Below are 230686 nucleotides of genomic sequence, written 5' to 3' on the forward strand. Positions count from 1 at the left end.
CACTGTGCCCCAGCCGGGGGCCGCCGGGCCCCGAGCACGCGGGCGCGGGGGGGGGCGGGGGTGGCCAAGACGGCGGGCGCGAAGGGGGCGCGCGTCCGGGCGCGGGCGCCCAGGACGGGGGGGGCCACCGTCCCCCGGGGGGGCGCGCGCCCCCCGCCGTCGTCATGAACAGACCTTGCCGTCCTTCGGCGCCTTGCCGTCGAGCAGATACGCGTTCACGGTCGAGTCGAGGCAGTCGTTCCCATTGCCGTACGCACCGTGACCCTCGCCCTTCCAGGTCAGCATCACGCCGACGCCCCGGCCCAGTTCGTCCGCCATCCTGCGGGCGCCCTCGTACGGCGTCGCCGGGTCGCCGGTGGTGCCGACCACCAGGATCGGCGCCGCTCCCGGCGCGCTCACCTCCGGCGTCTCGAACTGCCCGGGCACCGGCCAGTCGTGGCAGAAGCCCGCCGTGTCCCAGCCGAAGAAGTCCCCGAAGACCGGCGAGATCTTCTCGAACTTCGGCAGCAGCTTCTTCGCCTCGGCTGCCGTCGGCCGCTCCTTGTCGTCCGAGCACGATATGACCCGTTGCGAGTGGGTCGTCGTGCCGTAGTGCCCCGATGCGTCGCGCTCGTTGTAGCCGTCGGCGAGCGCCAGCAGTTCGGAGCCGTCGCCCTCCTCCGCCGCCGTCAGGGCACTGGTCAGCGTCGGCCAGGCCGACTGGTTGTACAGCGGCAGCGCGATGCCGGTGACCGCGAGCGCCTGCGTCAGCTCCCGGCCGGACGACGTCGGCAGCGGATCCGCGTCGATCCGGTCCAGCAGGTCCGCGATCTTCCGGGAGCCCTCCTGCGGATCCTGACCGGTGGACTTCAGGTAGTTGTCCAGCGCGCGCTGGAAGCCCCTGGCCTGGTTCTCGGCGTGGCCCACCGTCCCGGCGGTCGGGTCGACGACCGCGTCCAGGATCAGCCGCCCCACATTCCGCGGGAACAAGTGGGCGTAGACGCCGCCGAGTTCGGTGCCGTAGGAGATGCCGAAGTAGTGCGTCTTGGCGTCGCCGAGGACCTGGCGCATCAGGTCCATGTCGCGGGCGGTGTCCGTGGTGGACGCATGGGCCATCAGCTCGCCTGCGTCCTTCGCGCAGCCCTTCGCGAAGTCTGCCGTGTTCTGGAGGTACGCCTTTTCCTCGGCCCCGGTGTCCGGAGTCACGTCGACGGCCTCGGCGGCCTGGATCTCCTTGTCGCCGCGACAGCGGACACCCTCACTGGCGGCGACCCCGCGCGGGTCCCAGCTCACCAGGTCGTAGCGCTCGCGGAGCAGGGAGTACGACGATGAGAACGACGGCAGGCCGGAGACGCCCGAGCCACCCGGGCCGCCGAAGTTGAACAGCAGCGAGCCGATGCGGTCGTCTCCGGTGGCCTTGGCGCGGATCAGTGCGAGGCCGATCGTCTCGCCGCCCGGCTCCGCCCAGTCCAGCGGCACCTTGAGCGTCGCGCACTGCCAGTCGCCGCCGGGCGCGGGCGCGTCCGCGGTGGCCTCGCAGCGCCCCCAGTCCAGCTTCTGCGAGGTCAGTGAGGAGGGCGGCGGATCCGCCGTACCGCTCGCCGTACCGGAGGAACCGGACGACGGCGCCGTAGCGGAGGACCGCCCCCCGCTGCTCTCCTCCCCGTCCTTGCCGTCGTCGGACGAGCCGCTGCCGCAGCCCGCCGCCAGCAGTGCGGCGGCGGCCGTCAGAGCCGTCCACCGGACGATACGCGCCATGTGCTTCTACCCCCTCGCAGGCCGTCCGCGTGGATCCGCGGATGGCGGTCAGGCCATGGTAGGCGGATCCCGCAGCACCTGCCGGGCCCTGTGGATAACCTTCTGACCTGCATGTTTTCCTGGATTTCGACCCCGGCTTCAGGAGCAGACGGTCCCGGCGGCCGGGACCTTCCCGTCGAGCAGATAGCCGTTCACCGCGCTCTGCACGCACTTGTTCTTGCTGTCGTAGGCGCCGTGCCCCTGCCCCTTGTACGTGAGCTCGACGCCGACGCCCTTGCCCAGGGCCTGCGCCATCTTGCGCGCGCCCTCGTACGGTGTGGCCGGGTCGCCGGTGTTGCCCACGACCAGGATCGGGGCCGCGCCGGGCGCGCTCACGTCGGGGTGGTCGGCGGAGCCCGCCACGGGCCAGTCCGTGCAGCTGATCATGGACCAGGCGAGATAGTCGCCGAACACCGGCGAGGCGGCCCGGAACTCCGGCAGTTTCCGCTCCACGTAGGCGGGGGTGTAACGCGGCTTGTCGTCCGCGCAGTTGATGGAGATGTTGGCCGCCGTGAGGTTGCTGTACTCGCCGTTCTCGCTGCGGCCGTTCAGTGAGTCGGACAGCAGCATCAGGATCTGGCCGTTGCCGTCGTACGCCTGATCCAGGCCCTGCGTGAGGTACTCCCAGAAGTCCTGGGAGTACAGGGCCTGTGCGATGCCGCTGGTCGCCGCCGTCTGGGTCAGCTCGCGGGGGAAGACGCCGGAGATCGGCTTGCTGTCAAGGTCCTTCAGCAGCTTGGCGATGCGGTTCTTGACGTCCTGTGCGCTGTCGCCGATCGGACAGTCCTCGACCTGCGAGGCGCAGTGCTCGGCGAAGTTGTCGAGTGCGAGCTGGAAGCCCTCGGCCTGGCCGAGCGAGCCCTGCTCGGGGTTCTCCGTCGGGTCGACGACCGCGTCGAACACGGCACGGCCCACGTTCTTGGGGAACAGGTGGGCGTAGACGCCGCCGAGTTCGGTGCCGTAGGAGATGCCGAAGTAGTGCAGCTTGGCGTCGCCGAGGACCTGGCGCATCAGGTCCAGGTCACGGGCCGCGTCTGTGGTGCGCACATGCGGCAGGACGTTTTTGGAGTTCTTCTCGCAGGCCGCGTTGAACTCCTTGGTGTCGTCCAGGAGTTCGGTGCGCTCGGCGGCGTTCTCGGGGGTGGCGTCCTGCTGGAAGTAGGCGTCGAGCTGCTGGTCGTTCTCGCACTTCACAGGGGCGCTGCGGCCCACTCCGCGCGGGTCGAAGCTCACCAGGTCGTAGCGGGTGCGCAGTTTCGCGTAGTCCTCGCCGAAGGCGGGCAGCGTGGTGACGCCCGAGCCGCCGGGCCCGCCGAAGTTGAAGATGAGCGAGCCGATGCGCTTGCTCTCGTCGCCGCTCGTTTTCGCGCGGATCAGGGCGATATCGATGGTGTCGCCCTTGGGCTCGTCCCAGTCGAGTGGCGCCTTCATGGTGCTGCACTGCCATTCGTCGCCGTTCGCCAGAGGTGACGGGGCGCTTCCGCCGCCTTGCGCCTGGGAGGGGGCCGGGCAGTCCTTCCAGCTCAGCGACTGGGCCGACAGATCCTCGTTCTGCGAGTCGTCGTCGCCGCAGCCCGCCAGGACGGCGGACAGCAGCACGGCGGTGGCGGTCAGGGCAGCGGCGCGCAGCCGGGAGCGGTTGGGCATGACCCAATCCTGCGGTCGAGCACGGATGTGCGCTCGGGGCGCGAGCCGTACGAGGTACGACCTACAGGGCGCCCTTGCGCGTCAGGTGGTTGAAGGCCAGCCAGCCCGGCAGCACCGGCAGCCACAGTGTCAGCAGCCGGAACAGCAGCACCGCGGGGGCGGCCACCTCACTGGGCAGACCGACGGCGATCAGACCGACCGTCAGGGTCGCCTCGACCGCGCCCACACCGCCCGGTGTCGGGGCGGCGGACCCCAGTGCGTTGCCGGCGAGGAAGACGACGGCGACGCTGGCGATGCTGATCGACGTCGTTTCGTCGCCGAACGCGCGGATCGACGCGTCCAGGCACATCACGAAGCAGGCCGTCAGCAGGAGCATGCCGCCGATGCCGGTCAGCAGCTTCTGCGGGCGCTGCAGCACGTCGAGCATGCGCGGCACGACACCCGCGAACAGCGACCTCACGCGCGTGGAGACGAATTTCCGCAGGAACGGCACCGAGGTCACCACGAGGACCAGCACCGCCACCGTCAGCAGACCGGCGATGACCGTCCGGGACGGCGACAGCGACGGCGTCTTCTCGGTGCCGGTGAGATAGCCGAAGGCCAGCAGCATCATGATGTGGGCGCCGAGCCCGAACAGCTGAGAGGCGCCGACACTCGCCACCGCGAGCCCCGGCCGCACCCCCTCGCGCTGCAGGAACCGCGTGTTCAGAGCCACGCCGCCCACCGCGGCCGGGGCGACGATCTTCACGAAGGACCCGGCGACCTGGGCGGCCACGGTCCGCAGGAACGGCACCCGCTCCGGTACGAACCCCAGCAGCGCCATCGCCGCGGCGAAGTAGCTGCACGCCGAGAACAGCACGGCCGCCGCGACCCAGCCCCACTCGGCGTTGGCGATCAGCGGACCGAACTCGATGTGCGTGAGCTGCGTCAGCAGGAAGTACGCGCCGATCGCACCGGCGATGAGGCTGATCAGCGTGCGTGGCCGCACCCGCTCCAGGCGGGCCGGCTCGACCGGCGCCTGCGGCCTGATCCGCAGCACCTGGTGGCGGATCTGCGTGAGCAGATCCTCCTCGCGCGCCTCGTCCATGGCCTCGTCGATGGCCCGCTTCTCGGCTCGCTGCTCCGCTCGTACGGCCTTCTTGTCGAGCTTGTCGAGTACGGGCTTCGTGTCCTCGTGGGCCTCGCCGTGGGCCTCGTCCGCCCGGGCCTGCTTGGCCTGCCGGGACGCCTCCAGGACGGCGTCGCGCTCGCGCTGCGCCCGCTCCCGGGCCAGTTTCCGCAGTGTCGCGCGCGTGGAGCGCGTCAGCGCGATGGGCTGGAGCATCGGCAGGCAGTCGGCGACGGTGTCGGGACCGAGGACCTCGACCGCGGAGGCCACCGCGCGCTCGGCGCCCACGCGTAGTCCGAGCGTCGTCACCAGCTGGGCGATGTCCACGCGCAGCAGCAGTTCACCGGCCGCGATCTCGCCGCCGCGCAGATCGGTGAGGATGACCGTGCCGGAACGATCCACCAGAATCGCGTCGCCTGCCAGCCTCCGGTGCGCGATCCGCCGTGACTGCAGCGCCTGCACCTGGTGCCAGGTGCTGCGCAGCAGATCGTCGGTGATCTCGTCGTCGTCCAGCGAGTCGAGTGTGCGCCCGCCGGTGTGCTCGTAGACGAGCATCACGGCGTCCGGACCGAGCTCGGAGGTGGCGATCAGCTTGGGCGCGTTGGCACCGGCCGCGATGGCCGCGTAGGCGAGCAGCGCCTCCTGCTCCAGCGCCTGGCGCAGCGACTGCAGACTGCGGCGGGTGGCGATGCCGCGCAGCGTCAGATTGCGCCACACCCGGTAGAAGAAGCCCTGTGCCTGCTGCTCGCGGTCGACGACCGTGACGTCCAGCGGCGGACCGTCCTCCAGGGTGACGAAGTAGCGCCGGCCGCGGTCGCCGCTCTCCGCCGTCTCCTGAGCGTCCTCGCGGGACGCGGTCACCGGACGGAAGCCCACATGCCTCAGGCCCGCCATCAGTGTCCGTCCGGTAGGACGGACGTTGGGCGAGCCGACCGCGTACAGCGTCCCGTAGGCGACGGTCCAGCCGATCAGCACCGTCAGGATGATCGAGAACGGCGTGGTGTAGCCGGTGACGAGCATCGAGAAGGCGTCCAGGAGCAGCACGATCCACAGCACCGCGCGCCAGCGTGGCCGACGCGACATGCCGACGGCCGTCATGTACGCGATGACCGGGGCGAGATAGCCGTGCACGGGGTCGGTGAGTGCATGGATGTCGCCGGGGGAGGGCTGGGTGAGCGCCTCCTGGATCGAGTCGGGGGCCGCCTTGGCGACCCACAGATCGGTGGCGAGCGTCACTCCGTGCGCGAGGACCGCCGCGAGCACACCGTCGGCGATGCGCAGCCCGTCCCGCTTGATCAGCCGCTCGATCGCGAACGCGACCGGCACCAGGAGGATCGCGATGCTGGACGCCAGCCCCGCGATCTTGATGAGCAGATCGGGTGCCTGCCCGGTGCCCTTGTTGATGTCCTGTTCGAGGCCTGAGGTGGTGCCGTGCGCGAACGCGGCGATCGCGATGAGCACGGCGACGGCCAGCACGCCCACCAGGAGCCGCATCAGGTCGGACGGGCGGTGCACGCGCGCGGGGAGGAGGGGTTCGTCGCCCTCGACCTCGTCGGTGTACGGGTCGTCCTCGTCGGGGTGGGCCTCGTCGATGTGCTCGGCGCCTGGGCCGGAGATGCTCGCGACCACCGCCTCCTCGGCTGTGTCGTGCGCGTCCTTGTCGTCCGCGTCGGCGGTGTGCGGGCGCGATGAAGCGTCAGAGGTGCTCTTCGCGCCCTCCGGGTGCACACCCTGCTGCTTCATCGTCTCTTCTTGATCTCGTATCACCGATCACCGCCCGCACGATGGTGGCATGCCCCACCGACACACAGGGGCATCAGGGTGCAAACGCGGGGGCGCACAGTCTGCCCGAAGCGCCGCTCGGGAGCGAGGGATACGCACAGTCACGAGGGCGTCACATTGTCGGTGGGGTGCGGCAGGATGGGACGGATGAGCGAGGAGAGCCTTCCGGAGTACGCAGAGCGGGTCCTCGAGGTCGCCGAGCTGATTCCGCCGGGGCGCGTGATGACGTACGGCGATGTCGCCGAGTGGCTTCAAGAGGGCGGGCCGCGGCAGGTCGGCCGGGTGATGGCGCTCTATGGAGGAGCCGTTCCGTGGTGGCGGGTCGTCCGCGCGGACGGTGTCCTGCTGCCCAGCCACGAACTGCGGGCGCTCGACCACTACCGCGCGGAGGGCACACCGCTGAAGGAGGCGAGCAGGGCGGCCGAGGGCCACCTGCCTCGGGTCGACATGAAGCGGGCGCGGTGGGACGGCGGCGAACACGCGGAACCTCACACCTGACAGCTTCCGCCATCGGACCCACCCCGGGGCAACCTGTGGCCCGTACGAGGGAAACAGGGCACGCCCGTGGCATGCCGTACGTTCGTGGGGTGAGGGACGCACGAGACGTGAGCGCACTGACGGGGCGGATGCGCCAATCGGAAGCCCTGCTTCCGCACCATCCGTCGGCGTAGCGTCGGCGGCACGCGTCCCCCTCACCACGCGGCCAACGCCCTGAACGCGCCGCGGATCGCAAACCAGCACACCCACCAGGACCGGCGAACCACGTGAGCTCCTCTTCCTCCACCAGGCGCCTGTCGCACTCCCAGGTGCGACAGGGGAGCCGTGGCGCTTACCGGCTGGTCCGTACCCCGCCGCCGCGAGTGGTTCCCCCTCATCTGGACGCGGCCCAGCGCTCGGTGGTTGACCACGGCAGGGGTCCATTGCTCGTCCTCGCCGGTCCGGGCACCGGCAAGACCACCACGCTCGTGGAGTCCGTGGCGGCCAGGATCGCCCGGGGCGTGGACCCCGAGCGGGTCCTCGTCCTGACGTTCAGCCGCAAGGCGGCCGTCGAACTGCGCGACCGCATGGCACTGCGCATGGGGGCGCCGCGCGCGCCGCAGGCGACCACCTTCCACTCGTTCTGCTACGCCCTGGTCCGCGCCCACCAGGACAGCGACCTGTTCGTGGAGCCCCTACGGCTGCTGTCGGGCCCCGAGCAGGACGTCTCCGTCCGGGAACTGCTCGCCGGCCAGCCCGATCTGGAGCGGCTCGGCCTCGCACATGTGCGCTGGCCGGACGAGCTGCGCGCCTGTCTGACCACGCGTGGCTTCGCCGACGAGGTCCGCGCGGTCCTCGCCCGCAGCCGCGAACTGGGTCTTGACCCCGATGCCCTCGATGCCTTCGCCCGCCGTATCGGACGCCCCGACTGGCGGGCGGCGGCCACCTTCCTCGCCGAGTACCTCGACGTGCTCGATCTGCAGGGCGTACTCGACTACGCGGAACTCGTCCACCGCGCGGTGCTCCTGGCGCGTCGCCCCGAGGTCGCCGCCCAGCTGGCCGACCGGTACGACGCCGTGTTCGTCGACGAGTACCAGGACACCGATCCGGCTCAGGTTCGACTGCTGCACGCACTGGCGGGCGGCGGCCGCACCCTCGTCGCCTTCGGCGACCCCGACCAGTCGATCTACGCCTTCCGGGGCGCCGACGTGAACGGCATCCTGGAGTTCCCGGACGCCTTCCCGCGCGCGGACGGCCGCCCGGCGCCCGTGGAAGTCCTGCGCACCTCCCGTCGCTCCGGCGCCGACCTGCTGGGCGCCACCCGGCTGCTGACCCAGCGGATGCCGCTGACCCGGCTGCCCGCCGACAAGGTCCGCGCCCACCGGGAACTCACCCCGGTTCGTGACGGCGGTCGCGTCGAGGTCTACACGTATCCGACGCCCGGCACCGAGCTGGACAACATCGCCGACATCCTCCGCCGCGCACACCTGGAGGACGGCGTCCCCTGGCGCGACATGGCCGTCCTGGTGCGCGCCGGGTCCCGCACCATCCCGACAGTCCGTCGCGCGCTGACAGCGGCCGGCGTCCCCCTGGACATAGACGGCGACGACCTGCCCCTGCGGCACGAACCCGCGGTGGCACCCCTGCTGACGGCACTGCGGGCGGTGGCGACGGCGGAAGCGGCCGAGGGGGGCGTACGGGACGAGGCGGCAGGCGAGGCCGATGCCTCTGAAGAGACCGACGCCTCCGGAGAGACCGATACCTCCGGAGTGGCCGACGCCTCTGGAGAAGCCGAGTCGGACACCTCCTGGCTCGACACCGAAACCGCCCTCACCCTGCTGGCCTCCCCGCTCGCCGGCATGGACGCGGCCGACCTGCGCCGTCTTGGCCGGGCGTTGCGCGAGGAGGAGCGGGCCGGGGGCAACCCGCTGCCGCCGCCGTCGGACGACCTCCTCGCGCGGGCGCTGGCCGAGCCGGAGCGGCTGGTCGCGCACGATCCGGCGTACGCGCGGGGCGCTCAGCGTCTCGGCGCGCTGCTGCGCAAGGCACGTGAGCGCCTGGCCGGCGGCGGTACGGCGGAGGAGGCGCTCTGGGAGCTGTGGGACGGCACTCCATGGCCCGCACGGCTGGAGCGGGCTGCCCGGCGCTCAGGCGCGGCCGGGCGCAACGCGGACCGAGACCTGGACGCCGTATGCGCCCTGTTCGCCACGGCGGCCCGCGCGGAGGAACGCACCGGCGGGCGCGGCGCCCTCAACTTCCTGGAGGAGATCGAGGCCGAGGACATCGCTGCCGACACACTCACGCGGCGTGCCGTACGACCGGACGCGGTGCGCCTGATGACCGCGCACCGCTCGAAGGGGCTGGAGTGGCGCCTGGTCGTCGTCGCGGGCGTCCAGGAGGGACTGTGGCCCGACCTGCGCCGCCGTGGCTCCCTCCTGGAGGCCGACCGCATCGGACGCGACGGACTGGCCGAACCACTCACCCCGGGCGCCCTGCTCGCCGAGGAACGCCGCCTGTTCTACGTGGCCGCCACGCGCGCGCGTGAACGCCTCGTCGTGACCGCCGTGAAGGCGCCCGCGGACGACGGCGACCAGCCGTCCCGCTTCCTGACCGAACTGGGCGTCGAAACCAAGGACGTGACGGGCCGCCCGCGCCGTCCGCTGTCCGTCGCTGCGCTCGTGGCCGAACTGCGGGCCACGACGGTCGACCCACGGGTCTCCGACACCCTCAGGGAAGCCGCCGCCCGCAGGCTGGCCCGGCTCGCCGCGCTCGCCGACGAGGACGGCCGCCCCCTCGTGCCGTCCGCGCACCCCTACCGCTGGTGGGGCATGTTCGAGCCGACCGAGTCCAAGGTGCCGCTGCGCAACCGCGACCAGCCCGTCGTCCTCTCCGGCAGCGCCCTCGACCAGCTCGCCAACACCTGCTCCCTGCAGTGGTTCCTGGGCCGTGAGGTGAAGGCGGACGCGCCCGCGACCGTCGCCCAGGGCTTCGGCAACGTGGTGCACGTCCTCGCCGACGAGGTCGCCTCCGGGCACACCCCGGCCGACCTCGCCGTGCTCATGGAGCGACTGGACTCGGTGTGGAACGCGCTCGCCTTCGACGCGCCCTGGAAGTCGGCGCAGGAGAAGGAGCACGCGCGCGTGGCGCTCGAACGGTTCCTGAAGTGGCACGTCATGGACCGCACGGGACGTACCCCGGTCGCCAGTGAGCACGACTTCGACGTCACCCTCGAAGCGGGCGACTACGAGGTGCGCATCCGCGGCCAGATGGACCGCGTCGAGGCGGACGGCGAGGGCCGCGCCTACGTCGTCGACTTCAAGACCGGCAAACAGGCGCCCACGGCTTCCGAGGTCGCCCACCATCCTCAACTCGCCGTCTACCAACTAGCGGTCCGCGAGGGCGCCGTCGACGACGCCTTCGACGGGCGCCGCCCGGAGCCGGGCGGCGCCGAACTCGTCCAGCTGCGCCAGGGCGCCGCCCAGCGGGACGGCGGCGAGACCCTGCCCAAGGTGCAGGCGCAACAGCCCCTGGAGGGGGAGTGGGTCGGCGACCTGCTGGCCACCGCCGCCGGCAAGGTCCTGGACGAGCGGTTCACGCCGACGTCCGGCCAGCACTGCGCGCACTGCGCGTTCCGGGCATCGTGCAGCGCGCGCCCCGAGGGACGCCACGTGGTGGAGTGAGATACCGCACCACCTGTGCTGACCTGCGCTTCCTCCACCCCGGCCGCCGATTCGGCATCTACTGTCAGTGGCCGCCGCTAGCCTCTCTGAGGTGCCCGCTCGTATCACCGATCCCGATCAGCTCAAGGAGCTCCTCGGCATCCCGTTCACCCCGGAGCAGACGGCCTGCATCACCGCGCCGCCCGCCCCGCAGGTGATCGTGGCCGGAGCCGGTTCGGGCAAGACGACGGTGATGGCGGCCCGCGTGGTGTGGCTGGTCGGCACCGGGCAGGTCGCCCCCGAACAGGTCCTCGGCCTCACCTTCACCAACAAGGCCGCCGGTGAACTCGCCGAGCGCGTCCGCAAGGCACTGATCAAGGCGGGCGTCACCGACCCCGACGTCATCGACCCGGACAACCCTCCGGGCGAGCCGGTGATCTCGACGTACCACGCCTTCGCGGGCCGCCTGCTGACCGACCACGGTCTGCGCATCGGCCTCGAACCGACCTCCCGCCTGCTCGCCGACGCCACCCGCTTCCAACTCGCCGCGCGCGTCCTGCGCGAGGCCCCGGGGCCCTACCCGGCGCTGACCCGCTCCTTCCCCGACCTCGTCGGCGACCTCCTCACCCTCGACGCCGAACTCGCCGAGCACCTCGTACGGCCCGAGGATCTGCGCGCGTACGACGCCGAGCTGCTGGGGGCCCTGCGAAGCGTCAAGCTCACCAACGCCGACCTGCGCAAGGTCCCCGAGGCCGCCGCCGCGCGCCGTGAACTCGCCGAGCTGGTGATCCGCTACCGGGCCGCCAAGCGCGAGCGCGACCTGCTCGACTTCGGCGACCAGATCGCCCTGTCGGCCGGCCTCGCCGGGCTCCCCGAAGTGGGCCGCATCCTGCGCGACGAGTTCCGCGTGGTGCTGCTCGACGAGTACCAGGACACGTCGGTGGCCCAACGCGTCCTCCTGGCCGGCCTGTTCGGCGGCGGCACGGGCCACCCGGTGACCGCCGTCGGCGACCCCTGCCAGGCGATCTACGGCTGGCGCGGCGCCTCCGTCGCCAACCTCGACGACTTCCCCGAGCACTTCGCCCACGCCGACGGCAGCCCCGCCACCCGCCAGGCACTCAGCGAGAACCGCCGCAGCGGCGGCCGCCTCCTCGACCTCGCCAACGGCCTCGCCGAGCCCCTGCGCGCCATGCACGCGGGCGTGGAGGCCCTCCGCCCGGCCCCCGGCGCCGAACGCGACGGCCTGGTCCGCTGCGCCCTGCTGCGCACCCACGCCGAGGAGATCGACTGGATCGCCGACTCCGTCGCCCATCTCGTACGGACCGGAAAGGCGCCCGGCGAGATCGCCGTCCTGTGCCGCACGGCGACCGACTTCGCCGAGATCCAGGGCGCGCTCGTCGCCCGCGACATCCCGGTCGAGGTCGTCGGCCTGTCCGGGCTGCTGCACCTGCCCGAGATCGCCGACCTGGTCGCCGTGTGCGAAGTCCTTCAGGACCCCGGTGCCAACGCCTCGCTGGTCCGGCTGCTGACCGGCCCCCGCTGGCGGATCGGCCCGCGCGACCTGGCTCTTCTGGGCCGGCGCGCCCGGCATCTCGTGTCGCACGCGCGCGTAGAGGCCGACGACGATCCGGACCGCCGCCTCGCCGCGGCGGTCGAGGGCGTCGACCCGGCCGAGGTGATCTCGCTCGCGGACGCCCTCGACACGTTCCTGGAGATGCCGATCGAGGCGCAAGGGGAGGACGACGGGCTGCCGTTCTCGCCGGACGCGCGCGTGCGGTTCGCCCGGCTCGCCGCCGAACTGCGCGACCTGCGCCGCTCCCTGTCCGACCCGCTGATGGACGTCCTCCACCGCGTCCTCGCCGTCACCGGCCTGGAAGTGGAACTGTCGGCATCCCCGCACGCCCTGGCCGCACGCCGCCGCGAGACCCTGTCCAACTTCCTGGACATCGCCGCCTCGTTCGCCGCCGGCGACGGCGAGGCCACCCTGCTGGCCTTCCTCGGCTTCCTGCGCACCGCCGCGCAGTACGAGAAGGGCCTCGACAACGCCCTCCCCGGCGGCGAGAACACCGTCAAGGTGCTCACCGCGCACAAGTCCAAGGGCCTGGAGTGGGACGTCGTGGCCGTTCCCGGCCTGGTCACCGGCACCTTCCCCAGCACCCAGGGCCGCGAGAAGTGGACCGCGCAGAGCAAGGTGCTGCCGCACGACCTGCGCGGCGACGCCGACACCCTGCCGGACGTCGAGGCATGGGACTCCCGAAGCCTGAAGGCCTTCCAGGAGGCCATGAAGGACCACCAGCACACCGAGGAACTCCGCCTCGGCTACGTCACGTTCACCCGCCCCCGCTCCCTCCTCCTCGGCTCCGGCCACTGGTGGGGGCCCTCGCAGAAGAAGCCCCGCGGCCCGTCCGACTTCCTCCAGGCGCTATACGGCCACTGCGCGGCCGGACACGGTGAGATCGAGGCATGGGCGGACGAACCCGCCGAGGACGAGGAGAACCCGGCCCTGCACCGGGCCACCGTCGACCAGGTCTGGCCCCTGCCCCTCGACGACATGGCCCTCGCCCGCCGCCGCGCCGCGGCCGAGACGGTCCTGGCGCACCTCGAGGACCTCGCCTCCCACACCGACGGCCACCCGGCGGCCACGCACGACCCGGACACCTACGACGACCCGGACTGGCCGCCACCGGAGGACGACGAGGTCCTGTACGACGAAGACGGCGAATCCGATGAATACGGCGAGGATGACACCCCCTTCGAGGAGGACCCGGGCGACTGGGAATCGTGGACCCCGGACCGTCCGACCGTCCCGCACCAGGCGGCGCCCCCGGACCTCACCGAGCACTCCGGCGCCCCGGACCTCCCGCGCCCTCACCCCCGCCTCACCCCGGAAGAAGCCCGCACCCTCGCCTCCTGGGACCGCGACCTCGACGCCCTCACCGGCGAACTGCTGCGCGCCCGGCGGGGGAGCACGGACGTACCCCTGCCGACGACTCTGACCGCATCGCAGCTGATGCGCCTGGCCGCCGACCCGGACGGCTTCGCACAGGAGCTGGCCCGCCCCATGCCCCGCCCGCCGCAGCCCGCCGCACGCCGCGGCACCCGCTTCCACGCGTGGGTCGAAGCCCGCTTCGAAGAGCTGACGCTGCCCATGCTGGACCCGGAGGAGCTGCCCGGCAGCGAGGCCGAGATCGCCGACGAACGCGATCTGGAGGCCCTGAAGGACGCCTTCGAGCGCACCCCGTACGCGCACCGCACGCCCTACCGCGTGGAGGCCCCCTTCCAGCTCGCGATCGCCGGCCGGGTGATCCGGGGCCGGATCGACGCCGTCTACCGGGAGAGCGACGGCGACAGGACGTCGTACGAGATCGTCGACTGGAAGACCAGCCGTGCCCGCACCGCCGACCCCCTCCAGCTCGCCCTGTACCGGCTGGCCTGGGCCGAGCAGCAGGGCGTGCCCCTGGAGTCGGTCCACGCCGCGTTCGTGTATGTGCGCGGTGGTGAGGTCGTACGGCCGCAGGACCTCCCGGACCGGGCCGCGCTGGAGCGGCTGCTGACGGAGGAGCCGTCGTGTGACGAACCGCCCAATCAGGATGTCGGTGCGGGCCGATAGGCTCGTGACCATGAGCCAGTCCGTTGACAGTGCCGTCAGCGCCGTCCGCACGCACATCGAGCAGCACCGCGCCGCCTTCCTCGACGACCTCGCCGAGTGGCTGCGCATCCCGTCCGTGTCGGCACAGCCCGACCACGCGGCGGACGTGCGCCGCAGCGCCGACTGGCTCGCCGCCAAGCTCAAGGAGACCGGCTTCCCCACGACCGAGGTCTGGCAGACACCCGGGGCACCCGCCGTCTTCGCCGAGTGGCCCGCCGACGACCCCGAGGCGCCCACGGTCCTCGTCTACGGCCATCACGACGTCCAGCCCGCCGCCCGCGAGGACGGCTGGGACAGCGACCCCTTCGAGCCGGTCGTCCGCAGAAACCGCCTCTACGCGCGCGGGGCCGCCGACGACAAGGGCCAGGTGTTCTTCCACACACTCGGCGTCCGCGCGCACCTCGCCGCGACAGGCCGCACCACCCCGGCCGTCAACCTCAAGCTGCTGATCGAGGGCGAGGAGGAGTCCGGCTCCCCGCACTTCCGCGCCCTCGTCGAGGAGCACGCGGCCCGGCTCGCCGCCGACGCCGTGATCGTCTCCGACACCGGCATGTGGGCCGAGGACACCCCCACCGTGTGCACCGGCATGCGCGGCCTCGCCGAGTGCGAGATCCAGTTCCACGGCCCCGACCAGGACATCCACTCCGGTTCCTTCGGCGGCGCCGTACCCAATCCGGCGACCGTCGCCGCCCGCCTCGTCGCCGCGCTGCACGACGACCACGCGCGCGTGACGATCCCCGGCTTCTACGACGGCATCGTCGAACTCACCGACCGGGAGCGCGAACTCTTCGCCGAGCTGCCTTTCGACGAGGAGCAGTGGCTGCACACGGCCAAGTCGTACGCCACTCACGGCGAGGCCGGGCACACCACCCTGGAGCGGATCTGGGCCCGCCCCACCGCCGAGGTCAACGGCATCGGCGGCGGCTACCAAGGCCCCGGCAGCAAGACGATCATCCCCTCGTCCGCCATGGTGAAGCTCTCGTTCCGGCTCGTCGCGGGTCAGGAACCCGACCGCATCGAGGAGGCCGTCCGCGCCTGGGCCGCCGACCAGGTGCCGGCCGGAATCCGGCACGAGATCACGTTCTGCGCCGCCACGCGCCCGTGTCTGACGCCGCTGGACCACCCGGCCCTGCAGTCCGTCGTACGGGCCATGGGCCGCGCGTTCGAAAGACCCGTGCGCTTCACGCGCGAGGGCGGCTCGGGACCGGCCGCCGACCTCCAGGAAGTGCTCGGCGTCCCCGTGCTCTTCCTGGGTATCTCCGTCCCCTCCGACGGCTGGCACGCCCCGAACGAGAAGGTCGAGCTGGATCTGCTCCTCAAAGGCGTCGAGACCAGCGCACATCTGTGGGCCGACCTCGCGGACAACTGGCGCCATGCTCCCTGAGCCCTCCGCACCACCCGGAGGTGTGCCCCGCGCGGGGCACACTGGAGAGGCCGCTCCCGCACCATCAAGCCGTCACCACCCGCCGCAGGTCCCGTCGAACCGCTCGCTGAAACAATCCGCTGCACCGGGGGAGTTGGAAGCACCCGTGACCACCTGGACCGACCACACCGCCGACCGACCCATCTCGCTCACCACCCCCAGCGGCATCGACCGCGCCGCCCACCACCGGCTCGACGAGGCCTGGCTCGCGGCGGCATGGAGCCACCCCACGACCCGCTGCTTCGTGGTCTCCGGCGGCCAGGTCCTCATCGACGAGACGCCCGACGGGCGCACCGAACTCGTCATGACCCCCTCCTTCGAAGCCCCTCTCACCGAGGCACACCGCTACTTCCTCGGCATCGACGAGGACGGCGTCAGTTACTTCGCCCTCCAGAAGGACGCCCTCCCCGGCCGTATCGACCAGTCCGCGCGCGCGGCGGGGCTGCGCGAGGCGGGGCTGCTGCTGTCACCGCGCGACACAGGCCTGATGGTGCACGCGGTCGGTCTGGAGAACTGGCAGCGCACCCACCGCTTCTGCTCCCGCTGCGGCGAGCGCACGGTCATCGCCGCGGCCGGCCACATCCGCCGCTGCCCGGCCTGCGGCGCCGAGCACTACCCGCGCACCGACCCGGCCGTGATCATGGCCGTCACCGATGAAGAGGACCGCATCCTGCTCGGCCGCCAGGTCCACTGGCCCGAGGGCCGCTTCTCCACGCTCGCTGGCTTCGTCGAGCCCGGCGAGTCCATCGAGCAGTCCGTGCGCCGCGAGGTCTTCGAGGAGGCCGGCATCACCGTCGGCCAGGTCGAGTACGTCGCCAGCCAGCCCTGGCCCTTCCCGTCCAGCCTGATGCTCGGCTTCATGGCGCGCGCCACCACGACCGACATCGAGGTCGACGGCGACGAGATCCACGAGGCCCGCTGGTTCTCCCGCGACGAGCTGCGCGCCGCCTTCGACTCCGGCGAGGTCCTCCCGCCGTACGGCATCTCGATCGCGGCCCGCCTCATCGAGCTCTGGTACGGCAAGCCACTGCCCACGCGAAGCGCGTTCTGACGTGTTCTGAAATGCAGGAAGGCGGTCCCGAGCTGTCTCGGGACCGCCTTCCTGCATCGCCCTGCTTACGCGCCGATCTTCTGCTTGACCTGGGCCAGCGAAGGGTTCGTGAGCGTCGAGCCGTCCGGGAACAGCACAGTGGGCACGGTCTGATTCCCGCCGTTCGCCTTCTCCACGAAGGCGGCCGACTCCGGGTCCTGCTCGATGTTGATCTCGTTGTACGCGATGCCCTCGCGGTCCATCTGGCTCTTCAGCCGACGGCAGTAGCCGCACCACGTGGTGCTGTACATCGTCACAGTGCCCGGCATGTCTCTCGCGCTCCTCGGCGGTCGGGGACGGGTGGTCGCAGGAAGGGAACGTTCGCGACCGCGCCGCCATTCCCGCGGGGGGTATCCGTCCGCACGTAACGCCTGCCGCATTAGTACGACTGCGGGTGCCTGCCTGTGGACAACCGGCTCACCCGTCTCCGGCGACCTGGCAGCATAGCGGTGTGACAGCAGCAACGCACTCCCCGCTCTTCCCGCAGGCACCGGGCTCGGCCGACGCGGTGCTCGAAGGGCTCGACCCCGAGCAGCGCGAGGTGGCCACCGCCCTGCAGGGCCCGGTCTGTGTGCTGGCGGGCGCCGGCACGGGCAAGACACGGGCGATCACCCATCGCATCGCCTATGGGGTGCGCGCCGGAATTCTCCAGCCCTCCAGCGTGCTGGCCGTCACCTTCACCAACCGTGCCGCCGGGGAGATGCGCGGCCGGCTGCGCCAGCTCGGCGCCGCCGGGGTCCAGGCCCGCACCTTCCACTCGGCCGCCCTGCGCCAGCTGCAGTATTTCTGGCCGAAGGCGATCGGCGGCTCCATGCCCCGGCTCGTCGATCGCAAGATCCAACTGGTCGCCGATGCGGCCGCCGCCTGCAGCATCCGCCTCGACCGGGGCGAGCTGCGGGACGTCACCGCCGAGATCGAGTGGTCCAAGGTCACCCAGACCGTCCCCGCCGACTACGCGGCCGCCGCCGCCAAGTCCGGCCGCGAGATCCCCCGTCACCCGGCCGAGATCGCCCAGCTCTACTCCGCCTACGAGGACGTCAAGCGCAGCCGCTCCGTCATCGACTTCGAGGACGTCCTGCTGCTGACCGTCGCCGTCCTCCAGGACCGGCACGACATCGCCGAGCAGGTCCGCGCCCAGTACCAGCACTTCGTGGTCGACGAATACCAGGACGTCAGCCCGCTCCAGCAGCGCCTGCTGGAGCTGTGGCTCGGCGACCGGGAGAACCTGTGCGTGGTCGGCGACGCCAGCCAGACGATCTACTCGTTCACAGGAGCAACCCCGGACCATCTGCTCGACTTCCGCACCCGCCACCCCGGCGCCACCGTGGTCAAGCTGGTCCGTGACTACCGTTCCACCCCACAGGTCGTCCACCTGGCCAACGGCCTGCTCGCCCAGGCCCGCGGACGCGCAGCCGACCACCGCCTGGAGCTGATCTCCCAGCGAGCCCCGGGCCCCGAGCCCGGCTACACCCAGTACGACGACGAGCCTGCCGAGGCGGAAGGCGCCGCCCGTCGTATCCGAGAGCTCATCGACGCCGGTGTCCCGGCGAGCGAGATCGCGATCCTGTTCCGTACGAACTCCCAGTCCGAGACCTACGAACAGGCCCTCGCCGACGCCGGGGTGCCCTACCAGCTGCGGGGCGCCGAGCGGTTCTTCGACCGGCCCGAGGTCCGCAAGGCGGGCATCGCCCTGCGGGGCGCGGCCCGTTTCGGCGGCAACGACTCCCTGCTCGACGACGCGGTCGACCTCCCGTCCCAGGTGCGTGCCGTGCTCTCCGGCGAGGGCTGGACGCCGCGGCCCCCGGCCGGGTCCGGTGCCGTCAGAGAGCGGTGGGAGTCCCTGGCCGCCCTGGTGAACCTGGCGGTGGACTTCGCCGCGGCCAGCCCCGGTGCCACCCTCGGCGACCTGGTCGCGGAGCTCGACGAGCGGGCGAACGCCCAGCACGCCCCGACCGTGCAGGGCGTCACGCTCGCCTCCCTGCACTCGGCCAAGGGCCTGGAGTGGGACGTCGTCTTTCTGGTGGGCGTGGCCGACGGCATGATGCCGATCACCTATGCGAAGACGGAGGAGCAGATCGAGGAGGAACGCCGGCTCCTCTATGTCGGCGTGACCCGCGCTCGAGAACAGCTCCATGTTTCCTGGGCGTTGTCCCGCTCGCCCGGCGGCCGCGCCAACCGCAAGCCCAGCCCTTTCCTCGACGGGCTGCGCCCCGGTTCGACCACCACCGCCGGCCGAGCCGCGACGGTCGGCGCCGGTGGCGTCGAGCGTGGCTTCACCACCAGCACCCCGGCCGTCGCGCCGAGACGCAGACAGCGCAGTCCGGCCCGCTGCCGAGTCTGCGGACGCACTCTCACCGACGCCGGCGAGATGAAGCTGATGCGCTGCGAGGACTGCCCCTCCGACATGGACGAGGGCCTCTACGAGCGGTTGCGTCACTGGCGTGCGGAACAGGCGCAGCGCAGCGGCCAGCCCGCCTTCTGCGTCTTCACCGACAAGACGCTGATGGCCATCGCCGAGGCCATGCCCGACGACGACGGAGAGTTGGCGCGGATCCCGGGCGTGGGAGTGCGCAAGCTCAACCGCTACGGCGCCGATGTGCTGGCCATCTGCGCAGGCCGGGAGGGGCCGGGAGAGGAAGGCGAGGGCTGAAACCAACTCGTCGGAAAAATAGTTTGCGCATGCCCCAGCAATCCCCATAGGTTCTTAGCCACGGGGACGGAGGCCTTCTCGGAGGCCCCGATTCCGTGTTGTACTTGCATTTCCGTCGGACTGGCTCACCCCAGTCCCCCGAGACGCCGAAAGGAGGCGAGTCCAGTGATCAGCATCAACACCAGCTTCATCAGCACCGTGAAAATGACCGATCGCTCGGTCGTCGCCTCTGTGTGCATGCTCGGCGCCTCCAACCCGGGCACCGGTCTGTCCGGCATTCGTGCCGCGCGTCCGGCGTCCTCTGTGTCTCCTGCGGGCCTTCCCGTGAGCGAGCGCAATGAGCGACCGGTTATGGCACTGGAAGCGGCTGTAGTGGCACAGGCCAAGGCCTATGCCCTTGCGGCGACCGGTGCCGGATTCCGGAAGCAGACGACGCAGCACCACCAGATGTGGGCCTTCCGTGGGCCAGAACCCTGGAGTGATCCAGCCTGATTGATCAGGCCGGCGCCTTCAGGGCCGCGGAACCCCATCCGGGATCCGCGGCCCTTCTGTTTGTCCCCGACCAGGGACGGCGGAGCGAAGGGGCCTCGGGACAAGAAAAGAACCCGGTACCAGCCGACCACCGGCCCAACAGGGCCGGACCGACCAGACGAGGAAGACGAACCGTGCAACTCGAAGCGCACGCCCCGTCCGTACCGCCTTCCGACACGATCCCCAAGCCCGGCCTCACGGAGGACTCCACCTTGACCCCGCTCACCGCGCTCACCGCGCTGGACGACGCCATCGAGAACCTCGGCGTGCCCGTCCCCTGCCGTTCCTACGACCCGGAGGTCTTCTTCGCCGAGTCGCCGGCGGACGTCGAGTACGCCAAGTCCCTCTGCCGCACCTGCCCGCTGATCGAGGCCTGCCTCGCCGGCGCCAAGGAGCGGCGTGAGCCCTGGGGCGTCTGGGGTGGCGAGCTGTTCGTCCAGGGTGTCGTCGTCGCCCGGAAGCGGCCGCGTGGCCGCCCGCGCAAGAACCCGGTCACGGCATGAACACCGCAGGAACGATCGACCGCCCCCTCACGCACGACCCCAAGAAGCAGGCCCCGATGAAGCCGTCCACCAACGAGCCCGCCGGCTCCGCGATCGAAGACGTCACCACCACCGGCGCGATCGACTCGCGTCAGAACAGGACCCGAGAGATGCAACTCATCCCAGAAGCCATGGCTCGTGCGCATATGCACGAGCGCCTGTACGAGGCCGAGCGGGAACGCCAGGCCCTGCGCCTGGTGGCCGCTCGCCGGATGCAGCGCCGGGCGGAGCGCGCGTCGCTGCGCGCCCGCCGCGCGCTCGCCATGGCCGTCATGCAGTGATCGAGAACACCTGAAGCGGTGGCCTCCCGAACAGGGGGGCGAGAGCTTTCCCGCGGGGGCCGGTCCGTCCGAACGGACCGGCCCCCGCGGTGCGTTGTGCCCGCCGATCCGCCGGCCACGGCGATATCGTCGCCGGGTGACGAGTCTTCCCGGAGGCAGTGACAACGGCGGTGCGGACGCGGAGCCGACCTCTCTCGTGTGTGCCCGTTGCGGCACCCGTGCCTCGGTTCCCCGGCCCACCTGGACCTGCTCGGTGGAGAACGGCACTCGCCAGTACTTCTGCGACACCTGCTCCCGGGAGAACCTCAGAGCCATCGAGGGGCGGCTGGACTCGGCCTGGTGGTGAGCCCGGCTCACACCGCCGCCGCTTACGCCTCCGCCGCCGAATCCTCCTCGTCCAGGATCTCCTCAGGCATGAACCCCGGTAGCCACTCCTCCAGTTCCTCGCGCAGTCGCACCGTCGCTCCCAGCTGGCACAGCACGCCGATCGTGCTGAGGGTCACCCGGTGTATCAGCAGATACGCCGGAGGCAGATTGAGCTGCTTGCCCAACTGGTAGGCGGGGGAACGCGGATCGGCGACTCGGGCCGCCTGGCTGCGCATCCAGCCGCGGGTGAAGGTGAACTCGTCCACACGGGCCGGTTCGATGATCGGCAGGAGGTAGTCGAGGACGGCGTCGGGGTCCAGGTCTATCGAGTCCTTGACGAAGCCCTCCGTGCACAGCAGTTCATAGACAGCGTCCGCCTCGCCGTCGAGCGTCATACGCAGGGAGTGGCCGATCGGGGTCGGGAGTCCGCCCGGGAGGCGGTCCACGGTGCCGAAGTCCAGCACGCCCAGGCGCCAGTCGTCCTCGCCGTTGGGACCGCCGGGCAGGAGCCGGAAGTTGCCCGGGTGCGGGTCGGCGTGCAGGAGGCCGGTGCGGGCCGGGCCGGAGAAGAGGAAGCGGGCCAGGAGCTGGCCGGCCCGGTCGCGCTGGTCCTGGGTGCCCTCCGAGATGATCTCCGACATGGGGATGCCGTCCATCCACTCGGTGATCAGAACCTGCTCACACTGGTGGACCACCTCGGGCACCACGACGTCCGGGTCGTCCGTGAACTCCTCGGCGTGGGCCTGCTGGGCCTGCGCTTCCAGGTCGTAGTCCAACTCCTCCGAGACCCGGTCGCGCAGCTCCGCGATGAGGGGCTTGATGTCCATCCCCGGGATGAGCGGGCCCAACAGGCGGGCGAAACGGCTCAGTTGGTTCAGATCGGACAGCAGGGCTTCGCCGGCGCCCGGGTACTGCACCTTGACCGCCACCTCGCGGCCGTCCTGCCACACTCCCCGGTGCACCTGGCCGATCGAGGCTGCCGCGGAGGGCTTGTCCTCGAACTCGAGGAACAGGTCGTGCCAGTCCTCGCCGAGCCGCTCCGAGAGCACGGCGTGCACGGTACGCGTCGGCATCGGCGGGGCCGCGTCCTGCAACTTGGTCAGCGCCGCCCGGTAGGGCCCGGCGACCTCCTCGGGCAGCGCGGACTCGAAGACGGACAGAGCCTGCCCGAACTTCATCGCCCCGCCTTTCAGCTCGCCGAGGACCTTGAACAACTGCTCCGCGGTGCGCTGCTGCAGTTCGCGGCCGACGATCTCCGCGGACTCGCCGACGATCCGCTTGCCCAGTCCCCAGGTGGCCCGCCCGGCGAAGCCGAGCGGGAGCGCGGCGAGCTTGGCGGTCCGGGTGACCGCCTTCCGGGGAAGATCAGACATGCGCCCTCCAGGTCCCAGCCAGCCGCGCCGCGTGTGTCGTACGGCGAAACTCCTTCGACGGTTGTTGCTCTGCCATTGTCTCGTGTGAGTTCTCGTCCTCCGAGGAGTGTGCCCCCTCAGCTTTCTCCGCGGCGCCGCAGGGGCATGCAGGATGGGCCCAGATCGGCCGCGCATGCCAGTGGAGGCCGGGCAGGGACACCTCCCAGCGGGCGCCGGCGGTCGACGGCAGATGGCCGTCCAGGAAGGCGAGCGCATGCGTGGCCGCGAGCCCGGCGACCGTGGTTGCCAGCGCCAGATCACAGGGTCCCACCTGCCGCTGTTTCCCCGAGCGCCACTGGGCCACCAGGCGTGGCCAGGCCGGATCCCGGTCCGTGCGCCCCTCGTGCAGACAGCCCGCACAGCTGGTCTCCCCGGGCAGGACGAGAGGGCCGACCATGCCGGTTCCCTCCACGACACCGGCATACAGATGAGGCGTGCCGGAGGTGATCAGCGGCTCGGCGGTGGCGGGGACGGGCGCGTGCACACCGACGTCGTCCCGTGGCGCGAGGACGACCAGGGAGAATCCCGGTTCGCGGTCATCGAGCGGGGACTGCGGGCCGCGGCGCGGCGGGCTGTCCGGTGCCGCCCGGCGTACGGCCCGGCGGGCCGCTTCGGCTCTGCGGTCGCCGATCGACTCGGCGGGCAGTCCACCCGGTGCGATGTCCCAGGGCTCGACGGTGCCGCCGTCGAGTACGTCCACCTCGCCGACGCCGGCGCCCGACAGCAGGGAGGCGAGCACCGCTCCCACCCGGCCCGCGCCCCGCACCTGGACCCGCAGGGAGCGGCGGGCCGCCAACTGCCGCATCGCGTCGCCCGGTGCGGAGGTGGTCAGGGTCAGGGAGGCCAGATCGGGGCGCAGCCGGTCCAGGACCTCCTTCTTCCCCCGCAGCGCCTCGGCAGCCGGGCCGCCGCCTGTCGCGTCGTCGACGAGGCCGGACCGCGCCAGCCGCTCCACCAGCTCGTCGACATGTCCGTCCGGCAGATCCATTCGCCGGCCCTCCTCGCGCAGCAGTGGGAGTCCGCGCGTGCCGTTGAGCAGATCGAGAAAGCTTCCCGTCGCCGTGTCCATCGGACCCAGCGTCATCGCGTGCGCCGGTGTCATCCCGAACTGCACGGTGTTGAGGTCGCGCCAGCCGCGCCTGAGCGCGGGCTTCACCATCGGATGCATGTCAGGCCCCCGTAGCCCCGTGAAAGATCCCCGTACGTCCCCGTTCGTCGGAGAGGCGTGGTCAGTGCTCCGCCGACGAGTGCCAGCATGCCCGCCCTCGCGGCGGGACACCGAAAGTTGTCCACAGGCGGTGGATATTCTTCGTACAAATCAGACGCCTGGTGAGGGATCGGAATCGAACCGTCCCGGAGTCGGGACTTCCCCCGTGTGCAGCGGGTAACGTCGGGGCGTGTCCGCCGACCCACTGCACCGCGCCGGAACTCCACAGCGCAGTACGACGAGCCCGCCGCCGAGCGGTCCGGTGGCGAGCGCGATCGAGGTGCGCCGGAGCGCCCGCAGACGCAGGACGGTCTCCGCGTACCGCGAGGGCGATCGCACCGTCGTGCTCATTCCCGCCCGGATGTCCGAGGCGGAGGAGCAGCGCTGGGTCAACGTCATGCTCGACAAGCTCGCCGCCCAGGAGAGCAAGCGGCAGCTGGGCGACGCCGAGCTCGCCGAGCGGGCGGAACGGCTCTCGGACCAGTACTTCGGCGGTCGGGCCCGGCCCACGTCCGTGCGCTGGGTCACCAACCAGAACACACGCTGGGGCTCGTGCACCCCGGCCGAGGGCAGTATCCGGCTCTCGCACCGGCTGCAGGGCATGCCCGAGTACGTCGTCGACTACGTCCTGCTCCATGAGCTCGCGCATCTGCTGGTCCCCGGACACGGGCCCCGGTTCTGGCGCCTGCTGGAGGCGTACCCGCGGACCGAGCGGGCCCGCGGCTATCTCGAAGGGGTGGTCGCCGCCGACCGGCTGCCGCATCTGCCCGGCGCGCGCACCGAGTGACCACTCCCGCCGACGGCGCCCGAGGCGCCGCCGAAGGGTGATTGTGTACCGGGTCTGTACCGACTTCGTCCGGTGTCCGAGTTTGCAGTTAGCCTGACGCGACGCACTCGTATTCGGGATGGGGGACGGTCGTTACGCATGGCCAGGGAATTCCAACGCGGCCACAAGGCCAAGATCAGTGACCTCACCGCGGGCACGGATCTGTACGTAGGTGTGCAGATCTCGGGCCCCGGGCTGAGCTTCGACATCAGCTGCTTCGGCCTCGACGCCGACGAACGGCTCTCGGACGACCGGTACTTCATCTTCTTCAACCAGCCGAAGTCCCCCGAGGAGTCCATCCAACTGCTGGGGGCGCAGGCCGGCGACACGGAGTCCTTCCGGGTCACGCTCGACAGAATCCCGCCGCAGATCCAGAAGCTGTCCTTCACGGCGACGCTGGACGGCGCCGGTCAGCTGTCGCAGATCGCTCCCGGATACATCCGCATCGTCGCCGGTGGCGAGGAAGTGGCCCGCTATCCCTTCAGCGGCTCGGAGTTCACCACCGAACGGGCGGTGATGCTGGGCGACTTCTACCTGAAGGACGTCTGGCGGTTCGCCGCGGTCGGTCAGGGCTTCGACGGCGGCCTCGACGCGCTGCTGAAGAACTTCGGCGGCGAGGTCCTCGAAGAGGAGACGCCCGAACCGCAGCCACAGGCCCAGGCCGGTGCGGCTCCCGGTTTCGCGCCGCCCGCGCAGGCCGGCGCGCCGCCCGCCTTCGGCGCCCCGTCCACCCCGGCACCCGCCCCGGCGCCTCCGGCCCCGCAGCCCGCCGCGCAGGGCTTCGCGCCCCCGCCCGCGGCCGCGCCGCCGGCAGCACCCCAGCCCCCGGCGCCCGCACCCTCCGTGCACGCCGCACCCACCATCGTCGCCCCGATGACACCGCCGGGCGGCGCCCAGGTGCCGCCCCCGGCCCCCGCCCCGGCGCCCCACGGACAGCCCCCCGGCCAGCAGCAACCGCCGTACGGCCAGGCCCCGGGCCAGACCGCCCCGCTGCCGCCCGGCTACGCCCAGCCCCAGGCACCGCAGGCCCCCCAGGCACCGCAAGCCCCCACGCCGCCGCCCGGCTACGGTCAGCCGACCCCGCCTCCCGGCTATGGACAGCAGCCGCAGTTCGGGCAGGCTCCGGGCCAGCAGGCAGCCCCGTACGGCGCTCCTCAGGGAACTCCGCAGGCTCCCGGTGTCACCGCCGCGCTCCAGAAGTTCAAGGAGACGCCGACTGGGCAGCGCTGGACGCCGCAGAACAAGAAGATGATCCGCGTCGACCTCGGCGTCGGCGGGCAGCCGGTGCTGGCCCGGCAGGGCAGCATGGTGCTCTACCAGGGCAAGGTCGACTTCAGCTACAAGAGTGCGGGCTTCGCCGGCCGGATCGCGGGCAACGCGACCGGCCAGGAGATGCAGCTGATGCGCTGTACCGGCCAGGGCCAGGTGTTCCTCGCCGAGAGCTCCGCGATGCTGCACCCCATCGAGCTCCAGGGCGACGGCATCTGTGTCTCCGCCGAGAACGTCCTCGCCTTCGACGAGGGCCTCCAGCACGAGGTCCGCCGTATCGAGGGACACGGCATCCCCGGAGGCGCGCTGTTCACGATGCAGTTCACCGGGACCGGCACGATCGTCGTGAAGACGCACGGCACGCCCGTGGTGTTGCCGGTCACGCCCACGACGTTCGCGGACTGCAACGCCGTGGTCGCCTGGTCGTCCGCCGCTCAGGTGGTCGTCTCCAGCCAGGTCCGCATGCGCCGCAACGCCTACCCCGGCGACACCGGGGAGAGCGTCAACCTCCAGTTCCGCGGCGCTCCCGGCAACTTCATCGTCGTCCAGCCGTACGAGATCTGAGGGAGAGCCCGTCATGAACCAGCCGCTCGCGGGCTACGCTCCCGCACCCGTCACCGCCCGCATGGAGAACCACGGCAACCACATGCTGAAGGTCGCCATGCAGACCGGAAACGACCTCCTCGCGCGCGTGGGGTCGATGGTCGCCTACGAGGGGTTCGTCCAGTACGAGCCCAACCCGCCCGCCGTCCGCCAGATCGCCCGCGACTGGGCCACCGGCGAGGGCGCGCCCCTGATGAAGTGCTCCGGCGACGGCCTGCTCTACCTCGCCGACTACGGCGCCAACGTCGTCGTGATCAACCTCAACGGCGACGGGATCTCCGTCAACGCCACCAATCTGCTCGCCTTCGACGCCCACCTCACCTGGGGCGTCGAGCGGGTCAAGGGGCTGGCGAAGTTCGCCGGGCAGGGCCTGTGGAACACCAAGATCTCCGGGCAGGGCTGGGTCGCGCTGACCTCCCGGGGCAAGCCGATCGTCGTCGACTGCGGCGGTGGCGAGGACGAGACGTACGTCGACCCGGACGCGCTCGTCGCCTGGTCCCCGAACCTCAAGGTGAAGGGCAAGCGCAGCTTCAAGGCGCAGTCGCTCATCGGCCGGGGCAGCGGTGAGGCCTTCCAGATGGCCTTCTCCGGCCAGGGCATCGTCGTCGTCCAGCCCAGCGAGGACAGCACCGACCGTCTCCGGGTCCGGGGCTGAGGGGGAGCACCACCATGCAGAGTCCGCTTTTCGCCTACAACGACCAGCAGACCCAGGAGCGTTGGAGCCTGCAGAACAAGCAGATGCTCCGCGTCGCCGTGGACGGTCAGGAGGACCTTCTCGCCCGCAAGGGCACGATGGTCGCCTACCAGGGCCTCATCGAGTTCGACGCCGAGTACCAGAGCCGCAATCGGGGACGCGCGCGTGCCCGCACCGGTGAGGGCCTGGACCTGATGCGCTGTCACGGGCAGGGCACGGTCTACCTCGCCAACCTCGCGCAGCACGTCCATGTGATGGAGGTGGACCACGACGGGCTGACCGTCGACAGCAGCTACGTCCTCGCCATGGACTCCTCGCTGCACCACGAGGTCATCGCCGTCGACAGCCTCTACGGCATCTCCGGCTCCGGGAAGTACCAGCTCAACATCACCGGCCGCGGCAAGGTCGCGCTGATGACCTCGGGCGCCCCGCTGATGATGCAGGTGACACCCGACAAGTACGTCAACTGCGACGCCGACGCCATCGTCGCCTGGTCGACCTCCCTGCGCGTGCAGATGCAGGCCCAGACGCACTCCTCCGGGATCTGGCGGCGCCGCGGCAACACCGGTGAGGGCTGGGAGCTCAGCTTCATGGGCAGCGGCTACGCCCTCGTCCAGCCCAGCGAGCTGCTGCCGCCGCAGAACGCCCAGATCGGCTCGGGCGCCGCCGCGCAGTTCGGCATGGGGCAGCAGGGGGCACGGGGCCAGAACCAGGGCAACGCCTGGAGCTGACCGCACGGGACCGCACGAGACGGGTAAGGGGTGACCACCATGGCGGTCACCCCTTACCCGTTCACAGCCTGGCGCGCGTCGCTTCCAGCAGTCGTACGACCGACTCGTCCGCTACGGTCGCCACCTCGTCGTAGGCGAACCAGCGCAGGTCGAGCGACTCGTCGCTGATCGTGTGCACCGCGTCCGGCGGTGCCAGGGCCGCGTACTGGACGTCGAAGTGGCAGTGGCACGGCGGCGGGATCGGATGCCGGTCCAGGCGCACCGGGCCGCCCGGCAGCAGCGTCAGCCCCGCGACACCGGACTCCTCGGTCGCCTCGCGTAGCGCGGCGGCCCGCAGAGAAGTGTCCTGCGGCTCGCAGTGGCCGCCCATCTGCAGCCACATGCGCATCTTCTTGTGCAGGGTCAGCAGGACCCGCCCGCGCGAGGGGTCGATCACCAGCGCGCTCGCCGTGATGTGCCCGTCCTCGCAGGCCTTCCACATGCCGTCCGGGTGTGCCGCGAGATGGTCGAGGTACGCCTGGCGCAGCTCTTCCTGGCCCTCGTACCCCTTCAGCACGAGGACCGCGTCGTCGTACAGGCTCACTCGGTGTCGTCGTCCTCGCTCTTGTCCCGCTTCTTGAGGTCGGGCTTGTCCGCGGCCTCGCCGAGCATCTTGTCCAGCTCGGAGAAGTCGAGCTGCTCGCGGTGCACGAAGCCGTCGGGGTCGTCCAGGTCGGTGGCCGTCGGCAGCATGTCCGGGTGGGCCCACAGGGCGTCCCGGCCGTCGACACCGCGTGCGTCCGTGAGCGAGGCCCACAGGCGGGAGGCGTCGCGCAGGCGCCGGGGGCGCAGCTCGAGGCCGATCAGGGTGGCGAAGGTCTGCTCGGCGGGGCCGCCGGTGGCACGGCGGCGGCGCAGGGTCTCCCGCAGTGCGTCGGCGGACGACAGGCGGGGCTTCGCGGCGGCGTGCACCACCGCGTCGACCCAGCCCTCGACGAGCGCCAGAGCCGTCTCGAGACGAGCCAGGGCCGCCTTCTGCTCGGGCGTGTCCTCCGGCTGGAACATGCCCTGTTGGAGGGCGTCCTGCAGCTGCTCCGGGTTCTGCGGGTCGAACTGGCCGACCACGTCCTCCAGCTTGGCGGTGTCGACCTTGATCCCGCGCGCGTACCCGTCGACCGCCCCGAACAGGTGCGAGCGCAGCCACGGCACATGTGCGAAGAGGCGCTGGTGGGCGGCCTCGCGCAGGGCGAGATACAGCCGCACCTCCTCCTTCGGCACACCGAGGTCCTTGCCCAGCCCTTCGATGTTCACGGGCAGCAGCGCGGCCTTGCCGGCCGGGCCGAGCGGCAGGCCGATGTCGGTCGAGCCGACGACCTCGCCCGCGAGCACACCCACGGCCTGCCCGATCTGCGTGCCGAACATGGCGCCGCCCATGGAGCGCATCATGCCGATCAGCGGGCCCGCCATGGCCTGCATCTCCTCCGGCAGGACGTCGCCCATGGCCGCGCCGACGCGCTCGGCGACCGGGTCGACCAGCTCCTTCCACGCGGGCAGGGTCGCCTCGACCCACTCCGCGCGGCTCCAGGCCACGGCGGTGCCCGCGCCGGACGGCAGCGAGGTCGCGTCGTCGAGCCACAGGTCGGCCAGGCGGACGGCCTCCTGGACCGCGGTGCGGTCGGCGGGGCCGACGCTCGCGTCCTTGACGCCGTCCGCCGTGCCCTGGGAGACCGTCTGGCGGGCGATCTGCTTGGCCATGTCCCAGTTCACCGGCCCGCCCTCGTACGAGAGCATCTGGCCGAGCTGCTGGAACGCGGCGCCCAGGTCGGTGGGGTTCAGCGAGCCGAACATGGCCGCGAACGGATTGTCCGCACCCGGGCCTGAAGCTCCGGGCAGCCCGCCGAAACCGAACGGGTTGGCCGGGCCCTGACCACCACCGCTCTCCTGGTCCTTCTTCTTGCCCTCGTCGCCGTCTTCCGGCTCCTCCGGCGGAAGGCCGAATCCGAATGGGGTGTCACTCACGGGATTCCTCGGCTGTTAAGGCCACCGGTTGGCTCCGGCGGCACGACTGCCCGATAACACCACCCAGCGTAGACACCCGGGGCCGTTCGGGCCTCGGTGCTCCGCCGACTCGTTGCCTGCGGCAGGATGGATGCACCTGGTACGCACGCGTCGCTCGCGTTCGTACTGAAGACAACCGCTGGAGACGCCCGGTGAGTTCCCCAGATCCACAGGTTCGCGCAGCGCGAAACCACTCAACCACGCCCGCGTCCGCTCTGCGCGGGCCCGTCGTCGCGGTCACCGGTGCCGCGTCCGGCATCGGTGCGCTGCTCACCGAGCGGCTCGCCGCTTCCGAAGAGATCAAACAGGTCATCGCGATCGACGAGCGGCGCGGCGAGTGCGCCGGTGCCCAGTGGCACATCCTCGACGTGCGGGATCCGGCGATCGCGGACAAGCTGCGGGGCGCGGACGTGGTGGTGCATCTGGCGCTCGACCTGGATCTGGAGACCGACGCCGCGGCCCGAACGGCCTACAACGTCCGGGGGACACAGACCGTGCTGACCGCCGCGGCGGCGGCCGGCGTGCACCGGGTGGTCGTGTGTACGTCGGCGATGGTCTACGGAGCGCTGCCGGACAACGAGCTGCCGCTGTCCGAGGACGCGGAGCTGCGGGCCACGGCCGAGGCCACCGGGGTCGGGGATCTGCTGGAGATCGAGCGGCTCGCGCGACGGGCCCCGCGTGCGCATCCGGGGCTCAATGTCACCGTCGTCCGGCCCTCGGTGCTGGTCGGAGGCACCGACACCGCGCTGACCAGGTACTTCGAGTCGCCTCGGCTGCTTGTCGTCGCCGGCTCCCGGCCCGCCTGGCAGTTCTGTCATGTCGAGGATCTGTGCAGCGCTCTGGAGTACGCCGTCCTGGAGAAGGTCGACGGTGAGCTGGCCGTCGGGTGTGACGGATGGCTGGAGCAGGAGGAGGTCGAGGAGCTGAGCGGGATCCGGCGGATGGAGCTGCCGTCCGCGGTCGCGCTGGGCGCGGCGGCCCGGCTGCACCGGATCGGGCTCACGCCGTCCCCGGCGGGGGATCTGGCCTACACGATGTATCCGTGGGTGGTGAGCGGGAGCCGGCTGCATGACGCCGGGTGGCGGCCGCAGTGGACCAACGAGGAGGTCCTCGCGGAGCTGCTGGAGGAGGTCTCCGGTCGGCGCACGGTCGTCGGGCGGCGGCTGGGCCGGAAGGACGCGACGGCGGCGGGCGCCGCGGGTGCGACGGTGGCGCTGCTGGGTGCGGCGGCCGTGGTGCGGCGGGCCCGGAAGGCCCGGCGTCGGGTCTGACGGGTATGAGTGCCGGACCCGGGTTCCTGTAGGAGGCTCCGAAGCTCCACGCGCGCGTGCCGGGTGAAAGTTCCCTTCCGGGTTGTCAGTGGCGTGGGGCACGATGGAGACATGGCACCCACGAACGATCACCCCGGTGAGCAGGCCGCGCACGATCCCATCAAGCTGATCGCCATCCGGGAGACGGCCCTCTCCCTCGACGAGGTCTTCAAGGCCGTCGGGGACGACGCCGCCGGCGGGACCGCTCTGTTCGTCGGGACCGTGCGGAATCACGACGGGGGCGCCGACGTCGATGAGCTCGGGTACTCGTGCCATCCCAGTGCCGAGGCCGAGATGCGGCGGATCGCCGAGAAGGTCGTCGCCGAGTTCCCGGTGCGCGCGCTCGCGGCGGTGCACCGGGTCGGGGACCTCACGGTGGGGGACCTCGCCGTCGTCGTCGCCGTGTCGTGCCCGCATCGGGGTGAGGCCTTCGAGGCGTGCCGGAAGCTCATCGACGACCTCAAGCACGAAGTGCCGATCTGGAAGCACCAGAAGTTCTCCGATGGGACGGAAGAGTGGGTCGGCGCCTGCTGACCGAACACCGGGCCACCCTTCCGGTTGCGTAACCCGACCCCCGGCGTGAGCGTTGTCCGTGCAGCTGGTTAATCTGCTGATCAGTCAGTTGCGGTCGCTCATGGGGATGGGAGGACGGCATGGCGGCACTCGCCTGGTTGCTGATTCCGCTTGTGGCTGCGATCGGTGCCGGTCTGTGGGGCAGTTGGGCCAACCGGACCCGGAAGGCGCGGGGTGACGGTCCCGAGCTCGACGGGTACGCGCGCTTCCGCGAGGCCATGGAGAAGCCCCGCACCCGTACGTGACAAGGGCCGGCCGCCCGGACGGACGGCCCTGACGGTCCGCTGACAGCGGCGTCCCGTACTGTCGTTCCATGCCACGCCGCACTGCGACGATGCTCGCCTCCACCCTGCTGCTGATAGCGCTCCTGTGCGCCGGAGTCTTCATCACCGTGCCGTATTCGGAGATGTCGCCGGGGCCGACGGTGAACACGCTCGGGGACCACGACGGCGAGCCGGTGCTGCAGATCTCCGGGCGGAAGACGTACGAGACGAGCGGGCATCTCAACATGACCACGGTGCGGGTCACCAGCGCCGACTACCGGATGAACCTCGTCGAGGCGGTCTACGGCTGGCTCGCGCACGACAACAAGATCGTGCCGCACGACACGATCTACCCGGACGGCAAGACCGAGGAGGAGTCCACCCAGGAGAACGCCGAGGAGTTCAGCCAGTCCCAGGAGAGCGCCAAGGTCGCCGCCCTGAAGGCGCTGGACGTCCCGGTGAAGTCCTGGGTGATCGTCTCGACCGTCCTCAAGGACTCCCCGGCGGAGGGCAGGCTGCACGCCGGCGATGTGATCAAGGCCGTCGACGGGACGACCGTGAAGAAGCCCGAGGACGTCGCCGAACTGGTGACCAAGCACAAGCCCGGTGAGGATGTCGCCTTCACCATCGTGCCCGCCGAGGAACAGACCGCCGCGGAGAAGGAACAGCGGGCGGCGACCAAGACGGAGAAGGTCACCATACGGACCGCGAAGTCCGACGACACCGGCGAGGAGCGCGCCATCGTCGGCATCTCCGCCGGGACCGACCACACCTTCCCGTTCACCATCGACATCAAGCTCGCCGACGTCGGCGGGCCGAGCGCCGGTCTGATGTTCGCGCTCGGCATCTACGACAAGCTCACGCCGGGCAGCCTCACCGGCGGGTCGTTCGTCGCCGGGACGGGCACCATCGACGACGCCGGCAAGGTCGGCCCGATCGGCGGCATCGAGATGAAGACGGTCGGGGCGCGCGAGAAGGGCGCCCAGTACTTCCTGACGCCCGCCGACAACTGCGCGGCCGCCGCCGCCGACACCCCCGACGGCCTCACCCTGGTCAAGGTGAAGACCATCGACGATGCCCTCGGCGCCCTCAAGGACATCCGCAGCGGCGACACCGCCGATCTGCCGAAGTGCACGACGAAGTAGCCGACCGAGGAAGCCGACCCCGCTACTCCTCGAACGTCGCCTCCAGCGCCTGAGCCAGCCCCGGCACCAGCTCGGAACCGGTGAGGACCTCTGTCGGCGTGTCCTTCTCACGCAGCCTCAGGGCCGATTCACGGTCGCCGCCGCGCAGGACCGCGACCGTCATCCGGACCTCCTGGCGCTTCGGGTGGTCGGCGACCCACTGGGCGAGCTTCTGCTCGCTCATGCCCTCCGGAACGGACGCCTCGGCGGACGGCGGCAGCATCAGGCGTTCCACGCTGAGCGCGCAGCCGACCACCGCGTCGGGCCAGGCGATGGTGGCGAGGAACTCGTCGAGCGGCTTGCCCGTTGGAATTTCGTCTTGCTCGATCGGGGTGAGACCGCTGGTGGTCTCCTGCTCGTCCCCCAGGCCGAGCCGGTCCGCGAGCGAGGGCTGTTCGGTCCGCAATCGGGCGGTGTCTACGAGGGCGAAGAGGCGCGCGGGCTGGTCCCAGCCGAGGCCGGAGACGTACTCGTCGATCTCGAGTACGGCCCGGGTCAGAGGGCTCGCTGCCATGGGAGTGTTGGACATGGTCACAATCCTGCCTCGTTCACCACCCGAATCGGGAACCGAGTAAAGCGTGAGTAAGTTGCATAGGTGAGGGCCTACGATCACGGGGCCCTTCGGACGGCCCGCGAACACGGGGGCCCGACAGACCAACAGCGACCTTCGAGGTGCACACCTTGGCTTTCCAGATGCCGGACCGCGGCGGAGGCCCGACGGGGCCACGGATCAGAGTGGGCCGCCCGTCCCGGCGGGTCCGGACCCTGCTCATGACACTGGGCGTCCTAGCCGTACTCGGCATGGCGTTCACCATGTTCGCGGGATTCTGGACCGACTGGCTCTGGTATCGGTCGGTGAACTACTCGTCCGTGTTCACGACCACGCTGTGGACCAAGATCGGGCTGTTCTTCGTCTTCGGTCTGCTGATGGCCCTCGCGGTCGGCTTCAACATCTGGCTGGCCCACCGGCTGCGCCCGCCGCTGAGCGCCATGTCGATGGAGCAGCAGAACCTCGACCGCTACCGCATGGGCATCGCGCCGTACAAGAAGTGGCTGCTGCTCGGCATCACTTCTCTGATCGGCCTGATCGCGGGCGCTTCGGCGTCGGGGCAGTGGCGGACCTGGCTGATGTGGGTCAACGGCGTGCCCTTCAACCAGAAGGACCCGCAGTTCCACCTCGACGTCGCCTTCTACGCCTTCGACCTGCCGTGGTACCGCTTCCTGCTCGGCTTCGGCTTCGCCACCGCGATCCTCTCCCTGATCGCCGCCGCGCTCACGCACTACCTCTACGGCGGGCTGCGCATCACCAGCCCGGGTGCGCGCGCCACCGCCGCGGCCACCAGCCATCTGTCGGTGCTCATCGGCACGTTCGTCGCCCTGAAGGCGGTCGCGTACTGGCTCGACCGGTACGGACTCGCGGTCAAGTCCAGCGACTTCAAGGCGACCGACAACTGGACCGGCCTCAGGTACGTCGACGCGAACGCCTATCTGCCCGCCAAGACGATCCTGTTCTGCATCGCCGTCATCTGCGCACTGCTGTTCTTCGCCACCCTGTGGCGGCGCACGTGGCAGCTGCCGCTGATCGGCTTCGGCCTGATGGTGCTGTCGGCGATCCTCATCGGCGGTCTGTACCCGGCGATCGTCCAGAAGTTCCAGGTCCAGCCCAACGAGCAGGCCAAGGAAGCGCCGTACGTCAACAAGAACCTCGAGGCGACGCGCCAGGCGTACGGCATCGACGACGCCAAGGTCACCGACTACAGCGGTGTGAGCAAGACCGAGGACAAGGCCACGCTGCGGGACGACGTCGACGCCACGGCGAGCATCCGCATCATGGACCCGAACGTCGTCTCGCCCACGTTCCAGCAGCTCCAACAGATCAGGAACTACTACTCGTTCCCGACCAACCTGGACGTCGACCGCTACAGCGAGAAGGGCAAGGACCAGGACACGGTCATCGGTCTGCGTGAGCTGAACCTCAACGGCATTCCGAAGAACAACTGGATCAACGACCACTTCCGCTACACCCACGGATACGGCGTGGTCGCGGCCAAGGGCACCCAGGTCGACGCCGAGGGCCGCCCGGTGTTCACGGAGTCAGACCTGCCCTCCAAGGGAGAGCTGGGGACGTATCAGCAGCGCGTCTACTACGGCGAGAAGACCAGCGAGTACTCGATCGTCGGCGGTCCCCAGAAGGAGATCGACTACTCCGACGACAGCGGCGAGAAGACGTACAGCTACAAGGCCAAGAGCGGCGTCAATCTCGCCAACCCGGTCAACCGGGCGGCGTACGCGGTCGCGTTCAGCGAGCCGCAGATCCTCTACTCCGGTGCGATCGGCGAGGGTTCGCGGATCCTGTACAACCGCACGCCCAAGGAGCGCGTCGAGGCGGTGGCCCCCTGGCTGACCATCGACGGCGACGCTTATCCGGCGGTGGTGAACGGCAAGATCCAGTGGATCGTCGACGCGTACACGACGACGAACGGCTATCCGTACGCGTCCCGTACGACCCTCGGTTCCTCGACGGCCGACTCGCTGACCGCGACCAACAACTCGCGCGCGGTGGTGGCCCAGCAGAACCAGGTCAACTACATCCGCAACTCGGTGAAGGCGACCGTCGACGCGTACACCGGCGAGGTCAAGCTCTATCAGTGGGACACCGAGGACCCGGTCCTGAAGACCTGGATGAAGGCGTTCCCGGGCACGGTGGAGTCCAAGAGCGACATCTCCAAGGACCTGATGGCCCATCTCCGGTACCCGCAGGACCTGTTCAAGGTCCAGCGTGAGCTGCTGACCCGCTACCACGTGGAGGACGCGGACACGTTCCTCAGCGGCAGCGAGGTGTGGCAGGTGCCGGACGACCCGACCAACAAGTCGGGCAACGCGGTGCCGCCGTACTACCAGAGCCTGAAGATGCCCGATCAGCAGGCGCAGGCGTTCTCGCTGACGACGACGTTCACGCCCAACGGGCGGGACAACCTCAGCGCGTTCATGTCGGTCGACGCCGAGGCGGGCACCAGTGACTACGGCAAGATCAGACTCCTGAAACTGCCGACGAGTACGACCGTCAACGGACCCAAACAGGTCCAGAGCCAGTTCAACTCCGAACAGGACATCGCTGAGCAGATCAGGCTGCTGCAGGGCGGCGACTCCGAAGTGGAGTACGGCAACCTGCTGACGGTGCCACTGGACGGGGGACTGCTGTACGTCGAACCCGTCTACGTCCGTGGTGGTGGACTGAAGTACCCGCTCCTGCGCAAGGTGTTGGTGACCTACGGCGGCAACACCGCCTTCGAGGACACCCTCGACGAGGCCCTCAACAAGGTCTTCGGAGCGGACGGCGAGACGACGGAGCCGCCGCCACCGCCACCGGAGGACGGCGATACGCCACCGCCGACGTCCACCAACCCGACGGTCCAAGAGGCGCTGAACGACGCCCAGAAGGCCTTCGACGCCGGCCAGGAAGCCCTGAAGAAGGGCGACTGGGAGGCGTACGGCCGGGCGCAGGACGACCTCCAAGAGGCGCTCCAGCGGGCCGAGGACGCGCAGGCGAAGGCCGGTGACACCGGTGGCGGGAACGGCGGCGCCAGCCCCAGTCCCAGCGCCACTCCGAGCGGCAGTCCCAGTCCCAGCAGGAGCCCGGACAGCAGTTGATCGAGACCGTCCCGCGCCGTGATACGGTTGCCGAACAACGGCGCGGGGTGGAGCAGCTCGGTAGCTCGCTGGGCTCATAACCCAGAGGTCGCAGGTTCAAATCCTGTCCCCGCTACTGATATCGAAGGCCCGGATCCTGAAAAGGATCCGGGCCTTCGGTGTATCTGCGAACGCATGTGCCGACCTGCGGGACGGCCGTGCCGCCGTGGGGAGTTGAGCGGTGTGTGTTTGACTTGTCGTTCTGTGGGCATGTCGACAAAACGCTGAAGTGACCTCAATGGCTGCGGTATACCAGGTGTACCCAGGTTGCAGGTGGTGCGACGATGGACGTTATGGGGGACAAGGCGACTCTGTTGGAGACAGGGCGGTTTGGGGAGCCTGCCGGCGTTTCGCAGTCGACGGGCGATATGTCCGTGCCCGAATTCCCGTCACCCATGGCCTCATCTGCGACCGATCTTGAGCGTCGAGTGAACGAATTCGTCCAGTCCGCGGACCGGGACGAAACCGGTGACGCCGCCGAGGAGGCCCGGCAGCGGCTCGCCGCCGAAGCCGGTGACGTCGAGGCGATGAGTGTCCTCGGGGCCCTGCTGCTGCGCCGCGGTGATCTCGACGGAGCCGAATCCCATCTGCGCGCCGCCACCGCGGCCGGTGACCGGGCCGCCGCCAACAACCTGGGTGTCCTGCTGCACCAGCGCGGGTACGCCGACGAGGCCGCCGGCTGGTGGCGCATCGCCGCCGTCGCCGGTTCCGCCGCCGCCGCGCATGCGCTGGGCCGTCACCACCGGGAGCGCGGCGACGAGCCCGCCGCCGAGTACTGGCTGCGTCAGTCCGCCGAGCAGGGGCACGCCCTCGGCGCGTACGCGCTCGCCGATCTGCTGGAGCACCGGGGCGACGACGCGGCCGGCGCGTGGATGCGGGCCGCTGCCGAGCGGGGGCACCGGGAGGCGGCGTACCGGCTGGCGCGGGCGATCGACCGCAAGGCCGCGCAGGAGGGCGAGACCGGGACCGACGACGGTGCCGGCGCTTCGCTCGTGGGCGAGGCCGAGCAGTGGTACCGGCAGGCCGCCGCGCGCGGGCACCGGCGGGCCGCGCTGCACCTCGGGGCGATCCTGGAGAAGCGCGGGCAGTTGAAGGAGGCCGGGCGCTGGTACCTGACGTCCGCCAAGGACGGCGAGGCGCGGGCCGCCTGCGCGCTCGGGTTCCTGCTGCGCGACGCGGGCGACTCCGAGAGCGCCGCCGTGTGGTGGCTGCGGGCCGCCCAGGATGGCGACGGCAACGCGGCGAACGCGCTGGGCGCGCTGCATGCCGAGCGCGGGGAGACCCAGACCGCCGAGCGGTGGTACCGGGCCGCGATGGACGCCGGTGACGTGAATGGCGCGTACAACCTCGGGCTGCTCTGCGCCGAGCAGGGGCGGACCGCACAGGCCGAGCAGTGGTACCGGCGTGCGGCGTACGCCGGGCACCGGGAGGCGGCGAACGCGCTGGCGATCCTGCTGCTCCAGGGCGGCGACACGGGCGGTGCCGAGCCGTGGTTCTCCAAGGCCGCGGAGGCCGGGAGCGTGGATGCCGCGTTCAACCTCGGGATCCTGTACGCCGGGCGGGGTGAGGACGAGGTCGCGCTGCGGTGCTACGAGCGTGCCGCCGCCGCCGGGCATACGGAGGCGGCGCTTCAGGTCGGGATCGCGCGCTTGCGTGAGGGCGATGAGCGGGCGGCCGAACGGCATCTGCGGTGTGCGGCGGGGGGCGGGAGTGCCGAGGCCGCGTATCGGCTGGCGACCGTGCTGGACGCGCGGCGGCCGCCTGAGCCCGCGCATGAGCTCGGGGAGCCGGTGCGGGAGCGGAGCGAGTGCGAGGAGTGGTACGAGCGGGCGGCGTCGCAAGGGCATCGGCGGGCGCAGGTGCGGGTCGGGATGCTCGCCGCCGCGCGGGGTGATGTCGTGGAGGCGGCTCGGTGGTATCGGGAGGCTGCGGAGGCCGGGTCCCGGAACGGGGCGTTCAATCTTGGGCTGCTGTTGGCTCGGGAGGGGAGTGAGCCTGAAGCTGCCGTGTGGTGGACTCGGGCCGCTGACGCGGGGCATGGGCGGGCGGCGTTGCGGCTTGCCCTGGTCTACGCGCGTCGTGGGGAGCTGGCTGAGGGGCAGCGGTGGGCTGATCGTGCGGTGACGCTGGGGCCGGCGGAGGTTTCGGAGCGGGCGGGGCGGTTGCGGGACGCTCTGCGGGAGGAACTGTCAGCGTGACGCTGCGCCTGTGCTGGAGCCGGTTTGCCGGTTGACCGGGTCGGGGGCTGGGGTGGGGTGGGTCGCGCAGCCCGGCGCGGTGGCTGAGGCGGGGTGGGTCGCGCAGCCCGGCGCTGACGGGGTGCCGCCTGCGCCCACCCGTGCCGCCCCAGGCGGCACGACTGCCCGCAGCTTGGCGGGGCGGCGGTCTGCCGCCTGCAGGGTGGGCGCCGCCCCCGCGGCACGCATGCCCGCAGCTTGGCGGGACGGCCCGTAGCCTGCTGGGTGGGCGCCGCCCCGGGGCACGACTGCCCGCAGCTGAGCTGACCGTAAAGCGATTTGCCTCTGTCCGCGTCCTTGACGTAATGTTCCATTCATCGACGCGGGGTGGAGCAGCTCGGTAGCTCGCTGGGCTCATAACCCAGAGGTCGCAGGTTCAAATCCTGTCCCCGCTACTGAAGGCCTGGGGCCCGGATCCTGAAGAGGATCCGGGCCCCAGGTGTGTGTCAGGGGTGGCGGTGGCCCACTGCCTCCTCGTAGAGGGTTCGGTTGACCGTCTGGGATTCCGGTAGGGGGTCGCCCTCCGCCACGCCCTGGGCGGCGTACGCGGACTGGAGGCGGTCCGTCGTGCCGGCGCGGATCTCCCAGTCCATGCGGAGGGACGGGGTCGCCTGGAGGATCTCCTTGTCGGTCTTCAGGAGATTCGCCAGGTATGTGACGAAGCTCGCATTCTTCTTGTAGTCGGACGCGAAGTACGAGTTCACCGTGCGGACGTACGCCCGGATGAGGGCCACGCCCGCGTCCACGTCGTCGTTCAGGAGGCTCGGGCCGTACAGCAGGCCACCGAGGGGCTCGCCGGGGGGCTGGCCGCCCAGGAAGGCGTATCCCGGTTTGCCGTCGACCTTGCGCCAGACCGGGTCGAGGAGCCAGGCGGAGTCGACGCCGCCGTTCTGGAGGGCGGTGAGGACGTCGGCGGAGCCGAGCTGCTGGTACTGGATCTTGTCGAGGCCGCCGCCGTGCTGCTCCAGGGCCTGTTCCATCGGGTACGCGATCACGGAGCCCTTGCCGATCATCGTGCCCAGCTTGCGGCCGGCCATGGCCACCCGGTCCGCGCTCTCGCCCTCCTTCAGGCGGACCCACAGGCCGCTCTTCGACGTGGGGTCGGGTGAGAAGTTCCCGGCGACCCACTTGATGTCGAAGCCGCCCCGCAGCCCGTTCATCACCGCCGCTTCCGGTGCCGCCCAGAGCGCGTCGATCTCGCCCTTGGCCAGCAACGGCAGCGCGTCGGGCGTGGGCAGCACCTTCAGGGTGACGTCCAGGCCCTCCCGCTTGAACTCGCCCTTGTCGAGGGCGACTTGCAGCGGCGCCACATACTCCGCGCTCAGCGTCCCCGTCGCGATCGTCAGCTTCCGTGTCTCGGACAGCCGCCGCGGGGCAGGCGCTCCCGGCTCACAGCGCGCCGGTTGTCGCTTCGGGGACATGTCGGCGGGATCGGTCCACGACGTCTCCCCGCAGCCCTGCACCGGGCGGATCGTGCGTGAGGCCTCGTCCGCCTGAGGTTCCGAGCGGGACGACGGCGACGCCGAGCAGCCCGCCGACGCCAGCAGCCCGACGACGACGACTGCGACACCGTACGAACGAAGCGAACGAAACAGACGAATCCTCATGACTGGCCCCGTCCCCTGTCCCGTGGTGCCCACGGTGTGAGCAATCGGCCGACGACACGCACCAGTTCGGAGAAGAGCACGCCCAGGACGGCCACGCAGACGATGCCGACGAACATGACGTCGTTCTGGAAGAGCGCGCGGGAGTCGAAGATGAGGTGGCCGAGGCCGTTCGTCGCGGCGATCTGTTCCGAGGCGACGATGACGAGGACCGCCACGCCCGCCGCGATCCGGGCGCCGACCAGGACCGCGGGGAGGGAGGCGGGCAGCAGGACGTGCCGGAACATCTGCCAGGGCGAGGCGCCGAAGACCTGGCCCGCGTCGCGGTGGCCGGAGGGGACCGACATGACCGCGGACATCGTCGAGATCCAGACGAAGAAGAAGACCGTCGCCGCCACCAGGGCCACCTGCGGGCCCTCGCCCAGGCCGAACATGTTCAGGAAGATCGGCAGCAGGGCCAGTTTCGGTACGACGTACAGGGCGTCCAGAAGCGGCTCCAGCGCCGCCCGTACGAGCGACAGGGAGCCCATCAGCAGGCCCAGGGCGTAGCCGGCCGCCGTGCCGACCGCGTAGCCCGCCAGGACGCGTTTCAGGGTCGCCCACACGTCCGGCCAGAGGTCGCCGGCCGCGGCCCGGTCCCAGCCGTCGGCGAGGATCGTGGACGGGGCCGGGTAGACGCGGTCGTCGATCCAGGCCTGGGTGGCGGCCAGTTGCCAGAGCAGGATCAGCAGGAGGGGGACGGCGACCGCCAGGGACAGTTCCAGGGCGCGTCGGCGGCGGTGGGTGCGTACGGGATGGAGTTCGTGCGGGCCCGGAGCGCGGACCAGGACCGATGCGCGGTCGGGAGCGATCGTCGTCATGCCGGCACCGCCTCCTTGCGCAACAGGTCCCACAACTCGGTCTTGAGGGTCGTGAATTCGGGGGTGGAGCGGATGTCGCCGGTGCGCGGGCGCGGGAACGGGGGATGGCGTTCGGCGATGAGCCGGCCCGGGCGGGCCGACATCACCAGGACGCGGTCGCCGAGGACGATCGCCTCCTCCAGGCTGTGGGTGATGAAGAGGGTCGTCGTCCGCAGCGACTGGGTGATGCCCAGGAGTTCGTCCTGGAGGATCATGCGGAGCTGGGCGTCGAGGGCGGCGAACGGCTCGTCCATGAGCAGGAGTTCGGGTTCCACCGCGAGCGCCCGGGCGATCGCCACGCGCTGGCGCATGCCTCCCGAGAGCGTGGCCGGGTAGGCGTCGGCGAAGTCGGCCAGGCCCATGCGGGTCAGCCAGGCGTCGGCGCGCGCGTTCGCCTCCCGGCGTGGGACGCGCTGGATGTCCAGGCCGAAGCGGACGTTGGCGCGGACGGTCTTCCAGTCGTAGATGCCGTAGTCCTGGAAGATCATGGCGGCCGGGCGGGGGCTGGCGGTACGGATCTCCAGGCGGCCGGTGCTCGGGCGGAGCAGGCCCGCTGCGATACGCAGCAGCGTGGACTTGCCGCAGCCCGAGGGGCCGACGAGGCAGACGAACTCGCCGGGGGCGACGGCCAGATCGAGGGGGCCGAGGGCGTGCACGGCCCCGGGGCCCCGGCCGAAGGTTCGGGTCAGATCACTGGCGCTGAGTTTCGGATACGGCTCTCCCACGGTGTCTCCTCGCGGAGTGCGGAACGGACTGGTGGGTGCCGCCGACGATATGACGACCCGTCAGATACGGGAAGAGTGCGGGTGCAGCGGAAAGCCCCGGCGCCTTGTCGGCGCCGGGGCTTGAAGTCGTATGTGCTTACGCGAATGTGCCTACGCGTATGTCCTTACGCCGTGGCGCAGTTCGGGCACACCCCGCGGTAGGTCACCTCGACGTCCGAGACGGTGAAGCCGAAGCGCTCCGTGTCGGGGAGGTCGGCCAGCGGGTTGCCGGTGGGGTGGACGTCCCGGATGGCGCCGCACTGGGCGCAGACCAGGTGGTGGTGCGGCTGGTGGGCGTTCGGGTCGTACCGCTTGGCGCGCTTGTCCGTTGCGACCTCGAGCACCTCGCCGAGGGTCACCAGCTCGCCCAGCGTGTTGTAGACGGTCGCCCGGGAGATCTCGGGCAGCTTGGCCACAGCCCGCGAGTGGACCTCGTCGGCCGTCAGGTGGACGTGTTCGCCGTCGAGGACCTCGGCCACGACGCGCCGCTGCGCGGTCATCCGCCATCCGCGTCCGCGCAGCCGTTCCAGAAGGTCGCTCATGCGCACAGCTTAACAGCTAAGGACCAGAATCCGAATGGGTGTGAGTTTGGAGCCTTGCTTGTTTTGGATTATGTCTAATGTAGGATTGGTTCGGAAGCAGTACGGGGGCAGAACTGACGCAGGAGGCGCACGTGACGCAGGGACCGCTCACCACGGAGGCCGGGGCACCGGTCGCCGACAACCAGAACAGCGAGACCGCGGGCGTCGGCGGCCCCGTGCTCGTCCAGGACCAGCTGCTGCTGGAGAAGCTGGCCCACTTCAACCGGGAGCGCATCCCGGAGCGCGTGGTGCACGCCCGCGGCGCCGGTGCCTACGGCACCTTCACGGTGACCGCCGACGTGACGCGGTACACGCGCGCCAAGTTCCTCTCCAAGGTCGGCAAGCAGACCGAGACCTTCCTGCGCTTCTCCACGGTCGCGGGCAACCTCGGTGCGGCCGACGCGGTGCGCGACCCGCGCGGCTGGGCGCTGAAGTTCTACACCGAGGAGGGCAATTACGACCTCGTCGGCAACAACACCCCGGTGTTCTTCATCAAGGACGCCATCAAGTTCCCGGACTTCATCCACACCCAGAAGCGCGACCCGTACACGGGCTCCCAGGAGGCGGACAACGTCTGGGACTTCTGGGGTCTCAGCCCCGAGTCGACCCACCAGGTGACCTGGCTCTTCGGCGACCGCGGCATCCCGGCGTCGTACCGCCACATGAACGGCTACGGCTCGCACACGTTCCAGTGGAACAACGAGGCGGGCGAGGTCTTCTGGGTCAAGTACCACTTCAAGACCGACCAGGGGATCAAGAACCTCACGCAGACCGAGGCGAACAGGCTCGCCGGTGAGGACCCCGACAGCCATCAGCGCGACCTGCGCGAGGCCATCGAGCGGGGCGAGTTCCCGACCTGGACCGTGCAGGTGCAGATCATGCCGGAGGCGGACGCGGCGACGTACCGCTTCAACCCGTTCGACCTCACCAAGGTGTGGCCGCACGAGGACTACCCGCCGATCGAGATCGGCAAGCTGGAGCTCAACCGCAACCCGGAGAACGTCTTCGCCGAGGTCGAGCAGTCCATCTTCAGCCCCGCGCACTTCGTGCCGGGCATCGGTCCGTCGCCCGACAAGATGCTCCAGGGGCGGCTGTTCGCGTACGGCGACGCCCACCGCTACCGCGTCGGCATCAACGCCGACCACCTGCCGGTGAACCGCCCGCACGCCACCGAGGCGCGCACCAACTCCCGTGACGGTTTCCTGTACGACGGCCGCCACAAGGGCGCGAAGAACTATGAGCCGAACAGCTTCGGTGGCCCGTTCCAGACGGACCGCCCGCTGTGGTCCGCCGCCGCCGTGAACGGCGGCACGGGCAACCACCCGGCCCCGGTGCACGCCGAGGACGACGACTTCGTGCAGGCCGGCAACCTCTACCGGCTGATGTCCGAGGACGAGAAGGAGCGTCTGATCGGCAACCTGGCGGGCTTCATCGCCAAGGTCTCGCGCCACGACATCGCCGAGCGCGCGATCGGCAACTTCCGTCAGGCGGACGGTGACTTCGGCAAGCGGCTGGAGGCCGCGGTCCAGGCCCTGCGCGGCTGACACACCCACCAGCACTGGATCGCTTGCCGAAGCGGGCCGGATTCCCCGGACAAGGGGTTCCGGCCCGTTCGCGTGGGCTCAGGCCGGTACCTGCTGCCGCAGGGGAGCCCAGCAGCGGATGATGTCGCGGACCGAGACGATGCCGACGGGCTCGTCGTGGTCGAGGACGATCAGGTGGCGGAAGCCACCGTGTGCCATGGCGTGAGCGGCCTCCTCCAGGGTCCAGGACGGAGCCGCGAACACGACGTCGGTGGTGGTGTGCGCGTGGGCGTACTCCGTGTCCGGGTCCTCGCCCAGGCCGACGGAGATCAGGATGTCGCGTTCGGTGAGGATGCCGATACCGCCGGCGTCGGGGTCGAGGACGACGGCCGCGCCCACCCGGCGGGTGGACATCAGCGCTGCGGCCTGGCGAAGGGTGTGGGTGGGGCCGATGGTGAGGACCACGGTGCTCATGGCGTCGCGGACGAGCATGGATGCAGCCACCTCCTGAGGGTCTCCGCCCCTTGATCATCGTCTCCGCTTGTTCAACGCTTCACAAATTCACAAGGGGTGGGACCTTCAGAGTGACAGGCAAAGAGACGGTCAACAAGGGGGCGCGTGGAGCTCGTGGAGCTCAGTAGCGCTGGTTGAGATACCCCAGGAACTCCTCGTGCAACAGACCGTTCGACGCGGCCGCGTTTCCGCTGTGCGGGCCCGGGCGGCCGTCGAGGCCGGTGAAGGAGCCGCCCGCCTCCGTCACGATGATCGCGTTCGCGGCCATGTCCCACAGGGACAGCTCGGGCTCGGCGCAGATGTCGACAGCGCCCTCGGCGACCAGCATGTACGGCCAGAAGTCGCCGTACGCGCGCGTGCGCCACACCTCGCGGGTCAGGTCCAGGAAGCCGCCCAGGCGGCCCTGGTCCTCCCAGCCGGTGAGCGAGGAGTACGCGAAGGAGGCGTCGGACAGCTTCGAGACGCGGGAGACGCGCAGCCGGGAGGCCGAGGAGAGGCTGCGGCCGGTGAAGGCGCCGTGCCCCTTCGCGGCCCACCAGCGGCGGCCCAGCGCGGGGGCGGAGACAAGGCCGACGACAGGCTCGTAGCCGCCTTCGCTCGCCTCCGTCAGCGAGATGAGCGTGGCCCAGACGGGGACGCCGCGTACGTAGCTCTTGGTGCCGTCGATCGGGTCGACGACCCAGCGCCGGGGGCCGGTGCCCTCGATGCCGTACTCCTCGCCGAGGATCGCGTCCCGGGGGCGGGCGCGCTGCAGCTGGCCGCGGATGAGTTCCTCGGTGGCCTTGTCCGCCTCGCTCACCGGAGTCATGTCCGGCTTCGTCTCCACCTTCAGGTCGAGGGCCTTGAAGCGGGCCATGGTCGTCGCGTCGGCGGCGTCCGCGAGGACGTGGGCGAAGCGGAGATCGTCATGGTAGTCGGCCATGCTTGAACCGTATCTTTCGCGGTCACGGCCGGGCTACAGCGGGATGTGGGGGATCGGTGTGCACGGTGCCCGACCGCCCGGATGGCCTACGACAGGCGTCGCGCGCCCCCTTGTCCCCTCGCGAACCCTTGACAGTGCGCCCGTGCGCGTCAAATCTGGGCGCAGAGTCGGTCGGGCTCGGGAGGCGATGATGCCTGCAGCGCGGGAATCCCTACTGGACGCCGCATACACGGCGCTGGCGCGGCGGCCGTGGGCCGCGGTGCGGATGGTGGATGTGGCCGCGGCGGCCGGGGTGTCCCGGCAGACGCTCTACAACGAGTTCGGGAGCAAGGAAGGGCTCGCCAGGGCTCTCGTCCGCAGAGAGGCCGACGCCTATCTCGCCGGCGTCGAGCGGGCCCTAGCCACCAACCACGACGCCCGCGACCGGCTCACCGCCACCGCCGAGTGGACCGCGTCGGCGGCCCGGGAGAACGCGCTCGTACAGGCCATGCTCACCGGCTGCTGGAGCGAGCGGCTGCCCTCGCCGACGCTCTCGGCCGTGCCGTCCACCTCGGCGGTGCCGGCCCAGCGGCGGGCGGACGGACCGCTGCCCTCACCCGGTGACTTCGTGGCCCTGGTCCGTGACCGCGCCGTCGCGGTGCTGGCCGGACCCGGCACCCACAAGTCGGAAGCCGCCGAACTGGCCCGCTCCTGCGAACTGGTCGTCCGGCTGGCGCTGTCCTGCGTGGCGGCCCCGCCCGGCGAGGGAGGCGTCGCGGATCTCGTACGGGGCGCGCTGCACCGGCAGTTGGTGTGATCCGGGGTCAGTGGGCCGAGCCCGACAGCTGGAGCCCGATGACGCCCACGATCACCAGGCTGATCGAGACGAGCTTCAGCGTCGACACGATGTCGCCGAGGAAGACCATGCCGTAGATGGCGGTGCCCGCCGCGCCGATGCCCGTCCACACCGCGTAGGCGGGGCCCACGTCGAGCTTCTTCAGGGACAGCGTCAGCAGGCCGAAGCTGCCGAGCGCGAAGATGCAGAACGCGACGGTCGGCCACAGCCTGGTGAAGCCGTGCGACAGCTTCAGGCAGACGGCGAAACCGGTTTCGAGGAGCCCTGCCACAACCACCAGCAGCCACGCCATGTCTTGTCCTCCCGTGTGTACACGTCGACTGCTTCGTCTGGCTTGGATCGGACTCGGTGCGATTATGCACTTACCGACCTTGCGTGCAGACAAACAACGCGAAGGTCAGTCGCCTTCCTTCCGTTCCCTCGTGGACAGCAATCGGCGCAGGGAGTAGAGCCGTGCCGGGTCCGCGTGTCCCTCGGCCACCCACGCGTCCAGCGCGCAGTCGGGCTCGTCGTGACTGCACGCGCGCGGGCAGCCCTCGGTGCCCGGCTCCAGGTCGGGGAAGGCCTTGATGACCCGGGACGGATCGACGTGGTGCAGCCCGAAGGACCGCAGGCCCGGGGTGTCGATGACCCAGCCGCCGGCCAGCAGCGGCAGCGCGAGCGCCGATGTCGTCGTGTGCCGGCCGCGGCCGGTCACCGCGTTCACATGTCCGGTGGTGCGTCGGCGGTCCTTCGGCACCAGGGCATTGACCAGCGTGGTCTTGCCGACGCCGGAGTGGCCCACGAACGCCGTGATCTTGCCGTCGAGTTGCTCGAGCACCCGGTCCGCCGCGGTGCCGTCCTCCAACTCCCCGCGGCTGGTGACCACGTGCGGGATGTCGAGGGCGCCGTACAGCTCAAGGATCTTGTCGGGCGGGGCGAGGTCCGACTTCGTGAGCACGAGCAGCGGTTCCAGGCCGCCGTCGAACGCCGCCACCAGGCAGCGGTCGACGAGGCGGGGGCGCGGTTCGGGGTCGGCGAGCGCGGTGACGATGGCGAGTTGATCGGCGTTGGCGACGACCACGCGCTCGTACGGGTCGTCGTCATCAGCGGTGCGGCGCAGGACCGAGGTGCGCGGGCTGATGCGGACGATGCGGGCGAGGGTGTCCTTCTGGCCGGAGAGGTCGCCGACGAGGTGCACCCGGTCGCCGACCACCGCGGCCTTGCGGCCCAGTTCGCGGGCCTTCATCGCCAGGACGATCCGGTCGTCGACGAGGCACGTCAGACGGCCGCGGTCGACGGTGAGGACCATCCCCTCGGCCGCGTCCGCGTGCTTGGGGCGGATGTTCGTACGCGGCCGGTTGCCCTTGCGGTTCGGGCGGCTGCGGATGTCGTCCTCGTCGGTGTGCTTGCCGTAGCGACGCATGGCGTGTGTCCCCTACGCCCCGTCGCTCCCGAGCATCCCGGTCCACAGGTCGGGGAAGTCCGGCAGCGTCTTCGCCGTCGTCGCCACGTTCTCGATCTGCACGCCCTCCACCGCGAGGCCGATGATCGCGCCGGCGGTGGCCATGCGGTGGTCCTCGTACGTGTGGAAGATGCCGCCGTGCAGCGCGCGCGGGCGGATGTGCAGCCCGTCGGCGGTCTCCGTCACATCGCCGCCGAGTTCGTTGATCTCCTTGGTCAGCGCGGCCAGCCGGTCCGTCTCGTGCAGCCGCAGATGCGCCACGCCGCGCAGCGTGGAGGGGGAGTCGGCGAGGGCGGCCACGGCCGCGATGCCGGGGGTGAGTTCGCCCACGTCGCTCAGGTCGACATCGATGCCGTGGATCGCGCCGGACCCGGTGAACTGCAGGCCGTACTCGGTCAGTTGGCAGGAACCGCCCATCTCGGTGAAGATCTCCCGCAGCCGGTCACCGGGTTGGGTGGTCCGCGTCGGCCAGTCCGGGACGAGCACCTTGCCGCCGGTCACCAGCGCCGCCGCCAGGAACGGCTGGGCGTTGGACAGATCCGGCTCCACCGTCAGGTCCCGGCCGAGCAGCGCACCCGGCGTGACCCGCCAGACGTTCGGCTCGCCGCCCGACTCCGGGGTGTCCACCTGGGCGCCGACGCTGCGCAGCATGTCGACGGTCATCCGGATGTGGGGCAGCGAGGGCAGCGTCGCGCCGATGTGGCGGACCTCCACACCCTGGTTGAAGCGCGGGCCGGAGAGCAGCAGCGCGCTCACGAACTGGGACGACGTGGACGCGTCGACCTCCACCGGGCCGCCGTCCAGCGCGCCGCCGCCGTGCACGGTCAGCGGCAGCGTGCCGCGGCCGTCGTCGTCGATCCGGGCGCCGAGGACGCGCAGGGCGTCGATCACGCCGCTCAGGGGGCGCTCGTACGACCTCGGGTCGCCGTCGAAGTGGATCTCGCCGTCGGCGAGGGCGGCGACGGGAGGCAGGAAGCGCATGACGGTGCCGGCGTTGCCGACGTCGATGGTGGCGGGGCCGCGGAGCCCTGCGGGGAGCACGCGCCAGGTCTCGCCCGTTCCGTTGGGGCCTACGCCCTCCTCGATGCCGACGCCCATCGCGCGTAGGGCGTCGGCCATCAGCAGGGTGTCGCGGGAGCGGAGGGGGCGGCGGAGCCAGCCGGGCTCGGAGGCGAGGGCAGACAGCACGAGGGCGCGGTTGGTGACCGACTTCGACCCGGGCACGTGGACCGTCGCGTCGACAGCTCCGGTCGCATGTGGGGCGGGCCAGAGGGAGGTGTCTGCGGGGTTAGCGGTCATGCGGCCCACTTTAGTAGTGGGTCGTCGTTCGGGTGCGGCGCCGTGGGGGCTGGTCGCGCCCACGCGGCGGAGCCGCAAATCGATACAGCCCCGCGCCCCTTTCAGGGGCGTCTTCACACCGCCAGCAGCCAACGTCCCCCACCTATCAGTGAGCACAGCGATACGGCATGGAACAGGAACAGCCACATCCCCGCCGGCACATGCGTCAACCTCGACAGTTGATCCGCGTCCGAGTCCCCCGCCCCTCCCCGTGCTCGCTTCGCCTGCAGCTCGAATGCCGGACGGACGCCGCCTAGCAGCAGGAACCACACCACCGCATACGCGAACGCCGCCTGTACCTGGGGACCTGCCAGCCAGGAGACCAGGACGAACGTGCCGCCGGTGAGGACGACCGTCACGGCGCCGTAGGCGTTGCGGATCATGACCAGCATGGCCAGGAGGAGGGCCGTGGCCAGCCACAGCAGAAGCGTGATGCGGCCGGCGCCGAGCAGGGCGGCGCCGCCGAGGCCGAGGAGTGGGGGCGCGGTGTAGCCGGAGGCGGCGGTGAGGATCATGCCGAGGCCGTACGGCTTGCCGCGGCTGACCGTGAGGCCGCTGGTGTCGGAGTGCAGGCGTATGCCGGTGAGCTGCCGGCCGGTGAGCAGCGCGACCAGGCCGTGGCCGCCTTCGTGGGCGATGGTGATGGCGTTGCGGGCGAGGCGCCACAGGCCGTGTGGGACGACCACCGCGACCGCGGCGACGAGGGTCGCGATCACCACCCACACGTCCGGGTCGGTCTGGGTGCCGATCAGTTCGTCCCACAGAGAGGTCGCTGTACTGCTGTCCATGTGTCCGGGGTGCTCCCTCTGTTCATACGGAGTCTGGCAGTGTGGCACGTATGTGCGGACGGTATGCATCGAGTCGTAGGCCCGAGGATCTCGCAGGAATCTTTGAGATCGAGAAGTGGGAGCCCGAGGAGACCCTGGAGCCCGACTACAACGTGGCCCCGACCAAAGAGGTCTACGCGGTCCTGGACCGTCCTGTGAAGGACGCCGACGAGAAGCGACCGGTTCGGCAGCTGCGCAAGCTCAAGTGGGGGCTCGTTCCCTCCTGGGCGAAGACCCCCGAGGGCGGTGCGCGGATGATCAACGCGCGGGCGGAGACGGTGCACGAGAAGCCGTCGTACCGCCGTGCCTTCGCCGCCCGCCGGTGCATCCTGCCCGCCGACGGCTACTACGAGTGGGTCACCGGCAAGCAGGAGCGGGACCTGGAGGAGGAGGGGAAGAAGAAACGGCCGCGCAAGCAGCCCTACTTCGTGCTCCCCGCCGACGGGTCCGTGTTCGCCATGGCCGGGCTGTACGAGTTCTGGCGGGACAAGACGCTGCCCGACGAGCATCCGCTGGCGTGGTGGGTGACCTGCTCGGTGATCACGACGGAGGCGGAGCAGACCCCGCTGGCGGTGGCGCCCGCCGACGGGCCGTACACACTGTCCGACATCCACCCCCGGATGCCGCTGATGCTGACACCCGACCGCTGGGACAGCTGGCTCGACCCGTCCCGCACCGACCCCGACGACCTGCGCGAGCTGCTCGCCCCGCCGCCCCCCGGACTGATGCGCGCCTACCCGGTCACCACCGCGGTCAGCAACGTCCGCAACAACGGGCCGGACTTGCTGAAGGAGCTGGAAGGGCCCGAAGAGGGCACACTCTTCTAGCGTGACGACCGAGATCATCAGCACCGACGCGGGGGACGCCCGCATCACCTGGCACCGGGCGAGGAAGCCGCGGCTTGTGCTGGCGGTGAGCCACGGCGCGGGCGGCGGCATCGAGGCGCGGGACCTTCGGGCGATCGCCGCCGAGCTGCCGGGGCACGGCGTGAGCGTCGCCCTGGTGGAGCAGCCCTGGCGGGTGGCCGGTAAGAAGCTGGCGCCGGCGCCGAAGACCCTGGACGTGGGGTGGCGGGGCATCTGGCCCGCGGTCGCCGGGTCCGGGCTGCCCGTGATCTCGGGCGGACGCAGCGCCGGGGCCCGCGTCGCCTGCCGTACGGCCGTGGAGCTGGGAGCCGCCGGCGCCCTCGCCCTCAGCTTCCCGCTCCACCCGCCGGGCAAGCCAGAGAAGTCGCGCGCCGACGAACTGCTCGGCGCCGGGGTGCCCACTCTCGTCGTCCAGGGCGGCAACGACCCGTTCGGGAGGCCCGAGGAATTCCCGAAGGGCACTTATGAACTGGTCGAGGTGCCGTACGGCGACCATGGCTTCGCCGTGCCCAAGCGGGCGGAGATCGAGCCGGACGAGGTCGTGGCGATCATCACCGACGCGGTGGTGAAGTGGGCCGGGTCACTGGGGTAAAGACCCGGGAATGTTGGGCCGCGGACCGCTGTTGAGCGGGACAGAAGTGCTGAGAGACCAGCACCGACGTCGTGGGAGAGGAAGTCCGCCGCATGGGTTCGACCGCATGCCCGAGCCGCAGCAGCCGCACTGACCTGGACTGGACGGTGCTGCACGCGGCCAAGACCACCCCGATTCGAGGGGCGGCGGGGTCGGGTCGTCGTCTATCCTCCGAGTCTGGTGACACCGGTATCGGTGCTGCCCGGAATCTTGAGGAGGTGGGTCCGGTCACTGGGATCGACGCAGGGACCGACAACGGCCAGGCGGAGCGGCCCGAGGGCCAGGGCATGGGCGCGGAGTCCACCACGGAGCGCAACGTGCGCTTCGAGCGGGACGCGCTCGAATTCCTCGACCAGATGTATTCGGCCGCGCTGCGCATGACGCGCAACCCGGCCGACGCCGAGGACCTGGTGCAGGAGACGTACGCGAAGGCGTACGCGTCCTTCCACCAGTTCCGCGAGGGCACCAACCTCAAGGCGTGGCTGTACCGGATCCTCACCAACACCTTCATCAACTCGTACCGCAAGAAGCAGCGTGAACCCCAGCGCTCCGCGGCCGAGGAGATCGAGGACTGGCAGCTCGCCCGTGCCGAGTCGCACATGTCGACGGGTCTGCGCTCCGCGGAGTCGCAGGCGCTCGACCATCTGCCCGACTCGGACGTGAAGGAAGCGTTGCAGGCGATCCCCGAAGAGTTCCGCATCGCCGTCTATCTCGCGGACGTAGAAGGCTTTGCGTACAAGGAGATCGCGGACATCATGGGGACACCCATCGGTACGGTGATGTCCCGGCTGCACCGGGGCCGCCGTCAACTGCGCGGCATGCTCGAGGACTACGCCCGTGAGCGCGGACTGGTCCCGGCCGGCGCCGGAGAGTCGAACGAAGCGAAAGGCTCGGGCTCATGAGCTGCGGAGAGCCGCACGAGACGGACTGCAGTGAAGTCCTGGACCATCTCTACGAGTTCCTCGACAGTGAGATGCCGGACGTCGATCGCGCCAAGTTCAAGCAGCACTTCAAGGAGTGCTCGCCGTGCCTGGAGAAGTACGGGCTCGAAGAGGCCGTGAAGAAGCTCGTCAAGCGGTGCTGCGGTCACGACGACGTACCCACCGACCTGCGCTCCAAGGTCCTGGGGCGGATCGACCTGATCCGCTCCGGGCAGGCAGTCCCGGACCATGACGTGACGGCGACCCCGCAGGAATCCTGAACGGCCTGTCGTCACTCGAACGTGCTAACCGCGGGTCATCGACCCGCGGCCGTCCCACCCGCCGCCCTAGGCTCCTGAGCCGGTACGGGCACGGTCGGGAGGGACGTCATGGAGGCGATACCAGCGCGGGCACGCGCGTATGTCGCCTGCGTAGCCCTCGGTGCGCTGCTCTGCCTCCTCCCGCTGCCGTTCCTGCACACGCCCTGGTGGGCGGTCGCGCTGCTCGCCGCGCTCTACGCCGGATGCGAGCAGATCACCCGGTGGCGGGCCCTCGGCACCTTCTATCCCGTCCTGCTGGCCGGAGCCTTTCTGCTGCCGCCGCCCGCCGCCGCGCTGGTCGCGGTGCCCGGAGCGCTGCTGTCCCCTGTAGCGGGCCGGCCCCGGACGCCGCGGCGGATCTGGCGGGCGGCCGAACTCGTCGTCGCCGTCTGGGCGGCGGCCCGCGTCCACTGGGCACTGGGCGGCCGGGACGCGGTCGTGGCATCCGACTTCCCGTACGCGCTGCTGCCCGCCCTGGCCGCGGTGCTCGCGTTCTGCCTGGTGCTCAGCGTGCTGGACGGCGGGATCCTGGCCTTCGCCGAGCGCGTGCCGGTACGGCGGGCCTGGCGCGGTCTGTTCCTACGTTCCCTTGCGCCGATCGGCGTCCACGGCCTCGTCGGGCTGATGATGGCCGTCCTGTGGCGCAGCCCGTACGGGCCGTTCGCCGCGCTGCTCGTGCTGCTGCCGATGTGCGTCTCGGCCTGGGTGTTCGCGCAGTACCACCGGGAGCGGGCGGCGCATCAGGCGACCATCCGGGCGCTGGTGCAGGCCGTCGACATCAAGGACGGGTACACGCGCGGGCACAGCGAGCGGGTCGGGCACGCGTCGACGATGATCGCGCGCGAGCTGGGCATGGACGACGAACGCGTCGAAGTCCTGCGGTTCGCCGGAATCCTGCACGACGTCGGGAAGTTGGGCGTGCCGACGCGGCTGCTGCGCAAGGACGGACCGTTGACTCCCGAGGAGCGGCGGGTCATCGAGCTGCATCCGGAGTACGGGCACGAGATGGTGCGCGGGATCGCCTTCCTCGGCGAGGCGCGGGCGGCGGTGCTGCACCATCACGAGCGGCTGGACGGGAGCGGCTATCCGTACGGGCTGGTGGGCACCCAGATCCCGGAGTGCGCGCGGGTGGTGGCCGTCGCCGACGCCTTCGACGCGATGACGTCCACGCGGTCCTACCGGCGGGCCAGGCCGGTCGCGGTCGCGCTGGAGGAGCTGCGGCGGTGCGCGGGAGCGCAGTTCGACCCCAGGATGGTCGAGGCGCTGGTCCGGGCACTCGCCCGACACGGCTGGCACCCGGCGGTCACCGCGGGCGAGGAACCGCGCGTCACTCCGCCCGCCGAGAGCCGCCTGGGAGCGCGGCGATGAGCGTCGCACGCCGGCGGCCGCTGGTGCCCCTCATCCACGCCTGCGCGCTCTGTCTCGCCGCCGCCTGTCTCGCCCACACCCTCTGGACCGGCCTCGACGACCGCTCCGTCGCCCTCGCCTTCGCCGTCCTGGTCGCCCTCGGTGAACTCGCCCGGTGGAGCGGGGCCGAGGCCAGGGAGTCCGCGCCGCTCGGGGCTGCGGGGGCGCTCGCGTACGCGCTGCTCGGGGAGGACGCGGGACGGGCCACCGAACACGGCGTCCCGCAGGTCGTCACCCTCGTGCTCGCCGCCTCGCTCGTCGGGAGCGTGCCGCACATCGCGCGGGGACAGGGGGCGACGGCCGATCATCTGGCCCGGCGCGTCCTGACCGTCGCCTTCGCCGCCTTCTGTTTCCAACCCCTGTACAACCAGGGCGCGTTCGGCAAGGGCGCGGGACCCGCGTACGCCCTGCTGCTCGTCGCGCTGCTCACGCTCACCGCGCTGTGCGACGCCGTCCTCGCCGCGGCCCTCGCGCACTCCCGCACCGGATGGCCCTTCGGACCGCTGCTGCGGGACGAGCTGCGGGGCCTGCTCGGGATCGGGTCGGCCGTGTGCGCGACCGGGGCGGTGATGGCGCTCGCGGTGGCCGTCGTCGGGCTGTGGGCGCTGCCCGTCTTCTCGCTGCCGCTGCTGCTCACCCAGCTCTCCTTCCGGCGCTACGCCGCCGTCCGCACCACCTACCGGCAGACCATCGCCTCCCTCGCCCGCGCCACCGAGATCGCCGGATACACCCCCGCGGGGCATGCCCGGCGGGTGGCCGCGCTCAGCCGGGCGGTCGGGCGCGACATGGGGCTGTCCGGGCCCGACCTCACCGTCCTGGAGTACGCGGCACTCATGCACGACATCGGTCAGCTCAGCCTCGTCGACCCCGTCCCGGCCGGCGCCACCGCCGCGCTCCCGCCGTCCGAGCAGCGGCGGATCGCGCTGCTCGGCGGGGCCGTCGTACGGCAGACCGGGGTGAGCCCCCAGGTCGCCACGGTCGTGGAACGGCAGGCCGACCCCTGCCGGGAGCAGCCTGTGGCCGCACGGATCGTACGGGCGGTCAACGCCTACGAGGAGAAGGCCCGGGACGCCGGTCCCGGCGGGCCGCTGCGGGCCCTGGAGGAGCTGCGGCTCGCGACCGCCGGGGACTACGCGCCCGAGGTGGTCGAGTCGCTGGCCCGTGTGCTGGCCAAGGACTGTCTGACCCTGCCCGGGGCTGGGTAACCCATGGGTAATGAGCGCCCCTCCAGCCGTACGTGGTTTGATGCGCAGGAGAGGGTGTCCGGGGGCGCGAAAGGCACAGCCAGCCCACTCCACGGAACTGGCAGGCGGGAATCGTGAGGATCTTCGGCAAGGGACGGCACCGGCCCTCCGCCTCCTGGCGGCAGGCCACCGACCGTGCGTTCACGCTGATCGGGGACGGTCGGTACGAGGACGCGGGCGCGCTGCTGACACGGGCCGCCGATCTGGAGCCCTGGCTTTCCGAGTCCTGGTTCAACCTGGCCCTGCTGCACAAATTCCGGCACGACTGGGAGCAGGCGCGGGCCGCGGGTCTCAGGGCCGTCGCGCTGCTGGACCGGGAGACCGGCGCACCTGACTGGTGGAACGTCGGCATCGCCGCCACCGCGCTCCAGGACTGGCCGCTGGCCCGCCGTGCCTGGCAGGCCTACGGGCTGCGGGTGCCGGGCGGTCCCAGCGTGTCCGGGGAGCCCGTCGGGATGGACCTGGGCAGTGCGGCCGTACGGCTGTCGCCGGAGGGCGAGGCCGAGGTCGTGTGGGGGCGGCGGCTCGATCCCGCGCGGATCGAGGTGCTGTCCATTCCCCTGCCGTCTTCGGGGCGGCGCTGGGGTGAGGTCGTGCTGCACGACGGGGTTCCGCATGGGGAGCGGACCATCGCCGCGGGGCACGCGTATCCCGTGTTCGACGAGATCGAGCTGTGGGCGCCGTCGCCCGTGCCGACCTGGGTGGTTCTGCTGGAGGCGGCCAGCGAGGCCGACCGGGACGCGTTGGAGCAGTTGGCTGCGGACGCGGGGTTCGCTGCGGAGGACTGGTCGTCATCGGTGCGGTTGCTGTGCCGGATGTGCTCGGAGTCGCGGATGCCGTCGGATGAAGGTGACGGGGAGCATCTGGATCCGCATGATCACAGTGAGCCGGGGCATCCTGGGCCGCTGGGGCATCGGACGGATGGGCAGTTGTGGGTGCCGGAGCGGGAGTGCGGGGTGGCTGCGCCGGCTTCGCTGGTTCGGGGGCTGTTGGATGGATGGGTTGCCGACAGTCCGGATTCTCGGGACTGGCGGGATTTGGAAGAGGTCTGCTGAGGACCGAGGCCGACTGCGGGTCCGTTGTGGCTGGTCGCGCAGTTCCCCGCGCCCCTAAAGGGGCGCTGCCCGTACCCTGTATCCGCATCACACCCTCTTTTCTTGTGCAGGAAGGCATACGTCGGTCATGGCCCAGCAGGACACCGAGCAGCAGCACGCGGGCGTGCTTCCCGTGGATGACGAGGGGTTTGTCGTCGACAGCGAGGACGCGGAGGAGCGCGAGAGCGCCTGGCGTGAGCGTGGCAGCTCGCGGCCGATCACCGTCGTCGGGAATCCGGTGCTGCACAAGGAGTGCAGGGATGTCACCGACTTCGGCGAGGAGCTCCAGCAGCTGGTCGCGGACATGTTCGCCTCGCAGCACACCGCCGAGGGCGTGGGCCTGGCCGCCAACCAGATCGGCGTCGATCTGAAGGTCTTCGTCTACGACTGCCAGGATGACCAGGGCGTCCGGCACGTGGGCGTGGTCTGCAACCCGAAGCTGGTCGACCTGCCCGCCGAGAAGCGCCGGCTGGACGACAGCAACGAGGGCTGTCTGTCGGTGCCGACGGCCTACGCACCGCTCGCCCGGCCCGACTACGCCGAGGTGACCGGTCAGGACGAGCAGGGCAACCCGATCAAGGTGCGCGGCACCGGCTACTTCGCCCGGTGTTTGCAGCACGAGACGGACCATCTGTACGGGTACCTCTACATCGACCGGCTCTCCAAGCGCGAACGCAAGGACGCGCTGCGGCAGATGGCCGAGAACGAGCCCCGCTACCCCGTGGTCGCGAACGACTGAAGTCGGCCGGGGGCAACTGGAGCCCCACAACTCCCTTGCGTACGGCGCCTGTTCAGGATCCCCTTCCTGACCAGGCGCCGTTCGCATGTCCGTCGCACATTCGATCGTATGCGTGCAGCCGGTGGCCCATATTCAGTCACACAAGGGGACGTTCTCGGCGTCGTGGGGTAGTGAATGAAGCAAATGCGTTCCCAGATCGGTCAGTTGTGGTGCTGAATGGAAGTGCGGGGATACGCAACGGCGCACGCCCGGCACGGCGGGAGGGGTGTGTGCAACTGGCGGCTGAGAGGGGTTTGTTCGTGCATGCTTTCTCGCACAGCACCACATCGACACCGACGGCGGTCGCGGTCCCACCATCACTCTCTCTACCGGTGATCGAGGCAGCGTTTCCCAGGCAACTCCATCCGTATTGGCCCAGGCTCCAGGAGAAGACCCGCACCTGGCTACTGGAAAAAAGGCTCATGCCGGCGGACAAGGTGGAGGAATATGCCGACGGCTTGTGCTACACGGACCTCATGGCGGGCTACTACATTGGCGCCCCCGAGGACGTCCTCCAGGCGATTGCGGACTACAGCGCGTGGTTCTTCGTCTGGGACGACCGGCACGACCGCGACATCGTGCACGGCCGGCCCGCCGCCTGGCGGCGGCTGAGGTTCCGGTTGCATACGGCCCTCGATTCCCCCGAGGACCATCTGCACCACGAGGATCCCCTGATCGCGGGGTTCGCGGACAGCATGGTGCGGTTGTACTCGTTCCTGCCCGGAACCTGGAACGCGCGATTCGCCCGGCACTTCCACGCGGTGATCGAGGCGTACGACCGGGAATTCCACAACCGTACCGAGGGAGTCGTCCCGACGGTCGAGGAATATCTCGCACTGCGCCGCCTCACTTTCGCGCACTGGATCTGGACGGATCTGCTGGAACCGAGCGCGGGACAGGAACTGCCGGACACCGTGCGGAAGCACCCGGTATACCGTCGGGCGGCCCTGCTGAGCCAGGAATTCGCCGCCTGGTACAACGACCTCTGTTCGTTGCCCAAGGAAATCGCGGGCGATGAGGTCCACAATCTCGGAATCAGTCTCATCAAGCATGAGGGGATGACGCTGGAAGCGGCGATCGGGGAAGTGCGGCGACGCGTCGAGGGCTGCGTCTCCGAATTCCTGGCCGTCGAAAAGAAGGCCCTGCGTTTCGCCGACGGGCTCGACGACGGAACGGTGCGGGGAAAGGAATTGAGCGCCGCCGTGCGGGCCTGCGTCTGCAATATGCGGAACTGGTTCAGCACGGTCTATTGGTTCCACCACGAGTCCGGCCGCTACCGGGTCGACTCCTGGGACGACCGGTCCACGCCCCCGTACGTCGACAACGAAGCGGCAGGTGAGAAATGACCGTCGAGTCCGTGAAGCCCGAAGCCCCGGAGCATGAGGCATCGGAGCTGCGTGAGCCGCCCCTGGCGGGCGGTGGGGTCCCTGGTCTCGGCCATGGCCTCAAACTGGTCCGCGACCCGCTGGCATTCATGGCCAGGCTGCGCGAGCACGGCGACGTCGTCCGGCTGAAGCTCGGCCCGAAGACGGTGTACGCCGTCACCACCCCGGCGCTCACCGGAGCGCTGGCCCTGAGCCCCGACTTCAAGATCGACGGCCCGCTGTGGGAGTCGCTCGAAGGCCTGCTCGGCAAGGAGGGCGTGGCCACCGCGAACGGCCCCCGGCACCGGCGTCAGCGCCGCACCATCCAGCCCGCCTTCCGGCTCGACGCCATCCCGGCGTACGGGCCGATCATGGAGGAGGAGGCGCATGGGTTGACCGAGCGCTGGCAGCCCGGCGAGACCATCGACTGCACCTCCGAGTCCTTCCGGATCGCGGTGCGGATCGCCGCCCGCTGTCTGTTGCGCGGCGATTACATGGACGAGCGGGCGGAGCGGCTGTGTGTCGCGCTCGCCACCGTGTTCCGTGGTATGTACCGGAGGATGGTCGTCCCGCTCGGACCGCTCTACCGGCTGCCTCTGCCGCCCAACCGCAAATTCAACCGGGCGCTGGCCGATTTGCATCTCCTGGTCGACGAGATCGTCGCCGAACGCCGGGCATCTGGTCAAAGGCCGGACGATTTGCTGACGGCGTTGCTGGAGGCGAAGGACGACAATGGCGACCCCATCGGGGAACAGGAGATCCACGACCAGGTCGTCGCGATACTCACCCCCGGCAGCGAAACAGTGGCGTCCACGATCATGTGGCTGCTGCACATGCTCGCGGAACAACCCGAACACGCGGACAAGGTGAAGGCGGAGGTCGAATCCGTGACCGGCGGCCGGCCCGTCGCATTCGACGACGTCCGTAAGCTCAGGCACACCAACAATGTCGTCGTCGAAGCCATGCGTTTGCGCCCGGCCGTATGGATATTGACGCGCCGGGCGGTGACCGACACGGAACTCGGTGGCTACCGCATTCCGGCCGGGGCCGACATCGTGTACAGCCCGTACGCGATCCAGCGCGATCCGCTCTCGTATGGGCACAACCTGGAGTTCGACCCGGACCGCTGGCTGCCCGAGCGGGTCAAGGACGTGCCGAAGTACGCCATGAGCCCCTTCAGCGTCGGCAACCGCAAGTGCCCCAGTGACCACTTCTCGATGGCCCAGCTGACGCTGATCACGGCGGCACTGGCCACCAAGTACCGCTTCGAGCAAGTGCGGGGCTCCGACGACGGCACGCGGGTGGGCATCACGCTGCGCCCGCAGCGACTGCTGCTGAGGCCCGTGGCGAGGTGATGCGTCAGGCCGCTTCGGGGCCCCGGAACGTCCGCCGGTAGGCCTGCGGGGTGGTCCCGATCGACCGTACGAACTGATGGCGCAGCGCGGCCGCGGTACCGAACCCGGTGCGGGCCGCGATCGCGTCCACCGTCTCGTCCGTCGCCTCCAGCAACCGCTGGGCCAGCAGCACGCGCTGGCGCAGGATCCAGCGGTAGGGAGTCGTGCCGGTCTCCTGCTGGAAGCGGCGGGCGAAGGTGCGCGGCGACATGTGTGCCCGCGCGGCGAGCTGCTCGACGGTGACCTCCTCGTCGAGATGCTCCTCCATCCAGACCAGCACCTCACCGACCGTGTCGCACTGCGACCGGGGCAGCGGCCGGTCGATGAACTGGGCCTGCCCGCCGTCCCGGTGCGGCGGTACGACCATGCGCCGGGCGATGGCGTTGGCGACCTCCGGCCCCTCGTCCTTGCGCACGATGTGCAGACAGGCGTCGATGCCGGCGGCCGTGCCCGCCGAGGTGATCACCGGGTCCTCGTCCACGTACAGCACATCGGGCTCGATGATCGCGCGCGGAAAGCGCCGGGCCAGTTCGTCCGCGTGCCGCCAGTGCACCGTGCACCGTCGCCCGTCGAGCAGCCCGGCGGCACCGAGGACGAAGACGCCGGAGCAGACGCTGAGCACCCGGGCACCCCGGTCCGTGGCCCTGACCAGGGCGTCGAGCAGCTCGTCCGGATAGTCCCGGCCGATGTAGTCGCTGCCTGCCGGTACGGCGATCAGATCCGCCTCGTCGAGCCGCTCGAGCCCGTGCGGTGTGGAGACCGTGAACCCGGGGACATGGGTGCGCAGCGCGGGGCCTTCCGCCGAGACGACCGCGAAGTCGTACACCGGCAGCCCCTCGTCGCTGCGGTCGAGGCCGAAGACCTCGCAGACCACACCGAGTTCGAAGGGATGAACTCCGTCGAGCAGGGCGACGGCGACGTTCTTCAGCATGCTGCCAGTGTGCCACCGCCGCTGGCAGTAATTCGAGGGTGTATGACAGTCCTGCCACTGTCAGGAGTGTCCTGCCAGTACGAGACTTACCGCATGAACACTTTCCTCGAACTCATGGCCCTCGTGATTCTCTTCTCCCTCCTCGGCGGTCCGGCGCTCGTGGGTGCGATCCACGACCGCCGGATCGACCGACAACTGAGGGAGGCGGAACGGAAGACTCAGAAGTCCTCGTCCAGGTCGACGGTGCCCTCCACTGCCACCTGGTACGCCGAAGGACGCCGCTCGAAGAAGTTGGTGAGTTCCTGAACCCCCTGCAACTCCATGAAGGAGAAGGGGTTCTCGGAGCCGTACACCGGCGCGAAACCGAGGCGGCTGAGCCGCTGGTCGGCGACGCACTCCAGGTACTGCCGCATCGATTCCGTGTTCATCCCCGGGAGGCCGTCACCACACAGGTCGCGCGCGAACTGCAGCTCGGCCTCGACGGCCTCCCTCAGCATGTCGGTGACCTGCTGCTCGAGCTGGTCGTCGAAGAGCTCCGGCTCCTCCTTGCGGACCGTGTCGACCACGTCGAACGCGAAGGACATGTGCATCGTCTCGTCGCGGAACACCCAGTTGGTGCCGGTCGCGAGGCCGTGCAGCAGACCCCGGCTGCGGAACCAGTAGACGTACGCGAAGGCCCCGTAGAAGAACAGGCCCTCGATGCACGCGGCGAAGCAGATGAGGTTGAGCAGGAAGCGGCGCCGGTCGGCCTGTGTCTCCAGGCGCTCCAGCTTCTCGACCTCGTTGATCCACTTGAAGCAGAACCCGGCCTTCTCGCGGATGGACGGGATGTTCTCCACGGCGTCGAACGCGGCGGCCCTGTCCTGAGGATCGGGGAGGTAGGTGTCCAGCAGCGTCAGATAGAACTGGACGTGCACGGCCTCCTCGAAGAGCTGCCTTGAGAGATACAGGCGCGCCTCGGGGGAGTTGATGTGCTTGTAGAGCGTCAGCACCAGGTTGTTGGCGACGATCGAGTCACCCGTTGCGAAGAAGGCGACGAGTCGGCCGATCAGGTGCTGCTCGGCGGGCGTGAGCTTGGCGAGGTCGGTGACGTCCGAGTGGAGGTCGACCTCCTCCACGGTCCAGGTGTTCTTGATGGCGTCCCGGTAGCGCTCGTAGAAGTCGGGGTAGCGCATGGGGCGCAGGGTCAGCTCGAAGCCCGGGTCGAGGAGATGCTGGTTACGGGTGGTCATTACTGGCATGCCTCGCAGGACTCGGGGTTTTCCAGGGAGCAGGCGACAGCGTCTTCAGAGGTCACCTGCTGGACGGGGACCGTCGCCTGTGCGGCGCGGGCGATGCGGGTCGCCGGGCGGGAGCGCAGGTAGTACGTCGTCTTCAGGCCGGACTTCCAGGCGTACGCGTACATCGAGGAGAGCTTGCCGATGGTCGGCGTCTCCAGGAAGAGGTTCAGGGACTGGGACTGGTCCAGGAACGGGGTCCTGGCAGCCGCCATGTCGATAAGTCCACGCTGCGGGATCTCCCACGCCGTGCGGTAGAGCCGTCGTACGTCCTCGGGGATCCAGGCGAAGTCCTGCACCGAACCGTTCGCCTCGCGCAGCGCCTCGCGGGTACGGGCGTCCCAGACGCCCAGCTCCTTCAGTTCGTTCACCAGGTACGAGTTGACCTGGAGGAACTCGCCGGACAGGGTCTCGCGCTTGAAGAGGTTGGAGACCTGCGGCTCGATGCACTCGTACACACCGGCGATGGAAGCGATGGTCGCGGTGGGCGCGATGGCCAGGAGCAGCGAATTGCGCAGGCCGACTTCGGCGATGCGTTCGCGCAGGGCTGCCCAGCGCTCGGGCCAGTTCAGCTCGACGTCGTAGTGGTCGGGGTGCAGGACACCCTTGGCGGTACGGGTCTTCTGCCAGGCGGGGAGGGGGCCGTTGCGCTCGGCGAGGTCGGCGGAGGCCTCGTACGAAGCCAGCATGACGCGCTCGGCGATGCGGGTGGAGAGGGCCTTGGCCTCGGGTGAGTCGAAGGGCAGGCGCAGCTGGAAGAAGACGTCCTGGAGGCCCATCGCGCCGAGGCCCACGGGGCGCCACTTGGCGTTGGACCGGCCCGCCTGCTCGGTCGGGTAGAAGTTGATGTCGACGACGCGGTCGAGGAAGGTGACGGCGGTGCGGACGGCCTCGTCCAGCCGCTCCCAGTCGATGTCGCCGTTGTCCACGAACGCGCCGAGGTTGACCGACCCCAGGTTGCACACCGCCGTCTCGCCGTCGTCCGTGACCTCCAGGATCTCCGTGCAGAGGTTGGAGGAGTGGACGACATGGCCGGGCTCGGCGGTCTGGTTGGCGGTGCGGTTGGCGGCGTCCTTGAAGGTCATCCAGCCGTTGCCGGTCTGCGCGAGGGTGCGCATCATGCGGCCGTACAGGTCACGGGCCGGGATGGTCTTGCGCGCGAGCCCCGCGGCCTCCGCCTTCCGATAGGCGGCGTCGAACTCCTCGCCCCACAGGTCGGTCAGTTCGGGCACGTCGGCGGGGGAGAAGAGGGACCACACGCCGTCCGCGTTCACCCGGCGCATGAACTCGTCCGGGACCCAGTGCGCGAGGTTCAGATTGTGCGTACGGCGGGCGTCCTCACCGGTGTTGTCGCGCAGCTCCAGGAACTCCTCGATGTCCAAGTGCCAGGTCTCCAGGTACACCGCCGCCGCGCCCTTGCGCCGGCCGCCCTGGTTCACGGCGGCGACCGAGGCGTCCAGGGTCTTCAGGAACGGGACGATGCCGTTGGAGTGCCCGTTCGTGCCGCGGATCAGTGAACCGCGGGCGCGGATGCGGGAGTAGGCGATGCCGATGCCGCCCGCGTGCTTCGAGAGGCGGGCCACCTGGTGGTAGCGGTCGTAGATGGAGTCCAGCTCGTCCTTGGGGGAGTCGAGGAGGTAGCAGGACGACATCTGGGGGTGCCGGGTGCCGGAGTTGAAGAGGGTGGGGGAGGAGGGGAGGTAGTCGAGGCGGCTCATCAGCCTGTAGAGCGCGGCGACTTCGTCGACGGAGCGGGCGGTGTCGTCTTCGGCGAGACCGGCGGCCACGCGCAGCATGAAGTGCTGGGGCGTCTCGATCACCTTGCGGGTGATGGGGTGCCGGAGGAGGTAGCGGCTGTGCAGGGTGCGCAGGCCGAAGTAGCCGAAGCGGTCGTCGGCCGCACGGTCGATCAGGTGGTCGAGGCGGGCCGTGTGCAGCCGTACGAACTCGGCGGTCCGGTCGGCGATGAGGCCCTCGCGGTGGCCGACGGCGACCGACTCGGAGAACGACGTGACACCCTGCGAGGCCGCCTCGGCGGCGATGCCGATCGTCAGGAGACGGGCGGCCAGCCGGGAGTACACGGGGTCCTCCGAGATGAGGCCGGCCGCGGCCTCGGTGGCCAGCTCGCGCAACTCCGACTCGTCTGCCCGGGCCGACTTGCCGCGCAGCGCGGCGGCGGCGACCCGGCCGGGGTCGGCGTCGGGGAGGTCGGCGGTCAGCTCGGTCAGGGTCCGCAGCAGTACGGTTCCCGGACCGTCGGTGTCCTGGATCGCTGAGGCCGGTTCGGCTGGCGCGATGGTCACGTGGGGCTCTCCCTCGCTCGGCACGGGGCCTTGCGGAGGGCAGGGGGCAGCACACGAGCGCACACGGCGTCGCGTCCACCGGCCCATTCCACGAGGCCCGGACGTCGGGCGCACCGGCCGGGTGGCCGGGCGCGCTGTCGGCAGGTCCTCGGACTGACTCCCATACGTGTATGAACACGCATGAGTACACCGTTGCGGGACAGTTCCGGATTCGCACCGGATTCCCCTGCGGCGACAGCGAGCATGAGCATACATCTTGTGCCGGGCTCCGGTGACACCCCTACATGTTGTGTCGAGGTCGGCTTCAGAGCGTCAACTGATAAGTGAGGAGAGTGAACTCGGGCCGCTCCGCGATCGGGTTCCAGTCGCGTTCCCGGGCTCGGGTGAAGCCGAGGCGTTCGTAGATGCGGTGGGCGGCATGCATCGAGGGCTGCGTCGACAGGACCATGCCGGTGCAGCCGTCCGTTGCCTTCGCCCGCTCGACGCACGCGCGGACGAGGGCCTCTCCGGCGCCCCTTCCGCGGGCCGCCCGGGCCACGGCCAGCATGCGGATCTCCGCCTCTCCGGGGCGGGCCAGGTCGGCCATGGGGCCACCGGACGGTACGAAGGTGACTCCGCCGAGGAGTTGGTCGCCCTGCGCGGCCACGAGCACGTCGGCCGCCGCCGCTCGCTTGGCCACGTCCTTCAGCTCACCCAGGTACCAGTCGCTGTCGCCGAAGGTCAGGAGGCCGTCCTGGAGGTATGCCTGGGCTGTGATGTTGCCGAGGGCTTCGTATTCGGTGGGTTCTACGGGCCGGATCACTATGTCCATGCAGGTGAGTGTGCCGTACAGGTACGACTGCGGGCCGCCGGATTTCTCCGGCGGCCCGTCCGGTCGGCGCGCTACGAGCGAGACGCGAACCCGCGTACCTTCAGTGCGCTGTTGCCCGGGATCTTGGGACCCTCGGCGCCCACCCAGCGGTACTCGCGCCTGGTGATGCTGTCGGACTTGTAGCCCGCGTTGCCCTCGATCGTGGTGATCGTCCTGCCGTCGCTTCCGCCGACGGCCACGACCACCGCGACATGGCCCCTGGGGGCGCGGGAGTTGTGGTTGTGCCACACGATCACGTCACCGCGCTGCGGAGGCTGCCCGGGTCGGTAGGCGTGGAACCGGCTGCCGACGCCGGTCTCCCAGGCCCACGACGACTTGTAGTTGGCCGGCGTCGCTGCCTTGTTGTTCCACAGCGCGGCGGCGAAGTACCCGCACCAGGCATCGCCGTTGAAGCCGTTGTACTCGTTGAGGTTCTTGCCGCCGAGGTAGTTGTCGTGCCGTGCGTCGCCCGGCTTGCTGAGCTTCTTCGGGCCGTTCCTGGTCACCTTGTACCAGTGTGCGGTGGTGAGGGCTCGGTAGGCGCGGTCCACGATGGCCTGCCGGATCGGGCTGGGTGCGGCGGCCACCGTGGGCGCGGTCGCGGCGGCCGGGGTGGATGTGGTGAGCGCGGGTGCGACGAGCAGGCCGGGAAGCAGGGCCGTCGCGGTGAGGACACGCGCTGCGAGGCGGTTCATGGCAGACCTCCGGTGAGGATGGACGTACGGATGGGAGAGGGCGCACAACCCGCGTCTTCGTGTGACGCGGTGAGCCCGCTGAACGCGCCGTCACTCCAGGTAAGTTGGCGAACCCGGAGAGCGACGACTGATGACAGGTGTAGCAGGTGCGACAGGGGTCGGACGAGGCTGAAGAGGGGGTTGCCGGTTGCCAGGACGAGCGGCAACAGGCAACAGACGGGGACGGCGGCGGGCAGGGGAGCCGGGACGGCACCGGGGGAAGCCGCGGAGCCGGCGGGTACGGGGCCGAGGTGCGGCGCCTGCGCGAGAGGGCCCGGCTCACCCAGGAGGCACTGAGCAAGGAAGTCCGCTACGACAAGGCGCACATCAGCAGGATCGAGAACGGCCGGGCGGCGGGCAGCTCCACGCTCGCCCAGGCCCTGGACACGTACTTCGAATGCGACGGTCTCCTCGTGGCCCTCCACGAACGCGAGGTCGTCCGCAGTGGCCGGAAACCTCCCGCGCCTCGCAACCCCGAGGGCGACTGCCCGTACCGCGGCCTCGCCCCCTACACCGCGTCCTGGGCCCACCTTTTCCGGGGCCGCAGTGCCGCGGTCGACGACCTCCTCGCGGGCCTCGACCGGCGCGGACCAGACAGCGGGCCGTACATGGTCGTGGCCCCGTCCGGCGCCGGTAAGACCTCGCTGCTCAGGGCGGGCCTGGTGGCATCCCTCGCGGCCGGGCGGCTGCCCGGCTCAGCGGACTGGCCGGTGGTGGAACTCACCCCGGGCGACCGCCCCTTGGACCGCCTGGCCCAGTCCCTCGCCAAGGCCGTCGACGCCGACCCGGAGCGGGCACTCGCGGCGGTCCGTTCCTCCGCCCGCGCCTGCGCGGACCTGCTGGCCGGCGCGGACCCGAAGGCCGGGAAACGCCCCGCCGAACGCCCGTACCGCACGCTCATCCTCATCGACCAGTTCGAAGAGGCCTTCGCCCAGTGTGAGGACGCCGAGCAGCGGTTGGCCTTCTTCGGACTCCTCTGCGAGCTGTCCGCGCTGCGTGACGCGTCCGGCGACCCCGCCGTCCTGGTCGTCCTCGGACTGCGCGCCGACTTCTACGGCCGCTGCCTGGAGCACCCCGGACTCGCCGCGGCCCTGCGCGCCGCGCCGTTCCTGCTGGAGCCCATGACAGAGGCGGAACTCCGCCAGGCCGTCACCGAACCCGCCGAGGAAGCCGGGCTGGTCGTCGACGACTCCCTCGTCGAGGTCCTCCTGCACGAACTCGGCGCCTTCTCCACTCCCTGGGCGAGGGAGGGCGGTTACGCCCCGGGCGCCCTGCCCTTGCTCTCCCACGCGCTGCGTGTCACCTGGATGCACCGCGAGGGCAACCACCTCACCACGGCCGCCTACCGCAAGTCCGGCGGCATCCGTAAAGCACTCGCCCTCTCCGCCGACCAGGCCTACGAGGCGCTCACCCCCCAGCGGCGGCGCATCGCCGAGCACGCCTTCGTCCGCCTCGGCCGCCGCGACGACCTGCACGACACGACCCGGCGGCGGATCAGCCGTGCCCGGCTGCTCGATCTGCTGCCGGGCGACGAGACCGAGGCCGCGGCGGTCCTGGAGGTGTTCGTACGCGAACGGCTGCTGACCATCGATGCCGAGCCGGACGGGGAGGTCACCGTCCAGATCGCCCACGAGGCGCTGCTCGGTTCCTGGCCCAGGCTGCGGCAGTGGCTCACCCACGACCAGCTGATGGGGGAGGTGCGGCACGGCCTGTCGGAGGCGGCCGTGCAATGGCAGGACAACGGCCGCGACAAGGAACTGCTGCTGGTCGGCGGGCAGTTGGCCCGTGCGGTCGTCTGGGCGGAGGAGAACGAGGACGAACTCGGGCCGCTGCAGCGGGAGTTTCTGCGGGTCAGCAGGGAGCGGGCGCGGCGCAGAGCGCGGCGGAAGAGGCTGCGGATCCAGATCCTCGCGCTGCTCGTCGTGCTGGCTCTGGCGCTGGCCGCGCTGTGGGTGCAGTCCAAGGGGAGCGCGAACAGGGCGGAACAGCTGCGGACCTCGTCCACCTACGCCATGCGGTCCTCGTCGCTGAACCAGAGCGAGCCGACGCAGGCCGCCCGGCTCGCGGTAGCCGCTTTCACCGCGCGCGACACCGACGAGAGCCGCAGCGCCCTCCTCAGTAGCGCTCAACCACTCTGGAACGACCGTGTTGTCCCCGCCGGCACCCCCGTCTCCGCACTCACCTACGCGGCTGACGGCCGAACCGTCGCCTGGGGCGGGGACGACGGAAGGATCTACCAATGGCACCCGGCCAGGGACCCTGATGCCGCCGATGCCCGCTCCCGCCCGCGTATCAACGGGACCAGCGGCCAGATCGACTCGCTCTCCTACAGCCGGGACGGGCGTCAGCTGGCGGTCGGCTACGACGACGGCTCCGTCTGGTTGGTCTCCGGAACCGCACCGGCCCGGCCGCTGCTGGCGCGGCACCAGAACCCCGACCACGGCGACACCGACCTGCGCGTGACCTTCAACAGCGACGGCACCCGTCTCGCGGCCGCGGGCGTCGACGGACGTGTCCGGATGTGGCGGATGCCGGGCGCCGACCTGCTCTGGGAGAAGACGCCCACGGGCAAGGACGTACCCGGGCCGGTCCGCGCCCTCGCGTTCAGTCCCGACGGCCGCAGCCTGGCGGCCGGCGGCGGCAGCGACGAGACCGACCGGAGCCAGTCGTCGCGCAGGGTCCTGCTGTGGGACGTGGACAGCGGCGAAGTGACCGCCCGGCTCCCCGGCCACCCGAAACGGTCGGTGCGCTCCCTCGCTTTCACCGCCGACGGGCGCGACCTGGTCGGCGGCAGCTTCGACGGCACCGTACGCGTCTGGGACGTACGGCGTGCACAGGTGAGGAAGACGTACGTCACCCACGGCGACTCGGTGATGGCGGTGGCCGTGGGCGAGGACGGCACCCTGGTCAGCGGCGCGCAGGACAACACCGCGCAGATCCGCGACCTTCACCGGCCCGACGCCGAACCCCTCACCCTCACCGGTCACACCGGCCCGGTCAACGCGGTCGCCCTGTCGCCGGACGGCGGGACCGTCGTGACGGGCGGCGAGGACAGGACGCTCCGGGTCTGGACCCTGGCTGACAGCCCGGTGAGCACAGCAGACGGTCCCCTCACCGCGCTGGCCCGCTCGCCGCGGGACGGCGGGGGGTACGCGACGGGCGACGCCGAGGGCAACGTCCTCCTCTGGGACGACCGTGCCCGTAGCCCGCGCCGCAGCCTTCCCGCGTCCGCGCGGGAGGTGACCGACCTCGCCTACGACCCGAAGGGGGATCTGCTTGCCGTTGCGAGCGCGGACCACGGCGTCACCCTGTGGCGAGTCGCGGACGGCAAGCGCGTACGCGAGTTCGACGGGCACACCCGTGAAGTGCTCGCCGTCGCCTTCGACCGCACGGGAAAGAGGCTGGTGACCGGTGGCTGGGACAGCACCCTGCGCGTCTGGGACGTCAGCAACGGGCACGAAGTCGCGCAGCGCTGGGCCACGGACCTCTGGGGCCTCGCACTCACCACGAGGGGGACGCCCCTGCTCGCCTCCAGCGGCCAGGACAACGCCGTCACCCTGCGCACATGGCCGGACCTGCACGTGCGGAGGCCGTCGCCCCGCACGAGCACCGACTCGGTCTTCGACCTGGCCTTCAGTCCCGAGGGGACCTTCCTCGCCTCGGCCGGCCGGGACCACGTCGTGCAGATCTGGGACGTGCGCGAGCGCCGTACCGTGGCCCGACTGTACGGTCACACGGCCCCCGTCCTGCGGGTCTCCTTCTCGAAGGACGGGAACCGGCTGGTCAGCGCGGGGCGAGACGGCTCGGTGCGCGTCTGGCAACGCAAGGGGAGCCGCTGGGAGTTGTACGCCGCGCTGCGTGGCCCGACCGGTCAGGTGCGCGGTGCCGTCTTCGCCCCGGACGGCGACAGCGTGCTCAGCGCCAACGAGGACGGCACCCTGCGCCGTTGGGATCTCGACCCGGAGGGCGCGCTTCGCCGTATCTGTTCCGTGGTCGGTCCGGGGGAGCGGCGCGAGTGGAGTGCGCTGACGAGCTCGGACGAGGACACCAGGCCCTGCCGGTGAACCGTGGCGTGGTTCAGGGCACGTGGTTGCCTGTGCGTTGCCTGCGGACTGGCATCACGGCAACCTCGCCGGGTGCCACCGACCGGCCGAAACGAGCCCTGCCATGTCCCGTGCCCAGAACCGGAACACCACGACGGAACCTGAGGACGCGCCTCCTCCCGATGACGACACCGACGCCGTCCCGGACACCGACCGCACCCCGGACGGCAGGCGCACGCGGCTGGGCCGTCTGTGGGAGCCCGCGGTGTTCCTGCTGGTCATCATGGCCACGATGGTGGTGGCGGTGCTGTCCGACGCCGGAACGGTTCAGTCGCTGGCCGGTATCGTCTGTGCCGTCTGTGCCGTCTGTGCCGTCTGTGCCGTCTGTGCCGTCTGGCAGTTGCTGCGAGGCAGGCGGCGATGAGGGCCCGGTTGTCCGGCATACGAAGGGTCGTCGCAGGGCTTCCGGAGCTCTGCGACGACCCTTGGGCGGCCAGTCGGTGATGTCAGTGCGCGGCCCCCGCCGTAGCCGGCGGTAGTTCCGTCTTGACTCCCGGGTCGCCCGCCTCGCCCGTGTAGTCCTCCGGGCTTGTCTGGTCCACGCCCTCGGGGGCCTTCATCGCCTTCAGGGCGAAGGTGAGGACGACCGTCACCAGCAGGTTCAGGATGAACGCCGTGAGGCCGATGTAGCCGATCTCGCCGATGCCGGGGATCTCCTTGTTGGAGCCGCCGAAGTGGTCCTGGGTCGGGGAGGCGACGCCGTACGCGGCGACCGTGCCGTAGATCATGCCGACCGCCCAGCCGGCGAGCAGGGCCCAGCGGTGGAACCAGCGGGTGAAGAGGCCGCCGACCAGGGCCGGGAAGGTCTGGAGGATCCAGATGCCGCCCAGCAGTTGGAAGTTGATCGCCACCGTCTTGTCCATGGTCAGGACGAAGACCAGTGCGCCCACCTTCACCAGCAGGGACACCAGCTTGGAGACCTTGGTCTCCTGCGCCGGCGTGGCGTCCGGCTTGATGAAGTCCTTGTAGATGTTGCGGGTGAAGAGGTTGGCCGCCGCGATGGACATGATCGCCGCCGGCACCAGCGCGCCGATGCCGATCGCCGCGAAGGCCACGCCCGCGAACCAGTCGGGGAACATGGTCTCGAACAGCTGCGGGATCGCCAACTGGCCGTTCTCCACCTTGATTCCGGCCGCGATCGCCATGAAGCCGAGCAGACCGAGCAGGCCCAGCATCAGCGAGTACAGCGGCAGGATCGTGGAGTTGCGGCGGATGACGTCACGGCTGCGGCTGGAGAGCACGGCCGTCACCGAGTGCGGGTACATGAACAGCGCGAGGGCCGAGCCGAGGGCCAGGGTCGCGTACGTCCACTGGGTCGCGTCGCCCGGCACCGTCGCACCGCGTGGCGCGCCCGTCGCCGGGTTGGTCTGGCTGAACGCGGCGCTCGCCTTGGCGAAGATGTCGTCGAACCCGCCCAGCTTGATCGGGATGTAGATGACCGCGACCGCGATGACGATGTAGATCAGCGCGTCCTTCACGAACGCGATCAGCGCCGGCGCCCGCAGACCCGAGGAGTACGTGTACGCGGCCAGCACGCCGAAGGCGATCAGCAGCGGCAGGTCCTTGATGAACCAGTTGGTGTCCTCGCCGCCGCCGACGCCCATCACGTCAAGGACGGCCTGGATGCCGACCAGTTGGAGCGCGATGTACGGCATCGTGGCGAGGATGCCGGTGACGGCGACCGCCAGCGACAGCCCCTTGGAGTCGTAGCGGCCCCGGACGAAGTCCGACGTGGTGACGTAGCCGTGCTTGTGCGAGACCGACCACAGCCGCGGCAGGAAGACGAACATCATCGGGTAGATGAGGATCGTGTAGGGCACCGCGAAGAAGCCGGCCGCGCCCGCCGCGTAGATCGCCGCCGGTACGGCGACGAAGGTGTACGCCGTGTACAGGTCGCCGCCGAGCAGGAACCAGGTGACCCAGGTGCCGAACGAGCGCCCGCCCAGGCCCCATTCGTCCAGGGTCTGGTCGTTCGCGGCCCTGCGCCAGCGCGAGGCCAGGAAGCCCATGACCGTGACGGCCACGAAGAAGAGGATGAAGACGGCGAGTGCGACGCCGTTCACGCCGTCCTTCACTTTCCGGCACCCCCCTTGCGTGCCCGCTGGTCACGCTGCCACAGCTTGTACGCGACCATCGTCAGCACGGTGGAGAGGACCACCCAGGCCATCTGGTACCAGTAGAAGAACGGGATGCCGATGAAGGCCGGGTCCTCCTTCGCGTACGAACCCACCCACAGCATCGCCACGAAGGGCGCGAATAGGCAGAGCGCGATGACGACCCTGGCGGGTGTCACCGTCCCTCTGTTCACTTCCGATGTTTGTGACATCCGCCGGCTCCGTCCCCTCACTGATCACCTGTGTAACGCGCAGGCAATCTAGGTCACGGTGTCGCGAAAGCGGAAGTCCCCGTCCGCATTCCGGGCGCGATCCTCACCGGGCATCCTCATTCGGGGGCTCACCAGGCGTGTTCAGCAGCAGCGGAACCCCTGCCGCGGGTCCTCCTCCTGCCGGTCCGTGCGCATCCGCTCGAAGTCACGCCGGGACGGCACCTCGGCCTGAGGGTGGTCTTTTCGTACGTGCGCGACATAACGGTCGTACGCCGACTCGTCGGTCAGCTCCCGCACGTACCAGCGCACACCCCTAAGAGCCCGTGCCACTGCCGACCGCATCGCGCTCCTCCTCCTTCTCATCCCGGGTCGGGATCAGTCCGGCCGGGGCGACGATCTTGGACTCGACGTACGGTGCCTCGCTCAGCGTGGACAGGGCCGGGCGGCGGACGTGCCGGACGCAGACGCGGGTCGCGTCGACGATGACGACGACGATCAGGAGCGCCAGGATCCCGGTGAGGACGCCGTCCACCGTGGAGTTGGTGACCACGGTGCGCATGTCGTCCATGGACTTGGCGGGTGCCAGTACCTCGCCCCGGTCGATGGCGTCCTGGAACACCTGGCGCTGCTTGAAGAAGCCGACCTTCGGATCGGAGGAGAACACCTTCTGCCAGCTGGCGGTCAGGGTGACCGTCGCGTCCCAGGCAAGCGGAACGCCGGTGATCCAGGCCCACTTGAGACGCCCCGACTTCACCAGCAGGGTCGTGCAGACGGCCAGGGCGACGGCGGCCAGCAGCTGGTTGGAGATGCCGAAGATCGGGAAGAGCTGGTTGATTCCGCCGAGGGGTTCATGGACGCCGACCCACAGGAAGTAGCCCCACAGCCCGCACACGATGGCGCTGGTGATGATCAGGCCGGGCTTCCAGCTGACGTTCTTGAACGGCCGGTAGATGTTGCCGAGGGTGTCCTGGAGCATGAAGCGGCCCACGCGGGTGCCGGCGTCCAGCGCGGTCAGGATGAACAGGGCCTCGAACATGATCGCGAAGTGATACCAGAAGGCCTTGAGGCTTCCGCCGGTCACCTCGGAGAAGATCTGCGAGACCCCGACGGCGAGCGTGGGAGCGCCGCCGGTGCGGGACAGCAGCGTCGACTCCTCCACGTCCTGGGCCGCCTTGGCGAGTTCGGCCGGGGTGATCTGGTAACCCCAACTGCCCACCACCTGCGAGGCGTTCTCCACCGTCGTGCCGATGACGCCGGACGGCGCGTTCATCGCGAAGTACAGGCCCGGGTCGATGATGCTCGCCGCCACCAGCGCCATGATCGCGACCGACGACTCCATCAGCATGGAGCCGTAGCCGATCATCCGGACCTGCGTCTCCTTCTGGATCATCTTCGGCGTCGTACCGGACGAGATGAGCGAGTGGAAGCCGGACAGGGCACCGCAGGCGATGGTGATGAAGACGAACGGGAAGAGTGAGCCCGCGAACACCGGTCCGTCACCGCGCGAGGCGAAGTCCGTGACCGCCGGCATCTTCAGTGTCGGCAGCGCGATCACGACGCCGAGCGCGAGGAGCAGGATGGTGCCGATCTTCATGAAGGTGGAGAGGTAGTCGCGGGGTGCGAGCAGCATCCACACCGGCAGGATCGAGGCGATGAAGCCGTACGCCACCAGCCAGATGACCAGCGTGGAGGGCGCGAGGGTGAAGGTGTCGGCCCAGGACGACTCGGCGACCCAGCGGCCCGCGACCAGTGCGAAGAGCAGCAGCGCGACGCCGATGAGGGAGACCTCGGCGACCCGGCCGGGACGCAGTACGCGCAGATAGAAGCCCATCAGCAGCGCGATCGGGACCGTCATCGCGATGGAGAAGGTGCCCCACGGGGACTGCGCGAGGGCGTTGACGATGACCAGCGCCAGCACCCCGAGCAGGATGATCATGATGGCGAAGGCGGCCAGCAGCGCCGCCGCGCCGCCGAACGGGCCGATCTCCTCCCGCGCCATCTGCCCCAGCGACCTGCCGTCCCGCCGCGTGGAGAAGAACAGCACCACCATGTCCTGGACCGCGCCCGCGAAGATGACGCCGACGATGATCCAGATCGTGCCCGGCAGATAGCCCATCTGCGCCGCGAGGACCGGCCCGACCAGCGGACCGGCGCCCGCGATCGCGGCGAAGTGGTGGCCCAGCAGGACCCGGCGGTCGGTGGGGTGGAAGTCGATGCCGTTGTTCAGCCGTTCCGCCGGAGTGGCCCGGGTCTTGTCGACCTTCAGGACCTTGTGCGCGATGAACTTGGCATAGAAGCGGTAGCCGATCGCGTACGAGCCGAGGGCCGCCGCGACCATCCAGGCGGCGGACACGTCCTCGCCCCTGGCCAGCGCGAGCACCGCCCAGCCGACGGCTCCGACCAGCGCGACGAGACTCCAGATGACGATCGTTCGAACGTTCGCGGTGCGCACCGGCTCGCCCTCCCGTCCATGCGATGACGGGAGGACCGTAGAACAGGAATGTGATCTGCGCTACACCGCGTGCGGGTGTTCGCTCTACGAACGGCCCTTATTCCTGGGGCCGCTTGAGCCGGGCCACGCTGCATTGTCCCGGGGGCTGCATCGATGTGCGGCTGCCGCCGCGCGGCCCCCGGACCCCCAGCCGATCCCGCTCTACACGGCGTTCTACTCCGCGGGCCGCTTGAGCCGGGCCACGAATTTGTAGCGGTCCCCCCGGTACACCGAGCGCACCCACTCCACCGGCTGGCCTTCCCGGTCCAGTGAGTGGCGGGACAGCATCAGCATCGGCAGGCCGACGTCGGTGCCGAGCAGGCCGGCCTCGCGGGGGGTGGCCAGGGAGGTCTCGATGGTCTCCTCGGCCTCGGCGAGATGGACGTCGTAGACCTCGGCGAGGGCGGTGTAGAGGGAGGTGTACTTCACCAGGCTGCGCCTGAGTGCCGGGAAGCGCTTGGCGCTGAGGTGGGTCGTCTCGATGGCCATCGGCTCGCCGTTGGCCATGCGCAGCCGCTCGATGCGCAGCACCCGGCCGCCGGCCGTGATGTCGAGCAGATCGGCGAGGCGGTCGTCGGCGGTGATGTAGCCGATGTCCAGGAGCTGCGAGGTGGGTTCGAGGCCCTGGGCGCGCATGTCCTCGGTGTACGAGGTGAGTTGGAGCGCCTGCGAGACCTTGGGCTTGGCCACGAACGTGCCCTTGCCCTGGATCCGCTCCAGGCGTCCCTCGACGACCAGTTCCTGGAGTGCCTGGCGCACGGTCGTGCGCGAGGTGTCGAACTCCGCGGCGAGCGTGCGCTCGGGCGGGACCGGTGTGCCGGGCGCCTGTGTCTCCGTCATGTCGAGGAGGTGCTTCTTCAGGCGGTAGTACTTGGGCACGCGCGCGGTACGGACGGTGGCCCCACCCTCGTTCTCCGCACTGCTGACGTCGGTGCTCATGCTCTGCCTTCCCGGCTCCGGATGTGGGTCACATCGTGATCCCCTCTGTATACCGTCGCCGCCTCTTTTGGTCTAGTCCACAGAGGTAAGTGGTCTAGCGGACGACAGTACTCCGGGCGCGCTGTTTTCGCTGTCTTCTTACTTAAAGGTTCCTGCATATGTAGGTCGCATAACGGCTGGTCGGAGGGGTTTCGAACGCTCTTGACAGGCGCCCTGGTCTGGTCCAGGCTCCCGGTACTGGTCTACACCATTGGTCCAGTCCCGGCCCCGATGGCGGTACGGGGGGGCATCCCTGAGGAGGGTGGCGTGAAGCGCAAGCTGACAGTCGCGATCGGTATCGCGGGCATGATGGTGTCCCTCGCGGCGTGCGGGGGCGACAACGGCGACGGCGGGGACAAGACCGCGGCGGACGGCTACGCGGGCCAGACACTCACGGTGTGGGTGATGGACGGCTCCTCGCCGGATCAGTGGCAGAAGGATGTCGCCGCGGCCTTCGAGAAGCAGACCAAGGCCAAGGTCAAGTTCGAGGTCCAGCAGTGGAACGGCATCCAGCAGAAGCTGACCACCGCCCTGTCGGAGGAGAACCCGCCGGACGTCTTCGAGATCGGCAACACCCAGACCCCGGCCTACGCCAAGACCGGCGGCCTCGCGGACCTCGCCGACCTGAAGTCCGAGATCGGCGCCGACTGGGCCGAGTCCCTCAACGAGTCGTCCATCTATGACGGCAAGCAGTACGCCGCCCCGTGGTACTTCGCCAACCGCATCGTCCTCTACAACAAGAAGATCTGGGCCGAGGCGGGCATCAAGGACACCCCCAAGACCCGCGACGAGTTCTACGCGGACCTGAAGACGATCGGTGAGAAGACCGACGCCGAGCCCATCTATCTGCCGGGCCAGAACTGGTACCACTTCGTCGGCCTGACCATCGGTGAGGGCGCCGAACTGGTGAAGAAGGACGGCGACAAGTACGTCTCCAACCTCGCCGACCCGAAGGTCGCCGCCGCCATGGAGACGTACAAGAAGTTCCAGGCGCTGTCCAAGGCGCCCAAGGACAAGGACGAGGCCACCCCGCAGCAGGGCGAGGTCTTCGGCAAGGGCAACGTCGGCGCCTTCATCGGGATGGGCTGGGAGGCCGGCATCGCGATCGAGGCCAACAAGAAGATCGAGAAGGACATCGGCTACTTCACCATCCCGGGTGCCACGGCCGACAAGCCCGAGGGCGTCTTCCTCGGCGGCTCCAACCTCGCGGTCGCCGCGGGCAGCGAGAAGCAGGAACTCGCCAAGGAGTTCCTGAAGATCGCCCTGTCCGACAAGTACGAGGGCCAGCTGGCCAAGCTCAACGGCGTCATCCCGAACAAGGAGGCGCTGCAGACCAACCTCAAGGGCAACGTCGTCGCCGAGGCCGCCGCGCCGGCCGCCGCGGGCGGTGGCACCACGCCGCTGATCCCGGAGTGGGCCGCCGTGGAGAACGCGCCCAACCCGGTCAAGACGTACATGACCGCCGTGCTGAACGGTAAGTCCCCGGCCGAGGCCGCGGCGCAGGTCGAGGACGAGTTCAACGAGCGTCTGTCGCAGCAGCAGTAACGGCGCCGGTGTTCGCGCCGGGGCGGGGGATGCGCGTGCCGCTCCCCGCCCCGGCGACCGTACGCGGGTCCACGTACGTCGAGAAGAGAGATCGCGAGCATGACCGTGCAGACCGAAGGGCCGCCCGTCGGCCCGGTGGACGCAGTCGAGAAAGCCGAGAGCGGACCCGCCGGGCCGGGACCCCGAGCCGCGTCCCGTCTGGGCGCGTTCACCCCGTACCTCCTGCTGCTGCCGGCCTGCGCGGCCACCGTGCTCCTGCTCGGCTGGCCGCTGCTGAAGGACATCCTGCTGTCGTTCCAGAACCTCAACATGGCGCAGCTGATCCAGCACGTCACCGAGTGGAACGGCATCGACAACTACAAGGAGGTCCTCACCGGGGAGGACTTCTGGCGCGTCACCCTGCGCTCGATCCTGTTCACGGCGGTCAACGTCGTTCTGATCATGGTGCTCGGCACGCTTGTCGGCCTTCTCCTGGCCCGGCTCGGCAGACGGATGCGGCTGCTGCTGATGATCGGCCTGGTGCTTGCCTGGGCGATGCCGGTGGTCGCGGCAACCACCGTCTACCAATGGCTGTTCGCCCAGCGGTTCGGCGTCGTCAACTGGGTGCTGGACAAGCTCGGCTGGCACTCCATGGCCGACTACAGCTGGACCAGCAGCCAGATGTCGACGTTCTTCGTGGTCACTTTGCTGATCGTCTGGATGTCGATCCCGTTCGTCGCCATCAACCTGTACGCGGCCACCACCGTCATCTCCCCCGAGCTGTACGAGGCCGCGGCCCTCGACGGCGCGGGCGCGTGGAAGAGCTTCACCACGGTCACCCTGCCGGTCCTGCGGCCCTTCCTCTACGCCACGACGTTCCTGGAGGTCATCTGGGTCTTCAAGGCGTTCGTGCAGGTCTACGTCATCAATGCGGGCGGCCCCGACCGGCTCACCGAGATCCTGCCCGTCTACGCCTACATCGAGGGCGTCGGCAACCAGCACTACGGCATGGGCGCCGCCATCGCCGTCCTGACCATCCTGATCCTGCTCGGCCTCACCGCCTACTACCTGCGGATCGTGCTCAAGCAAGACGAAGAGGGGGAGCTGTGAAGCGCACGCTCTTCGGCCGCATCTGGCCCAATGTCACGGCCGTCGTTCTGCTCATCGGCTGCGTCTTCCCCGTGTACTGGATGTTCTCCACGGCCTTCAAGCCGACCGGCGACATCATTTCCGACGACCCCGTCTGGTTCCCCACCGACGTCACCTTCGAGCACTTCAAGACGGCGACCAGCGTCGACCACTTCTGGACGTACGTGACCAACTCGCTGATCGTCACGAGCCTCGCGGTCGTCTTCTCCCTGATCATCGCGCTCGCCGGGTCCTTCGCCCTGGCCCGGATGCGGTTCAAGGGACGGCGCGGCTTCATCGTCGGCTTCATGCTGGCCCAGATGGCGCCCTGGGAGGTCATGGTCATCGCGATCTACATGATCGTGCGGGACGCCTCCCTGCTGAACAGCCTGGTCCCGCTGACGGTCTTCTACATGATGATGATCCTGCCGTTCACCATCCTGACGCTGCGCGGCTTCGTCGCCGCCGTGCCGAGGGAACTGGAGGAGGCGGCCATGGTCGACGGCTGCACCCGCGCCACCGCGTTCCGCAGGGTGATCCTGCCGCTGCTCGCCCCCGGTCTGATGTCGACCTCCATGTTCGGGTTCATCACCGCCTGGAACGAGTTCCCCCTCGTCCTGGTCCTCAACAAGGAGGCCGAGGCCCAGACTCTGCCCCTGTGGGTGTCCAGCTTCCGCACCGCCTTCGGTGACGACTGGGGCGCCACCATGGCGGCCTCCTCCCTCTTCGCCATCCCGATCCTGATCCTCTTCGTCTTCCTGCAACGCAGGGCTGTCAGCGGTCTGACGGCCGGCGCCGTGAAGGGATAACGCCACCCGATGACGACATTCGCCAGCGGCACAGACACCCTGACGCGAGATGCGCTGACCGTCCTCCAGCCCGGCTTCCCGGGCACGACCGCCCCCGACTGGCTGCTGCGCCGCCTCGGCGAAGGCCTGGCCTCCGTCGGCCTGTTCGGCCGCAACATCGCCTCTCCCGACCAACTGGCCGCACTCACCGCCCAGCTGCGCGCCGAACGCGACGACGTGCTGGTCGCGATCGACGAGGAGGGCGGCGATGTCACCCGCCTGGAGGTGCGGACCGGTTCCTCGTTCCCCGGCAACCATGCGCTGGGCGCGGTCGACGACGTCTCGCTCACCGAGGCGGTGGCGTACGAAGTCGGCCGCCGTCTCGCCGAGTGCGGAGTGAACCTCAACTGGGCCCCGTCCGCCGACGTGAACTCCAACCCCGCCAACCCGGTCATCGGCGTCCGTTCCTTCGGCGGCGACACGGACCTCGTCGCCCGCCACACCGCCGCCTACGTCACGGGCCTCCAGTCAGCCGGAGTGGCCGCCTGCACCAAGCACTTCCCGGGCCACGGCGACACCGCGGTCGACTCCCACCACGCGATGCCCCGCATCGACGCCGACGCCTCGGTGCTGTCGTCCCGCGAACTCTCCCCGTTCCGCGCCGCCATCGCCGCCGGTACCCGCGCGGTGATGAGCGCCCACATCCTGGTCCCGGCCCTGGACCCGGACCGCCCGGCCACCCTCTCCCGCCCGGTCCTGACGGAGTTGCTGCGCGGCCGGCTCGGCTACGACGGCCTGATCGTCACCGACGGCATGGAGATGCAGGCCATCGCCGCCGCCTACGGCATCGAACGCGGCAGCGTCCTCGCCATCGCCGCCGGCGCCGACGCGATCTGCGTGGGCGGCGGCCTCGCGGACGACGAGACGGTACGCCGCCTGCGCGACGCCCTCGTCTCAGCCGTCCGCTCGGGCCAACTCCCCGAGGAACGCCTGGCGGACGCGGCACAACGCGTCCGCGCGCTGGCCCACTGGACGTCCGATGCCCCCGCGAACACGGGCGAGCCCCGAACGGACATCGGCCTCATCGCGGCCCGCCGCGCCCTGAGAGTGACAGCCGCCGAACCCTACGCCCCCCTCACCAAGGCCCCCTACGTCGCCGCCTTCACCCCGGTCGCGAACATAGCCGTCGGCGACGAAACCCCCTGGGGCGTCGCCGCGGAACTGACCCGCCTGCTCCCCGGCACGGAGACGGGCAGCTTCACAGGCGACGAGGCAGCCCCCAAGGCCCTCGCCGCCGCGAACGGCCACCGCATCATCGCCGTCGTCCGCGACGAACACCGACACCCCTGGATGTCAGCAGCCCTCGACACGCTGCTCCACGAACGCCCCGACACCATCGTGGTCGAAATGGGCGTACCCCAGACGCCCCCGAGGGGCGCCCTGCACATCGCGACACACGGGGCGGCACGGGTGTGCGGGAGGGCGGCGGCGGAGGTCATAGCGGGGGTGTGAGGAGTACGAGGACGAAGGCGCCGGTTCCTGCACAGGGACCGGCGCCTTTCCGCGCCCCATAGGGGCGCGGGGAACTGCGCGACCAGCCACGACGGCGTCGCAGCCGGTCAGAAACCGAACCCGGCAGACGCTCAGATCCCCTGCCACCCCGGCTTGTTGGCAAACGTATGCCGAAAGTAATCCCCCAACTTCAACTTCGACGCCGCCCCCTCATCCACAACAACCGTCGCATGCGGATGCAACTGCAACGCCGACGCCGGACACACCGCGGCAACCGGCCCTTCCACCGTCGCCGCCACCGCATCCGCCTTCCCCTCACCCGTGGCGAGCAGCACCAGATGCCGAGCCTCAAGGATCGTCCCGATCCCCTGAGTGATGACGTGATGCGGCACCTGCTCGATGTCCCCGTCAAAGAACCGCGCGTTGTCCACCCGCGTCTGCTCGGTCAACGTCTTGATCCGAGTCCGTGAGGCCAGCGACGAGCACGGCTCGTTGAACCCGATGTGCCCGTCCGTCCCGATCCCGAGCAACTGCAGATCCACCCCACCGGCGGCGCCCAACGCGGCGTCATACGCCTCGCACGCCCCCTGCACGTCCTCAGCCGTACCGTCCGGCCCCATGAACGCGTCCATCCCGAGCCCCAGCGGCTCCAGCACCTCCCGCCGCAGCACCGAGCGGTACGACTCCGGATGCTCGGCCGGCAGCCCTACATACTCGTCGAGCTGGGCGATCCGCGCCCGAGAGGCATCCACGGCACCGGACTTCACCTTGGCGGCCAGCGCCTCGTAGATGGGCAGCGGCGTCGACCCGGTGGCCACGCCGAGCAGGGCAACGGGCTTGCGCCGCAGGAGTTGCGCCATGGCCTCGGCGATCAGCTCGCCACCCGCCTTGGCGTCCGGAACGATGACAACTTCCACGCTGGGCCTGCCGATCTGAGAAGAGGGGCTCTGGGGGACCCGTAGGGCCTATGTGGTTTAGACCAATCTAACAGAGACGGGCCTTGTGTCCCAGGTGATCCGGAGCATCGGCGGCTGTCCCTCAGGTCAGCGAACCCCCCGTCGCATCCACCCAGCTCCCGGTCACCCACCGTCCTCCCTCGGACGCCAGAAACGCCACCACCTCCGCCACATCGGCCGTCTCGCCCACACGTCCGAGCGCGGATATCGCCGCTGCCTCGCCCCACGCCTCCTCGCTCGCATGCAGCAGCTCATATGTGTTGTCGGTGTCGATGATCCCCGGCGCCACCGAGTTCACCGTGATGTTCCGCGAGCCCAGCACCTTGGACAGGTCGCGGGAGAAGACATCGAGGGCGCCCTTCGTCATGGCGTACGCCATGTTGTTCGGCATCGCCGCGGTCCGGGCCAGTCCCGACGAGATGTTGATGACCCTTCCGCCGTCGCGCAGCCGCGCCAGGCCGTGCTTGGCGATGAAGAACGGTGCCTTCGCATTGACCGCGAAGACCCGGTCGTACTCCTCCTCGTCGATCTCCCCGATCGGCCGGGACGCACCGATCCCGGCGTTGTTCACCAGGATGTCCAGCCCGTCCGCGTGCCGGTCGAACTCCTCCCACAGCGCCTCCGCGTCCCCCGGCAGCCCCAGCTCGACGCCGATCGCGAACGCCGAGCCGCCCGCCGCCTCGATCGCGGCGACCGTCTCCTTCGCGGCCGCCTCGCTCCTGCCGTAGTGCACCGCGACCCGTGCCCCGTCGCGCCCCAGCCGCTCGGCGATCCCTCGCCCGATGCCCCTGCTCGCACCCGTCACCAGTGCCGTCCTGCCGGCAAGCCTGCCCATGTCGGCGCCCCCTCACTTTTGTCTAGTGATCGCTACAAAAAGACCGTACAACACCCCACCGACATTTCTCTAGCACCCGCTATAAAATGAACCCCATGGTGGGAATCGAGGAGACCGGCGAACAGGTGAGGGCGAAGGGCAGGGTGCGTGGCCGCCCCCGCTCCTTCGACCGGGAAACCGCGCTGGAGAAGGCGATCATGGCCTTCTGGGAGCACGGCTATGAGGCGACCTCCGTCTCCGACCTCACCCGCGTGATGGGCATCGGCGCCCCGAGCCTGTACGCGGCGTTCGGCGACAAGCAGGCGCTCTTCGCGGAGGTCGTCAGCGAGTACGGCACGCGGTACGGCTCCTTCGGCGACCGAGCCCTCGCCGAGGAACCCACCGCCCGGGCCGCCGTCGCCCGCATGCTGCGGGAAGCCGCCGCGAAGTACACCGAACCCGGCCTCCCGCACGGCTGTCTCGTCGTCCACGCGGCGACCAACTGCAGCAATCCCGAGGTGGAGGCATCCCTGCGCGACCGGCGCAACGCCAACATCGCCGCCTTTGAGGGCCGTATCAGAGCGGACATCGCCGCAGGTGAACTCCCGGCCGACACCGATGCCGCCGCGCTCGCCCGGCACACGGGCGCGGTGATCCAGGGCATGTCCCAGCAGGCGCGCGACGGCGCGCGCCGGGAGGAACTGGAAGCGCTCGCGGAAATTGCGATGGCCATCTGGCCCCGCGCGTAGCCCGAGCGGGTTAGGCTGCGAAGCGCCAACAACGCACAGGGTCCAACAACAAAACAGCTCCCGATGCATGGACATGGATAGTGGTCTAGTCCACAATGCGTAGGGAAGCTCAAGTGCGTATCAAGCACGGCGCGCTTCACTAGAGCCTCCGTCTTCCCCGCACAGGAAGGCGGACGAGGAACCGGAGCTCTCTGCCCTGACTGCCCCGGCTCCTCATCCTTCGGCCGACCGGGACCGCACACCCCACGGCCGATGCTGCTCCGGGCTGCGGTGCCGGGAGGGTTGAGGGTCCCTCTCAGGCGCCGCGGCCCGCGGGTGTCTCCGGGGCCGTACGCAGGCCCGTATGGGAGCCGTACATTTCAGAGCCGTACAAACCGCCAGGTACGCTCGCACACGTGCCCTCCATGAACGAACTGGTCCGCCAGCACACCGCTCTCGACGACTCCGATCTCGAGTGGCTGCATCTGCTGGTCTCGGAGTGGCAGCTGCTCTCCGACCTCTCCTTCGCCGACCTGGTCCTGTGGGTCCCCACCCGCGACGGCACCCGCTATGTCTCCGTCGCCCAGATGCGCCCCAACACCGGCCCCACCTCCTACCAGGACGACATGGTCGGCCACCTCGTCCCGCGCGGCCGGCGCCCCATGCTGGACGCCGCCCACGACGAGGGCCGGATCGTGCGCGAGGGCGACCCCGAGTGGCGCGAAGAGGTGCCGGTCCGGGTCGAGTCCATTCCGGTACGACGGGAGGGACGCGTCCTCGGTGTCATCGCGCGCAACACCAACCTCCTGACCGTCCGCACCCCGAGCCGCCTGGAGTTGACGTATCTCCAGAGCGCGTCGGACCTCGCGCAGATGATCGCGGCGGGCTCGTTCCCGTTCCCCAACCAGCAGATGGACATGGACGCCGCCCCGCGTGTCGGCGACGGACTGATCCGGCTCGACGCGGACGGCATCGTTCAGTACGCCTCCCCGAATGGACTCTCCGCCTACCACCGCATGGGCCTCGCCGCCGACCTCGTCGGCTGCCACCTCGGCAAGATCACCGCCGAACTCGCCCCGTCCCGCGGCCCGGTGGACGAGGCGCTCGCCAAGGTGGCAAGTGGCTGGGCGCCGCGCGAGTTCGAGATCGAGGCCCGTGACGGGGTGATCCAGTTCCGCACGATCCCGCTCAAGCCCAAGGGCACCCGCATCGGTTCGCTGGTCCTGCTCCGTGACGTCACCGAACTGCGCCGCCGCGAACGCGAGTTGATCACCAAGGACGCCACCATCCGGGAGATCCACCACCGGGTGAAGAACAACCTCCAGACCGTGGCGGCCCTGCTCCGCCTCCAGGCCCGCCGTATCGAGTCCGACCGCGGGCGCGAGGCGCTCGAAGAGGCGGTACGGCGGGTCGGGTCGATCGCGATCGTGCACGAGACGCTCTCCCAGAACCTGGACGAGCGTGTGGAGTTCGACGAGATCGCGGACCGGGTCCTCGCGATGGTGGCCGAGATCTCGCCCGGCAAGGTCACCGGCCGACGCACCGGACGCTTCGGCATCCTGGACGCCGAGGTCGCCACTCCGCTCTCCATGGTCCTGACCGAAGTCCTGCAGAACGCCCTGGAACACGGCTTCCGCGAAGGCGACACCGGAACCGTCGAGGTCATGGCCGTCCGCGGCGGTACGACGAAGGAGGCGCGGCTCCTTGTCACCGTCCAGGACGACGGGGTCGGACTGCCCGCCGGCTTCGACCCGCAGACCGCTGGCAACCTGGGGCTGCAGATCGTACGGACGCTGGTGGAAGGCGAGTTGGGCGGTTCGTTCGACATGGTGCCGGCGCCGGCGCGGGGCACTCAAGTGATCCTTGACATCCCGGTGCAGCCGAACAAGTAGCGCACGTAGCGTCAGCCAATAGCGCACGTAGCGTCTGCGCACAGCAAAGAGCCCCGGACCATCCTGTGGTCCGGGGTCAGTGCTCGTGCGTGATGTGCGCATCGGGGGTACTGCGCGCTGCGGCTCGGGGGCGGGAGATGCGTACTCGCTGTACGCGCCGCCAAGCTCAGGCTGTGCGGGGCGGGTGTGTCAGGCGGAGGCCTGACGGGCCCGGTTGCGGGCGGCGCGACGCTTCATGGCACGGCGCTCGTCCTCGCTGAGACCACCCCAGACGCCGGAGTCCTGGCCGGACTCGAGCGCCCACTGCAGGCACTGCTCCATGACGGGGCAGCGGCGGCAGACGGCCTTGGCTTCCTCGATCTGCAGCAGCGCAGGACCGGTGTTGCCGATGGGGAAGAAGAGCTCGGGGTCTTCCTCGCGGCAAACGGCGTTGTGACGCCAGTCCATGGCTGCTACCTCTCCTTGGTATTACGTGCTGATTGCTTGTGAATGTGAACGCTTTCACGAATCCCTCAACAAGTGAAGGGCCGACCGTCAGGTTTCCCTGGCGTGGTCCTGTGGATTGAAGAGGGGTTCCGGTGATCTGTGGAGGCCGATTCTGCGGGCCGTCCCGATCGCCACGTAGAGACTCGCAAACCTCAGCGGCGGATACAACCCCTTCCGGAAAGTTTTTTTTGATTCCTCGGTGTCGACTAGGTCACAGCCGTACTTCCATGGGGTGGACCCTGGCCTAAACGTTCGAGTGAAAGGACTTTAGCCCCTTCTGCTCACACAATCACACGCAGTGCACGGCGTACGCCTGTGAACGTCACGCTGGTACGCAGCCCGAGGTGGTCGCCGTCCATCTGGAGGGGTAGTGGCGCCTTCGATTGCAAGGTGAACTGGTCCAGGTCGTGCAGGCCCACGGCGTGCTTGCCCTGGGGTCCGTGCTCGGGGGACGAATTGAGCAACTGCGTGCCATACCGGGCGACCGCCGGCATGGACAGCCGGGTCAGACCGAATACGTCGAGCCCGGTATCGAACGAGGCCTTAGGAGACGCGTACATCGGGCGATTGCCCAGATAGGTCCATGGAGCGGTGTTCGAGACTATGGACACCACCAGACCGGGCACCGGCTCCTCGCCGGCCCGCTCCAGCGTGATCGAACCGTGCCTCCGGTTGGACTCACCCAGCAGTTGACGGACGACCTGGCGGACGTAGAGCGCGTGTGTCGACTTCTTGCCCAGTTCCCGCTGCTGTTCGACCCGGCCGACGACACCGCCGTCGAAGCCGAGCCCAGCGTTGAAGGTGAACCAGCGGGCCGGGACGGCTTCGTCCTCGGTACCCGGCGTGCCCGCGGCGAGTCCGAGTCCGACCGTGCGTTCGCTTTTCTCGCGCAGCGCGTCCAGTACGGCGCCGGTGGCCTCCACGGCGTCGTTGGGCAGGCCGAGGGCGCGGGCGAAGACGTTGGTCGAGCCGCCGGGGACGACGGCGAGACGGGGCAGGTGGTCCGGGTCGGGGCCGGCGTGGAGCAGGCCGTTGACGACCTCGTTGACCGTGCCGTCGCCGCCGAGGGCCACCACGAGATCGATGTCGTCGCTCTCCGCTGCCTGCCGGCCCAGGTCGCGCCCGTGGCCGCGGTACTCGGTGGTGACCGCCTCCAGCTTCATCTCGCTGGCGAGCGCATGGATCAGGACATCGCGCGTACGTGCGCTTGTGGTGGTTGCCGCCGGATTGACCACGAGAAGTGCACGCATGCGTTGCAGCGTACCTACTGGGTGGTACCGGGCCCAGCCCAGGTAGGGATCTCGTAAGAGATCCTGGCCACGGCGGTGGACATGGCGAGGGCTACGCTTCTGGGGTGAGCAGTGAGCAGAAACCGTCTTCGGAAACCGTCCCGGAAGCCGCAGAACCCCGCCCCCGGCGCCTGACCTACGCGGCAGCGCTGGCCGGTCTGGAGGGGATCGCCCTGGTCGTCGGCGGTGTCTGGATGCTGGTCCTGGGGATCACGGGCGCCCCGGACGACCGGCAGCAGGCCATCACCGGTGGCGTCACCGTGCTCGTCCTCGCGCTGCTGCCGCTGCTGGCCGCCCGCGGACTGCTCGCCCGGCGCAGCTGGAGCCGTGGCCCGGCCGTCATCACGCAGCTCCTGGCGCTGCCGGTGGCCTACAACCTGCTCCAGGCCGACAGCGTGGCCATTCCCGGCGGTATCGCGCTCGCCGTGGTGGCGGTGACGGCGCTGGTGCTGCTGGTGAACGCCGAGACGACCCGGGCCCTCGGGATCCAGGGACCCGGGAACGCGTCTCAGAAGTAGGCCTTACTCCTCTACGAGGAGCTTCTCCCGCAGCTGTGCCAGCGTCCGTGCCAGCAGCCGCGACACATGCATCTGTGAGATGCCGACCTCCTGCGCGATCTGCGACTGCGTCATGTTGCCGAAGAAGCGCAGCAGCAGGATCCGCTTCTCGCGCGGCGGCAGGTCCTCGAGGAGCGGCTTGAGCGACTCGCGGTACTCGACGCCCTCCAGGGCCTCGTCGTACGCGCCCAGCGTGTCCGCGACCGCCGGGGACTCGTCGTCGGTGTCGGGGACGTCCAAAGACAGCGTGGAGTACGCGTTGGCCGACTCCAGGCCCTCTAGGACCTCCTCCTCCGAGATACCCAGCTTCTCGGCCAGTTCATGAACCGTGGGGGAGCGGCCGTGCCGCTGCGAGAGCTCCGCCGTGGCGGTGGTGAGCGCGAGGCGCAGCTCCTGCAGCCGGCGCGGGACGCGCACCGCCCAGCCCTTGTCGCGGAAGTGCCGCTTGATCTCGCCGACGACCGTCGGGGTCGCGTACGTCGAGAACTCGACGCCGCGGTCCGGGTCGAAGCGGTCGACCGACTTGATCAGGCCGATGGTGGCGACCTGGGTCAGATCGTCCAGCGGCTCTCCGCGGTTGCGGAAGCGGCGCGCGAGATGCTCGACGAGCGGCAGGTGCATGCGGACCAACCTGTTGCGCAGCTCCGCGTACTCCGGACTGCCGTCCTTCAGGGTGCGCAGCTCGACGAACATGGCGCGCGCGCCGCTGCGGTCCTGAGGGTTGTGCTGCGTGACCTGCACGCTGGGCACGCCCGGCTGATCGTCTCGCTCGTGCTCGCTCATCGTCCCGCCCGTCGCCCTTCCCCGAGCCGCCGCCCCTGCCCGGACCGGAGAGACCCCGATCCGGCCTTCGAGGGGCGCGCTCTGCACGGCACCATCCCGATCCCGCTGCCCGTCGTCCAGGAAGCCGGCCGCCGTCAGGTTGTCGGCGTCGTCCTCCGGATGTGGCCGGGCCTGCTCGGGGATGCCGTCGATGCCGTCAGCCATGCGTCGGGCACCGCTCGGACCGCTTGTGCCCTCGGCCGGCAGCTCCCGTGTGCCGCGCTCTTCTTCCCGCACCGGCCCGTCCCCGTCCTTCACGCCGGCCCGGGTCCCGCGCCGCGCTGTTTGTAGAGGCTGATCGAAACGGTCTTGTCGTCGTCCACCGCGGAGGAGACCTTGCCCGCCAGGGCGGACAGGACAGTCCAGGCGAAAGTGTCGCGCGCGGGGGCGTGACCGTCAGTGGTCGGGGCCGAGACGGTGACCTCGAGCGAGTCGTCGACGAGACGGAAGACACAGCTGAGCACCGAGCCGGGCACGGCCTGCTGCAGCAGGATCGCGCAGGCCTCGTCCACCGCGATGCGAAGGTCCTCGATCTCGTCGAGGGTGAAGTCCAAACGGGCCGCGAGACCGGCCGTGGCCGTACGCAGCACCGACAGGTAGGCACCCGCAGCCGGCAGCCGGACTTCCACGAAGTCCTGGGTCGCGGGCTCGCCTGCGATCTGGGACACCCTCACCTCCAAGGTGGTACAAGCTTTTCGGGGCCGAGGGTCGCCCCCCGGGTAACGCGATGTGTGTTCAGCGGTGACGCTACCGCGCTCACGAGTTTCCTGTCCCCGGGACCCCAACCCCTTGCTGTCACTCATAGTAAACACACGGATACGCTCCGTGGCTAGGGGGTCTGCGGGCCCAATTGGGAAGAGCGCGCGCCGGGTTGACGTACCCAGACGTCCCACGTTTGAACCGTGGGCATCAGACGTCGAATGCGTCGAATACAGCGTCACACAAGTACATGGTCGACGAAGCACCAGCGCCAGCGCTCACCGGGCTCGTGCGTCCGCATGATGGGATGCCCCGAGTCCTTGTGGTGCTCCGCCGCGTGCCTCCCGGGCGAGGAGTCGCAGCAGCCGACATGACCGCAGGTGAGGCAGAGCCGCAGCTGTACGGGATGCTGGCCCTCCGCCAGGCACTCCAGACAGGTGTCGCTCAGGGGCTCGGGTTCGGGGTGCGGCAGCGCGTCGGAGTGCGTGCACTGTTTCATGATTGCCAGGTTACGTCGGGCGCGTGGACGACCGCGCGGAAAAACGAGGGCGGGAACGATGGACGTGATGCCACTGCTGTTGCTGGTGGCGGGCAGTGCCGTCGTCGCGGCGGCCGCCCGGCGGACCCCGGTGCCGGCTCCGCTGCTGCTGGTCGCGGCCGGGCTGGCGGTCTCGTACGTCCCCGGAGTGCCCGATTACACGCTCGACCCGCACATCGTCCTGCCGCTCGTGCTGCCCCCGCTGCTGCACTCGGCGGCCACCGACAGCTCGTACCTCGATCTGCGCGCGCAAATGCGGCCCGTTGCGCTGCTGTCGGTCGGGTACGTGCTCTTCGCCACCTTCGCCGTCGGCTGGGCGGCCTATGTGATCGTCCCCGATCTGCCGCTGACCGCGGCGCTGGTGCTCGGTGCGGTGGTGGCGCCGCCGGACGCGGTGGCGGCGACGGCGATCGCGCGCCGGGTGGGCTTGCCGTCCCGGATCACCACGATCCTTCAGGGCGAGTCCCTGGTGAACGACGCCACCGCGATCACCGCCTACCGGGTGGCCCTCGCCGCCGCGGTCGGGGAGGGCGCCACCTGGGCGGGCGGGATCGCCGAGTTCGTGGTCGCGGCGGTCGGCGGTGTCGGCTTCGGGCTGGTGCTGATGGTGCCGATCCACTGGCTGCGCGTCCACGTCAAGGAGGCGCTGCTGCAGAACACGCTCTCCCTGATGATCCCCTTCGTCGCCTACGCGGCCGCCGAGCAGGTGCACGCCTCCGGAGTGCTCGCCGTCGTGGTCGTCGCCCTCTATCTGGGACATCGCGCGTGGGAGGTCGACTTCGCGACCCGCCTCCAGGAGGACGCGGTCTGGAAGATGGTGGCGTTCGTCCTGGAGTCGTCGGTGTTCGCGCTGATCGGACTGCAACTGCCGGTCGTTCTCGAGGGACTCGGGGAGTACGAGGGTGCCGCCGCGGCCTGGTACGCGGTGGCCGTCTTCCTGGTCGTCGTCGCGGCCCGGTTCATCTGGGTGTATCCGCTGGCTTACCTGTCGCGCCTGCTGTTCGCGGGGACACGTCAGCGCAGGCAGTACCCCGTCTGGAAGGGCCTGTTCGTCATGTCCTGGGCCGGGATGAGGGGTGTGGTCTCGCTGGCGATCGCCTTCTCGATCCCGCTGACCGTCGATGACGGCGAGCCCTTCCCCGAGCGCAACCTCATCCTCTTCCTGACCTTCACGACGGTCATCGGCACGCTGGTCCTGCAGGGCGTCACGCTGCCCCCGCTGATCCGCCTGCTGAAGCTGCCCGGCCGGGACGAGCAGGCCGAGACCCTCGCCGAGGCGAACGCCCAGGCGCAGGCCTCCCGGGCCGCCGAGCGCCGCCTGGACGAACTCCTCGCCGACGAACGCAACGCCCTCCCCGGGCCCCTCGCCGACCGCCTCCGCACCGTCCTGGAGCGCCGCCGCAACGCCGTCTGGGAACGCCTCGGCGCGGTCAATCCCGTCACCGGCGAAACCGCCGACGACACCTACCGCCGCCTGTCCCGGGAGATGATCGGCGCCGAACGCGAGGTGTTCGTCAAGCTGCGCGACGGCCGCTACATCGACGACGAGATGCTGCGGACGTTGCTGCGCAGGCTGGACTTGGAGGAGGCGGCGGCGTTCCGGGAGACGACGTAGGCGCTGGATTTGCGGTTCGTTCGCTGCGGGTCGGTGGGGGCTGGTCGCGCAGTTCCCCGCGCCCCTTGCGGGGCGGGGTCAGTCGAAGGGGCGGCCCGTGATGATCGCCGCCACTGTCGTCCCGCGCGGGAAGGCGCTCTCTTCCGCTAGGGCGACAAGGGCGTACAGCAACTTGGCGACATAGAGACGCTCGATGGGCAGGCCGTGGCGGTTTTCGAAGTCGTCGGTGAAGGCGTCCAGGGCGGGGGTGGTGCGGGCGTAGCCGCCGAAGTGGAAGCGGTCGTCCAGGGTCCAGGTGCCGCGGGGGCCACCGAAGGCCTGGGACTGGAAGGCCTGGACGTCGGCGGTGAGGAAACCCCCTTTGAGCACCGGAACGCCGAGAGCGCGCTGGTCGGGGGCGAGCCCCGCGGCCAGTCCGGCGAGTGTGCCGCCGGTGCCGCAGGCGACCGCGACGACGTCGGCCAGGCCGCGCAGCTCCTCGCCGAGCGCCTGACAGCCGCGTACGGCAAGGCGGTTGCTGCCGCCCTCGGGGACGACGTAGGCGTCCTCGGCGCTCACCGCGCGCAGGACGGCCGCCAGGGTGTCGGGTTCGGACTTGCGGCGGTACGTCGATCTGTCGACGAAGTGCAGGCGCATTCCGTCGGCCGCGCACCGGGCCAGGGAGGGGTTGAGGGGGTGGTCGGCGAGTTCCTGGCCGCGGACCACGCCGACCGTGGGCAGGCCGAGGAGGCGGCCCGCGGCGGCCGTGGCCCGCAGGTGATTGGAGTAGGCGCCGCCGAAGGTGACGACGGTGCGCCCGGCCGCCGCGGTGAGGTTCGGCGCGAGCTTGCGCCACTTGTTGCCGATCAGCTCCGGGTGGATCAGGTCATCGCGCTTGAGGAGCAGGCGGATGCCGTAGCGGGTGAAACGGTCGTCCGTGACCTCCTGCACGGGCGAGGGGAGGCGGGGGTGCAGGTCGGTGAGGGGGGAGGTGTCGGAGCCGGGCACCTCGTCATTGTCGCCGCCGAGCGCTCCGCGGGAAGCGTGGCGATTGGCCGTCGAGCGTCTGCGGGCCTGTTGTGGCTGGTCGCGCAGTTCCTCGCGCCCCTTCGGGGCGCTGCCGAACCGCACCGGAATTCGCCGGACCTGCTCACTTCAGCCGGTCCCGGATGCGCTGCCGCATCGCCGCCATGGTGAACCCGCGCGGGTCCACTTTTCCCGGCTGCCATTCCAGATGGCCGATGACCGAGCGCTCGTTCCAGCCGTGGTGGCGGCAGACCGCGGCGGCGGCCCGCTCGATCGCCTCCAACTGGGCCGCGGGCCAGGGGTCCTTGCCGTCGCCGAGGTTCTCGCACTCGAAGCCGTAGAAGTGGCGGTTGCCGTCGGTGTTGGCCTCGTTGTCCGGCGGGAGCGCCTTCTCGGCGATCACCGCGCGCAGGACGTCGTCGTCGCCGAGACCCGCGTGGTTGGCGCGGCCGTAGCCGACCAGGTGGACGGTGCCGTCCTTGGTGATCACGCCCTGGCACAGGGGTCCCGGCAGACCCTCGTAGCCGTTCCGGCACAGATCGACGGTGTGTTTGCTGCCCTTGGTCACCGTGTGGTGGATCATCACGCCGTGGACCGGTCCCCACGGGCCTTTGTGGTTGCGGTTGTGATGCCGCCAGTCGCCGACCTCGACGACCTTTAAGCCTTCCGCACGCAATTTCTTCAGGAAGTTGTCCGCGGACATGGGCGGGGCCATGACCGTCTCCTTCGCGCTGCGCGACGCCCGCCGGACGCGGACGTCTGGTGATGGCGGTGGACGGGGTCCCCATGAATGCCCAAGCGGACCGTGATCCATTCCCGCTCTTTCGTGTAATAGCACCAGCACGCTCCGTGATGGAAGGCTTTGCCGTGCAGATCGATGCCCGGCGCAGATCGGCGCCGTTGCAGACCGGGAGGGCAATTCCACATGTCGGTAGGCGAAGAGGTCCGCACCGAGCAGGACAGGCCGCAGCAGAGTCTCGGCACGGCGGCCGCGCGGAACCTGGCCACCACCACCAAGTCCGTACCCCAGATGCAGGAGATCAGCTCCCGCTGGCTGCTGCGCATGCTGCCCTGGGTGAACGTGGAGGGCGGCACATACCGAGTGAACCGCCGCCTCACGTACGCCGTGGGCGACGCCCGCGTGACGTTCGTGAAGACCGGCGACCGGGTCGAGGTCATCCCCGCCGAGCTGTGCGAACTGCCGGCCCTGCGGTCGTACGAGGACGAGGAGGTGCTCTCCGAGCTGGCCCAGCGGTGCCGACAGCAGGAGTTCGCCCCCGGCCAGGTGATCGCCGAGTTCGGCAGTCAGACCAACGAGGTGTATCTGCTCGCGCACGGCAAGGTGGAGAAGGTCGGCACCGGCCCGTACGGCGACGACGCGGGCCTCGGAGTCCTCGCCGACGGCGCCTACTTCGGCGAACAGGCGCTGCTGGACCCGGACGCCATCTGGGAGTACACGGCCCGCGCGCTCACCGCCTGCACGGTGCTCGTCCTCTCCCGCCAGGACGTCGAGCAGATCGCGGAGCGCGCCGACTCCCTGAGCACGCACTTCGAGCAGCTGCGCGCGATCCCCGAGCAGCGGACCAACAAGTACGGCGAGAAGGAGATCGACCTCTCGGCCGGCCACTCCGGTGAACCGGACATCCCGCACACCTTCGTCGACTACGAGGCCAGGCCCCGTGAGTACGAACTGAGCGTCGCCCAGACCGTCCTGCGCATCCACTCGCGCGTGGCCGACCTCTACAACAAGCCGATGAACCAGACCGAGCAGCAGCTCAGGCTGACGGTCGAGGCGCTGAAGGAGCGCCAGGAGCACGAACTCATCAACAACCGCGAGTTCGGGCTGCTCAACAACTGCGAGTACGAGCAGCGCATCCAGCCGCACGACGGCGTGCCCGGCCCGGACGACATGGACGAGCTGCTCAGCAGGCGCCGCGGCACCAAGCTGTTCCTCGCCCACCCGCGCGCGATCGCCGCGTTTGGCCGCGAGCTGAACAAGCGCGGACTGGTGCCCGAGACCATCGACATCGGCGGCAACCGCATCCCGACCTGGCGCGGCGTCCCGGTCTTCCCGTGCAACAAGATCCCGGTCAGCGACGCCCGTACGACCTCGATCATCGCGATGCGTACCGGCGAGTCCGACCAGGGCGTCATCGGTCTGCACGCGACCGGGATCCCGGACGAGATCGAGCCGAGCCTGTCCGTGCGCTTCATGGGCATCAACGAACAGGCGGTCATCAACTACCTGGTGACGGCGTACTACTCGGCCGCGGTTCTGGTGCCGGACGCGCTCGGCGTCCTGGAGAACGTCGAGATCGGCCGCTGGTGACCGTCCCCGTCCCCACCCGGTGTCCCCGCCCGCCAGGGCGGGTACACCCTCGGGGTACGCGCCCAGCCGTAGCGGAAGCGCCACCGCCCGCCCACTCTCCGAGGCGATCCCATGGGTGAGTTCATGATGGAGGCGAAGCAACGCGCCCCCGGACCACGGCGGTTCACCGAGGCACCGGATGGGCAGGGGCCCATCGCGAGGCCGACGGACGCCGCTCCCGACCGGCTCGACGGGCACGAGGCGCCGGCGATCCTGGAGCGTGCCCGGACATCGGTCGACCCCGTACTGCGCGCCGCCGTCGAGTCGCTGCCCGGCTCCATGCGCCGTATCGCGCTCTACCACTTCGGGTGGGAGCACGCGGACGGCACACCGGCGGCGGGCAACGGGGGCAAGGCGATCCGGCCCGCACTCGTCCTCACCGCGGCCGCCGCGCTCGGCGGACCCGCGGCACGGACGGCGGCCGTGCGGGCGGCCGCGGCGGTGGAGCTGATCCACAACTTCACGTTGTTGCACGACGACGTGATGGACCGGGACACCACCCGACGGCACCGGCCCACCGCCTGGACCGTGTTCGGCGACGCCGAGGCGATCCTCGCCGGGGACGCGCTCCAGGCGCTCGCGCTGCGGCTGCTCGCCGAGGACCCGCATCCGGCGTCCGCGGCGGCCGGGGTCCGGCTCGCGGACTGCGTCGTCGAACTGTGCGCCGGTCAGCACGCGGACGTGGCCATGGAGCGGCGCGGACCCGACGAGGTCGGTCTCGACGAAGTGCTCGCCATGGCCGAGGCGAAGACGGGCGCGCTGCTCGGGTGCGCCTGTGCGCTGGGCGCGCTGTATGCGAGGGCGGCGAAGGAGGACGTCGAGGCGCTGGACGCGTTCGGCCGGGAGGCCGGGCTCGCCTTCCAGCTCATCGACGACGTGATCGGCATATGGGGCGACCCGTGCCGCACCGGCAAGCCGGCCGGAGCGGACCTGGCCGTCCGCAAGAAGTCGCTGCCGGTGGTTGCCGCGCTGGACTCCGGCACCCCGGCCGCGGCCGAACTCGCCGAGCTCTACCGGGGGCCGTATCAGGAGGCCGACCTGGAGCGCACCGCACTGGCCGTGGAGCAGGCGGGTGGCCGTGACTGGGCGCAGGCCCAGGCAGCCGACCGTATGGCCCACGCCATGCGCCAGCTCTCCCGGGCGGTCCCGGACCCGGAGGCGGCGGGCGGCCTGCTCGCGCTGGCGGAGTTCGTGACGCGGCGGAGCAGTTGAGGTCATGCGGAGTCGGTGACCGAGGCCGTGGGGTCGCGCGGCAATCGAGGCCGGCTGACGTCACCGTGACCAGTCCGCTCCGTCCGGAATGACCCCGGAGCCTCCGGGCCCGCGCGGCTCCTGACCCCGCACGGTCACCGGAGGCTCCGGCACGGCGGGCCCCGCGCATCCCCACGGTGCGCGGGGCCTGTCCTTACCGGTCAGTGGAGCGGGGCTGTCCTTGTCGGCCGGAGGAGCGGGGCCGCCCTTGTCGGTCGGAGGAGTGGAGTCCCCCTTTCCGCCCGAAGGACCGGCACAGCAACCGGATAGGCTTCAACGGCCGTACGATCAAGGCCGGTTGAGGTGAAGGGGCGACACATGGGCGTGGCGATCCGGACGGCGGGCGAGGGCGACCGGGACCTAGTGGTCCGGCTCCTGGACGAGGCCTTCCAGGACGACCCGGTCAGCAGTTGGGTCTTTCCCGGCGCCGCATACCGCCGTACGACCCACTCCAAGCTGATGGCGGCCTTCACGGACGTCGTGCTCGCCGAGGGCCGGATCGACGTCACCGGGGACGGCACGGCGTGCGCACTCTGGCTGTCCATGCCCGCGGCGGACGAGGCGGACCCGGCCGACGCCCACGCCGACGACAGCGAAGCCGCCCAGATGCGCGAGGCCGTCGATCCGGACAACGAGCGCGTCGAGCTGATCGCCCGGCTCACGGCTGAGTGCCACCCCGCGGACCGGGCCCACGCCTACCTGTGGATGATCGGCGTCGCCCCCGGTCACCAGGGCAAGGGTCTCGGCACCGCCCTCATCGCCGCGACCCTCGACCGCTGCGATCGTGAGGGGCTGCCGGCGTATCTGGAGGCGAGCAACGCGCGCAGCCGCGGGCTGTATGAGCGGCTCGGGTTCGAGTTCACCGGCCGTGCGCTTGTCCTGCCGGACGGGCCGACCATGTGGCCTATGTGGCGTGAACCTCGCTGAGTGCTCCGCTGGATGGGCGGTTCGCTTGCTGCGGGCCGGTGGGGGCTGGTCGCGCCCACGCGGCGGTAGCCGCATGTCAGACACAGCCCCGCGCCTCTTCGGGGCGCGGCAGATCAGGCCTGCTGATCACGCCTCCGGCACCACCGTCGTCACGATCCGTTCCACCAAGCCCTCCGGGACCGTGACCCCTGGCAGTACGCCGTCCAGGACGCCCGGCAGGGTCAGGTGCTCCAGGATCAGGCCGAGCATGGCGAGATACAGGACGGCGACGGTCTCGTCGCCGCCGGGCAGGCCGGCGTCGCGGTGGAACTCCATGCCGTACTCGAGGTCGCCGCGGACCGATTTGGTGAACGAGGCGCGCAGTTCGGGGCGGCGGGTGGCTTCCAGGCGCATCTCCAGGAGGGCTAGATAGCCCGTGCGGTCGCCGGTCGCTCGGGCCATCAGGTCGTGCATGAAGGCGGTGACCAGGGAGCGGTCCCTCGGTCTGGCCATCAGCTCGCGCAGCACCTTGGGGTCCGGCGCGAGCCGTACGTGCAGCCGGGTGTCGATCTGGCGCAGCAGATCGTCGCGCCCGGTGAAGTAGTTGGAGGCGGTGCCCACCGGCACCCCGGCCTCGACGTCCACCGCGCGGAACGTCAGCCCCCGCACCCCCTCCCGCGCGAGCACCTCGACCCCGGCGTCGACGAGAGCGGCCCGGCGCTCCGGATTCCTGGCCAATGCGGAACCTCTTCTCTCACTTGATTCCGGCCCCGAAAACGTCTTGCAACCACTACAGGCGAAGTACTACAACTGAAGTGGTTCACAGCCCAGCCTACGGAAAGAGACCAGCTTGCGAAAGCTCACGTACTACATCGCCTGCTCGCTCGACGGCTTCATCGGCGACCCGTCCGGCGACGGGAGCGCCATGATCAGCTTCGTCGACGAGGAGTTCTTCGAGTTCCTCAAGAGCGAATACCCCGAGACCCTGCCCACCCACGGCCGCCGCGCACTCGGCCTGGACGACCTGCAGAACAAGCGGTTCGACACGATCATCCAGGGCCGCGGCAGCTACGAGCTGGCGCTGAAGGAGGGCGTCACCAGCCCGTACGCCCATCTGCGCGAGTACGTCGCCTCGCGCACCCTGAAGGAGTCACCGGACCCGCATGTCGAGATCATCGCCGACGACCTGGTCGGCAAGGTCCGGGAACTGAAGGAGGAGGAGGGCGAGTTCGGCATCTATCTGTGCGGCGGCGCGCAGATCGCGGGCGAACTGCTCGACGAGGTCGACGAACTCGTCATCAAGTCGTATCCGATCGTGTACGGCTCGGGCATGCCGATGTTCGGGTCCGGCTGCGCGGTCACGGAGTTCACGCTCGACGACGTACGCACGTTCAAGAACGGCGCGGTCGTGCGGACGTACAGCAGGAAGCGCTGAAGCCCTTACCGCTCTACGCTTGGGACATGGACAGCGAAAAGCATGCCTGTCCCGTCTGCGGACAGCCCGTCGCGACAGTCATCAAGCGCCACAAGACGCTGGGCGCATGGGTTCCGGTGTGGGTTCCGGGACCGTGCCACAACCCCGAGTGCGAGGCATACGTCGACACGGGCGCCGAGCCCGTCGAGGAGCCTGCGAAGAGCACGACGAAGAAAACCGCCGCCGAGAAAAACTGAAGCCCGTGTCGAGAAGCGTCGGCCGGCTCCGACGTCCCCTGTGAGAGCCGCCCACCGGAGGGCGGTCCGAACCGAAGGAGCGGACTGATGAAGTATCTGGTGATGGTGCAGGGCTCGCAGGCGGACTACGAGGCGCAGACGGGCAAGGGGTCCGAGACCTCGCCGGCCTGGACCGAGCAGGACGTGCAGGCGATGTTCGCCCACATGGGCGCGATCAACGACGACCTCGCCGAGAGCGGTGAACTGGTCGACGCGCAGGGACTGGTCGAGCCCGCCCGCACCCGGCACGTCAGCCTCGGCTCGGACGGCAAGCCCGTCATCACCGACGGCCCCTACGGCGAGACCAAGGAGCTGCTGGCCGGCTACTGGGTCCTGGACTGCGCGAGCCTGGAGCGGGTCACGGAGATCGCCGCCCGTGTCCTGCAGTGCCCGCAGCCCGAGGGCGCGCCGCTGTACCCGGTCGTGATCCGGCCCATCGGCGAGGCCACCGGAGACGTCTGAACCCCATGAGCGACACCGTCGAGGACCTGCTGCGCCACCACGCGCCGCAGGTCCTCGGTGCACTCGTGCGGCGGTACGGCCATTTCGACGCCGCCGAGGACGCCGTACAGGAGGCGCTGCTCGCCGCGGCCGGGCAGTGGCCCTCGGCCGGGGTGCCGGACAATCCGCGCGGCTGGCTCATCAAGGTGGCCTCGCGGCGGCTCGTGGACGCGCTGCGGGCCGACGATGCCAGACGGGCGCGGGAGGAGAAGGCGGTGGCGCTCGGTGCGCGCCTCGCGCCTGGTGAGGACCGTGCTCCCCGCGAGGACGACACCCTCTCCCTGCTCTTCCTGTGCTGCCACCCGGATCTGACCCCGCCCGCGCAGATCGCCCTCACCCTGCGCGCGGTCGGCGGTCTGACCACGGCGGAGATCGCCCGCGCCTGGCTGGTTCCCGAGGCGACCATGGCGCAGCGGATCAGCCGGGCCAAACAGAAGCTGCGCGGCGTGAGCTTCGGGCGCCCCGACAACTGGGCGGAGCGGCTGCCTGCCGTCCTGCACACCCTCTACCTGATCTTCAACGAGGGCTATACGGCGACCTCGGGCCGCAGCCTGCAGCGCCGCGATCTCGCGGGCGAGGCGATCAGGCTGACCCGTACGGCGCACCGGCTGCTCCCGGGCTCCGGCGAGGTGTCCGGACTGCTGGCCCTGATGCTGCTCACCGATGCCCGCCGCGAAGCGCGCACCGGCCCGCACGGCGAACTCGTCCCGCTCGACGAACAGGACCGCGAGCGCTGGGACAAGGCCGCGATCGACGAGGGCGTCGCCCTGGTCACCAGGGCCCTGGCGCGCGGACCCGCGGGCCCGTACCAGGTGCGGGCCGCCATCGCCGCCGTACACGACGAGGCGCCGTCCGCCGAGGCGACCGACTGGCAGGAGATCCTCGGCCTGTACGACGTGCTGGTACGGCTGGTGCCCGGTCCCGTCGAGCTGCTCAACCGGGTCGTCGCGGTGGCCATGGTCGACGGGCCGTACGCCGGACTCGCGGAACTCGACGTCCTGGAAGAGGCCGCGGGGCACCGGCGGGACGCCGTACGGGGCCATCTCCTGGAGCGGGCCGGTGAACCGGAAGCCGCCCGCGCCGCCTACGAGTCGGCCGCCGCGCAGACCCTGAGCCTGCCGGAGCAACGCTATTTGCAGGCGCGGGCGGCCCGGCTCAGGCCATAGCCTCACTCCATGCCACACATCCTCCACATCACCGAACGCTCCCTCTGGGACGCCGCCCGCGCGCGGGGCACGTACGAGATGTCCACCCGCGGCCGGACCCTCCAGGACGAGGGCTTCATGCACTGCTCGACCCGCGCCCAACTCCCGCGCGTCGCCGAGTTCCTGTACGGCTCGTACGACGGGGCCGATGAGCTGGTGGTCCTGGTCATCGATCCCGAGCGGCTCGATGTGCCTCTGAAGTACGAGGCGCCGGAGGCCGGTGGCGAGGAGTTCCCGCATGTGTACGGGCCCGTGCCGGTGGGCGCGGTGGTGGATGTGGAGGTGTGGGGGTGAGGGCTGGGCGACGCCGGTTATGGCGCTGGGCGGTCACCGTGTGGGCGGTCGCCGTCGTCGTCGGGGGTGGGCTGACGCTGTGGCTGCAGGATTCGGCGGAGCCGCCGGAGCCGTACGGCTGGGAGGAGACGGAGGGCCCGGCGCCGCTGGTGAGTGGGGACGCGGAGTCCCTCTGCCCGTCCGCGACGCCTGAGCCGGGATCGACAATCCGCCAGTGCATGTACGTGACGATCCGCTAGCCCGGCAGCCCACCCGTCTCCGGATCCCGTCCGGTCAGGCAGTACGTCCCGCCCGCCGGATCGCGCATCACCGTCCACTGGCGGCCCGCGGCGGCGAAGGACGCGCCCAGGCGCTCGTGCGCGGCGCGGGTCGCCGGGATGTCGGCGCAGGCGAGGTCGAGGTGGGCGGAGGCGGGGCGCTCCTCGCCGAGTCGCTGGAGCAGGATGCGGAGGGGCAGCCCGGGCGGCGGCTTGAGCACATGGAACTCGGGGAGGGAGCCGGGCGCCGACGCCCAGTCCGCCAACAGTCCGCTCCAGAAGGCGACTTCGGCGTCGTACAGCGACGGCGGTACGTCGACGCAGACCTGGTCGAGCCGGGCGCCGCGCACCACGGGCGGCCGTACCGACTCCCCGTGCCAGGGCACCGCACAGAACAACTGCCCGGCGGGGGAGCGGAGCACGGCCCAGTCGTCGTGGTCGGCGACGACATCCGCGCCTGCTGTGAGCGCCGACGTCACCAGGCTTCGTACGTCATCCACCGCGAAGTCGAGATGCGCCCCGCCCGCGCCGGAGTCGACCGACTGGACCTTCACGCAGGCGTCCGCCGCGCCCGGGAGCAGGGTCGCGAACTCCCCGTGGTCGCCCCGCGGCGGTGACAGCCGAGTGTCCGTGACGGCCGTCCAGAATGCGGCGGCGCGATCGAGGAGCCCGGCGGGGCGGTCGATGAAGGCGTAGGTCCAGCGGATGGTCATGGGGTGATCGTAGGGCGGAGGGCCGTAGCCGTTCCGTCCGTTTCCCGGACGTTCGGCGCTGGAATTTGCGGATGTTAAATGCGACCCGGACGGAGCCTTTGCCTCCAGTTCGCCGGGTATTGGGAAGCGCTTGCTTTGCTCGCACCATGGATCACATCACGTTCCTCGTGGGGGTCGTCATCGTCACGGCGCTGGCCTTCGACTTCACCAACGGATTCCACGACACCGCCAACGCGATGGCGACATCCATCGCGACCGGCGCGCTCTCACCCCGTACAGCGGTGCTGGTGAGCGGTGTGCTGAACGTCGTCGGCGCCTTCCTCTCCACCGAGGTGGCCAAGACGATCTCTGGCGGCATCGTGGACGACACGCTCGTCACACCCGGGATGATCTTCGCCGGGCTGGTCGGCGCGATCCTGTGGAACCTGCTGACCTGGCTCGCCGGACTCCCGTCGAGTTCCTCGCACGCCCTGTTCGGCGGGCTGATCGGTGCCGTGTGGGTCGGTGCGGGTGCGAACGGCGTGCACTTCGACAAGGTGGTCGAGAAGGTGCTGATTCCGGCCGTGGCCTCGCCGGTCGTCGCCGGTGTGGCCGCGCTGATCGCGACGTACCTCGCCTACCGGATCACCGCACGGGCCCGGCAGAAGTCCGTGACCAAGGGCTTCCGGCTCGGGCAGATCGCCTCCGCCTCGCTCGTCTCCCTCGCGCACGGCACGAACGACGCGCAGAAGACCATGGGCGTCATCACGCTGACCCTGATCTCCGCGGGCGCCCTCGGCCACGACGCCGGTCCGCCGCTGTGGGTCATCGCGTCCGCCGGTCTCGCGATCGGGCTCGGCACCTACCTCGGCGGCTGGCGGATCATCCGCACCATGGGCAAGGGCCTGACCGAGATCCAGTCGCCGCAGGGCTTCGCCGCCGAGACCGCGTCGACCACCGTCATCCTCACCTCCGCCCACCTCGGCTTCGCCCTGTCCACCACCCAGGTCGCCTCCGGCAGCATCCTCGGCGCGGGACTGGGCAGGCGTCTGGCGGAGGTGCGCTGGGGAGTCGCCGGCCGGATGGTGATCGCCTGGCTGATCACGCTGCCCGCCGCGGCCATCGTCGGAGGCCTGGCCGCCGGCCTGGTCACGCACGGCGGGAACGTCGGTACGGCCGTGGTCGCGCTGGTCGCCGCCGCGGTCGCCACAGCCATCGTCGTCGCCTCGCGCCGCAACCCGGTGGACGCGAAGAACGTGAACGACCACCACGAGGTCTCGATCCGCACGGCGCCGGCGAGCGTCGGCACGGCCGCCTGAGCAGGGGGAGTTGGACATGGAACTGGACTGGAGCGCCCTCGGTCAGGTCGCCGCGGTGAGCCTCGGCGTCACCGTGGCCGTGGTCGTCGTCTTCGCCCTCGGTGTACTCGGGCTCGCCCGCGTCGAGGGGGCGAGGGAGACTGACGGGAGTACCCATGCGCTCGGCCTCGCCCAGGCCGGACTCTGTTTTCTCGCCTGCGCGGCGGTCGTCGCGTACGGCATCCATCTGATCGTGCCGCGATTCCACTGAAGCACCGAAGCCGGGGAGGGCGACAGGATGACCACGCCACTGCTGTCAGGACTGACGGTCGACTACACCGACCTCGACGAGCCCGTTCTGATCAAGCCGGACGGAAACCCGGTCGAGACCTGGCGGGAGAACTACCCGTACGCCCAGCGCATGGAGCGCAAGGAGTACGAATGGCACAAGCGGCTCCAGCAGATCGAACTGCTGAAGCTGCAGCGCTGGATCAAGGAGACCGGCCGCCGGCTCGTCATCGTCTTCGAGGGGCGGGACGCGGCCGGCAAGGGCGGCACGATCAAGCGCTTCACGGAGCACCTCAATCCGCGCGGCGCACGGGTCGTGGCACTGGTGAAGCCCACGGAGCGCGAGCGCGGGCAGTGGTACTTCCAGCGCTACGTCGAACACCTGCCGACCGCGGGTGAGATAGTCCTGTTCGACCGCTCCTGGTACAACCGGGCCGGTGTGGAACGGGTGATGGGCTTCTGCTCGGACGACGAGTACTGGCGCTTCATGCGCCAGGCCCCGCTGTTCGAGCGGATGCTGGTCGACGACGGCGTCGACCTGATCAAGTTCTGGTTCTCCGTCTCGCAGAAGGAACAGATCACCCGCTTCACCATCCGCCAGGTCGACCCCGTACGGCAGTGGAAGCTCAGTCCGATGGACCTGGCCTCCCTGGACCGCTGGGACGACTACACCGCCGCCAAGGTCGCCATGTTCCGCGAGACGGACACCGAACAGGCGCCCTGGACCGTGGTGAAGTCCAACGACAAGAAGCGCGCCCGCGTCGAGGCCATGCGCAGCGTGCTGGCCCGCTTCGACTACACCGACAAGGACCACGAAATAGTCGGCACACCGGACCCGCGCATCGTGGGCGCGGCGGCGAACCTGTTGGAGGCGGGGGAGGACGACACGGAGCGGTGATCCTTCGCGGAAGCGCAGGGCGCCTGAATATCCTCGCCGTAGCCCCGGAGGTCCTGACGTGACCGAACCACCCTCCGCACAAGACGCCGCCGTCACCGACCGGACCCGCCTCGTCGGGCACGCCTACAGCAGCGACCGGGACCTCGCAGCCCGCCAGGCGCTCTACGAATGGAAGGCGCCCCGTTACGACCTGCCGGGCATCGTCACCGAGCAGTTGAGGGACGTGCGGGGACGGGTCGTGGATGTCGCCTGGCCCGGTCGCCGTGGCGGACGTTGCCCGTCTGCCGCTGTCGACGGCGAGCGTGGGTGCGGCGCTGGCGATGCACATGCTCTACCACGTCTCTGATATCGCCCGGGCGGTACGGGAGTTGTCCCGAGTCGTCGCGGGTGACGGGCTGGTCGTCGTCTCCACCAACAGTGACCGCGACAAGCCGGAGCTCGAGGACCTGTGGCAGCGGGCCGCCGGTGACGTCCTCGGTACCGGACGCGGACGGGCCCGTATCTCGCTCAGTGCGCTGCCCGGCACCATCACCGTCCGCGAACCCGAGTCCGTCATCGCCCACATGGCCTCGTATCAGGCGTGGGCGGACCAGCACGACGTGCCGTTCGAGGAGACCATCGACAGGGCTTGGGCCATCCTCGGCGAGCACATCGCGCAGCAGGGCGCCTTCGAGATCAACTGCCGCGGTGGCATTCTCGTTTGCCGTCGGTGAGAGGGCGCACTCGACGCCGAAGGGGCCCGGTCGGCGAACCGACCGGGCCCCTTCATGCTGCTCGTCGACCCGCGATGGTGCACCGATCGCCGGTCGATCGAAGCTGACTTGACGTCAGGCCTTCTTGGTCTCCCAGAAGATCTTGTCGATCTGGGCGATGTAGTCGAGGGCCTTCTGGCCGGTCGCCGGGTCGGTGGAGCCCTTGGCGGCGGAGAGGGCCTTGAGGGCGTCGTTGACCAGCTGGTGCAGCTCCGGGTACTTCTCGAAGTGCGGGGGCTTGAAGTAGTCGCTCCAGAGCACGGAGACGTGGTGCTTGGCGAGCTCCGCGCGCTGTTCCTTGATCGTGGTGGCGCGGGCCTGGAAGTGCGCGTCGTCGTTGCCGGCCATCTTCTCCTGGATGGCCTTCACCGACTCCGCCTCGATGCGGGCCTGGGCCGGGTCGTACACACCGCAGGGCAGGTCGCAGTGTGCGCTGACCTTGACCTTGGGGGCAAACAGGCGGGAAAGCATGGAGCATTCCTTCCTCGTGATCGTCTTCTCAGGTGGGACATTACTCCCTGCAAGAGAGGTTTTCGCGGGTGCCCCCATGGGCTTAGGACAAAAGTCCGGGGCCAGACTGGGACTGGTGGAGGATCGAACCGGGGAGGTGCCGGGGATGCCGGAGCTGTCGCAGGAGACCGAGCGTGGGAGGTCGTTCCTGCCATTCGGGGTGGCCGAGGTGACCGGGCCGTCGATGGTGCCCACGCTGTATCACGGGGACCAGCTGGTGGTGCAGTGGGGAGCCAGGGGCGGGCCGGGTGACGTCGTCGTCCTGCGGCATCCGTTCCAGCAGGACCTGCTCGTCGTCAAGCGGATCGCGGAGCGGCGCGAGGGCGGCTGGTGGGTGCTCGGGGACAACACGTACGCCGGGGGCGACAGCACGGACTACGGTGCCGTCCCCGAGGAGCTGGTGCTCGGGAGGGTGCGTTTTCGGTACCGGCCGCTGAAGCCCGGTCAGCGCTCGCCGTTCGCGCTGGTGCGCTGGGCGGTGTCGGCCGCCAGGCCCGTCTTCTCCGACCGGTCGGCCTCCAGGCGCTTGCGGGCGCGGTAGGCGGCCACGTTGGCGCGGGTGGCGCAGCGGTCCGAGCAGTAGCGCCGGGAGCGGTTGGTCGAGGTGTCGAGGTAGGCGTTGCGGCAGGGTGCCGCCTCGCACAGGCCGAGCCGGTCCACGCCGTACTCGGTGAGGTGGAAGGCCAGGCCCATCGCGGCGATGGCCGCGTAGCCCGCCGTCGCGTTCGACGGATGGTCCGCGAGGTGCATGTGCCACAGCGGGCGGCCGTCGTCGTCCCGGAAGTCGTGCCCGGAGATCTGCGGGCTCACCGGGAACTCCAGGAGCAGGGAGTTCAGCAGGTCCACGGCCAGGGTCTCGTCGCCCTTGTCCGCCGCCTCGAAGACCGCGCGCAGCCGACCCCGGACCGAGCGGAACCGTGTCACGTCCGCGTCGGTGGCCCGGCGGGCCGCCGACTGGTTGCCGCCGAACAGGTCGCGGACGGCCTCGACCGAGGTCAGTGAGTCCTTGCCCCGGGCCGGTTCCTCGCTGTTGACGAGACGGACGGCGTAATCCGAGTAATAGGCCAGTTCCACTTGTAGTCCTTACGGAGGCGTTCTATGGTCGTGATGCGGTCGGGGTAACAGCCGGTCGTGCTTCCAGGGTATTACGTGACGGGTGTCACGTGACATGTGCGACGGAGGGTCTCGATGACGGACACCGACACCACCACCACGACCGGCGCCGACTGGCAGGCCTGGCAGAAGAGCTGGGACCGGCAGCAGGAGTGGTACATGCCGGACCGGGAGGAACGCTTCAGGATCATGCTCGACATGGTCGAGGCCCTCGTCGGCCCCGCCCCGCGCGTCCTCGACCTCGCCTGCGGCACGGGAAGCATCACGGCTCGGCTCTTCGCCCGGTTCCCGGACGCCACCAGCACCGGCGTCGACCTCGACCCGGCGCTCCTCGCCATCGCCGAGGGCACCTTCGCGGACGACGACCGCGTCAGCTTCGTCACCGCCGACCTCAAGGACCCCGACTGGCCGGCGAGGCTGCCGCATCAGTCGTACGACGCCGTCCTGACCGCCACGGCCCTGCACTGGCTGCACAGCGAACCCCTCGCGGCCCTCTACGGTCAGGTCGCGGGTCTCGTCCGCGACGGCGGTGTCTTCATGAACGCGGACCACATGATCGACGACACGACGCCCCGGATCAACGCCGCCGAGCGGGAGCTGCGGCACGCCCGCATGGATCAGGCCAAGCGGGACGGCGCCCTCGACTGGGCCGAGTGGTGGCAGCTCGCGGGCAAGGACCCCGTCCTCGCCGAGCCGACCGCCCGCCGCTTCGAGATCTACGGCGAGCACGCCGACGGCGACATGCCGTCCCCCGCCTGGCACGCGCGCGTACTGCGCGAGAAGGGGTTCGGGGAGGCGCGGGCGGTGTGGTGCTCGCCTTCGGACACGCTGCTGCTGGCGCTGAAGTAGCGGCACGCGAAAGGGGCGGTACGGAGCCTTCCGTACCGCCCCTTTGCGTTCAGCTACAGCACCTTCGACAGGAACGCCTGCGTCCGCTCGTGCTGCGGGTTCGTCAGGACCTCGCGCGGGTCGCCCGACTCGACGACCACGCCGCCGTCCATGAAGACCAGACTGTCGCCGACCTCGCGGGCGAAGCCCATCTCGTGGGTGACGACGACCATCGTCATACCGGACTCGGCGAGGTCGCGCATGACGTCGAGGACGTCGCCGACCAGCTCCGGGTCGAGGGCCGAGGTCGGCTCGTCGAAGAGCATCAGCTTCGGGTCCATCGCGAGGGCCCGGGCGATGGCGACGCGCTGCTGCTGTCCGCCGGAGAGCTGTGCGGGGTAGCCGGCGGCCTTGTCGGCGAGGCCGACGCGGTCCAGCAGCTCCCTCGCGCGTTCCTTGGCCTGGGTCCTGCTCGCCCCCTTGACCTGGACCGGCGCCTCCATGACGTTCTCCAGCGCCGTCATGTGCGGGAACAGGTTGAACCGCTGGAACACCATGCCGATGTCCCGTCGCTGTCGCGCGACCTCGCTGTCCTTGAGCTCGTACAGCTTGTCGCCCTTCTGCCGGTAACCGACCAGCTCTCCGTCGACGTACAGGCGACCGGAGTTGATCTTCTCCAGGTGGTTGATGCAGCGGAGGAAGGTCGACTTGCCGGAGCCGGAGGGGCCGATGAGGCAGAAGACCTCGCCGGACTTCACCTCCAGGTCGATGCCCTTGAGGACCTGAACGGGACCGAAGGACTTGTGGACGCCCTCGGCCCTCACCATGGCGGTCATACCGACGTGCCCCTTTCGCGGCTGAAGGCCATCATGTTGACCTTGATCTTCTGCCACGGCGTGTTCGGCAGGTTCCGCGACGAGCCACGGGCGAAACGGCGCTCCAGGTAGTACTGGCCGACGCTGAAGACGCTCGTGATGACCAGGTACCAGATGCACGCCACGAACAGCATCTCCATCACGGCGTACGACGTGGAGCCGATCGTGGAGGTGGCGCGCAGCAGTTCGTTGTACGTCACCGCGTACACCAGCGACGAGGTCTTCAACATGTTGATGAACTCGTTGCCGGTCGGCGGCACGATCACCCGCATCGCCTGCGGGATCACGATGCGGCGCAGCGTCTTCGCGTGGCTCATGCCGAGCGCGTGCGAGGCCTCGGTCTGGCCCTCGTCGACGGCCATCAGACCGGCACGGCAGATCTCCGCCATGTACGCCGCCTCGTTCAGACCCAGGCCCAGCAGGGCGGCCATGAACGGGGTCATGACGTCGACCATCTCGTCCTTGTAGATCGGACCGAGATTCAGCGTCGGGAAGATCAGCGCCAGGTTGAACCACAGCAGCAGCTGGACATAGACCGGCGTACCGCGGAAGAACCAGATGTAGACCCAGGCGACCCAGCTGGTCACCGGGTTCTTGGAGAGCCGCATCACGGCCAGGACGATGCCCAGGACCACGCCCATGATCATCGCCAGGACGCTGATCAGCAGGGTGCGGCCGGCGCCCGCGAGGACCGTGGAGTCGAAGACGTAGTCGCCGACGGCGTGCCACTGGATCTTCTCGGCGCTGGCGAACGCGTTGATCAGCAGGGCCACCAGCGCCAGCACGACGGCACCGCTGACCCAGCGGCCGTAGTGCCGTACCGGAATGGCCTTGATCGCCTCGGGCGGGATCGCCCCGCCGCCCTTGGAGACGGCGGCCGACGGACTGGCGTCGGCCGGCTCCTTGTCGAACTTGTCAGTCACGGTGACTGCCCTTCAGTCTTGCCCGGGCCGGTCACTTGCCGCCGTTGATCGCGGCCTTGTCGATCGCGCCGGTCTCGGCGCCCCACTTCTCGAGGATCTTCTTGTACGTGCCGTCCTCGATGATGGCGTTGACGGCCTCTTCGAGGGCCGCGGTGAGCTCCTTGTTGTCCTTGTTCACCGCGATGCCGAACGGACCGGCGTCGACCTGCTCGCCGACGACCTCGAAGTCGTTGCCGCCGCCGGCCTTGCGGGCCAGGTCGACGGCGACCGGGTAGTCGTTGACGCCCGCGACGGCGCCGCCCGACTTCACCCGGGTCTGGGCCTCGGTGTCGTTCTCGAACGGCTCGATGTTGATGGCCTTCTTGCCGCCGTCCGTGCACTTCTTGGACTGGTCCTTCAGCGCCTGCTCGTACGTCGTGCCGCGCTGCACGGCGGCCGTCTGGCCGCACAGGTCCTCGATCGAGTTGATGTTCTTCGGGTTGCCCTTCTGGACGTACACGGCGGTGCCGGCGACGAAGTAGTCGACGAAGTCGACACCCGGGCCGAGCTTCTTGCCCTTGTCGTCCAGGCCCTCCTGTCGCTGCTTGTTGTCCGTGATGGAGGACATGGCGACGTCGTAGCGGCCGGAGTTCAGCGCGGTGATCAGGCCGTCGAAGGAGCCGGAGGTGAACTGGAACTCCACGCCCAGCTTCTCGCCCAGCGCGGCGGCGATGTCGGGGTCGACGCCGACGATCTTGCCGCCCTCCTGGTACTCCATCGGGGCGTACTCGGCGTTGGTACCGGCCTTGATGACACCCGCGTCCTGGATCTTCTTGGGCAGCTTGTCGAACAGCGGGGCGGAGCTGGACTTCTCTGTCTCCTTCGCGCCCTCGCTGCTGCCGTTGTCCGTCTGGTCACCGCAGCCGGTGAGCAGTAGTGCGCCTGCGACCGCGATCGAGCCGACCGCTGCCAGGCGGGAGCGCGTGGCGGTCGTGCGACGGGTGGAGCGTGCGGTCATGGTGGGTTCCTCCGGCGGATGGGTGGAGTTGCCGATGGGGCGGACGGCTGCCGAGGGACTCGGTAGTCGTCTGGGTCTTGGGTCGACCAGAGCACACCGATCGACGAGAGCACTCGCCTTCGAGTGTCGCGACCTTGTGTGATTACGGCATCTTGCCATTCGGACTACGCCATTCAGGGCGCACCTCATGTCAAAATCGGATAACGGGTGACCCCCGAACCGCCCCAGGTCGGACATCAGGGCCGGACCTTCTGCGGGAATCCCTCGTTCCGGCCGGAAGATCTTCGGTGTCAAGCGGTGGTCCAGGACTTGTCCGCATATTGAGTCATGAGTCATGTCACCGGCATGTGACCTTCGCGTTGGGGACTCGTCGTCGGCACCGTCCGTCCGGTAAGAAGGGTCTTTACACCCCTCATCCGGGGCTCAGGGCGCGTGTGCGGCGCGCCCGTCGCGTAGGTGCCCGTACGCATCACCTGACAAGGGCCTTACGCGGTGCCCGCCCGCTCCTCAACCAGGAGTGGCCACCCTCAAACCATGAAGACCTAAGGGGTAAACCAACGTGGCAGCGGAGATCGTCAATCCTCGCAGCGACAGCACTACGGACCAGGACGGAGGGGCCGAGCCCCTCGATTCGTTCGATCCGGCATTCGCGCTGCACCGCGGCGGCAAGATGGCCGTGCAGGCCACCGTTCCGGTCCGGGACAAGGACGACCTGTCCCTCGCGTACACGCCAGGCGTCGCCCGCGTGTGCACCGCCATCGCCGAGCAGCCGGAACTGGTCCACGACTACACGTGGAAGTCGTCCGTGGTCGCGGTGGTGACCGACGGTACGGCCGTTCTCGGGCTCGGTGACATCGGGCCGGAGGCCTCCCTTCCAGTGATGGAGGGCAAGGCGATTCTGTTCAAGCAGTTCGGGGGCGTCGACGCGGTCCCGATCGCGCTGGACTGCACCGGTGTCGAGGAGATCATCGAGACCGTGGTGCGGCTCGCGCCGTCGTTCGGCGGCGTGAACCTGGAGGACATCTCGGCGCCCCGGTGCTTCGAGATCGAGCGGCGGCTGCAGGAGCGGCTGGACATCCCGGTCTTCCACGACGACCAGCACGGTACGGCGGTCGTGACGCTGGCGGCCCTGCGGAACGCCGCGCGGCTGACGGGCAAGGGGCTCGATGAGCTCCGTGCCGTCATCTCCGGCGCCGGGGCCGCGGGTGTCGCCATCGCGAAGATGCTGGTCGAGGCCGGTATCGGGGACGTCGCGGTGGCCGACCGCAAGGGCGTCGTCTCCGGTGACCGGGACGATCTGACGCCCGTCAAGCGGGAACTGGCCGAACTGACGAACAAGGCCGGGATCACCGGGTCGCTGGAGGCGGCGCTGGAAGGCGCGGACGTCTTCATCGGGGTCTCCGGCGGTACGGTTCCGGAGGCGGCGGTCGCTTCCATGGCCGAGGGCGCGTTCGTGTTCGCCATGGCCAACCCGAACCCCGAGGTGCACCCGGATGTGGCGCACAAGTACGCGGCGGTCGTGGCGACCGGGCGCTCGGACTTCCCGAACCAGATCAACAACGTGCTGGCGTTCCCGGGGATCTTCGCGGGCGCGCTGCAGGTGCGGGCGTCCCGGATCACCGAGGGCATGAAGCTGGCGGCCGCCGAGGCGCTGGCCGCGGTGGTCGGGGACGACCTCGCCGCCGACTACGTGATTCCGTCGCCCTTCGACGAGCGGGTCGCCCCCGCGGTGACCGCGGCGGTGGCCGCGGCTGCGCGGGCCGAGGGCGTGGCTCGTCGCTGAGGCAGGTGTGAGGTGGTGGCCCCGTCCGGTTGGGCGGGGTCATTTCTTTGCCGGTCGTGTTCTTTGCCGGTCGTGGGCCGCTATCGCTTTTCTTTACCTGCTCGTGCGGCCGTTCGGGTGGTTGCGGGGTGCCGCCGCGCCACACGTCCGTGCGCGTTCGTGCAAGAGGGCAAGTGTCACAGGGCCCTGTTGTTCCGTGGGCCCCGCACGCCCCCTATCGTCGAGCCCATGTTCGCCGCATACGCTGCCCGAATCGACCGTGACCAGCCGCTGACCGGCCTGGAGTTGGGGGAGCGTCCGGCTCCCGAGGCTCGTGCCGGCTGGAGCGTCGTCAACGTCAGAGCCGCCTCTCTCAACCATCACGACCTGTGGTCCCTGCGGGGCGTTGGCCTCAAGGACGACCTGCTGCCGATGATCCTCGGATGCGACGCCGCGGGTGTGGACGAGGACGGCAACGAGGTCGTGCTGCACTCCGTCATCGGTCAGAGCGGGCACGGGGTCGGCCCCAAGGAGCCGCGCTCCATCCTCACCGAGCGGTACCAGGGAACCTTCGCCGAGCAGGTCGCCGTACCGACGTGGAATGTGCTGCCGAAGCCCAAAGAGCTGTCCTTCGAGGAGGCCGCCTGTCTGCCGACGGCCTGGCTGACGGCGTATCGGATGCTGTTCACCAATGCCGGGGTGCGGCCGGGGGACTCCGTGCTCGTGCAGGGGGCCGGCGGCGGGGTCGCCACGGCCGCGATCGTGCTGGGGAAGGCGGCGGGGCTTCGGGTCTTCGCCACCAGCCGGGACGAGGCCAAGCGGAAGCGGGCCGTGGAGCTGGGGGCGGTGGAGGCCGTGGAGTCGGGGGCTCGGCTGCCGCAGCGGGTCGACGCCGTGATCGAGACCGTGGGCGCCGCCACCTGGTCGCATTCCGTGAAGTCGCTGCGGCCGGGGGGCACTCTCGTCATCTCCGGTGCGACGAGCGGTGACCGTCCCTCGCATGCCGAACTGACCCGGATCTTCTTCCTGGAGCTCAAGGTCGTGGGGTCGACGATGGGCACCAAGGACGAGCTGGAGGATCTGCTCTCCTTCTGTGCCGCCACGGGCGTGCGTCCCGTGATCGACGAGGTGCTTCCGCTGGACCGCGCTCGCGAGGGCTTCGAACGGCTGGAGTCCGGTGAGCAGTTCGGCAAGGTCGTGTTCACGAACGGCTGACGGTTACTTCCCACTGCATTACTTCCCACTCCATGCCAAGGGCCGGCCCGGTATCGGGTCGGCCCTTGGCATGCGTCAACCATGGTTGACAGGAGAGCGATGTCAACGTAGGTTGACGTCATGACCGAAGCAACGGATCTCGCCGAGCGTGCGGGTGATCGCGACCCACGGGTCGGGCTGCGGGCCGTCGCCGCACTGCGCCGGCTGCTGGAGCAGCTGGAGGCGGTGCAGGTGCGCAGTGCGCGCAATCAGGGCTGGTCGTGGCAGGAGATCGCCGCGGAACTCGGTGTGAGCAGGCAGGCCGTGCACAAGAAGTACGGGAGGAATTGATGTTCGAGCGGTTTACGAAGGACGCCCGGGCAGTGGTGGAGTCGGCGGTCGGGCACGCCGAGCGGGAGGGGGCGTCGCACGTCGACACCGAGCACATGCTGCTCGCCGTGCTGGACCGGGAGGGCAGCCGGGGCTCCTTCGCGCTGGCCTCGTGCCTCGACGACGGCCCGGACGGCAAGGAGTCGGTGCGGGGTGCCGTCATCGAGGCGCGGCGGCGGGGCGGGCTGTCGCGGGCCGACGCCGACGCGCTCGCGGGGCTGGGGATCGACGTCTCGGAGATCGTCGCCCGGGTCGAGGAGGTGCACGGCGTCGGGGCGATGTCCGGTGACCGGCGCGGCAAGGGGTGGTTCGGGCACCGCCCCTTCAGCCGGGGTGCCAAGGACACGCTCGTGGAGGCCCTGCGCGTCGCTACCGGGCACCGCGACCGGCACATCGGCGACGAGCACATCCTCCTCGCTCTCGCCGCCCGGCCCGGCGTCCCCGCCGAGGTCCTCGCCGATCACGGAGTGACGTACGAGGCGCTGACGCGTGTGCTGTACGGCGGGGGAGAGGCGAAGGCCGGCTGACGGGCTGGGGCGGCCCGGCGTGGAGAGCGCCGGGCCGGGCCGGGTGGGGCCGGGCGATCAAAGAGGGGCGTTTCCTTCGGCAGTGCGGCTGGTCCCGGTCGCCGCACTGCCGTACGCGCGTGAGGTCACCCCTTCGGTGTCCGCAGCAGCGCCCCGATATGTGCCGCCGCCGTCGACAAGTGGCGGCGGGTGTCGCGGAGTTGGTCGGCCGTGACGCCATGGTCGCGGGCCGCGTCGCGGATGTCGTCGCGGAAGCGGTCCAGCAGACGGTCGAGGTCGCGGGCCGGGTCGCCGGTGGGGGCCTCGTGGGCCCAGGAGGGTTCGAAGTCGGCCGGGAAGTCCTCCGGGGTGTCGGAGTACTCCGGCTCGGCGGGCTCCGACTTGGCGGACTCTGACTTGCCGGGCCCCGACTTGGCGGACTCCGATGTGGCGGTGCCGGTCCGGCCGAAACCGAAGTCCCTGCCGAACTCCTTGCCGTAGTCCTTCCCGAACTCGCCGAACTCCTTGGCCAGTTCCGTCAGGCCCTCGCGCACGCCCGTCGGCCAGTCGCCCCGCGCGAAGTGGTCCTGCACCTGCTCCTGGACCCGTCGGGCGATGCGCTGCACCTCTTCCTGGGCCTGCGCCCGGGCCCGGTCCTGGGCCTCCTTGGCCTGGCGCCGGGCCCGCTGGGCCTCCTCGCGGGCCCGGCGGCTCTCGTCCTTGGCCCGCCTGGCCTGCTCCTTCCACTCCTGCTTGACGCGACGCATCTCCTCCTTGGCCGCGCGCCAGGACTCGTTGTCCGCGTAGTCCGCGAAGTCGCCGAGCGGGCCGTCCTGTTCGACGTGTGCCTGGGTGCCGGTGCCCCGGCGGGCCTCGCTCGCCGCCGCTCGCATCTCGCGCCGCAGGTCGCCCGCCGCGCCGCGCACATCGGCCTGGATCTCGGCGGCGAGTTCCGCGACGGACTCCCGGATCTCCAGCTCCAGGTCGGCCAGTTCACCGCTGCGGTCGGCCAGTTCGGCGCGGCCCGCGTCCGTGATGGCGTACACCTTGCGGCCGCCCTCGGTGGTGTGGGTGACCAGGCCCTCGGCCTCCAGCTTGGCCAGGCGCGGGTAGACGGTGCCCGCCGAGGGGGCGTACAGGCCCTGGAAGCGGTCTTCTAGGAGCCGGATCACCTCGTAGCCGTGGCGCGGTGATTCGTCCAGCAGCTTCAGCAGGTAGAGGCGGAGGCGGCCGTGGGCGAAGACGGGAGGCATGTCAGAGCACCTTCTTGTCGGTCGTGCCGTCGGTCGGGGCGCCGGTGGCGCCGGCGCCCGGACCGGAAACGGAATTGTCCCCCGAGTCATCGTGTGGACGGTCCGCCGGGGTGCTCTGCTGCCCGTTCGCCGGGGCGTCGTCCCTCGGGACGTCCGCCGGTGCGGCCGGTGTGTCCCACGGCTCTTCCTCCTCGTCCTCCCTCGGCGGGCGGGGCAGCAGCGCGATGGAGCCGGAGACGGTGGTCGCACGCAGCTTGCCGTTGCCCGGGCCGAGGCGGCCGGTGATCTTGTGGGCGCCCCACTGGCCGTGGACGCGGAGTCCTTCGAAGGCGTTGGAGATCGTCCCGCTCGCGGTGTTCGCCTCGACCTCGGCGTCCGCCCGCTGCGGCAGCCGGATGGCGATCTCGCCGGAGACGCTGGTCAGCCGTACGTCGGTGGGGCCCTCGGGGTCCAGGTCGACGATCATGGAGCCGCTGACCGAGTCGGCACGCACGGAGGAACCCGAGCCCTCGACCACGGTGAGGTCGCCGGAGACCGAGTTGAAGCGCAGATCGCCGGTGACGGCCTGGGCCTCCAGATTCCCGGAGACCGTGTCCGCGCGGACCGGGCCGGAGAGCCGGACGAGGGCGGTGTCGCCGTGGACGCCCTTCACCACCGAAGGCCCGTCGATCCCCGAGACGACCGCGCCCGCGCCGACCACCCCCACCTCCACGCGTGTGGACGCCGGAACGGCCAGGGAGACCACGGCACTGCGGCGCCAGCCCTTGCGGTCCAGCCACTTGAGGAAGCCCTTCCAGGGCAGGTCGTCGTACGCCACCGTCAGCGTGCCGTCCTGCTGGGTGACCATCAGGGGCGGGCCCTCGATCTCGGAGACCTCCAGGCGGGCGGAACCCTCGTCCGTCCCCACGACGTTCACCGTTCCGTTGACGATGCGCACATGGAGCTCGCTCACCGGCTCGTCGAAGGTGAGCTTCCGGGGCTCGGTGACGGACCACTCGGACATGGTGCAGACCTCCTCGCGGCGACGCGTCATATCGCGTCTCTTGCTATTCAAGATATATCGCGGATGAGGAAAGTCAAGACACTCGTTCTGGGGATGCATGCGCCCTCAAAATGCCTAAACGGAGCGAATCGGCCTAACGTGTGATCATGTCGACGGAAGCCTCCCGTACCGCTCCCGCGCCGGGTGCCCTGCTGCTCTGCCGGGCGGAGCCCCAGTCCGTCGGCCCCGCCGCCCAGCTGCTGCACGAGCGCATGCTGCTCACCCCGGCCGGCGCGGAGTGGAGCGTTCTGGTCCCTGAGGGCACGCCGTGGCTGCGCGGCGGTGAACCCGTCGACCGCGTCGTCACCGGTTGGGCCACCGCCCTGGCCGTGGGCGCCCCCTGGCCCGTTCTCGCCGTCTGGTGGGACGCCGACCGCAGCGGCTTCACCCTCGCGTCCGGCTTCCGCCGCCCAGTCGGCTACGACTGGCTCAGCAAGGGCATGCCGGCCGGCGAGGACGAGGCCATGCGTACCTTCGCCGCCCGTCTCGGGCTCGACCCGGTGCTGGACATGCAGGCCCTGGACGCCCTGACGAAACCGGACTCCGCCGCCGACGCGCGCGCACGCGTGCGTGGCCTGCTCGCGGTCCTCACGCGCGCGGGAGTGGCCCTTCCCGACGGCATCGCCCCCGGCGAACCCGCCGACCGGCTGAGCGAGGCGGCCCGCGCCCACCCCCAGGCGCGGATCGTGGAGTGGCCGGGCGGGCGCGAGGCCGTGCGGGCTGGATTGGCTGCCGTCGATCGCGGCCCTCTGGGTCCCTGGCTGCCCTGGTCCGGCGGCCCCAGGGCCCGCACCCTCGCCTTCGCGCAGGTGGCGGTGGGGCTCCCGCTGACGGTCTGGGGTGTACGGCGGCGCAGTGGCGGCTGGGTCGTTGCGGGGGCGCTGCTCGTCGCACACGGCGCGTTCGGGCTGACGTACGAACTCATCCGCCCGCGCGACTGACCGCCGCGAGCCCGGCGGCCCCGGAAACGCCTACTCGTCGTCCTCGTCGTCCAGCCGTGCGAGCCACGTCGCCAGCCGCTCCACCGGCACCTCGAAGTCCGGGTTCAGGTCGACGAACGTCCGCAGCTGTTCGGCGAGCCACTCGAAGGAGATCTCATCCTGGCCGCGCCGCTTTTCCAGCTCCTCGATGCCGCGGTCGGTGAAGTACATGGGTCGCGCTCCGTCGGTTCATGCAGGGATAGGACCCCTCCCGAACGGGAAGGACCCAGTCTCTGTGGGATGAAGAGGTGAGGTCTTCCCGTGAGGGAAGCCGGAATCAAAAGGATAGGCGCAGGGAGGCGGCGTCCCGCAGGCCACCGCCGCGTTCCCTCGCGCCGTCGGTACCCCGGGGCTAGCCTGCGGTCACGGGAACCACGGGAACCACGGGGACACGGGGGAACGGGGAACGCCATGGGTCAGGACGTCACACGGGTCGCGCGGATCGCGTTACCGGACGGGACGCCGGTGTGGGCGCGGATTTCGGGGGCCGAGGAAATGGCCGCGCCGCCGGGGGAGCTGTCGTACAAGGACACCGGATTCGTCGACCGGGTGGAGGCGAGCGTCGAGAGCCTGCACACGCTCGTCACGGGAGTCGCCCAGTCACTGGCCGACCCGCTGCGTGCGGTCCGGCCCGACGAGGTGAGCGTCGAGTTCGGTATCGAGCTGACCGCCAAGGCCGGCAAGGTTGTGGGGCTGCTCGCGGACGGTGAGGCCAAGGCCGCCATCACGGTCACCCTCACCTGGAACGGTGGCCCGCCGGATCTCGATCCGCCGGGCGGCGCGGCGCGCGCGGGCGCGTCAACCGGCGCCCCGGTGCAAGGGGGCGCCGACGACGCGGCGGCCGGGGGCGGAGCATGACGGACGGGCACGCGGGGGGCGCATCGGCCGACTGGAATGACGCCCATGATGCGCTGCGTGACCTCGTCATGGCGGCCACCGTGCGCATTCATCGCACAGGTGTCGGGTATGCCGTGGACGAACCCGGCAGCTTTCTCGGCAGCGGCTTCTTCATCGCCCCGAACTGGGTTCTGACCTGCGCACACGTGGCACACGGAGGGGACGGGGGTGACATCGCGGTGGTCTATGAATCCCGGACGGACGAAGGCCCGTCCGCCGTCCCCGGCGAGGTCGTGGCCACGCTTCCGGACTGCCACGCCCCCTTCGGATCCGGCAACTGGCCTGCTCCCGACCTCGCGCTCGTCAAACTCCGCGAACCCGTCGACCACGAGTGCGTCTACGTCTCCGAGCGGCCGGGCGCCTATTTCGGCAGAGGCAGCGTCTTCTACGCCGGCTGGACCGTGCTGGGAGAGGAGTTACAGGTCCTGGATGGGGTCCTGACGGTCGAGGGCACCATCGGCGGCCGGTCCGCGAGCACGCAACTGCGCCTGGGCGGCAACGACGTACCGCACGGAGTCTCGGGCGGTCCCCTGATCGACCCGGTGCGCGGTGAGGTCATCGGCGTCCTGAAGTCCCGGACGACCCACAGGGCGGGCGGCACCTCCACGGGCATCGAGCAGTTGCGCAGGCTGCGCGTGCCGGAGGAGGCGGTGCGCACCGAGGACGACGACCTGTACCACGCCGTTTTCCATGCTCACGACCGCTACCACCGGGACCGGCAGCGCCAGTCGGACTCCGGTCGCGACACCTGGGCCGATGTGCAGAGCCGGCTCGGCGCCCGGCCCGGCCGCACGCTCAGCCCGGGGGAACGGACTCAACTGCTGGGCCGGCTCGCGGATCTCCCGCCACCGGTCAGCACCGGCAGCCTGCTCGACATCCTCGGGTCCCTGCCGGAAGCCGGGGCCCTCACCCGGCTCCAGCCCGCGCCACGGGCCTGGCGCGACGGACTCGGTGCTCTGTACGAGAGCTCCCGTGACGACAGCGCGCGCGAGCTCCTGCTGGACTACGCGATGCGCGTCATGTCCGCCCAGCCGCCGCATCCCACGCCCAGCCCGCAGGACGCCGCCGAACAGGCACTGTGGGACTGGGTGCGGCAGGCCGCGGAGGACCTCAGCACCGGGTACCGCAACAACCTCAAACGACGGCGGGAGGACCGGCTCCGGACGCGTCGGCTCCCCGGCGTCGCGCCGGCGGAGCACGCGCGCACACCGGCCGTCGATCCCGCGCGCCGGCCGTCCGCCCTCCTGGAACTGGAGCAGCGGGGCTGGGCGCGGGACAGCTGCGACTGGCGGCTGTCCGTGGTCCGTTCCGACGGTGAGGTGACACGCCTGCCCGAGGCCGAGGGCACCCCGCTACCCGAACTCCCGGCCAAGATCGCCGTTCACCTCGAAGAGGCCTTCCGTCAGTGCGACGAACCCGGCAGCCCCGGGGTCCTCCAGGTGGCCCTGCCCTACGCGCTGCTCGACCTGGCCGTGGACGAGTGGCGACTGCGGCCGGGGGAGCCCACGCTGGGTGCGCAGCGGCCCGTCGTCGTGCGCTGTGCCGACCATGACCGGCTGCCGGCGGAGGGCGGATGGGGTGCCTTCGGCGCGGAGCGCGACGAGGCCGACGAGGAGGCCGGGGCCCGCTGGCGCTGGCTCCACGCGCGCCCGGTGGTGGCCGAGATCCTCGACTGCGACGACGGGGTGCGCAGCCCCGTGCCCACCGTGGCAGGGCTGCGCCGCCTGTCGCCCGACACCGTCCCGGTGCTCTGCCGCTTCGGCGACGACCCGTCCGACGACGACGCGATCGCGCGGATCGTGCTCGGCGGCTTCGGCGTGGCCCTGTGGCGACGCCGGCAGGGCCGGCCGGGCGCCGTCTGCGGGCCGTTCCACCGCGGGGCAAAGGGCACGGTCGCCGGCATGAGCACCGCGGGCAGCCTCCCCGGGCTCGTGCACGATCTGCGGGTGAGGCTCAACGCGCGTCGTGCGGAGGCCTATTGGGCCAACGGGATAGTCCTGCTCTACGACGATCCGCAACACCCCCTGCCGGGCGCCGGCGATCTGCTGGAGGCGCCTTGACGCATCCTCGCCGGTGTGCCTTCCGGCCTCTTACCAGGCCCCCTGAGGGTCGATACCGTGAAGCACGTTCGACGGCTGCCGTGGTGGACGAGTGACGACGAGGACCGGACCATGACCGAATCCAGTGAGTGGCTCATCTACCGGGGCGCCGGCGAACCCCACGACGGGATCGACCGGTTGCCCGCCCCGCCTCCCTGGCGTGACTTCTCCAGCCGGGACACGGCCTCGGAAGGCGGCGGGTCCGAGAACCGCAGGCTGGGTGCGCACCGGCACCTGGCGGAACTGCACCGGCCGGGCGCCGAGGAACTCGAGATGATCAACGCGGCGCTCTATCTGCGCCGCCCCCTGCTGGTCACCGGAAGCCCCGGCACGGGCAAGAGCACGCTGGCCCACTCGGTGGCGTACGAACTGGGCCTCGGTGACGTCCTGCGCTGGTCCATCGTCAGCCGCTCCTCGCTGCAGGACGGCCTGTACCACTACGACGCCATCGCCCGCCTCCAGGACGTGCAGATCGCCGCGCAGGGAGGATTCGGGTCGGCGGCCGGTTCCCCGGGCGCGGTCGAGGGCATCGGCGGTTACATCCGGCTCGGCCCCCTCGGTACCGCGTTGCTGCCCTCGGACACCCCGCGCGTACTGCTCATCGACGAGCTGGACAAGAGCGACATCGACCTGCCGAACGACCTGCTCAACGTGCTGGAGGAGGGCGAGTTCGAGATACCCGAACTGCAGCGCATAGCCGACCGGTTACCGGACGGCGAGGCGGAGGTGCTCACCGCCGACGGCACCAAGGTCCGCGTCCGTGACGGCCGGGTGCGCTGCCGCGCCTTCCCCTTCGTGGTCCTCACCAGCAACGGAGAGCGCGACTTCCCCGCCCCCCTGATGCGCAGGTGCATCCACCTGGAACTCGGACACCCCGACCACAGCCGGCTGGCCACCTTCGTACGCGCTCATCTCGGCGACGAGGCGGCACGCGCGGGCGACGACCTGATCAGCCGGTTCCTGGAACGCTCCCGCAGTGAACTCCTGGCCACCGACCAGCTGTTGAACGCGATCTTCCTCACGGACGCGGCCGCGCCGCCCAGCCGTGACCGCCTTGCCGAACTGCTCATCCAGCGACTCGACCGCCCGAGGTGAGGTGCTGATGCCCGACGCGGCGGCGCGGCACGGTCCCCTCTCCCCCGGCCCGGACTCCGAGGCCGGCCGGTCCGGCGGGCCCATGGGCGACCCGATCGCCGAACTGGTCCTCCGGCTGCGGGAGATCGGGCTCGACCCCGACGTCGAGCAGCTCAGTGACGCCCTGTGGCTGGCCGACCGGATCCGGCCCGCGAACACCGAGGACGCGGGGGAGGCGCCCACCGGCTCCGGCACGATGCCGGTGCCGTCCGACGGCCGGCCGCCCGGCCGGGAACCGGGCACCGTGTCGCCCGAGGAGCCGGGCCCCGCCCTCGTCGTGCCGCCGGAACCACGACCGCAGGACGTCGGTTCCGGCCGGAGCGTGACGCTGTACCCGGTGCCGAGGGGCGGGCCACGGCGGATCGGGGGACCGGGGCGGGTGACGGCTCTGCCGGTGGGGGTGCCCATGGCCCCCGCCCTGCCGTCCCAGCTCGAACTCCAGCGCGCATTGCGGCCGTTGCAGGCCTACCGCAGCGCCGCTCCGCCGCTGCGCACGGAGCTCGACGAAGCAGCGACAGCGGACCTCAGCGCACGGGCCGGCGGCCTCGTCCTGCCCGTCCACCGGGCCGTGATCCGGGGGGACGCGCGGCTGCAACTGGTGCTGGACGCCTCTCCCTCGATGCGCGTGTGGGAGCAGCTGTTCGGCGAACTGAAGCAGGTCTTCGGCCAGTTGGGCGCCTTCGGCGACATCCAGCTCAGCCACCTCCACGAGGGCCCGGACGGAGAACCGGTCGTCGGCCGCAGCCCCGACGCGTCCGCGGCGCCGCTGCACACCGTGGAGAGGCTGAGCGACCCGACGGGGCGGCGGATCACCCTCCTGGTCAGCGACTGCGCCGGCCCGCTGTGGCGCAGCGGCCAAGCCCACCGACTGCTCCACCACCTCTCCCGGCAGGCACCGGCCGCGGTGCTCCAGCCCCTGCCGCAGCGCCTCTGGAACCGCACTCGACTCCCGGTGACATACGGGGAGTTGACGCGTGGGGCGACGCTGGGCGGCGCCGCCGCACTGCGGGTGCGATCGTCGGCCGGCGCCCCTGAGGGCGCGCTACCGGTGCCTGTGCTGCCGCCCGAGCCGGTCGCGCTCGGTGCCTGGGCGCGGTTGCTTTCCGGCACCGGGGCCGGGCCGGTGGCGGGTGCGGTGGGCTGGGTGCGCCCCGACCATCAGCCCGCCCGGGGGCCGCGCCCGGGCCCGTCGCGGACGCCGGTGGAGCGGGTCAGCAGGTTTCGCTCCACCGCCTCCCCGGCGGCCGGCCGGCTCGCCGTCTATCTGGCCGCGGCTCCGCTCTGCCTGCCGGTGATGCAGCTGGTCCAGCGGACCATGCTGCCGGACTCGGGGCCGTCCGAGCTCGCCGAGGTCCTGCTCAGCGGCCTTCTCTCACGGGCCCGGGAGGACTACGGGGACGACGGCGCCCAGTGGTACGAGATGGAGCCGGACGCGCAGGAGGCGCTGCTGTCGACGCTGGGCCGGGACGAGGCCGTGCTGGTCCTCAAGCACTGCTCCGAGTACATCGAGCACCGCTTCGGCAAGGGCGGCCCCAACTTTCCCGCGCTGGCCCTGGCGCAACTCGGCAACGGCGGTTCGGGACGCCCGTACGCCCCCGGCGGCGGGCAGTCCGCGGACGGCGACAGCGGCACGGCGCCCCTGGTGCCGCAGCCCTTCGCGGAAGTGGCCGTCCGGGTCCTGGAACGGTTCATGCCGCTGCCCGAGCAGCTGAGGCTCTTCGGCACCCGCCCCGGCCAGGGACACGCCGGGGAGCGGCCGACGCACGAGGCGGTGATCCGGGCCCGTGAGCTGCTCGCCCGGTTCGACCGCGAGGGCATGGTGCAGGACCTCATCGACGCCGTGCACATGCTGCGCGGGGCCGCCGAACACGAGCAGCCGCCCGGCGCGGACCCGGAGCTGTGGGCCGAGTACGCGCGCTGCGCGCTGCGGCTGTGGGAGGTGCAGGGCGCCGCCGAACTGCTTCAGGAGGCAGAGACGGCGGCCGAGCGTGCCGTCGCCCATCCGCACGCGGTGCACGAACGGGCCGTACTGGCACGGGTCCTGCACGCGGCCGCCACCGACCGCAGGCGCCGCGGTGACGCGCGCGGCGCGCTCGACCTGCTGCGCCGCGCCGACCGCGAGTACGCCGTGGCCTGCGCGGCGCCCGGCCTGGACCAGAACGAGGCGCTGCGGCTCACCCTGGAGCGCGTGGACGCCCTCGGGGCGCAGTGGCGCCTGGGCAGCGACAGCGCGCTCCTGCAGACCGCGGTGGGCATGCTGGAGGCGTTCGTCGACGTCTGGCCCGACCGCGGCGGCCGGCCGGCCGAACTCCCGCTGGCGCACGGCCGTGTGCTGCTGCGCCTGTCGGAGTCGACGACCGACCCCGAGCAGGCTCGTGGCTACGCCGAGCAGAGTGCGCAATCACTGCGCGACGCGCTGGAGAGCGGGACCGTCGAACCGGTGCGGGAGCGGGTACGTGTCCACCTCGACCTGCTCGACGCGCTGCTGAGGTCGGGCGGATCGCTGGACGAGGCGCGGGAGCGGGTCGAGGCGGCACTGGGACTCGCCCGCGAACGCGGCCTGCGGGCCGAGTTGCTGGTGCGCTCCGGACGGATCGCCGTGGCCCGGTACGACGAGTCGCGCGAACCGCGTGAGCTGCGCGAGGCCGCCGGCCGCTTCGAACAGGCCGCCCGCGGAATGCCGCGCGACGCCCCCGCTCACGCGGAGGTGCTCGCCGAGTGGGGCGGAGTGCTGCTGCGGCTGGCGGGACTGGAGAGTGGGGCGCGGGCGCAGGAGGACCTGTCCCGGGCGATCAAGGTTCTGCGGGACTGCCGCATGGAGACCCACGAGGGCGGTCGGCAGGTCGCTCACCGGCTGCTGCTGCTCGGCCAGGCGGTGATGCTGCGGTACCGGTCCCGGGGCGACCGGGTCGATCTCCGGGAGGCCGAGCACCTCTTCGGGCTCGCCGCCGCGGAGGCCGACGATCCGTTGCTGGCCGCCCGGTGCCGACTGGAGCTCGGGCGGGCCCAGTACGAGGCGTACCGGAGCCTGGGCCGCCCCAGGCGGCTCGACGACGCGGTCGACGCGTTCCGGGCGGCCGCCGAGCGCGCCCGGGAGGCGGAGCCGCTGGCGCAGACGGCCCGCCGGCGTCAGGAAGCCGTGGAACTCGGCGCGCAGGCACACCACTGGCGGGGTATGTCCTACGAAGCGGCGGCGCGCCCCCGGGCCGCCCGTGAGGCATACCGGGCGGCACGCGGGCAGTGGTCGAAGCTACCGTCCGACAGCCTGAGCACGAGTCCGCCGACGGCACGGGACACGGGCGAGCGGCTGGCGGAGCTGGATTGAGCGCGGCGAGGGGAGAGGAACCGGGTATGGACGCACGGGAGAAAGCCGGGCCTGAGGCCGGCGAGCCACTGCCGGATGTGCTGGGACTGGACCTGGAGGAGCTGAGGACCTCTCAGAATCCGGTGCTGCGTGAGGTGCTGGCGGATCTGCGGGAGCGGTCGCTGCGCCCGAAGGAGATGCTCTGGGGGTGGAACAACTCCTTCTGAGTGCGTCCCGAGTGCGTCTGACACTCGACGCGCGTCACGTCAGTTTCAGTCGAGTTGTTTACCGAATCGGTCAGAATCGAACAGTCGGCGTTTCGGGCACGACGCCGTACGGGAAACCGATCCGTGCGGCCGGGGTCGTGGCGCGAGCAGACGACATGGGGGTGCTGGTGTGTCCGGAGAGCTCCTTCCCGGTCCGGCGCCCGAACACCCCGTCCCCTTCCGGCAGTTCGTGGTGAAGGTCCACGGACGCTGCAACCTCGCCTGCCGGTACTGCTACCTCTACGCGGGCCCGGACCACAGCTGGCGCACCCGGTCCGCCGCCGCCTCCCCCGAGGTGCTGGACCGCGCCGCGTCCCGTATCGCGGAGCACGCGCGCACCCACGACCTGGCCGCCCTCTCCCTGGTCCTGCACGGCGGAGAGCCGCTGCTGGCGGGCGCGGCCACGCTCGGCCGGTTCACCACCGAGGTCCGCGACCGGGTCCCGGCCGGGTGCACGGTCCGGGCCACCGTCCAGACCAACGCCACCCTGCTGACCGAGCACCGGCTGGCCGTCCTGGCCCGGCACCGCGTCAGCGTCGGCATCAGCCTCGACGGTGGCCTCGCCGCGCACAACGCACGGCGTGTCGACCACGCGGGGCGCCCGTCCTGGCCCGCCGCCGCACGCGGGGCGCGTCTGGTCGCCGAGCGCTTCCCGCGGTCGTACGCCGGAATCCTTGCGGTCGTCGACCCCACCCAGGACCCCGTGGAGACCTACGAATCGCTCCTCGTCCTGCGTCCACCGGCCGTGGATCTGCTGCTGCCGCACGGGAACTGGTCGGCTCCGCCACCTCACTGGGACCGCACGGGGACGGTGTACGGCGACTGGCTGTGCGCCGTCTTCGACCGCTGGTGGCAAGCCGGGCGGCGGGAAACACGGGTGCGGCTCTTCGAGGAGTGCATCGCGCTGCTGCTCGGGCTGCCCGCGGCCACGGAGTCGCTGGGGCTCGCGCCCCTCGACGCCGTGGTGGTCGAGACGGACGGGTCGATCGAGCAGGTGGACTCCCTGAAATCGGCCTATGACGGCGCTGCCCGGACCGGCCTCGACGTCTTCCGGCACACCTTCGACGACGCCCTGCGGCATCCGGGCGTGGCCGCCCGCCAGGCGGGCACGGCGGCACTCGCCGGACAGTGCCGGGCCTGCCCGCTCGTGACGGTCTGCGGAGGCGGCCACTACGCCCACCGGTACGGGGCGGAGCACGGTTTCCGGAACCCGTCCGTGTACTGCGCCGACCAGCAGCGGTTCATTCGCCATGTGGCCACAAGGCTCGCCGGGGAGACAGCCGCGGCCGTCCCGGCCTCTGCCGAAGGGGGCAGCCCGTGATCCTCCCGCAGGTCCCGGACCGGGCTCTGGCCGAGCTCGGCCGCACGGAAAGCGGCACCGGCACACTCGCCCTGCTCGTGCGTGACCAGGACACCCGACGGCTGCTCCTGCTGCGGGCCGTGCTCGACGCGGCCGACGCGGCTGATCCGGCGGTGTGTTCCGCCGCGCAGAAAGCGCGCCTGAGGGACGACTGGGCGCTGCTGGCGGAGGCGGACCGTGCCGCGCCGGCCGGCCGGCTCGGCGGCGAGGCCACCGAGGGCGACGCCGTCTCCCCGGCGCGTGCCCTGCTGCTCCAGCCGCTGACCGGGCCGTGGGCGGTGAGCTGCCTGCGCGGCCTGGCTCCCGGGGCGGGACCCGCCGACGACGAGCGCATACGTGAACTGAGGCGCGCCCTGGCCCACTTCGGCGCGCTCGTCACGGTGGCCGCCGCACGCGCCGGGATCCCCGTCACCACGCGGCTGACCGCCCGGGACGGCGTGCTCACCCTGCCGTCCCTCGGAGCGCTGCACACCGCGGGATCCGGCGACGTGTCCGTCGAAGTGGACGCTCGCGACGGCCGCCTGACCTTGCGGCAGACCGACGCTCCCGATGTGGTCGTGTTCCTGGAGAGCCGCTTCGGCGCCTGGTCCGGAGCGCCGGCCTGGACACCGGCGCACGCGCTGCCCGGGCTGACGTCCGGCGCCGCGCCCATGCCCCTGGACGACCTCGACCCCTATCGCGCCGTGCGCGGCGGACCCCGCCATCACACCCTGAGCGGACCGACCACGCTGGACGACGTGGAGCGCAAACGGTGGCTGCAGGCCTGGTCGGGGACCGCCGCCGCGCTGCGCTCGGGCGGCGGGCACCGGCTGACGGAGGCGCTGGCGCTGCTGCGGTGCCTGGTCCCGCTGGAGATGCCGCCGGGCGCGGACGGACGCGGCGGTTGCAGCGCGACTCGGCGCGAGGCGTTCGGCGCCCTGCTGAGCAGCACCCCGCCCTCCCCGGTGGCCTTCGCCGGGACACTCGTCCACGAACTGCAGCACGCGAAGCTCGCGGCGCTGAGCGACATGGTGACACTGCATCAATCGGCTGCGGACGCACGGTACTTCGCACCCTGGCGCCCCGATCCCCGCCCGTACGACGGTCTGTTGCAGGGCGCCTACGCACACCTCGGGCTCGCGGACTTCTTCCAGCGCCGAGCGCTCACCGGGGAACCGGCGCACCGGGACTCCGCATGGGCCCAGCACGCGCGCTACCGCGCCCAGGTCGGTGCGGTCCTCCCGGCACTCGTCGGATCACCGCATCTCACCGTGCGCGGACGCCAGTTCGTCGACGAGATGGTCGCCGCCCACGAACGTATGGCCGCACACCCCGCGCCCCGCGGCCACACCGCCCGCGCACAGGCGTACCTGAAATCCGCACGCACCCTGTGGACGCAGCGTCAGTCCACGTCGCTGCCGCCAAATGGCTGAGAATACCCGCGTGGGACCGTCCGCTACGGAAAGATCGTCGGGCCTGGGTGTCTTTCGCGGGTGCACCTCACTTACCAGCGATGCCCCGAGGTTCTAGGATTTTTGTGGACTACGCGCTGGAGGCCGCTGCATGTCTGGAGCTCGTACGCCGGTCGGGTCGACCGAGGGGGAGGCGGCGAAACAGACCGTCACGATCAGCTTCGCCGGGTTCAACCGGGCCTGGGCCGCCTGGATCGGTGACCGGCTGGAGCGCAGAGGGCTGCGCGTGGTGTACCAGCGCTGGGACTCCCCGGCCGAGGTCCCGCTCGTGGACCTGCTGCGCGGCCTGAAGCTGGCCGAGGGCCGCATCCTCGTCATCGTCAGTGAGTGGTACTTCCAGTTGGGGCCACGCAGCCGCGAGGAGTGGAACGAGGCGCTGGAGGAGGTGGTGGCCCCCGACCCGTCCCGCTTCGCGGCCGTCTCGGTCACCACGGCGTCCGTGCCTCCCGCCGCCGCCGTACTGGCCCCTGTCGAGCTGATCAACATGGGCGCCGACGAAGCCGAGCGACGACTCCTCGACCGCCTGGGGCTGCCGTCCGACCCCGTCCCGGAGCGGGCCGCCGCGCGCCGCGCCCCCCGCTTCCCGGCGTCCATGCCCGAGGTGTGGGGCCAGGTACCCCGCCGCAACACCCGGTTCACGGGACGCGAGTCGCTCCTCAACGAGGCCTACCACCTCTTGCAGAACGCGTCCTCCGGCGCCGGTGTGGTGACCTTCCACGGCATGTCCGGGGTGGGCAAGACCCAGCTCGCCGCCGAGTACGTCTACCGCTTCAACTCCGAGTACGACGTCGTCTGGTGGGTCAACTCCGAGAGCCGCGCCACCTACCGCCGCCTGCTGGCCGAACTCGCCCCCCGGCTGGGACTGAACACCGGCCAGGAGTACGGCGAGCGGCTGCGTGCCGTCCGCGACGCCCTGCGCCGCGGTGACCCGCACGCCCGATGGCTGCTGATCCTGGACGGTGCCGACGAGCCCGATCAGATCTGGGACATGGTGCCGACGGGCCCGGGACACGTGATCATCACCTCCCGCAACCCCGAGTGGAGCGAGCACAACAGCATGCTGCTGCCGGTGCCGGTCTACGAACGGTTCGAGTCGGTCGCCTTCCTGCGCCGCCGTGCGCCCAGGCTGTCGGAGCCGGAGGCCGACCAGCTGGCGGAGGCCCTGGAGGACCTTCCGCTGCTGCTGGACCAGACCGCCGGCTGGCTGAACGACTCGGACCTGTCGGTGGAGGAGTACATCGGGCTGCTGGAGGGCGGTGTCGACCAGGACGTGGTGAAGGTGTCCGCGGACTTCCCCCTCGCCTTCCAGACCGCCTGGTCGATACTGCTGAACAAACTCCGCGAGACCGTTCCGGAGTCCGTCGACCTGCTGCGCCTGTGCACCTTCTTCGCGCCCGGCTTCATCCCCGTACGCCTGCTGCGGGAGATGCGCAGCGACGACCTGCCGGAACAGATCGCCGGACTGCTCGACGACCCGCTGCTGTGGAACAAGGCGATCAACCAGCTGCGCCAGTACTCGGTGGTCCGCCTGGAGTCCCACGAGGCCACCGGCGACGAGGGAACCTCCTCCGGCGACTCGGTCTATCTGCACCGCATGGTCCACCAGATCGTCCACAAGGACATGCCGGAAGGGGACCGGGAGGAGTTCGTCGACGTGGTCCGGCGGGCCCTGGTGGCCGCCGACCCACGCAGGCCCACCGACACCCGCCTGTGGCCGGGGTACGCGGAGATCGTGCCGCACCTCAAATACGCGGACGTCCTCAACAGCCGGGACCCGGGCGTCCAGGGCCTGGTGCTCAACTGCCTGCGGTACATGTACTTCTCCGGTGAGTACGCGGCCGGTATCAAACTCGGCGGGCGCGCTCTGGAGGCCTGGCGCCGGCTGCTGGGGGAGAGCCACCCGCGGATCTGGGAGCTGTCCTTCCACTACGTCAACGTGCTGCGCGCGACCGGCGAGTACGCCCGTACGGAGGCCCTCAACCGCGCTGCCGTCGAGTATCTGCGGGAGGAACGGGGACCGCAGGACCTGGACCACTTGCGAGCCGCCAGCGGACTCGCGGCGGACCTGCGCGGCCTCGGCCGTTACGACGAGGCGCTGGAACTCAACCGCTGGGTGCTGACCGCCTACAAGGAACTCCTCGGCGACCAGGACTCCCGCACGCTCAACGCGCGCAACAACGTGGCCGTCTCCCTGCGGCTGCTGGGCGCCTACGGCGAGGCGCTCGACCTCGACCGGCAGGTCATGGAGGCGAGGCGGACGGCGCTGAAGGGGCGTCACCCGTGGACCCTCGACTCCCAGATCTCCTACGCCACCGACCTGCGGCTGCTCGGCCGCTACGGCGAGGCGGAGTCGGTCCAGGCGCAGAGCGTCCGGGAGAACCGCATCACCATGGGCGAGACCAACCCGCAGACCCTGAAAGCGGAGTACAACCTCGCGCTGTGCCACTACCGCAACGGTGACCGGGGGCAGGCCGGGAAGCTCTTGACCAGCGTCCTGGAGCGCGGTGAGCGGGTGATGGGCGAGACCCACCCGTGGACCCTGATGTTCGGCTGCGCGCAGAGTTGCTTCGCGCGGGAGAACGGCGACATCGACCAGGCACGCGAGCTGAGCGAGGCCATCGTGGCCCGCTACGAGCTGATGTTCGCCGAGGGGCACCCGTTCATCGCCGGGGCACGCGCCAATCAGGCGCTGATCCTCAGGAACGTGGGCGAACGGGAGCACAGCCACGTCCTCATCGAGCAGGCGCTGGCCGAGATGACCCAGGCGGTCGGTCCTGACCACCCCTGGACGCTGGGCAGCGCCGTCAACACCTCGGCCCTGCGCAACCTCATCGGCGACACCGAGGGCGCCGCCGCACTCAGCAGGGACACGGTCACCCGCGCCGCCGGGACACTCGGACGCACCCACCCGCTCACCCTGTCGGCGCGTATCGCGCACGCCGCCGACCTCCGTGGGCTACGAGAGCGCCGACAGGCGGAGAAGGTCGAGCAGGAGGCACTCTCGGACCTCGAGGCGACACTGGGCCGGCAGCACGTCCACACCATCTCGGCCCGTTCCCGCAACCGTCCGTACTGGGACTTCGAACCCCAGACCACATGACGCCAGACCACATGACGGGTGACGGGTAGCAGAACCCAGAACCGACGCCGAAGGGCCCGGCCCCGGAGAAACTCCGGAACCGGGCCCTTCGCCGTGTGCCGTCGTGCGCGCCGTCCGCGAGGACGAGGACTACGCCTCGAACACCTCACGCACCAACTGCTCCTGCTCCGCTTGGTGCCGCTTCGCGGAGCCGACCGCCGGGGACGAGCCGTGCGGGCGCGAGATGCGCCGCAGGCGCTCGCCGTGCGGGATGTCGGCGCCGACCGCGAGGTCCAGGTGGTCGATCAGGTTGAGGGCGATGAACGGCCAGGCACCCTGGTTCGCCGGCTCCTCCTGGGCCCACAGGTACTTCTCGGCGTTCGAGTACTTGGCGATCTCGGCCTGGAGCTCGGCACCCGGCAGCGGGTACAGCCGCTCGATGCGGATGATCGCCGTGTCGGTGGCGCCGCGCTTCTGACGCTCCGCCTCCAGGTCGTAGTACAGCTTGCCCGCCACGAAGACGACCTTGCGGACCGCTGACGGATCCACGCTCGCGTCGCCGATGACCGGGCGGAACTGACCCGACGTGAACTCCTCCGTCTTCGACGCGGCGGCCTTGAGGCGCAGCATCGACTTCGGCGTGAAGACCACCAGCGGCTTGTGGTGCGGGTTGTGCACCTGCCACCGCAGGAGGTGGAAGTAGTTCGACGGGAGCGTCGGCATCGCGACCGTCATGTTGTTCTGGGCGCAGAGCTGGAGGAAGCGCTCGACGCGGGCCGAGGAGTGGTCCGGGCCCTGGCCCTCGTAGCCGTGGGGGAGGAGCAGCGTCACGCCGCTCGTCTGGCCCCACTTCTGCTCCGCCGCCGAGATGTACTCGTCCACGATCGTCTGGGCGCCGTTGACGAAATCGCCGAACTGCGCCTCCCACATCACCAGCGCCTCGGGACGGGCCAGCGAGTAGCCGTACTCGAAGCCCATGACCGCGTATTCGGACAGCAGGGAGTTGTAGACGTTGTACCGCGCCTGGTCCTCGGCGAGGTACTGCAGCGGGGTGTACTCCTCGCCCGTCTGACGGTCGATGAGCACCGCGTGGCGCTGGCCGAAGGTGCCCCGCTGGGAGTCCTGGCCGGACAGGCGGACCGGGGTGCCCTCCAGCAGGAGGGAGCCGACCGCGAGGGTCTCGCCCATGCCCCAGTCGATCGTGCCGTCCTCGACCATCGCCGCCCGGCGCTGCAACTGCGGCAGCAGACGCGGGTGGACGTTGAAGGTGTCCGGGATGTTGACCTGGGACTCGGCGATCCGCTTCACGACCTCCGTGGAGATCGCGGTGCCCACGGCGACCGGGAAGTCGGCCTGCGGGTCCGACACCGGAGCCGCGGCCGGCTGCGAGATCGCCTCACGGACCTCCGTGAAGACCTTCTCCAACTGGCCCTGGTAGTCCTGCAGCGCCTGCTCGGCTTCTTCCAGGGTGATGTCGCCGCGACCGATGAGGGACTCGGTGTAGAGCTTGCGCACCGAGCGCTTCTTGTCGATCAGGTCGTACATCAGCGGCTGGGTGAAGGCCGGGTTGTCCGACTCGTTGTGACCGCGGCGGCGGTAGCAGATGAGGTCGATCACCACGTCCTTGTTGAACGCCTGGCGGAACTCGAAGGCCAGCCGCGCGACGCGCACGCAGGCCTCCGGGTCGTCGCCGTTCACGTGGAAGATCGGGGCCTCGATCATGCGCGCCACGTCGGTGGCGTACATCGACGAGCGGGACGACTCCGGCGCGGCGGTGAAGCCCACCTGGTTGTTGATGACGACGTGGACCGTGCCGCCGGTGCGGTAGCCGCGCAGCTGCGACATGTTCAGGGTCTCGGCCACCACGCCCTGGCCCGCGAAGGCCGCGTCGCCGTGGATCGCCACGGGCAGGACCGTGAAGTCCGTGCCGCCCTTGTTGATGATGTCCTGCTTGGCGCGGGAGATGCCCTCGATGACCGGGTCGACCGTCTCCAGGTGGGACGGGTTCGCGGCCAGCGAGACCTTGATCTGCTCGCCGTCCAGGCCCGTGAACGTGCCCTCGGCGCCCAGGTGGTACTTCACGTCGCCGGAGCCGTGCATCGACTTCGGGTCGAGGTTGCCCTCGAACTCGCGGAAGATCTGGGCGTACGACTTGCCGACGATGTTCGCCAGGACGTTCAGCCGGCCGCGGTGGGCCATGCCGATGACGACCTCGTCCAGGCGGGACTCGGCGGCCGAGTCCAGCACCGCGTCGAGCAGCGGGATGACGGACTCGCCGCCCTCCAGGGAGAAGCGCTTCTGGCCGACGTACTTCGTCTGCAGGAAGGTCTCGAAGGCCTCCGCGGCGTTCAGCCGGCGCAGGATGCGCAGCTGCTCCTCGCGCTCCGGCTTGGTGTGGCCGCGCTCGACCCGGTCCTGGATCCACTTGCGCTGCTTCGGGTCCTGGATGTGCATGAACTCGATGCCGGTGGTGCGGCAGTACGAGTCACGCAGCACGCCGAGGATTTCGCGCAGCTTCATCATCGACTTGCCGGCGAAGCCGCCGACGGCGAACTCGCGCTCCAGGTCCCACAGGGTGAGGCCGTGCTCGACGATGTCGAGGTCGGGGTGCTTGCGCTGGCGGTACTCCAGCGGGTCGGTGTCGGCCATGACGTGGCCGCGGACCCGGTAGGAGTGGATCAGCTCGAAGACGCGGGCGGCCTTGGTGACGTCGTCGTCGTGCGAGGCGTCGATGTCCTTGAGCCAGCGGACCGGCTCGTAGGGGATGCGCAGCGACTCGAAGATCTCGTCGTAGAAGCCGCTCTCGCCGAGGAGCAGGTTGGCGACGGAGCGCAGGAACTCGCCGGAGGCCGCGCCCTGGATCACCCGGTGGTCATACGTCGACGTGAGCGTCATGACCTTGGAGATGCCGAGCTTGTTCAGCGTGTCCTGGGAGGTGCCCTGGAACTCCGCCGGGTAGTCCATGGAGCCGACGCCCATGATGACCGACTGACCGGGCATCAGACGGGGGACCGAGTGGACGGTGCCGAGGCCACCGGGGTTGGTCAGCGAGACCGTGACACCGGTGAAATCGTCCATCGTCAGCTTGTTGTCGCGGGCGCGACGGACGATGTCCTCGTAGGCCTGCCAGAACTCGAAGAAGTTCAGCGTCTCGGCCTTCTTGATGGCCGCGACGACCAGCTGGCGGTCGCCGTTCGGCTTCACCAGGTCGATGGCGAGGCCGAGGTTGATGTGCGCCGGCTTGACCAGCGTCGGCTTGCCGTCCTTCTCGCCGAACGCGTAGTTCATCGACGGCATGGCCTTGATGGCCTGCACCATCGCGTAGCCGATCAGGTGCGTGAAGGAGATCTTCCCGCCCCGGGCGCGCTTGAGGTGGTTGTTGATGACGATGCGGTTGTCGAACAGCAGCTTCACCGGGACCGCGCGCACGGACGTGGCCGTGGGCAGCTCCAGCGAGGCGTTCATGTTCTTGGCGACCGCGGCGGAGGGGCCGCGCAGCGTCACGTACTCCGGGCCGTCGGGGGCCTGGGTCGCGGGCGCGGCCTTGGGGGCGGCGGCCGCGGGCTTGGCGGGCGCCTTCGCCGGGGCGGGAGCCGCGGCGGCGGGCTTCGGGGCCGCGGGCGCCGGAGCCGGGGCGGCGGGAGCGGCCGGTGCGGCCGGGGTCTGCGCCGGCTGAGCCGTGGTGGTGGTGCCCGCGGCCCCCGCGGCCGCGGTACCCGCCGGAGCCGACGGGGCGGCGGCCCCGGGCTTGTAGTCGGCGAAGAAGTCCCACCAGGCGCGGTCTACGGAATTCGGGTCCTGGAGGTACTGCTGATAGATCTCGTCGACGAGCCACTCGTTCGGCCCGAACGCGGCCGCGGGGTTCTTCCCCGCTTGGTCGGTGTCGGTCGAGATGCTCGAGTTACTGGGGGACTGTGGCGACACGGCGGCAACCGCCCTCTTCCGCTTCACAAGGTGATGGACAGCGGGAATCAAGGCTACGCCCCCATGGCCGCGAAGGTCAGTCCGGGCCTGCCCATCGTCGTGTAAGTCACACTGAACCGCGTGTTTCGGTGGTGGAAATGGCGGGAAACAAGCGTGGTTCCGGTGCGGAAGGGATGACTCGGTCCCGACCCGGCGCGATCACAGCGCGGGCCTCTGCCTGATCACACGCGTCCCGCAGCGGGGACCGACGTGGATCTTGTGGCTCCGGTTCGAACTTTACGTCAACTTTGCATGGAAGGCTCGCCCGGAAGGGTGATCAGAATCCGGCAACCCCGCTGGGATTCGGCCACGCCGATCCGGCCGCCGTGCAGATCCACCGCCCAGCGGGCGATCGCCAGGCCCAGCCCCGTGCCACCGTCGCTGCCGGGTCCGTGCGGGCGGTTCACGGCTCCCCGGTTGAACCGCTCGAACACGCGGTGCCACTCCGACCTGGGGATACCGGGCCCCTCGTCGAGGACCTCCAGCTCCAGCGACTCGGGGTAGTTCCCGCGCCGGGCCTTCACCGTCACCCGGCCGTGCGGCGGGCTGTGCTTGACCGCGTTGTCGATCAGGTTGGCGACGACCTGGTGGATCCGCTCGGGGTCGGCGTGCGCGGTCAGCTCCGGCGGGGAGACGTCGAGGTGCAGATGGACGTCCGTACGGGTGTGGGTGCCGGATCCGGACGCGATGCCCGCGCGAACCGGGGCGACCATGTTGGCTTCCTTGAGCACGCCCGACAGATACGGCCACACCTCGAAACGCCGCTTCTTCAGCGGTACGACGCCGTTGTCGAGCCGGGACAGGTCGAGCAGGGTCTCCACCAGCCGCCCGAGCCGCTCCGTCTGCTTCAGGGCCGTCCGCATGGTCTCCGGGTCGGCCTCGGTGACGCCGTCGACGATGTTCTCCAGGACCGCGCGCAGGCCCGCGATCGGCGTCCGCAGCTCGTGCGAGACATTCGCCACCAGCTCCTTGCGCTGGCGCTCCTGCTCCCCCAGCTCGTCGGCCATGGCATTGATCGTCTCGGCCAGATCTCCCAGCTCGTCACGCCGGTTGTCCCGCACCCGGCGCGTGTAGTCGCCCTGCGCGATGGACCGGGCCACCGCGTTCATCTCGTCCAGCGGCGCGGTCAGCGAGTGGGCCACGAACTGCGTGATCAGCAGGGTGGCGATCATCGAGAAGACCGTGATGAAGCGCAGCTCGGTCTCGGTGCGCATCGCGATCATCATCAGACCGGTGGTGATCAGGACCGAGATGACGACGAGCGCGCCCAGCTTGGTCTTGATCGAGAACGGACGTACGCCGCCCCAGGGTTGCCCGGGGCCTCTGCGCGGGGCAGGCCCGTCGGTCATGGCGTCGGCGTCTCCAGCGCATAGCCCACGCCGTGCACCGTCCGGATCCGCTCGGCACCGATCTTCCGCCGCAGCGCCTTGATGTGGCTGTCGACGGTCCGGGTGCCGGAGGCGTCCGCCCAGTCCCACACCTCGGCGAGCAGCTGCTCACGGGAGAGCACCGCGCGCGGGGTGTTCGCCAGGCAGACCAGCAGATCGAACTCGGTGGGCGTGAGATGCACGTCCTCGGACCTGACCCGCACCCGGCGCTGCGCGTGGTCGATCTCCAGCTCACCGAGGCGCAGGATGCCGCTGCGCGGCGTGGAGGCGGCGACCGCGGCCCGCTCCACCCGGCGCAGCAGTACGTGCACCCGGGCGGCCAGCTCCCGCATGGAGAACGGCTTGGTCATGTAGTCGTCGGCACCGACGCCGAGCCCGACCAGCATGTCCGTCTCGTCGTCACGTGCCGTGAGCATCAGCACCGGCACCGGCCGCGCGGCCTGCACGCGCCGGCAGACCTCCAGGCCGTCGAAGCCCGGCAGCATGATGTCGAGGATCAGCAGGTCCGGCTGCCAGGCCTCGGCCGTGTCGACGGCGGCCGGGCCGTCGCCCGCCGTCTGTACGAGAAATCCTTCGGCACGCAGGCGGGTGGCGATGGCGTCCACGATCGTGGGGTCGTCCTCGACCACCAGCACCCGGCGCTGTGCGCCCGGGGTGGCCGTCGCCGTGCCGTTGTGGGAGGTGTGTGTCTGCTCCATCGCCCGCCCCTGAAGTTGCTTTCCGGAATCCGTGGGGTGATCCCTTATGACTGCGCATGTCTGCGATTGACGCTTGAATGATCGGCGTCAGGGAAGCAGAGTACGGGGAGTCACCGGCCGTTTGCTATCCAGGTCGGACGCCGAGATGCACGACGTCCGGAACGCCCCGGGCAACCGGGACCTCATCGGTACGCACCTGTTGGAAACCGGCATTCCATAGGGTTCCTTCAAATTCCGGAGAGGGTTTCGCCGACCATACGGCCAGTACACCCCCTGGCCTCAACACCCGTGCGCAACCTGCCAGTCCGGCCGGTGAGTACAGCCCCTCGTTGCCCTCGGTGACGGTCCATTCGGGCCCGTTGTCGATGTCGAGGCACAGGGCGTCGAACGTGTCGGAAGTCTCATTGACGTAAGAGATCAGGTCGCTTTCGACGATCTCCGTGCGGGGATCCGCCAGGGCCTTTGCGGACACTTCGGACAGGGGACCTTCGCGGTGCCAGTCGATGACGGCCGGTTCGCGTTCGACGACGGTGATGCGGCCCCAGCGCCGGTTCTCCGTCGCATGGGCGAGCGAGAAACCGACGCCCAGGCCCCCGATCAGCACGGTCGGCCGCTCACGGGCGTCCAGGGCATCGAGCGCGACGTCGACGAGCCGCCGCTCCGAGCGGCCGTCGGAGGTGTCCATCAGGAAGCAGCCGTTCGCGATGATCTGCAGCAGTTCGCCGTGGCGGCGCAGGACGACCTCTCCGTACGGGCCCTCGCGACGGTCCAGGACTTCGGGCATGTCGTATGCGGTGGGCATCGACCCATCGTGGCACTTCTTTGACGGATTGTTGACGGAATTAGGGGTGAGACCACGGGGTCGCCGGTGGACGTCGGAGGTGGGCGTCTGAGAGTTCGGTGTGAATCGGCTGCGAGGTGGCGTCCGTCACAGACGGCGGCTCGCGAGGGCGCGGAGGGTGGCGGTGCAACGGAAGGAGCGCCGCACGGTGGAACGGAACGCGCCGACGACGTCTCCTGACGTCCTTCCCGAGGTCTCCGGGCTGCTGAACGGGGTGCCGCGCCAACGGGACCCGATGCCGGCGCTCCCTCGCAAGCGAGCCCGCCGTCCATGGCAGTTGCTGCCCACCCCCACAGGCACCCCCTTCACCTTCGCCTACGCGGTCGTGCTGGCGGGCACCTCGCTGATCATGGAGTACGCCGACCCGGCCGTCGTCCACACCCTCGTCCAGGGCTCCAGCACGGACGTGGCGCACCTCGTCATCACCCCGGTGTTCGTGCTGCCGGCCAGCGCGCTGTGGGTCGCGGGCGGGTTGCTGTCGCCGTACGCGGTGGCCTTCCTGCTCGTCCTCACCGCCCTGGAACGGCGGATCGGCGGCGCGCGTACGGCCGTTGTGTTCCTGGCCGGGCATGTGCTGGCCACCCTCGCGACCGAAGTCCCCATCGGCCTCGCGGTACTGGCGGGCCATCTGCCCGACACCTCACTCCATCGCCTCGACTACGGCATCAGCTTCGGCGTCGCGGCGTCGATCGGGGCGCTGGCGGGGCTGCTGTCACCGTGGCTGCGGTGGCCGCTGCTGGGGATGTTCGGCTGGGTGCTGGTGGATGACCTGGTCGCGTTTCTGGATCCGATGTCCAATTGGGGGCATTTGATCGCGCTGGGGGTCGGGATCGGGATGTGGCCGGTGGTGCGGCGCAGTACTTGATCTGCGGGTCGGTGGGGGCTGGTCGCGCCCACGCGGCGGAGCCGCAAATCGATACAGCCCCGCGCCCCTTTGGGGCGCGTTTCGGCACCGGGAATTCGCGGGCTCCCTCGACGCTTCCCCCTTCACCAGCACCGTTACCTCGATCGCTGACAGCGAACACAAGCTGGGGAACATTCGGAGGCTCACGAGCATTGAGTCGGCATAGCTCAACTTGACTGCCGAAGGGGAGATCATGGCTTCGACGTCCTCACCGCTCACCCTGCCCGTGCTGCCACTCGACGACGAGGTCGTGCTGCCCGGGATGGTGGTGCCGCTGGATCTGAACGACACCGATGTACGGGCCGCGGTGGAGGCCGCCCAGGCCGCCGCGCGGTCGGAGCCGGGGAAGCCGAGGGTGCTGCTGGTGCCGCGCATCGACGGCACGTACGCGGGCACGGGTGTGCTCGGCACCGTCGAGCAGGTCGGCCGGCTCGCCGACGGTGACCCGGGCGCCCTCATCCGGGGGCGTGGGCGCGTGCAGATCGGGGCCGGGACCACCGGGCCGGGCGCGGCGCTGTGGGTCGAGGCGACCAGGGTCGAGGAGAGCGTGCCCGAGCCGCTGCCGGGCCATGTCACCGAACTGGTCAAGGAGTACAAGGCCCTTGCCACCGCCTGGCTGCGTCAGCGCGGCGCCTGGCAGGTCGTGGACCGCGTGCAGGCCATCGACGACGTCTCCGCGCTCGCCGACAACTCCGGCTACTCGCCCTTCCTCACCACCGAACAGAAGATCGAGCTGCTGGAGACCGGCGACCCCGTCGCCCGCCTCAAGCTCGCCACCCAGCAACTGCGCGACCACCTCGCCGAGCAGGACGTCGCCGAGACCATCGCCAAGGACGTCCAGGAGGGCGTCGACAAGCAGCAGCGCGAGTTCCTGCTCCGCCGTCAGCTGGAAGCCGTACGCAAGGAACTGCGCGAGCTGAACGGCGAGAAGGAGGGCGAGGAGTCCGACGACTACCGCGCCCGCGTCGAGGCCGCCGACCTCCCCGAGAAGGTCCGCGAGGCCGCGCTCAAGGAGGTCGACAAGCTGGAGCGGTCCAGCGACCAGTCCCCGGAGGGCTCCTGGATCCGCACCTGGCTCGACACCGTCCTCGAACTGCCGTGGAACGAACGGACCGAGGACTCGTACGACATCCAGGGCGCGAAGGAGGTCCTCGACGCCGAGCACGCGGGCCTGGAGGACGTGAAGGAGCGGATCACCGAGTACCTGGCCGTGCGCAAGCGGCGCAGCGAGCGTGGCCTCGGTGTCATCGGCGGACGGCGCGGCGGTGCCGTACTGGCCCTCGTCGGCCCGCCCGGCGTCGGCAAGACCTCGGTCGCCGAGTCGGTCGCGCACGCCATGGGCCGCAAGTTCGTCCGCGTCGCCCTCGGTGGCGTCCGCGACGAGGCCGAGATCCGCGGCCACCGCCGTACGTACGTCGGCGCGCTGCCCGGCCGGATCGTCCGCGCCGTCAAGGAGGCCGGGTCGATGAACCCGGTCGTCCTGCTCGACGAGATCGACAAGGTGGGCTCGGACTTCCGCGGCGACCCGGCGGCGGCCCTGCTCGAGGTCCTGGACCCGGCCCAGAACCACACGTTCCGCGACCACTACCTGGAGGTCGAACTCGACCTGAGCGATGTCGTCTTCCTCGCCACGGCCAACGTCCTGGAGGCCATCCCGGAGGCCCTGCTCGACCGTATGGAGCTGGTCCGCCTCGACGGCTACACCGAGGACGAGAAGATCGTCATCGCCCGCGACCACCTGCTCCCGCGCCAGCTGGAGCGGGCCGGTCTCAACGAGGACGAGGTCGTCATCGACGAGAGCGCGCTGCGCAAGCTCGCCGGCGAGTACACGCGCGAGGCGGGCGTCCGCAACCTGGAGCGGTCGATCGCACGGCTGCTTCGCAAGGTCGCGGCGCAGCACGAACTCGGCGAGCGGAAGCTGCCGTTCACGGTCGGTGACGGTGACCTGCGTGACCTGATCGGCCGGCCGCACCACGTGCCCGAGTCCGCACAGGACCCGGCGGAGCGCCGTACGGCGGTCCCCGGTGTCGCCACCGGTCTCGCGGTGACCGGCGCGGGCGGTGACGTCCTGTTCGTCGAGGCGTCGCTGGCCGACCCGGAGACGGGCGCGGCGGGCCTGACGCTGACCGGCCAACTGGGTGACGTGATGAAGGAGAGCGCGCAGATCGCCCTGTCCTTCCTCCGCTCGCACGGCGCCGAACTGGAGCTGCCGGTGGCCGACCTGAAGGACCGGGGCGTGCACATCCACTTCCCGGCGGGCGCGGTGCCGAAGGACGGCCCGAGCGCGGGCGTCACGATGACGACCGCCCTCGCGTCCCTGCTCTCCGGCCGCCTGGTCCGCACCGACGTGGCGATGACCGGCGAGGTCTCACTGACCGGCCGGGTCCTCCCGATCGGCGGCGTGAAGCAGAAGCTCCTCGCGGCCCACCGGGCGGGCGTCACCACCGTCGTCATCCCCAAGCGCAACGAGCCCGACCTGGACGACGTCCCCGCCGAGGTGCTGGACAAGCTCGACGTCCACACCGTCACCGACGTCCGCCAGGTCCTGGAACTGGCCCTGTCGCCGGCCACGAGCGACGCGGCCCCGGAGGTTCCGGTCGCGGCGTGACGGGCGCGACCGGACAGGCAAGGCCCGGGTCCCTGTGAGGGAGGCCCGGGCCTTCGCCGTACGGCGGGGACGCCGGCGTCAGCCGTTGGCGAGCGCGACGACCCGGTCGAGCGCACCGTTGAACTTGTTGTGGTCCCCGACCGTCGGCCCGGAGGACGTGTACTGCCACATCGTGTAGTACGACCATCCCGCGGGCAGCGTCCCCACGGTCGACGCATAACGGGCGACCCACAGCGGGTGGGCGGAGGCGAAGCCGGCGTAGTTGCCGGTGCACTGGGTCCACCAGCTGGTGGCCGTGTAGATGACGGCGTCGCGGCCGGTGCGGGCCTTGTACTGGTTCAGGAAGTCACGGATCCAGCTGACCATGCCGCTCTGCGTCTTGCCGTAGCAGGCTGCGCCGTACGGGTTCCACTCGATGTCGAGCGCTCCGGGCAGCGTCTTGCCGTCACGGGTCCAGCCGCCGCCGTGGTCGACGAAGTAGTTCGCCTGGGCGGCACCGCTGGTGGTGTCGGGGGTGGCGAAGTGGTACGCGCCGCGGACCATGCCGACGTTGTAGGAGCCGGCGTACTGCTGGGCGAAGTAGGGGTTCGTGTAGTACGTCCCCTCGCTCGCCTTCGTGTAGGCCCACCGGACGCCGCTGCTCCAGAGGGTGGACCAGGCGACGTTGCCCTGATGGCTGGCGACGTCCACGCCCTCCGTCTGGCCGGCGCGGGTGTCGGCGGGCAGGCCGTGCTGTCCGTCATGGGCGACGACGCCCATGCCCATGTAGGCGGAGCCGCGGGCCGGCTTGTCGGCGTCCGGCTCCTCGTCGGCGGTGGCCGGGGCGGCGAGGGCGAACAGGAGGGACAGGGCGGCGAGCAGGGTGCCGGCGAGGGAGAGGCGGGGGTGTACCGATCCAAGTCTGTGCACGGTCATAGCGTGCCTCCGAGGGCTCGGTTGTGCGCGTTGGAGCAGGCGTTGGAGGGAACGCGGCTGCCGGCGCCGCTTCGGATGTGTCTGGCGTGGGCATGCCAGCAAGGCCCTGACAAGGAAGCTACGCACGTCGAAGACCGGGTGGGAAGGGGGTCCGAGGGCTGCCGTTGGTCTGCGCCTGCGAAATACTGACGGAGCTGCGGCTATGACTGCATTTGGCGGAAACTTTCAGGACCCGGAAATTCAAGGTAGGGGCTGACGTGCACGAAGACGGAAACGGCGGCGGACGTCGAGTCGAATCCGACACGTCGCCGGGTGGTGTGGACCGGGAATTCCTGTCCCTGGAGCGCGAGTTGACGGTGCTGCTGCGCCGGGCCCGGGCCAACCAGGGCGAGATGGCCCGCGAGGTCCACCCCGACCTGGAGTCCGCCGCGTACGGTCTGCTCGTCCGGCTGGATGAACTCGGCGGCCAGCGCGCCACGGAACTCGCCGCGTACATCGGTGTCGGGAAGGCGACGATGTCGCGTCAGCTGCGTGCGCTGGAGGATCTCGGGCTTGTCGTCCGTGAGCCCGACCCGGCGGATGGGCGGGCCTGGCTCATCCATCTGACGGAGGAGGGGCGCGGTCGGGTGGGCAAGGTGCGGGAGGCCCGCCGGGCGCGGTACGTCAATCAGCTCGCGCACTGGGATCGCGGGGAGGTCGCCGAGCTGGCCCGGTTGCTGCATCAGCTGAACCGGCAGATGGAGAGTTAGCGCTCCGCGGTGCGCGTCTTCGTCTGCGGGTTCGTTGTGGCTGGTCGCGCAGTTCCCCGCGCCCCTTCGGGGGCGCTTCATCAAGGGCGTTTTACAGCTCGGCGTACACCACCGTCGCGTCGTCGTGCGTCTTGCTGCGTCGGAGGTGTACCCGCTCCGTGTCCGCCCGTTCCAGTGCGCGTACCCGCGCCACCAACTCCCCGGCCCCCTCCTTGCGTACGAGGTCGAAGCAGTCTGCCCAGTTGCCCGCGGCGAACTTGTCCACCCAGCGGGTCGCGCCGTCCGTGAGGGCGGCCAGGGCTCGGACCTCGGGGCGCGGGAGCACCCCCGTCACCGCGCGTGCCGCGACCGTCGGGTCCGCGGCGGCGGTGTAGAAGCCGCCCTCCTTGTTGCGGACGGTGGCGTCGGCGATGGCGTCGGTGGTGAGGGAGGTGCGGGGGAGGCGGGAGAGGCGGTCGTCGAGCAGGGCCGTGATCGTGCCGTCGGGGGACTCCAGCAGGAGCGCCGAGTCGGAGAGGACCAGGTACTCGACGGTCTCCGGTGACCAGCGGGCCAGGACCACGGTTGCCTGTGGGGTGCGTGGGTGAGAAAGGTCACAGGTTTGCGCGTGGGACCCGGCGGTACGCGCGATGGCGGAGGCAAGGGCTTCGGCCAGCGGAACATCCGGGAGGGAAACGGTCAGTTCGGTCAGGGCGCCGCCGAGACGTGCGCAGTACCAAGGGACGGAATGCAGACAGCCGGTCCCGTCCTTCGGGGGTGTCACTCCGTCCAGGACGACCACCGCGCCGCCCTGTCCGGAGGCCGGGAGGGCGAGACTCGCGAAGTCCTCGTTGGGGTGGGTCGGATCGCCGGGCTCCGAGACAACTTCGGTTCGCATTCGGCCAGTCTCCACGAGCTCTTCACGAGGTTCGTCAAAGGGTCGCAACTGTCGCCGAGTTGGCGCACTCGTGCAGGACCCTCGCAGGTCAGAAGCCTGAAATGGGGTGGAATGGTTTCTTCCGGGAAGGCGTGGCGGCACATAGTGCCATCGTGCGCCGCAGACGTCCAACCGGCCCGCCGCCGGGGCCCGTCGGAGGCGCCACGGGAACTTGCCCGCCCACTGCCGACCGGGGTTCACTCCTTCGGGTGGCGGGTCAGGTGATGCGCGACCGCTGCCCACCGGCGTGGGAGGGTCGGGATCCGTACCGGGCGGACGTACCGGCTGGGAGCACCAGTTGACGCAGCGCGCCACCCGGGCCCAGGGGTATCACGAGTCAGGAATGCGAGCACCGGTGCTGAAGACGCGGCCTCGTCGTACAGGCAAGCAGACGGCCTCCCCAGGGGGCACGGAGCACACGTCGGACACACTCGCCGGCCAGGGCCGCCCGACCCACGTACGCAACCGGCTGATCGTCGCTGTCGCCGTGGTGGCCGCCGCCGTCGCCGGGGCCGGAGCGCCCTCGATCGTCGCCGCCTCGGGGCAGCTGAGCGACTCCCAGTCGCTGGTGACGCTCTCCGAGCAGACCGAGGACGCGCTGACGCTCGCCCACTCGCTGGCCGACGAGCGGGACGAGGTGACCTCGTACGTCGCGGCCGGCCGGCCCAAGTCCAAGGCGCCGAGCGAGCAGCGCAGCGTCCGTGTGGACCGGCAGGTCGAGGAGTTGCGCGCCGACCCGGACGCGCCCGCCTCGCTGCGGTCCGACCTCGACGGGATCGCGGCCGTACGGAGAGCGGCGCTCACCGGAAAGAGCGGTGCTCTCGACACGCACGACGCCTACTCCGCCACCATCGCCGAACTCCACCGGCTCGCCGAGCAGCTGGCCGAGGAGATGCCGCCCCGCGCGGGCTCCGGCGCCTACGCCCTCGCCGAGCTGGACTCCGCCGTCCAGCAGGCCGCCGCCACCCGCGGACTGCTCCTCGCCGCGCTCAACATCCCGCGCACCACCGAGACGGTCATCGACCCCATCACCGGTCTGGCCTCCACCGTCACCCGGTCCTCCGACGCCGGCACCAAGCAGCGCGACGCCCTCACCGCCGCCGCCCAGGAGGCCCGGCTGCGTTCCGACGCGGCCCTCGCCGAGTTCCGCGACACCGCGCCCGAGCCGGCCCGCACCTCGTACGACCGCACGGTCACCGGTCCCGAGGTCGACTCCGGCGAGAAGTACCTCGTCTCCCTCACCGACCGGCCGACCCTCTCCGACGGCGAACTCGGCACCAGCGCCGACAAGGTGAACGCCGCCCTGTCCGCCCGTATCGACGCGATGCGCGGCGCCGAGTCCGCGCTCTTCGACCGGCGCACCAAGGATCTCGCCCAGCTGCGCGACGACGATGTCACCGAGCTGGAGATCCGGATCGCCGTCCTCGGCGCGCTGATCCTGCTGACCATCGGTATCGCCACGGCCATGGCGCGTACGCTCACCCGCCCGCTCTCCGTCCTGAAGCGCGGCTCGGCCCGGCTGGCGAACGCGGCGGACCCCGCCGCCGAGGAACCCGTCACCTTCACCGGCCGCAACGACGAGTTCGCCCAGGTCGTCCGCTCCGTCAACGCCCTGCACGCACAGGCCGCCGCCCTCCACGAGCGGGTCGCCACGCTGGAGGCCGACCGCAAGCACCTGGTCGGCCAGCGGCAGAAGATGGCCGACGCCCGGGAGCAACTGCGGGTCGAACTCGCCGAGTCCACCGCCCAGTTGGACCGGCTGCGGGACAGTATCGGCACCACCTTCGTCAACCTCGCACTGCGCACCCTCGGCCTCGTCGAACGCCAACTCGGCGTCATCGAGGGCCTGGAGGAGCGCGAGCAGGACCCCGACCGGCTCGCCACCCTCTTCAAGCTCGACCACTTCGCCACCGTCATGCGCCGGCACAGCGAGAACCTCCTGGTCCTCGCCGGCACCGAGCACGTCCAGCACAGCGCCGGGCCCGTGCCGCTGATCGACGTCGTACGGGCCGCGGTGAGCGAGATCGAGCGGTACGAGCGGGTCCGCATCGCCGCGCTGCCGCCACATGCCCACATCGCCGGGTTCGCCGCGGACGACCTGAGCCATCTGCTCGCCGAACTCCTGGAGAACGCCACCTCGTCCTCGCCGCCCGAGCTGCCCGTCGAGATCTCCGGCTGGCTGCTGGAGAGCGGCGAGGTCATGCTCTCCGTCCAGGACGAGGGCATCGGCATGACCGCCGACCGAATGACCGCCCTCAACGCCCGCCTAGCCGACTTCGACCCTGAGGCGTCGTACGACCAGCAGGGCGAGGAGGGTCTCGGCCTAGGGCTGTACGTCGTCGCCCGCCTGGCCCACCGCCACGGCGTCCGCGTCCAGCTCCGCGACCAGAAGCAGGGCGGCATCACCTCGGTGGCCGTCCTACCCAACCCCCTCCTGGCCACCGCCCCGTCCGTCGAGGTCCCGTCGACGTCCCCGGGCGCGGACGCCGAGGCCAACTCCAACGTCCTCCACGGCCGCTCGGAGACCGACACCGACCCCCTGGTCGCGCTGGCGGAAAAGGCGGTACGGCAAACGGAGGACGCCGAGAACCCCGTACCGCCCCCGCCGGGCCCGCAGGAGCACCCGACCGAGACAACGATCGAACTCCTACTCCCAGCCTCGACACCGCCCGACTCGGCGACCGCACAGCCCGACCCCACGGCAGCACCGCCGGAACCCGCGGCCGCCGACGGTGAGGACGCCCCACAGGGGCCACCCGCACCCGACCACGAAAGTCGCACGGGTGGTGCGGGTGGGAACGAACCCGCCGAAGGCGAAGCCGAGGCGGAACACCACCGCACCCCCGACGAACCGGAAGAACTCGTCACCGACAAGGGCCTGCCCAAACGCACCCCGAAGATATCCGCGCCCACATCGGTGCCCCGCCCGCGTAGCGGTTCCGTGGACGCCGAAGCCCTACGCCGCCGCCTGGGCGGCTTCCGCCGAGGAGCCGAGGCGGGCTACCGCGACGTAGAGGCGGAGATCGCCGAACAGACGGGCCGGCACGAAATACCCACCGCACCCGCACCACATGACGCACAAGCCGAAGAAGCCACGGGGGGCACCGTCGAGGAGGCAAGCAGTTGACCGCGCCCAGTACCTTCGGAACCTTCGGACTGAGCAGTGAAGCCCGCAACCTGCACTGGCTGCTGACCAACCTGGTCGAGGAAGTGCCCGGCATCCAGTCCGTCGCAGTGGTCTCCTCCGACGGACTGCTCCTGCTCTCCTCCGACCCGGGCCGCAACGCCGCCGCCCGCGAGGCCCTCGCCGCCCGCCCCACCGGCCCCCGCGGCTCCTCCGCCGACCTCGCCACCGTCGTCTCCGGCATCGGCAGCCTCACCATCGGCACCGCGAAGCTCATGGAGTTCGGCGCGGTGAAGCACACGATGGTCGCGATGGACGAGGGCAGCCTGTTCGTGATGTCGATCAGTGACGGATCGCTGCTCGGCGTCCACGGCTCGGCGGACTGCGACATGAGCGTGGTGGCCTATCACATGGCCCTGTTCGTCGGCCGCGCCGGACACGTCCTGACCCCCGAACTCCGCAGCGAACTCCGCCAATCCCTGGAAGCCGAGTCGACGGAGAGCATCCGATGAGCAGCAGTGGTCCGAAGAGGCTCCCCGTCCGCGGCGCCGACCGCAAACCCGCCCGGGTACGCCCCTACTCGCTCACCGGCGGCCGCACCCGCTTCGGGCACGTCCTCCTTGTGGAGACGTTCGTAGCGAGCACGGCGGCCATCGAAGCCCCCGAGGAGCGCAGGGAACTGACGAATGGTTCCCTCACCACCCGGGTGATGCCGGAGATGCGGGCCATCGTCGAACTGTGCCGCCGTATGCGCACGGTGGCCGAGATCGCCGCGCTGCTGAAAATGCCGCTCGGCGTCGTCCGCGTGCTTATCAGCGACCTCGCGGACCAGGGAAAGATCCGTGTGCACGGCACCGGAACCGGCCACGGCACCGGCCGGCCGGACCGGGCACTGCTGGAAAGGGTGCTGAGTGGACTCCGTCGTCTCTGACGCCGCGAGAGGCGTCTCCCCCTACGTCGAGCCCGCGCCCGAGCACGAGCCCGAGTCCGACGAGAACCTCCAGTCCTGGCAGACGCAGCTCGCCCGCGCCCCCGTCGCCACGAAGATCGTCGTCGCCGGCGGTTTCGGCGTCGGCAAGACCACCCTCGTCACGGCCGTCTCGGAGATCACGCCCCTCCAGACGGAGGCGCTGATGACGCAGGCCAGCGAGGACACCGACGACCTCACCGGCACCCCGGACAAGCTGACCACCACCGTGGCCATGGACTACGGCCGCCTCACACTCGACGACGACCTGGTGCTCTACCTGTTCGGCACGCCGGGCCAGCAGCGGTTCTGGTTCATGTGGGACGACCTGGCGCGCGGCGCGATCGGTGCGGTGGTCATGGCCGACACCCGGCGTCTCAAGGACTGCTTCCCGGCGCTGGATTACTTCGAGAGCTGCGGGATGCCGTATGTCGTCGCGGTCAACCACTTCGACGGCAGCGAGCGGTTCGAGCCGGAGGACGTACGGGAGGCGCTGACGGTTCCCGCGCACATACCTGTCATGATCATGGACGCCCGGCGCAGGATCTCCGTGATCGAGACCCTCCTGGCCCTGGTCGGCCACGCGCTGGATGCCACCCCTGAGTAGTCGTTTTTAGGAGTCACCACCCGCATGCGGAAGATACTCGTCGTCAGAGCCGGCCAGTCCGGGCTCCAGCTCGCCCTCGGACTCCAGTCGCACGGGTACGAGGTCACCGTGATGTCGAACCGGACGGCGGACGAGATCCGCGCCGGCCGCGTCATGTCCACGCAGTGCATGTTCCACACGGCCCTGCAGCACGAGCGCGATCTCCAGCTGAACTTCTGGGAGTCCCAGGCCCCGAAGATCGAAGGACTCGGCGTCTCGGTCGCCGCCCCCGGCTCCTGGAGCGAGGGCCCCGCGGCCCGCGCGATCGACTGGGTGGGCCGACTCGACGGGTACGCGCAGTCGGTGGACCAGCGGGTGAAGATGGCCGGCTGGATGGAGACGTTCGCCCAGCGCGGCGGCCAGCTCGTCGTCCACGGTGCGGCCGTCTCCGACCTGGACTACTTCTCCCGTACGTACGACCTGGTGCTCGTCTCGGCGGGCAAGGGCGAGCTGGTATCCATGTTCGCCCGGGACCCCGAGCGCTCCCCGTACAGCGAGCCGCAGCGCGCCCTCGCCGTGGCCTACGTCCACGGCCTGGGCCCGCGCCCCGAGCACCCCGAGTACGACGCGGTCCGCTGCAACCTCGTGCCCGGCGTCGGCGAGCTGTTCGTCATGCCGACGCTGACCACCTCCGGCCGCGCCGACATCCTGTTCTGGGAGGGCATACCCGGCGGCCCGCTCGACGTCTTCAACGGCGTCAAGGACCCGGCGGAACACCTCTCCCTGATCCTGGAACTCATGGAGCGGTTCACGCCGTGGGAGTACGCGCGGGCCACGAACGTCGAACTCACGGATGCGGGTGGTGTGTTGAGCGGCCGATACACCCCGACCGTCCGTAACCCGGTCGGCCGCCTTCCCGGCGGGGGCCTGGTGCTGGGCGTCGCGGACGTCGTCGTCGCGAACGACCCCATCACCGGTCAGGGCTCCAACTCGGCGTCCAAGTGCGCGGCTTCCTATCTCGCGTCGATTCTCGAGCACGGGGAGAAGGAGTTCGACGAGGTGTGGATGCGGGGGGCTTTTGAGCGGTACTGGGAGACGGCGCGGCACGTCACCAAGTGGACCAACGCGATGTTGGCTCCGCCGCCTGAGCATGTGCTGAACCTTATTGGGGCGGCGGGGGAGTTGCCGGCGGTGGCTGATCGGTTCGCCAATGCGTTCAATGATCCGGCTGACTTTGAGAATTTCTTCTACGAGCCTGAGAAGACGGCGGCTTATTTGGGGTCTGTGGCCTAGTCGCCGTTGGAGGTGCGGGGTTCTGGCGGCTGCTGGTTCGTTGTGGCTGGTCGCGCAGTTCCCCGCGCCCCTTTGGGGCGTTCGTCTGGGCGTACTGCTCCAAGGATCGGGTTGGATGCGATCGGGGAGAGCTTGATTTTGTCGCCCGGTCTTGGTGCGTGTACGACCTTTCCTTCGCCCAAGTACATGGCTACGTGTGTGGCCTCCGGGAAGTAGATGACCAGGTCGCCGGGGCGGAGCTTCTTGAGGGGGATTCTTGGGAGCTGGGCCCATTGTTCCTGGCTGGTTCTCGGGATGGGTTTTCCTGCGTGGCTCCAGGCCTGTGAGGTCAGGCCGGAGCAGTCGTACGTCTTCGGGCCCTCGGCGCCCCATTCGTACGGCTTCCCGAGTTGTCGTACGGCGTAGCGCAGGGCCTTGTCGCCTTTGCGGGAGGGGGGTCGGTTGTCGTTCAGGGCGCCGGTGGCCATGAATTCCCGTTGGGCCTTGTCGGTGCCGGTCTTCTCGAACTCGGTCAGGGCGGTGAGCTGTTCGGCGGTGAGGGAGGCGAGGAGTTTCTCGACGTCGTGGAGCCGGTCGCGTACCTCGTCGCGCTGTTTCTTCTGCCGTGCGGCGAGGGAGAGTTGGCGGTCGAGGGCGGCGCGGGCCTTGCGTGCGAGGTCGTCGGCCTTGCGCTCGGTTCCGGTGAGCCGGTGCAGGGTCTCGGCCCGCTCCCGAGCGACTTGCCCGATCACATGGCCCTGGTCGAGCGCGTGCTGTGGATCGCGGGCCAGGAGGAGCCGTAGGTACGGGGAGATGTCGGTGCTGCTCTGGTACTGCTGGCGGGCGAGCCGCCCGGCCGCCCCACGGCTGTCCTGCAGGGAGAGCCGGGCGCGGGCGAGCGCGCGGTCCAGGCGGTCGACCTCGGTGCGCTGCTTCTTCAGCTGCTCCTCGGTGGCGTTGTAGGTCTCGGTGGCCCGCTCGGCCTCCCGGTACAGCCGCTGAAGGTCCGTCAGTAGCCCGGCCACCGCACGGTCGCCCGGCTCTGGTACGGCCATGGCGGGTACGGCCGCGACCACGGCCTGGGTCGCCACCGCCGCCGTACAGACCAGACGCAGAAGACGCCCTGACATGTCATCACCTCCGGTGCGGGGCGGCCCCTCCGCTCCGCACCGCGAGCATCAGACGGCCGCTCGTGTTTCGCGCGCGGGGTGTGGGCGGTTCGGCGCAACGCCGTCACTCGTCGGCGTCATCCCGCTTGCCGCCCGGCGTGGTGTCTGGCTTGGACCACGGCCACCGCAGTCCGCTGCCGCGCTTGCCCTGAGGGTCGTACTCGTACTTCCAGCCCTGCGTCAGACCGAGCCGCTTGCTGTGCCCGCGCGGGACCCTGCGGTAGACGAGCACGGTGGGCTCGCCGCCGTCGGGGGCCGGGACGGGGATGCGGTACGTCTTCGGCGGGTGCCCGGTCATGCCCAGCAGGACGGGCAGGACACGGCCGTCCATCGGGCCGCCCTCGAAGGGGGTGTCTTCGGTCTTCACGGCACCAGTCTCAGCCATCCGCCGCGAGGGCCTCGACCAGGGCGGCGGTCTGCGGATCGCGTGCACCGGTCACCGTCAGCGCGGCCATGAACTGCTCCACCAGCCAGTCCCGCAGCTCGTCGAGCGGCGGTTGCTTGCCCTCGTCGAGCCAGATGAGCGAGGCCGCCTCCACCGCCGTGATCCACATCCGTACGGTCATCCGCAGCAGCAGGCCGGGCTCGGGGACGGCGAGATGGCTGAGGATGTGCTCGGCGGCGGCCCGGCGTACGCCGTCGACGATGGCGGTCGTACGGGACGTCTCGACCACGCTGCCGCCCTGGAGGAGCGCGCTGAAACCCGTGTCGTGCTCGTCGACGAAGGCCAGGTAGCGGTCGAGGGCCCGCACCAGGCGGGGCAGGCGCGGGCCCACGCGGGGCTCGTCGAAGCACTGCTGCAGCTCGTCCGCGGCGGACCTGAGGGCGGCCTCGTACAGCTGCTGCTTGCCGCCCGGGAAGTACCGGTACACCAGGGGGCGGGAGACTCCGGCTGCCTCTGCCACGTCGTCGAGCGAGACGTCCTCGGGGGTGCGGTGCGCGAAGAGTTTCAGCGCGGCGTCGAGGAGCTGACTTCGTCGCTCCTCGACGCTCAGCCGGCGGTAGGCGGGGGCGGCGGGGGTCATGGGGTGCAGCCTAATCGCCGGGGCGGTGGGGGTCGTCTGGCGGCTGCGGGTTCGTCGTGGCTGGTCGCGCAGTTCCCCGCGCCCCTAAGTGGGTCCAGCTGGGCCAACCTGAAGGGGCGCGGGGCTGTATCGATGTGCGGCTCCGCCGCGTGGGCGCGACCAGCCCCCACCGACCCGCACTCTGCATCAAGCCAGCAGCCCCGATGACCTCCACAGCCGCCTCCCCACCCCTCGCAGCACCCCGATGTCATCCAAGAAGTCGGTCAACCTCTTCGCCCCGGTCTGCATGACCTCCCGCCGATGCCCGCTGGCCTTCACCTGCGCCAAGGCCTCCCGCTGGTCCAGCCCCACGTTGGTGTAGACCTCGGGATTCACGAAGGCCACAGAGAAGACCCGGGCGAACTCCCCCGACGTCACCCGCGTGAACTCCTGCGACCACCGCGGGGCGGTCACCATCTGGCGGCGGAGTTCTTCACGGGCGTATCGGACGTGGCGTGCCTCCTCGACCACGTGGATGCGGGTGACGCCGCGGACGAGTGGCTGTACTCGCTCGTCCGGGAAGGTCAGCCGCTGCATCCAGTCGAGGACTTCCTCGCCGAGGAGGGTCGCGGTGAAGGAGCCGGGAGTGGTGGAGATGGTCTTGAACAGGCGGCCGAGGTTCTGGTGGACGCGGCTCACGGGGTACCACGGTGTGCCGCCGTGGGTGATCAGGCGGGCGAACATCTTCGAGTGCCGGCACTCGTCCTCGATCTCGGTCAGCGCGTAGCGCACATGCGCGCTCGTCGCCGCCTTGTCGTAGATGTGCCGGGTGAGCAGCTGCATCAGGATGATCTCGAACCAGATCCCGAGGGAGGCGAGCGCGGCGGCCTCGTGCTGGGAGAGCAGGATCCGCTGCTCCTCGCTCATCCGCTTCCACATCGGGGTGTCGTACAGGGACACCAGTTCCGGCGGCCAGAACCACTTGCCCTCCTCGAAGGGCGCGTCCCAGTCCAGTTCCTTGTCGGGGTCGAAGGAGTGCTTGAGAGACGAGGCGAGCAACCGCTCTGCCACCTGCTCCCGGTCCTTGAGCAGGCCGAGCGCATCGCGCAGCCCGTCGAGCGCGTCGGCTTCGGTCACGGTCGTCATGCGCTTATGAGACCGCTTGTCAGCAAGCCCGTCAATCCCCTGTGCGCGACTTGTTGACCCCGCGTCTACCAAGTAGGAGCCTGCGATGCATGCCGACCGATGACCTGTACGCCATGGATCCGGGAGACTCCCTCTGGCAGGTGCCGGCGACCGGCGCCGCCCGCTTCAGCTGGGAGTACGACGACGGGCGCGACCGTCTCCTCGCCCTCTACCAGAAGGGCAAGGACAAGCAGTGGGACGGACAGAAGCGGATCGACTGGGACCTGGAGGTCGACCCGTACGACGCGCTCGGCACCCCCGACGAGTCGATCAGCCTCTACGGCACCCCGTACTGGGCGAAGATGACGGACCGCGACAAGGGCGAACTGCGCCGGCACCTCGCGTCCTGGCAGTTCAGCCAGTTTCTGCACGGTGAGCAGGGCGCGATGATCTGCGCGGCCCGGATCGTCGAGTCGGTCCCCGACCTGGACGCGAAGTTCTACTCGGCGACCCAGACGATGGACGAGGCCCGGCACGCCGAGATCTACGGCCGTTTCCTGCACGAGAAGATCGGCCTGCTCTACCCGATCAACGACAACCTCCAGTCCCTGCTGGGCGACACGCTGCGCGACTCACGCTGGGACATGCCGTACCTCGGCATGCAGGTGCTCATCGAGGGCCTCGCGCTCGCCGCCTTCGGCATGATCCGCGACACGACGGACAAGCCCCTGCCGAAGCAAATCCTGGCCTACGTCATGCAGGACGAGGCCCGGCACGTGGCCTTCGGCCGGATGGCGCTGCGCGACTACTACCGGCAGCTCAGCGACGCCGAACTGCGCGAGCGCGAGGAGTTCGTCATCGAGGGCTGCTATCTGATGCGTGACCGGCTGCGGGGCGTCGAGGTGCTGGAGAACTTCGGCATCCCGAAGGCGGAGGCCGAGGAGTACAGCGAACGGTCCGAATTCCTCGCCCTCTTCCGCCAGTTGCTCTTCTCCCGCATCGTCCCCTGCGTCAAGGACATCGGCCTGTGGGGCAAGCGCCTCCAGCAGGCCTATGTCGACATGGGCGTCTTCGAGATGGGCGACTCCAACCTGGACCTGCTGATGGCCCAGGACGAGGAAATCGCGGAGAAGCTGGACGCGGAACGGTTCGCGGCGGAGGAAGAGGGCCGGGTAGCGGAGGTGCGGCAAGCTATCGACCTGGGGGCGGGTAGCGCCCTGAAGGGGCGCGGGGAACTGCGCGACTAGCCACGACGGACCCGCAGCTCATCGACGGCCGATCGCGGCACGACCTCCACGAGCACGCCCGCCTACGAGTTCAGCACCGCCCGCATCACCGACCGCGCGATCGGTGCCGCGTCCCCGCCCCCGCTGATCTCGCCCCGCCGCGCCGACGCGTCCTCCACCACCACGGCGACCGCCACCTTCGGCTCCATGTCGCCGTCGGCCTGCGCCCAGGAGACGAACCAGGCGTACGGCACCCCGGAGTTGTCGACGCCGTGCTGGGCGGTGCCGGTCTTCCCGCCGACGGTCGCACCGCGGATGGCGGCGCGCCGGCCGGTGCCCTCCGTGACCACGTCGGCCATCAGCTCCTTCATGCGGACGGCGGTCGACGGGTGCATCATCCGCCGCAGCGGACGCGACCCGGCCGTCGCCAGCGTCGCCCCGCTCGCCCGGGTGGTCCGCTCGACCAGGTGCGGCGACCGCACCTGCCCGCCGTTCGCCACGGCCGCCGCGACCATCGCCATCTGCAGGGGCGTGGCCCGCGTGTTGTACTGCCCGATCGACGACAGCGCGAGCTGCGCCCTGTCCACGGAGGTGTCGAAGGTGCTCGGCGCGACCGAGAAGGGGATCTTCACCTCGGTGTCGTTGAAGCCGACGGCCTCCGCCGTCCGCGCCATGTCCGCCACACCCACCCGCACGCCCAGCCTCGCGAACACCGTGTTGCACGACCACACGAACGCCTCCCGCAGCGAGGCGTCCCGGCAGCCGTCGGCCTCGTTCGTCAGCCGGGTCGTCGTGCCGGGCAGGGTGTACGGGTCGGGCGAGTCCGTCGGCTCGTCCAGATCCTTCAGCACGCCGGCGTCCAGCGCCGCCGCCGCGGTCACCACCTTGAAGGTGGAGCCCGGCGGATACGTCTGCCGCACCGCCCGGTTGAGCATCGGCTTGTCCCGGTCGCCGTTCAGCCGCTCCCAGGACCGCTTCGCCGCGGGCCCGTTCCCGGACAGGACGGCGGGGTCGTACGACGGCGTGGACACCAGCGCCAGGATCCGCCCCGTCGCCGGCTCGATGGCGGCCACCGCGCCCTTGCGCCCGCCGAGCCCGGTGTACGCCGCCGCCTGCGCGGCCGGTTCGATGGTCGTCACGACGTCGCCGCCCGCGTTCTGCGACCGCGTGAGGTCGTTCCACAGCGGGAACGGCGAGAGCATCGGGTCCGTGCCCGACAGGAGGTCGTCCTCGGCGTGCTCCAGGAGCGTCGTGCCGTACTCCTGCGAGGCGAAGCCCGTGACGGGCGCGTACATCGGGCCGTGCGCGTACGTCCGCTCGTAGCGGAGCTGCTCACCGGTGTCCACCGAGCCGGTGAGGCGGGCGCCGTCGGCCAGGATGTCGCCGCGCGGCTGGCCGTAACGGGCGATGCTCTGGCGGCGGTTGGCCGGATTGTCGTCGTAGGACCGGGCCTGGAAGACCTGGATGCGGGCGGCGTTCACCAGCAGCGCCACGAGCAGCAGGGCGCAGAACATCGCGGCGAGCCTGATGTACCGGGTCATGGAGCGACCTGCCCGTCGTACTGCCGCCGTGCCGAGTCGCTCACCCGGACCAGCAGCGCCACGATCGCCCAGTTGGTGACCACCGACGAACCGCCCTGCGCCAGGAACGGCATCGCCATGCCGGTCAGCGGGATCAGCCCGGTCACCCCGCCCGCGATGACGAACACCTGGAGCGCCACGATCGACGCGAGACCGACCGCGAGGAGCCGGCCGAACGGGTCACGCAGGAGCAGGCCCGCCCGGTAGCCGCGCTCCACGAGAAGGCCGTACAGCAGGAAGATCGCGGACAGGCCGGCCAGCCCCAGTTCCTCGCCCGCCGTCGCCAGGATGAAGTCCGACTTGGCGGCGAAGCCGATCAGGATGGAGTGGCCGAGCCCCAGACCGGTGCCGAGCACGCCGCCCTCCGCGAAGGCGAACAGGGACTGGGCCAGCTGGTTGGCGCCCTGGCCCGCCTCGATCGACGCGAACGGATGCAGCCAGTCCTCGACCCTGCTGTGCACATGCGGCTCCAGCCAGCCGACGGCCACGGCACCGAGCGCGGCCAGCAGCAGCCCCACCGCGATCCAGCCGGTGCGGCCGGTGGCGACGTACAGCAGGACCACGAACAGACCGAAGAACAGCAGCGACGTCCCCAGGTCGCGCTCCAGCACCAGCACCCCGACGCTCAGCAGCCAGATCGCGACGATCGGGCCGAGGACCCGCCCGGTCGGCAGCTGAAGGCGCCAGATGCGGCGGCCGGCGTAGCGCAGCGCGTTGCGGTTGGCGGCGAGATACGCGGCGAAGAACACCGCGAGCAGCACCTTCGCGAACTCGCCCGGCTGGATGGAGAATCCCGCGATCCGGATCCAGATCCGGGCGCCGTTCACCGCCGGGAAGAAGATCGGCAGGGTGAGCAGGGCGAGGGCGGCCACGACACACACGTACGCATAGCGCTGGAGCACCCGGTGGTCGCGCAGCAGCAGTACGACGACGATGAACAAGCCCACGCCCAGCGTCGACCACACCAGTTGGGTGGGCGCCGCCCGGTCGCCCGGCGTCTCCAGATCGAGCCGGTAGATCAGCACCAGGCCCAGCCCGTTGAGCAGCACGCCGATCGGCAGCAGAAGCGGGTCCGCGTACGGGGCCCGCAGGCGCACCGCACCGTGCGCCAGCAACGCCAGCACGCCAAGACCGGCGCCGTAACCGGCGGCGCCGGGCGGGAGCGAGCCGTTCTTCGCCAGGCCCACAGCGCAGTAGCCGTACACCGACAGGAGTACGGCGACGACGATGAGGGCGAGTTCGATGCCACGGCGCCGGGGGAGGCGTACGACGGGCGTGGAGCGGTCCGTCGCTGCTTCCAGGGTGGTTCCGGCCTTGCTCATGTCCGGAACTTACCCAAATGTGATGCCTTATGACCCTTCGTCATCAGCACCAGCGCGGCGCAGGCCCGATGTTGTTGATGTACCGCGCCGCACCCCACGCCCAGGTGCCGTCCGTGAGGAGATACCAGAGCGGGTTGCCCTGCACGCTCTGCCCGGGCGTCTTGCAGAAGATGGACACGACATCGCCCCGGTGGACCGCACGGATCGGCCGACTGCCACGAGTCGGCGCACTGCGCAGGATCAGCCGGTCGACGGTGACGACACCCCGGTAGCGGCGCGGATCGCGATAGGCGCCCTGGCCACCGAACTCGTCGAACCCATCGCCGCCCTCGAAGCTCGAGTCGCCGTTGCTGAACTCCGAGTCCCCACCGCTGCCCCATTCGTCGTCCGCGACGGCGGGTGCGACGGCGGTCGCCCCGGCGAGCGCGACGACAGCGGCAGTCATGGCGAGACGGCGAGTGAGGCGGGTGCGCAGAGACATGGCGGGTACCTCCATGAATGGGGCGAAGCTGACTAATCGCCACATTAGGAGCGAGGGCGGGGGGTCGCGCGTGCTGATGGGCCATAGGGGAAGCGCCCCGAAGACGCGCGCAGCGCGCTTAGGGGCGCGGGGAACTGCGCGACAAGCCACACACAACCCGCAGACGGCGATGGACCGTGAGTCCCGAGCTCTTGGCCGCCCCACCCCCTACCGCAAGACAAGAGTGGCAACGGCCCCACCGTCCACCGCATTCGCAAACGTCAACCGCGCCCCCAACACCTCCGCCTGCCCCAACGCGATCGTCAGCCCCAGCCCATGCCCCCTGCTCCCACCCTCCGTACGAAACCGCTGCGGCCCATGCACGAGGAGATACTCCGGATAACCGTCCCCGTGGTCCCGAACGCTGACGACCGGACCGTTCACCGTGAGAACAACCGGCGGCCGCCCATGCCGGTGCGCGTTGGCGACCAGATTCCCCAGCACCCGCTCCAGACGCCGCCGATCCGTCTCCACCCGGGCATCCCGGACGACCCGGACCTCGACCTCCGCGTCGTTCCCGGCCGCCCGCACCACCCGCTCCGCCAGCGCCCCCAACTGCTCGGTGTCCAGCTCGAGCCGCTCCCGCCCGGTGTCGAGCCGGGAGATCTCCAGCAGGTCCTCGGTCAGCGTCCGCAGCGCGGCCACCCGGTCCCGCACCAGCTCCGTCGGCCGCCCTGGAGGGAGCAGTTCCGCGGCGGCATGCAGTCCGGTGAGCGGCGTGCGCAGCTCATGCGCCACGTCCGCGGTGAACCGCTGCTCGCTCAGCAGTTTGCCCTGCAGCGACGCCGCCATGGAGTCCAGCGCGGCGGCGACCGCGGCCACCTCGTCCTGCGGGCGGGTCGGATCCTTGGTACGGGGGTCGTCGACGCGTGCGTCCAGGTCGCCGCCGCTGATCTGCCGGGCCACCTGCGCGGTCGTGTGCAGCCGCCGCGTCACCCGGGTCACCGCGAACGCGCCCACCAGCAGCGTCACCCCGATCGCCAGCCCCGAGGACCAGATGATCGCCCGGCCGAGGTCGTCGATGGTGCGCGCCTGCTGCGAGTAGTCGACCCGCACGGCAAGCGCCCGACCGCCGTCGGCCGGGCCCGCCGCCCACATCGTCGGGCGGCCCTCGTGGTCGGCGACCATCGTGCCCCGCTCACCGGCGACCGCCAGCTCCCGCAGCGAGGCGGGCAGCCCGTCCGGGTCGACGCCCACGCCCGGCATCAGCCTGTCCCCGGCCTCGAACGCGGTCGTCGCCTCGTCCAGCCGGGACAGCGCGAGGTCACGGGCCTGCTCGACCGTCTGGTTCGACACGGACACATGGACCAGGACACCGAGCAGCGCGGCCAGCGTGCAGCACATCACCGTGATGAACACGGCCGCCTTCACGGCGAGCGTCCCGGACCAGCGGGGAAGCCCCAGCCTCACCGAGCACTCGCCGAAGCCGAAGCCGAGCTTGATGCCGATGCCGATGCCGATGCCGATGCCGACCGCGACGGCGATGGCGACGGTCGTGCGCTCCGCGTGCCCGTGCCCGTACGCAGCATCTCGTCATGCGTGAGCAGCATCGCCCGCTGGTTCGCGTCCCAGGTCCACTGGAGGCGGTACTCGTAACCGGCGACCTCGGACGGCGACCGTATGATCACGGACCGCCCGGCCAGCTCGACCGCGCTCATCGCGTCCTCCCAGCGCATGACCCGCACCAGCCGCCCCTTCTCGACGGTGTAGACGCGCACCGCCGTCAGGGTGCCAGGCAGCTGCCGGAAGCCCAGCGTGAGATCGTCGCGCCCGTCGCCGGTCAGATCGCGGTAGTACGGCTTCAGGACCGGGCACCTGGCCCGGTTCCCGCCCGCCGCGCAGTCGGCCATCCGCTCGCCCGTCTCGTGGTACGGCGACCCGTCGCCGTAGTCGTCCGGGCTCGCGGCGACCTCGGTCCGTACGATCGCGACCGGATCGACCTCGCGGAGGTCGCTGCCCGGCACACGGACGCCCTTGATCGCCTCGCGCTCCACCTCGCCGATCTCGAAGGCGGGGGAGGAGGCCGGCGGCAGCTCGGGCCAGAGCCGGATCGGGCTGACGGCGGTCGGGGTCGGGCCCGCGCCGCGCAGCCCGCCGGTGTCGCCGCAGGCCGCGGTCGTCGCCGTGAACAGGGCGGCGAGGACGAGGGCCCGGACGGGGCGGCTGAAGGGCACGGCACTCCTGTCGTCCTGGATGATCGTGGGCCCCGTACACCTTATTCGCGGGGAAGTCCTTTTTGCGTGCAGGGGCTGCACGGCCCGCGCACCGGCGTCATTCGGCCAGCTCCTCCAGCAGCCGGGCCGTCGACAGTCCCGCCCGCAGGTACGCGACGAACAGCTCATTGTGCAGTGCCCAGGGCGAGCGATGGGCGCGGATCAGCCGGATCGCCTCCTCGGCGGAGCAGCCGCGCCGGACCAGGGTGTGCGCGATGACAAGGCCCGAGCGGTTGTAGCCGTGGTAGCAGCGGACGAGGACGCTGCGGCCGTCGTCCAGCGCCTCGCTCGCGGCCTGCGCGAGCCGCATCACGCCCGCGAGCTGCGTGCCGTCCAGCGGTCCGTCGGGAATCGGCCACACCTGGTGCTCGACACCCGGGTCCGGCCCGTGCCCCGGCAGCCGGAGGAGCGTCTGCACGAGATCGAACTCATCATGGACGACGACGAATTCCACCTGCCCCGAGCCGTCCCTGAACTCGTGCCCGCCCATCCACAGGCCGGGCACGATCTCGCTCCACGGGCTGTCCGGAGCAGGTACGTCGGGCTGGTTCCCGCGGGTCCGCAAACGAGCCTCCCCAAACCCATGCCAACTCATCCCAAAGGTAACCGGGTTCTTGCCCCTGGAGCACCCCGCCTGGTCCCATGGTCATGGGGTGATGGTGCATGAGCCGACTGCGCGTCATACCGACCTGGCGGCACGGCCAGGAGCGGCTGTATGTATGCCTCACGGACGGGCGGAACATCGCCTGGTACGACAGGGAGGCGGCCCGGGTCAACCTGCTGAGCGACGACCACAGAGAGGGCGTACTCGAAGCCCTCGGACCCTTCCTGACCGGCCCCGTCACCGTCGGCCCGCCCCCGGTGCCGACCCCCGCGGAGCTGGCCCGCCTCACCCTCCACCCGGACGACGACCTGGCGCCCAACCGTCCAGGCGAGGCCCTCCACATCGCCCTGGACCGGGACCCCGGACCCGCCCACCGGCTGCGCCCCGACCCGCGCCGCCGGGCGCTGGCCGCCGAGCAGGCGGTGGGGGAGGCCCTGGAGCGGCTGGACGGCGCGGGCTGGCACGCCCTGCACTCGATCCCGCTGCCCGGCGGCGACCGCGTCCACCACCTGGCGATCGGCCCCGGCGGCCTCTTCGCCATCCACACCGTGTACGCCCGCAAGACGCGGGTCCTGATCGCCGACCCCATGGTCACCCTGGGCCGCCGCGAAGCCCGCCCCCTGCTCCGCCGCGCCCGAGCCGACGCCGACCGCGCCTCCTACGCCCTCACCGCCGAGGTCCACCCCCTCCTCGCCGTGGCCGGCCCCGCGAACGTCCAGATCACCGCCCCCCTCCGCGAAGTGCGAGTCTTCCAGGACACGGAACTGGGAGGCCTAGCCCGTCTGGGCGGCGTACTAAAACCGGCGGACGTGGAAGCACTGCACGCGATGGCGAGGGACCGCCACACATGGGACCGGGTGTGAAGCGCCCCGTAAGGGGCGCGGGGAACTGCGCGACCAGCCACGACGGCGCAGCAGACGAATGACGACAGATGGCCTGAGTTCATGACGGCACAAGACCGACGTGGGCGGGATCAAGCAGCGGCGCCAACAGATCCCCATAGTCCTGCACCCGAGGACCAAGATCCGCCGCAGTGAACGCCAGCTGCCCAGGCCCCCCACACTCCTCGACCTCCCCCCACGTCACCGGCGCCGACACCAACGGCTGAGCCCGCGCCCGCAGGGTGTAGGGCGTCGCCGTCGTCTTCCGCGCAGCGTTCTGGCTCCAGTCGACGAACACCTTCCCGGGCCGCAGACTCTTCGTCATCCGGTGCACGACCAGCCGCGGCAACGCCCGCTCCGCCTCCACGGCGAGTTCCTTGGCGTACTCGCTGACCTGCTCGGACGACGCGGACCGCACGGCGGCCAGCAGATGCAGCCCCTTCGCCCCGGACGTCTTCGGCCACGCCTCGATTCCGTCCGCCGCGAGCCGGTCCCGCAGCCACAGGGCGACCTGACAGCACTCCACGACCGTCGCCGGCGCCCCCGGATCGAGGTCGAACACCATCCGGTCCGCCTCGCCGGGCGCCCCGATCAGCCACTGCGGGGTGTGGAACTCGGTCACCAGATTGGCGGCCCACATCAGACTCGCCAGATCCTGTACGAGCACCATCCGCGCCGGCCCCTCCATCCTCGGCACCTCGGCGGTGGTGACCCACTCCGGCGTACCCGGCGGCACGTTCTTGGTGAAGAACAGCTGCCCGTCGGGCCCGTCCGGATACCGCAGAAACGACACCGGCCGGTCCCGCAGATGCGGCAGCAGCACGTCGGCGACGGTCGCGTAGTAGTGCAGTACCTCGCCCTTGGTGAACCCGGCGGCCGGATACAGCACCTTCTCCAGATTGCTGAGCGCGACCCGCCGCCCTTCTACCTCGGTCATGGGCGCCATAAGTCGAGTCTCACCTCTGCCGGCCCCTACGGCATCCCGCGCGAACGAGGTCCGGACCGGACCTGCACGTTCCCCCGAATGCCCCAGTCCAGGTAACCCCCTCACTCCGGTGGCCGTTTGAAAGCGGTACTTCCCTTGAATCAAGGAGCTCCCGAGAGCCCCATGAAACTCACCTCCGTGGTCATCAGCCACAACGTCGCCGACTATCTCCCCGACTGCCTGGGCTCGCTGCGCCGGAACACCGGCCCGGACATCGAGTACGTCTTCGTCGACGACCACTCCACCGACGGCTCCCGCGCCCTGCTGGAGCAGGCCGTCGCCCGGATCCCCAACAGCCGGCTCGTCGTCCACCCGCGGAACCGGGGCGCCTCCGCCGCCCGCAACACCGGGATCGACGAGGCACGCGGCGCGTACGTCACCTTCCTCGACGGCGACGACTGGCTGGCGCCCGGCTACTACCCCCGGCTCGCCGAGGCCTGCACCCGGCTCGGCACCGACTTCGTCCGCGTCGACCATCTGCGCGCCCAGGGCAAGAGGCGCACGCTGCAGAGGGCGCCGGAGAGCAGGCGGGGGGTGCCGATCCCGTCGGTCGAGGGCATCGGCGAGGAGAACCGGGAGACCATGGCGGACTACGTCAACGCGTGGTCGGGCGGCTTCCGCACCGGGCTGCGGGACAGCGGGCTGCTGTACTTCGACACCTCGCTCAGGACCTGCGAGGACCGGCTGTGGAACTGGCGGCTGCATCTGCACACCCGGACGTTCGCGGTGGTGGGCCTCGCCGGGCTCTTCTACCGCAGGGACGTCGGAGGCTCCCTCACCAGCGTCGGTGACGACCGGCAGCTCGACTTCCTCCCGGCCTCGCAGCGGATCATCGAGGAGGCCCTCGCCCACAGCACGGACCGCGCCGTGCACCGCAAGGCCGTACGCACCCTGCTCGGTCTCACGCACTTCCACCTCAAGCGGACCGACCGGCTCGACAAGCGGGTGGCCAGACAGTTCCCCGGGCGGTACCGGGCGCTGGCCGCGTCCCTGCCGCAGGACCTGCTCCGCGAAGTCCTCGACGGCATGGACGAGCAGCGCAGATCCGACCTGACCGCCCTCTACCGTCCGAGGAAGACCGCGTGCCCCTGAACGTCCCCGTTCCCACGGAGCCCCGTGATCCCGTCCCGGTCCAGCTCGTCGAAGCCTCCACGCTCTACGGTCTCGCCACGGTCTGCGCGGCTGTCGCACAGGGCCTGCTGCCGCTCGCGGAGGGCGGTCGGCGGGTGCTGGTGACGTCCACCAACACCACCGTCCCCGAGGCGCAGCCGCCGTGGGAGGAGCTGCCCGGCTTCGCCCACCTGTCGACGTACTTCGACGCGGTCGTCTCCTGGAACGACACGATCTTCCCCAACCACCCCTCGGTCTGGTCGCCCCGCCCCGAGGACCGCCCGCTGTTCGAGCAGGCGCTGCGCCGCTCCTGGGGGATCGGCCCCGACGCCCCCGTCGAACTGGTCGCCGAGTCGGTCCAGTCCCCGCCCTCCCTCACCCTGGCCCGCCTCTTCGCCGACGCGACCCTGCACGTCTACGCCGACGGCCTGATGAGCTACGGCCCCCTGCGCACCCGCCTGGAACAGCAGGTCCTGCGCCGCGTCGGCCGGTTCGTCTACCCGGAGCTGGTCCCCGGCCTGCGCCCGCACCTGCTCGACGAGTGGCCCGGCGCCGAGCACCACCCGCTGTCCCCCGACGCCCTGCGCCGCACACTCACCGTCCTCGCCGACGCCGCCAAGGACGAACTGGAGGCGGTACGTGAACTGCCCCAGGGCAGCGCCCTGTTGCTCGGTCAGTACCTCGCCGAGGCCGGCATCCTCAGCGCCGCCGAGGAGGACGCCCTGCACCGCGACATACTGCGCGAGGCGGTACGGGGCGGCGCCGCCTCGGTCCTCTTCAAGCCGCACCCCAGCGCACCGCGCCGGCACGCCGAGGCCCTCCGCGGGGAAGCCGCCCGCGCCGGCGTCACCCTGCACGTCGTCGACCTGCCCGTCCTCGCCGAGGTGCTCTACGAACGGCTCCGACCGGACGTCGTCCTCGGCTGCTTCTCCACCGCCCTGTTCACCGCCACCACGGTGTACGGCATCCCCGCGGTGCGCGTCGGCACGGACCTCGTCCTGCGGCGCCTGAAGCCGTACGAGAACAGCAACCGCATCCCGCTGGTCATCGCCGACTGCGTGCTGCCCGGACCCGGGGCCGTCGAGGCACGGGATGAGGTGCGGCGGCTGGTCGCGACCGTCTCGTTCTGCATGCAGCCCATCGCCTACGCCCATCTGCGCCCCACCGCCGAGCAGTTGCTGTCGGCCGCCCGCGCGAAGGCCGTCGCCGGCCGCTACCTGGGCCTGCTCCGCCTGACCAGACTCCGCCTCCCGGGCGGCCTCCCGGCACCCCGCCTCCTGCTCCCCCTGGCCAAGACCTCATTCATCCACCGCCACCGCTCAACCCTCGCCCGCCTGGCCCGTACCGCCCGCGGAACGGCAATCCGATGACCGCCCACCGGGAACGGGACCAGGAGGGGCTGCAGGACGAGAGCCCGATGCCCGCTCGTCGGGTGATCGCTCGGCAGGGGTGGGGCGAGGACGTGGAGGAGGACGGGGCGGTGATCGCTCCGGTCGCGGCGTTGATCGGGGGGCAGGGGTCGGCGGGGCGTCCCGCTCCGTCCCCGGTACCGCCGCGGGCGGGGCGGCGGCGTCCGACCGGCGGCCGGTTCGCCGTCGAGCTCGTCCTCGGGGCGGGCATCGCGGTCGGCGTGAGCCTCGGCATCCAGTACGTCGTACCGCGGCTGCCGCTGCCCGAGCCGTCGCTGCTGTCGACCATTCTGACCACGCTGACCACGACGGCCGTGGTGGTGCTCCTCGCCCTGTCGGTGCCGGCCGCCGGGCGGGGCGGCATGGCCGTACGCGGGCTCCTCCACTGGTCCGGCTACGCGCTGGTCTCCGCGCTGCCCACTCTCCTCCTCGCCCTCCCGCTGCACGGCACCCGCTGGTTCCTCGGCGGGCTGGCCTCGGACAACCAGTTCCGTGTCGAGTACCTCACCCGCCTCACCGACTCGCCCGCACTGGCCGACTTCGCCTACCGGGACGTACCGCCGCTGTATCCGCCCGGCTGGTTCTGGACCGGCGGACGGATCGCCGCGCTGCTGGGCTGGGACGCGTGGGCCGCGTTCAAGCCGCTGTGCATCACCTCGGCCGCGCTCGCCGCGGCGGTGACGCTGGCGCTGTGGCGGCTGCTGGTGCCGCCCCGGATCGCCGTACTGCTGGCGACGGCGACCGTGATGGCCGCCTTCGTCGAGCCGTCCCTCGGTGTCCGCGAGCCCTATGCCTGGCTGGTCGGCTCCGCGCTCGCGCCGCTCACGGTGATCGCGCTGAAGCTGCTGCGGGCGCCCGCCGTCCGCCCCTTTCCACTGCTGGCGTTCGGCGTCGCGGTGGGCGCGGCCGTGCTGACGTACACGCTGCTCGCCGCCTTCTGGGTGTTCACCCTCATCGCGATGGCGGCGGCCCTGCTGCTGCACAGACCGCGGCGCCGGCGCACGCTGCTCGCACGGGTCGCGCTCGCGGGGATCGCCGCGGCACCGTCGGCCGCCGTGGTCCTGCTGCCGTACGAACTGGCCGGACGCGCCGCCGGAGGGTCCCCGGACACGACGGCGCTGAAGTTCACGCCCTACCAGCAGTTGACGTATCTGCTGCCGATGACGGAGATCACGCCGGGCGGACTGCTGTGCCTGGCTGGCACCGTCTGGCTGGTCGTCCGCTTCCGCACCCGGCCCGTGGCTGCGGGCCTGCTCGCGCTGGTCGCCGGATGCTACGCCTGGTGCGTGCTGTCCCATCTGGCCATCGCGTTCGGCACCACGCTCCTCTCCTTCCGCGTCCACCCGGTCCTGCTCGTCGCACTGCACTGCGCGGGCGTCCTCGCCCTGTGGGACCTGCTGCGGACCGTGCGCAGACGGCACCGCGCGCAGGCCAGGACCGCCACCGGCGTACTGGCCGTCGTCGCGGCGGTCTTCACCGTCGCCGCCGTCCAGCACGCGCAGAGCGCGCTGGGCCGCGAGGTCGACCTGGCCTACCGGCAGAGCTACCCCCTGGACGACGGCACGGCCCCCTCCCGCACGACACGCGTCCGGCACCCCGGCACCGAGGACCTGTGGATCCGCCCCCTGGTCCGCGCGATCGCCCGCGGCACCGGCAGGCAGCCGCACGACCTGACCGTCCTGACGGACCATCACCGGCTGCTGTCCGTCGAGCCGTACTGGGCCTATGTCGCCATGACGCCCGGCTACTCCAACCCCCAGGCACGGCACGAGAAGCGCAACGCGGAGGTACGGCGCTGGCTCGCCGCCCGGGACGCGGACGACTTCGCGCGGCGGCTGGACTCGGGCCGCTTCCCGGCGCCGGACGTGTTCGTCCTGCGGCAGACCGACACCGGCTACGGCCTCTACCTGTTCCGCCACAACTTCCCCCGCGTCCCGGTGACCCGGTCCTCGGAAGTCGTCTTTCCCGTCGACTTCTTCCCGCCGGGGCGCTTCCTGCGGCAGGACGTGGGGCCGTACACCGTGATCACGCGATACGGCGGCCGGTCCGGGTGAGAACGGGGTACGGCCGGGCGCGGTCAACCTGTTAAAGACGCGTCAACGGCCGGTAGGGTTCACAGCGGTGTGCCGGGAAGCCTGGTCGGCGAGCAGAAGCGGTCTGTCTTCCGATCGGTGGTGACCTGTCATGGCACGTGCGTCGATGCCCGTCCACGAACCCCCGGCGGCGCCGTGAACGACTGGCACAGCTGGGCCGCGCTCGTCGTGTTCGTCGGCGCGTACTCCCTGATCATCAGCGAGAAGATCCACCGGGTCGCGGTGGCCCTGGGCGGCGCCGGCCTGATGCTCGCGATCGGCGCCACCGACGATGTCACGGCGTTCTACTCCGAGGACACCGGCGTCGACTGGAACGTCATCTTCCTGCTGATGGGCATGATGATGATCGTCGGCGTGCTGAAGAAGACCGGCATGTTCGAGTACCTGGCCATCTGGGCCGTGAAGCGGGCCCGCGCCCGGCCCTACCGGGTGATGGCCATGCTCGTCGTCATCACCGCGCTCGCCTCGGCCCTGCTCGACAACGTCACCACGGTCCTGCTCGTCGCCCCGGTCACCCTGCTGGTCTGCGAGCGCCTCGGCCTGCCCGCCGCCCCGTTCCTGATCGCCGAGGTGTTCGCGTCCAACATCGGCGGCACCGCGACCCTGGTCGGCGACCCGCCCAACATCATCATCGCCAGCCGGGCCGGTCTCACCTTCAACGACTTCCTGATCCACCTCGCCCCGCTGGCCGCGGTCCTGATACTGCTTCTCCTGCTGCTGTGCCGCGTGATGTTCCGCAAGTCCTTCGTGTACGACGAGGACCGCGCCGCCGAGATCATGGAGCTGGAGGAGCGGGAGGCCATCAGGGACCCGCGGCTGCTGATCCAGGGCCTCGTCGTCCTCGTCCTGGTCGTCGCCGGGTTCGTCCTGCACCCCGTACTGCACTACGAGCCCAGCGTCGTCGCCCTGCTCGGCGCCGGGCTGCTCATCGCCGTTTCCGCGGTCGAGACCGGTGATGTCCTCGCCGAGGTCGAATGGCCCACGCTGGCCTTCTTCGCGGGCCTGTTCGTGATGATCGGCGGGCTCATCGACACGGGCGTCGTCGACGAGGTGTCCGGCGCGCTGGCCGACATGATCGGCACCAACGAATTCGCCGGTTCCATGCTCATGCTGGGCGCGTCCGCGGCACTGTCCGGGGTCGTCGACAACATCCCGTACGTCGCCACCATGGCCCCCATCACCGGCGACCTCGTGCAGAACATGGGCGGCGCGAGCGACCACGTCATGTGGTGGGCGCTCGCGCTCGGCGCCGACCTCGGCGGCAACGCGACCGCCATCGGCGCCTCGGCCAACGTCGTCGTGCTCGGCATCGCCGAACGCAACCGGCAGCCCATCTCCTTCTGGCAGTTCACCAAGTACGGCCTCGTGGTCACCGCGGTCACGGTCGTGGTGGCGATGGCGTATGTGTGGCTGCGCTACTTCGGCTGGGGATAGGGGATGGGGGATAGGCGTGGAGTGCGTGGGGCGTCACTTCACGGTCGGGCTGGGGGACGGGGTGGGCGCGGACGTTTGGAGGTCCAGGCCCGGGGGCTTCGTGAGCGCGACGATCGGTGCGCCCGGCTGGGGCGGCGGCGGGGTCATCTGGTCCTGGGGGAGCTTGGGCGGGCTCGTCTGCTGGAAGAGGGCCTGGTCGAAGTTGACCATTTCCGTCTTCTCCAGGACCGAGATGTGGTCGAGGACGGTGTCGTTGGTCAGATCGGCGAGCTGACGGACCAGCGAGTTCTTGGTGGTGGCGCGGATCTGGGCGACCACCGGGAAGATCCGGCCATGGGCGGTCCGCATGATGTTGACTGCGGTGGTGTCGAACTGCTTGCCGGTCTCGGCCTGCGAGGTCGCCACGAACTGCTGCTGCTGCGGGCTGGGCTGGTTGGGCAGCGTGATGCCCAGCTCGGGCGCGATCTTGCGGCACATTTCGTCGAGCCCGGCGTGCCCGACGACCAGGTGCTCGCCGGCCTCCTTCATGGCCGGGGTCGTCCCGCGCTCCATCGCCGTCATGCCGAGCGGGTACTCCCACAGCCCGGCCGCGCGCACGGCGACCACGAAGGACCGGTCCGCCTCGGTGAGCGGACCGTAGGGGGTGTTCGCGATGATGCGATCCTGCCCGGTGGCTGCCTTGTCCACCCCGAGCATTGCGGGGTACGCGAGTGCGGCGAGAGTCAGACTCAATGCTCCGCCGACGAAGACGGTTCCGACCCTGTTGCGCGACAGGCGCATCCATGCCTCCTGATGTGACCGGACCTGACAGCAAGAAGTACGGACGGGAGGCGCCGTCCAATCAGTGTCCCGAGTAAAAGTCACGCAGGAGGCATATGGCGTACGTCACACTCTCACGTGCCGTCGGCCGTGCCGGCCGTCGGGAGGAGCTCGTGGAGGAGGTGCGAGGCGGTGATGACGCCCAGCAGATGGGTCCCGTCCTTCGCCTTCTCCACCACGGCCACCACCGGGCTGCGCACCTGGGCCATCAGTGCGGCCACCTCCAGCGCGGTGTCGTCGGGGTCCGCGATCGGGGGCGGCGCCGCCTTGTGGGGCAGGCACTCCCCGACCCGTCGGCCGACCAGCGCCTGACACAGCCGGTCGGCGTGCTTCTCGTCGACGACCGCGGCGAGCGTCGGGTCCTCCAGCACATACGCCGGAACCAGCACCTTGATCATCTGCGACGCCGGCAGGATCGCCTTCGGCTCACCGCGCTCGTCGAGCACCAGCAGCCCCGGCAACTTGTGCTCGGCCATCAGCCGCGCCGCCTCCAGGGCGTCACTGTCGACGCTCACCGTCTCGTATCCGACCGCCAGATCACGTGCGCGCACGACGGGCTCCTCATATGCGTCTGCGTCTCTGACATGAAACATACGCGGGTGTGCAGGATGCGCGGGGAGCACCACGGATCGGCTCCGGTGCCGGACAACACCGGCAGGTGGTCGGCACCGGAGCCGAGCGGGGTGGTGCGCGGCAGTCAGTCAGTGACGCGGATCAGAGCCGGTCGAGGATGTCCTGGAGCTGCTCGACCTCGGCGGACTGACCCTTGACGATGGCGTCCGCCATCTTCTTGGCGTCGGCGTTCTTGCCGTTCTTCTGCTCGTCCTCGGCCGTGGTGATCGCGCCGTCGTGGTGCTCGATCATCATCTGAGCGAACATCTTGTCGAACTCCGCGCCCTTCATGGCCTTGAGGTCGGCCATGCCCTCCTCGGACATCATGCCGCCCGTGCCCGAGCCGCCGGAGTGGTCCATGCCCTCCATGCCCTCCATGGACTCCGCCTCGGCCGGCTTGTTCCAGGACTCCAGCCAGCCCTTCATCGTCTGGATCTCGGGGTCCTGGGCCTTCTCGATCTTCCCGGCGATGTCCTTGATCTCCGCGTCGGAGGCACGGCCGCCGGCCAGCTCGGCCATCTCCAGGGCCTGCTTGTGGTGCGGGATCATCATCTGGGCGAACATGACGTCCGCGTCGTTGAAGTCGCCGGCCTTGGCCCCGGCCTCGGCGTTCGCCGTGGCCGAGGAGCTGCCGCTGCCGTGGTCCGTGCCGCTCGAGTCGTCGCCGTTGTCGCCGCAGGCGGAGAGCAGCAGGGCTCCCGCCGCGACGATGCCGACGGCCGTGACATGGCGGGCCGGCTTGCCGCGCAGGGCGCGCGTGAAGGCAGTCATGGTGGATCTCACCTCGTGTTTGTCGGTTCTCTGGCTGTGTGGCCGTACGCGAGATCGCGGCCGCGCGTGGTGCGCGCCCGCGAGGGCGTAGCGGCTTACTGCCGCAGAACCGACAACTGGGTCAGATCAGGTGGGCGAGGGGGTGGAGCGGTGCGCCGCAGGACAGGCGCCTGGGCGAGAGCGTCCGCCAGACAGCCGGGACTGCGGGCGAGCGCTGATCGCAGCAGTGCGACGAGGATCCAGGCGGCGAAGAGGACCGCCACGCACAGCGACACCATGTCCATGGCCATGACCGGCACGTCCGCGGACGCCGCCTGCGCCGGGTCCGAGTGAGCCGGGGCCGACTGCGCCGGAACCATCGCCGCCGACGCGTGGGACCCGGTATCCATCGCCGACACGGACGCGTGCGATGACTCGTCCGGATGCCCCACGGTGTGCATCACGAACACGCCGAGCGCGAGCACGACGACGAGCAGCAGATGCCCGAGGGCGCCTCCTGCTCGTACGCAACGGCTCACGTGCACTGCGGGAACTCCTTCGTCGTCGACGCTACATACGGTACTTTCGCGCCCCGTGCTCAATCGTCATGGGTGCAGGACGGCTTCTCCCTTGACCCGGATTCCGGTGCGGTCACCGGGCTGTACGGCGAGAGGGCCGGACGCCCGGATGTCCACGGGGTCGTCCAGGCCGTCCACGGTCACGGTGACCATGGCGTCGTGGCCGTAGAAGCGCACGTCGGTGACCGTGCCGCCGGCCGGTGCGGAGGCGGGTTCAGTGAGTTCGAGTTGCTCCGGGCGCAGCAGCACAGTGCCCGAACCCGTATGTGTGCTCGCGTCCTTGGCGAGCGGGACGGTGCCCAGCGCCGTGTCCGCCGTGGTGCCGCCGAGTGCGGTGGCCCGGAGCAGGACGGCGTCGCCGACGAAGCCGGCGACCCAGGGGTCGGCCGGGCGCCGGTAGACCTGTTGCGGGGTGTCGCACTGGGCCACGCGGCCGTCGCGGACGACGGCGACGAGGTCGGCGGTGGACAGGGCCTCCTGCTGGTCATGGGTGACCAGGACGGCGGTGGCGCCGCTGAGGCGCAGGGCGGTGCGGACGTCGGCGCGGACCCCGGCGCGCAGGGCACTGTCCAAGGCGTTGAACGGCTCATCCAGCAGGACCAGTGCCGGGCGCGGTGCCAGGGCACGGGCCAGGGCGATGCGTTGCTGCTGGCCGCCGGACAACTCGTGGGGCATCCGCTCGCCGTAGCCGGCCAGCCCGACCAGGTCCAGCATCTCCTCCGTACGGCGTCTGCGCGCGGTCCGGTCGAGGCCGGTCAGGCCGAAGGCGACGTTGCGGGCCACGCTCAAGTGCGGGAACAGCGCGCCCTCTTGGGGGACGATGCCGATGCGGCGCCGCTCCGGCGGCAGCTGGACGCCGGGGCCGGTCAGGACGCGTCCGCCGACGGTGACGCTGCCCGCGTCGGCACGCAGGAAGCCCGCGATGACGCGCAGCAGGGTGGTCTTGCCGCACCCCGAGGGGCCGAGCACCGCGGCCAGGGCGCCGCCGGGGACGGTGAGGTCGAGTCCGTCGAGGACGGGCGGGGCGTGTGGGCCGTAGGACTTGGTCAGTCCCTCGACACGCAGGTCGCTGACGTGCGGTTCGGTCATGTGCGGTGTCTCCCCAGGAGGTAGGAGGGGATCGCGGCCAGCAGGATCAGCGCGGCGGCGTAGGGCGCCGCGGCGGCGTAGGAGGCGGTGCCGGTCTCCGTCCACAGACGGGTGGCCAGGGTGTCCATGCCGGTGGGGCGCAGCAGGAGGGTGGCGGGGAGTTCCTTCATGCAGACCACGAAGGTGAGCGCGGCTCCCGCCGCCACGCCGGGCGCGGCCAGCGGTACGGTGACCTCGCGCAGGACCCGCCAGGGCCCGCGGCCCAACGACCGTGCCACGTCCTCGAGTCCGGGCGGAGCCTGGAGGACCGCGGCGCGCGTGGCGGCGACCGCGACGGGCAGGAACAGCACGGCGTACGCGCCGACCAGCAGCGGGAGTTCCTGGTACAGCGGGTGGGCGTAGCGCACGGCGAAGAAGACGAGCGACAGGGCGATGGTGATGCCCGGCAGGGCGTGGCCCGCGTATGCGGCCTGTTCCAGCAGATGGGCGGCCCGGCCCCGGTGACGGGCGGCGATCACCCCGATGGGCAGGGCGAGCAGGGTGGTCAGCGCGGCGCCCGCGGCGGCGACGCCGAGCGTGGCCGTGGCGGTCTCGGTGAGGCGGGCCGGGTCCCAGGTCGCCGAGTTGCCGACGGCCAGCCAGTAGCCGAGCGTGGCGAGCGGGAACGCGATGGCGGCGGCCGTGACGGCGCCGCACCAACTCAGTGACGGCACAAGCCACTTCCCGAGCGGCGCGGGGTCCGCCGGGCGAGCGGTGCCGGTGCCGGTTCGCGCGTACCGGGCACGTCCCCGCGTGCGCGCTTCGGCGGCGACCAGGGCCACGGTGAGCATCACGAGCACGACGCTGAGTGCGGCGGCCGGGGTCCGGTCGAAGGACGCCCGGTAGGAGGTGTAGATGCCGCGGGTGAAGGTGTCGTACCGCATCAGCGAGACCGCGCCGAAGTCGGAGAACACGTACAGCGCCACCAGGACCGCCCCGCCGGCGGCGGCCGGGCGCAGTTGCGGGAGGGTGACACGCCAGAAGGTGCGCAGCGGCCCGAGGCCGAGGGAGCGTGCGGCCTCCTCCTGCGCGGGGTCGGTGCGGCGCAGCGCGGCGGCGACGGGCAGATGGACGTACGGGAAGCTCACCAGGGTCAGCGACAGGGCGGAGCCGGTGAAGCCGGCCAGGTGCGGGGCGGCGGACAGCCACGCGAAGGCGGCGACGTAACTCGGCACGGCCAGCGGCAGGGTCACCAGCACCGCCCAGCCGCGCGCCCACGGCAGGTTCGTACGGGTGGTCAGCCAGGCCAGCGAGACGCCGAGGAGCAGACAGGCCGCCACCACGACCGCGGCCAGCGCGATGCTGCGGCCGAGCAGCTGGGCGGCGTGCTCGGTGGTGACGATGCGCCAGGCGTAGCCCGGCCCGCGTTCCAGGGCGCGCACGCAGAGGTACACCAGCGGGAGCAGCGCGAACGCGGCGGCCACAGTCGCCGGCAGGCCCAGCACCCACGGCACCCGCCCGGCCGGCCGAAGCCGCGGGACCGGGCGAGTGCGGGAGTCTTTCGTGACGGACGGACCCGTCTCCATCGGCTGACCGGGCCTCAGACCAGTCCGGCTTCCTGGAGCATGGCCAGTGTCTCCTTGAGCGAGTCCAGCTCGCCGAGGTTGATCTTGGGCGCCTGAAGGGAGTCGAGCGCGGGCAGGCCGTCCACCGGAGCGACGCCGGCGGCCAGCGGGTACTCCTTGGTCTCGTCGGCGAAGTACGTCTGGGCCTCCTCGCCGAGCAGGAAGTCCGCCGCCTGCTGCGCGTAGTCGGCCGCCTTCTTGTCGGCGCCCTTCAGCAGGCCGACCCCGGCGACGTTGACCAGGCCGCCCGGGTCGCCGCCCGGCAGGAAGTGGAGTTTGGCGGTGAGCTTGCCCTCGCCCTCCTCCGCGGCCTTCTCGTACCAGTAGTAGTGGTTGATCAGGCCGAGAGAGACCTCCCCGGAGTCCACGGCTTCGAGGATCTCGGTGTTCTTCTCGTACACCTTCGGGGAGTTGGCCTTGAAGCCCTTCAGCCAGTCGCGGGTGGCGTCGTTGCCCTCCAGGACCCGCATGCCGGTGACGAACGCCTGGAAGGAGGCGTTGTTCGGCGCGAACCCGACACGGCCCTTCCACTCCGGCTCGGTCAACGCCTGCACGCTGTCCGGCGGTGTGGAGACCTTGCCCGGGTGGTACGCGAGGACCCGGACCCGCCCGGAGACGCCGACCCAGTCACCTTCCCCGCCCCGGTAGGCCGCGTCGACCTTGTCGAGCGTCGGCTGCGGAAGGGCCGTCAGCACGCCTTCCTTCGACAGGGCACCGAGGGCACCCGCGTCCTGCGAGAAGAACAGCCCGGCCTCGGTCTTGCCGCCCTCCTCCAGGATCTGGGCGGCCAGTTCCGCGCTGTCGCCGTACCGCACCTCGACGTTGGCGTCGAGCTTCTTCTCGAGCTTCTCCAGCAGCGGTTCGACCAGGTCCTCGTTGCGACCGGAGTAGATGACCAGGTCGGCCGGCTCGTCGCTGCACGCCGCGAGCGCCGGGGTGAGCAGGCCGAGGGCGAGGAGCGGTACGGCGAGACGTCTGGCCGAGGGGCGTCGCATGGTGAAGCCTTCCTGACATGGCTCACCTCCGAGGCCGGACAACGCGCCGTGGAGACGGGGAGGGAGAGCGAGCGGGGAGCGGGGAGCGGTGCCGCGAAGGAACCTGTGAACGCCCTATGAATAAGGTAAAGCTAACCTCATCGTCAAGAACGGCTGGATAACGACGGTTGTCCAGCCTTCCGGACGCGCCCCTGTGAGCCCGCCACGCGCTCCTTGTGATGTTTCTGTGCCTTTCCTTTGAGGTTAGGCATACCTAATACTTCGCCTGTGCTCACCCCCTCCGACCTGCTCCCAGGCGTGCCCGGCGCCATCTCGCCGCTGTTCGCCAGACGCCTCGCCGCACACGGCGACCGCGTCGCCCTACTGACCCCCGACGGCGAACTGACCTACGGCGAACTGGCCGAAAAAGTCGCACAGTTGGCCGCACTCCTGGGAACCCGGAGGCGGCTGGTGCTGCTCGCCGGCGCCAACACGGCCGACGCCCTCATCGCTTACCTCGCCGCGCTCGCGGCCGGCCACCCGGTCCTGCTGGTCCCCGGCGACAACGACGAAGCCGTGCGGTCCCTGACCGCCGCGTACGACCCGGACGTCGTGATCGGCGCCGACCCCTCAGGGCACTGGCGCCTCGACGAACGGCGGACCGTCTCCGCCCACGCACTCCACCCGGACCTCGCCCTGCTGCTGAGCACCTCGGGCTCCACCGGCTCGCCCAAGCTGGTCCGGCTGTCGTACGAGAACCTCGAGGCCAACGCCGAGTCCATCGCCACGTACCTGGACATCCGCGAAGCGGACCGCGCCGCCACCACGCTGCCCATGCACTACTGCTACGGCCTGTCGGTCATCAACAGCCACCTGCTGCGCGGCGCCGGACTGATCCTCACCGACCGCTCCGTCGCCGACGACGGCTTCTGGGGCCTCTTCCGCGCCGCACACGGCACCACCTTCGCCGCCGTCCCGTACACCTTCGACCTGCTGGACCGGACCGGCTTCGCCGACCTGCGCCTGCCCCACCTGCGCTGCATCACCCAGGCAGGCGGCCGGCTCGCCCCCGAACGGGTCGGCCACTACGCCGAGTTGGGCCGACGCGACGGCTGGGACCTGTATGTGATGTACGGCCAGACCGAGGCCACCGCCCGCATGGCCTACCTGCCCCCACACCTCGCCGCGACCCACCCCGAGACGATCGGCGTCCCCATACCCGGCGGCTCCTTCCACCTGGAGCCCCACCCGGACTGGCCGGGTGCCGACACCGGCGAACTGGTCTACGCGGGCCCGAACGTCATGCTCGGCTACGCCGAACACCCCACCGACCTCGCGCTGGGCCGCACGACCCAGGCCCTCCACACCGGTGACATCGCCCGTCGCACCCCGGACGGGCTGTACGAGATAGTCGGCCGCAGCAGCCGTTTCGCGAAGATACTGGGCCTGCGGATCGCTCCGGAACGCGTCGAGGCGCTGCTGCACCGGCACGGCTTCAGCGCCCTCTGCGCCGGCGCCGACGGCGCGCTGGTGGTCGCCGTAGCGGGCGGGAGCGACACCGACACGAGCCGGGCGCGACGCCTCGTGACCGGTGAGTTCGGGCTCCCACCCCGGGCAGTCGCCGTCCATGTCCTGCCCGAACTGCCCCGACTGCCCACGGGCAAGCCCGACCATGAGGCCGTACGCAGACTCGGCGGCGCACCCACGCCGAGGTCGGACGAACAGCCGTCGGACCTGGTCCAGTTGTACGCCGAGATCCTCGACCGCGCCGACGTCACTGAGAACAGCAGTTTCGTTTCGCTGGGGGGCGACTCACTGTCGTATGTCGAGATGTCGCTCAACTTGGAGCAGACGCTAGGCCATCTGCCACCCGACTGGCACACCAGACCCATACGCGACCTCCGCACGCCGGAGCCCGCCGAGTCCGCACCGGGGAAGGGCTCACGCAGACGACGCACCCTGGAGACCGGCATCGCGCTGCGCGCCGCGGCGATCGTCATGATCGTCGGCTCGCACATCCACGTCTTCTACGTCAAAGGCGGCGCCCACCTGCTGCTGGCGGTCGCGGGCTACAACCTCGCCCGCTTCCACCTCACCCCCTCCGCGGAGCGCCGCGAACGTGTCCGGCACGGGCTGCGTAGCATCGCCCGCATCGTCCTGCCCAGCCTGGCCTGGATCGCCCTCGTCCTGCCGCTCACCGACGACTACGGCCTCACCAACCTCGTCCTGCTGCACAGCGTCCTCGGCCCGCACGACAGCGACACGGCCATGCACTTCTGGTTCGTCGAGGCGCTCACCTACATCCTGGTGGCCGCCATCGCCCTGCTGAGCCTGCGTGTCGTGGACCGCGCCGAACGGCGCTTCCCCTTCGCCCTCCCCATGACGATCGCGGCGCTGGGGCTCGTCACCCGCTACGACCTCCTCGGCCTGCGCGACCGGTTCCACATCCCCTCGGCGGCCGTGGTCTTCTGGCTGTTCGCGCTGGGCTGGGCCGCGGCGAAGGCGCACACCTCCCGGCAGCGCATCCTGGTGACCGCGGCGGCGGTGGCCACGATTCCCGGCTTCTTCCCCGGCGAGCCGTTCCGGGACGCCGTCATCACGGCCGGCTTTGTGCTCCTGGTGTGGGTCCGCACCCTGCCGAGCCTCGGGCGGGTCAACACCGTGGCGGGCGTGCTGGCGAGCAGCTCGCTGTACATCTACCTGACCCACTGGCAGATCTTCCCCCTGATCGACGACTTCTCCGGATGGCTGGCCCTGCTCGCCTCACTCCTGTTCGGCATCGGCTACGCCGCGGTGGCGGGCCGGACGATGCGGCGACTGTCGGGCCTGCGAGCGCGGCGCCGAGGTCAAGCGGCGGCGGGCTAGACCACAATTTCATTGCCCCTCTTTATGAAAACGATTATCGTCTTATTCGTGCCCGTGCGGGCATGAACATGACCCAGGGGGGTTTCTTTTGCGTACCCGCAGACGTCTGCTGACCGTCACCGGTATCGCCGCCGCCGCGCTCGCCACGGCCGGCCTCAACTCATCCGCCTTCGCCGCCACCACGCTGAGCAGCGGCCACGTCGACGTCCTCGACGCCGAGTGGGACGGCTCCGACCTGCACCTGCACGTCCACGACGAGGAGACCGAAACCGAGTACGAGCCGGCGGACGTCACGCTGGCCGTACCGGCGGCGGCGAAGGTCGCCAACCCGGGCCACGGCTGGCTGGGTTCGGGCAGCCAGATCTGGCTGCTGCCGGACACCGAAGCCGCCGCCGACGCGGCCGGGGTCCTCTTCCCGGGCATCTCCGCCGAGCACCTGACCACGGGCGTGTTCGCCAACAACACCATCAGCTACCGCCTCCTCAGCGCCACCCGCAACGGCGCCACGACCGAGGACTTCAGCGTCTATTCCGGCAGCACCCGCTGGTACGACAGCAACACCGCCACCACCTCCTTCAAGTCCAGGAACTTCCCCGTCGGCTCCCACAACCACGCCAACTGGGCCTTCGAGGAAGCCGGTACCTACCAGCTCACCTTCAGGGTCCAGGGCACGGTGAACGGCGGGACCGAGTCGGCCACCGCGACGTACACCGTCGTCGTCAGCTCGTGATGCGGGCCCTGACGCGCGACAGACGTGCCTTCACCGGTGCGGCGCTCATCGTGGCCACCGGGGTGCTCCTGAGCGCGGCAGGGCTGGTCGCCGGCGGCAGCGGGGCAGCCCGCGCCGCCGGCGACGCCGTCGTGCTCGACGAGGGCGAACTCGACCTCACGCCCCGACTGGCCGACGGGAAGCTGGAGTTGCAGATCGACGACCGCAGCGGCGACTCGGCGGTCGTACGGGAGCCGTCCGAGGTCGTGCTGCATGCCGGACCGGCGACCAAGGAAGACCTCATCGGTCCGGCCTATCCGATCCTGGGCGACACGCTGGTCTCCGCCTACTTCCTCAACGGCTGGGAGAACGCGGGGCAGATCTTCGCACCCGAACCGGGCTGGAACGGCACCGAGGCGGGCGCGGACACGGAGGTCCGCCTCGCCGGTTTCGAGGGGCCGGGGCGTTTCGCGATGTACACCTACACGCGCGAGATGGACAACAACGACGAGAGCCCGGTGCAGCACCTCAACAGTGGTGACAGCGCCCACAGCGCGTTCACCCTGGCCAAGGACGAGCAACGGGCCGTACCCACCTGGGGCTTCACCGAGGAAGGCGTCTACCGCCTGACCCTCACGGTCACCGGCGGCGGTTCCACCGACACCGAGACGCTGGCCGTGGTCGTCGGCGACGACGTCGACCCGGACGACGTACTGCCCGGCGACGGCTCCACCCCGACGCCCTCGACGCCGCCCACGTCCACGACCCCCTCGTCCTCGACGCCCACCGCACCGGGCGCCCACGTCATCGACAACGGCCACATCGATCTGGCCGCCCGCCCGGTGGACGGCTCGCTGCAGTTCCAGATCAAGGAGGGCTCGGCCAACGACCACGAGTGGCACGAGCCCGACGAAGTCGTCCTGCATGTGAAACCGGGCGCCCGCCGGAAGATCACCGAGGGGTACGAGTTCCTGGGCCCGGTCGGCGACCCGGTCTGGTGGCTGCCCATCCAGCAACTCGACGGTCTCGTCTGGCCCGGCTGGAGCACCGATCAGTTCAAGAGCTCCGAGATCGACGGCCGCGTCGCCTTCCGGCTCGACGCCGTCCAGGGCCCGGGTGCGCTGAGCATCTTCACGGAAGGCTCGGTCGGCTCGGTGACCATGCACGCGCACAGCGGGGACGGGCTGCCGGACACCTTCGACCTGTCCGTGCCGACCCACCGCCACACCGTGTGGACCTTCGCGCAGGAAGGCGTCTACCGCACGACGTTCGCCGTCAGCGCCACACTCGCCGACGGCACGAAGGTCAGTGACACGGAGACCATCGCCTGGGTCGTCGGGGACGACGTGGACCCGTCGACCGTCACGCCGGGCACGGGCGACGAGCCGACGGCGACGCCCACGACCACGCCCACCCCGTCGCAGTCGGCCTCCACGTCACCGACCGCGACCGCCTCCCCGTCGGCGTCCGCCTCCGCGTCCGCATCCGGCTCGGTGAGCGCCTCGCCCTCGGCGACGGACCCGGGATCCGGCTCCTCCGGAACCGGCGGCAGCGGCACCTCGACGACCGGCGGGCTCGCCTCCACCGGAGCGCAGGTCGCCGTGATCGGAGGCATCGCGGTTCTCGCCCTGCTGGTGGGCGGCGGCGCGGTGCTCCTCGTACGACGGCGCCGCACCGCCCAGTGAAAGCCCCGCGTGTTCGAGACATGTTCGATAGAAGGAGGAGCCCCATGCGGGGCCACCCCAGACGCACCACCGTCGCAGCCGCGCTGGTCGCGGCGAGCGCCCTGCTCTCCGGGTGCAGCGGGCTGCAAACCGGGTCGTCCGACGCGGAGTTGACCGTGTCGACGACCACCGCGATCATCGCCGACCTCGTGACACAGGTCGGCGGCGACCGCGTCGACGTCACCTCGATCGTGCCGCACCACGGCGACCCGCACTCCTACGAGCCGAGCCCCGGCGACGCGGCCAAGGTAGCCAAGGCCGACGTCGTGTTCAGCAACGGTCTGCTGCTCGAAGAGCCCGGGATCATGAAGATGGTCCACACCAACGCCCGGAAGTCCGCCCCGAAGATCGAGATCGCCGAGAAGCTGGAGCAGCACGGCGGCACGGTCATGAAGCTGGAGGAGGACCTCGGGCTCGACGTGCTCTGGCTCGGCTGGGCCGTCGAGGGCGAGGTCGAGGGAGACGGTTCCCAGGTCCGTACGACCGCCACGAAGCTGGAGGGCCCCGGCGAGCTGCGCGTCTATCTCACCGACACGCTCGGCAAGCCCAAGGTGTACGTCGATTCCGCCGACGGCCTCGACGACGCCGACTCCTTCGCCCTGCCGCCCGAGGCGCACACGCACGTCAACTGGGCGTTCAGAGAGCCCGGCACGTACCGGCTGACCGTCCAGGGGCGGACCGAGACGCTCGCCGGGAAGAGCGCGGAGATCGGCAGCGGCACCTTCACGTTCACCGTCGGCGACGACGCCGAGGCGCCCGAGGGCGCGAAGGTGCTCGACGGCGGGCACGCCGACGTCGCGCTCAACGCTGAGACCGGGAAGGTGTACGTCCGCGCCGACGACGAGACCAGCGGGGAGCCGGCGCGGCTCGCGCCCGAGGACGTGGTGCTCAACGTGCCCGACCGGGCCAGGGAAACCGTGCCGGAGGAGCAGGCGTACTCCTTCCTCGGCGCGGCGGGCGACGAGCTGTGGGTGCTCCCGCAGGCCGTGATCGGCAAGCACGTGCACGGCGACCTGGACCCGCACGCCTGGGAGGACGTCGCCAACGCGGCGGCGTACGTCCGGCGGATCGAGGCCGAGCTGATCAAGGCCGACCCGGACGGGAAGGCGACGTACGAGAAGAACGCCGCCGCGTATCTGGAGACCCTCGCCGCCCTCGACGAGGAGGTCGCGAAGAAGCTCGCGACCGTGCCGGAGAAGAACCGCAAGCTGATCACCACGCACGACGCCTTCGGCTACCTCGCCAAGGCCTACGGCATGGAGATCGCGGGCTTCGTCGTGCCCCTGCCCAACCAGGAGCCGAGCGCGGCCGAGGTGGAGGAACTCGGCACCACCATCCGGGAGAAGCAGGTCCCGTCGGTGTTCCTCGAACCGAACCTCGCGGCGCGCGCCGACGTGCTGCGCCGGGTCGCCGAGGACGAGGGCGTCGGCATCTGCACGATCTACGGCGACTCGTTCGACGACAAGGTCCATGACTACGTATCGATGATGCGGCACAACGCGACCGAGCTCGCCAAGTGCCTGGGGGAGGACGCCTGATGAGGAGCGCGCGGAGAGTGCGGACAGTACAGAGGGTCGCCGTGGCGGTGGTCCTCGCGGTCACGCTGGCAGGGGGCGGGGTCGCCGTCGCGGATGACGGTACGGCAGCCGGGACCGGACTCGGCCGGATCGCCTACGGGGGCGGGGCGCTGACGCTGGACCCGGCGGACCGGGCCCATGTGATCGAGGTCGGCGGTGCGGGGGTGGCTGACGCGTCGGCGCCCGGGTGGGACACGACCGGTGTGCCCGAGGGTGCGGTCGTCGGGGACGCGGTGCGGTGGTCGCTGAGCGGGCTCGACGGGCCGGGTGACCTGAAGGTGTACTCGGGCGATGAGGGGGTGCCGCTGTTCGACAGTGCTGACGAGCTGCCCGACGAGCGTGAGCTGCCGGTGGGCCAACAGGGGGACACTCGCTGGGAGTTCAGCGAGGACGGTACGTACCAGGTCATCTTCACGGCGGAGGCTACGGCGGCCGACGGGCGGGAGCTGTCAGTCGGGACCGTGTACACGGTGGTGGTCGGGGACGCGGAGGGCGGGGGTACGGCACCGGAGGTGCCGGTCGTCGAGGAGCCTCCCGCCGAGGAGGGGCGGACTCCGACGGCTGCCGCGAAGGCCGTGACGCAGGCGGCCGAGACCGAGCGGCGCAGCCGCCTGGCCGCCACCGCAGCTTCCGCCGACGTCGCGTCCGACACGAAGGTTCTCGACGAGGGCCATGTCGACTTCGCCGCCCGTGTCGTCGCCGGCAAACTACAGATCCACGTCAAGGACGGCACGGTCTCGGGGAAGACCACCTGGCGCGAGCCCTCCTCCGTGGTCCTGCACGTCAAGCCCGCCGCCAAGAACACCCTGCCGGACAACGAGGAGTTCGCGTTCCTCGGCAAGGGCGGCGACCCGGTGTGGCTGCTCGACCAGGTGCAGCAGGACGGGCTGCTGTGGCCCGGCTGGTCCACGGACAACATCGAGGCGGGGGCGACCAAGGGGGGCGTGAAGTTCTCGCTCACCGCGGTCGAGGGCCCGGGGACCTACGCGCTCTACACCTACGACGCGATGTCGGGCGCCGATGTCCTGTTCAACAGCAAGGACGGGGTGCCGGACTCCTTCGACGTGGCCGCCAACACGCACGCGCACGGCGGCTGGGCGTTCACCAAGGAGGGGACGTACCGGCTGACCTTCAAGATGAGCGGCACGCTGGCGAACGGTACGAAGGTGTCGGACACGGAGACGGTGACGTTCGTGGTCGGCGACAGCGACCCGTCGGCGGTCAAGCCGGGCGACGGCTCGGGGACTTCTGGTAGCTCCGGGACATCCGGCTCCTCGGATTCGACGGGCACAGCGGCGTCAGGCACGGATTCCGACTCCACCGGCGGCTCCTCGGCGGACGGCTCGATGGCCTCCACCGGCGCGGGCCAGGCGATGCTGCTCGGAACCGCGGCCGCAGCGCTCACCGCCCTGGGTGCCGCGTCCGTGCTGGCCGTCCGACGCAGGAGGACCGCACGTGGCTGACAGACCGGCCGACGGCGTGCCCGACAGCCCGGGTCCGCTGCTGCGGGTAGCGGGCGCCACCGTCGTACTCGGCGGGAGGGTCGCCCTGGAGCGGGCCGATCTGTCCGTCGACGCGGGCGAGTTGGTCGGTCTCATCGGCCCGAACGGCGCGGGCAAGACGACGCTGCTGCGGGCCGTGCTCGGGCTGGTGCCGCTGGCCGGGGGAGAGGTGACGGTGGAGGGCAGGACCGGCCGCCGGGCCGGGCAGCGCATCGGATACGTACCCCAACGGCACGAGTTCGCCTGGGACTTCCCCATCGACGTCGCCGGCGCGGTCCTCACCGGCCGCACCCGGCAGACGGGCTGGCTGCGCCGTCCGGGCGCGGCGGGCCGGGCGGCCGTGGCCGAGGCACTGGAGTTGACCGGACTCACCGAGCTGCGCCGGCGCCCGATCGGCGAACTCTCCGGAGGCCAGCGCCAGCGGGTCCTGGTGGCCCGCGCCCTGGCCGCCGGCCCGCGCATCCTCCTCCTCGACGAGCCGTTCACCGGCGTCGACGTCCCCACCCAGGATCTGCTGAACGAGTTGTTCGGCCGCCTGGCCACGGAAGGCAGAGCCCTGCTGATGACCACCCACGACCTGGCAGCCGCCGCCCGCACCTGCCACCGGGTGGCGTTGATCAACGGCACGATCGTGGCCGACGGCGGCCCCGAACTCCTCGCCGACCCCGGCCAGATGCTGCGGGCGTTCGGCCTGGACCGCGCGATCGGAGCCGTAGCGTGATCGAGTTCCTCACGGATCCCTGGCAACTGCCCTTCATGCAGCGGGCGTTCGCCGTCGCCGCGATCATCGGCCTCGTATGCGGTGTCGTCGGCGTGTACGTCGTGCTGCGCGGCATGGCGTTCATCGGCGACGCGGTCGCCCACTCCGCGTTCCCGGGCGTCGCGCTCGCCTACGCCTTCGAGGGCAACCTCCTCCTGGGCGGCGCCGCGGCCGGCATCACCACGGCCGTCCTCATCGCCTTCGTCTCCCAGAACCGACGGCTGAAAGAGGACACCGTCATCGGCGTCTTCTTCGCCTTCGCCTTCGGACTGGGCATCGTCCTGGTGTCCACACGCGACAGCTGGACGACCGACCTGTCCTCCTTCCTCTTCGGACAGGTCCTCGCGGTCAGCGACTCGGACGTGTGGACCGTGGCAGCCATCGGCGCCGTACTCGTGCTCGTCGTCCTGGCGATCGGCAAGGAACTGGTCGCCGTCAGCCTGGACCGCGAGACGGCACGCGCGGCGGGCCTGCCGGTGTTCCGCCTCGACCTGGCGCTCTACGTCGTCGTCACCACGACGATCGTGATGTCCCTGGAAGCGGTCGGCAACATCCTCGTCCTCGCCCTCCTCATCACCCCCGCCGCCACCGCCCGTATGCTCACCGACCGGCTCTGGGCCATGACCCTGCTGGCCTCGCTCATCGGCGGCACCGGAAGCGTCGCGGGCCTGTACGTCTCGTACGCCTACGACCTCGCCGCCGGCGGCTCCGTGGTCGTGGTCCTCACCGGCATCTTCATCCTCACCTGGTGCCTGGCCCCGCGCCACGGGCTGCTGGCGAGGCTTGTCCGCCGCCCGGACCGCGTAGCCCTCGCGCCCGCAGGACGGTGAGGCTCACCGGCTCCGGTCCTGGTCAGAGAGCCGGATCTGCCGGCCCCACGATCGCCCTCAGCGCCGCAAGGTGCCCCCGGTAGGCATCCCGGCCCCGCCGGGTCAGCCGGAGCCACACGCGCTGCCGGGTGTCGCGGACGGCCTTGCGCTGCTCGACGTAGCCCGCGTCCATCAGCACGGTGACGTGCTTGCTCAACGCGGAGGCGGAGAGGTCGAGTTGCTTTTGGACCAGGCCGAACTCCGCCTCGCCCGCGGTGTCCAGCAGAGCGCAGATGCGCAGCCGGTTCGGGGCGTGGATGGTGGTGTCGAAACCCTCCAGGACGTCGTGGTTCTCGGCAACGTCGTGGTTTTCGGCGCTCACGCTGTCTTCCGGTGCAGACGGACGAAAGCGAGGTGGAAGCCGACGGACACCGCGGCACCGATCAGCGAGGCCGCGATCAGCCACACCGGCCGTCCCGTGACGCGGAACACGAACGCCGCCCCCACCAGCAGCACGGGCAGGCCGACGATGAGCGGCACGGTCGCCCGCTTCGGCAGCACGTCGAACCGCAGCGCCACCCCGGTCTTGGTGCGCCATGCCTTCCCCGCGACGGCGAAGAGCGCCAGGTACACCGCGGTGCTCGGCAGCATGATGGCCAACCACGCGGAGCGCGGCAGCAGCCAGTCCGGGTCGGCCATGAGGCCTCCGAACGTGATCGGGATCGCGGCGGTGTAGAGCGTGAGCGTGACGAAGAACCAGTTCGGCCAGGGTGTGGCCGACAGCGCCGCGGCAGAGGCCCGGACGTGCTCGGTGTCCGCCAGGGCGGAACGGGCCTGCTCCGGCGTCAGTCGTGCTCCGCTAGTTTCCATGACGGAAAGAGTAGCGGCTGGTTTCCAGTGCGGAAAGGGGAGAGTTTCCGGTACGGCAAGTGACTGGCTCGCTTGCTCGCGCTCGCTTCCGCGCCGCCAACTCCTCGTGTCACAGCGACGCCGGCCGGCATCTCACTACTCGGCGGGCGCGGCGATCAGTGCGGTGGCCACGCGGCGGAAGCCGAGCCGGGCGTAGATCCGGGCGACGTCGTCGTCGCCCGCGGACAAGAAGACGGTCTCGACGCCTCGTGAGCGTGCGTCGGCTATCAGCGCCGCGGTGACCGCGAGCGCAAGACCCCGGCGGCGCGCGGTCGGCAGGGTTCCCACCCCGACGATCTCACTGACCGCCCCCACCGGCTGGTGCTGACCGGCGCACAACGCCATTCCGTCGTCCACAGCGGCGGCAACGCACGTCAGGCCGGCCAGAATGCGCGCCGCCGCACGTTCCACCGTCCCGTCATCGGCGCGGCTCCGCACCGCCTCCCTCAACTCCGCGACGCCCGCCGCACCGACGCCGGTTCCGGGATCGCCGAAGGCCAGGTGAGGGACGGCCAGCGCGCTCGGCAGCACGGGATCGCCCGGTCCCACCGTCCGCACCACCATGCTGCCGGCCACATCTGGCACAACGGGGGTCGGCACATCGGAGCCGAGCACCATCAAGGGATGCTCATGCACCACAAGCCCTGTCCCCTCAGCCGCGTCCCGCAGCCCAGGCGTGGTCTCGGCAACCCACTCGAAGCTCTCCGGAACACCCAACTCCCGCTGCCGAGAACGCACCCGCCTCACATCCGCCGCACTCACCGGCCCGGACCACCCCAGCGCCGGACGTGCGTAGAAGGGCCAGCCCTGCCCCTCCCGGACGAACAACCTCAGCGGCCCCAAGTCCTCGACCCGAGCGCCGGAGCGAGGCACCGCGTCGTAATACCGCTCAAGCCGGCCCAGCAGTTCACGACCACCATCAAGATCCACAGACGTCACGCCAGGCATCCAAGCAGCAGGCAGCGAACCACTGCCACCGCATTACCGTCCGGCTACGGCCGTCCTGACATTCGAACCGAACTACGCCTGAGCTACCGCCAGCCACACCCCGTCACGCATGACGACCCTGCCCCGCAGCTCCGGTTCTCCCCGCCAGGCGCGCACCGTCCGCGGCACCACGCGCAGATACACAAAGTGCGCCTCTTCCGTACGCGGATCCCAACCGAACTTGCCCGCGAACGCATCCGCGGCATCCTTCGGCACCTCCCGCGCGGGATAGCACTCCGCCTCCCCTTGCAGCAGCACCACATCGAAACTATCCGGCAGCGCCAGCCGCACACGCGGCTCCTCACGCACGTTGCGCACGGTCACGGAGCCCGCCCCGGTACACATCCACACCGCCTGCCCGTCCCACAGAAACCACAGCGGCACCTGGTGCGGACCGTGATCAGGATGGGCCGTCGACACCCACATGTCACGCTCCGCGCCAAGCCGTTCCAGCACGTCGCGCGTGCGCTCTGCCGCATCGCGACGAATGATCTCCGCAGATTCCATGAGCGCCGACCTTAAGCAGCACGGCCCCGGTGCACATGGGGCGAAGGTCCTAGGCCCGACGGCGGGGAGTACGGTTTCGGCCACTTGTGGATCACTCATCTGGCACACCGACAAAGGGCCGTAGGGTGCAGGCAGTTGGTGCCGAGGCGCAGGTGGCGGGTGAGATGAACGGGGGCGCGGGGTGACGGTGTTCGTCGACCGGGAGGAGAGCCTGGCCAGGCTCGAGAGCGCGGCGACCGCCCTGGCGGAAGGACGCTCGAGTGTGCTGTTCGTCGAGGGCGACTCGGGGATGGGTAAATCGTCTCTGTTGGGTGAGTTCGCCCGCCGCCTGGGCACCTCTCCGGATTCCCAGGAGCAGCCCTGCCGGGTGGTATTCGTGCGGGCCGCGCCCGGCATCGGTTCGCGGCGGCCGTACGGACCCGTCCTGGACGCTCTGCACGCACTGGACCGTCCCGCACAGGGCCGCAGGCGGCTGGCCGGCTTCCGGCGGACGGCGGCCCGTGGTGCGCTGGCGGCCGCCCCCGACCTGCTGTCCGCCGCGGTTCCGGGGCTCGGCGCGGTGGTCGCGGCAGGGCGGGTGTTCGCCGAGGCCACCGTAGCCACCGGGTCCATCCCGGGCGACAGTCTCCTGCCCGTGCAGAGCACCGTGACCCGGCAGCTGATCGACGTGCTGTTGCAACAGGCGCGCGCGGATCGGCCCTTGCTCCTGATGGTGGACGACATCCAGCTGTGCGATGTGTCGACCCTGGAGTTCCTGCACCTGTTGCTGCCCAGAATCGAGGGTGAACCGCTCGGTCTTGTCCTCGGTCTCGGCCTGTATGCCGCAGCCGAGGGGAACGGGAGGGCGGTGGACCAGCTACTGGACGCCTGGCAGAGGGATCACGCGGAACTCGTGTCCCGCCACACGCTGCCGCCGCTGCCTACCTGGGCTGTCAGGGAACTGGTCGACGCCAGGCTTCGGAGCCACCCTGCTCCCGCGGACTTCGCCGTCCGGTTGACCGGGGCGACGGGCGGCCATCCGATCTTCGTCGAGCAGTGCCTGAGGCTGTGGCGACCCGAAGACGGTGTCCGGGTGCCGCTGCCGGGGAGCCTTCCCGCGGCCGTGCTGGACCGTTTCCGGCAGCTGGACCCGGCTGCCTGCGAACTCCTGGTCACCGGCGCCACCATGGGCGAGTTCTTCTTCGCACACACACTCGCCGAGGTGTCCGGCTCGCCACGGATCCAGGTCCAGGACCTGCTGCACCGTATCGAGCGCGAGCACGGCCTGATTCGCTGTCGGCCCCGGGACGAGGTCCCCGACTGGGCAGCCGGTCTGGGGACCGACTGGTACGACTTCGAGCACCGGGTCCTGCAAAGGGGTATCCGCGGCGAACAGTCGGAAGGCGCCCGCCGGCAACGGCATGCGGACATCGCCGAAGCACTCCCACGCCTGCCAGGAGTCGACGGGGGCGCCGCTCCGCTCGAGTTGCGCGTGCTGATCGCCGATCACTTCCTGCAGGCCGGGCCCGCGTATGCCGCGCAGGCAGCCGCCGCCCACTACGGCCTGGCCCGTTCCGTGGCGGTCGAGGATCTCTCCTTCGCCCAGGCCGAACAGCACTGCCGGACGGCGATCGAGTCCGCCCGGCTGATGCCCGCCGGCCGTCCGGAGCGCGATCGCCGTCTGGTGGAGGCGATCGAGCTGTTGCTCAGCATCACTGAGGTGCGCTGGAAGGGAGGCGAGGGCGAGCGGGAGAGCATGGGAATCGACGCCTTGGCCGCCGAGGCGGAGCAGGCGGCACACCGCCTCGGGGACCAACTGCTCATCGCCCGCACCACCCTGCTGCGTGGCAAGACACTGCTGGCCGTCCACGGTGTCCGACCCTCCCTCGCCAAGCTCGAAGAGGCAGTCGAACGCGCCCGGGAGTGTGGCGAGGCAGGCCGTCAGGCGCTCTTCGTGGCGATGGTCGAATACGGACGCCAGCTGCCCAAACGCGATCTGCACGCAGGTCTGCGGGTGCTCCTGGACGCCGAGCGGCTGTACGCCTCGGACCCGCGCCTCGGCGAGGCGGAGAACCCCGTACTGCAGCACGCCCGCAATCTCAACGAGATGCAGATCGGGGTCAACCTCTTCGACGCGGGTCGGCTCGGCGAAGCCCGGCAGCGGCTGCTGCGCTGCACCGAGCGGCTGAGAGGTGAGACCCTCCGCGCCGAGCTGCCCATAGCGCTGAACTATCTCGCCCAGCTCCACCTGTCCACCGGCTCATGGGAGGAAGCGGGCACGGTGCTGCGTGAGGCTCTGGATTTCGAGGAGGAGCGCGGTGGTGACAGTGGCTGGCACGCATACAACAACGCCCTCCTCGCCACGCTGCTCACCCATGATCCCGCTCGCCACGGCGAAGCGATCGAGCGCGCGCGGAACGCCTGGGTGGAGACCCAGCGCACCTGGCTGGTCAACCTGGTACCGATCGTGCGCAACCTGTACGTCGAGGTCCTCCTCGCCACCGGCCACGACAGGAGCCTGGCTCGGCGGCTGTGTGAGGACACGCTCGTCGACACCCGCGACAGTGGCATGGTGCGCAGCGAGATCGCCGGATATGTGCTGCGCAGCCGGATCCATCTGCAGGACGGCGAGACGGAGCCGGCCGCCCGCGACGGCCGCCACGCGCTCGCCCTGCTCGCCGAGCACGGGGACATGCCGGCCCTGCGTACGGAAGAGGTTCTGTATCACGCGGCCCGGGCTCTGCGGGCCGAGGCCAGCGGGAGCGAGGTCCGCGACCTGCTGGGCAGAGCCCGTGCCGAGGTGCTGCGCAAGGCGGACAGCATTGACGACCCGGTCCTGCGGGCGCGGTACCTGACCGACGTGCCTCTGAACCGGGCCCTGCTTCACGACAGCGGCCTTGACGAGGGAGAGGCCGGGGCAGGCTGACCGACTACAGTGCGAGACCGGCAGGGGTCCCAAAATCCCAACGGGGGAGCGGAGGAGATGGGATCGGCATGTTCACCATAAGCAAGGAGTTCCACTTCTCCGCCAGCCATGTCCTGGACACGCTCCCCTCCTGGCACCCCTGCGCCCGCCTCCACGGCCACAACTACGTGGTCGTGCTCGAACTCTCGGCGGCCGACCACGCCCTCGCCCCGCCCGGCTTCGTCCGCGACTACCGGGACCTGGACACCTTCAAGAAATGGGTCGACGCGACGCTCGACCACCGGCACCTCAATGAAGCGATGGGGGGGGGGTATCCCCCCGACAGCCGAGAACCTCGCCAAGTGGATCTACGACACCTGGCACGATGACCTGCCTGAACTCAGCGCCGTGAAGGTCTCGGAGACACCCAAGACCTGGGCCGTCTACCGGCCGTAGAGGTCGACACGCGTCCGCCGACAGGGAGCCCTGTTCACGCTGGGAGCTGCATACGCCTGCACACGCGAAGACCCCGCACTCAGCTGACGCGCTGATGGCGGGGTCTTTGGGCACCTGATCCAAGGTGCCCCCGGCAGGATTCGAACCTGCGCACACGGCTCCGGAGGCCGTTGCTCTATCCCCTGAGCTACGGGGGCGTGTCGGGCGCGTTGCGCGGTGACGGGTAGAACCCTACCAGCTCCTTCGGGGTGTTCATGAACGGTTTTCGTGGGGGGAGAGCGTCGCCCGCAGGGGGTGGAAGTGGGGAAAACCCGGACGCGGTGGCCGGTCCCGACCTACTCTCGAGTTGTGCCAGGCGCGTCGGGCCGGGTGCTTGTTGTCGACGACAACAAGGTCATCCGGCAGCTGATCAGGGTCAATCTCGAGCTGGAGGGCCTCGAGGTCGTGACCGCGGCCGACGGTGCCGAATGTCTGGATGTCATTCATCAGGTGCGGCCCGATGTGGTCACCCTGGATGTCGTCATGCCGCGACTCGACGGGCTGCGGACCGCCGCACGGCTGCGGGCCGATCCGCGGACCCGTGATCTGCCATTGGCCATCGTCAGCGCCTGTACACAGTACGAGGTCGACGGCGGCCTCGACATCGGCGTCGACGCGTTCCTCGCCAAACCCTTCGAACCCGCCGAACTCGTAGCGCTCGTACGTCAGTTGATCGAACGGAAGCGGAGCGGGCGAGCGCAGGGGGAGGACGGGCCCCTGTTCGGGAACGTCCTCGGTATGGGGGAGACCGAGCGGGCCGGCCGAGCCGGCGGCTGATCGAGGTCGTCCGTCTCACCCCCGTCCACATCCCGGACCCTCCCCGAAACCGCCTCGCCTACCCACCCCCCTCCTCCCATACGCTTGTCCCGTGACCCCCGTCGAGCTCTCCCGCACCGTGCTGCGCGCAGTGCGTCGTGCTGTCGATGAGGGGGAACTGAGCGTGACCGTGCCCGAGCGGGCTGTTGTGACGGCTCCCGGGGCCGGTGGCTGTGGGGACTACGCCACCAACATCGCCCTTCAGCTCGCCCGCCCGGCCGGGCAGCCGCCGCTGCGGGTCGCCGAGATCCTTCGGCCGTACCTGATCGATACGGCCGCCGTCTCCGATGTCGTCGTCACCGGGCCCGGGTTTCTCAACATCAGCCTGCGCGGTGCCGCGCCCGTGGCCCTCGTCGAGGAGATCCTGCGGCGCGGGCAGCGGTACGGGCACGCCGAGGGGCCTGACCGCCAGCCGCTCCTGCCGCTGCACGCCCCGCACGAGGTCCGCGCCGTCGTCGTCATGGACGCCACCGCCCGCATCCTCCGTTCGCAGGGTGCCGTCGTCCGCACCAGCTGCGAGGCCCGCCCCGAGCCCGAGTGGACCGACATCCTCGGCGTACGCGTCGACGGCGTGGGCAGCCCCGGCTCACCGCCCTACTCCGTGCGCCCCATCCCCGCCCCCGTCAACCCCCTCCCCCTGGGCCCCGACGCCGCCCGCTGGGCGCTGCTGTACCCCGCTGCCCACGACCGGCCCCGCATCACCGACGAGCATCTGGTCCAGCGTGAGGGCAACCCCCTCTTCCGCGTCCGTTACGCGCACGCCCGCACCCGGGCGCTCAGCCGTAACGCCGCCGACCTCGGCTTCAGCGCCGAACCCGGGCCGACCCCCGGCGCCGGCGCGTTCCAAGGCTCATACGATCCCACCCGCCTCCTCCACACCCTCGCGGACCACCCCCGCATCCTCGCCGCAGCCGCCGAGGACCGTGCCCCCGACCGTCTCGCCCGGCACCTCGTCACCGTCGCCGATGCCGTCCCCGCTCTTGTGCCCACCGTGCTGCCGATCGGCGAGGAGAAACCCTCGGCCGCCCACCGTGCCCGGCTCGCGCTCGCCGAAGCCGCCGGGGCGGTGCTGGCCGGTGGCCTGTCCCTGCTCGGTATCGACGCACCCGACCACCTCTGAAAGAACACGCGACATGAGCCGTTCCGCACACCCCGCCGGGCCCCGTCACGCCGACGTCTTCCCCGAGGGCCACTACACCGCGCCGCCCGCCGACCTCAACGCCCTCGACTCCAAGGTGTGGGCCCAGACCGTCGGACGTGACACCGACGGTGTCGTCACCGTCGGCGGCATCGACGTCAAGACCCTCGCCGAACAGCACGGCACCCCCGCGTACATCCTCGACGAGGCCGACTTCCGTGCACGCGCGCGTGCCTGGCGTACCGCCTTCGGTCATGACGCCGACGTCTTCTACGCCGGTAAGGCCTTCCTGTCCAAGGCCGTCGTGCGCTGGCTGCACGAGGAGGGGCTCAACCTCGACGTCTGCTCCGGCGGCGAGCTCGCCACCGCCCTCTCCGCCGGCATGCCCGCCGACCGCATCGCCTTCCACGGCAACAACAAGTCCACGGACGAGATCCGCCGGTCCATCGAGGCAGGCGTCGGCCGTATCGTCCTCGACTCCTTCCAGGAGATCGTTCGCGTCGCCCACATCGCGCAGGAACTCGGCAAGCGGCAGCGCGTGCAGATCCGTATCACCGTCGGTGTCGAGGCTCATACGCATGAGTTCATCGCCACCGCCCATGAAGACCAGAAGTTCGGGATTCCGCTCGCGGGCGGGCAGGCCGCCGAGGCCGTACGGCGTGCTCTTCAGCTCGACGGGCTCGAACTCATCGGGATTCACAGCCACATCGGGTCGCAGATCTTCGACATGTCCGGCTTCGAGGTCGCCGCGCACCGGGTCGTGGGCCTGCTGAAGGACATCCGTGACGAGCACGGCGTCGAGCTGCCCGAGATCGACCTCGGTGGTGGGCTCGGCATCGCGTACACGAGCGACGACGATCCCAGCGAACCGCACGAGATCGCCAAGGCGCTGACCGAGATCGTCACCCGTGAGTGCGATGCCGCCCGCCTCAGCACCCCCCGTATCTCCGTCGAGCCCGGGCGCGCCATCGTCGGGCCGACCGCCTTCACGCTCTACGAAGTCGGCACCATCAAGCCCCTGGACGGCCTGCGTACATACGTCTCCGTCGACGGCGGCATGTCCGACAACATCCGTACGGCGCTGTACGACGCGGAGTACAGCGTCGCCCTGGTCTCCCGTACGAGCGACGCCGCCCCCATGCTCGCCCGCGTCGTCGGCAAGCACTGCGAGAGCGGCGACATCGTCGTGAAGGACGCGTTCCTGCCGTCCGACCTGGCACCGGGTGACCTCATCGCCGTACCGGCCACGGGTGCCTACTGCCGGTCCATGGCCAGCAACTACAACCACGTTCTCCGGCCGCCCGTCGTCGCCGTGCAGGACGGCGAGGCCCGGGTGATCGTCCGCCGGGAGACGGAGGAAGACCTCCTGCGTCTCGATGTCGGATGACCCGTAACCACCAGGGGCGGAAGATCTCCTGTCTTCCGCCCCCGCGGAAATGAAATAGACGTCTCAGGATCCGGACAAAGGACAGAAACTCCATTCCGGTGAGTGAGACTGGTCCCACCGAAGACGGTATGAGGAAACGAGGTCGGATGATGCGTACGCGTCCGCTGAAGGTGGCGCTGCTGGGCTGTGGAGTGGTCGGCTCAGAGGTGGCGCGCATCATGACGACGCACGCCGACGACCTCGCCGCCCGCATCGGAGCCCCGGTGGAGCTGGCGGGAGTCGCCGTACGGCGGCCCTCCAAGGTCCGTGAGGGCATTCCCGCCGAGCTGATCACCACCGACGCCACCGCCCTCGTCAAACGCGGTGACATTGACGTCGTCGTCGAGGTGATCGGCGGGATCGAGCCCGCCCGGAGCCTCATCACCACCGCCTTCGAGCACGGCGCCTCCGTCGTCTCCGCCAACAAGGCCCTCCTCGCCCAGGACGGCGCCGACCTGCACGCCGCGGCGGAGGCGAACAACAAGGACCTCTACTACGAGGCCGCCGTCGCCGGTGCCATCCCGCTGATCCGCCCGCTGCGCGAGTCCCTCGCCGGCGACAAGGTCAACCGCGTGCTCGGGATCGTCAATGGGACGACCAACTTCATCCTCGACAAGATGGACTCCACGGGGGCCGGGTATCAGGAGGCCCTCGACGAGGCCACCGCCCTGGGATACGCCGAGGCCGACCCGACCGCCGACGTCGAGGGCTTCGACGCCGCCGCCAAGGCCGCCATCCTCGCCGGAATCGCCTTCCACACGCGCGTGCGCCTCGACGACGTCTACCGCGAGGGCATGACCGAGGTCACCGCCACCGACTTCGCCGCCGCCAAGCAGATCGGCTGCACCATCAAGCTGCTCGCCATCTGTGAGCGGGCCGCGGACGGCGGCTCGGTCACCGCGCGCGTGCACCCCGCGATGATCCCGCTCACCCACCCGCTCGCCTCCGTGCGCGGCGCGTACAACGCGGTGTTCGTCGAGTCGGACGCCGCCGGGCAGTTGATGTTCTACGGCCCCGGCGCCGGCGGTGCCCCGACCGCCTCCGCCGTCCTCGGCGACCTCGTCGCCGTCTGCCGCAACCGGATCAACGGCGCCACCGGGCCCGGTGAGTCGGCGTACGCCGCACTGCCCGTGTCCTCCATGGGCGAGGTCGTCACGCGTTACCACATCAGCCTCGACGTCGCCGACAAACCGGGTGTTCTCGCCCAGGTGGCCACCGTGTTCGCCGAGCACGGTGTCTCGATCGATACGGTTCGGCAGCAGGGGAAGGACGGCGAGGCATCTCTCGTCGTCGTCACGCACCGTGCGTCCGACGCGGCCCTCGGCGGCACCGTCGAGGCGTTGCGCAAGCTCGACACCGTGCGGGGCGTCGCCAGCATCATGCGGGTTGAAGGAGAGTAACCAGCAATGACCCACCAGTGGCGCGGCATCATCGAGGAGTACCGGGACCGTCTCCCGGTTTCCGACACCACGCCGGTCGTGACGCTCCGTGAGGGCGGCACGCCCCTCGTGCCCGCGCAGGTGCTCTCCGAGCGCACCGGGTGCGAGGTCCACCTCAAGGTGGAGGGCGCGAACCCCACCGGGTCCTTCAAGGACCGCGGTATGACCATGGCCATCAGCAAGGCCAAGGAGGAGGGCGCGAAGGCCGTCATCTGTGCCTCCACGGGCAATACGTCCGCCTCCGCGGCCGCGTACGCCGTACGGGCGGGGATGGTGTCCGCCGTTCTCGTGCCGCAGGGCAAGATCGCGCTCGGCAAGATGGGGCAGGCGCTCGTCCACGGCGCGAAGATCCTCCAAGTCGACGGCAACTTCGACGACTGCTTGACGCTCGCTCGAGCGCTGAGCGAGAACTACCCGGTGGCGCTGGTCAATTCGGTCAACCCGGTGCGGATCGAGGGGCAGAAGACGGCCGCGTTCGAGATCGTGGACATGCTGGGCGACGCCCCCGACATCCATGTCCTGCCGGTGGGCAACGCGGGCAACATCACCGCGTACTGGAAGGGCTACAAGGAGTACGCCGCCGACGGTGTCGCGCGGCGGACCCCGCGCATGTGGGGCTTCCAGGCCTCCGGCTCCGCGCCGATCGTGCGCGGCGAGATCGTCAAGGACCCCTCGACCATCGCCACCGCGATCCGTATCGGCAACCCCGCGTCCTGGCAGTACGCCCTGGCCGCGCGGGACGAGTCGGGCGGGTTCATCGACGAGGTGACGGACCGTGAAATCCTGCGCGCCTACCGGCTGTTGGCCGCTCAGGAGGGCGTTTTCGTCGAGCCCGCCTCGGCCGCGTCCGTGGCCGGCCTGCTCAAGGCCGCCGAGCAGGGCAAGGTCGACCCGGGGCAGACGATCGTCTGCACGGTCACCGGCAACGGCCTGAAGGACCCCGACTGGGCCGTCGCCGGCGCCCCGCAGCCCGTCACCGTCCCGGTCGACGCGGCGACGGCGGCCGAGCGCCTCGGCCTCGCCTGATCAGCGTCAGGAGGGGTAACCCGACAGGGGGTGCACAAGGGGCTTACGACACGCATCGTGCGCCTCCTGTGCGCCCTATGTCGCCACAGAACCTTCCTTCGATAGGCTGTACTGAACCCGCCTGCCGCATATGCCGTCCACCGGCACGGTGCCGCGCCGTCTCCGCGGTCCGACAGCGGCGTCGGAAGCGCCCGTCCGTGAGGCCGGGAGCAGCCCGCGGGGTTCCTCGTACGTCATCGAATGTCTTCGACAATCACGCAGCTCAAGGAGAGTCATCGAGCGATGGCCGGTCCAGCCTTCCGCGCCGCCGCTGTCAGGGTGCGCGTCCCCGCCACCAGCGCCAACCTCGGCCCGGGCTTCGACGCCCTCGGCCTGTCGCTGGGGCTCTATGACGACGTCGTCGTCCGGGTGGCCGACTCCGGGCTGCACATCGACATCGCGGGCGAAGGCGGCGAGACGCTCCCGCGTGACGAGAACCACCTTCTCGTACGGTCCCTGCGCACGGCCTTCGATCTGCTCGGCGGGCAGCCGCGCGGTCTGGAGATCGTCTGCGCCAACCGCATCCCGCACGGCCGCGGCTTGGGCTCCTCGTCGGCCGCCATCTGCGCCGGCATCGTCGCCGCACGCGCCGTGACCATAGGCGGAGACTCCAAGCTCGACGACCCGGCCCTCCTGGAACTCGCCACCGAGATCGAGGGCCACCCCGACAATGTGGCCGCCTGTCTGCTCGGCGGATTCACGCTCTCCTGGATGGAGGCGGGATCCGCGCGCGCGATCAGGATGGAGCCCGCCGATTCCATCGTTCCGGTGGTTTTCGTGCCCGGTAAGCCGGTCCTCACCGAGACCGCGCGCGGCCTGCTCCCGCGCACCGTGCCGCACGTCGACGCCGCCACCAACGCGGGCCGAGCGGCCCTGCTCGTCGAGGCCCTGACCAGGCGCCCCGAGCTGCTGCTGCCCGCGACCGAGGACCGGCTCCACCAGGAGTACCGCGCACCGGCCATGCCGGAGAGCGCGGCGCTGGTGGAGCGGCTGCGGGCCGATGGGATCCCCGCGGTGATCTCCGGAGCGGGCCCCACCGTGCTGGCGCTGGCCGATGACGATAGCGCCGACAAGGTGGCCGATCTGGCAGGCGAGGGCTGGGCCGCGAACCGGCTCGAGCTCGACGCCCAGGGAGCGAGCGTGCTGCCGCTTGCGACCTGACACACGGTTGCCGGATTTCGAGAGGGGGAATGTTTGTTGGATCCGGTAGTGTTAACCTCAAGTCTGCACCCGACCCCACCATGGCGAGGTGCTTCGTGTCCCCGTCCGGGACAGACATCCTTCCGGGAGCCTCCCAAGCCGCACTGTGTTTCGTACGACGTACGCGGGCCGTACCTCGTACGCGGGCACTGAGCGACTGGCCGGGCACGCTCCGGAACAGGTGCGACCAAGCCTTGTGACACCGACACTCAGTGCCACAGCTGCGGGAAGCGCCATCACCCATTTCCTCCGCCTCTTAGGCGGACCACCGCCCCGGCACGGTCCACACAGCAAGGACCGAAGCCGGACAGCACAACCGGTCGCCGAGCCAGACAGGCCGACGTCCGCTCCAGGGAAGGACCCTTCGTGAGCGACACCACCGATCTGATGGGCGCACGTGTCGAGGAGACCGCTGCCGCGCCCGCCACGGACGCCTCCGCGCCTGCCAGCGGTGCCGGCTCCCGGCGGCGCCGCGGTACCGGCCTCGAGGGCATGGTGCTGGCCGAGCTGCAGCAGGTCGCATCCGGCCTCGGTATCAGGGGCACAGGGCGCATGCGCAAGAGCCAGCTGATCGAGGTCATCAAGGAGGCGCAGGCGGGTGGGGGTGCCCCGGCCAAGTCCGCCGAGGCAGCCACCGAGACCAAGCCCAAGCGCCGCGCCACCTCGAAGGCGCGTACCGGCGAGGACTCCGCTCCCGCCGAGAAGGCCGACAAGAAGGCCGCGGCCGCGAAGGCCGTGGCCCAGCAGCAGATCGAGATTCCCGGCCAGCCGGCCGGGGGCACCCCCCGCGCCGAAGCCGAGCGCGGGGCGGAGGAAGCCCCCGAGCGCCGCCGTCGCCGTGCCACCGCCGAGGCGGGCAGCCCCGAGACGGTCGCCGCCGAGGCGAAGAGCGAGCCGAAGGCCGAGACGCCCGCCCCGCAGACGCAGGGCGACGCCAAGTCCGACGCCGACGGCGGCGAGGGCCGCCGCCGCGACCGCCGGGACCGCGGCCGTGACCGCGACCGGGACCGCCGCGGCAAGGGCGACGACCAGCAGGGCCAGGGCGGCCAGCGGCAGCAGGGCCAGCAGCAGGGCGGCGGCGGCCGTCAGGACCGTCAGGACCGCCAGCAGCGGGACAACGGCCCGCAGGACGACGACGACTTCGAGGGCGGACGCCGTGGCCGGCGCGGGCGCTACCGCGACCGCCGTGGCCGGCGTGGCCGCGACGAGATGGGCGGCCAGGAGCCGCAGATCACCGAGGACGACGTCCTGATCCCGGTCGCCGGCATCCTGGACATCCTCGACAACTACGCCTTCATCCGTACGTCGGGCTACCTGCCGGGTCCGAACGACGTGTACGTCTCCCTCGCCCAGGTCCGTAAGAACGGCCTGCGCAAGGGCGACCACGTCACCGGCGCGGTCCGTCAGCCGAAGGACGGCGAGCGCCGCGAGAAGTTCAACGCGCTGGTCCGTCTCGACTCCGTGAACGGCATGGCGCCCGAATCCGGGCGTGGCCGCCCGGAGTTCAACAAGCTGACGCCGCTGTACCCGCAGGACCGCCTCCGTCTGGAGACGGACCCGGGCATCCTCACCACCCGCATCATCGACCTCGTCGCACCGATCGGTAAGGGCCAGCGCGGTCTGATCGTGGCCCCGCCGAAGACCGGCAAGACCATGATCATGCAGGCGATCGCCAACGCGATCACGCACAACAACCCCGAGTGCCACCTGATGGTCGTCCTGGTCGACGAACGTCCGGAAGAGGTCACCGACATGCAGCGGTCGGTCAAGGGCGAGGTCATCTCCTCGACCTTCGACCGCCCGGCCGAGGACCACACGACGGTCGCGGAGCTGGCGATCGAGCGGGCCAAGCGGCTCGTCGAGCTCGGCCATGACGTGGTCGTGCTGCTCGACTCCATCACGCGTCTGGGCCGTGCGTACAACCTGGCCGCGCCGGCCTCCGGTCGTATCCTCTCCGGTGGTGTCGACTCGACGGCGCTGTACCCGCCGAAGCGCTTCTTCGGTGCGGCCCGGAACATCGAGGACGGTGGCTCGCTCACCATCCTCGCGACGGCTCTCGTCGACACCGGGTCCCGCATGGACGAGGTGATCTTCGAGGAGTTCAAGGGCACGGGCAACGCCGAGCTGAAGCTCGACCGGAAGCTCGCGGACAAGCGGATCTTCCCGGCGGTGGACGTGGACGCGTCCGGTACCCGTAAGGAAGAGATCCTGCTCGCCAACGACGAGCTGGCCATCGTATGGAAGCTGCGGAGGGTGCTGCACGCCCTTGACCAGCAGCAGGCGGTGGAGCTGCTCCTCGACAAGATGAAGCAGACGAAGTCGAACGCCGAGTTCCTGATGCAGATTCAGAAGACGACGCCGACGCCCGGTAACGGCGACTGACGTCCGCTACTGACAGAGGGCCACCCCCGCCAAGGGGGTGGCCCTCTGCGTTGTACGGGACGGTGTACGATCACGCGGCTCGGACTGTTTTTCGAATCTGTGGTCCGAACTTCTGATCCCGAGGGGGGACCTGAGTGGGTACATCCATGTCTGGGGGCGGTCGGCACAGACGGAGGCTGCGGATCGCTCTTCCGTTCACGGCGGCCGGTGTGGCCGCGGCCGTCGCCGCCGCGCTGCTGACGAGCTCCGCCGACGCCGCCACGGCGCTTCCGAAGCCGACGGTCAAGCCCGCCATCGCCACGGCCTCGCTCGCCGAGCTGCAGAAGCGGGTCGCCGGTGCGGTCGCCGGTGACGACTCCGCGGGGGAGACGGCCGGCAAGTCGTCGCTGAGCGCCCGCAACAGCGGCCCCATCGACGCGAAGATCATCGGCGGGTCCACCACGACGATCACCTCGGCGCCGTGGATGGCCCAGCTCTGGTACTCCGACGAGGCCAACGACCTCGGCTTCTTCTGCGGCGGCGCCGTCGTCTCGCCGACGAAGATCCTGACCGCCGCGCACTGCGTCAAGGGCTACAACTGGGCCGCCCACGGTGCGGTGGTGACCGGGACCTCGACGTTGCCCGACGAGTCGGGCAACACCAACGGCACGGTCTCGCAGCCGCTGCGCCAGTGGAGCCACGCGTCGTACAGCGCGCGGACCATCGACAACGACATCGCGGTCCTCACCCTGGCGACGCCGGTCAAGGCGACGCCGATCCGCATGACGACGTCCGCCGACACCGCCTCGTACGCCGCCGGGACCAATGCCAAGGTCTACGGCTGGGGTCGTACGAGTTCCACCACTCAGGACGTCTCCGAGACGCTGAAGACGGCCACGCTGCCGATCCAGTCGGACACGACCTGCGCGAACTTCTACGGCGCCGACTTCGTCAAGGGCCACATGGTCTGCGCGGGCAAGCCCGCCAGCGGCAGCGACAGCGGTACGACGTCCGCCTGCAACGGCGACTCCGGCGGCCCGCTCGTCGTGGGCAACCGCATCGTGGGCGTCGTGTCCTGGGGTGTCGTGGACTGCGTCGAGAAGGGCGCGTACAGCGTCTTCGCGAAGGTGAAGTCGTACGTCGGTGCCGCCTTCCCGCAGGTCGACGACGCCAACATGAGCTACACCGACGGCAGGGCCGACCTCTTCGTGCGCAACGCGTCCACGAAGACGGGCTACGAGAAGGACTCCAAGGGCACGTCGTTCGGCGCCCGGCAGAGCCTCGGCAACTGGAGCGGCGTCAACACCGTCCTGCAGACCGACCTCGACCGGGACGGCGTCCAGGACTTCGTGTACCGGGTCGCCTCCACCGGTGACGTCTACTGGATGCACTACGTGCGCTCCACGGAGACCTGGACCGAGAAGCAGATCTTCGACAACTGGAAGACCCGCACCCGGATCGCCACCCCGGGCGACCTGACCGGCGACTATCTGCCCGACCTGCTGTCCGTGGACTCCGGCGGCAAGCTGTGGCTCTACCCGGGCAAGGGCAACGGCACCTTCTCGGCCCGTACGCAGGTCGGCTCGGGCACGGGCTGGAACCAGTACAACACCCTGCGCGGCAAGGGCGACTTCAACGCCGACGGCAAGGCCGACGTGATCGTGCGCAACCGGAGCACCGGTGCCGTCTACCTGTACAAGGGAACCGGCAAGGCCTCGAGCCCCTTCTCGGCCCGGGTCAAGGTGCGCACCTGGAGCAACACGACGTACAACGCCTTCGACGCCATCGGTGACGTCAACGGCGACAGCAAGGCCGACTTCCTGGCCCGTACGCCCGGCGGCACGCTCTACCTGTACAAGGGAACCGGCAAGGCCACGAGCGAGATCTTTGCCACAAGGGTCTCGGTCGGGACGGACTTCAAGCAGTACGACATCTTCGGCTGAAACAGCAGGTGAACGGGGTGCGTCCAGCACCACGCGTCACACACTGTGCCCACCGCCCCACGCGGTGGGCACAGTGCGTTGTGCAACCCTTTCCCGGGTTTCCCCGTCTGACCGGTCGGGGCGAAGATGGAGCGATACATGTCGCTTCGCCCGGGCCTGACCCTGAACGCGAGGGGTAACCGACCCGACGAGAACCGAGGAGCACATGTCTGCCGAGAGCACACCGGACCCCGGCATACCGGGTGAGTCCGGGTCCACGGGCCCGCGCCACCGCGCCAAGGGCCGCCGCCGCAAGCCCCGCGGCAACCGCCGCAAGGGACTGCTCGTCACGGCCTGGGTGGCCGGCGGCATCGTGGTGCTGGGCGGCACCGGCGTCGGGTACGTGTACTTCAAGCTCAACGGCAACCTCAAGAGCGTCGACATCGACCAGGCCCTCGGCACGAACCGGCCGACCAAGGTCGACAACGGCTCCGAGAACATCCTCGTCCTGGGCTCCGACACCCGCTCCGGCTCCAACCAGAAGCTCGGCGGCGGCGCCGACGACGGCAGCGCCCGCTCCGACACGGCGATGATCGTGCACGTCTACAAGGGCCACAAGAAGGCCAGCGTGGTCTCCATCCCGCGCGACACCCTCATCGACCGCCCCGAGTGCACCGACACCGACGGCGACACCCACGACGCCGCTACCGGCGTCATGTTCAACTCGGCGTACACCACCGGCGGCGCGGCCTGCGCGGTGAAGACCGTCGAGTCGCTCACCGACCTGCGCATGGACCACTACCTCGAGGTCGACTTCAGCGGCTTCCAGAAGCTCATCGACGAGCTCGGCGGCGTCAAGGTCACCACCAGCAAGGCCATCGAGGACCCCGACAGCCACCTGGACCTCGCGGCCGGCACCCACCAGCTCACCGGCGAGCAGGCACTCGGCCTGGTCCGCACCCGGCACGGCGTCGGCGACGGCTCCGACCTCGGCCGCATCCAGCTCCAGCAGGCATTCATCAAGGCGCTCGTCGAGCAGATCAAGGACGTCGGCCTCTTCACCGACCCGAAGAAGCTGTACGACCTCGCCGACACCGCCACCAACGCCGTCACCACCGACTCCGACCTCGGCTCGGTCAACTCCCTCATGTCGTTCGCGAGCGGCCTCAAGAGCATCAGCCCGAAGAACATGCACATGGTCACGATGCCGGTCCAGTACGACCCCGCCGACGCCAACCGCGTCCTCGTAGACGACACCAAGGCCCAGCAGGTCTGGACGGCACTCAAGAACGACAGGGCCATTCCGAAGTCGGCAACAAAAGGCACGGCGACAGGCCAGGCAAACGGAGTGGTCAGCGCCGGTTAGGGGCGCGGGGAACTGCGCGACAAGCCCCCACCGGCCCGCAGGGAATACACGACGCCCACCCCTCGTTTTGGGGGATGGCCCCAGTCCTGGCAGACTGGTAAGTCGGCCCCGGTTCACGCGGCAGCACTCCGCGGCTGCGACCCGGCGCCCTCCCGAAACTAGGAGACACCCTTGAAGCGCGACATCCACCCCGAGTACGTCGAGACGCAGGTCAGCTGCACCTGTGGCGCGTCGTTCACCACCCGCAGCACGATCTCCAGCGGAGCGATCCGCGCCGAGGTCTGCTCCGAGTGCCACCCGTTCTACACGGGCAAGCAGAAGATCCTCGACACCGGTGGCCGTGTGGCCCGCTTCGAGGCCCGCTTCGGCAAGGCTGCCGGCTCCAAGAAGTAGCGAGCCCCATTTCGCCGGTCCACGGCCGCGCCCCTCTTCGGCGCGCCGGGACCGGCGTTTTTGGTCGTCCGCCCTTCACCCACGTACGTACAACAGGAGCCAGAGATGTTCGAGGCCGTCGAGGAACTCGTCGTCGAGCACGCCGACCTGGAGAAGAAGCTCGCCGACCCGTCGGTCCACTCCGACCAGGCCAACGCGCGCAAGCTGAACAAGCGCTACGCCGAGCTCACCCCGATCGTCGCCACGTTCCGCTCCTGGAAGCAGATGGGCGGCGACATCGAGGCGGCCCGGGAACTCGGCGCCGACGACCCGGAGTTCGCCGCCGAGGTGAAGGAGCTGGAGAAGCAGCGTGAGGAGCTGACGGAGAAGCTGCGGCTGCTCCTCGTTCCGCGCGACCCCAGCGACGACAAGGACGTGATCCTCGAGATCAAGGCGGGCGCGGGCGGCGACGAGTCCGCGCTGTTCGCCGGTGACCTGCTGCGGATGTATCTGCGGTACGCCGAGCGGGTCGGCTGGAAGACCGAGATCATCGACGCCACCGAGTCCGAGCTGGGCGGCTACAAGGACGTCCAGGTCGCGGTGAAGACCAAGGGCGGCCAGGGCGCCACCGAGCCGGGGCAGGGCGTGTGGGCGCGGCTGAAGTACGAGGGCGGCGTGCACCGCGTCCAGCGTGTGCCGGCCACCGAGTCCCAGGGCCGTATCCACACCTCCGCGGCCGGTGTGCTGGTGACGCCCGAGGCCGAGGAGGTCGACGTCGAGATCAACCCGAACGACCTGCGGATCGACGTCTACCGCTCCTCCGGACCCGGCGGACAGTCCGTCAACACGACCGACTCCGCCGTGCGCATCACGCACGTTCCCACCGGAGTGGTCGCCTCCTGCCAGAACGAGAAGAGCCAGCTGCAGAACAAGGAGCAGGCACTGCGTATCCTGCGCTCCAGGCTGCTCGCCGCGGCGCAGGAGGAGGCGGAGAAGAATGCCGCCGACGCCCGCCGCAGCCAGGTCCGCACCGTCGACCGCTCCGAGAAGATCCGTACGTACAACTTCCCGGAGAATCGCCTCTCGGACCACCGCGTCGGCTTCAAGGCATACAACCTGGACCAGGTCCTGGACGGTGAACTCGACGCGGTGATCCAGGCCTGCGTCGACGCGGACTCGGCCGCCAAGCTCGCAGCCGCGTAGAGCCGTGCGGTAGAGCCGTGTAAGGGACGTACGAGAAGGACCAGTACCGGAGGACATGCGTGCAGCCATCATTTGGGGGGCGACCCTCAAGTCCCCGCAGCGTGCTGCTCGCTGAGGTAGCTCAGGCCACCCAGCGGCTGGCCGACGCCGGCGTGCCCTCGCCGCGCAACGACGCGGAGGAGCTCGCCGCGTTCGTGCACGGCGTGAAGCGGGGCGAGCTGCACACCGTCAAGGACGCCGACTTCGACGCCCGGTACTGGGAGGTCATCGCCCGCCGTGAGCAGCGCGAGCCGCTCCAGCACATCACCGGCCGGGCCTACTTCCGGTATCTCGAACTCCAAGTCGGGCCCGGGGTGTTCGTCCCGCGCCCCGAGACCGAGTCGGTCGTCGGCTGGGCCATAGACGCCGTACGCGCCATGGACGTCGTAGAACCGCTCATCGTGGACCTGTGCACCGGCTCCGGCGCCATCGCGCTCGCCCTCGCCCAGGAGGTCCCGCGCTCCCGTGTGCACGCCGTGGAGCTGTCCGAGGACGCCCTGCAGTGGACCCGCAAGAACGTGGCGGGGTCCAGGGTCGACCTGCGCCAGGGCGACGCCCTCACCGCCTTCCCGGACCTCGACGGCCAGGTCGACCTGGTGATCTCCAACCCGCCGTACATCCCGCTGACGGAATGGGAGTACGTCAATCCCGAGGCGAGGGACTACGATCCCGAACTCGCCCTGTTCTCCGGCGAGGACGGCCTCGACCTCATCCGCGGCCTGGAGCGGACCGCACACCGGCTCCTGCGCCCGGGCGGGGTCGTCGTCATCGAGCACGCCGACACCCAGGGCGGCCAGGTGCCGTGGATCTTCACCGAGGAGCGGGGCTGGGCCGACGCGGCCGACCACCCCGACCTCAACAACCGCCCCCGGTTCGCGACGGCCCGCAAGGCGCTGCCGTGACCGGCCCGCAGACTGTTGTCCCGAAGTACGTGACGTATGTGTACGAGGAGGCCCGCTAGATATGGCACGGCGATACGACACCAATGACGCGACCGACCGCACCACCGGTCTGCGTGAGGCGGCGTCCGCCGTCCGCCGTGGCGAGCTCGTGGTCCTCCCCACCGACACGGTGTACGGCATCGGCGCCGACGCGTTCTCCTCGGAAGCCGTCACCGACCTGCTCGAGGCCAAGGGGCGGGGCCGCAACATGCCCACCCCGGTCCTCATCGGCTCCCCGAACACCCTGCACGGCCTCGTCACGGACTTCTCCGAGATGGCCTGGGAACTCGTCGACGCCTTCTGGCCGGGCGCGCTGACGCTGGTCGCCAAGCACCAGCCGTCCCTGCAGTGGGACTTGGGGGACACCCGGGGCACCGTCGCCGTGCGCATGCCGCTGCACCCGGTCGCCATCGAACTGCTCACCGAGGTCGGCCCCATGGCCGTGTCGTCGGCGAACCTCACCGGTCATCCGGCGCCGGAGGACTGTGACGCCGCGCAGGGCATGCTGGGCGACTCGGTGTCCGTCTACCTCGACGGCGGGCCCACGCCCGGCAACGTGCCCTCCTCCATCGTCGACGTCACCCGCGAGGTGCCGCTGCTGCTGCGTGCGGGCGCCCTCTCGGCGGAGGAGCTGCACAAGGTCGTACCCGACCTCGAGGTGGCCAATTGACGGCCCCTGACGCGGGGCGTGGCATATGGAACGGGGAAGACACGGGGACCTTCGGCCTCCCTCTCGACAGCTTCCGCATCCTCCACGTCAGCACCGGCAACGTGTGCCGCTCGCCGATCACCGAGCGGCTGACCCGTCATGCCCTGGCGGACCGGCTCGGCGACCCGCTGTGGGGCGGGCTGATCGTGGAGAGCGCGGGCACCTGGGGCCATGAGGGTGCGCCCATGGAGGCCAACGCGGAGGCCGTGCTGGCCGAGTTCGGCGCGGATGCCTCCGGCTTCACCGGGCGGGAACTGCTGGACGACCACGTCATCCGCGCCGACCTGGTGCTGACCGCCACCCGCGACCACCGGGCCCAGGTCATCTCCATGGGCCACTCCGCCGGCCTGCGCACCTTCACCCTCAAGGAGTTCACCCGCCTGGTGAAGGCGATCGACCCGGCGACACTCCCTCCGCTGGAGGACGGCATGGTCGCCCGCGCACGCGCCCTGGTCCGCGCCGCAGCAGCTCTACGCGGGTGGCTCCTGGCCCCCACAGCCGAAGCGGACGAGGTCTACGACCCCTACGGCGCCCCACTCACGTTCTTCCGCTCCATCGGCGACGAGATAAACCAGGCGCTGGACCCAGTGGTGACAGCGCTGACGGGCGTCCCGGCACGGACGTGACGCGAGGTCGGTGGACGGAGTCCGCCGCAGCGGCGCGAAGCTGAACCAGGCGCCGGCCCCGGTCGTCACCGCGCTCACCGGTGTGCCCGCCAGGACGTGACGACCGAGCGCCTGTGGGGTCCTGGGCCTACATTGGTGCTACGTCAGTGTCGACGCCCCGGGAGCCCACCATGACGGTCACCCATACCCTCGAGGCCGATGTGCTGCGCCGCCAGGATCCCGAGCTGGCCGGGATCCTGCTGGGGGAGCTGGAACGGCAGTCGACGACGCTGCAGTTGATCGCCGCCGAGAACTTCACGTCACCGGCGGTGCTGGCGGCGCTCGGGTCGCCGCTCGCCAACAAGTACGCGGAGGGCTATCCCGGGGCCCGGCACCACGGCGGCTGCGAGATCGTGGACGTCGCCGAGCGCGTCGCCGTCGACCGGGCCAAGGCGCTGTTCGGGGCGGAGCACGCCAACGTGCAGTCCCACTCCGGCTCGTCGGCCGTCCTCGCCACGTACGCCGCCCTGCTGCGCCCCGGCGACACCGTCCTCGCCCTGGGCCTGCCGCACGGCGGCCACCTCACCCACGGCTCGCCCGCGAACTTCTCCGGCCGCTGGTTCGACTTCGTCGGCTACGGCGTGGACGCGGAGACCGGGCTCATCGACCACGACCAGGTGCGCACCCTCGCCCGCACCCATCGGCCCAAGGCGATCGTGTGCGGGTCCATCGCCTACCCCCGGCACATCGACTACGCCCTGTTCCGCGAGGTCGCCGACGAGGTGGGCGCCTATCTCATCGCCGACGCTGCGCACCCGATCGGGCTGGTCGCCGGGGGAGCGGCGCCGAGTCCGGTGCCGTACGCCGATGTCGTCTGTGCCACCACGCACAAGGTGCTGCGGGGTCCGCGCGGCGGGATGATCCTGTGCGGCCACGAACTGGCCGAGCGGGTCGACCGGGCCGTGTTCCCCTTCACCCAGGGCGGCGCCCAGATGCACACCATCGCCGCCAAGGCGGTCGCCTTCGGAGAGGCCGCCACTCCCGCCTTCACCGTGTACGCCCATCAGGTCGTCGCCAACGCGCGGGTCCTCGCGGCGGGACTGGCCGCCGAGGGATTCGTCGTCACCACGGGCGGGACGGACACGCATCTCATCACCGCCGACCCGGCGCCCCTCGGCGTCGACGGACGGACCGCGCGGGGCCGGCTGGCCGCCGCCGGGATGGTCATGGACTGCTGTGCGCTGCCGCACGGCGATGCCCGCGGCCTGCGGCTGGGCACGGCGGCGGTGACCACTCAGGGGATGGGGGAGGAGGAGATGGGATCCATCGCCGCCCTGTTCGCAGGTGTGCTGCGCGGTACGGTCGAGAGCCAGCGGGCGCGTGAAGAAGTGCGGGAGCTGGCCGGTAGATTTCCGCCCTATCCCGGCTGAGCGGGGGTAGGAGCGACCGAGAGCACAGCCACACGTGCAACCATCGTCGCTACCCGGTAGTCCCCACACATATGCGTTCCGTATGAGACCGTCGCTAGGGTGTGGGGCTGTGATGGCCAGCGAGACCTGTGGGGAAGCCCGTGCGTGAATACCTGCTGACGCTCTGCATCACGGCCGCGGTGACGTACCTGCTGACAGGGCCGGTACGGAAATTCGCGATCGTGGCCGGAGCGATGCCGCAGATCCGGGCACGTGACGTGCACCGGGAACCCACTCCGCGGCTCGGCGGGATCGCGATGTTCTTCGGCCTGTGCGCGGGCCTGCTGGTCGCCGACCACCTCACCAACCTGAACGAGGTCTTCGCCGAGTCCAACGAACCGCGTGCCCTGCTCTCCGGCGCGGCCCTGATCTGGCTGATCGGCGTCCTGGACGACAAGTTCGAGATCGACGCCCTGATCAAGCTGGGCGGCCAGATGATCGCCGCCGGCGTCATGGTCATGCAGGGTCTGACCATCCTGTGGCTGCCGATCCCGGGCGTCGGGAACGTCGCGCTGACCCAGTGGCAGGGCACCCTGCTGACGGTGGCGCTGGTCGTCATCACCATCAACGCGGTCAACTTCGTCGACGGCCTGGACGGCCTCGCGGCGGGCATGGTGGGCATCGCGTCGACCGCGTTCTTCCTCTATGCCTACCGGGTCTGGGTGTCGTACGGCATCGAGGCCGCCGCCCCGGCCACGCTGTTCGCGGCGATCCTGATGGGCATGTGCCTGGGCTTCCTGCCGCACAACATGCACCCCGCGCGGATCTTCATGGGCGACTCCGGCTCGATGCTCATCGGGCTGGTTCTGGCGGCGGGCGCGATCTCCATCACGGGACAGGTCGACCCGGACGCGCTGAAGCTGTTCGCGGGCTCCGAGAAGGCGGCCGTGCATCAGACGGTGCCGGTCTACATCCCGCTGCTGCTGCCGCTGACGATCATCGCGATCCCGGCCGCCGACCTGGTGCTCGCGATCGTGCGTCGCACCTGGCGCGGCCAGTCGCCGTTCGCCGCCGACCGCGGGCATCTGCACCACCGGCTCCTGGAGATCGGCCACTCGCACAGCCGGGCGGTGCTGATCATGTACTTCTGGTCGGCGCTGATCGCGTTCGGCGCGCTCGCCTACTCGGTGAACTCGGCGTCGATGTGGATCGTGCTCGGCATCGTCTTCCTCAGCTTCATCGGCCTGGTCCTGCTCCTGCTGCCCCGCTTCACCCCGCGTGCCCCGCGCTGGGCGGAGGCTTTCGTGCCGCCGCGCTATCGCCGCAAGGCGGCTGTGGAGCCGGAACCGGAGGCGGCGGAGGACGCCGGGGAGGCGGACGAGGACGGGGCGTCCGTCCCGGTCGTCGAGGAGCCCCGCACCCCGGTCGCCGCGGGCGTCTCCCGGGTCAACGGAGTCAACGGCTCGACCGCTCTCGGCGCCCGTCCGCGCTTCCTGGACCGGGGCAAGGCCGGAACGTCGCGCTGACGCTCAAGGTAAGAATCTGACTAGAGCATTGCCAACTCGTGGGGGAACGAAGATCCCCAATACCAGACAAAGTGGTGCTGGATCTGCACAGACGCGCAGTGTCACTCTCATGTGTGACACCCAGCACAGCCACTAGGTAAAGACCTCATCAAATAGTTTGTGATACGGTTCACGAGAACCCCGGGACACAGTCGAAGGGCCGCAGTGCGACGGCCCATCGGCGTGAGGACCACTCCCCACCCGGGGCTACGCTCGTCCATGACGACACCCCTGCCCCCCTGCGAAAGCGGAGTTGCCGCCATGCCGTCCAATGACGTCCGGATCCTGCTCCAGGCCGCTGTGCCCACAGCTGCCGTCGGCGCGATCGCCGCCGTCGTCAGCGGTGTGGTCGCCGGTGGCAAAGGGGCGGTCGGGGCCGTCGTCGCGACGCTGGTGGTGATCCTCTTCATGGGGATCGGTCTCTACGTTCTGCAGCGCACTGCCAAATCGCTTCCGCACCTTTTCCAGGCGATGGGCCTGATGCTCTACGCGGCACAGATTCTTCTGCTGTTCATCTTCCTCGCCGCGTTCAAGAACACCACCCTGTTCAACCCCCGGGCCTTCGCCCTCACGCTCGTCGCCGGCACCCTCGCCTGGATCGGCGCGCAGGCGCGTGCCCACATGAAAGCCAAGATTCTCTACGTCGAACCGGACTCGTCCGCCCCCAAGAACGGCGACAAGCCCGAGAAGACGGGGCACTCGTCGTGAGGGGTAGGGCCGGGATAAAGGCGCATGACAGACCCTGCTATCGTCCGGTGCCAACTGCGGCATCGCGGGCGCGGGCATCTGAGCTGACGCCTGCTCACACGCAGGGCGAGATGCCCCACAGCCGCCCCCACATCCGTAACACCAGTCCCGTGCCGAACCGCGGCCGCGCGCCGCGCCGACACAACGAGGTTGCCGTACCTATGCGCCACGATGAAGGAGCCCGCGGTGAGTGCTGACCCGACGCAGGCCCTCGCCTTCGACACGAACTGCCACCTCTTCGACGGATGTGGCTTCGACACTGTCGCCCCGGGCCTGCACTCGTTCCTGTTCGAGCCGCTCATGGGCGACGCGGACGGCAACGCCTTCTATTTCAACAAGCCGATGCTGCTCGCCCTGCTGGGTTCGATCATCGTGGTGGGCTTCTTCTGGGCCGCGTTCGCCCGGCCCAAGGTCGTCCCCGGCAAGCTCCAGATGATCGCCGAAGCCGGGTACGACTTCGTACGCCGCGGCATCGTCTACGAGACGATCGGCAAGAAGGAGGGCGAGAAGTACGTTCCGCTCGCCGTCTCGCTGTTCTTCTTCATCTGGATGATGAACATCTGGTCGATCATCCCGATCGCCGCCTTCCCCGTGACGTCGATCATCGCCTACCCGCTGATCCTGGCGCTGATCGTCTACATCCTGTGGGTCTCGCTGACCTTCAAGCGTCACGGACTGGTCGGCGCCTTCAAGAACTTCAGCGGCTACGACAAGTCGCTGGGCGCGGTGCTCCCGCTGTCCATGACCATCGAGCTCGCCTCCAACCTGCTGGTGCGCCCGTTCACGCACGCGGTGCGACTCTTCGCGAACATGTTCGCGGGGCACACGCTGCTGCTGCTGTTCACCATCGCCAGCTGGTACATGCTGAACGGCATCGGAATCGCCTACTCCGCGGTCTCGTTCGTGATGGTCATCGTGATGACCGCCTTCGAGCTCTTCATCCAGGCGGTTCAGGCGTACGTCTTCGTCCTCCTGACCTGCACCTTCATCCAGGGCGCGCTCGCCGAGCACCACTGAGCACCGCCCCCGAACACCCATAGTCGTCCGGTGGCCAACCCCCGCCGGTCCGTTAAGAGAAGGAAGAACTGGCATGTCCCAGATGCTTGCTGCTGTCGATGGCAACCTCGGCTCCATCGGTTACGGCCTTGCCGCCATCGGCCCCGGCGTCGGCGTCGGCATCATCTTCGGTAACGGCACCCAGGCTCTTGCCCGCCAGCCCGAGGCCGCCGGCCTGATCCGCGCCAACCAGATCCTCGGCTTCGCCTTCTGTGAGGCGCTCGCCCTGATCGGTCTGGTCATGCCGTTCGTCTACTAGGACGAGCGCTGACGACCGACCCTTTCGACGAAAGGCACTGATGTGACGACCACATCCGCCCTGGTCTTCCTGGCGGCTGAAGAGGGGCACAAGGAAAACCCCCTCGTTCCGCCGTGGCCGGAAGTTGTCATCGGCCTGATCGCCTTCGTCATCGTCTTCGGCTTCCTCGCCAAGAAGCTTCTCCCGACCATCAACAAGGTTCTGGAAGAGCGTCGCGAGGCCATCGAGGGCGGTATCGAAAAGGCCGAGGCCGCGCAGACCGAGGCCCAGAGCGTCCTTGAGCAGTACAAGGCCCAGCTCGCCGAGGCCCGGCACGAGGCCGCGCGACTGCGCCAGGAGGCGCAGGAGCAGGGCGCCACGCTCATCGCCGAGATGCGCGCGGAGGGCCAGCGGCAGCGTGAGGAGATCATCGCCGCCGGTCACGCGCAGATCGAGGCCGACCGCAAGGCCGCCTCGTCGGCGCTGCGCCAGGACGTCGGCAAGATCGCCACCGACCTGGCCGGCAAGCTCGTCGGCGAGTCCCTCGAGGACCACGCCCGGCAGAGCCGTGTGATCGACCGCTTCCTCGACGAGCTCGAGGAGAAGGCCGAGGCCACCCGATGAACGGAGCGAGCCGCGAGGCCCTGGCAGCCGCACGCGAGCGTCTCGACGCGCTGACGGACAACACGTCCGTGAACGCCGGCTCGCTCGCCGACGAGCTGGCCGCCCTCACCGCGCTGCTGCACCGCGAGGTGTCGCTGCGTCGGGTCCTGACCGACCCGGCGCAGACCGGCGAAGGCAAGGCCGACCTGGCCCAGCGTCTCATCGGCGGCCAGGTCAGCGGCGAGGTCGCCGACCTGCTGTCCGGCATGGTGCGCTCCCGCTGGTCGCAGTCGCGCGACCTGGTGGACGCACTGGAGGAGCTGGCCAACATCGCCGACTTCACCGCCGCCCAGAAGGCGGGCAAGCTCGACGACGTCGAGGACGAGCTGTTCCGGTTCGGCCGGATCATCTCCTCCAACACCGAGCTGCGCGCCGCGCTCACCAACCGGTCCGCGACGACCTCCGCCAAGAGCGAGCTGCTGCGCAGCCTGCTCGGTGGCCGGGCCGCAGCGACCACCGAGCGTCTGGTGACGCGCCTTGTGACCGTGCCTCGGGGACGTAGCCTGGAAGCGGGACTGGAGTCCCTGTCCAAGCTCGCCGCCGACCGCCGCGACCGGATGGTGGCCGTGGTCACCTCGGCGGTACCGCTGAGCGACGGCCAGAAGCGGCGCCTGGGTGCCGCCCTGGCAAAGCTCTACGGCCGTCCGATGCACCTCAACCTGGACGTGGACCCCGAGGTCCTCGGCGGGATCCGGGTGCAGGTCGGTGACGAGGTCATCAACGGCTCGATCGCGGACCGCATCGAGGACGCCGGCCGCCGCATGGCGAGCTAGCAGCAACTTCATAAGCAGTACGTGTACCTACGGCCCGGTTGGGCCGTGCAGAGGATTCCTGGGGGTCGCCCCCAGACCCCCAAGTTGAAACTTCGGGCCCAACAAGGAGAGCAGGGAACCCAGATGGCGGAGCTCACGATCCGGCCGGAGGAGATCCGGGACGCGCTGGAGACGTTTGTCCAGTCGTACAAGCCGGACGCGGCCTCGCGCGAGGAGGTCGGTACGGTCACCCTTGCCGGCGACGGCATCGCGAAGGTCGAGGGTCTTCCCTCGGCCATGGCCAACGAACTGCTGAAGTTCGAGGACGGCACCCTCGGCCTCGCGCTCAACCTGGAAGAGCGCGAGATCGGCGCCATCGTCCTCGGTGAGTTCAGCGGTATCGAGGAGGGCCAGCCGGTCTCCCGTACCGGCGAGGTCCTGTCCGTGGCCGTCGGCGAGGGCTACCTCGGCCGCGTCGTCGACCCGCTCGGCGCCCCGATCGACGGCCTCGGCGAGATCGAGACCGACAGCCGCCGCGCCCTCGAGCTGCAGGCCCCGGGCGTCATGGTCCGTAAGTCGGTGCACGAGCCGATGGAGACCGGCTACAAGGCCGTCGACACGATGACCCCGATCGGCCGTGGTCAGCGTCAGCTGATCATCGGCGACCGGCAGACCGGCAAGACCGCTCTGGCCGTCGACACGATCATCAACCAGCGCGACAACTGGCGCACGGGCGACCCGAACAAGCAGGTCCGCTGCATCTACGTCGCCATCGGTCAGAAGGGCTCGACCATCGCCTCCGTGCGTGGTGCCCTCGAAGAGGCCGGCGCCCTGGAGTACACGACCATCGTCGCCGCCCCGGCGTCCGACCCGGCCGGCTTCAAGTACCTGGCGCCGTACACCGGTTCGGCCATCGGCCAGCACTGGATGTACCAGGGCAAGCACGTCCTGATCATCTTCGACGACCTCTCCAAGCAGGCCGACGCCTACCGCGCCGTGTCCCTGCTGCTGCGCCGCCCGCCGGGCCGTGAGGCCTACCCGGGTGACGTCTTCTACCTGCACTCCCGTCTGCTGGAGCGCTGCGCGAAGCTCTCCGACGAGATGGGCGCCGGTTCGATGACCGGTCTGCCGATCGTCGAGACCAAGGCCAACGACGTCTCGGCGTTCATCCCGACCAACGTCATCTCCATCACCGACGGCCAGTGCTTCCTGGAGTCCGACCTGTTCAACGCCGGTCAGCGTCCGGCCCTGAACGTCGGTATCTCGGTCTCCCGAGTCGGTGGCTCCGCCCAGCACCGGGCGATCCGCCAGGTCTCCGGCCGTCTGCGCGTGGACCTCGCCCAGTTCCGTGAGCTGGAGGCGTTCGCCGCCTTCGGTTCCGACCTGGACGCCGCGTCGAAGGCGCAGCTGGAGCGCGGTCAGCGCATGGTCGAGCTGCTCAAGCAGCCGCAGTACCAGCCGATGGCCACCGAGGACCAGGTCGTCTCCATCTGGGCCGGCACCACCGGCAAGATGGACGAGGTGCCGGTGAACGACATCCGCCGCTTCGAGAAGGAGCTGCTGGAGTACCTGCACCGCAAGGAGCAGGGCCTGCTCACCTCCATCCGCGAGGGCGGCAAGATGTCCGACGACACGCTGCAGGCCCTGGCCGACGGGGTGGCGGAGTTCAAGAAGCAGTTCGAGACCTCGGACGGCAAGCTGCTGGGCGAGGAATCGGCCGTCAGCGTCTCCAAGTGACGTAAGGAAGGGACCTGACTCATGGGAGCCCAGCTCCGGGTCTACAAGCGTCGCATCCGATCCGTCACCGCGACCAAGAAGATCACCAAGGCGATGGAGATGATCGCCGCCTCGCGCGTCGTCAAGGCGCAGCGCAAGGTGGCGGCATCCACGCCGTACGCGCGGGAACTGACCCGCGCGGTCACGGCGGTCGGTACCGGCTCGAACACCAAGCACCCGCTGACCACCCAGGCCGAGACGGTCACCCGGTCCGCGGTGCTGCTCCTGACGAGCGACCGTGGTCTCGCCGGTGCCTTCAACTCCAACGCCATCAAGGCGGCGGAGCAGCTGACCGAGCGCCTGGAGCGCGAGGGCAAGCGGGTCGACGTCTACATCGTCGGCCGGCGCGGTGTCGCCCACTACAACTTCCGTGAGCGCAAGATCGCGGAGTCGTGGACCGGGTTCACGGACCAGCCGTCGTACGCGGACGCCAAGAAGGTCGCGGCCCCGCTGATCGAGGCCATCGAGACGGAGACGGCCGAGGGCGGCGTGGACGAGCTCCACATCGTCTACACCGAGTTCGTGTCGATGATGACGCAGACGGCGCAGGACGCGCGCCTGCTGCCGCTCAGCCTCGAAGAGGTCGCACAGGAGGCGCCGAAGGGCGAGATCCTCCCCCTGTACGACTTCGAGCCCTCGGCGGAGGACGTCCTCGACGCCCTGCTGCCGCGGTACGTGGAAAGCCGTATCTACAACGCGCTGCTCCAGTCGGCCGCTTCGAAGCACGCCGCCACGCGGCGCGCGATGAAGTCGGCCACCGACAACGCCGGCGACCTCATCGAGAACCTCACCCGGCTTGCCAACCAGGCCCGCCAGGCCGAAATCACCCAGGAAATCAGCGAGATCGTCGGAGGCGCGAGCGCCCTGGCCGACGCGACCGCGGGGAGTGACTACTAATGACCACCACTGTTGAGACCGCGACGGCTACGGGCCGCGTCGCCCGGGTCATCGGCCCGGTCGTCGACGTGGAGTTCCCCGTCGACGCGATGCCGGAGATCTACAACGCCCTCCACGTCGAGGTCGCCGACCCGGCGCTCGCGGGCGAGAAGAAGACGCTGACCCTGGAGGTCGCCCAGCACCTGGGTGACGGCCTGGTCCGCGCCATCTCCATGCAGCCCACCGACGGCCTGGTCCGCCAGGCCCCGGTGACCGACACGGGCAAGGGCATCACCGTCCCGGTCGGCGACTTCACCAAGGGCAAGGTGTTCAACACCCTCGGTGAGGTGCTGAACAGCGACGACACCTACGACGGCGAGCGCTGGTCCATCCACCGCAAGGCCCCCGCCTTCGACCAGCTCGAGTCCAAGACCGAGATGTTCGAGACCGGCCTGAAGGTCGTCGACCTGCTGACCCCGTACGTCAAGGGCGGCAAGATCGGTCTGTTCGGCGGTGCCGGTGTCGGCAAGACCGTGCTGATCCAGGAAATGATCATGCGTGTCGCCAACCTCCACGAGGGCGTCTCCGTCTTCGCGGGCGTCGGCGAGCGCACCCGTGAGGGCAACGACCTCATCGCGGAGATGGAAGAGTCCGGCGTTCTGGACAAGACCGCGCTGGTCTTCGGTCAGATGGACGAGCCCCCGGGCACCCGTCTCCGTGTGGCGCTGGCCGGTCTGACCATGGCGGAGTACTTCCGCGATGTGCAGAAGCAGGACGTGCTGTTCTTCATCGACAACATCTTCCGCTTCACCCAGGCCGGTTCCGAGGTGTCCACGCTGCTCGGCCGTATGCCGTCCGCGGTGGGTTACCAGCCGAACCTGGCGGACGAGATGGGTCAGCTCCAGGAGCGGATCACCTCGACGCGTGGTCACTCGATCACCTCGATGCAGGCGATCTACGTCCCCGCGGACGACCTGACCGACCCGGCCCCGGCCACCACGTTCGCCCACCTCGACGCGACGACGGTTCTGTCCCGTCCGATCTCCGAGAAGGGCATCTACCCGGCCGTGGACCCGCTGGACTCCACGTCCCGCATCCTGGACCCGCGCTACATCGCGCAGGATCACTACGACGCCGCCATGCGCGTCAAGACGATCCTGCAGAAGTACAAGGACCTCCAGGACATCATCGCGATCCTCGGTATCGACGAGCTGGGCGAAGAGGACAAGCTCGTCGTCCACCGTGCCCGTCGCGTGGAGCGCTTCCTGTCCCAGAACACCCACGCCGCCAAGCAGTTCACCGGCGTGGACGGTTCGGACGTGCCGCTGGAGGAGTCGATCGCCGCGTTCAACTCGATCTGCGACGGTGAGTACGACCACTTCCCCGAGCAGGCGTTCTTCATGTGCGGTGGTCTCGAGGACCTGCGCAAGAACGCGAAGGAGCTGGGCGTCTCCTGAGCTCGCGCTCTTGACTGAGGGGGCGGGCACGTCCCGCCCCCTCAGTCACGCCCACTAGACTTGTATCCAACACCCGGCAAGAGAGCCGGGTGGTGACCCGAGGAGCCACCCTTGGCTGCTGAGCTGCACGTCGCGCTGGTCGCGGCCGACCGAGAGGTCTGGTCCGGCGAGGCCACCCTGGTCGTCGCGCGCACCACGTCCGGCGACATCGGCGTCATGCCCGGTCACCAGCCGCTGCTCGGTGTGCTGGAGTCGGGCCCGGTGACCATCCGTACCAGTGATGGTGGGACGGTCGTCGCCGCGGTGCACGGCGGTTTCATCTCGTTCGCGGACAACAAGCTGTCGTTGCTGGCCGAGATCGCCGAGCTGTCGGACGAGATCGATGTCCAGCGCGCCGAGCGAGAGCTCGAACGCGCGAAGGCGGAGGGCGATGCCACCGCCGAGCGGCGCGCGGACGTACGACTGCGTGCGGCGGCGGCGAGCTGACACCGCTCACCGTGTGATGACGTCACTCAGCCGCGGCTGGAACCGGAGCGATCCGGTACCAGCCGCGGCTGAGGCGAATATGGGTGTTTTTTCCATTCCGTTACCGAGGAGACGAGGAGGTCGGTGCCGATGGTCCTCGCTCTGACTGTGTGCGGAATTGTCGTCGCCCTCGTGGTGGTGGGGCTGTTCGTCTTCGGCCTGCGCCGCAGGCTCATCCAGCGCTCCGGCGGCACATTCGACTGCTCCCTGCGCTGGGACGTCCCGGAGAAGACCGACACCAGCGGCAAGGGCTGGAGCTACGGCGTCGCCCGCTACAACGGCGACCGCGTCGAGTGGTACCGCGTCTTCTCCTACGCCTACCGCCCCCGCCGCATCCTGGAGCGCGCCGCGATCGAGGTCGCCGGCCGCCGTCTCCCCGAGGGCGAGGAGGAGCTGGCGCTGCTCTCCGACGCGGTGATCCTCACCTGTCTGCACCGGGGCACGCGCCTGGAACTCGCGATGAGCGACGACGCGCTGACCGGTTTCCTCGCGTGGCTTGAGGCAGCCCCGCCCGGACAGCGAGTGAATGTGGCGTAGCCACATTCACTCGCTGGGTGGGGGTCCCCCCGGACGAAGTCTGGGGGAGCGTCAATGTTGCTTAGCGGGTCTACTTCAGCCCGTTGTTGATCGCGGTCAGCAGCTCGCCATTGCCGGTGTCACCGCTGAACTCCCAGAAGAACGCGCCGCCGAGGCCCTGGTTCTTGGCCCAGGTCATCTTTCCGGCGATCGTCGACGGGGTGTCGTAGGACCACCAGTTGTTGCCGCAGTGCGCGTAGGCGGTGCCGGCGATGGTGCCGTTGGCCGGGCAGGAGTTCTTGAGCACCTTGTAGTCCTCGATGCCCGCCTCGTACGTTCCCGGGGCCGCGCCGGTCGCCGAACCGCCGGGCGCGGACTGGGTGACGCCGGTCCAGCCGCGGCCGTAGAAGCCGATGCCGAGGAGCAGCTTGGCTGAGGGGACGCCCTTGGCCTTGAGCTTGGCGATCGCGTCGGCGGAGTTGAAGCCCGCGGCCGGGATGCCGGAGTACGAGGTCAGGGGCGAGTGCGGAGCGGTCGGGCCGTCCGCGTCGAAGGCGCCGAAGTAGTCGTACGTCATCACGTTGTACCAGTCGAGCGAGGCCGCGGCGCCGCCGTAGTCGGCCACGTCCAGCTTGCCGCCGGAGGAGCCGTCGCCGGTGATGGCGGCGGTGACGAGGTAGTTGGAGCCGAACTCCGTGCGCAGCGCCGACATGAGGTTCTTGAACGCCGCCGGCCCGCTGGTGTCGCAGGTCAGGCCGCAGGCGTTCGGATACTCCCAGTCCATGTCGATGCCGTCGAAGACGTCGGCCCAGCGCGGGTCCTCGACGACGGCCTTGCAGGACTTGGCGAACGCGGCCGGGTTCTGTGCGGCCTGGCCGAAGCCGCCGGAGTAGGTCCAGCCGCCGAAGGAGTACAGCACCTTGATGTGCGGGTACTTGGCCTTGAGCTGGCGGAGCTGGTTGAAGTTGCCGCGCAGCGGCTGGTCCCAGGTGTCGGCGGTGCCGCTGACGGACTGGTCGGCGGTGTAGGCCTTGTCGTAGGCGGCGTAGGTGTCGTCGACGGTGCACTGGCCGTTCTTGACGTTGCCGAACGCGTAGTTGATGTGGGTGATCTTCGACGCCGAGCCCGAGGTCACCAGGTTCTTGACGTGGTAGTTGCGGCCGTAGACGCCCCACTCGGTGAAGTAGCCGAGCTTGACCTTGTCGCCGGTCGGCGGGGGTTCGGTGGTGCCGCCGGTGGTGCGGACCGCGCGGGCGCCGGAGACCGGGCCGGTCTGGTCGGCGGTGTCACGGGCCTGGACGGTGTAGGAGTAGTCGGTGCCGGCGGTCAGGCCGGTGTCGGTGTACGACGTCGAGGTCACCGTCGCGACCTTGGTGCCGCCGCGCAGGACGTCGTAGTTCTTGATGCCCTTGTCGTCGGTGGCCGCGCTCCAGCTCAGTCTCACCGAGGTGTTGGTGATGTCGGAGGCGGTCGGGGTGCCGGGGGCGGATGGCGGGTTGTCGCCGGGGACCGTGGGGCCGCCGTCACAACTGCCGCTGTTCAGCTTGCAGTTGGCGGGGGCGCCGGAGCCCTTGCCGTTGAAGCCGAAGGAGATGGAGGCGCCGGGGGAGAGGGTGCCGTTCCAGGACTTGTTCTTGGCGGTCCAGTGGGTGCCGGAGGAGGTGACGTCGGCGTCCCAGGCAGAGGTGACGGACGTGCCGGAGGGGAAGTCCCACTCGACGGTCCAGGAGTTGATGGTGGTGTCGCCGGTGTTCTTGACGGTCCACTTGCCCTCGAAGCCGGTGCCCCAGTCCTGGGTCTTGGCGTAGGTGGCGGTGGCGGAGGTGGCCGCCTGGGCCGGGCTGGCGAGGCCGACCAGTCCGGCGAGAGGGAGCAGCAGGGTCGCGAACCCTGCCACGACTCTGTGTCTGAAGCGCATCGTGCGCCTCCTCAGGGGGTGTTGGGGGCGGGACTGAGCCTTCACGCCCACGGTGCCGTGAGAATAGAAAGGTCTGGACCACAGGTCAATAGGTCCAGACCAGTTGCTCTTGAACGGCGGCAGAGCGGCTCTTGATCGGCTCCTGCGCGGCGGCCCCGTTCCGCTAGATCCCCAACTCCTGTGCCAGCACCGCCGCTTGCACCCGGCTGCGCAGCTCCAGCTTCCCCAGCAACCTGCTGACGTGCGTCTTCACGGTCGCCTCCGCCATGTCGAGGCGGTCGGCGATCTCGGCGTTCGACAGTCCCTCGCCGAGACAGGACAGCACCTCGCGCTCGCGCCGGGTGAGGGTGTCCAGCGCCGCCGGTTCGGGCTTCGGTTCCCGTGCGGGGCGGGCGGCGAACTCGGCGATCAGGCGCCGGGTGACGGCCGGGGCGACGATGCCCTCGCCGCGCGCCACCGTCCGTACCGCGTCCAGCAGATCCTTGGCGTCGGTGTTCTTGAGCAGGAAGCCGGACGCGCCCGCCCGCAGCGCCCCGAAGGCATACTCGTCGAGGTCGAAGGTGGTCAGGACCAGCACATCCGCCAGCCCCTCCGCCACGACCTGCCGGGTCGCCGACACCCCGTCCAGGCGCGGCATCTGAACGTCCATCAGTACCAGGTCCGGCCGCAGCTCACGGGCCCGCGCCACCGCCTGCTCGCCGTCCGCCGCCTCGCCGACCACCTCGATGTCGGACGCGCTGCGCAGGATGAGGACGAGACCGGCGCGCACGGCGGACTGGTCCTCGGCGACGAGCACACGGATCATTCGGGGTCTCCTTGCGGATGGTCGGTGACGGGGAGGGTGACGCGTACGGCCCAGATCTTGCCGTCCACGGAGTCCTCGGGGCCCGCCTCGAACGTGCCGCCCAGCAGGGCCGTCCGCTCCCGCATGCCGACGAGTCCGGCGCCGGAGCCGGGGGCACGAGGGCCGTCCTGACGGCCGTACGGGCTGATCGCGGCGATGGCCAGCGAGCCGTCCCGCTGCCTCAGCGTGACCGTGACCCGGCCGGGGCCCGCGTGCTTGAGGGCGTTGGTCAGGCACTCCTGGACGATGCGGTACGCCGCCAGCTCCACCGGGGCGGGGAGGGAGTCGGCGTGCTCGGTGTCGAGGCCGACGTCGAGGCCGTTGGCGCGGGCGCCCTCGACCAGCGCGCCGAGCCCGTCGAGCGTCGGGGCCGCGGTGGGTTCCAGGTCGCCGCTGTCGTCGCGCAGGATGCCGATCAGCCGCCGCATCTCGGCGAGTCCCTCGACGCTGTTCTCGCGGATGACGGCCAGGGCGTCCTGGGTGGTCTTCGGGTCGTCCAGGGAGAGCGCGGCGGTGGAGTGGATGGCGATCGCGGAGAGATGGTTGGCGACCATGTCGTGCAGCTCGCGGGCCATCCGGGCGCGCTCGGCGGTGACCGCCTGGGTGCGGTCCATCTCGGCGAGCAGCGCGGTCTGCTCGGCGCGCAGCCGGGCGGCCTCGGCGGCGTCGCGGTGGTTGCGGACGATCCAGCCGGTGGCCGCGGGGGTGAACGCCACCAGTCCGATGACCACGCCGACCAGCAGCGCCTCGGGCTTGCGCCAGGTGGCGAGGGACACCAACGTCCCGACCACCGTCATCACCCCGGTGATCCACAGCACCCGGCGGGCGGCGGCGGGTGGGCTGTACAGGACGGCCGCGTAGACCAGGTCCGTGAACATCACCCAGGTGACCAGGTTGCCCTGGGTGATGGTGTCGACGGTGAGCGCGGCGACGCCGATGAGGAGGCCCGTACGCGGACAGGTGCGGCGCAGCAGCTCGCAGGCCGCCATCACGACGAGCGGCAGCAGGATGGGCCAGCGTCCGTCCCAGAGGATGATCGGATCCCTGGGCCCCCGGACGCCGAGGCCCACGCCCCAGAGCAGCAGCCCGCCGAGCAGACCGGCGCAGGCGATGCGCACGTCGTCCGGGTGCGGGCGGGGGAGCGGGGCGGCCATGACTCCATCCAACACGGCGCCGCGCTCTGGCGCCTGATGCCCGGGAACGGTCCGGGACTGCATCTTTCGATGTACCGGGAGTTCGTCACCGGCGACGACGAATCGGCCCCGGCCCGCCGGGAGCCTTGAAGGGTGACCGAAGGGAGTGAGCCGTGATCGTCGCGTTGATCATCGCCTGTGAGGTGGGGTTCTGGGTGCTCCTCGCCCTGGGCCTGGCCGTCCGCTATCTGCTGAAGTGGCGCCGTACGAGCGTGGTGCTGCTGCTGTGCGAGCCCGTGCTCGAGCTGGTCCTGTTCGTCGCGACGGCGATCGATCTGAAGAACGGCGCCGAGCCCGGCTGGGAACACGGCCTGGCCGCGCTCTACATCGGCTACACCGTCGCGTTCGGCCACTACACGATCCGCTGGCTCGACGGCCACGCCGCCCATCGCCTGGGCGGCGGCCCGCCTCCGCCGAAGCCGCCGCGCTACGGCCGCGCCCGCGCCCGGCACGAGGCGAAGCTGTGGCTGCGAGCGGTGTTCGGCGGCGCGGTGGCCCTCGCGCTCCTCCAACTCGCCGTCTGGTACGTCGGCGACTCCGGAGACGTCAGCTCCCTGCGCTCCTTCCAGTGGGTGGCGGTTCGCACGATCGGCATCTACGGCCTGATCGCCCTCTCCTACACGGTCTGGCCCCGGAAGGAACCGGCGTCAGCGCTCCCCACCCGGGACCCACAGCACGTCCCCGACGCCCTTGTTGGCCGTCCGCGCAAGGATGCTGCATCTCCCGGGGGACACTCCAACTGATTGCCGCTGCGCGGCGGGCCGGACCCCCGGCCGGTGGGCGTTTCCTCAGCGTTCGCCGCCGGGGACCCACAAGACGTCTCCCGCGCCCGTGTTCGCCGTCCGCGCAAGGATGAAGAGCAGGTCCGATAGCCGGTTGAGGTAGGTCGCGGTCAGCGGGTTCATGACCTCCCCGTGCACCTCCAGCGCGGCCCACGTCGACCGCTCCGCCCGCCGTACGACCGTGCAGGCCTGGTGGAGCAGGGCCGCGCCCGGGGTGCCGCCGGGGAGGATGAAGGAGCGCAGCTTCTCCAGCCGCTCGTTGAAGCGGTCGCAGTCCGCCTCCAGCTTGTCGATGTAGAACTGCTCGACCCTGAGCGGCGGGAACTCCGGCTTCTCCACCACCGGCGTCGACAGGTCCGCCCCCACGTCGAACAGGTCGTTCTGCACGCGGGTGAGGACCTTGACGATCTCCTCGTCCAGCCCGCCCAGCGCGATCGCCGTCCCGATCACCGCGTTCGCCTCGTTGGCGTCGGCGTACGCGGAGATCCGCAGATCCGTCTTGGGCACCCGGCTCATGTCCCCGAGGGCGGTGGTGCCCTGGTCGCCGGTCCTGGTGTAAATGCGCGTCAGATTGACCATATGGCCAGCGTAGTTACAAGTCGGCGGTCCTCCACGGTGTGATGTGCGTCAGGAGACACGTGACGCGCGTTACTAACCGATCACACAGCGCCCTCACTGCCGCTAGGGTCCGCCCGAGAGGCATAAATAAAGAGGCTGTGAGTATTCAAAGGGGAGTCGCACAGTGGCACGGAAGCTCGCCGTCATCGGCGCCGGCTTGATGGGTTCCGGCATCGCCCAGGTCTCCGCGCAGGCGGGCTGGGACGTCGTTCTGCGCGACGTCACCGATGAGGCGCTGAAGCGGGGCACCGACGGGATCAAGGCGTCGTACGACAAGTTCGTGAGCAAGGGCAAGCTGGAGGCGCACGACGCCGACGCCGCCCTCGCCCGGATCACCGCGACGACCGAACTGGACGCCGCCGCGGACGCCGACATCGTCGTCGAGGCCGTCTTCGAGAAGCTGGAAGTCAAGCACGAGATCTTCCGTGCGCTCGACAAGCTGGTGAAGGACGACGCCGTCCTCGCCTCCAACACCTCCGCCATCCCGATCACCAAGATCGCGGCCGTGACGGAGCGCCCGGAGCGGGTCGTCGGTACGCACTTCTTCTCGCCGGTGCCGATGATGCAGCTGTGCGAGCTGGTCCGCGGATACAAGACGAGCGACGAAACCCTCGCCACCGCACGGGAGTTCGCCGAGTCGGTCGGCAAGACCTGCATCGTCGTCAACCGGGACGTCGCCGGGTTCGTGACCACCCGTCTGATCTCCGCCCTCGTCGTCGAGGCCGCGAAGTTGTACGAGTCGGGCGTCGCGACCGCCGAGGACATCGACCTCGCCTGCAAGCTCGGCTTCGGCCACGCGATGGGACCGCTGGCCACCGCCGACCTGACGGGCGTCGACATCCTGCTGCACGCCACCGGCAACATCTACACCGAGTCCCAGGACGAGAAGTTCGCTCCGCCCGAGCTGATGCGCCGGATGGTTGACGCCGGTGACATCGGGCGCAAGAGCGGGCAGGGGTTCTACAAGCACTGAAACCGCACATGCCCCTGGAGCATCACTCCGTGGGGTGAATTCGGTATCGGTTCGCTTACAGATGGCAACCTCGGACCGCTTCTCACAGTCAGAGGTTGCATCACCGGGCATCACCACGCGGAGACAACAGACGCACCACGGGGAGCGCATATGTTCATCAGGGGCGACCACGCCGAGCTGGTCGTCGGGGGCCGCCTCGACGTCCGCAGCGCGGCGGACGCCCGTACGGTCCTGCACTCGGCCGTCGACGACGGAGCCGGCGATCTGGTACTGGACCTGTCCGAGCTGGACTCCTGGGACGCCACCGGACTCGGTGTGATCATGGGGGCCCACCGACGGGCCGGCCGCTGCGGCCGGCGCCTGGTGCTGCGCGACGTACCGCCGCAGATGCAGCGCCTGCTGGTGGCGACCCGGCTGCACCGGATCCTGGCGATCGAGGGCGGCATCGGGGTGGAGTCGCTGCCCCGCGTGTGAGACCCGGCGCCAGTGGTACGCGGTGGGTCGGACGTTGCGGATGTGACACGTACGGCGCGCACAATCCTCACGAGACCGCGACGTCCCGGACCGCGCGGCACCCCGGACTGTCGTAGATACTGTGCGAAGGTTTAGGGTTCGGTCGCCCGCTCCCAGTCATCCCTTCGAGCGGGCCCGGACCAGAAGCGATACAGCGCGGTGTGCAACAGGCCGGGAGGGGCCGGTGCCGGCACACGACGCTTTTGGGGGGCTTGGAACCTATGGACTCGAACAACCGGGGACCCGAGGAGTACGGCCGCGACGGCGACGGTGACACGCCGCCCCCGCGCCAGCCCAGGGAATCCCTCTCACCGGACTTCGGACAGCACTCACCCGCTCTCGCCCGCACCGTGCAACTCGTGTCGGGCGACTTCCTGCTCACCGTCAATCCTGTCGACGGCAGCGAGATCGAGGCCTGCCCGCCGGGCGAGCGGCCCAGGCGGCCCGCGAAGTTCACCGCGGCCGAGCGCGCCGAGGTGGACCGCGCGGCCAAACCGCCCGTACCACCCGGTCCCAGCCGGCCCGCACTGCCGCTGCTGGCCCGCCAGGAGGAACGCGAGCGGCTCGTACGGCTGCTCGCCCGCGGCCGCTCCGTACGGCTCACCGGCGCCGCCGGCTCCGGCCGCACCGCCCTCCTCGACGTGGTCGCCGAGGACTGCGCGGACCTCGCCCCCGACGGCGTCGTCCGCCTCAACGGCAACCACCGCACGTCGAACGACCTCCTCCACGACCTCTTCTACGCCGTCCACAACGCGCCGCTGCACCGCCCCGACCGGGACGAACTGCGCGAACTGCTCCGGGAGGTCGGCGCGGTCGTCGTCCTGGACGACATCGAGTTCGGCGGCGCCGCGCTCGACGAACTGCTGGACGCGACCCCGGAGTGCGCCTTCCTGATCGGCGCCACCCCGGACGTGCCCGCGCCGTCCGCCGACTCGGCCGTCGAAGAGGTCTTCCTCAGCGGCCTCGACCGCGCGGGCGGGGTGGAACTGCTCGAGCAGGCCGTCGGCCGCGTCCTCACCGAGGACGAGGCGAACTGGGCCGGCGACCTCTGGTTCGAGTCCGAGGGGCTGCCGCTGCGCTTCGTCCAGGCCGGTGCCCTGCTGCGCCAGCGCGACGGGCTGCGCGCCGGCGCCGAGGCCTTCGACGAGTTCGGCGTCTTCCAGGACGCCCCGGTCGACGCGCCCTTCGAGGCCGGCGACGGTCACGACGTACCCCTGCCGTCGCTCGCCGAGGGAGCCGCGCCTGCCGCGCTGCTCGCCTCCCGGCTGAGCGAGTCGGCGCGGGCCACCCTGCGGTTCGCCGTCGCGCTCGGCGGCGAGGTGCCGCACCAGGCGCATCTGCCCGCCCTCGTCGGCGACACCCACGCGGACGCCGCCCTCGGCGAGCTGCTGAGCTGCGCCCTGGTCTCCCCGGTCGGCTCCCGCTACCGGCTGGCCGCCGGGGTGCAGACCCAGCTGGAGGCCGTCGGCTACGGCGACGACGTACCGGCCCGTGCCCTCACCGCCGCCCAGCACTACGCCTGGTGGGCCGGACATCCCTCGGTCACCCCGGAGCGGGTGTGCGCCGAGGCGGACGCCGTGCTCGCCGCTCTCGGCGTCCTCGCGCCGGTGACCACGCCCCCGGCGGAGGGGGAGGAGAGCGTCACCGTGCAGCTGGCCCGCACGGCCGCGCCCGCGTTCGCCGCGGGCCTGCACTGGAGCGCCTGGGAGCGGGCCCTGCGCTACGGCTCCGAGGCCTCCCGGCTCACCGGCGAGGTGTCCGAAGAGGCCTACTTCCACCACGAGTTGGGCATCCTCGCGCTCTGCGCGGGACAGCTCGACCGGGCCCGCGCCGAGCTGGAGGCCTCCATCGGCCTGCGCGGAGCGGTCGCCGACAAGCGCGGCACCGTCGCGGGACGCCGCGCACTCGCCCTGGTCGCGGACCGCTCCGGCACGCCGATCGGTGTCACCGCCATGGCCGGGGAGGAGGTGCCGGACGCCCGCTACGAAGAGTCGCAGTCACCGCCCGGCGGCACCCCGGCGGCGTTCCCGCCGCTCCAGCCGCCCGCCTCCGAGCCCGCGACCCTCGTCACCCACCGCTCCCCATCCGGCCCGGCGGCGCACAAGGGCCGCGGCGGCCTCCGTGGCCTCGCCCGGCGCAACTTCGTGGCCGTCGGCGCGGGCGTCCTCCTCGCGGCCGTCCTCGGCACGGTCGTGACCCTCGGCGCCACGTCCGACAACGACCCGACCACCCCGTCCAACGAGGTCGGCCCCGACCCGTCCGTCAGCCAGGGCGTCGGCGACGACAGCCTCGGCGCCGACGAGGCGGACAAGGGTGACGACAACGACGACTCCGGTGACGTCGGCGCGGCGACCAGCGGCCCGACCGAACCGACGCCGACGGAGACGGCCACGGGCGAGCCTTCGGACGACCCGAGCGGGACGAAGAAGCCGGGAGATGGGGGCAACACGTCGCCGTCGCCGACGAAGACGCCGTCCAACACGCCCACTTCAAAGCCAACGTCGCCGAAGCCCACGCCGACCCCGACTCCGACGCCGACTCCGACGTCTCCCAGCCCGACTCCGACCCCGTCCGTGACGCCGCCCCCGTCCAACTCCACCACCGCCAGTTCCAGCGCCCCCGCCGAGACCACCAGCGAGGCCGGCAGCCCCAGCAGTTCGGTCGACGGCATCTGAAGTCCCGCGCAGCACACAAGGGCCGGGTCCGTTTCACACGGACCCGGCCCTCGTCGTCGTAGAAAACTCGGAACCCTCAGAACCCTCAGAACAGCCGCAGCTTGTCGTCCTCGATGCCCCGCATCGCGTCGTAGTCCAGGACCTGGCAGCCGATGCCGCGGTCGGTGGCGAGGACGCGGGCCTGGGGCTTGATCTCCTGGGCGGCGAAGATGCCGCGGACCGGGGCGAGATGGGGGTCGCGGTTGAGGAGTTCCAGGTAGCGGGTGAGCTGTTCCACGCCGTCGATCTCGCCGCGCCGCTTGATCTCGACCGCGACGGTCTGGCCGTCGGCGTCGCGGCAGAGGATGTCGACGGGGCCGATGGCCGTCATGTACTCGCGGCGGATCAGGGTGTAGCCCTCGCCGAGGGTGTCGATGCGGTCGGCGAGCAGTTCCTGGAGGTGTGCTTCCACGCCGTCCTTGATCAGGCCGGGATCCACGCCCAGTTCGTGCGAGGAGTCGTGCAGGACCTCCTCCATGGTGATGATGAGCTTCTCGCCCGCCTTGTTGATGACGGTCCAGACGCCTTCGTCGTCGCCCTCGCCCTCTTTCAGGGTGCAGGGCGGCGACATCCAGTTCAGAGGCTTGTAGGCCCGGTCGTCCGCGTGAATCGAGACGCTGCCGTCCGCCTTCACCAGGATCAGGCGGGGCGCCGAGGGGAGATGAGCGGTGAGCCGGCCCGCGTAGTCGACGGAGCACCGGGCAATGACGAGACGCATGGTCGGCAACGCTACTCGACGGCCCCCTGTGCACGCGATTCGCCCAGGTAACCCCCTGTTCGTTTGTGGCCGATTGTGGGCCTATTGAGACCGCTGCATGTACGCAATCTGCTGGTGCCGTCACCGTACGTTGCTTACCGTATAAACGGGAGGTCGCGGTGTGTGTACTCAGCGTGTTCTGTATCGCGAACTCCCTGCCCTGTCCGGCAACCCCTGTGATCCGGGGGTGCGAGAGGAGAACCCATGTCGCTCGACGTCTCACCGGCCCTACTCGAACAGGCCGAGCGAGGCGAGGTCGACGAAGCAGAATTCGTCGACTGCGTCCGGACCTCCCTGCCCTACGCGTGGGAGATGATCAGCTCCCTGGTGGCCCAGCTGAAGGTGGACGGCGGTGCGTTCGCCGACAACCAGACGCCCCCGCCGGACGAGCAGGCACGCGGCCAGCTGCTGCGTGCGCTTGCCAGTGACGCGATCCGCGGCGCGCTGCAACGGCACTTCGGCGTCCGGCTGGCCTTCCAGAACTGCCACCGGGTGGCGGTGTTCCCGCTGGACTCCTCGGTCGACGAGAAGCTGGCCCGCTTCACCTCGGTCCGCAGTCAGCTGCTCAATCAGTCGCCGGAGTTCCGGGACTGCTGAGGAGCGAGCCGCTTTGCTTGCCGCTCCGTACGCGGGAGGTGCATTCAGTACTGGAGCGGCAAGCTCCCCGCCGGGCAGGCCCGTTCACCCGAGGTGCGGGAGCACTTCGGCGCCGAGCCGGCGGACGTTCTCCTCGGTGGCCGCGAGGTCGCCCGAGCCTTCGACGAGCAGCGCGAAGCGGTTGATACCGGTCCGCTCGCTGGTCGCCGCGAGGCGGTCGGCGCACAGCCGCGGGGTGCCCACCGGGTGCAGTCCGCAGAGGAGTTCGGTGTAGGCCAGCGGGTCGCGCATCTGCCGCGCCCGGCCGTCGACCGTGACATGGGCGTCCAGGCCCTGCTTCAGCCAGCCCGGCATCGCCTTCAGCAGCGTCTCCACCGCTTCGGTGCGCCGGTCGGCGATCTGGCAGATGCCGGCGGAGACATGGGCCGCGCCGAGGATCTCGTCCGCCGGCCTTCCGCACGCGCGCGCGTGCCCTCGCCACAGGGCGATCATCTCGGCCTTCTCCTCGTCCCCGACATGCATCCCGAGCAGCATCGGCAGCCCGCGCTCGGCGGCCAGCCGCACGCTCGCCGGTGAGGTGCACGCGAGGACGACCTCAGGGCCCGGGGCGCCGGTCAGGGACTCCGACGGCCTGGGTACGACGGCCACTTCACGGAAGGCGAAGCGGTCCCCGTCCGCCCCCACCGAGGGTTCGCTGAGCCAGCGCAGCAGCAGATCGAGTGATTCCGGGTACGCCTTCTCGTACGCCTCAAGGCCCGAGCCGAACACCTCCAGGTCGACCCAGGGTCCGCCGCGTCCGACGCCCAGCGAGAAGCGCCCGC

Annotated in this window: 204 protein-coding genes, 3 tRNA genes, 2 pseudogenes and 1 riboswitch (1 of these 210 cut by a window edge); of the genes and pseudogenes, 126 read left to right on the plus strand and 83 right to left on the minus strand. The window is 70.3% G+C overall.

All coding sequences use genetic code 11. The features are described from left to right. Window positions 1-162: 162 nt before the first annotated feature. The 3 genes from KCH48_RS10155 to KCH48_RS10165 all read right to left on the minus strand — a co-directional run bounded on the left by KCH48_RS10155 (window position 163) and on the right by KCH48_RS10165 (window position 6274). Window positions 163-1737 (minus strand): alpha/beta hydrolase, encoded by a 1575-nt coding sequence (locus tag KCH48_RS10155; RefSeq protein ID WP_210572276.1) that lies wholly within the window; start codon window positions 1735-1737, stop codon window positions 163-165. 138 nt (window positions 1738-1875) lie between these two features. After that, window positions 1876-3423 carry an alpha/beta hydrolase gene (locus tag KCH48_RS10160; protein WP_210572278.1) on the minus strand — a complete coding sequence of 516 codons (1548 nt, stop codon included), beginning with the start codon at window positions 3421-3423 and terminating at the stop codon, window positions 1876-1878. Between the two features lie 61 nt (window positions 3424-3484). Then, window positions 3485-6274: a lysylphosphatidylglycerol synthase domain-containing protein gene (locus KCH48_RS10165; protein ID WP_210572280.1), complete on the minus strand. Its 2790-nt coding sequence runs from the start codon at window positions 6272-6274 to the stop codon at window positions 3485-3487. Between the two features lie 177 nt (window positions 6275-6451). Between KCH48_RS10165 and KCH48_RS10170 the strand changes: the two genes are divergently transcribed. The 5 genes from KCH48_RS10170 to nudC all read left to right on the plus strand — a co-directional run bounded on the left by KCH48_RS10170 (window position 6452) and on the right by nudC (window position 16572). Continuing rightward, window positions 6452-6811, plus strand: a complete 360-nt coding sequence (locus tag KCH48_RS10170) for an MGMT family protein (RefSeq protein ID WP_210572281.1) — start codon at window positions 6452-6454, stop codon at window positions 6809-6811. A gap of 266 nt (window positions 6812-7077) precedes the next feature. After that, window positions 7078-10470 (plus strand): ATP-dependent DNA helicase, encoded by a 3393-nt coding sequence (locus KCH48_RS10175; RefSeq protein ID WP_210572283.1) that lies wholly within the window; start codon window positions 7078-7080, stop codon window positions 10468-10470. A gap of 91 nt (window positions 10471-10561) precedes the next feature. Continuing rightward, window positions 10562-14059, plus strand: coding sequence for an ATP-dependent DNA helicase (locus KCH48_RS10180; RefSeq protein WP_210572285.1), 3498 nt, complete (start codon window positions 10562-10564; stop codon window positions 14057-14059). Window positions 14060-14069: 10 nt separating this feature from the next. Further along, window positions 14070-15482: a dipeptidase gene (locus KCH48_RS10185; RefSeq protein ID WP_210572286.1), complete on the plus strand. Its 1413-nt coding sequence runs from the start codon at window positions 14070-14072 to the stop codon at window positions 15480-15482. A gap of 145 nt (window positions 15483-15627) precedes the next feature. Then, entirely contained in the window at window positions 15628-16572 is a 945-nt protein-coding gene (nudC, locus tag KCH48_RS10190) for an NAD(+) diphosphatase (RefSeq protein ID WP_210572287.1), read from the plus strand. Window positions 16573-16637: 65 nt separating this feature from the next. On the opposite strand, the gene KCH48_RS10195 is transcribed toward nudC, so the two are convergent. After that, the gene (locus KCH48_RS10195; RefSeq protein ID WP_009293545.1) at window positions 16638-16880 is read right to left on the minus strand and encodes a mycoredoxin; all 243 of its coding nucleotides are present in this window, start codon (window positions 16878-16880) and stop codon (window positions 16638-16640) included. Between the two features lie 182 nt (window positions 16881-17062). On the opposite strand from KCH48_RS10195, the gene KCH48_RS10200 reads away from it, so the two are divergent. The 5 genes from KCH48_RS10200 to KCH48_RS10220 all read left to right on the plus strand — a co-directional run bounded on the left by KCH48_RS10200 (window position 17063) and on the right by KCH48_RS10220 (window position 20961). Next, window positions 17063-19261 carry an ATP-dependent DNA helicase UvrD2 gene (locus KCH48_RS10200; protein WP_210572288.1) on the plus strand — a complete coding sequence of 733 codons (2199 nt, stop codon included), beginning with the start codon at window positions 17063-17065 and terminating at the stop codon, window positions 19259-19261. Window positions 19262-19426: 165 nt separating this feature from the next. Further along, window positions 19427-19753 (plus strand): hypothetical protein, encoded by a 327-nt coding sequence (locus tag KCH48_RS10205; protein ID WP_210572289.1) that lies wholly within the window; start codon window positions 19427-19429, stop codon window positions 19751-19753. A 173-nt stretch (window positions 19754-19926) separates the two neighbouring features. Continuing rightward, on the plus strand, window positions 19927-20295 hold the full coding sequence (locus KCH48_RS10210; protein WP_188183286.1) for a WhiB family transcriptional regulator: 369 nt from the start codon (window positions 19927-19929) through the stop codon (window positions 20293-20295). Next, the gene (locus KCH48_RS10215; RefSeq protein ID WP_210572291.1) at window positions 20292-20615 is read left to right on the plus strand and encodes a hypothetical protein; all 324 of its coding nucleotides are present in this window, start codon (window positions 20292-20294) and stop codon (window positions 20613-20615) included. Before KCH48_RS10210 ends, KCH48_RS10215 begins: the two co-directional genes overlap by 4 nt. 136 nt (window positions 20616-20751) lie before the next feature. After that, window positions 20752-20961, plus strand: a complete 210-nt coding sequence (locus tag KCH48_RS10220) for a hypothetical protein (protein WP_210572293.1) — start codon at window positions 20752-20754, stop codon at window positions 20959-20961. 22 nt (window positions 20962-20983) lie between these two features. On the opposite strand, the gene KCH48_RS10225 is transcribed toward KCH48_RS10220, so the two are convergent. Both KCH48_RS10225 and KCH48_RS10230 read right to left on the minus strand, forming a co-directional pair. Further along, window positions 20984-22354, minus strand: a complete 1371-nt coding sequence (locus KCH48_RS10225; RefSeq protein ID WP_210572295.1) for an AarF/ABC1/UbiB kinase family protein — start codon at window positions 22352-22354, stop codon at window positions 20984-20986. After that, window positions 22347-23561: a ThiF family adenylyltransferase gene (locus KCH48_RS10230; protein ID WP_210572297.1), complete on the minus strand. Its 1215-nt coding sequence runs from the start codon at window positions 23559-23561 to the stop codon at window positions 22347-22349. Before KCH48_RS10230 ends, KCH48_RS10225 begins: the two co-directional genes overlap by 8 nt. 229 nt (window positions 23562-23790) lie before the next feature. Between KCH48_RS10230 and KCH48_RS10235 the strand changes: the two genes are divergently transcribed. From KCH48_RS10235 to KCH48_RS10250, 4 genes are all read left to right on the plus strand, one after another. Next, window positions 23791-24387, plus strand: coding sequence for a M48 family metallopeptidase (locus KCH48_RS10235; protein ID WP_210572299.1), 597 nt, complete (start codon window positions 23791-23793; stop codon window positions 24385-24387). Between the two features lie 138 nt (window positions 24388-24525). After that, window positions 24526-26259 (plus strand): TerD family protein, encoded by a 1734-nt coding sequence (locus KCH48_RS10240; RefSeq protein ID WP_210572301.1) that lies wholly within the window; start codon window positions 24526-24528, stop codon window positions 26257-26259. Between the two features lie 13 nt (window positions 26260-26272). Next, the gene (locus tag KCH48_RS10245; protein WP_210572303.1) at window positions 26273-26953 is read left to right on the plus strand and encodes an AIM24 family protein; all 681 of its coding nucleotides are present in this window, start codon (window positions 26273-26275) and stop codon (window positions 26951-26953) included. 14 nt (window positions 26954-26967) lie between these two features. After that, window positions 26968-27723, plus strand: a complete 756-nt coding sequence (locus tag KCH48_RS10250; protein WP_210572305.1) for an AIM24 family protein — start codon at window positions 26968-26970, stop codon at window positions 27721-27723. Between the two features lie 61 nt (window positions 27724-27784). Here the strand turns inward: KCH48_RS10250 and KCH48_RS10255 are convergent, their stop codons facing one another. Together KCH48_RS10255 and KCH48_RS10260 are read right to left on the minus strand one after the other, a co-directional pair. Next, window positions 27785-28306, minus strand: coding sequence for an NUDIX hydrolase (locus KCH48_RS10255; RefSeq protein WP_210572307.1), 522 nt, complete (start codon window positions 28304-28306; stop codon window positions 27785-27787). Next, window positions 28303-29721 (minus strand): zinc-dependent metalloprotease, encoded by a 1419-nt coding sequence (locus KCH48_RS10260; RefSeq protein ID WP_210572309.1) that lies wholly within the window; start codon window positions 29719-29721, stop codon window positions 28303-28305. The genes KCH48_RS10255 and KCH48_RS10260 overlap by 4 nt, the downstream gene beginning before the upstream one ends. A 191-nt stretch (window positions 29722-29912) precedes the next feature. On the opposite strand from KCH48_RS10260, the gene KCH48_RS10265 reads away from it, so the two are divergent. The 4 genes from KCH48_RS10265 (at window position 29913) to KCH48_RS10280 (ending at window position 33051) form a co-directional block, all read left to right on the plus strand. Next, a complete protein-coding gene (locus KCH48_RS10265) occupies window positions 29913-31031 on the plus strand; it encodes an SDR family oxidoreductase (protein ID WP_210572311.1) in 1119 nt (372 codons plus the stop codon). A gap of 111 nt (window positions 31032-31142) precedes the next feature. Then, window positions 31143-31604, plus strand: a complete 462-nt coding sequence (locus tag KCH48_RS10270) for a molybdenum cofactor biosynthesis protein MoaE (protein WP_210572312.1) — start codon at window positions 31143-31145, stop codon at window positions 31602-31604. A gap of 119 nt (window positions 31605-31723) precedes the next feature. Further along, window positions 31724-31888 carry a hypothetical protein gene (locus KCH48_RS10275; RefSeq protein WP_210572314.1) on the plus strand — a complete coding sequence of 55 codons (165 nt, stop codon included), beginning with the start codon at window positions 31724-31726 and terminating at the stop codon, window positions 31886-31888. 68 nt (window positions 31889-31956) lie between these two features. Further along, complete coding sequence (locus tag KCH48_RS10280) at window positions 31957-33051, plus strand: PDZ domain-containing protein (RefSeq protein ID WP_210572317.1); 1095 nt, start codon at window positions 31957-31959, stop codon at window positions 33049-33051. Window positions 33052-33073: 22 nt separating this feature from the next. Here the strand turns inward: KCH48_RS10280 and KCH48_RS10285 are convergent, their stop codons facing one another. Continuing rightward, window positions 33074-33619 carry a PPA1309 family protein gene (locus tag KCH48_RS10285; protein ID WP_246885112.1) on the minus strand — a complete coding sequence of 182 codons (546 nt, stop codon included), beginning with the start codon at window positions 33617-33619 and terminating at the stop codon, window positions 33074-33076. 164 nt (window positions 33620-33783) lie between these two features. Between KCH48_RS10285 and KCH48_RS10290 the strand changes: the two genes are divergently transcribed. The 4 genes from KCH48_RS10290 to KCH48_RS10305 all read left to right on the plus strand — a co-directional run bounded on the left by KCH48_RS10290 (window position 33784) and on the right by KCH48_RS10305 (window position 39412). After that, window positions 33784-36741, plus strand: coding sequence for a UPF0182 family protein (locus KCH48_RS10290; protein WP_246885136.1), 2958 nt, complete (start codon window positions 33784-33786; stop codon window positions 36739-36741). Between the two features lie 41 nt (window positions 36742-36782). Beyond that, window positions 36783-36856 (plus strand) — tRNA-Met (locus KCH48_RS10295). A gap of 208 nt (window positions 36857-37064) precedes the next feature. Further along, entirely contained in the window at window positions 37065-38978 is a 1914-nt protein-coding gene (locus tag KCH48_RS10300) for a tetratricopeptide repeat protein (protein WP_210572321.1), read from the plus strand. 360 nt (window positions 38979-39338) lie between these two features. Beyond that, window positions 39339-39412, plus strand: a tRNA-Met gene (locus KCH48_RS10305). A 51-nt stretch (window positions 39413-39463) separates the two neighbouring features. Here the strand turns inward: KCH48_RS10305 and KCH48_RS10310 are convergent. The 4 genes from KCH48_RS10310 to KCH48_RS10325 all read right to left on the minus strand — a co-directional run bounded on the left by KCH48_RS10310 (window position 39464) and on the right by KCH48_RS10325 (window position 42826). Beyond that, on the minus strand, window positions 39464-40624 hold the full coding sequence (locus KCH48_RS10310; protein ID WP_210572322.1) for an ABC transporter substrate-binding protein: 1161 nt from the start codon (window positions 40622-40624) through the stop codon (window positions 39464-39466). Continuing rightward, window positions 40621-41481 carry an ABC transporter permease gene (locus KCH48_RS10315; RefSeq protein ID WP_210572323.1) on the minus strand — a complete coding sequence of 287 codons (861 nt, stop codon included), beginning with the start codon at window positions 41479-41481 and terminating at the stop codon, window positions 40621-40623. The genes KCH48_RS10310 and KCH48_RS10315 overlap by 4 nt, the downstream gene beginning before the upstream one ends. Next, on the minus strand, window positions 41478-42245 hold the full coding sequence (locus KCH48_RS10320; RefSeq protein ID WP_210572324.1) for an ABC transporter ATP-binding protein: 768 nt from the start codon (window positions 42243-42245) through the stop codon (window positions 41478-41480). Before KCH48_RS10320 ends, KCH48_RS10315 begins: the two co-directional genes overlap by 4 nt. A 164-nt stretch (window positions 42246-42409) precedes the next feature. Next, window positions 42410-42826, minus strand: coding sequence for a Fur family transcriptional regulator (locus tag KCH48_RS10325; protein ID WP_210572326.1), 417 nt, complete (start codon window positions 42824-42826; stop codon window positions 42410-42412). A 113-nt stretch (window positions 42827-42939) separates the two neighbouring features. On the opposite strand from KCH48_RS10325, the gene KCH48_RS10330 reads away from it, so the two are divergent. Next, window positions 42940-44409, plus strand: coding sequence for a catalase (locus tag KCH48_RS10330; protein WP_246885138.1), 1470 nt, complete (start codon window positions 42940-42942; stop codon window positions 44407-44409). Window positions 44410-44487: 78 nt separating this feature from the next. Here KCH48_RS10330 and KCH48_RS10335 read toward each other — a convergent pair whose 3' ends face one another. Both KCH48_RS10335 and hisN read right to left on the minus strand, forming a co-directional pair. Further along, window positions 44488-44880 carry a cyclic nucleotide-binding/CBS domain-containing protein gene (locus tag KCH48_RS10335; RefSeq protein ID WP_210572943.1) on the minus strand — a complete coding sequence of 131 codons (393 nt, stop codon included), beginning with the start codon at window positions 44878-44880 and terminating at the stop codon, window positions 44488-44490. 142 nt (window positions 44881-45022) lie between these two features. Then, window positions 45023-45823 carry a histidinol-phosphatase gene (gene hisN / locus KCH48_RS10340; RefSeq protein WP_210572330.1) on the minus strand — a complete coding sequence of 267 codons (801 nt, stop codon included), beginning with the start codon at window positions 45821-45823 and terminating at the stop codon, window positions 45023-45025. Window positions 45824-46010: 187 nt separating this feature from the next. Between hisN and KCH48_RS10345 the strand changes: the two genes are divergently transcribed. Further along, window positions 46011-46619 (plus strand): TetR/AcrR family transcriptional regulator, encoded by a 609-nt coding sequence (locus tag KCH48_RS10345; protein WP_210572331.1) that lies wholly within the window; start codon window positions 46011-46013, stop codon window positions 46617-46619. A gap of 7 nt (window positions 46620-46626) precedes the next feature. Here KCH48_RS10345 and KCH48_RS10350 read toward each other — a convergent pair whose 3' ends face one another. From KCH48_RS10350 to KCH48_RS10365, 4 genes are all read right to left on the minus strand, one after another. Beyond that, entirely contained in the window at window positions 46627-46950 is a 324-nt protein-coding gene (locus KCH48_RS10350; protein ID WP_210572334.1) for a multidrug efflux SMR transporter, read from the minus strand. A gap of 105 nt (window positions 46951-47055) precedes the next feature. Further along, the gene (rsgA, locus tag KCH48_RS10355) at window positions 47056-48063 is read right to left on the minus strand and encodes a ribosome small subunit-dependent GTPase A (protein ID WP_210572336.1); all 1008 of its coding nucleotides are present in this window, start codon (window positions 48061-48063) and stop codon (window positions 47056-47058) included. 12 nt (window positions 48064-48075) lie between these two features. Next, on the minus strand, window positions 48076-49401 hold the full coding sequence (aroA, locus tag KCH48_RS10360) for a 3-phosphoshikimate 1-carboxyvinyltransferase (protein WP_210572337.1): 1326 nt from the start codon (window positions 49399-49401) through the stop codon (window positions 48076-48078). Between the two features lie 113 nt (window positions 49402-49514). Further along, window positions 49515-50228, minus strand: a complete 714-nt coding sequence (locus KCH48_RS10365) for a M50 family metallopeptidase (RefSeq protein ID WP_210572338.1) — start codon at window positions 50226-50228, stop codon at window positions 49515-49517. A 50-nt stretch (window positions 50229-50278) separates the two neighbouring features. On the opposite strand from KCH48_RS10365, the gene KCH48_RS10370 reads away from it, so the two are divergent. The 10 genes from KCH48_RS10370 to KCH48_RS10415 all read left to right on the plus strand — a co-directional run bounded on the left by KCH48_RS10370 (window position 50279) and on the right by KCH48_RS10415 (window position 60246). Then, complete coding sequence (locus tag KCH48_RS10370; RefSeq protein ID WP_210572341.1) at window positions 50279-51094, plus strand: SOS response-associated peptidase; 816 nt, start codon at window positions 50279-50281, stop codon at window positions 51092-51094. A gap of 1 nt (window position 51095) precedes the next feature. Further along, window positions 51096-51725, plus strand: coding sequence for an alpha/beta family hydrolase (locus KCH48_RS10375; RefSeq protein WP_210572343.1), 630 nt, complete (start codon window positions 51096-51098; stop codon window positions 51723-51725). A gap of 257 nt (window positions 51726-51982) precedes the next feature. Beyond that, complete coding sequence (gene sigR / locus KCH48_RS10380) at window positions 51983-52666, plus strand: RNA polymerase sigma factor SigR (protein ID WP_210572345.1); 684 nt, start codon at window positions 51983-51985, stop codon at window positions 52664-52666. Then, entirely contained in the window at window positions 52663-52965 is a 303-nt protein-coding gene (rsrA, locus tag KCH48_RS10385; RefSeq protein ID WP_210572346.1) for a mycothiol system anti-sigma-R factor, read from the plus strand. Before sigR ends, rsrA begins: the two co-directional genes overlap by 4 nt. Window positions 52966-53073: 108 nt before the next feature. Continuing rightward, window positions 53074-54372 (plus strand): HD-GYP domain-containing protein, encoded by a 1299-nt coding sequence (locus KCH48_RS10390; protein WP_210572347.1) that lies wholly within the window; start codon window positions 53074-53076, stop codon window positions 54370-54372. Continuing rightward, window positions 54369-55616: an HD-GYP domain-containing protein gene (locus KCH48_RS10395; RefSeq protein ID WP_210572348.1), complete on the plus strand. Its 1248-nt coding sequence runs from the start codon at window positions 54369-54371 to the stop codon at window positions 55614-55616. Before KCH48_RS10390 ends, KCH48_RS10395 begins: the two co-directional genes overlap by 4 nt. Window positions 55617-55729: 113 nt before the next feature. Beyond that, window positions 55730-56710 (plus strand): hypothetical protein, encoded by a 981-nt coding sequence (locus KCH48_RS10400; protein ID WP_210572349.1) that lies wholly within the window; start codon window positions 55730-55732, stop codon window positions 56708-56710. A 127-nt stretch (window positions 56711-56837) separates the two neighbouring features. Next, entirely contained in the window at window positions 56838-57488 is a 651-nt protein-coding gene (def, locus tag KCH48_RS10405) for a peptide deformylase (RefSeq protein ID WP_210572351.1), read from the plus strand. Between the two features lie 299 nt (window positions 57489-57787). Continuing rightward, the gene (gene cyc1, locus KCH48_RS10410; RefSeq protein WP_210572945.1) at window positions 57788-58873 is read left to right on the plus strand and encodes an epi-isozizaene synthase; all 1086 of its coding nucleotides are present in this window, start codon (window positions 57788-57790) and stop codon (window positions 58871-58873) included. Continuing rightward, the gene (locus KCH48_RS10415; RefSeq protein ID WP_210572353.1) at window positions 58870-60246 is read left to right on the plus strand and encodes a cytochrome P450; all 1377 of its coding nucleotides are present in this window, start codon (window positions 58870-58872) and stop codon (window positions 60244-60246) included. The genes cyc1 and KCH48_RS10415 overlap by 4 nt, the downstream gene beginning before the upstream one ends. A gap of 4 nt (window positions 60247-60250) precedes the next feature. On the opposite strand, the gene KCH48_RS10420 is transcribed toward KCH48_RS10415, so the two are convergent. The 5 genes from KCH48_RS10420 to KCH48_RS10440 all read right to left on the minus strand — a co-directional run bounded on the left by KCH48_RS10420 (window position 60251) and on the right by KCH48_RS10440 (window position 66341). Then, complete coding sequence (locus tag KCH48_RS10420; protein WP_210572355.1) at window positions 60251-61216, minus strand: GlxA family transcriptional regulator; 966 nt, start codon at window positions 61214-61216, stop codon at window positions 60251-60253. A gap of 218 nt (window positions 61217-61434) precedes the next feature. Beyond that, a complete protein-coding gene (locus tag KCH48_RS10425) occupies window positions 61435-62448 on the minus strand; it encodes a ribonucleotide-diphosphate reductase subunit beta (protein WP_210572357.1) in 1014 nt (337 codons plus the stop codon). After that, complete coding sequence (locus tag KCH48_RS10430; RefSeq protein WP_210572358.1) at window positions 62448-64796, minus strand: ribonucleoside-diphosphate reductase subunit alpha; 2349 nt, start codon at window positions 64794-64796, stop codon at window positions 62448-62450. Before KCH48_RS10430 ends, KCH48_RS10425 begins: the two co-directional genes overlap by 1 nt. A 143-nt stretch (window positions 64797-64939) precedes the next feature. Next, window positions 64940-65022: riboswitch (cobalamin riboswitch) on the minus strand. Window positions 65023-65100: 78 nt separating this feature from the next. Then, a complete protein-coding gene (locus KCH48_RS10435) occupies window positions 65101-65607 on the minus strand; it encodes a GNAT family N-acetyltransferase (protein WP_210572359.1) in 507 nt (168 codons plus the stop codon). Window positions 65608-65678: 71 nt separating this feature from the next. After that, on the minus strand, window positions 65679-66341 hold the full coding sequence (locus KCH48_RS10440; protein ID WP_210572360.1) for a CHAP domain-containing protein: 663 nt from the start codon (window positions 66339-66341) through the stop codon (window positions 65679-65681). Window positions 66342-66487: 146 nt separating this feature from the next. On the opposite strand from KCH48_RS10440, the gene KCH48_RS43185 reads away from it, so the two are divergent. After that, complete coding sequence (locus KCH48_RS43185) at window positions 66488-70444, plus strand: helix-turn-helix domain-containing protein (RefSeq protein ID WP_210572361.1); 3957 nt, start codon at window positions 66488-66490, stop codon at window positions 70442-70444. A gap of 103 nt (window positions 70445-70547) precedes the next feature. Then, the gene (locus KCH48_RS10450) at window positions 70548-70847 is read left to right on the plus strand and encodes a hypothetical protein (protein ID WP_210572362.1); all 300 of its coding nucleotides are present in this window, start codon (window positions 70548-70550) and stop codon (window positions 70845-70847) included. Between the two features lie 82 nt (window positions 70848-70929). Here the strand turns inward: KCH48_RS10450 and mctP are convergent, their stop codons facing one another. The 5 genes from mctP to KCH48_RS10475 all read right to left on the minus strand — a co-directional run bounded on the left by mctP (window position 70930) and on the right by KCH48_RS10475 (window position 76239). Next, entirely contained in the window at window positions 70930-72558 is a 1629-nt protein-coding gene (gene mctP / locus KCH48_RS10455) for a monocarboxylate uptake permease MctP (protein ID WP_210572363.1), read from the minus strand. Further along, a complete protein-coding gene (locus tag KCH48_RS10460) occupies window positions 72555-72809 on the minus strand; it encodes a DUF3311 domain-containing protein (RefSeq protein ID WP_210572364.1) in 255 nt (84 codons plus the stop codon). Before KCH48_RS10460 ends, mctP begins: the two co-directional genes overlap by 4 nt. 141 nt (window positions 72810-72950) lie before the next feature. Continuing rightward, entirely contained in the window at window positions 72951-73151 is a 201-nt protein-coding gene (locus tag KCH48_RS10465) for a YbdD/YjiX family protein (RefSeq protein WP_155060689.1), read from the minus strand. Further along, the gene (locus KCH48_RS10470; RefSeq protein ID WP_210572366.1) at window positions 73123-75261 is read right to left on the minus strand and encodes a carbon starvation CstA family protein; all 2139 of its coding nucleotides are present in this window, start codon (window positions 75259-75261) and stop codon (window positions 73123-73125) included. Before KCH48_RS10470 ends, KCH48_RS10465 begins: the two co-directional genes overlap by 29 nt. A 213-nt stretch (window positions 75262-75474) precedes the next feature. Next, window positions 75475-76239 carry a GntR family transcriptional regulator gene (locus KCH48_RS10475; RefSeq protein WP_210572368.1) on the minus strand — a complete coding sequence of 255 codons (765 nt, stop codon included), beginning with the start codon at window positions 76237-76239 and terminating at the stop codon, window positions 75475-75477. Between the two features lie 306 nt (window positions 76240-76545). Between KCH48_RS10475 and KCH48_RS10480 the strand changes: the two genes are divergently transcribed. From KCH48_RS10480 to KCH48_RS10495, 4 genes are all read left to right on the plus strand, one after another. Further along, window positions 76546-77823, plus strand: a complete 1278-nt coding sequence (locus KCH48_RS10480) for an extracellular solute-binding protein (RefSeq protein WP_210572370.1) — start codon at window positions 76546-76548, stop codon at window positions 77821-77823. Between the two features lie 99 nt (window positions 77824-77922). Continuing rightward, window positions 77923-78912: a carbohydrate ABC transporter permease gene (locus KCH48_RS10485; RefSeq protein ID WP_210572372.1), complete on the plus strand. Its 990-nt coding sequence runs from the start codon at window positions 77923-77925 to the stop codon at window positions 78910-78912. Then, window positions 78909-79739 carry a carbohydrate ABC transporter permease gene (locus KCH48_RS10490; protein WP_210572374.1) on the plus strand — a complete coding sequence of 277 codons (831 nt, stop codon included), beginning with the start codon at window positions 78909-78911 and terminating at the stop codon, window positions 79737-79739. The genes KCH48_RS10485 and KCH48_RS10490 overlap by 4 nt, the downstream gene beginning before the upstream one ends. Before the next feature lie 9 nt (window positions 79740-79748). Next, window positions 79749-81230 (plus strand): glycoside hydrolase family 3 protein, encoded by a 1482-nt coding sequence (locus KCH48_RS10495; RefSeq protein ID WP_210572375.1) that lies wholly within the window; start codon window positions 79749-79751, stop codon window positions 81228-81230. Between the two features lie 131 nt (window positions 81231-81361). Here the strand turns inward: KCH48_RS10495 and nagB are convergent, their stop codons facing one another. Then, window positions 81362-82147: a glucosamine-6-phosphate deaminase gene (gene nagB / locus KCH48_RS10500; protein WP_210572377.1), complete on the minus strand. Its 786-nt coding sequence runs from the start codon at window positions 82145-82147 to the stop codon at window positions 81362-81364. A gap of 121 nt (window positions 82148-82268) precedes the next feature. After that, window positions 82269-83021 carry an SDR family oxidoreductase gene (locus KCH48_RS10505; RefSeq protein WP_210572378.1) on the minus strand — a complete coding sequence of 251 codons (753 nt, stop codon included), beginning with the start codon at window positions 83019-83021 and terminating at the stop codon, window positions 82269-82271. Window positions 83022-83116: 95 nt separating this feature from the next. On the opposite strand from KCH48_RS10505, the gene KCH48_RS10510 reads away from it, so the two are divergent. Together KCH48_RS10510 and KCH48_RS10515 are read left to right on the plus strand one after the other, a co-directional pair. Then, window positions 83117-83749: a TetR/AcrR family transcriptional regulator gene (locus KCH48_RS10510; protein ID WP_210572379.1), complete on the plus strand. Its 633-nt coding sequence runs from the start codon at window positions 83117-83119 to the stop codon at window positions 83747-83749. Between the two features lie 395 nt (window positions 83750-84144). Next, a complete protein-coding gene (locus tag KCH48_RS10515) occupies window positions 84145-85620 on the plus strand; it encodes a sensor histidine kinase (protein WP_210572380.1) in 1476 nt (491 codons plus the stop codon). Window positions 85621-85809: 189 nt separating this feature from the next. On the opposite strand, the gene KCH48_RS10520 is transcribed toward KCH48_RS10515, so the two are convergent. Continuing rightward, window positions 85810-86067, minus strand: a complete 258-nt coding sequence (locus tag KCH48_RS10520) for a WhiB family transcriptional regulator (protein WP_016639615.1) — start codon at window positions 86065-86067, stop codon at window positions 85810-85812. A gap of 320 nt (window positions 86068-86387) precedes the next feature. Further along, window positions 86388-87356: a diacylglycerol kinase family protein gene (locus KCH48_RS10525; RefSeq protein WP_210572382.1), complete on the minus strand. Its 969-nt coding sequence runs from the start codon at window positions 87354-87356 to the stop codon at window positions 86388-86390. A gap of 104 nt (window positions 87357-87460) precedes the next feature. Here KCH48_RS10525 and KCH48_RS10530 point away from each other — a divergent pair, with 104 nt between their 5' ends. After that, window positions 87461-87913 (plus strand): hypothetical protein, encoded by a 453-nt coding sequence (locus KCH48_RS10530; protein ID WP_210572384.1) that lies wholly within the window; start codon window positions 87461-87463, stop codon window positions 87911-87913. A gap of 3 nt (window positions 87914-87916) precedes the next feature. Here the strand turns inward: KCH48_RS10530 and KCH48_RS10535 are convergent, their stop codons facing one another. The 3 genes from KCH48_RS10535 to KCH48_RS10545 all read right to left on the minus strand — a co-directional run bounded on the left by KCH48_RS10535 (window position 87917) and on the right by KCH48_RS10545 (window position 89972). Continuing rightward, complete coding sequence (locus KCH48_RS10535) at window positions 87917-89011, minus strand: RNA polymerase sigma factor SigF (RefSeq protein ID WP_374104671.1); 1095 nt, start codon at window positions 89009-89011, stop codon at window positions 87917-87919. Window positions 89012-89028: 17 nt separating this feature from the next. Beyond that, window positions 89029-89442 carry an anti-sigma regulatory factor gene (locus KCH48_RS10540; RefSeq protein ID WP_030784224.1) on the minus strand — a complete coding sequence of 138 codons (414 nt, stop codon included), beginning with the start codon at window positions 89440-89442 and terminating at the stop codon, window positions 89029-89031. Window positions 89443-89711: 269 nt separating this feature from the next. Continuing rightward, the gene (locus KCH48_RS10545; protein WP_210572390.1) at window positions 89712-89972 is read right to left on the minus strand and encodes a UBP-type zinc finger domain-containing protein; all 261 of its coding nucleotides are present in this window, start codon (window positions 89970-89972) and stop codon (window positions 89712-89714) included. Window positions 89973-90030: 58 nt separating this feature from the next. On the opposite strand from KCH48_RS10545, the gene KCH48_RS10550 reads away from it, so the two are divergent. Beyond that, the gene (locus KCH48_RS10550; RefSeq protein ID WP_210572396.1) at window positions 90031-91626 is read left to right on the plus strand and encodes a Na+/H+ antiporter; all 1596 of its coding nucleotides are present in this window, start codon (window positions 90031-90033) and stop codon (window positions 91624-91626) included. Window positions 91627-91704: 78 nt separating this feature from the next. On the opposite strand, the gene KCH48_RS10555 is transcribed toward KCH48_RS10550, so the two are convergent. Both KCH48_RS10555 and KCH48_RS10560 read right to left on the minus strand, forming a co-directional pair. Further along, complete coding sequence (locus KCH48_RS10555; protein WP_210572399.1) at window positions 91705-92613, minus strand: 1-aminocyclopropane-1-carboxylate deaminase/D-cysteine desulfhydrase; 909 nt, start codon at window positions 92611-92613, stop codon at window positions 91705-91707. 142 nt (window positions 92614-92755) lie between these two features. Further along, a complete protein-coding gene (locus tag KCH48_RS10560; RefSeq protein WP_210572947.1) occupies window positions 92756-93334 on the minus strand; it encodes an N-acetylmuramoyl-L-alanine amidase in 579 nt (192 codons plus the stop codon). Window positions 93335-93556: 222 nt separating this feature from the next. Between KCH48_RS10560 and KCH48_RS10565 the strand changes: the two genes are divergently transcribed. From KCH48_RS10565 to KCH48_RS10575, 3 genes are all read left to right on the plus strand, one after another. After that, entirely contained in the window at window positions 93557-94960 is a 1404-nt protein-coding gene (locus tag KCH48_RS10565; protein WP_210572401.1) for a family 2B encapsulin nanocompartment shell protein, read from the plus strand. Window positions 94961-95071: 111 nt separating this feature from the next. Further along, window positions 95072-96211: a family 2 encapsulin nanocompartment cargo protein polyprenyl transferase gene (locus KCH48_RS10570; protein WP_210572402.1), complete on the plus strand. Its 1140-nt coding sequence runs from the start codon at window positions 95072-95074 to the stop codon at window positions 96209-96211. A gap of 357 nt (window positions 96212-96568) precedes the next feature. Beyond that, a complete protein-coding gene (locus KCH48_RS10575) occupies window positions 96569-97177 on the plus strand; it encodes an N-acetyltransferase (protein WP_210572403.1) in 609 nt (202 codons plus the stop codon). A 126-nt stretch (window positions 97178-97303) separates the two neighbouring features. On the opposite strand, the gene KCH48_RS10580 is transcribed toward KCH48_RS10575, so the two are convergent. Next, the gene (locus KCH48_RS10580; RefSeq protein ID WP_210572404.1) at window positions 97304-97894 is read right to left on the minus strand and encodes a TetR/AcrR family transcriptional regulator; all 591 of its coding nucleotides are present in this window, start codon (window positions 97892-97894) and stop codon (window positions 97304-97306) included. Between the two features lie 112 nt (window positions 97895-98006). Here KCH48_RS10580 and KCH48_RS10585 point away from each other — a divergent pair, with 112 nt between their 5' ends. The 6 genes from KCH48_RS10585 to KCH48_RS10610 all read left to right on the plus strand — a co-directional run bounded on the left by KCH48_RS10585 (window position 98007) and on the right by KCH48_RS10610 (window position 101105). After that, on the plus strand, window positions 98007-98591 hold the full coding sequence (locus KCH48_RS10585) for a dihydrofolate reductase family protein (protein WP_210572405.1): 585 nt from the start codon (window positions 98007-98009) through the stop codon (window positions 98589-98591). A gap of 26 nt (window positions 98592-98617) precedes the next feature. Further along, entirely contained in the window at window positions 98618-98827 is a 210-nt protein-coding gene (locus KCH48_RS10590; protein ID WP_210572406.1) for a hypothetical protein, read from the plus strand. A gap of 87 nt (window positions 98828-98914) precedes the next feature. Next, window positions 98915-99328 carry a YciI family protein gene (locus tag KCH48_RS10595; protein ID WP_210572408.1) on the plus strand — a complete coding sequence of 138 codons (414 nt, stop codon included), beginning with the start codon at window positions 98915-98917 and terminating at the stop codon, window positions 99326-99328. A 5-nt stretch (window positions 99329-99333) separates the two neighbouring features. After that, window positions 99334-100533 carry an RNA polymerase sigma factor gene (locus tag KCH48_RS10600; protein WP_210572411.1) on the plus strand — a complete coding sequence of 400 codons (1200 nt, stop codon included), beginning with the start codon at window positions 99334-99336 and terminating at the stop codon, window positions 100531-100533. Between the two features lie 9 nt (window positions 100534-100542). Next, window positions 100543-100866 carry a DUF952 domain-containing protein gene (locus KCH48_RS10605; RefSeq protein ID WP_210572413.1) on the plus strand — a complete coding sequence of 108 codons (324 nt, stop codon included), beginning with the start codon at window positions 100543-100545 and terminating at the stop codon, window positions 100864-100866. Further along, the gene (locus KCH48_RS10610) at window positions 100863-101105 is read left to right on the plus strand and encodes a hypothetical protein (protein WP_246885196.1); all 243 of its coding nucleotides are present in this window, start codon (window positions 100863-100865) and stop codon (window positions 101103-101105) included. Before KCH48_RS10605 ends, KCH48_RS10610 begins: the two co-directional genes overlap by 4 nt. On the opposite strand, the gene KCH48_RS10615 is transcribed toward KCH48_RS10610, so the two are convergent. Continuing rightward, on the minus strand, window positions 101102-101836 hold the full coding sequence (locus KCH48_RS10615) for a VOC family protein (protein WP_210572417.1): 735 nt from the start codon (window positions 101834-101836) through the stop codon (window positions 101102-101104). The genes KCH48_RS10610 and KCH48_RS10615 overlap by 4 nt on opposite strands. 146 nt (window positions 101837-101982) lie before the next feature. Between KCH48_RS10615 and KCH48_RS10620 the strand changes: the two genes are divergently transcribed. The 4 genes and pseudogenes from KCH48_RS10620 (at window position 101983) to KCH48_RS10635 (ending at window position 105012) form a co-directional block, all read left to right on the plus strand. Continuing rightward, window positions 101983-103134 (plus strand): inorganic phosphate transporter, encoded by a 1152-nt coding sequence (locus KCH48_RS10620; RefSeq protein WP_210572419.1) that lies wholly within the window; start codon window positions 101983-101985, stop codon window positions 103132-103134. 16 nt (window positions 103135-103150) lie between these two features. Beyond that, a complete protein-coding gene (locus KCH48_RS10625; protein ID WP_210572420.1) occupies window positions 103151-103384 on the plus strand; it encodes a hypothetical protein in 234 nt (77 codons plus the stop codon). Window positions 103385-103411: 27 nt separating this feature from the next. Beyond that, window positions 103412-104299: a polyphosphate kinase 2 gene (gene ppk2, locus KCH48_RS10630; protein ID WP_210572421.1), complete on the plus strand. Its 888-nt coding sequence runs from the start codon at window positions 103412-103414 to the stop codon at window positions 104297-104299. Window positions 104300-104357: 58 nt separating this feature from the next. Beyond that, window positions 104358-105012: pseudogene (locus tag KCH48_RS10635) on the plus strand (class I SAM-dependent methyltransferase). 114 nt (window positions 105013-105126) lie between these two features. Here KCH48_RS10635 and sodN read toward each other — a convergent pair. Further along, window positions 105127-105522, minus strand: coding sequence for a superoxide dismutase, Ni (gene sodN, locus KCH48_RS10640; protein WP_210572422.1), 396 nt, complete (start codon window positions 105520-105522; stop codon window positions 105127-105129). Window positions 105523-105667: 145 nt separating this feature from the next. On the opposite strand from sodN, the gene sodX reads away from it, so the two are divergent. After that, on the plus strand, window positions 105668-106102 hold the full coding sequence (gene sodX / locus KCH48_RS10645) for a nickel-type superoxide dismutase maturation protease (protein WP_210572949.1): 435 nt from the start codon (window positions 105668-105670) through the stop codon (window positions 106100-106102). Here the strand turns inward: sodX and KCH48_RS10650 are convergent. Then, a complete protein-coding gene (locus KCH48_RS10650) occupies window positions 106006-106635 on the minus strand; it encodes an ABATE domain-containing protein (RefSeq protein ID WP_210572423.1) in 630 nt (209 codons plus the stop codon). The two genes, sodX and KCH48_RS10650, sit on opposite strands and share 97 nt — an antisense overlap. Window positions 106636-106749: 114 nt before the next feature. On the opposite strand from KCH48_RS10650, the gene KCH48_RS10655 reads away from it, so the two are divergent. Continuing rightward, on the plus strand, window positions 106750-107523 hold the full coding sequence (locus KCH48_RS10655) for a trans-aconitate 2-methyltransferase (protein ID WP_210572424.1): 774 nt from the start codon (window positions 106750-106752) through the stop codon (window positions 107521-107523). Window positions 107524-107576: 53 nt separating this feature from the next. Here KCH48_RS10655 and KCH48_RS10660 read toward each other — a convergent pair whose 3' ends face one another. The 3 genes from KCH48_RS10660 to KCH48_RS10670 are packed head-to-tail and all read right to left on the minus strand — an operon-like array spanning window position 107577 to window position 110297. After that, the gene (locus tag KCH48_RS10660) at window positions 107577-108338 is read right to left on the minus strand and encodes an amino acid ABC transporter ATP-binding protein (protein ID WP_282615131.1); all 762 of its coding nucleotides are present in this window, start codon (window positions 108336-108338) and stop codon (window positions 107577-107579) included. Continuing rightward, window positions 108335-109300, minus strand: a complete 966-nt coding sequence (locus tag KCH48_RS10665; RefSeq protein ID WP_210572425.1) for an amino acid ABC transporter permease — start codon at window positions 109298-109300, stop codon at window positions 108335-108337. The genes KCH48_RS10660 and KCH48_RS10665 overlap by 4 nt, the downstream gene beginning before the upstream one ends. A 31-nt stretch (window positions 109301-109331) precedes the next feature. Continuing rightward, window positions 109332-110297 carry an ABC transporter substrate-binding protein gene (locus KCH48_RS10670; protein ID WP_210572426.1) on the minus strand — a complete coding sequence of 322 codons (966 nt, stop codon included), beginning with the start codon at window positions 110295-110297 and terminating at the stop codon, window positions 109332-109334. A 559-nt stretch (window positions 110298-110856) separates the two neighbouring features. Here KCH48_RS10670 and KCH48_RS42900 point away from each other — a divergent pair. The 4 genes from KCH48_RS42900 (at window position 110857) to KCH48_RS10690 (ending at window position 114170) form a co-directional block, all read left to right on the plus strand. Next, window positions 110857-112080 carry an NADP-dependent malic enzyme gene (locus KCH48_RS42900; RefSeq protein ID WP_210572428.1) on the plus strand — a complete coding sequence of 408 codons (1224 nt, stop codon included), beginning with the start codon at window positions 110857-110859 and terminating at the stop codon, window positions 112078-112080. Window positions 112081-112308: 228 nt separating this feature from the next. Further along, the gene (locus KCH48_RS10680; protein ID WP_210572429.1) at window positions 112309-113274 is read left to right on the plus strand and encodes a zinc-binding dehydrogenase; all 966 of its coding nucleotides are present in this window, start codon (window positions 112309-112311) and stop codon (window positions 113272-113274) included. 120 nt (window positions 113275-113394) lie between these two features. Beyond that, a complete protein-coding gene (locus KCH48_RS10685) occupies window positions 113395-113604 on the plus strand; it encodes a helix-turn-helix domain-containing protein (protein WP_210572430.1) in 210 nt (69 codons plus the stop codon). After that, a complete protein-coding gene (locus KCH48_RS10690) occupies window positions 113604-114170 on the plus strand; it encodes a Clp protease N-terminal domain-containing protein (RefSeq protein WP_210572431.1) in 567 nt (188 codons plus the stop codon). Before KCH48_RS10685 ends, KCH48_RS10690 begins: the two co-directional genes overlap by 1 nt. A gap of 125 nt (window positions 114171-114295) precedes the next feature. Here the strand turns inward: KCH48_RS10690 and KCH48_RS10695 are convergent, their stop codons facing one another. Together KCH48_RS10695 and KCH48_RS10700 are read right to left on the minus strand one after the other, a co-directional pair. Next, entirely contained in the window at window positions 114296-115402 is a 1107-nt protein-coding gene (locus KCH48_RS10695; RefSeq protein ID WP_210572432.1) for a PadR family transcriptional regulator, read from the minus strand. A gap of 1 nt (window position 115403) precedes the next feature. Then, window positions 115404-116405 (minus strand): DUF4097 family beta strand repeat-containing protein, encoded by a 1002-nt coding sequence (locus tag KCH48_RS10700; protein ID WP_210572433.1) that lies wholly within the window; start codon window positions 116403-116405, stop codon window positions 115404-115406. A gap of 146 nt (window positions 116406-116551) precedes the next feature. Between KCH48_RS10700 and KCH48_RS10705 the strand changes: the two genes are divergently transcribed. Then, window positions 116552-117385: a hypothetical protein gene (locus KCH48_RS10705; protein ID WP_210572434.1), complete on the plus strand. Its 834-nt coding sequence runs from the start codon at window positions 116552-116554 to the stop codon at window positions 117383-117385. 30 nt (window positions 117386-117415) lie between these two features. Here KCH48_RS10705 and KCH48_RS10710 read toward each other — a convergent pair whose 3' ends face one another. Then, entirely contained in the window at window positions 117416-117595 is a 180-nt protein-coding gene (locus KCH48_RS10710) for a DUF6104 family protein (protein WP_210572436.1), read from the minus strand. 240 nt (window positions 117596-117835) lie between these two features. Here KCH48_RS10710 and KCH48_RS10715 point away from each other — a divergent pair, with 240 nt between their 5' ends. The 8 genes from KCH48_RS10715 (at window position 117836) to fxsT (ending at window position 131035) form a co-directional block, all read left to right on the plus strand. Further along, the gene (locus KCH48_RS10715) at window positions 117836-118282 is read left to right on the plus strand and encodes a CU044_2847 family protein (RefSeq protein ID WP_210572438.1); all 447 of its coding nucleotides are present in this window, start codon (window positions 117836-117838) and stop codon (window positions 118280-118282) included. Beyond that, window positions 118279-120381 (plus strand): trypsin-like peptidase domain-containing protein, encoded by a 2103-nt coding sequence (locus KCH48_RS10720; protein WP_246885116.1) that lies wholly within the window; start codon window positions 118279-118281, stop codon window positions 120379-120381. Before KCH48_RS10715 ends, KCH48_RS10720 begins: the two co-directional genes overlap by 4 nt. Before the next feature lie 111 nt (window positions 120382-120492). Continuing rightward, window positions 120493-121515, plus strand: a complete 1023-nt coding sequence (locus tag KCH48_RS10725; RefSeq protein WP_210572440.1) for a MoxR family ATPase — start codon at window positions 120493-120495, stop codon at window positions 121513-121515. 7 nt (window positions 121516-121522) lie between these two features. After that, window positions 121523-124879, plus strand: a complete 3357-nt coding sequence (locus tag KCH48_RS10730; protein ID WP_374104667.1) for an SAV_2336 N-terminal domain-related protein — start codon at window positions 121523-121525, stop codon at window positions 124877-124879. A 26-nt stretch (window positions 124880-124905) separates the two neighbouring features. Continuing rightward, the gene (fxsA, locus tag KCH48_RS10735) at window positions 124906-125085 is read left to right on the plus strand and encodes an FxSxx-COOH cyclophane-containing RiPP peptide (protein WP_210572442.1); all 180 of its coding nucleotides are present in this window, start codon (window positions 124906-124908) and stop codon (window positions 125083-125085) included. Window positions 125086-125254: 169 nt separating this feature from the next. Continuing rightward, window positions 125255-126445, plus strand: a complete 1191-nt coding sequence (locus KCH48_RS10740) for an FxsB family cyclophane-forming radical SAM/SPASM peptide maturase (RefSeq protein ID WP_210572444.1) — start codon at window positions 125255-125257, stop codon at window positions 126443-126445. Next, window positions 126445-127896 carry an HEXXH motif-containing putative peptide modification protein gene (locus KCH48_RS10745; RefSeq protein WP_210572957.1) on the plus strand — a complete coding sequence of 484 codons (1452 nt, stop codon included), beginning with the start codon at window positions 126445-126447 and terminating at the stop codon, window positions 127894-127896. Before KCH48_RS10740 ends, KCH48_RS10745 begins: the two co-directional genes overlap by 1 nt. Window positions 127897-128026: 130 nt before the next feature. Continuing rightward, on the plus strand, window positions 128027-131035 hold the full coding sequence (gene fxsT / locus KCH48_RS10750) for an FxSxx-COOH system tetratricopeptide repeat protein (protein ID WP_210572445.1): 3009 nt from the start codon (window positions 128027-128029) through the stop codon (window positions 131033-131035). A gap of 129 nt (window positions 131036-131164) precedes the next feature. Here fxsT and KCH48_RS10755 read toward each other — a convergent pair whose 3' ends face one another. From KCH48_RS10755 to KCH48_RS10770, 4 genes are all read right to left on the minus strand, one after another. After that, the gene (locus KCH48_RS10755) at window positions 131165-134938 is read right to left on the minus strand and encodes a multifunctional oxoglutarate decarboxylase/oxoglutarate dehydrogenase thiamine pyrophosphate-binding subunit/dihydrolipoyllysine-residue succinyltransferase subunit (RefSeq protein WP_210572447.1); all 3774 of its coding nucleotides are present in this window, start codon (window positions 134936-134938) and stop codon (window positions 131165-131167) included. A gap of 281 nt (window positions 134939-135219) precedes the next feature. Next, window positions 135220-136326 carry an ATP-binding protein gene (locus KCH48_RS10760; RefSeq protein ID WP_210572449.1) on the minus strand — a complete coding sequence of 369 codons (1107 nt, stop codon included), beginning with the start codon at window positions 136324-136326 and terminating at the stop codon, window positions 135220-135222. Then, window positions 136323-137063 carry a response regulator transcription factor gene (locus KCH48_RS10765; RefSeq protein WP_210572451.1) on the minus strand — a complete coding sequence of 247 codons (741 nt, stop codon included), beginning with the start codon at window positions 137061-137063 and terminating at the stop codon, window positions 136323-136325. Before KCH48_RS10765 ends, KCH48_RS10760 begins: the two co-directional genes overlap by 4 nt. Window positions 137064-137187: 124 nt before the next feature. Beyond that, window positions 137188-137865: a spermidine synthase gene (locus KCH48_RS10770; protein ID WP_210572453.1), complete on the minus strand. Its 678-nt coding sequence runs from the start codon at window positions 137863-137865 to the stop codon at window positions 137188-137190. A 187-nt stretch (window positions 137866-138052) separates the two neighbouring features. Between KCH48_RS10770 and KCH48_RS10775 the strand changes: the two genes are divergently transcribed. Together KCH48_RS10775 and lon are read left to right on the plus strand one after the other, a co-directional pair. Then, window positions 138053-138769 carry a rhomboid-like protein gene (locus tag KCH48_RS10775; RefSeq protein WP_374104668.1) on the plus strand — a complete coding sequence of 239 codons (717 nt, stop codon included), beginning with the start codon at window positions 138053-138055 and terminating at the stop codon, window positions 138767-138769. A 232-nt stretch (window positions 138770-139001) separates the two neighbouring features. Next, window positions 139002-141416 carry an endopeptidase La gene (gene lon, locus KCH48_RS10780; protein WP_210572455.1) on the plus strand — a complete coding sequence of 805 codons (2415 nt, stop codon included), beginning with the start codon at window positions 139002-139004 and terminating at the stop codon, window positions 141414-141416. A gap of 78 nt (window positions 141417-141494) precedes the next feature. Here the strand turns inward: lon and KCH48_RS10785 are convergent, their stop codons facing one another. Then, on the minus strand, window positions 141495-142331 hold the full coding sequence (locus KCH48_RS10785) for a lysozyme (RefSeq protein WP_210572457.1): 837 nt from the start codon (window positions 142329-142331) through the stop codon (window positions 141495-141497). Window positions 142332-142588: 257 nt separating this feature from the next. Between KCH48_RS10785 and KCH48_RS10790 the strand changes: the two genes are divergently transcribed. Further along, window positions 142589-143080, plus strand: coding sequence for a MarR family transcriptional regulator (locus KCH48_RS10790; RefSeq protein WP_210572458.1), 492 nt, complete (start codon window positions 142589-142591; stop codon window positions 143078-143080). Window positions 143081-143171: 91 nt separating this feature from the next. Here the strand turns inward: KCH48_RS10790 and KCH48_RS10795 are convergent, their stop codons facing one another. Continuing rightward, the gene (locus KCH48_RS10795; protein WP_210572462.1) at window positions 143172-143957 is read right to left on the minus strand and encodes a protein phosphatase 2C domain-containing protein; all 786 of its coding nucleotides are present in this window, start codon (window positions 143955-143957) and stop codon (window positions 143172-143174) included. Window positions 143958-144351: 394 nt separating this feature from the next. Between KCH48_RS10795 and KCH48_RS10800 the strand changes: the two genes are divergently transcribed. From KCH48_RS10800 to KCH48_RS10820, 5 genes are read left to right on the plus strand one after another with little or no spacing between them, the layout of a single operon-like run. Next, window positions 144352-147123 carry a nitrate- and nitrite sensing domain-containing protein gene (locus KCH48_RS10800; protein ID WP_307840851.1) on the plus strand — a complete coding sequence of 924 codons (2772 nt, stop codon included), beginning with the start codon at window positions 144352-144354 and terminating at the stop codon, window positions 147121-147123. Then, window positions 147120-147632, plus strand: a complete 513-nt coding sequence (locus KCH48_RS10805) for a roadblock/LC7 domain-containing protein (RefSeq protein WP_210572464.1) — start codon at window positions 147120-147122, stop codon at window positions 147630-147632. Before KCH48_RS10800 ends, KCH48_RS10805 begins: the two co-directional genes overlap by 4 nt. Beyond that, window positions 147629-148051 carry a DUF742 domain-containing protein gene (locus KCH48_RS10810; protein ID WP_210572472.1) on the plus strand — a complete coding sequence of 141 codons (423 nt, stop codon included), beginning with the start codon at window positions 147629-147631 and terminating at the stop codon, window positions 148049-148051. The genes KCH48_RS10805 and KCH48_RS10810 overlap by 4 nt, the downstream gene beginning before the upstream one ends. After that, window positions 148032-148694 (plus strand): ATP/GTP-binding protein, encoded by a 663-nt coding sequence (locus KCH48_RS10815; protein WP_210572473.1) that lies wholly within the window; start codon window positions 148032-148034, stop codon window positions 148692-148694. Before KCH48_RS10810 ends, KCH48_RS10815 begins: the two co-directional genes overlap by 20 nt. 24 nt (window positions 148695-148718) lie before the next feature. After that, window positions 148719-149966, plus strand: coding sequence for a styrene monooxygenase/indole monooxygenase family protein (locus KCH48_RS10820; protein WP_210572474.1), 1248 nt, complete (start codon window positions 148719-148721; stop codon window positions 149964-149966). Here KCH48_RS10820 and KCH48_RS10825 read toward each other — a convergent pair. The 4 genes from KCH48_RS10825 to KCH48_RS10840 all read right to left on the minus strand — a co-directional run bounded on the left by KCH48_RS10825 (window position 149963) and on the right by KCH48_RS10840 (window position 153264). Then, a complete protein-coding gene (locus KCH48_RS10825; protein WP_210572475.1) occupies window positions 149963-151075 on the minus strand; it encodes an NlpC/P60 family protein in 1113 nt (370 codons plus the stop codon). The genes KCH48_RS10820 and KCH48_RS10825 overlap by 4 nt on opposite strands. Before the next feature lie 103 nt (window positions 151076-151178). Next, the gene (locus KCH48_RS10830; RefSeq protein WP_301983941.1) at window positions 151179-151481 is read right to left on the minus strand and encodes a hypothetical protein; all 303 of its coding nucleotides are present in this window, start codon (window positions 151479-151481) and stop codon (window positions 151179-151181) included. 10 nt (window positions 151482-151491) lie between these two features. Next, window positions 151492-152139 (minus strand): TetR/AcrR family transcriptional regulator, encoded by a 648-nt coding sequence (locus tag KCH48_RS10835; protein ID WP_210572478.1) that lies wholly within the window; start codon window positions 152137-152139, stop codon window positions 151492-151494. 186 nt (window positions 152140-152325) lie between these two features. Further along, complete coding sequence (locus tag KCH48_RS10840; RefSeq protein ID WP_210572485.1) at window positions 152326-153264, minus strand: diiron oxygenase; 939 nt, start codon at window positions 153262-153264, stop codon at window positions 152326-152328. An 89-nt stretch (window positions 153265-153353) separates the two neighbouring features. Between KCH48_RS10840 and KCH48_RS10845 the strand changes: the two genes are divergently transcribed. Continuing rightward, window positions 153354-154490, plus strand: coding sequence for a ferritin-like domain-containing protein (locus KCH48_RS10845; protein WP_210572487.1), 1137 nt, complete (start codon window positions 153354-153356; stop codon window positions 154488-154490). A 62-nt stretch (window positions 154491-154552) separates the two neighbouring features. Here KCH48_RS10845 and KCH48_RS10850 read toward each other — a convergent pair whose 3' ends face one another. The 6 genes from KCH48_RS10850 to KCH48_RS10875 all read right to left on the minus strand — a co-directional run bounded on the left by KCH48_RS10850 (window position 154553) and on the right by KCH48_RS10875 (window position 160669). Further along, window positions 154553-156010 carry a penicillin-binding transpeptidase domain-containing protein gene (locus tag KCH48_RS10850; RefSeq protein ID WP_210572489.1) on the minus strand — a complete coding sequence of 486 codons (1458 nt, stop codon included), beginning with the start codon at window positions 156008-156010 and terminating at the stop codon, window positions 154553-154555. Then, a complete protein-coding gene (locus KCH48_RS10855) occupies window positions 156007-157371 on the minus strand; it encodes an FtsW/RodA/SpoVE family cell cycle protein (protein ID WP_210572491.1) in 1365 nt (454 codons plus the stop codon). Before KCH48_RS10855 ends, KCH48_RS10850 begins: the two co-directional genes overlap by 4 nt. 43 nt (window positions 157372-157414) lie before the next feature. Continuing rightward, a complete protein-coding gene (locus KCH48_RS10860) occupies window positions 157415-157852 on the minus strand; it encodes an SH3 domain-containing protein (RefSeq protein ID WP_210572493.1) in 438 nt (145 codons plus the stop codon). A gap of 207 nt (window positions 157853-158059) precedes the next feature. Continuing rightward, window positions 158060-159301, minus strand: coding sequence for a HAMP domain-containing sensor histidine kinase (locus KCH48_RS10865; RefSeq protein WP_210572495.1), 1242 nt, complete (start codon window positions 159299-159301; stop codon window positions 158060-158062). Beyond that, on the minus strand, window positions 159298-160065 hold the full coding sequence (locus tag KCH48_RS10870; RefSeq protein ID WP_210572497.1) for a hypothetical protein: 768 nt from the start codon (window positions 160063-160065) through the stop codon (window positions 159298-159300). The genes KCH48_RS10865 and KCH48_RS10870 overlap by 4 nt, the downstream gene beginning before the upstream one ends. Before the next feature lie 97 nt (window positions 160066-160162). After that, window positions 160163-160669: a dual specificity protein phosphatase family protein gene (locus tag KCH48_RS10875; RefSeq protein WP_210572499.1), complete on the minus strand. Its 507-nt coding sequence runs from the start codon at window positions 160667-160669 to the stop codon at window positions 160163-160165. A gap of 98 nt (window positions 160670-160767) precedes the next feature. Between KCH48_RS10875 and KCH48_RS10880 the strand changes: the two genes are divergently transcribed. Then, a complete protein-coding gene (locus tag KCH48_RS10880) occupies window positions 160768-161571 on the plus strand; it encodes a nuclease-related domain-containing protein (protein ID WP_210572501.1) in 804 nt (267 codons plus the stop codon). Window positions 161572-161650: 79 nt separating this feature from the next. Here the strand turns inward: KCH48_RS10880 and ligD are convergent, their stop codons facing one another. Further along, window positions 161651-162535, minus strand: coding sequence for a non-homologous end-joining DNA ligase (ligD, locus tag KCH48_RS10885; protein WP_210572503.1), 885 nt, complete (start codon window positions 162533-162535; stop codon window positions 161651-161653). 162 nt (window positions 162536-162697) lie between these two features. Between ligD and KCH48_RS10890 the strand changes: the two genes are divergently transcribed. From KCH48_RS10890 to KCH48_RS10905, 4 genes are all read left to right on the plus strand, one after another. Next, the gene (locus tag KCH48_RS10890) at window positions 162698-163666 is read left to right on the plus strand and encodes a glycosyltransferase family 2 protein (protein ID WP_210572504.1); all 969 of its coding nucleotides are present in this window, start codon (window positions 162698-162700) and stop codon (window positions 163664-163666) included. Further along, entirely contained in the window at window positions 163657-165054 is a 1398-nt protein-coding gene (locus KCH48_RS42905; RefSeq protein ID WP_210572509.1) for a polysialyltransferase family glycosyltransferase, read from the plus strand. The genes KCH48_RS10890 and KCH48_RS42905 overlap by 10 nt, the downstream gene beginning before the upstream one ends. After that, window positions 165051-167147, plus strand: a complete 2097-nt coding sequence (locus tag KCH48_RS10900; RefSeq protein ID WP_210572512.1) for an arabinofuranosyltransferase — start codon at window positions 165051-165053, stop codon at window positions 167145-167147. The genes KCH48_RS42905 and KCH48_RS10900 overlap by 4 nt, the downstream gene beginning before the upstream one ends. A gap of 174 nt (window positions 167148-167321) precedes the next feature. After that, on the plus strand, window positions 167322-168620 hold the full coding sequence (locus tag KCH48_RS10905) for an SLC13 family permease (protein WP_210572513.1): 1299 nt from the start codon (window positions 167322-167324) through the stop codon (window positions 168618-168620). Between the two features lie 33 nt (window positions 168621-168653). Here the strand turns inward: KCH48_RS10905 and KCH48_RS10910 are convergent, their stop codons facing one another. The 7 genes from KCH48_RS10910 to KCH48_RS10940 form a co-directional block, all read right to left on the minus strand. Continuing rightward, a complete protein-coding gene (locus tag KCH48_RS10910; protein WP_210572516.1) occupies window positions 168654-169400 on the minus strand; it encodes a DUF4142 domain-containing protein in 747 nt (248 codons plus the stop codon). Window positions 169401-169513: 113 nt separating this feature from the next. Further along, complete coding sequence (locus KCH48_RS10915) at window positions 169514-169990, minus strand: CBS domain-containing protein (protein ID WP_210572518.1); 477 nt, start codon at window positions 169988-169990, stop codon at window positions 169514-169516. A 163-nt stretch (window positions 169991-170153) separates the two neighbouring features. Beyond that, complete coding sequence (locus KCH48_RS10920) at window positions 170154-170822, minus strand: DUF305 domain-containing protein (RefSeq protein ID WP_210572521.1); 669 nt, start codon at window positions 170820-170822, stop codon at window positions 170154-170156. 95 nt (window positions 170823-170917) lie between these two features. Continuing rightward, window positions 170918-171346, minus strand: coding sequence for a DUF6153 family protein (locus KCH48_RS10925; RefSeq protein WP_210572524.1), 429 nt, complete (start codon window positions 171344-171346; stop codon window positions 170918-170920). Window positions 171347-171406: 60 nt separating this feature from the next. Further along, a complete protein-coding gene (locus KCH48_RS10930) occupies window positions 171407-172468 on the minus strand; it encodes an ABC transporter ATP-binding protein (protein ID WP_210572527.1) in 1062 nt (353 codons plus the stop codon). Further along, window positions 172465-173952, minus strand: coding sequence for an iron ABC transporter permease (locus KCH48_RS10935; protein WP_307840852.1), 1488 nt, complete (start codon window positions 173950-173952; stop codon window positions 172465-172467). The genes KCH48_RS10930 and KCH48_RS10935 overlap by 4 nt, the downstream gene beginning before the upstream one ends. Before the next feature lie 95 nt (window positions 173953-174047). Beyond that, window positions 174048-175067 carry an iron ABC transporter substrate-binding protein gene (locus tag KCH48_RS10940; RefSeq protein WP_210572530.1) on the minus strand — a complete coding sequence of 340 codons (1020 nt, stop codon included), beginning with the start codon at window positions 175065-175067 and terminating at the stop codon, window positions 174048-174050. A 267-nt stretch (window positions 175068-175334) separates the two neighbouring features. On the opposite strand from KCH48_RS10940, the gene KCH48_RS10945 reads away from it, so the two are divergent. The 7 genes from KCH48_RS10945 (at window position 175335) to KCH48_RS10975 (ending at window position 185013) form a co-directional block, all read left to right on the plus strand. Continuing rightward, window positions 175335-177911, plus strand: a complete 2577-nt coding sequence (locus KCH48_RS10945) for an AMP-binding protein (RefSeq protein WP_210572533.1) — start codon at window positions 175335-175337, stop codon at window positions 177909-177911. Window positions 177912-177999: 88 nt separating this feature from the next. Beyond that, complete coding sequence (locus KCH48_RS10950) at window positions 178000-178641, plus strand: choice-of-anchor M domain-containing protein (protein WP_210572536.1); 642 nt, start codon at window positions 178000-178002, stop codon at window positions 178639-178641. Further along, the gene (locus tag KCH48_RS10955) at window positions 178641-180305 is read left to right on the plus strand and encodes a choice-of-anchor M domain-containing protein (RefSeq protein ID WP_246885159.1); all 1665 of its coding nucleotides are present in this window, start codon (window positions 178641-178643) and stop codon (window positions 180303-180305) included. Before KCH48_RS10950 ends, KCH48_RS10955 begins: the two co-directional genes overlap by 1 nt. Before the next feature lie 44 nt (window positions 180306-180349). Beyond that, entirely contained in the window at window positions 180350-181882 is a 1533-nt protein-coding gene (locus KCH48_RS10960) for an anchored repeat ABC transporter, substrate-binding protein (protein ID WP_210572540.1), read from the plus strand. 17 nt (window positions 181883-181899) lie between these two features. Further along, window positions 181900-183384 (plus strand): TIGR03773 family transporter-associated surface protein, encoded by a 1485-nt coding sequence (locus KCH48_RS10965; protein ID WP_210572542.1) that lies wholly within the window; start codon window positions 181900-181902, stop codon window positions 183382-183384. Beyond that, a complete protein-coding gene (locus tag KCH48_RS10970) occupies window positions 183377-184144 on the plus strand; it encodes an anchored repeat-type ABC transporter ATP-binding subunit (RefSeq protein WP_374104669.1) in 768 nt (255 codons plus the stop codon). Before KCH48_RS10965 ends, KCH48_RS10970 begins: the two co-directional genes overlap by 8 nt. Next, window positions 184141-185013, plus strand: coding sequence for an anchored repeat-type ABC transporter permease subunit (locus KCH48_RS10975; RefSeq protein ID WP_307840853.1), 873 nt, complete (start codon window positions 184141-184143; stop codon window positions 185011-185013). Before KCH48_RS10970 ends, KCH48_RS10975 begins: the two co-directional genes overlap by 4 nt. A 22-nt stretch (window positions 185014-185035) precedes the next feature. Here the strand turns inward: KCH48_RS10975 and KCH48_RS10980 are convergent, their stop codons facing one another. The 4 genes from KCH48_RS10980 to KCH48_RS10995 all read right to left on the minus strand — a co-directional run bounded on the left by KCH48_RS10980 (window position 185036) and on the right by KCH48_RS10995 (window position 187395). Further along, entirely contained in the window at window positions 185036-185374 is a 339-nt protein-coding gene (locus KCH48_RS10980) for a transcriptional regulator (RefSeq protein WP_307840854.1), read from the minus strand. Next, window positions 185371-185862: a hypothetical protein gene (locus KCH48_RS10985; RefSeq protein WP_210572544.1), complete on the minus strand. Its 492-nt coding sequence runs from the start codon at window positions 185860-185862 to the stop codon at window positions 185371-185373. Before KCH48_RS10985 ends, KCH48_RS10980 begins: the two co-directional genes overlap by 4 nt. A 135-nt stretch (window positions 185863-185997) precedes the next feature. Beyond that, the gene (locus KCH48_RS10990; RefSeq protein ID WP_210572545.1) at window positions 185998-186849 is read right to left on the minus strand and encodes a GNAT family N-acetyltransferase; all 852 of its coding nucleotides are present in this window, start codon (window positions 186847-186849) and stop codon (window positions 185998-186000) included. 72 nt (window positions 186850-186921) lie between these two features. After that, on the minus strand, window positions 186922-187395 hold the full coding sequence (locus KCH48_RS10995; RefSeq protein WP_210572547.1) for a pyridoxamine 5'-phosphate oxidase family protein: 474 nt from the start codon (window positions 187393-187395) through the stop codon (window positions 186922-186924). Window positions 187396-187576: 181 nt separating this feature from the next. Here KCH48_RS10995 and KCH48_RS11000 point away from each other — a divergent pair, with 181 nt between their 5' ends. Next, window positions 187577-190300, plus strand: coding sequence for an AAA family ATPase (locus KCH48_RS11000; protein WP_307840857.1), 2724 nt, complete (start codon window positions 187577-187579; stop codon window positions 190298-190300). Between the two features lie 68 nt (window positions 190301-190368). Next, window positions 190369-190735 (plus strand): annotated as a pseudogene (locus KCH48_RS11005) (6-pyruvoyl tetrahydropterin synthase family protein). A gap of 125 nt (window positions 190736-190860) precedes the next feature. Here KCH48_RS11005 and KCH48_RS11010 read toward each other — a convergent pair. Beyond that, window positions 190861-190932: transfer RNA gene (locus KCH48_RS11010), tRNA-Arg, on the minus strand. A gap of 103 nt (window positions 190933-191035) precedes the next feature. Here KCH48_RS11010 and KCH48_RS11015 point away from each other — a divergent pair. The 26 genes from KCH48_RS11015 to KCH48_RS11140 all read left to right on the plus strand — a co-directional run bounded on the left by KCH48_RS11015 (window position 191036) and on the right by KCH48_RS11140 (window position 218977). Beyond that, the gene (locus KCH48_RS11015; RefSeq protein ID WP_307840858.1) at window positions 191036-191551 is read left to right on the plus strand and encodes a response regulator; all 516 of its coding nucleotides are present in this window, start codon (window positions 191036-191038) and stop codon (window positions 191549-191551) included. 91 nt (window positions 191552-191642) lie between these two features. Further along, window positions 191643-192710 (plus strand): ArgS-related anticodon-binding protein NrtL, encoded by a 1068-nt coding sequence (gene nrtL / locus KCH48_RS11020; protein ID WP_210572551.1) that lies wholly within the window; start codon window positions 191643-191645, stop codon window positions 192708-192710. Window positions 192711-192723: 13 nt separating this feature from the next. Further along, the gene (gene lysA / locus KCH48_RS11025; RefSeq protein ID WP_210572553.1) at window positions 192724-194115 is read left to right on the plus strand and encodes a diaminopimelate decarboxylase; all 1392 of its coding nucleotides are present in this window, start codon (window positions 192724-192726) and stop codon (window positions 194113-194115) included. Between the two features lie 146 nt (window positions 194116-194261). After that, a complete protein-coding gene (locus KCH48_RS11030) occupies window positions 194262-195554 on the plus strand; it encodes a homoserine dehydrogenase (RefSeq protein ID WP_210572555.1) in 1293 nt (430 codons plus the stop codon). A 6-nt stretch (window positions 195555-195560) separates the two neighbouring features. Next, window positions 195561-196619: a threonine synthase gene (gene thrC, locus KCH48_RS11035; RefSeq protein ID WP_210572558.1), complete on the plus strand. Its 1059-nt coding sequence runs from the start codon at window positions 195561-195563 to the stop codon at window positions 196617-196619. A 282-nt stretch (window positions 196620-196901) separates the two neighbouring features. Next, window positions 196902-197819 (plus strand): homoserine kinase, encoded by a 918-nt coding sequence (gene thrB / locus KCH48_RS11040; protein ID WP_210572561.1) that lies wholly within the window; start codon window positions 196902-196904, stop codon window positions 197817-197819. A 405-nt stretch (window positions 197820-198224) separates the two neighbouring features. Next, the gene (gene rho, locus KCH48_RS11045; RefSeq protein ID WP_210572562.1) at window positions 198225-200240 is read left to right on the plus strand and encodes a transcription termination factor Rho; all 2016 of its coding nucleotides are present in this window, start codon (window positions 198225-198227) and stop codon (window positions 200238-200240) included. A 146-nt stretch (window positions 200241-200386) separates the two neighbouring features. Then, window positions 200387-202162 carry a trypsin-like serine protease gene (locus KCH48_RS11050; RefSeq protein WP_210572566.1) on the plus strand — a complete coding sequence of 592 codons (1776 nt, stop codon included), beginning with the start codon at window positions 200387-200389 and terminating at the stop codon, window positions 202160-202162. Window positions 202163-202367: 205 nt separating this feature from the next. Then, the gene (locus KCH48_RS11055; RefSeq protein WP_210572569.1) at window positions 202368-203507 is read left to right on the plus strand and encodes an LCP family protein; all 1140 of its coding nucleotides are present in this window, start codon (window positions 202368-202370) and stop codon (window positions 203505-203507) included. A 171-nt stretch (window positions 203508-203678) separates the two neighbouring features. After that, complete coding sequence (rpmE, locus tag KCH48_RS11060) at window positions 203679-203900, plus strand: 50S ribosomal protein L31 (protein WP_145867232.1); 222 nt, start codon at window positions 203679-203681, stop codon at window positions 203898-203900. A gap of 105 nt (window positions 203901-204005) precedes the next feature. Next, the gene (gene prfA / locus KCH48_RS11065; protein WP_210572571.1) at window positions 204006-205082 is read left to right on the plus strand and encodes a peptide chain release factor 1; all 1077 of its coding nucleotides are present in this window, start codon (window positions 204006-204008) and stop codon (window positions 205080-205082) included. 101 nt (window positions 205083-205183) lie between these two features. Beyond that, window positions 205184-206023, plus strand: a complete 840-nt coding sequence (prmC, locus tag KCH48_RS11070; protein WP_210572573.1) for a peptide chain release factor N(5)-glutamine methyltransferase — start codon at window positions 205184-205186, stop codon at window positions 206021-206023. A 61-nt stretch (window positions 206024-206084) separates the two neighbouring features. Next, on the plus strand, window positions 206085-206732 hold the full coding sequence (locus tag KCH48_RS11075) for an L-threonylcarbamoyladenylate synthase (protein ID WP_210572582.1): 648 nt from the start codon (window positions 206085-206087) through the stop codon (window positions 206730-206732). After that, on the plus strand, window positions 206729-207397 hold the full coding sequence (locus KCH48_RS11080; RefSeq protein WP_210572585.1) for a protein-tyrosine-phosphatase: 669 nt from the start codon (window positions 206729-206731) through the stop codon (window positions 207395-207397). Before KCH48_RS11075 ends, KCH48_RS11080 begins: the two co-directional genes overlap by 4 nt. Window positions 207398-207567: 170 nt before the next feature. Continuing rightward, entirely contained in the window at window positions 207568-208806 is a 1239-nt protein-coding gene (gene glyA, locus KCH48_RS11085; RefSeq protein WP_210572588.1) for a serine hydroxymethyltransferase, read from the plus strand. 140 nt (window positions 208807-208946) lie between these two features. After that, entirely contained in the window at window positions 208947-210311 is a 1365-nt protein-coding gene (locus KCH48_RS11090) for an MraY family glycosyltransferase (RefSeq protein WP_210572591.1), read from the plus strand. Between the two features lie 300 nt (window positions 210312-210611). After that, window positions 210612-211058: a hypothetical protein gene (locus KCH48_RS11095; RefSeq protein WP_210572971.1), complete on the plus strand. Its 447-nt coding sequence runs from the start codon at window positions 210612-210614 to the stop codon at window positions 211056-211058. A gap of 210 nt (window positions 211059-211268) precedes the next feature. Continuing rightward, on the plus strand, window positions 211269-212114 hold the full coding sequence (gene atpB, locus KCH48_RS11100) for a F0F1 ATP synthase subunit A (RefSeq protein ID WP_210572593.1): 846 nt from the start codon (window positions 211269-211271) through the stop codon (window positions 212112-212114). A 73-nt stretch (window positions 212115-212187) separates the two neighbouring features. Further along, complete coding sequence (gene atpE / locus KCH48_RS11105) at window positions 212188-212412, plus strand: ATP synthase F0 subunit C (protein WP_030860414.1); 225 nt, start codon at window positions 212188-212190, stop codon at window positions 212410-212412. Window positions 212413-212454: 42 nt separating this feature from the next. After that, on the plus strand, window positions 212455-213015 hold the full coding sequence (locus tag KCH48_RS11110; protein ID WP_210572596.1) for a F0F1 ATP synthase subunit B: 561 nt from the start codon (window positions 212455-212457) through the stop codon (window positions 213013-213015). After that, window positions 213012-213827: a F0F1 ATP synthase subunit delta gene (locus KCH48_RS11115; RefSeq protein WP_210572598.1), complete on the plus strand. Its 816-nt coding sequence runs from the start codon at window positions 213012-213014 to the stop codon at window positions 213825-213827. The genes KCH48_RS11110 and KCH48_RS11115 overlap by 4 nt, the downstream gene beginning before the upstream one ends. Before the next feature lie 123 nt (window positions 213828-213950). Next, complete coding sequence (atpA, locus tag KCH48_RS11120) at window positions 213951-215543, plus strand: F0F1 ATP synthase subunit alpha (protein ID WP_210572602.1); 1593 nt, start codon at window positions 213951-213953, stop codon at window positions 215541-215543. Between the two features lie 21 nt (window positions 215544-215564). Further along, window positions 215565-216479, plus strand: coding sequence for a F0F1 ATP synthase subunit gamma (locus KCH48_RS11125; RefSeq protein ID WP_210572605.1), 915 nt, complete (start codon window positions 215565-215567; stop codon window positions 216477-216479). Continuing rightward, window positions 216479-217915 (plus strand): F0F1 ATP synthase subunit beta, encoded by a 1437-nt coding sequence (gene atpD, locus KCH48_RS11130; protein WP_210572607.1) that lies wholly within the window; start codon window positions 216479-216481, stop codon window positions 217913-217915. The genes KCH48_RS11125 and atpD overlap by 1 nt, the downstream gene beginning before the upstream one ends. A gap of 111 nt (window positions 217916-218026) precedes the next feature. Next, window positions 218027-218401: a F0F1 ATP synthase subunit epsilon gene (locus tag KCH48_RS11135; protein WP_189942660.1), complete on the plus strand. Its 375-nt coding sequence runs from the start codon at window positions 218027-218029 to the stop codon at window positions 218399-218401. 129 nt (window positions 218402-218530) lie between these two features. Continuing rightward, window positions 218531-218977 carry a DUF2550 domain-containing protein gene (locus tag KCH48_RS11140; RefSeq protein WP_210572609.1) on the plus strand — a complete coding sequence of 149 codons (447 nt, stop codon included), beginning with the start codon at window positions 218531-218533 and terminating at the stop codon, window positions 218975-218977. A 70-nt stretch (window positions 218978-219047) separates the two neighbouring features. Here KCH48_RS11140 and KCH48_RS11145 read toward each other — a convergent pair whose 3' ends face one another. From KCH48_RS11145 to KCH48_RS11155, 3 genes are all read right to left on the minus strand, one after another. Further along, on the minus strand, window positions 219048-220874 hold the full coding sequence (locus tag KCH48_RS11145; RefSeq protein WP_210572612.1) for a glycoside hydrolase family 18 chitinase: 1827 nt from the start codon (window positions 220872-220874) through the stop codon (window positions 219048-219050). Between the two features lie 163 nt (window positions 220875-221037). Next, the gene (locus tag KCH48_RS11150; protein WP_210572615.1) at window positions 221038-221679 is read right to left on the minus strand and encodes a response regulator transcription factor; all 642 of its coding nucleotides are present in this window, start codon (window positions 221677-221679) and stop codon (window positions 221038-221040) included. Further along, the gene (locus tag KCH48_RS11155; protein ID WP_246885121.1) at window positions 221676-222872 is read right to left on the minus strand and encodes a sensor histidine kinase; all 1197 of its coding nucleotides are present in this window, start codon (window positions 222870-222872) and stop codon (window positions 221676-221678) included. Before KCH48_RS11155 ends, KCH48_RS11150 begins: the two co-directional genes overlap by 4 nt. A 152-nt stretch (window positions 222873-223024) precedes the next feature. Here KCH48_RS11155 and KCH48_RS11160 point away from each other — a divergent pair, with 152 nt between their 5' ends. Next, on the plus strand, window positions 223025-223654 hold the full coding sequence (locus KCH48_RS11160) for a hypothetical protein (protein ID WP_307840859.1): 630 nt from the start codon (window positions 223025-223027) through the stop codon (window positions 223652-223654). A gap of 45 nt (window positions 223655-223699) precedes the next feature. Here the strand turns inward: KCH48_RS11160 and KCH48_RS11170 are convergent, their stop codons facing one another. Continuing rightward, window positions 223700-224272 (minus strand): cob(I)yrinic acid a,c-diamide adenosyltransferase, encoded by a 573-nt coding sequence (locus KCH48_RS11170; protein WP_210572619.1) that lies wholly within the window; start codon window positions 224270-224272, stop codon window positions 223700-223702. Between the two features lie 163 nt (window positions 224273-224435). Between KCH48_RS11170 and KCH48_RS11175 the strand changes: the two genes are divergently transcribed. From KCH48_RS11175 to KCH48_RS11185, 3 genes are all read left to right on the plus strand, one after another. Next, on the plus strand, window positions 224436-225284 hold the full coding sequence (locus KCH48_RS11175) for a 3-hydroxyacyl-CoA dehydrogenase family protein (RefSeq protein WP_210572621.1): 849 nt from the start codon (window positions 224436-224438) through the stop codon (window positions 225282-225284). A gap of 150 nt (window positions 225285-225434) precedes the next feature. Continuing rightward, entirely contained in the window at window positions 225435-225758 is a 324-nt protein-coding gene (locus KCH48_RS11180) for an STAS domain-containing protein (protein WP_210572623.1), read from the plus strand. 260 nt (window positions 225759-226018) lie between these two features. Beyond that, on the plus strand, window positions 226019-228472 hold the full coding sequence (locus KCH48_RS11185; protein WP_210572624.1) for an ATP-binding protein: 2454 nt from the start codon (window positions 226019-226021) through the stop codon (window positions 228470-228472). Between the two features lie 85 nt (window positions 228473-228557). Here KCH48_RS11185 and nucS read toward each other — a convergent pair whose 3' ends face one another. Then, window positions 228558-229229 (minus strand): endonuclease NucS, encoded by a 672-nt coding sequence (gene nucS, locus KCH48_RS11190; RefSeq protein ID WP_210572626.1) that lies wholly within the window; start codon window positions 229227-229229, stop codon window positions 228558-228560. A 243-nt stretch (window positions 229230-229472) separates the two neighbouring features. Between nucS and KCH48_RS11195 the strand changes: the two genes are divergently transcribed. Continuing rightward, window positions 229473-229865 carry an SCO5389 family protein gene (locus KCH48_RS11195; RefSeq protein ID WP_210572627.1) on the plus strand — a complete coding sequence of 131 codons (393 nt, stop codon included), beginning with the start codon at window positions 229473-229475 and terminating at the stop codon, window positions 229863-229865. 84 nt (window positions 229866-229949) lie between these two features. Here the strand turns inward: KCH48_RS11195 and KCH48_RS11200 are convergent, their stop codons facing one another. After that, window positions 229950-230686 carry the 3' portion of an LLM class flavin-dependent oxidoreductase gene (locus tag KCH48_RS11200; protein ID WP_210572630.1) on the minus strand. Its footprint extends 292 nt past the window's final position, so only the last 737 of its 1029 coding nucleotides appear in the window; its start codon lies beyond the right edge, outside the window; the stop codon is at window positions 229950-229952.

Origin of the sequence: Streptomyces sp. GESEQ-4 (genome assembly GCF_017948455.1) — a bacterium.
Lineage (GTDB): Bacteria > Actinomycetota > Actinomycetes > Streptomycetales > Streptomycetaceae > Streptomyces.

Coding starts and splice junctions, on each gene's coding strand:
- thrC (WP_210572558.1), top strand. CDS start 195,561: ATGACCCACCAGTGGCGCGGCATCATCGAGGAGTACCGGGACCGTCTC.
- KCH48_RS10525 (WP_210572382.1), bottom strand. CDS start 87,356: ATGCGTGCACTTCTCGTGGTCAATCCGGCGGCAACCACCACAAGCGCA.
- KCH48_RS11150 (WP_210572615.1), bottom strand. CDS start 221,679: ATGATCCGTGTGCTCGTCGCCGAGGACCAGTCCGCCGTGCGCGCCGGT.
- KCH48_RS10620 (WP_210572419.1), top strand. CDS start 101,983: ATGGATCACATCACGTTCCTCGTGGGGGTCGTCATCGTCACGGCGCTG.
- sodX (WP_210572949.1), top strand. CDS start 105,668: ATGCCGGAGCTGTCGCAGGAGACCGAGCGTGGGAGGTCGTTCCTGCCA.
- KCH48_RS10760 (WP_210572449.1), bottom strand. CDS start 136,326: ATGACCGACGGGCCTGCCCCGCGCAGAGGCCCCGGGCAACCCTGGGGC.
- KCH48_RS10845 (WP_210572487.1), top strand. CDS start 153,354: ATGCCGACCGATGACCTGTACGCCATGGATCCGGGAGACTCCCTCTGG.
- KCH48_RS10955 (WP_246885159.1), top strand. CDS start 178,641: ATGCGGGCCCTGACGCGCGACAGACGTGCCTTCACCGGTGCGGCGCTC.
- KCH48_RS10765 (WP_210572451.1), bottom strand. CDS start 137,063: ATGGAGCAGACACACACCTCCCACAACGGCACGGCGACGGCCACCCCG.
- KCH48_RS10390 (WP_210572347.1), top strand. CDS start 53,074: ATGGAGGCGATACCAGCGCGGGCACGCGCGTATGTCGCCTGCGTAGCC.
- KCH48_RS10415 (WP_210572353.1), top strand. CDS start 58,870: ATGACCGTCGAGTCCGTGAAGCCCGAAGCCCCGGAGCATGAGGCATCG.
- glyA (WP_210572588.1), top strand. CDS start 207,568: ATGACGGTCACCCATACCCTCGAGGCCGATGTGCTGCGCCGCCAGGAT.
- aroA (WP_210572337.1), bottom strand. CDS start 49,401: ATGACCGCTAACCCCGCAGACACCTCCCTCTGGCCCGCCCCACATGCG.
- KCH48_RS10940 (WP_210572530.1), bottom strand. CDS start 175,067: ATGCGACGCCCCTCGGCCAGACGTCTCGCCGTACCGCTCCTCGCCCTC.
- hisN (WP_210572330.1), bottom strand. CDS start 45,823: ATGGCCGACTACCATGACGATCTCCGCTTCGCCCACGTCCTCGCGGAC.
- KCH48_RS10795 (WP_210572462.1), bottom strand. CDS start 143,957: ATGCGAACCGAAGTTGTCTCGGAGCCCGGCGATCCGACCCACCCCAAC.
- atpA (WP_210572602.1), top strand. CDS start 213,951: ATGGCGGAGCTCACGATCCGGCCGGAGGAGATCCGGGACGCGCTGGAG.
- KCH48_RS10520 (WP_016639615.1), bottom strand. CDS start 86,067: ATGGACTGGCGTCACAACGCCGTTTGCCGCGAGGAAGACCCCGAGCTC.
- KCH48_RS11180 (WP_210572623.1), top strand. CDS start 225,435: ATGTTCATCAGGGGCGACCACGCCGAGCTGGTCGTCGGGGGCCGCCTC.
- KCH48_RS10595 (WP_210572408.1), top strand. CDS start 98,915: ATGAAGTATCTGGTGATGGTGCAGGGCTCGCAGGCGGACTACGAGGCG.
- KCH48_RS10785 (WP_210572457.1), bottom strand. CDS start 142,331: ATGACCGTGCACAGACTTGGATCGGTACACCCCCGCCTCTCCCTCGCC.
- KCH48_RS10545 (WP_210572390.1), bottom strand. CDS start 89,972: ATGAAACAGTGCACGCACTCCGACGCGCTGCCGCACCCCGAACCCGAG.
- KCH48_RS10685 (WP_210572430.1), top strand. CDS start 113,395: ATGACCGAAGCAACGGATCTCGCCGAGCGTGCGGGTGATCGCGACCCA.
- KCH48_RS11185 (WP_210572624.1), top strand. CDS start 226,019: ATGGACTCGAACAACCGGGGACCCGAGGAGTACGGCCGCGACGGCGAC.
- KCH48_RS10655 (WP_210572424.1), top strand. CDS start 106,750: ATGACGGACACCGACACCACCACCACGACCGGCGCCGACTGGCAGGCC.
- KCH48_RS10900 (WP_210572512.1), top strand. CDS start 165,051: ATGACCGCCCACCGGGAACGGGACCAGGAGGGGCTGCAGGACGAGAGC.
- KCH48_RS10660 (WP_282615131.1), bottom strand. CDS start 108,338: ATGACCGCCATGGTGAGGGCCGAGGGCGTCCACAAGTCCTTCGGTCCC.
- KCH48_RS10840 (WP_210572485.1), bottom strand. CDS start 153,264: ATGACGACCGTGACCGAAGCCGACGCGCTCGACGGGCTGCGCGATGCG.
- KCH48_RS10990 (WP_210572545.1), bottom strand. CDS start 186,849: ATGCCTGGCGTGACGTCTGTGGATCTTGATGGTGGTCGTGAACTGCTG.
- KCH48_RS10550 (WP_210572396.1), top strand. CDS start 90,031: ATGGACGTGATGCCACTGCTGTTGCTGGTGGCGGGCAGTGCCGTCGTC.
- fxsT (WP_210572445.1), top strand. CDS start 128,027: ATGTCTGGAGCTCGTACGCCGGTCGGGTCGACCGAGGGGGAGGCGGCG.
- atpB (WP_210572593.1), top strand. CDS start 211,269: ATGAAGGAGCCCGCGGTGAGTGCTGACCCGACGCAGGCCCTCGCCTTC.
- KCH48_RS11115 (WP_210572598.1), top strand. CDS start 213,012: ATGAACGGAGCGAGCCGCGAGGCCCTGGCAGCCGCACGCGAGCGTCTC.
- KCH48_RS10420 (WP_210572355.1), bottom strand. CDS start 61,216: ATGCTGAAGAACGTCGCCGTCGCCCTGCTCGACGGAGTTCATCCCTTC.
- KCH48_RS10155 (WP_210572276.1), bottom strand. CDS start 1,737: ATGGCGCGTATCGTCCGGTGGACGGCTCTGACGGCCGCCGCCGCACTG.
- KCH48_RS10335 (WP_210572943.1), bottom strand. CDS start 44,880: ATGCTCGTCCGCGACGCCATGAGCACCGTGGTCCTCACCATCGGCCCC.
- KCH48_RS10700 (WP_210572433.1), bottom strand. CDS start 116,405: ATGTCCGAGTGGTCCGTCACCGAGCCCCGGAAGCTCACCTTCGACGAG.
- KCH48_RS10425 (WP_210572357.1), bottom strand. CDS start 62,448: ATGACCACCCGTAACCAGCATCTCCTCGACCCGGGCTTCGAGCTGACC.
- KCH48_RS10985 (WP_210572544.1), bottom strand. CDS start 185,862: ATGGAAACTAGCGGAGCACGACTGACGCCGGAGCAGGCCCGTTCCGCC.
- KCH48_RS10310 (WP_210572322.1), bottom strand. CDS start 40,624: ATGAGGATTCGTCTGTTTCGTTCGCTTCGTTCGTACGGTGTCGCAGTC.
- KCH48_RS11140 (WP_210572609.1), top strand. CDS start 218,531: ATGGTCCTCGCTCTGACTGTGTGCGGAATTGTCGTCGCCCTCGTGGTG.
- KCH48_RS10565 (WP_210572401.1), top strand. CDS start 93,557: ATGTCGGTAGGCGAAGAGGTCCGCACCGAGCAGGACAGGCCGCAGCAG.
- KCH48_RS11050 (WP_210572566.1), top strand. CDS start 200,387: ATGTCTGGGGGCGGTCGGCACAGACGGAGGCTGCGGATCGCTCTTCCG.
- KCH48_RS10165 (WP_210572280.1), bottom strand. CDS start 6,274: ATGAAGCAGCAGGGTGTGCACCCGGAGGGCGCGAAGAGCACCTCTGAC.
- ppk2 (WP_210572421.1), top strand. CDS start 103,412: ATGACCACGCCACTGCTGTCAGGACTGACGGTCGACTACACCGACCTC.
- KCH48_RS10890 (WP_210572504.1), top strand. CDS start 162,698: ATGAAACTCACCTCCGTGGTCATCAGCCACAACGTCGCCGACTATCTC.
- KCH48_RS11195 (WP_210572627.1), top strand. CDS start 229,473: ATGTCGCTCGACGTCTCACCGGCCCTACTCGAACAGGCCGAGCGAGGC.
- KCH48_RS10225 (WP_210572295.1), bottom strand. CDS start 22,354: ATGTCTGATCTTCCCCGGAAGGCGGTCACCCGGACCGCCAAGCTCGCC.
- KCH48_RS10880 (WP_210572501.1), top strand. CDS start 160,768: ATGAGCCGACTGCGCGTCATACCGACCTGGCGGCACGGCCAGGAGCGG.
- rsgA (WP_210572336.1), bottom strand. CDS start 48,063: ATGCGTCGCTACGGCAAGCACACCGACGAGGACGACATCCGCAGCCGC.
- KCH48_RS11055 (WP_210572569.1), top strand. CDS start 202,368: ATGTCTGCCGAGAGCACACCGGACCCCGGCATACCGGGTGAGTCCGGG.
- KCH48_RS10230 (WP_210572297.1), bottom strand. CDS start 23,561: ATGCATCCGATGGTGAAGCCCGCGCTCAGGCGCGGCTGGCGCGACCTC.
- KCH48_RS10215 (WP_210572291.1), top strand. CDS start 20,292: ATGAACACCGCAGGAACGATCGACCGCCCCCTCACGCACGACCCCAAG.
- KCH48_RS11145 (WP_210572612.1), bottom strand. CDS start 220,874: ATGCGCTTCAGACACAGAGTCGTGGCAGGGTTCGCGACCCTGCTGCTC.
- sodN (WP_210572422.1), bottom strand. CDS start 105,522: ATGCTTTCCCGCCTGTTTGCCCCCAAGGTCAAGGTCAGCGCACACTGC.
- atpD (WP_210572607.1), top strand. CDS start 216,479: ATGACCACCACTGTTGAGACCGCGACGGCTACGGGCCGCGTCGCCCGG.
- KCH48_RS10460 (WP_210572364.1), bottom strand. CDS start 72,809: ATGTCACAAACATCGGAAGTGAACAGAGGGACGGTGACACCCGCCAGG.
- KCH48_RS11075 (WP_210572582.1), top strand. CDS start 206,085: ATGGCACGGCGATACGACACCAATGACGCGACCGACCGCACCACCGGT.
- KCH48_RS10195 (WP_009293545.1), bottom strand. CDS start 16,880: ATGCCGGGCACTGTGACGATGTACAGCACCACGTGGTGCGGCTACTGC.
- KCH48_RS10810 (WP_210572472.1), top strand. CDS start 147,629: ATGAGCAGCAGTGGTCCGAAGAGGCTCCCCGTCCGCGGCGCCGACCGC.
- KCH48_RS11030 (WP_210572555.1), top strand. CDS start 194,262: ATGATGCGTACGCGTCCGCTGAAGGTGGCGCTGCTGGGCTGTGGAGTG.
- KCH48_RS10730 (WP_374104667.1), top strand. CDS start 121,523: ATGCCCGACGCGGCGGCGCGGCACGGTCCCCTCTCCCCCGGCCCGGAC.
- KCH48_RS10995 (WP_210572547.1), bottom strand. CDS start 187,395: ATGGAATCTGCGGAGATCATTCGTCGCGATGCGGCAGAGCGCACGCGC.
- KCH48_RS10170 (WP_210572281.1), top strand. CDS start 6,452: ATGGGACGGATGAGCGAGGAGAGCCTTCCGGAGTACGCAGAGCGGGTC.
- KCH48_RS10930 (WP_210572527.1), bottom strand. CDS start 172,468: ATGACCGAACCGCACGTCAGCGACCTGCGTGTCGAGGGACTGACCAAG.
- KCH48_RS10485 (WP_210572372.1), top strand. CDS start 77,923: ATGACCGTGCAGACCGAAGGGCCGCCCGTCGGCCCGGTGGACGCAGTC.
- KCH48_RS10290 (WP_246885136.1), top strand. CDS start 33,784: ATGCCGGACCGCGGCGGAGGCCCGACGGGGCCACGGATCAGAGTGGGC.
- KCH48_RS10605 (WP_210572413.1), top strand. CDS start 100,543: ATGCCACACATCCTCCACATCACCGAACGCTCCCTCTGGGACGCCGCC.
- KCH48_RS10510 (WP_210572379.1), top strand. CDS start 83,117: ATGGTGGGAATCGAGGAGACCGGCGAACAGGTGAGGGCGAAGGGCAGG.
- KCH48_RS10615 (WP_210572417.1), bottom strand. CDS start 101,836: ATGACCATCCGCTGGACCTACGCCTTCATCGACCGCCCCGCCGGGCTC.
- KCH48_RS10370 (WP_210572341.1), top strand. CDS start 50,279: ATGTGCGGACGGTATGCATCGAGTCGTAGGCCCGAGGATCTCGCAGGA.
- KCH48_RS10715 (WP_210572438.1), top strand. CDS start 117,836: ATGGGTCAGGACGTCACACGGGTCGCGCGGATCGCGTTACCGGACGGG.
- fxsA (WP_210572442.1), top strand. CDS start 124,906: ATGGACGCACGGGAGAAAGCCGGGCCTGAGGCCGGCGAGCCACTGCCG.
- KCH48_RS10860 (WP_210572493.1), bottom strand. CDS start 157,852: ATGTCTCTGCGCACCCGCCTCACTCGCCGTCTCGCCATGACTGCCGCT.
- KCH48_RS10705 (WP_210572434.1), top strand. CDS start 116,552: ATGTCGACGGAAGCCTCCCGTACCGCTCCCGCGCCGGGTGCCCTGCTG.
- KCH48_RS10270 (WP_210572312.1), top strand. CDS start 31,143: ATGGCACCCACGAACGATCACCCCGGTGAGCAGGCCGCGCACGATCCC.
- KCH48_RS10680 (WP_210572429.1), top strand. CDS start 112,309: ATGTTCGCCGCATACGCTGCCCGAATCGACCGTGACCAGCCGCTGACC.
- KCH48_RS10690 (WP_210572431.1), top strand. CDS start 113,604: ATGTTCGAGCGGTTTACGAAGGACGCCCGGGCAGTGGTGGAGTCGGCG.
- KCH48_RS10240 (WP_210572301.1), top strand. CDS start 24,526: ATGGCCAGGGAATTCCAACGCGGCCACAAGGCCAAGATCAGTGACCTC.
- KCH48_RS10570 (WP_210572402.1), top strand. CDS start 95,072: ATGGGTGAGTTCATGATGGAGGCGAAGCAACGCGCCCCCGGACCACGG.
- prfA (WP_210572571.1), top strand. CDS start 204,006: ATGTTCGAGGCCGTCGAGGAACTCGTCGTCGAGCACGCCGACCTGGAG.
- KCH48_RS10725 (WP_210572440.1), top strand. CDS start 120,493: ATGACCGAATCCAGTGAGTGGCTCATCTACCGGGGCGCCGGCGAACCC.
- KCH48_RS10590 (WP_210572406.1), top strand. CDS start 98,618: ATGGACAGCGAAAAGCATGCCTGTCCCGTCTGCGGACAGCCCGTCGCG.
- KCH48_RS10275 (WP_210572314.1), top strand. CDS start 31,724: ATGGCGGCACTCGCCTGGTTGCTGATTCCGCTTGTGGCTGCGATCGGT.
- KCH48_RS10670 (WP_210572426.1), bottom strand. CDS start 110,297: ATGACCGCACGCTCCACCCGTCGCACGACCGCCACGCGCTCCCGCCTG.
- KCH48_RS11155 (WP_246885121.1), bottom strand. CDS start 222,872: ATGGCCGCCCCGCTCCCCCGCCCGCACCCGGACGACGTGCGCATCGCC.
- KCH48_RS10280 (WP_210572317.1), top strand. CDS start 31,957: ATGCCACGCCGCACTGCGACGATGCTCGCCTCCACCCTGCTGCTGATA.
- thrB (WP_210572561.1), top strand. CDS start 196,902: ATGGCCGGTCCAGCCTTCCGCGCCGCCGCTGTCAGGGTGCGCGTCCCC.
- KCH48_RS10365 (WP_210572338.1), bottom strand. CDS start 50,228: ATGGACAGCAGTACAGCGACCTCTCTGTGGGACGAACTGATCGGCACC.
- KCH48_RS10835 (WP_210572478.1), bottom strand. CDS start 152,139: ATGACCCCCGCCGCCCCCGCCTACCGCCGGCTGAGCGTCGAGGAGCGA.
- atpE (WP_030860414.1), top strand. CDS start 212,188: ATGTCCCAGATGCTTGCTGCTGTCGATGGCAACCTCGGCTCCATCGGT.
- KCH48_RS10300 (WP_210572321.1), top strand. CDS start 37,065: ATGGACGTTATGGGGGACAAGGCGACTCTGTTGGAGACAGGGCGGTTT.
- KCH48_RS10465 (WP_155060689.1), bottom strand. CDS start 73,151: ATGCGGTCGGCAGTGGCACGGGCTCTTAGGGGTGTGCGCTGGTACGTG.
- KCH48_RS10440 (WP_210572360.1), bottom strand. CDS start 66,341: ATGAACCGCCTCGCAGCGCGTGTCCTCACCGCGACGGCCCTGCTTCCC.
- KCH48_RS10960 (WP_210572540.1), top strand. CDS start 180,350: ATGCGGGGCCACCCCAGACGCACCACCGTCGCAGCCGCGCTGGTCGCG.
- KCH48_RS10185 (WP_210572286.1), top strand. CDS start 14,070: ATGAGCCAGTCCGTTGACAGTGCCGTCAGCGCCGTCCGCACGCACATC.
- lon (WP_210572455.1), top strand. CDS start 139,002: ATGGCTTCGACGTCCTCACCGCTCACCCTGCCCGTGCTGCCACTCGAC.
- KCH48_RS10560 (WP_210572947.1), bottom strand. CDS start 93,334: ATGTCCGCGGACAACTTCCTGAAGAAATTGCGTGCGGAAGGCTTAAAG.
- KCH48_RS10450 (WP_210572362.1), top strand. CDS start 70,548: ATGTCCCGTGCCCAGAACCGGAACACCACGACGGAACCTGAGGACGCG.
- KCH48_RS10250 (WP_210572305.1), top strand. CDS start 26,968: ATGCAGAGTCCGCTTTTCGCCTACAACGACCAGCAGACCCAGGAGCGT.
- KCH48_RS10720 (WP_246885116.1), top strand. CDS start 118,279: ATGACGGACGGGCACGCGGGGGGCGCATCGGCCGACTGGAATGACGCC.
- KCH48_RS10435 (WP_210572359.1), bottom strand. CDS start 65,607: ATGGACATAGTGATCCGGCCCGTAGAACCCACCGAATACGAAGCCCTC.
- ligD (WP_210572503.1), bottom strand. CDS start 162,535: ATGGCGCCCATGACCGAGGTAGAAGGGCGGCGGGTCGCGCTCAGCAAT.
- KCH48_RS10855 (WP_210572491.1), bottom strand. CDS start 157,371: ATGAGCAAGGCCGGAACCACCCTGGAAGCAGCGACGGACCGCTCCACG.
- KCH48_RS10910 (WP_210572516.1), bottom strand. CDS start 169,400: ATGCGCCTGTCGCGCAACAGGGTCGGAACCGTCTTCGTCGGCGGAGCA.
- KCH48_RS10850 (WP_210572489.1), bottom strand. CDS start 156,010: ATGACCCGGTACATCAGGCTCGCCGCGATGTTCTGCGCCCTGCTGCTC.
- KCH48_RS10495 (WP_210572375.1), top strand. CDS start 79,749: ATGACGACATTCGCCAGCGGCACAGACACCCTGACGCGAGATGCGCTG.
- KCH48_RS10245 (WP_210572303.1), top strand. CDS start 26,273: ATGAACCAGCCGCTCGCGGGCTACGCTCCCGCACCCGTCACCGCCCGC.
- KCH48_RS10345 (WP_210572331.1), top strand. CDS start 46,011: ATGATGCCTGCAGCGCGGGAATCCCTACTGGACGCCGCATACACGGCG.
- def (WP_210572351.1), top strand. CDS start 56,838: ATGGCCCAGCAGGACACCGAGCAGCAGCACGCGGGCGTGCTTCCCGTG.
- KCH48_RS11095 (WP_210572971.1), top strand. CDS start 210,612: ATGCCGTCCAATGACGTCCGGATCCTGCTCCAGGCCGCTGTGCCCACA.
- KCH48_RS10625 (WP_210572420.1), top strand. CDS start 103,151: ATGGAACTGGACTGGAGCGCCCTCGGTCAGGTCGCCGCGGTGAGCCTC.
- nucS (WP_210572626.1), bottom strand. CDS start 229,229: ATGCGTCTCGTCATTGCCCGGTGCTCCGTCGACTACGCGGGCCGGCTC.
- lysA (WP_210572553.1), top strand. CDS start 192,724: ATGAGCCGTTCCGCACACCCCGCCGGGCCCCGTCACGCCGACGTCTTC.
- KCH48_RS11170 (WP_210572619.1), bottom strand. CDS start 224,272: ATGGTCAATCTGACGCGCATTTACACCAGGACCGGCGACCAGGGCACC.
- KCH48_RS10575 (WP_210572403.1), top strand. CDS start 96,569: ATGGGCGTGGCGATCCGGACGGCGGGCGAGGGCGACCGGGACCTAGTG.
- KCH48_RS10710 (WP_210572436.1), bottom strand. CDS start 117,595: ATGTACTTCACCGACCGCGGCATCGAGGAGCTGGAAAAGCGGCGCGGC.
- KCH48_RS10350 (WP_210572334.1), bottom strand. CDS start 46,950: ATGGCGTGGCTGCTGGTGGTTGTGGCAGGGCTCCTCGAAACCGGTTTC.
- KCH48_RS10475 (WP_210572368.1), bottom strand. CDS start 76,239: ATGAGCACCGACGTCAGCAGTGCGGAGAACGAGGGTGGGGCCACCGTC.
- KCH48_RS10600 (WP_210572411.1), top strand. CDS start 99,334: ATGAGCGACACCGTCGAGGACCTGCTGCGCCACCACGCGCCGCAGGTC.
- KCH48_RS10825 (WP_210572475.1), bottom strand. CDS start 151,075: ATGTCAGGGCGTCTTCTGCGTCTGGTCTGTACGGCGGCGGTGGCGACC.
- KCH48_RS10325 (WP_210572326.1), bottom strand. CDS start 42,826: ATGAGCGACCTTCTGGAACGGCTGCGCGGACGCGGATGGCGGATGACC.
- rsrA (WP_210572346.1), top strand. CDS start 52,663: ATGAGCTGCGGAGAGCCGCACGAGACGGACTGCAGTGAAGTCCTGGAC.
- KCH48_RS10770 (WP_210572453.1), bottom strand. CDS start 137,865: ATGCCCACCGCATACGACATGCCCGAAGTCCTGGACCGTCGCGAGGGC.
- KCH48_RS10505 (WP_210572378.1), bottom strand. CDS start 83,021: ATGGGCAGGCTTGCCGGCAGGACGGCACTGGTGACGGGTGCGAGCAGG.
- KCH48_RS10285 (WP_246885112.1), bottom strand. CDS start 33,619: ATGTCCAACACTCCCATGGCAGCGAGCCCTCTGACCCGGGCCGTACTC.
- KCH48_RS10695 (WP_210572432.1), bottom strand. CDS start 115,402: ATGCCTCCCGTCTTCGCCCACGGCCGCCTCCGCCTCTACCTGCTGAAG.
- KCH48_RS11125 (WP_210572605.1), top strand. CDS start 215,565: ATGGGAGCCCAGCTCCGGGTCTACAAGCGTCGCATCCGATCCGTCACC.
- KCH48_RS10820 (WP_210572474.1), top strand. CDS start 148,719: ATGCGGAAGATACTCGTCGTCAGAGCCGGCCAGTCCGGGCTCCAGCTC.
- KCH48_RS10315 (WP_210572323.1), bottom strand. CDS start 41,481: ATGACGACGATCGCTCCCGACCGCGCATCGGTCCTGGTCCGCGCTCCG.
- KCH48_RS10920 (WP_210572521.1), bottom strand. CDS start 170,822: ATGACTGCCTTCACGCGCGCCCTGCGCGGCAAGCCGGCCCGCCATGTC.
- KCH48_RS10160 (WP_210572278.1), bottom strand. CDS start 3,423: ATGCCCAACCGCTCCCGGCTGCGCGCCGCTGCCCTGACCGCCACCGCC.
- KCH48_RS10395 (WP_210572348.1), top strand. CDS start 54,369: ATGAGCGTCGCACGCCGGCGGCCGCTGGTGCCCCTCATCCACGCCTGC.